205 protein-coding genes, 2 tRNA genes, 1 other RNA gene and 1 riboswitch (2 of these 209 only partly in view) are annotated in these 230,686 nt (G+C 60.3%); of the genes, 102 read left to right on the forward strand and 106 right to left on the reverse strand.

What is annotated here, in order from left to right; all coding sequences use genetic code 11:
* The 3 genes from zapA to ACRAWE_RS16050 all read left to right on the forward strand — a co-directional run.
* On the forward strand, positions 1-26 hold the 3' portion of the coding sequence (gene zapA, locus ACRAWE_RS16040) for a cell division protein ZapA (protein ID WP_019455629.1). It extends 304 nt beyond the left edge of the window; only the last 26 of its 330 coding nucleotides appear in the window; its start codon lies beyond the left edge, outside the window; the stop codon is at positions 24-26.
* Between the two features lie 41 nt (positions 27-67).
* Positions 68-250, forward strand: a non-coding RNA gene (gene ssrS / locus ACRAWE_RS16045) — 6S RNA.
* 52 nt (positions 251-302) lie between these two features.
* Positions 303-911 (forward strand): 5-formyltetrahydrofolate cyclo-ligase, encoded by a 609-nt coding sequence (locus tag ACRAWE_RS16050; protein ID WP_019455628.1) that lies wholly within the window; start codon positions 303-305, stop codon positions 909-911.
* A 53-nt stretch (positions 912-964) separates the two neighbouring features.
* Here ACRAWE_RS16050 and serA read toward each other — a convergent pair whose 3' ends face one another.
* A complete protein-coding gene (serA, locus tag ACRAWE_RS16055) occupies positions 965-2,203 on the reverse strand; it encodes a phosphoglycerate dehydrogenase (protein WP_025160210.1) in 1,239 nt (412 codons plus the stop codon).
* A 293-nt stretch (positions 2,204-2,496) separates the two neighbouring features.
* Positions 2,497-3,153 (reverse strand): ribose-5-phosphate isomerase RpiA, encoded by a 657-nt coding sequence (gene rpiA, locus ACRAWE_RS16060; RefSeq protein ID WP_019455626.1) that lies wholly within the window; start codon positions 3,151-3,153, stop codon positions 2,497-2,499.
* 204 nt (positions 3,154-3,357) lie between these two features.
* Here rpiA and ACRAWE_RS16065 point away from each other — a divergent pair, with 204 nt between their 5' ends.
* Positions 3,358-4,251 carry a LysR family transcriptional regulator ArgP gene (locus ACRAWE_RS16065; protein WP_019455625.1) on the forward strand — a complete coding sequence of 298 codons (894 nt, stop codon included), beginning with the start codon at positions 3,358-3,360 and terminating at the stop codon, positions 4,249-4,251.
* 48 nt (positions 4,252-4,299) lie between these two features.
* On the opposite strand, the gene ACRAWE_RS16070 is transcribed toward ACRAWE_RS16065, so the two are convergent.
* Both ACRAWE_RS16070 and argO read right to left on the reverse strand, forming a co-directional pair.
* Positions 4,300-5,031, reverse strand: coding sequence for an oxidative stress defense protein (locus tag ACRAWE_RS16070; protein ID WP_025160209.1), 732 nt, complete (start codon positions 5,029-5,031; stop codon positions 4,300-4,302).
* A gap of 121 nt (positions 5,032-5,152) precedes the next feature.
* Positions 5,153-5,770: an arginine exporter ArgO gene (argO, locus tag ACRAWE_RS16075; RefSeq protein ID WP_019455623.1), complete on the reverse strand. Its 618-nt coding sequence runs from the start codon at positions 5,768-5,770 to the stop codon at positions 5,153-5,155.
* A gap of 209 nt (positions 5,771-5,979) precedes the next feature.
* On the opposite strand from argO, the gene ACRAWE_RS16080 reads away from it, so the two are divergent.
* Positions 5,980-6,678, forward strand: coding sequence for an RluA family pseudouridine synthase (locus ACRAWE_RS16080; protein ID WP_154747434.1), 699 nt, complete (start codon positions 5,980-5,982; stop codon positions 6,676-6,678).
* A 7-nt stretch (positions 6,679-6,685) separates the two neighbouring features.
* Here ACRAWE_RS16080 and ACRAWE_RS16085 read toward each other — a convergent pair whose 3' ends face one another.
* A complete protein-coding gene (locus ACRAWE_RS16085) occupies positions 6,686-7,225 on the reverse strand; it encodes a DUF2058 domain-containing protein (RefSeq protein WP_025160208.1) in 540 nt (179 codons plus the stop codon).
* 318 nt (positions 7,226-7,543) lie between these two features.
* Between ACRAWE_RS16085 and ACRAWE_RS16090 the strand changes: the two genes are divergently transcribed.
* The 3 genes from ACRAWE_RS16090 to ACRAWE_RS16100 all read left to right on the forward strand — a co-directional run bounded on the left by ACRAWE_RS16090 (position 7,544) and on the right by ACRAWE_RS16100 (position 11,100).
* On the forward strand, positions 7,544-8,521 hold the full coding sequence (locus tag ACRAWE_RS16090) for a DUF1852 domain-containing protein (protein WP_019455621.1): 978 nt from the start codon (positions 7,544-7,546) through the stop codon (positions 8,519-8,521).
* A 25-nt stretch (positions 8,522-8,546) separates the two neighbouring features.
* Entirely contained in the window at positions 8,547-9,578 is a 1,032-nt protein-coding gene (locus tag ACRAWE_RS16095; RefSeq protein WP_025160207.1) for a methionine synthase, read from the forward strand.
* Positions 9,579-9,750: 172 nt separating this feature from the next.
* On the forward strand, positions 9,751-11,100 hold the full coding sequence (locus ACRAWE_RS16100; protein WP_154747433.1) for an MFS transporter: 1,350 nt from the start codon (positions 9,751-9,753) through the stop codon (positions 11,098-11,100).
* 82 nt (positions 11,101-11,182) lie between these two features.
* Here ACRAWE_RS16100 and mscS read toward each other — a convergent pair whose 3' ends face one another.
* Positions 11,183-12,049, reverse strand: a complete 867-nt coding sequence (gene mscS / locus ACRAWE_RS16105; RefSeq protein WP_198636977.1) for a small-conductance mechanosensitive channel MscS — start codon at positions 12,047-12,049, stop codon at positions 11,183-11,185.
* A 205-nt stretch (positions 12,050-12,254) separates the two neighbouring features.
* On the opposite strand from mscS, the gene ACRAWE_RS16110 reads away from it, so the two are divergent.
* Positions 12,255-12,923, forward strand: coding sequence for a DUF1345 domain-containing protein (locus tag ACRAWE_RS16110; RefSeq protein ID WP_432525611.1), 669 nt, complete (start codon positions 12,255-12,257; stop codon positions 12,921-12,923).
* A 56-nt stretch (positions 12,924-12,979) separates the two neighbouring features.
* Here ACRAWE_RS16110 and fbaA read toward each other — a convergent pair whose 3' ends face one another.
* The 4 genes from fbaA to ACRAWE_RS16130 form a co-directional block, all read right to left on the reverse strand.
* Positions 12,980-14,059 carry a class II fructose-bisphosphate aldolase gene (gene fbaA / locus ACRAWE_RS16115; protein WP_019455616.1) on the reverse strand — a complete coding sequence of 360 codons (1,080 nt, stop codon included), beginning with the start codon at positions 14,057-14,059 and terminating at the stop codon, positions 12,980-12,982.
* 116 nt (positions 14,060-14,175) lie between these two features.
* The gene (pgk, locus tag ACRAWE_RS16120; RefSeq protein ID WP_025160206.1) at positions 14,176-15,339 is read right to left on the reverse strand and encodes a phosphoglycerate kinase; all 1,164 of its coding nucleotides are present in this window, start codon (positions 15,337-15,339) and stop codon (positions 14,176-14,178) included.
* Between the two features lie 70 nt (positions 15,340-15,409).
* Positions 15,410-16,426 (reverse strand): erythrose-4-phosphate dehydrogenase, encoded by a 1,017-nt coding sequence (gene epd, locus ACRAWE_RS16125; RefSeq protein WP_004931582.1) that lies wholly within the window; start codon positions 16,424-16,426, stop codon positions 15,410-15,412.
* Positions 16,427-16,739: 313 nt separating this feature from the next.
* Entirely contained in the window at positions 16,740-17,699 is a 960-nt protein-coding gene (locus ACRAWE_RS16130; RefSeq protein WP_366515367.1) for a LysR substrate-binding domain-containing protein, read from the reverse strand.
* 82 nt (positions 17,700-17,781) lie between these two features.
* On the opposite strand from ACRAWE_RS16130, the gene ACRAWE_RS16135 reads away from it, so the two are divergent.
* The 5 genes from ACRAWE_RS16135 to ACRAWE_RS16155 all read left to right on the forward strand — a co-directional run bounded on the left by ACRAWE_RS16135 (position 17,782) and on the right by ACRAWE_RS16155 (position 24,495).
* Entirely contained in the window at positions 17,782-18,867 is a 1,086-nt protein-coding gene (locus ACRAWE_RS16135) for a tartrate dehydrogenase (protein ID WP_019455613.1), read from the forward strand.
* Positions 18,868-19,232: 365 nt separating this feature from the next.
* Positions 19,233-20,843, forward strand: a complete 1,611-nt coding sequence (locus tag ACRAWE_RS16140) for a BCCT family transporter (protein ID WP_063917986.1) — start codon at positions 19,233-19,235, stop codon at positions 20,841-20,843.
* A 25-nt stretch (positions 20,844-20,868) separates the two neighbouring features.
* A complete protein-coding gene (locus ACRAWE_RS16145; protein ID WP_432525614.1) occupies positions 20,869-21,993 on the forward strand; it encodes an aromatic ring-hydroxylating oxygenase subunit alpha in 1,125 nt (374 codons plus the stop codon).
* A 46-nt stretch (positions 21,994-22,039) separates the two neighbouring features.
* Positions 22,040-23,488, forward strand: coding sequence for an NAD-dependent succinate-semialdehyde dehydrogenase (locus ACRAWE_RS16150; RefSeq protein WP_063917988.1), 1,449 nt, complete (start codon positions 22,040-22,042; stop codon positions 23,486-23,488).
* 41 nt (positions 23,489-23,529) lie between these two features.
* Positions 23,530-24,495: a PDR/VanB family oxidoreductase gene (locus tag ACRAWE_RS16155; RefSeq protein WP_432525615.1), complete on the forward strand. Its 966-nt coding sequence runs from the start codon at positions 23,530-23,532 to the stop codon at positions 24,493-24,495.
* Between the two features lie 30 nt (positions 24,496-24,525).
* On the opposite strand, the gene ACRAWE_RS16160 is transcribed toward ACRAWE_RS16155, so the two are convergent.
* The 4 genes from ACRAWE_RS16160 to ACRAWE_RS16175 all read right to left on the reverse strand — a co-directional run bounded on the left by ACRAWE_RS16160 (position 24,526) and on the right by ACRAWE_RS16175 (position 29,609).
* A complete protein-coding gene (locus ACRAWE_RS16160) occupies positions 24,526-25,596 on the reverse strand; it encodes an ABC transporter ATP-binding protein (protein ID WP_019455608.1) in 1,071 nt (356 codons plus the stop codon).
* Complete coding sequence (locus ACRAWE_RS16165) at positions 25,589-27,358, reverse strand: ABC transporter permease (protein ID WP_019455607.1); 1,770 nt, start codon at positions 27,356-27,358, stop codon at positions 25,589-25,591. Before ACRAWE_RS16165 ends, ACRAWE_RS16160 begins: the two co-directional genes overlap by 8 nt.
* A gap of 78 nt (positions 27,359-27,436) precedes the next feature.
* Complete coding sequence (locus tag ACRAWE_RS16170; protein WP_025160204.1) at positions 27,437-28,525, reverse strand: ABC transporter substrate-binding protein; 1,089 nt, start codon at positions 28,523-28,525, stop codon at positions 27,437-27,439.
* 166 nt (positions 28,526-28,691) lie between these two features.
* Complete coding sequence (locus tag ACRAWE_RS16175; protein ID WP_197668319.1) at positions 28,692-29,609, reverse strand: DMT family transporter; 918 nt, start codon at positions 29,607-29,609, stop codon at positions 28,692-28,694.
* 293 nt (positions 29,610-29,902) lie between these two features.
* Between ACRAWE_RS16175 and ACRAWE_RS16180 the strand changes: the two genes are divergently transcribed.
* The 3 genes from ACRAWE_RS16180 (at position 29,903) to brnQ (ending at position 32,679) form a co-directional block, all read left to right on the forward strand.
* Positions 29,903-30,235 (forward strand): tRNA-binding protein, encoded by a 333-nt coding sequence (locus tag ACRAWE_RS16180; RefSeq protein ID WP_432525616.1) that lies wholly within the window; start codon positions 29,903-29,905, stop codon positions 30,233-30,235.
* A gap of 30 nt (positions 30,236-30,265) precedes the next feature.
* Positions 30,266-31,147 (forward strand): 2OG-Fe dioxygenase family protein, encoded by an 882-nt coding sequence (locus tag ACRAWE_RS16185; protein ID WP_432525617.1) that lies wholly within the window; start codon positions 30,266-30,268, stop codon positions 31,145-31,147.
* A 209-nt stretch (positions 31,148-31,356) separates the two neighbouring features.
* Positions 31,357-32,679, forward strand: coding sequence for a branched-chain amino acid transport system II carrier protein (gene brnQ, locus ACRAWE_RS16190; RefSeq protein ID WP_432525618.1), 1,323 nt, complete (start codon positions 31,357-31,359; stop codon positions 32,677-32,679).
* 69 nt (positions 32,680-32,748) lie between these two features.
* Here brnQ and tkt read toward each other — a convergent pair whose 3' ends face one another.
* On the reverse strand, positions 32,749-34,743 hold the full coding sequence (gene tkt / locus ACRAWE_RS16195; protein ID WP_049274185.1) for a transketolase: 1,995 nt from the start codon (positions 34,741-34,743) through the stop codon (positions 32,749-32,751).
* Between the two features lie 238 nt (positions 34,744-34,981).
* Between tkt and ACRAWE_RS16200 the strand changes: the two genes are divergently transcribed.
* Entirely contained in the window at positions 34,982-35,734 is a 753-nt protein-coding gene (locus ACRAWE_RS16200) for a M48 family metallopeptidase (RefSeq protein ID WP_019456034.1), read from the forward strand.
* Positions 35,735-35,775: 41 nt separating this feature from the next.
* Here the strand turns inward: ACRAWE_RS16200 and ACRAWE_RS16205 are convergent, their stop codons facing one another.
* The 14 genes from ACRAWE_RS16205 to ACRAWE_RS16270 all read right to left on the reverse strand — a co-directional run bounded on the left by ACRAWE_RS16205 (position 35,776) and on the right by ACRAWE_RS16270 (position 48,746).
* A complete protein-coding gene (locus tag ACRAWE_RS16205) occupies positions 35,776-37,416 on the reverse strand; it encodes a thiamine pyrophosphate-binding protein (protein WP_432525687.1) in 1,641 nt (546 codons plus the stop codon).
* A gap of 52 nt (positions 37,417-37,468) precedes the next feature.
* Complete coding sequence (locus ACRAWE_RS16210; RefSeq protein ID WP_432525619.1) at positions 37,469-38,938, reverse strand: aldehyde dehydrogenase; 1,470 nt, start codon at positions 38,936-38,938, stop codon at positions 37,469-37,471.
* A gap of 16 nt (positions 38,939-38,954) precedes the next feature.
* The gene (locus ACRAWE_RS16215) at positions 38,955-39,749 is read right to left on the reverse strand and encodes an aspartate dehydrogenase (RefSeq protein ID WP_063917993.1); all 795 of its coding nucleotides are present in this window, start codon (positions 39,747-39,749) and stop codon (positions 38,955-38,957) included.
* Between the two features lie 15 nt (positions 39,750-39,764).
* Positions 39,765-40,559, reverse strand: coding sequence for an SDR family oxidoreductase (locus ACRAWE_RS16220; protein ID WP_019456038.1), 795 nt, complete (start codon positions 40,557-40,559; stop codon positions 39,765-39,767).
* On the reverse strand, positions 40,556-41,374 hold the full coding sequence (locus tag ACRAWE_RS16225) for an alpha/beta fold hydrolase (protein ID WP_063917994.1): 819 nt from the start codon (positions 41,372-41,374) through the stop codon (positions 40,556-40,558). Before ACRAWE_RS16225 ends, ACRAWE_RS16220 begins: the two co-directional genes overlap by 4 nt.
* Positions 41,374-41,898 (reverse strand): cupin domain-containing protein, encoded by a 525-nt coding sequence (locus tag ACRAWE_RS16230; protein WP_019456040.1) that lies wholly within the window; start codon positions 41,896-41,898, stop codon positions 41,374-41,376. Before ACRAWE_RS16230 ends, ACRAWE_RS16225 begins: the two co-directional genes overlap by 1 nt.
* 32 nt (positions 41,899-41,930) lie before the next feature.
* Positions 41,931-43,187: an MFS transporter gene (locus ACRAWE_RS16235; protein ID WP_016930045.1), complete on the reverse strand. Its 1,257-nt coding sequence runs from the start codon at positions 43,185-43,187 to the stop codon at positions 41,931-41,933.
* Positions 43,188-43,210: 23 nt separating this feature from the next.
* The gene (locus ACRAWE_RS16240) at positions 43,211-44,422 is read right to left on the reverse strand and encodes an NAD(P)/FAD-dependent oxidoreductase (RefSeq protein ID WP_019456041.1); all 1,212 of its coding nucleotides are present in this window, start codon (positions 44,420-44,422) and stop codon (positions 43,211-43,213) included.
* On the reverse strand, positions 44,419-45,360 hold the full coding sequence (locus ACRAWE_RS16245; RefSeq protein ID WP_198636799.1) for a VOC family protein: 942 nt from the start codon (positions 45,358-45,360) through the stop codon (positions 44,419-44,421). Before ACRAWE_RS16245 ends, ACRAWE_RS16240 begins: the two co-directional genes overlap by 4 nt.
* 109 nt (positions 45,361-45,469) lie before the next feature.
* Entirely contained in the window at positions 45,470-46,264 is a 795-nt protein-coding gene (locus ACRAWE_RS16250; RefSeq protein WP_004937625.1) for an IclR family transcriptional regulator, read from the reverse strand.
* Positions 46,265-46,301: 37 nt separating this feature from the next.
* Positions 46,302-47,057 carry an SDR family oxidoreductase gene (locus tag ACRAWE_RS16255; RefSeq protein ID WP_432525620.1) on the reverse strand — a complete coding sequence of 252 codons (756 nt, stop codon included), beginning with the start codon at positions 47,055-47,057 and terminating at the stop codon, positions 46,302-46,304.
* Positions 47,054-48,097, reverse strand: a complete 1,044-nt coding sequence (locus tag ACRAWE_RS16260; protein WP_025160349.1) for an aromatic ring-hydroxylating oxygenase subunit alpha — start codon at positions 48,095-48,097, stop codon at positions 47,054-47,056. Before ACRAWE_RS16260 ends, ACRAWE_RS16255 begins: the two co-directional genes overlap by 4 nt.
* A gap of 20 nt (positions 48,098-48,117) precedes the next feature.
* The gene (locus ACRAWE_RS16265; protein WP_019456046.1) at positions 48,118-48,426 is read right to left on the reverse strand and encodes a recombinase-like helix-turn-helix domain-containing protein; all 309 of its coding nucleotides are present in this window, start codon (positions 48,424-48,426) and stop codon (positions 48,118-48,120) included.
* A gap of 2 nt (positions 48,427-48,428) precedes the next feature.
* Positions 48,429-48,746, reverse strand: coding sequence for a non-heme iron oxygenase ferredoxin subunit (locus ACRAWE_RS16270; protein ID WP_004937614.1), 318 nt, complete (start codon positions 48,744-48,746; stop codon positions 48,429-48,431).
* 396 nt (positions 48,747-49,142) lie between these two features.
* On the opposite strand from ACRAWE_RS16270, the gene ACRAWE_RS16275 reads away from it, so the two are divergent.
* A complete protein-coding gene (locus tag ACRAWE_RS16275) occupies positions 49,143-50,384 on the forward strand; it encodes an MFS transporter (RefSeq protein ID WP_211129715.1) in 1,242 nt (413 codons plus the stop codon).
* A gap of 110 nt (positions 50,385-50,494) precedes the next feature.
* Here the strand turns inward: ACRAWE_RS16275 and ACRAWE_RS16280 are convergent, their stop codons facing one another.
* The 6 genes from ACRAWE_RS16280 to speA form a co-directional block, all read right to left on the reverse strand.
* Entirely contained in the window at positions 50,495-50,647 is a 153-nt protein-coding gene (locus ACRAWE_RS16280; RefSeq protein ID WP_004937610.1) for a Hok/Gef family protein, read from the reverse strand.
* A 334-nt stretch (positions 50,648-50,981) separates the two neighbouring features.
* Positions 50,982-51,902 (reverse strand): agmatinase, encoded by a 921-nt coding sequence (speB, locus tag ACRAWE_RS16285; protein ID WP_004937606.1) that lies wholly within the window; start codon positions 51,900-51,902, stop codon positions 50,982-50,984.
* Between the two features lie 352 nt (positions 51,903-52,254).
* Complete coding sequence (gene msrA / locus ACRAWE_RS16290; RefSeq protein WP_019456050.1) at positions 52,255-52,989, reverse strand: peptide-methionine (S)-S-oxide reductase MsrA; 735 nt, start codon at positions 52,987-52,989, stop codon at positions 52,255-52,257.
* A gap of 13 nt (positions 52,990-53,002) precedes the next feature.
* Complete coding sequence (locus tag ACRAWE_RS16295; RefSeq protein ID WP_432525621.1) at positions 53,003-54,736, reverse strand: cytochrome c biogenesis protein DipZ; 1,734 nt, start codon at positions 54,734-54,736, stop codon at positions 53,003-53,005.
* Between the two features lie 13 nt (positions 54,737-54,749).
* Positions 54,750-55,250, reverse strand: coding sequence for a peptide-methionine (R)-S-oxide reductase MsrB (msrB, locus tag ACRAWE_RS16300; RefSeq protein ID WP_019456052.1), 501 nt, complete (start codon positions 55,248-55,250; stop codon positions 54,750-54,752).
* Between the two features lie 180 nt (positions 55,251-55,430).
* Positions 55,431-57,407, reverse strand: coding sequence for a biosynthetic arginine decarboxylase (gene speA, locus ACRAWE_RS16305; protein WP_019456053.1), 1,977 nt, complete (start codon positions 57,405-57,407; stop codon positions 55,431-55,433).
* Positions 57,408-58,315: 908 nt separating this feature from the next.
* Here speA and metK point away from each other — a divergent pair.
* On the forward strand, positions 58,316-59,470 hold the full coding sequence (gene metK / locus ACRAWE_RS16310) for a methionine adenosyltransferase (RefSeq protein ID WP_019456054.1): 1,155 nt from the start codon (positions 58,316-58,318) through the stop codon (positions 59,468-59,470).
* A 123-nt stretch (positions 59,471-59,593) separates the two neighbouring features.
* Here metK and ACRAWE_RS16315 read toward each other — a convergent pair whose 3' ends face one another.
* The 7 genes from ACRAWE_RS16315 to hrpB form a co-directional block, all read right to left on the reverse strand.
* Complete coding sequence (locus ACRAWE_RS16315) at positions 59,594-59,746, reverse strand: Hok/Gef family protein (protein ID WP_071892068.1); 153 nt, start codon at positions 59,744-59,746, stop codon at positions 59,594-59,596.
* Between the two features lie 315 nt (positions 59,747-60,061).
* Positions 60,062-62,050, reverse strand: coding sequence for a Fe(3+)-hydroxamate ABC transporter permease FhuB (gene fhuB, locus ACRAWE_RS16320; RefSeq protein ID WP_432525622.1), 1,989 nt, complete (start codon positions 62,048-62,050; stop codon positions 60,062-60,064).
* Positions 62,047-62,955 (reverse strand): Fe(3+)-hydroxamate ABC transporter substrate-binding protein FhuD, encoded by a 909-nt coding sequence (gene fhuD / locus ACRAWE_RS16325; protein ID WP_063919672.1) that lies wholly within the window; start codon positions 62,953-62,955, stop codon positions 62,047-62,049. The genes fhuB and fhuD overlap by 4 nt, the downstream gene beginning before the upstream one ends.
* Positions 62,955-63,752, reverse strand: coding sequence for a Fe3+-hydroxamate ABC transporter ATP-binding protein FhuC (gene fhuC / locus ACRAWE_RS16330; RefSeq protein WP_019456057.1), 798 nt, complete (start codon positions 63,750-63,752; stop codon positions 62,955-62,957). Before fhuC ends, fhuD begins: the two co-directional genes overlap by 1 nt.
* Before the next feature lie 47 nt (positions 63,753-63,799).
* Entirely contained in the window at positions 63,800-65,992 is a 2,193-nt protein-coding gene (gene fhuA, locus ACRAWE_RS16335; protein WP_063919673.1) for a ferrichrome porin FhuA, read from the reverse strand.
* 251 nt (positions 65,993-66,243) lie between these two features.
* Positions 66,244-68,736 (reverse strand): bifunctional glycosyl transferase/transpeptidase, encoded by a 2,493-nt coding sequence (gene mrcB / locus ACRAWE_RS16340; RefSeq protein ID WP_019456059.1) that lies wholly within the window; start codon positions 68,734-68,736, stop codon positions 66,244-66,246.
* A gap of 118 nt (positions 68,737-68,854) precedes the next feature.
* On the reverse strand, positions 68,855-71,293 hold the full coding sequence (hrpB, locus tag ACRAWE_RS16345; protein ID WP_432525623.1) for an ATP-dependent helicase HrpB: 2,439 nt from the start codon (positions 71,291-71,293) through the stop codon (positions 68,855-68,857).
* Positions 71,294-71,481: 188 nt separating this feature from the next.
* Here hrpB and thpR point away from each other — a divergent pair, with 188 nt between their 5' ends.
* The 6 genes from thpR (at position 71,482) to folK (ending at position 76,460) form a co-directional block, all read left to right on the forward strand.
* On the forward strand, positions 71,482-72,024 hold the full coding sequence (thpR, locus tag ACRAWE_RS16350; protein WP_019456061.1) for an RNA 2',3'-cyclic phosphodiesterase: 543 nt from the start codon (positions 71,482-71,484) through the stop codon (positions 72,022-72,024).
* Positions 72,021-72,728: a DNA/RNA nuclease SfsA gene (gene sfsA / locus ACRAWE_RS16355; RefSeq protein WP_019456062.1), complete on the forward strand. Its 708-nt coding sequence runs from the start codon at positions 72,021-72,023 to the stop codon at positions 72,726-72,728. Before thpR ends, sfsA begins: the two co-directional genes overlap by 4 nt.
* A 183-nt stretch (positions 72,729-72,911) precedes the next feature.
* Positions 72,912-73,367 carry an RNA polymerase-binding protein DksA gene (gene dksA / locus ACRAWE_RS16360; protein ID WP_004937569.1) on the forward strand — a complete coding sequence of 152 codons (456 nt, stop codon included), beginning with the start codon at positions 72,912-72,914 and terminating at the stop codon, positions 73,365-73,367.
* A gap of 72 nt (positions 73,368-73,439) precedes the next feature.
* On the forward strand, positions 73,440-74,351 hold the full coding sequence (gene gluQRS, locus ACRAWE_RS16365; protein WP_019456063.1) for a tRNA glutamyl-Q(34) synthetase GluQRS: 912 nt from the start codon (positions 73,440-73,442) through the stop codon (positions 74,349-74,351).
* Between the two features lie 61 nt (positions 74,352-74,412).
* Positions 74,413-75,960: a polynucleotide adenylyltransferase PcnB gene (gene pcnB, locus ACRAWE_RS16370; RefSeq protein WP_071532880.1), complete on the forward strand. Its 1,548-nt coding sequence runs from the start codon at positions 74,413-74,415 to the stop codon at positions 75,958-75,960.
* Positions 75,960-76,460, forward strand: coding sequence for a 2-amino-4-hydroxy-6-hydroxymethyldihydropteridine diphosphokinase (gene folK, locus ACRAWE_RS16375; RefSeq protein WP_432525625.1), 501 nt, complete (start codon positions 75,960-75,962; stop codon positions 76,458-76,460). The genes pcnB and folK overlap by 1 nt, the downstream gene beginning before the upstream one ends.
* A gap of 5 nt (positions 76,461-76,465) precedes the next feature.
* On the opposite strand, the gene qseC is transcribed toward folK, so the two are convergent.
* Positions 76,466-77,824: a quorum sensing histidine kinase QseC gene (gene qseC / locus ACRAWE_RS16380; RefSeq protein ID WP_063919676.1), complete on the reverse strand. Its 1,359-nt coding sequence runs from the start codon at positions 77,822-77,824 to the stop codon at positions 76,466-76,468.
* Positions 77,821-78,483, reverse strand: coding sequence for a quorum sensing response regulator transcription factor QseB (qseB, locus tag ACRAWE_RS16385; RefSeq protein ID WP_004937550.1), 663 nt, complete (start codon positions 78,481-78,483; stop codon positions 77,821-77,823). The genes qseC and qseB overlap by 4 nt, the downstream gene beginning before the upstream one ends.
* A 167-nt stretch (positions 78,484-78,650) precedes the next feature.
* Between qseB and panB the strand changes: the two genes are divergently transcribed.
* The 3 genes from panB (at position 78,651) to panD (ending at position 80,849) form a co-directional block, all read left to right on the forward strand.
* Positions 78,651-79,445 carry a 3-methyl-2-oxobutanoate hydroxymethyltransferase gene (gene panB, locus ACRAWE_RS16390; RefSeq protein WP_004937548.1) on the forward strand — a complete coding sequence of 265 codons (795 nt, stop codon included), beginning with the start codon at positions 78,651-78,653 and terminating at the stop codon, positions 79,443-79,445.
* Between the two features lie 23 nt (positions 79,446-79,468).
* The gene (gene panC / locus ACRAWE_RS16395) at positions 79,469-80,323 is read left to right on the forward strand and encodes a pantoate--beta-alanine ligase (RefSeq protein ID WP_019456066.1); all 855 of its coding nucleotides are present in this window, start codon (positions 79,469-79,471) and stop codon (positions 80,321-80,323) included.
* A gap of 145 nt (positions 80,324-80,468) precedes the next feature.
* On the forward strand, positions 80,469-80,849 hold the full coding sequence (gene panD, locus ACRAWE_RS16400; protein ID WP_004937544.1) for an aspartate 1-decarboxylase: 381 nt from the start codon (positions 80,469-80,471) through the stop codon (positions 80,847-80,849).
* Between the two features lie 35 nt (positions 80,850-80,884).
* Here the strand turns inward: panD and ACRAWE_RS16405 are convergent, their stop codons facing one another.
* From ACRAWE_RS16405 to ACRAWE_RS16415, 3 genes are all read right to left on the reverse strand, one after another.
* On the reverse strand, positions 80,885-82,165 hold the full coding sequence (locus tag ACRAWE_RS16405; RefSeq protein ID WP_074055102.1) for a polysaccharide deacetylase family protein: 1,281 nt from the start codon (positions 82,163-82,165) through the stop codon (positions 80,885-80,887).
* Between the two features lie 177 nt (positions 82,166-82,342).
* Entirely contained in the window at positions 82,343-83,113 is a 771-nt protein-coding gene (locus tag ACRAWE_RS16410; protein ID WP_019456068.1) for an ABC transporter permease, read from the reverse strand.
* Complete coding sequence (locus ACRAWE_RS16415) at positions 83,110-84,033, reverse strand: ABC transporter ATP-binding protein (RefSeq protein WP_015379030.1); 924 nt, start codon at positions 84,031-84,033, stop codon at positions 83,110-83,112. The genes ACRAWE_RS16410 and ACRAWE_RS16415 overlap by 4 nt, the downstream gene beginning before the upstream one ends.
* A gap of 210 nt (positions 84,034-84,243) precedes the next feature.
* Here ACRAWE_RS16415 and can point away from each other — a divergent pair, with 210 nt between their 5' ends.
* Positions 84,244-84,900, forward strand: a complete 657-nt coding sequence (gene can / locus ACRAWE_RS16420) for a carbonate dehydratase (protein WP_019456069.1) — start codon at positions 84,244-84,246, stop codon at positions 84,898-84,900.
* Between the two features lie 37 nt (positions 84,901-84,937).
* Here the strand turns inward: can and hpt are convergent, their stop codons facing one another.
* Both hpt and cueO read right to left on the reverse strand, forming a co-directional pair.
* A complete protein-coding gene (hpt, locus tag ACRAWE_RS16425) occupies positions 84,938-85,474 on the reverse strand; it encodes a hypoxanthine phosphoribosyltransferase (protein WP_048234659.1) in 537 nt (178 codons plus the stop codon).
* Between the two features lie 98 nt (positions 85,475-85,572).
* Positions 85,573-87,249 (reverse strand): multicopper oxidase CueO, encoded by a 1,677-nt coding sequence (cueO, locus tag ACRAWE_RS16430; protein WP_432525627.1) that lies wholly within the window; start codon positions 87,247-87,249, stop codon positions 85,573-85,575.
* 217 nt (positions 87,250-87,466) lie between these two features.
* Between cueO and ACRAWE_RS16435 the strand changes: the two genes are divergently transcribed.
* The 3 genes from ACRAWE_RS16435 (at position 87,467) to speD (ending at position 89,626) form a co-directional block, all read left to right on the forward strand.
* On the forward strand, positions 87,467-87,814 hold the full coding sequence (locus ACRAWE_RS16435) for a YacC family pilotin-like protein (protein WP_004937515.1): 348 nt from the start codon (positions 87,467-87,469) through the stop codon (positions 87,812-87,814).
* 126 nt (positions 87,815-87,940) lie between these two features.
* Complete coding sequence (gene speE, locus ACRAWE_RS16440; protein ID WP_432525629.1) at positions 87,941-88,804, forward strand: polyamine aminopropyltransferase; 864 nt, start codon at positions 87,941-87,943, stop codon at positions 88,802-88,804.
* A gap of 27 nt (positions 88,805-88,831) precedes the next feature.
* Positions 88,832-89,626, forward strand: a complete 795-nt coding sequence (gene speD / locus ACRAWE_RS16445) for an adenosylmethionine decarboxylase (protein WP_126171765.1) — start codon at positions 88,832-88,834, stop codon at positions 89,624-89,626.
* A gap of 31 nt (positions 89,627-89,657) precedes the next feature.
* Here speD and yacL read toward each other — a convergent pair whose 3' ends face one another.
* Positions 89,658-90,020, reverse strand: a complete 363-nt coding sequence (gene yacL, locus ACRAWE_RS16450) for a protein YacL (protein WP_004937507.1) — start codon at positions 90,018-90,020, stop codon at positions 89,658-89,660.
* 468 nt (positions 90,021-90,488) lie between these two features.
* Between yacL and ACRAWE_RS16455 the strand changes: the two genes are divergently transcribed.
* Together ACRAWE_RS16455 and ACRAWE_RS16460 are read left to right on the forward strand one after the other, a co-directional pair.
* On the forward strand, positions 90,489-90,779 hold the full coding sequence (locus ACRAWE_RS16455) for a hypothetical protein (protein ID WP_025160355.1): 291 nt from the start codon (positions 90,489-90,491) through the stop codon (positions 90,777-90,779).
* 84 nt (positions 90,780-90,863) lie between these two features.
* Positions 90,864-91,220, forward strand: a complete 357-nt coding sequence (locus tag ACRAWE_RS16460) for a hypothetical protein (protein WP_071532881.1) — start codon at positions 90,864-90,866, stop codon at positions 91,218-91,220.
* Positions 91,221-91,292: 72 nt separating this feature from the next.
* On the opposite strand, the gene acnB is transcribed toward ACRAWE_RS16460, so the two are convergent.
* The 5 genes from acnB to pdhR form a co-directional block, all read right to left on the reverse strand.
* The gene (gene acnB, locus ACRAWE_RS16465; protein ID WP_004937504.1) at positions 91,293-93,890 is read right to left on the reverse strand and encodes a bifunctional aconitate hydratase 2/2-methylisocitrate dehydratase; all 2,598 of its coding nucleotides are present in this window, start codon (positions 93,888-93,890) and stop codon (positions 91,293-91,295) included.
* Positions 93,891-94,405: 515 nt separating this feature from the next.
* The gene (lpdA, locus tag ACRAWE_RS16470) at positions 94,406-95,830 is read right to left on the reverse strand and encodes a dihydrolipoyl dehydrogenase (RefSeq protein ID WP_004937500.1); all 1,425 of its coding nucleotides are present in this window, start codon (positions 95,828-95,830) and stop codon (positions 94,406-94,408) included.
* A 233-nt stretch (positions 95,831-96,063) separates the two neighbouring features.
* Positions 96,064-97,947 (reverse strand): pyruvate dehydrogenase complex dihydrolipoyllysine-residue acetyltransferase, encoded by a 1,884-nt coding sequence (gene aceF, locus ACRAWE_RS16475; protein ID WP_211129707.1) that lies wholly within the window; start codon positions 97,945-97,947, stop codon positions 96,064-96,066.
* Positions 97,948-97,960: 13 nt separating this feature from the next.
* A complete protein-coding gene (gene aceE, locus ACRAWE_RS16480) occupies positions 97,961-100,624 on the reverse strand; it encodes a pyruvate dehydrogenase (acetyl-transferring), homodimeric type (protein WP_063919683.1) in 2,664 nt (887 codons plus the stop codon).
* 165 nt (positions 100,625-100,789) lie between these two features.
* Positions 100,790-101,554 carry a pyruvate dehydrogenase complex transcriptional repressor PdhR gene (pdhR, locus tag ACRAWE_RS16485; protein WP_004937490.1) on the reverse strand — a complete coding sequence of 255 codons (765 nt, stop codon included), beginning with the start codon at positions 101,552-101,554 and terminating at the stop codon, positions 100,790-100,792.
* Positions 101,555-102,185: 631 nt separating this feature from the next.
* Here pdhR and ACRAWE_RS16490 point away from each other — a divergent pair.
* Complete coding sequence (locus ACRAWE_RS16490; protein WP_019456078.1) at positions 102,186-103,562, forward strand: amino acid permease; 1,377 nt, start codon at positions 102,186-102,188, stop codon at positions 103,560-103,562.
* Between the two features lie 66 nt (positions 103,563-103,628).
* Here the strand turns inward: ACRAWE_RS16490 and ACRAWE_RS16495 are convergent, their stop codons facing one another.
* The 3 genes from ACRAWE_RS16495 to ACRAWE_RS16505 are packed head-to-tail and all read right to left on the reverse strand — an operon-like array spanning position 103,629 to position 108,201.
* Positions 103,629-104,864, reverse strand: coding sequence for a cytochrome c (locus ACRAWE_RS16495; protein WP_154747819.1), 1,236 nt, complete (start codon positions 104,862-104,864; stop codon positions 103,629-103,631).
* Positions 104,861-105,415, reverse strand: coding sequence for a (2Fe-2S)-binding protein (locus ACRAWE_RS16500; protein ID WP_063919685.1), 555 nt, complete (start codon positions 105,413-105,415; stop codon positions 104,861-104,863). Before ACRAWE_RS16500 ends, ACRAWE_RS16495 begins: the two co-directional genes overlap by 4 nt.
* Positions 105,412-108,201, reverse strand: coding sequence for a xanthine dehydrogenase family protein molybdopterin-binding subunit (locus ACRAWE_RS16505; RefSeq protein WP_432525630.1), 2,790 nt, complete (start codon positions 108,199-108,201; stop codon positions 105,412-105,414). The genes ACRAWE_RS16500 and ACRAWE_RS16505 overlap by 4 nt, the downstream gene beginning before the upstream one ends.
* Positions 108,202-108,409: 208 nt before the next feature.
* Here ACRAWE_RS16505 and ACRAWE_RS16510 point away from each other — a divergent pair, with 208 nt between their 5' ends.
* A complete protein-coding gene (locus ACRAWE_RS16510; protein WP_063919687.1) occupies positions 108,410-108,994 on the forward strand; it encodes a nucleotidyltransferase family protein in 585 nt (194 codons plus the stop codon).
* 8 nt (positions 108,995-109,002) lie between these two features.
* On the forward strand, positions 109,003-110,055 hold the full coding sequence (locus ACRAWE_RS16515) for an XdhC family protein (RefSeq protein WP_063919688.1): 1,053 nt from the start codon (positions 109,003-109,005) through the stop codon (positions 110,053-110,055).
* On the opposite strand, the gene ACRAWE_RS16520 is transcribed toward ACRAWE_RS16515, so the two are convergent.
* Both ACRAWE_RS16520 and fumA read right to left on the reverse strand, forming a co-directional pair.
* A complete protein-coding gene (locus ACRAWE_RS16520) occupies positions 109,979-110,845 on the reverse strand; it encodes a helix-turn-helix domain-containing protein (protein WP_019456084.1) in 867 nt (288 codons plus the stop codon). The two genes, ACRAWE_RS16515 and ACRAWE_RS16520, sit on opposite strands and share 77 nt — an antisense overlap.
* A 151-nt stretch (positions 110,846-110,996) precedes the next feature.
* Positions 110,997-112,643 carry a class I fumarate hydratase FumA gene (fumA, locus tag ACRAWE_RS16525; RefSeq protein ID WP_019456085.1) on the reverse strand — a complete coding sequence of 549 codons (1,647 nt, stop codon included), beginning with the start codon at positions 112,641-112,643 and terminating at the stop codon, positions 110,997-110,999.
* Between the two features lie 349 nt (positions 112,644-112,992).
* Between fumA and ACRAWE_RS16530 the strand changes: the two genes are divergently transcribed.
* The 6 genes from ACRAWE_RS16530 to ruvX all read left to right on the forward strand — a co-directional run bounded on the left by ACRAWE_RS16530 (position 112,993) and on the right by ruvX (position 117,183).
* Entirely contained in the window at positions 112,993-113,505 is a 513-nt protein-coding gene (locus ACRAWE_RS16530; protein ID WP_004937462.1) for a SprT family zinc-dependent metalloprotease, read from the forward strand.
* A gap of 101 nt (positions 113,506-113,606) precedes the next feature.
* The gene (gene endA, locus ACRAWE_RS16535; RefSeq protein WP_063919691.1) at positions 113,607-114,302 is read left to right on the forward strand and encodes a deoxyribonuclease I; all 696 of its coding nucleotides are present in this window, start codon (positions 113,607-113,609) and stop codon (positions 114,300-114,302) included.
* Positions 114,303-114,371: 69 nt separating this feature from the next.
* Positions 114,372-115,103, forward strand: coding sequence for a 16S rRNA (uracil(1498)-N(3))-methyltransferase (rsmE, locus tag ACRAWE_RS16540; protein ID WP_019456087.1), 732 nt, complete (start codon positions 114,372-114,374; stop codon positions 115,101-115,103).
* Between the two features lie 10 nt (positions 115,104-115,113).
* Positions 115,114-116,064 carry a glutathione synthase gene (gene gshB / locus ACRAWE_RS16545; RefSeq protein WP_015379045.1) on the forward strand — a complete coding sequence of 317 codons (951 nt, stop codon included), beginning with the start codon at positions 115,114-115,116 and terminating at the stop codon, positions 116,062-116,064.
* Positions 116,065-116,197: 133 nt separating this feature from the next.
* Complete coding sequence (locus tag ACRAWE_RS16550) at positions 116,198-116,761, forward strand: YqgE/AlgH family protein (RefSeq protein ID WP_004937452.1); 564 nt, start codon at positions 116,198-116,200, stop codon at positions 116,759-116,761.
* Positions 116,761-117,183, forward strand: a complete 423-nt coding sequence (ruvX, locus tag ACRAWE_RS16555; protein ID WP_019456088.1) for a Holliday junction resolvase RuvX — start codon at positions 116,761-116,763, stop codon at positions 117,181-117,183. Before ACRAWE_RS16550 ends, ruvX begins: the two co-directional genes overlap by 1 nt.
* Here ruvX and ACRAWE_RS16560 read toward each other — a convergent pair.
* The gene (locus ACRAWE_RS16560) at positions 117,180-118,202 is read right to left on the reverse strand and encodes a type IV pilus twitching motility protein PilT (protein WP_063919692.1); all 1,023 of its coding nucleotides are present in this window, start codon (positions 118,200-118,202) and stop codon (positions 117,180-117,182) included. The two genes, ruvX and ACRAWE_RS16560, sit on opposite strands and share 4 nt — an antisense overlap.
* 20 nt (positions 118,203-118,222) lie before the next feature.
* Between ACRAWE_RS16560 and ACRAWE_RS16565 the strand changes: the two genes are divergently transcribed.
* The 6 genes from ACRAWE_RS16565 to hemW are packed head-to-tail and all read left to right on the forward strand — an operon-like array spanning position 118,223 to position 122,391.
* Positions 118,223-118,930, forward strand: coding sequence for a YggS family pyridoxal phosphate-dependent enzyme (locus ACRAWE_RS16565; protein WP_063919693.1), 708 nt, complete (start codon positions 118,223-118,225; stop codon positions 118,928-118,930).
* A gap of 20 nt (positions 118,931-118,950) precedes the next feature.
* A complete protein-coding gene (proC, locus tag ACRAWE_RS16570; protein ID WP_019456091.1) occupies positions 118,951-119,772 on the forward strand; it encodes a pyrroline-5-carboxylate reductase in 822 nt (273 codons plus the stop codon).
* A gap of 31 nt (positions 119,773-119,803) precedes the next feature.
* The gene (locus tag ACRAWE_RS16575; protein ID WP_019456092.1) at positions 119,804-120,358 is read left to right on the forward strand and encodes a YggT family protein; all 555 of its coding nucleotides are present in this window, start codon (positions 119,804-119,806) and stop codon (positions 120,356-120,358) included.
* Positions 120,355-120,645 (forward strand): DUF167 family protein YggU, encoded by a 291-nt coding sequence (gene yggU, locus ACRAWE_RS16580; protein WP_025160357.1) that lies wholly within the window; start codon positions 120,355-120,357, stop codon positions 120,643-120,645. The genes ACRAWE_RS16575 and yggU overlap by 4 nt, the downstream gene beginning before the upstream one ends.
* Before the next feature lie 17 nt (positions 120,646-120,662).
* Entirely contained in the window at positions 120,663-121,256 is a 594-nt protein-coding gene (locus ACRAWE_RS16585) for an XTP/dITP diphosphatase (protein WP_019456094.1), read from the forward strand.
* Positions 121,249-122,391, forward strand: a complete 1,143-nt coding sequence (hemW, locus tag ACRAWE_RS16590; RefSeq protein ID WP_033635947.1) for a radical SAM family heme chaperone HemW — start codon at positions 121,249-121,251, stop codon at positions 122,389-122,391. Before ACRAWE_RS16585 ends, hemW begins: the two co-directional genes overlap by 8 nt.
* Before the next feature lie 37 nt (positions 122,392-122,428).
* Here the strand turns inward: hemW and ACRAWE_RS16595 are convergent, their stop codons facing one another.
* The 5 genes from ACRAWE_RS16595 to trmB form a co-directional block, all read right to left on the reverse strand.
* Complete coding sequence (locus ACRAWE_RS16595) at positions 122,429-122,863, reverse strand: DUF29 domain-containing protein (protein WP_211129702.1); 435 nt, start codon at positions 122,861-122,863, stop codon at positions 122,429-122,431.
* A gap of 100 nt (positions 122,864-122,963) precedes the next feature.
* Entirely contained in the window at positions 122,964-123,686 is a 723-nt protein-coding gene (locus ACRAWE_RS16600; protein WP_060441034.1) for a DUF2884 domain-containing protein, read from the reverse strand.
* 30 nt (positions 123,687-123,716) lie between these two features.
* Positions 123,717-124,640, reverse strand: a complete 924-nt coding sequence (glsB, locus tag ACRAWE_RS16605; RefSeq protein WP_004937414.1) for a glutaminase B — start codon at positions 124,638-124,640, stop codon at positions 123,717-123,719.
* A gap of 95 nt (positions 124,641-124,735) precedes the next feature.
* Positions 124,736-125,062 (reverse strand): YggL family protein, encoded by a 327-nt coding sequence (locus tag ACRAWE_RS16610; protein WP_019456098.1) that lies wholly within the window; start codon positions 125,060-125,062, stop codon positions 124,736-124,738.
* Complete coding sequence (gene trmB, locus ACRAWE_RS16615; RefSeq protein ID WP_432525631.1) at positions 125,062-125,781, reverse strand: tRNA (guanosine(46)-N7)-methyltransferase TrmB; 720 nt, start codon at positions 125,779-125,781, stop codon at positions 125,062-125,064. The genes ACRAWE_RS16610 and trmB overlap by 1 nt, the downstream gene beginning before the upstream one ends.
* A 177-nt stretch (positions 125,782-125,958) precedes the next feature.
* Between trmB and mutY the strand changes: the two genes are divergently transcribed.
* From mutY to mltC, 3 genes are all read left to right on the forward strand, one after another.
* Positions 125,959-127,059, forward strand: a complete 1,101-nt coding sequence (mutY, locus tag ACRAWE_RS16620; protein WP_230329026.1) for an A/G-specific adenine glycosylase — start codon at positions 125,959-125,961, stop codon at positions 127,057-127,059.
* Positions 127,056-127,328: an oxidative damage protection protein gene (locus ACRAWE_RS16625; protein WP_428949478.1), complete on the forward strand. Its 273-nt coding sequence runs from the start codon at positions 127,056-127,058 to the stop codon at positions 127,326-127,328. Before mutY ends, ACRAWE_RS16625 begins: the two co-directional genes overlap by 4 nt.
* A 63-nt stretch (positions 127,329-127,391) precedes the next feature.
* Positions 127,392-128,468, forward strand: coding sequence for a membrane-bound lytic murein transglycosylase MltC (gene mltC / locus ACRAWE_RS16630; protein WP_198636826.1), 1,077 nt, complete (start codon positions 127,392-127,394; stop codon positions 128,466-128,468).
* 50 nt (positions 128,469-128,518) lie between these two features.
* On the opposite strand, the gene speF is transcribed toward mltC, so the two are convergent.
* On the reverse strand, positions 128,519-130,684 hold the full coding sequence (gene speF, locus ACRAWE_RS16635) for an ornithine decarboxylase SpeF (RefSeq protein WP_154747826.1): 2,166 nt from the start codon (positions 130,682-130,684) through the stop codon (positions 128,519-128,521).
* Positions 130,685-131,387: 703 nt separating this feature from the next.
* Between speF and ACRAWE_RS16640 the strand changes: the two genes are divergently transcribed.
* The 13 genes from ACRAWE_RS16640 to ACRAWE_RS16700 all read left to right on the forward strand — a co-directional run bounded on the left by ACRAWE_RS16640 (position 131,388) and on the right by ACRAWE_RS16700 (position 148,154).
* Positions 131,388-131,463 (forward strand) — tRNA-Phe (locus tag ACRAWE_RS16640).
* Between the two features lie 1,426 nt (positions 131,464-132,889).
* The gene (locus ACRAWE_RS16645) at positions 132,890-134,185 is read left to right on the forward strand and encodes a lysine N(6)-hydroxylase/L-ornithine N(5)-oxygenase family protein (protein ID WP_063918748.1); all 1,296 of its coding nucleotides are present in this window, start codon (positions 132,890-132,892) and stop codon (positions 134,183-134,185) included.
* A 40-nt stretch (positions 134,186-134,225) separates the two neighbouring features.
* Positions 134,226-135,110, forward strand: coding sequence for an ATP-grasp fold amidoligase family protein (locus ACRAWE_RS16650; RefSeq protein ID WP_063918747.1), 885 nt, complete (start codon positions 134,226-134,228; stop codon positions 135,108-135,110).
* Positions 135,111-135,727: 617 nt separating this feature from the next.
* Complete coding sequence (locus ACRAWE_RS16655) at positions 135,728-136,642, forward strand: alpha/beta hydrolase (protein ID WP_154747328.1); 915 nt, start codon at positions 135,728-135,730, stop codon at positions 136,640-136,642.
* Between the two features lie 428 nt (positions 136,643-137,070).
* A complete protein-coding gene (locus tag ACRAWE_RS16660) occupies positions 137,071-137,481 on the forward strand; it encodes a GNAT family N-acetyltransferase (RefSeq protein ID WP_019453029.1) in 411 nt (136 codons plus the stop codon).
* A 27-nt stretch (positions 137,482-137,508) separates the two neighbouring features.
* On the forward strand, positions 137,509-138,198 hold the full coding sequence (locus ACRAWE_RS16665) for a helix-turn-helix transcriptional regulator (protein ID WP_019453030.1): 690 nt from the start codon (positions 137,509-137,511) through the stop codon (positions 138,196-138,198).
* A 20-nt stretch (positions 138,199-138,218) separates the two neighbouring features.
* Complete coding sequence (locus ACRAWE_RS16670; protein WP_025160095.1) at positions 138,219-139,520, forward strand: cytosine permease; 1,302 nt, start codon at positions 138,219-138,221, stop codon at positions 139,518-139,520.
* 526 nt (positions 139,521-140,046) lie between these two features.
* Positions 140,047-140,661, forward strand: a complete 615-nt coding sequence (locus tag ACRAWE_RS16675) for a helix-turn-helix domain-containing protein (protein WP_004937341.1) — start codon at positions 140,047-140,049, stop codon at positions 140,659-140,661.
* The gene (locus ACRAWE_RS16680; protein WP_019453032.1) at positions 140,662-141,558 is read left to right on the forward strand and encodes a queuosine precursor transporter; all 897 of its coding nucleotides are present in this window, start codon (positions 140,662-140,664) and stop codon (positions 141,556-141,558) included.
* Positions 141,536-142,375, forward strand: coding sequence for an NADPH-dependent 7-cyano-7-deazaguanine reductase QueF (queF, locus tag ACRAWE_RS16685; protein WP_019453033.1), 840 nt, complete (start codon positions 141,536-141,538; stop codon positions 142,373-142,375). The genes ACRAWE_RS16680 and queF overlap by 23 nt, the downstream gene beginning before the upstream one ends.
* Before the next feature lie 123 nt (positions 142,376-142,498).
* Positions 142,499-144,643, forward strand: coding sequence for a phosphocholine-specific phospholipase C (locus tag ACRAWE_RS16690; protein ID WP_063918745.1), 2,145 nt, complete (start codon positions 142,499-142,501; stop codon positions 144,641-144,643).
* An 88-nt stretch (positions 144,644-144,731) separates the two neighbouring features.
* The gene (locus ACRAWE_RS16695) at positions 144,732-145,868 is read left to right on the forward strand and encodes an ABC transporter substrate-binding protein (RefSeq protein WP_063918744.1); all 1,137 of its coding nucleotides are present in this window, start codon (positions 144,732-144,734) and stop codon (positions 145,866-145,868) included.
* Positions 145,869-146,030: 162 nt separating this feature from the next.
* On the forward strand, positions 146,031-148,154 hold the full coding sequence (locus ACRAWE_RS16700; RefSeq protein ID WP_432525632.1) for a TonB-dependent receptor family protein: 2,124 nt from the start codon (positions 146,031-146,033) through the stop codon (positions 148,152-148,154).
* A 28-nt stretch (positions 148,155-148,182) separates the two neighbouring features.
* Here the strand turns inward: ACRAWE_RS16700 and ACRAWE_RS16705 are convergent, their stop codons facing one another.
* Positions 148,183-149,079 carry a LysR family transcriptional regulator gene (locus tag ACRAWE_RS16705; protein WP_025160097.1) on the reverse strand — a complete coding sequence of 299 codons (897 nt, stop codon included), beginning with the start codon at positions 149,077-149,079 and terminating at the stop codon, positions 148,183-148,185.
* A gap of 272 nt (positions 149,080-149,351) precedes the next feature.
* On the opposite strand from ACRAWE_RS16705, the gene ACRAWE_RS16710 reads away from it, so the two are divergent.
* The 8 genes from ACRAWE_RS16710 (at position 149,352) to ACRAWE_RS16745 (ending at position 160,359) form a co-directional block, all read left to right on the forward strand.
* Positions 149,352-150,668 (forward strand): M20 family metallo-hydrolase, encoded by a 1,317-nt coding sequence (locus ACRAWE_RS16710; RefSeq protein ID WP_432525633.1) that lies wholly within the window; start codon positions 149,352-149,354, stop codon positions 150,666-150,668.
* On the forward strand, positions 150,665-152,116 hold the full coding sequence (locus ACRAWE_RS16715) for a M20 family metallopeptidase (RefSeq protein ID WP_154747324.1): 1,452 nt from the start codon (positions 150,665-150,667) through the stop codon (positions 152,114-152,116). Before ACRAWE_RS16710 ends, ACRAWE_RS16715 begins: the two co-directional genes overlap by 4 nt.
* 100 nt (positions 152,117-152,216) lie before the next feature.
* A complete protein-coding gene (gene abgT / locus ACRAWE_RS16720) occupies positions 152,217-153,743 on the forward strand; it encodes a p-aminobenzoyl-glutamate transporter (protein ID WP_019453040.1) in 1,527 nt (508 codons plus the stop codon).
* 177 nt (positions 153,744-153,920) lie between these two features.
* Positions 153,921-154,847 carry an aminoimidazole riboside kinase gene (locus ACRAWE_RS16725; protein ID WP_154747323.1) on the forward strand — a complete coding sequence of 309 codons (927 nt, stop codon included), beginning with the start codon at positions 153,921-153,923 and terminating at the stop codon, positions 154,845-154,847.
* Positions 154,848-155,041: 194 nt separating this feature from the next.
* Positions 155,042-156,451 (forward strand): carbohydrate porin, encoded by a 1,410-nt coding sequence (locus ACRAWE_RS16730; protein WP_063918755.1) that lies wholly within the window; start codon positions 155,042-155,044, stop codon positions 156,449-156,451.
* Between the two features lie 63 nt (positions 156,452-156,514).
* Entirely contained in the window at positions 156,515-157,885 is a 1,371-nt protein-coding gene (locus ACRAWE_RS16735; RefSeq protein WP_063918739.1) for a sucrose-specific PTS transporter subunit IIBC, read from the forward strand.
* A complete protein-coding gene (locus ACRAWE_RS16740; protein ID WP_063918738.1) occupies positions 157,885-159,294 on the forward strand; it encodes a sucrose-6-phosphate hydrolase in 1,410 nt (469 codons plus the stop codon). The genes ACRAWE_RS16735 and ACRAWE_RS16740 overlap by 1 nt, the downstream gene beginning before the upstream one ends.
* Before the next feature lie 21 nt (positions 159,295-159,315).
* Positions 159,316-160,359, forward strand: a complete 1,044-nt coding sequence (locus ACRAWE_RS16745; protein WP_063918737.1) for a LacI family DNA-binding transcriptional regulator — start codon at positions 159,316-159,318, stop codon at positions 160,357-160,359.
* Positions 160,360-160,413: 54 nt separating this feature from the next.
* Here the strand turns inward: ACRAWE_RS16745 and exbD are convergent, their stop codons facing one another.
* Positions 160,414-160,836 carry a TonB system transport protein ExbD gene (gene exbD / locus ACRAWE_RS16750; protein WP_004937307.1) on the reverse strand — a complete coding sequence of 141 codons (423 nt, stop codon included), beginning with the start codon at positions 160,834-160,836 and terminating at the stop codon, positions 160,414-160,416.
* Positions 160,837-160,839: 3 nt separating this feature from the next.
* Entirely contained in the window at positions 160,840-161,823 is a 984-nt protein-coding gene (gene exbB / locus ACRAWE_RS16755; RefSeq protein WP_211129724.1) for a tol-pal system-associated acyl-CoA thioesterase, read from the reverse strand.
* 431 nt (positions 161,824-162,254) lie between these two features.
* Between exbB and metC the strand changes: the two genes are divergently transcribed.
* Both metC and ACRAWE_RS16765 read left to right on the forward strand, forming a co-directional pair.
* Complete coding sequence (gene metC, locus ACRAWE_RS16760; protein WP_019453042.1) at positions 162,255-163,451, forward strand: cystathionine beta-lyase; 1,197 nt, start codon at positions 162,255-162,257, stop codon at positions 163,449-163,451.
* 145 nt (positions 163,452-163,596) lie between these two features.
* Complete coding sequence (locus tag ACRAWE_RS16765) at positions 163,597-164,259, forward strand: DedA family protein (protein WP_019453043.1); 663 nt, start codon at positions 163,597-163,599, stop codon at positions 164,257-164,259.
* Positions 164,260-164,269: 10 nt separating this feature from the next.
* Here the strand turns inward: ACRAWE_RS16765 and ACRAWE_RS16770 are convergent, their stop codons facing one another.
* On the reverse strand, positions 164,270-165,190 hold the full coding sequence (locus ACRAWE_RS16770) for a LysR family transcriptional regulator (RefSeq protein ID WP_154747320.1): 921 nt from the start codon (positions 165,188-165,190) through the stop codon (positions 164,270-164,272).
* 108 nt (positions 165,191-165,298) lie between these two features.
* On the opposite strand from ACRAWE_RS16770, the gene ACRAWE_RS16775 reads away from it, so the two are divergent.
* Positions 165,299-166,327 (forward strand): zinc-dependent alcohol dehydrogenase family protein, encoded by a 1,029-nt coding sequence (locus ACRAWE_RS16775; RefSeq protein WP_432525634.1) that lies wholly within the window; start codon positions 165,299-165,301, stop codon positions 166,325-166,327.
* A 19-nt stretch (positions 166,328-166,346) separates the two neighbouring features.
* Here ACRAWE_RS16775 and ACRAWE_RS16780 read toward each other — a convergent pair whose 3' ends face one another.
* Positions 166,347-167,234, reverse strand: a complete 888-nt coding sequence (locus ACRAWE_RS16780) for an AraC family transcriptional regulator (protein WP_232094201.1) — start codon at positions 167,232-167,234, stop codon at positions 166,347-166,349.
* A 226-nt stretch (positions 167,235-167,460) separates the two neighbouring features.
* On the opposite strand from ACRAWE_RS16780, the gene yqhD reads away from it, so the two are divergent.
* The 3 genes from yqhD (at position 167,461) to ACRAWE_RS16795 (ending at position 170,461) form a co-directional block, all read left to right on the forward strand.
* The gene (yqhD, locus tag ACRAWE_RS16785; protein ID WP_063918734.1) at positions 167,461-168,624 is read left to right on the forward strand and encodes an alcohol dehydrogenase; all 1,164 of its coding nucleotides are present in this window, start codon (positions 167,461-167,463) and stop codon (positions 168,622-168,624) included.
* Between the two features lie 265 nt (positions 168,625-168,889).
* Complete coding sequence (gene dkgA, locus ACRAWE_RS16790; protein WP_019453048.1) at positions 168,890-169,714, forward strand: 2,5-didehydrogluconate reductase DkgA; 825 nt, start codon at positions 168,890-168,892, stop codon at positions 169,712-169,714.
* Between the two features lie 141 nt (positions 169,715-169,855).
* Entirely contained in the window at positions 169,856-170,461 is a 606-nt protein-coding gene (locus ACRAWE_RS16795; protein ID WP_025160100.1) for a transglycosylase SLT domain-containing protein, read from the forward strand.
* 66 nt (positions 170,462-170,527) lie between these two features.
* Here ACRAWE_RS16795 and ACRAWE_RS16800 read toward each other — a convergent pair whose 3' ends face one another.
* Both ACRAWE_RS16800 and ACRAWE_RS16805 read right to left on the reverse strand, forming a co-directional pair.
* Positions 170,528-172,696 carry a YgiQ family radical SAM protein gene (locus tag ACRAWE_RS16800; protein ID WP_019453050.1) on the reverse strand — a complete coding sequence of 723 codons (2,169 nt, stop codon included), beginning with the start codon at positions 172,694-172,696 and terminating at the stop codon, positions 170,528-170,530.
* Between the two features lie 80 nt (positions 172,697-172,776).
* On the reverse strand, positions 172,777-173,511 hold the full coding sequence (locus ACRAWE_RS16805) for a GntR family transcriptional regulator (RefSeq protein WP_063918733.1): 735 nt from the start codon (positions 173,509-173,511) through the stop codon (positions 172,777-172,779).
* Between the two features lie 655 nt (positions 173,512-174,166).
* On the opposite strand from ACRAWE_RS16805, the gene ACRAWE_RS16810 reads away from it, so the two are divergent.
* Positions 174,167-175,564, forward strand: a complete 1,398-nt coding sequence (locus ACRAWE_RS16810) for a purine-cytosine permease family protein (protein ID WP_019453052.1) — start codon at positions 174,167-174,169, stop codon at positions 175,562-175,564.
* Positions 175,561-176,493, forward strand: coding sequence for a PfkB family carbohydrate kinase (locus ACRAWE_RS16815; protein WP_025160101.1), 933 nt, complete (start codon positions 175,561-175,563; stop codon positions 176,491-176,493). The genes ACRAWE_RS16810 and ACRAWE_RS16815 overlap by 4 nt, the downstream gene beginning before the upstream one ends.
* A 34-nt stretch (positions 176,494-176,527) precedes the next feature.
* Here the strand turns inward: ACRAWE_RS16815 and ACRAWE_RS16820 are convergent, their stop codons facing one another.
* Positions 176,528-177,778, reverse strand: coding sequence for a nucleoside permease (locus tag ACRAWE_RS16820; RefSeq protein ID WP_025160102.1), 1,251 nt, complete (start codon positions 177,776-177,778; stop codon positions 176,528-176,530).
* Between the two features lie 81 nt (positions 177,779-177,859).
* Positions 177,860-178,681 (reverse strand): xanthosine phosphorylase, encoded by an 822-nt coding sequence (gene xapA, locus ACRAWE_RS16825; protein ID WP_063918732.1) that lies wholly within the window; start codon positions 178,679-178,681, stop codon positions 177,860-177,862.
* A gap of 136 nt (positions 178,682-178,817) precedes the next feature.
* Between xapA and ACRAWE_RS16830 the strand changes: the two genes are divergently transcribed.
* A complete protein-coding gene (locus ACRAWE_RS16830; protein ID WP_197667903.1) occupies positions 178,818-179,729 on the forward strand; it encodes a LysR family transcriptional regulator in 912 nt (303 codons plus the stop codon).
* A 17-nt stretch (positions 179,730-179,746) separates the two neighbouring features.
* Here the strand turns inward: ACRAWE_RS16830 and ftsP are convergent, their stop codons facing one another.
* The 4 genes from ftsP to parC all read right to left on the reverse strand — a co-directional run bounded on the left by ftsP (position 179,747) and on the right by parC (position 184,549).
* Positions 179,747-181,162 carry a cell division protein FtsP gene (gene ftsP / locus ACRAWE_RS16835; RefSeq protein ID WP_019453057.1) on the reverse strand — a complete coding sequence of 472 codons (1,416 nt, stop codon included), beginning with the start codon at positions 181,160-181,162 and terminating at the stop codon, positions 179,747-179,749.
* 132 nt (positions 181,163-181,294) lie between these two features.
* The gene (locus ACRAWE_RS16840; RefSeq protein WP_432525635.1) at positions 181,295-182,029 is read right to left on the reverse strand and encodes a 1-acylglycerol-3-phosphate O-acyltransferase; all 735 of its coding nucleotides are present in this window, start codon (positions 182,027-182,029) and stop codon (positions 181,295-181,297) included.
* 60 nt (positions 182,030-182,089) lie between these two features.
* Positions 182,090-182,272, reverse strand: a complete 183-nt coding sequence (locus ACRAWE_RS16845) for a hypothetical protein (RefSeq protein WP_154747313.1) — start codon at positions 182,270-182,272, stop codon at positions 182,090-182,092.
* Positions 182,273-182,275: 3 nt separating this feature from the next.
* Complete coding sequence (gene parC, locus ACRAWE_RS16850; RefSeq protein WP_019453059.1) at positions 182,276-184,549, reverse strand: DNA topoisomerase IV subunit A; 2,274 nt, start codon at positions 184,547-184,549, stop codon at positions 182,276-182,278.
* 325 nt (positions 184,550-184,874) lie between these two features.
* Here parC and ACRAWE_RS16855 point away from each other — a divergent pair, with 325 nt between their 5' ends.
* Both ACRAWE_RS16855 and ACRAWE_RS16860 read left to right on the forward strand, forming a co-directional pair.
* Positions 184,875-185,456: an NAD(P)H-dependent oxidoreductase gene (locus ACRAWE_RS16855; RefSeq protein WP_019453060.1), complete on the forward strand. Its 582-nt coding sequence runs from the start codon at positions 184,875-184,877 to the stop codon at positions 185,454-185,456.
* A 33-nt stretch (positions 185,457-185,489) separates the two neighbouring features.
* On the forward strand, positions 185,490-185,798 hold the full coding sequence (locus ACRAWE_RS16860; protein ID WP_019453061.1) for a putative quinol monooxygenase: 309 nt from the start codon (positions 185,490-185,492) through the stop codon (positions 185,796-185,798).
* Between the two features lie 8 nt (positions 185,799-185,806).
* Here the strand turns inward: ACRAWE_RS16860 and ACRAWE_RS16865 are convergent, their stop codons facing one another.
* From ACRAWE_RS16865 to nudF, 6 genes are all read right to left on the reverse strand, one after another.
* Entirely contained in the window at positions 185,807-186,703 is an 897-nt protein-coding gene (locus tag ACRAWE_RS16865; protein ID WP_019453062.1) for a LysR substrate-binding domain-containing protein, read from the reverse strand.
* Positions 186,704-186,785: 82 nt separating this feature from the next.
* Complete coding sequence (gene parE / locus ACRAWE_RS16870) at positions 186,786-188,681, reverse strand: DNA topoisomerase IV subunit B (protein ID WP_004937254.1); 1,896 nt, start codon at positions 188,679-188,681, stop codon at positions 186,786-186,788.
* A 46-nt stretch (positions 188,682-188,727) separates the two neighbouring features.
* The gene (gene yqiA, locus ACRAWE_RS16875; RefSeq protein ID WP_019453064.1) at positions 188,728-189,312 is read right to left on the reverse strand and encodes an esterase YqiA; all 585 of its coding nucleotides are present in this window, start codon (positions 189,310-189,312) and stop codon (positions 188,728-188,730) included.
* A complete protein-coding gene (gene cpdA, locus ACRAWE_RS16880; protein ID WP_019453065.1) occupies positions 189,312-190,139 on the reverse strand; it encodes a 3',5'-cyclic-AMP phosphodiesterase in 828 nt (275 codons plus the stop codon). The genes yqiA and cpdA overlap by 1 nt, the downstream gene beginning before the upstream one ends.
* A 27-nt stretch (positions 190,140-190,166) precedes the next feature.
* Positions 190,167-190,592: a DUF1249 family protein gene (locus tag ACRAWE_RS16885; RefSeq protein ID WP_004937244.1), complete on the reverse strand. Its 426-nt coding sequence runs from the start codon at positions 190,590-190,592 to the stop codon at positions 190,167-190,169.
* Positions 190,592-191,224 (reverse strand): ADP-ribose diphosphatase, encoded by a 633-nt coding sequence (nudF, locus tag ACRAWE_RS16890; protein WP_004937242.1) that lies wholly within the window; start codon positions 191,222-191,224, stop codon positions 190,592-190,594. The genes ACRAWE_RS16885 and nudF overlap by 1 nt, the downstream gene beginning before the upstream one ends.
* Before the next feature lie 347 nt (positions 191,225-191,571).
* On the opposite strand from nudF, the gene tolC reads away from it, so the two are divergent.
* A complete protein-coding gene (gene tolC, locus ACRAWE_RS16895) occupies positions 191,572-193,092 on the forward strand; it encodes an outer membrane channel protein TolC (protein WP_154747310.1) in 1,521 nt (506 codons plus the stop codon).
* Positions 193,093-193,241: 149 nt separating this feature from the next.
* Positions 193,242-195,191, forward strand: a complete 1,950-nt coding sequence (dhaR, locus tag ACRAWE_RS16900; protein ID WP_432525636.1) for a dihydroxyacetone kinase operon transcriptional regulator DhaR — start codon at positions 193,242-193,244, stop codon at positions 195,189-195,191.
* On the opposite strand, the gene dhaM is transcribed toward dhaR, so the two are convergent.
* The 5 genes from dhaM to ACRAWE_RS16925 all read right to left on the reverse strand — a co-directional run bounded on the left by dhaM (position 195,188) and on the right by ACRAWE_RS16925 (position 199,779).
* Positions 195,188-196,618 carry a dihydroxyacetone kinase phosphoryl donor subunit DhaM gene (gene dhaM, locus ACRAWE_RS16905; protein ID WP_063918728.1) on the reverse strand — a complete coding sequence of 477 codons (1,431 nt, stop codon included), beginning with the start codon at positions 196,616-196,618 and terminating at the stop codon, positions 195,188-195,190. The genes dhaR and dhaM overlap by 4 nt on opposite strands.
* 11 nt (positions 196,619-196,629) lie before the next feature.
* Entirely contained in the window at positions 196,630-197,262 is a 633-nt protein-coding gene (dhaL, locus tag ACRAWE_RS16910; protein ID WP_019453069.1) for a dihydroxyacetone kinase subunit DhaL, read from the reverse strand.
* 9 nt (positions 197,263-197,271) lie between these two features.
* Positions 197,272-198,342 (reverse strand): dihydroxyacetone kinase subunit DhaK, encoded by a 1,071-nt coding sequence (dhaK, locus tag ACRAWE_RS16915; protein WP_019453070.1) that lies wholly within the window; start codon positions 198,340-198,342, stop codon positions 197,272-197,274.
* Positions 198,343-198,393: 51 nt separating this feature from the next.
* Positions 198,394-199,494 (reverse strand): glycerol dehydrogenase, encoded by a 1,101-nt coding sequence (locus ACRAWE_RS16920; protein WP_197667910.1) that lies wholly within the window; start codon positions 199,492-199,494, stop codon positions 198,394-198,396.
* Positions 199,495-199,647: 153 nt separating this feature from the next.
* Complete coding sequence (locus ACRAWE_RS16925) at positions 199,648-199,779, reverse strand: hypothetical protein (RefSeq protein WP_261799241.1); 132 nt, start codon at positions 199,777-199,779, stop codon at positions 199,648-199,650.
* A gap of 68 nt (positions 199,780-199,847) precedes the next feature.
* Here ACRAWE_RS16925 and ACRAWE_RS16930 point away from each other — a divergent pair, with 68 nt between their 5' ends.
* Complete coding sequence (locus tag ACRAWE_RS16930) at positions 199,848-200,516, forward strand: DUF1190 family protein (protein ID WP_019453072.1); 669 nt, start codon at positions 199,848-199,850, stop codon at positions 200,514-200,516.
* A 3-nt stretch (positions 200,517-200,519) separates the two neighbouring features.
* Positions 200,520-201,680, forward strand: coding sequence for a glutathionylspermidine synthase family protein (locus tag ACRAWE_RS16935; RefSeq protein ID WP_019453073.1), 1,161 nt, complete (start codon positions 200,520-200,522; stop codon positions 201,678-201,680).
* A 48-nt stretch (positions 201,681-201,728) separates the two neighbouring features.
* Here the strand turns inward: ACRAWE_RS16935 and ygiD are convergent, their stop codons facing one another.
* Positions 201,729-202,511: a 4,5-DOPA dioxygenase extradiol gene (gene ygiD, locus ACRAWE_RS16940; RefSeq protein WP_432525638.1), complete on the reverse strand. Its 783-nt coding sequence runs from the start codon at positions 202,509-202,511 to the stop codon at positions 201,729-201,731.
* 325 nt (positions 202,512-202,836) lie between these two features.
* On the opposite strand from ygiD, the gene ACRAWE_RS16945 reads away from it, so the two are divergent.
* Entirely contained in the window at positions 202,837-204,369 is a 1,533-nt protein-coding gene (locus ACRAWE_RS16945) for an alkaline phosphatase (protein WP_432525639.1), read from the forward strand.
* 55 nt (positions 204,370-204,424) lie between these two features.
* Here the strand turns inward: ACRAWE_RS16945 and ribB are convergent, their stop codons facing one another.
* Positions 204,425-205,078, reverse strand: coding sequence for a 3,4-dihydroxy-2-butanone-4-phosphate synthase (gene ribB / locus ACRAWE_RS16950; RefSeq protein ID WP_004937218.1), 654 nt, complete (start codon positions 205,076-205,078; stop codon positions 204,425-204,427).
* Positions 205,079-205,187: 109 nt separating this feature from the next.
* Positions 205,188-205,348, reverse strand: a riboswitch (FMN riboswitch).
* Positions 205,349-205,493: 145 nt separating this feature from the next.
* Here ribB and ubiK point away from each other — a divergent pair.
* Positions 205,494-205,769, forward strand: coding sequence for a ubiquinone biosynthesis accessory factor UbiK (gene ubiK, locus ACRAWE_RS16955; protein WP_004937216.1), 276 nt, complete (start codon positions 205,494-205,496; stop codon positions 205,767-205,769).
* A gap of 51 nt (positions 205,770-205,820) precedes the next feature.
* On the opposite strand, the gene hldE is transcribed toward ubiK, so the two are convergent.
* The 3 genes from hldE to ACRAWE_RS16970 form a co-directional block, all read right to left on the reverse strand.
* Positions 205,821-207,251 (reverse strand): bifunctional D-glycero-beta-D-manno-heptose-7-phosphate kinase/D-glycero-beta-D-manno-heptose 1-phosphate adenylyltransferase HldE, encoded by a 1,431-nt coding sequence (gene hldE, locus ACRAWE_RS16960; protein ID WP_019453075.1) that lies wholly within the window; start codon positions 207,249-207,251, stop codon positions 205,821-205,823.
* A 77-nt stretch (positions 207,252-207,328) separates the two neighbouring features.
* A complete protein-coding gene (gene glnE / locus ACRAWE_RS16965) occupies positions 207,329-210,166 on the reverse strand; it encodes a bifunctional [glutamate--ammonia ligase]-adenylyl-L-tyrosine phosphorylase/[glutamate--ammonia-ligase] adenylyltransferase (protein WP_432525640.1) in 2,838 nt (945 codons plus the stop codon).
* Positions 210,167-210,211: 45 nt separating this feature from the next.
* Entirely contained in the window at positions 210,212-211,519 is a 1,308-nt protein-coding gene (locus tag ACRAWE_RS16970) for an inorganic triphosphatase (RefSeq protein WP_019453077.1), read from the reverse strand.
* Between the two features lie 278 nt (positions 211,520-211,797).
* Between ACRAWE_RS16970 and ACRAWE_RS16975 the strand changes: the two genes are divergently transcribed.
* Positions 211,798-212,418 carry a TIGR04211 family SH3 domain-containing protein gene (locus tag ACRAWE_RS16975; protein ID WP_019453078.1) on the forward strand — a complete coding sequence of 207 codons (621 nt, stop codon included), beginning with the start codon at positions 211,798-211,800 and terminating at the stop codon, positions 212,416-212,418.
* A 122-nt stretch (positions 212,419-212,540) separates the two neighbouring features.
* Entirely contained in the window at positions 212,541-213,785 is a 1,245-nt protein-coding gene (locus tag ACRAWE_RS16980; RefSeq protein ID WP_197667914.1) for a multifunctional CCA addition/repair protein, read from the forward strand.
* A gap of 39 nt (positions 213,786-213,824) precedes the next feature.
* Here the strand turns inward: ACRAWE_RS16980 and bacA are convergent, their stop codons facing one another.
* Both bacA and folB read right to left on the reverse strand, forming a co-directional pair.
* Positions 213,825-214,649: an undecaprenyl-diphosphate phosphatase gene (bacA, locus tag ACRAWE_RS16985; protein ID WP_025160107.1), complete on the reverse strand. Its 825-nt coding sequence runs from the start codon at positions 214,647-214,649 to the stop codon at positions 213,825-213,827.
* Positions 214,650-214,781: 132 nt separating this feature from the next.
* Positions 214,782-215,141 carry a bifunctional dihydroneopterin aldolase/7,8-dihydroneopterin epimerase gene (folB, locus tag ACRAWE_RS16990; protein ID WP_019453081.1) on the reverse strand — a complete coding sequence of 120 codons (360 nt, stop codon included), beginning with the start codon at positions 215,139-215,141 and terminating at the stop codon, positions 214,782-214,784.
* A gap of 107 nt (positions 215,142-215,248) precedes the next feature.
* Here folB and plsY point away from each other — a divergent pair, with 107 nt between their 5' ends.
* Positions 215,249-215,887: a glycerol-3-phosphate 1-O-acyltransferase PlsY gene (plsY, locus tag ACRAWE_RS16995; protein WP_025160108.1), complete on the forward strand. Its 639-nt coding sequence runs from the start codon at positions 215,249-215,251 to the stop codon at positions 215,885-215,887.
* Positions 215,888-215,916: 29 nt separating this feature from the next.
* On the opposite strand, the gene tsaD is transcribed toward plsY, so the two are convergent.
* On the reverse strand, positions 215,917-216,930 hold the full coding sequence (gene tsaD / locus ACRAWE_RS17000) for a tRNA (adenosine(37)-N6)-threonylcarbamoyltransferase complex transferase subunit TsaD (RefSeq protein ID WP_432525641.1): 1,014 nt from the start codon (positions 216,928-216,930) through the stop codon (positions 215,917-215,919).
* 325 nt (positions 216,931-217,255) lie between these two features.
* Between tsaD and rpsU the strand changes: the two genes are divergently transcribed.
* The 3 genes from rpsU (at position 217,256) to rpoD (ending at position 221,355) form a co-directional block, all read left to right on the forward strand.
* On the forward strand, positions 217,256-217,471 hold the full coding sequence (rpsU, locus tag ACRAWE_RS17005) for a 30S ribosomal protein S21 (protein ID WP_001144069.1): 216 nt from the start codon (positions 217,256-217,258) through the stop codon (positions 217,469-217,471).
* Between the two features lie 136 nt (positions 217,472-217,607).
* A complete protein-coding gene (dnaG, locus tag ACRAWE_RS17010; RefSeq protein ID WP_019453084.1) occupies positions 217,608-219,356 on the forward strand; it encodes a DNA primase in 1,749 nt (582 codons plus the stop codon).
* A 157-nt stretch (positions 219,357-219,513) separates the two neighbouring features.
* A complete protein-coding gene (rpoD, locus tag ACRAWE_RS17015; protein WP_019453085.1) occupies positions 219,514-221,355 on the forward strand; it encodes an RNA polymerase sigma factor RpoD in 1,842 nt (613 codons plus the stop codon).
* Between the two features lie 56 nt (positions 221,356-221,411).
* Here rpoD and ACRAWE_RS17020 read toward each other — a convergent pair whose 3' ends face one another.
* On the reverse strand, positions 221,412-221,864 hold the full coding sequence (locus tag ACRAWE_RS17020; protein WP_019453086.1) for a nuclear transport factor 2 family protein: 453 nt from the start codon (positions 221,862-221,864) through the stop codon (positions 221,412-221,414).
* Between the two features lie 16 nt (positions 221,865-221,880).
* Positions 221,881-222,369 carry a G/U mismatch-specific DNA glycosylase gene (mug, locus tag ACRAWE_RS17025; RefSeq protein WP_063918720.1) on the reverse strand — a complete coding sequence of 163 codons (489 nt, stop codon included), beginning with the start codon at positions 222,367-222,369 and terminating at the stop codon, positions 221,881-221,883.
* Between the two features lie 146 nt (positions 222,370-222,515).
* Here mug and ACRAWE_RS17030 point away from each other — a divergent pair.
* Positions 222,516-222,591, forward strand: a tRNA-Ile gene (locus ACRAWE_RS17030).
* 114 nt (positions 222,592-222,705) lie between these two features.
* Here the strand turns inward: ACRAWE_RS17030 and ACRAWE_RS17035 are convergent.
* Entirely contained in the window at positions 222,706-223,110 is a 405-nt protein-coding gene (locus ACRAWE_RS17035; protein ID WP_019453088.1) for a winged helix-turn-helix transcriptional regulator, read from the reverse strand.
* Between the two features lie 96 nt (positions 223,111-223,206).
* Here ACRAWE_RS17035 and ACRAWE_RS17040 point away from each other — a divergent pair, with 96 nt between their 5' ends.
* From ACRAWE_RS17040 to aac(6'), 3 genes are all read left to right on the forward strand, one after another.
* Positions 223,207-223,815, forward strand: a complete 609-nt coding sequence (locus ACRAWE_RS17040; RefSeq protein ID WP_432525642.1) for an FMN-dependent NADH-azoreductase — start codon at positions 223,207-223,209, stop codon at positions 223,813-223,815.
* Between the two features lie 141 nt (positions 223,816-223,956).
* Positions 223,957-224,859 carry a pirin family protein gene (locus ACRAWE_RS17045; protein WP_432525643.1) on the forward strand — a complete coding sequence of 301 codons (903 nt, stop codon included), beginning with the start codon at positions 223,957-223,959 and terminating at the stop codon, positions 224,857-224,859.
* Between the two features lie 138 nt (positions 224,860-224,997).
* The gene (gene aac(6'), locus ACRAWE_RS17050) at positions 224,998-225,438 is read left to right on the forward strand and encodes an aminoglycoside 6'-N-acetyltransferase (protein ID WP_063918717.1); all 441 of its coding nucleotides are present in this window, start codon (positions 224,998-225,000) and stop codon (positions 225,436-225,438) included.
* Here the strand turns inward: aac(6') and ACRAWE_RS17055 are convergent, their stop codons facing one another.
* A complete protein-coding gene (locus ACRAWE_RS17055) occupies positions 225,439-226,155 on the reverse strand; it encodes an HPP family protein (RefSeq protein ID WP_025160111.1) in 717 nt (238 codons plus the stop codon). It lies immediately after the preceding gene.
* 162 nt (positions 226,156-226,317) lie between these two features.
* Between ACRAWE_RS17055 and yfcF the strand changes: the two genes are divergently transcribed.
* Positions 226,318-226,953 carry a glutathione transferase gene (yfcF, locus tag ACRAWE_RS17060; RefSeq protein WP_432525645.1) on the forward strand — a complete coding sequence of 212 codons (636 nt, stop codon included), beginning with the start codon at positions 226,318-226,320 and terminating at the stop codon, positions 226,951-226,953.
* A 74-nt stretch (positions 226,954-227,027) separates the two neighbouring features.
* Here yfcF and ACRAWE_RS17065 read toward each other — a convergent pair whose 3' ends face one another.
* The 3 genes in view from ACRAWE_RS17065 to ACRAWE_RS17075 are tightly spaced (at most 58 nt apart) and all read right to left on the reverse strand, a layout consistent with a single transcriptional unit that may run on beyond the window.
* Complete coding sequence (locus ACRAWE_RS17065) at positions 227,028-228,269, reverse strand: aromatic amino acid transport family protein (RefSeq protein WP_197667918.1); 1,242 nt, start codon at positions 228,267-228,269, stop codon at positions 227,028-227,030.
* 58 nt (positions 228,270-228,327) lie between these two features.
* On the reverse strand, positions 228,328-229,782 hold the full coding sequence (locus ACRAWE_RS17070; protein ID WP_432525647.1) for an NAD-dependent succinate-semialdehyde dehydrogenase: 1,455 nt from the start codon (positions 229,780-229,782) through the stop codon (positions 228,328-228,330).
* A 12-nt stretch (positions 229,783-229,794) separates the two neighbouring features.
* A protein-coding gene (locus tag ACRAWE_RS17075; protein ID WP_019453096.1) for a 4-aminobutyrate--2-oxoglutarate transaminase crosses the window boundary here: on the reverse strand, positions 229,795-230,686 show its 3' portion. 374 nt of this gene lie beyond the right edge of the window; the window shows 892 of its 1,266 coding nt (coding positions 375-1,266); the start codon falls outside the window, past its right edge; it ends in the stop codon at positions 229,795-229,797.

Below are 230,686 nucleotides of genomic sequence, written 5' to 3' on the forward strand. Positions count from 1 at the left end.
AACGTCAGGATGTGCAATTCGAATAACTTAAGTTGTTGAAATCACAGTTTTCAGCAACGAGTACAAAATTTCTCTGAGATGTTCGCCAGCGGGCCAGTCCCCTGAGCCGATATTTAGTACAAACAGAATGTGTTGCTCCGCGATCGGTGAGCACGCTCGGTGCGCCGAGAAGCCTTAAGATTGCGACGGCACGTTCACCTTGAACCATGGGTTCAAGGGTTACAGCCTGCGACGGCATCTCGGAGATTCCCCTTCTCAGCGGTTTATGTGTGCTGAACGCCACACTGAGCAAGCCTGATACGATGCCTTTTCAACCCCAATTCGCGCAGCAGCGCCAAGCCATTCGTCAACTCATTCGCCAACGTCGGCGCGAACTTACGCCGGGCCAGCAACGCTTTGCCGCAGAAAAGATAACCGAACGTCTCGTCGCACACGGCCGTATTCAGGCGGCGCACAGCATCGCGGTATTCCTGTCGTTTGACGGCGAACTCGATACCGGGCCGCTAATCGAGCGTTTGTGGACGCTCGGCAAACGGGTTTACCTGCCGGTGCTGCATCCGTTCAGCCCGGGGCACTTGCTGTTCCTACGCTATGCGCCGGAAACGCCGCTGGTGCGCAACCGCTTCAATATTCTCGAGCCGCACCTCGATGTGCGCCAGGTGCTGCCGCTGGGCGAGCTGGACGTGGTGTTGACACCGCTGGTGGCGTTCGATCATACCGGCCAGCGTCTGGGCATGGGCGGCGGCTTTTACGATCGCACCCTGCAAAACTGGCAGAGCGATGGCCCCTATCCCATCGGCCTGGCCCATGATTGCCAACAGGTGGAAAGCCTGCCGACCGAGCATTGGGATATCCCGCTGCCGGAGATCCTCACCCCGCTCTGCAGCTGGGCGTGGCGCGAGCCCAAATAGCAAAAGGCCGGAATCCATCCGACCTTTTTCTTTCATTGCGGCATGCCGCCGAATCAGAACAGCAGACGGGCGCGAATGGTGCCGTCGATGGCCTTCATGCGCTGCAGCGCAGCGTCGGCACGCGCGGTTTCCGCTTCGATATCGATCACCACGTAGCCGATTTCCGGCCCGGTTTGCAGGTACTGCGCGGCGATGTTAACCCCCTCTTCGGCGAAGATCTGGTTAATCTGCGTCAGCACGCCCGGACGGTTTTCATGAATGTGCAGCAGGCGGCTGGCGTTCGGGCCATGCGCCGGCAGCGACACTTCCGGGAAGTTGACCGCCGACAGCGTCGACCCGTTGTCGGAATACTTCGCCAGTTTGCCGGCCACTTCGTCGCCGATGTTCTCTTGCGCTTCCTGAGTTGAGCCGCCGATGTGCGGCGTCAGCAGCACGTTGTCGAACTCACACAGCGGCGAGTTGAACGGATCGCTGTTGGTCGCCGGTTCTTCCGGGAAGACGTCGATCGCCGCCCCCGCCAGATGATTGCTGGCCAACGCATCGCACAGCGCGGGGATATCCACCACAGTGCCGCGCGAGGCGTTGATCAGAATGGCGCCCGGTTTCATCAGCGCCAGCTCTTCTGCACCCATCATATTCTTGGTGGCCAGCGTTTCCGGCACGTGCAGCGTTACCACGTCGCTCATATTGAGCAGATCGGACAGATGACGCACCTGTTGCGCATTACCCAGCGGCAGCTTGTTCTCGATATCGTAGAAGAACACCTTCATGCCCAGCCCTTCGGCCAGAATGCCCAGTTGGGTGCCGATATGCCCGTAGCCGATGATGCCCAATTTTTTGCCGCGCGCCTCGTAAGAGCCCACGGCCAGTTTGTGCCACACGCCGCGGTGCGCCTTGGCGTTGGCGGCCGGAATGCCGCGCAGCATCAACAACAGCTCGCCCAGCACCATTTCGGCCACGGATCGGGTATTGGAGAACGGGGCGTTGAAGACCGGAATACCGCGCTTGGTCGCTGCGTTCAGATCAACCTGGTTGGTGCCGATACAGAAGCAGCCCACCGCCACCAGCTTTTCTGCGGCGGCGAAGACCTCTTCGGTCAGATGCGTGCGCGATCGGATGCCGACGAAGTGCGCATCGCGGATGGAGGCCTTCAGCGATTCGGTGTCTAACGCACCCTTGTGGTATTCGATGTTGGTATAACCGGCGGCACGCAGATTGTCTACCGTGCTCTGATGAACCCCTTCCACCAACAGGAATTTAATCCTGTCTTTCTCCAATGATACTTTTGCCATTTACCCGACCCTATGTTCAGACTTCAGAAGCGGCTGTTGCGACACAGCTCCCATCCAACATAACAAAAATAACGCGGGCGGCAATACAAACGATTGCCTGCCCGGCAGGACAAGGCGCAGCGTTCCTGGCGGTTTCTGGCAGAAAATGCCATAGGGAAAGTTTTCGGCAGAAGCTTTGGGGAGTCAGTTTTCACAATGTGACATAAGTCACCAAATTTGCCGCTTTTCAGAAAAGATATTTTAACCGAAGAAATTTTGCGGCCCGGCATGACCGGGCCACAGGCCATGGCGGCTTATTTGACCACTTTCACGCCTTCCGACGTACCGACCAGCGCCACGTCCGCGCCGCGGTTGGCGAACAGCCCAACGGTCACCACGCCGGCGATGCCGTTGATCTTGTTCTCCAGCGCGATGGCGTCGGTGATGCTCAGGTTATGCACGTCCAGGATCACGTTGCCGTTGTCGGTCACCACGTTTTGGCGATACTCCGGCAGGCCGCCCAGTTTCACCAGCTCGCGCGCCACGTAAGAACGCGCCATCGGGATCACTTCCACCGGCAGCGGGAACTTGCCCAACACGTCTACCTGTTTGCTGGCGTCGACGATGCAGATGAATTTCTTGGCGATGGCGGCGATGATCTTCTCGCGCGTCAGCGCTGCGCCGCCGCCCTTGATCATCTGCATATGGCCATTGATTTCGTCCGCGCCGTCCACGTAGATATCGAGCGAGTCCACTTCATTGCTGTCGAATACGTGGATGCCGAGGCTTTTCAGCTTGGCGGTGGAGGCGTCGGAGCTGGACACCGCGCCTTCAATCTGGTGCTTGATGGAGCCCAGCGCGTCAATAAAGTGGGAAGCGGTCGAGCCGGTGCCAACCCCGACGATGGTGCCCGGCGTTACATATTCCAGTGCCGCCCAGCCTACCGCTTTTTTCAGTTCGTCCTGCGTCATAATATGTCCCTTGCCTCTGTACGAAAACGTGTGCGTATTATAGGGTAAAACGCTGTTTTTCACGCCGGCAGGATCACACTTATTTACCGCATCCCGCATTTTTACCCGCTTTGCGGCGAGTTGGTGGCGTGATTTTTCCACCTGCGCCGCGCGCAAAATGTGGCATAGTGCCGGTATCATTCTAATTTAAGGGATATCTTTCCGATGAAACGCCCAGACTATCGTACGCTGCAAGCGCTGGACGCGGTGATCCGTGAGCGCGGCTTCGAGCGCGCCGCTCAAAAACTCTGCATCACGCAATCGGCGGTATCCCAACGCATCAAACAGCTGGAAAACCTGTTCGGCCAGCCGCTGCTGGTCCGCACCGTGCCGCCGCGCCCGACCGAACAAGGGCAAAAGCTGCTGGCGTTGCTGCATCAGGTGGAGCTGCTGGAAGAAGAGTGGCTGGGCAACGACACCGGCGTCGATACGCCGCTGCTGCTGTCGCTGGCGGTCAACGCCGACAGTCTGGCGACCTGGCTGCTGCCGGCGCTGAAACCGGTGCTGGCGGACTCCCCCATTCGTCTGAATCTGCAGGTGGAAGATGAAACCCGCACCCAGGAGCGGTTACGCCGCGGTGAAGTGGTGGGGGCGGTGAGTATTCAGCCGCAGCCGCTGCCGAGCTGCCTGGTGGATCGGCTGGGGGCGCTGGACTACCTGTTCGTGGCCTCCAGCGGCTTCGCCGAGCGCTACTTCCCCAACGGCGTCACCCGTTCCGCGCTGCTGAAAGCACCGGCGGTGGCCTTCGACCATCTCGACGACATGCACCAGGCGTTCCTGCAGCAGAACTTCGATCTGTCGCCGGGCAGCGTGCCCTGCCACATCGTGAACTCATCGGAAGCCTTCGTGCAGCTGGCACGCCAGGGCACCACCTGCTGTATGATCCCGCATCTGCAGATCGAAAAGGAGCTGGAATCCGGTGAACTGATCGACCTGACGCCGGGGCTGTACCAGCGCCGCATGCTGTACTGGCACCGCTTCGCGCCGGAAAGCCGCATGATGCGTAAAGTGACCGATGCGTTGCTGGAACACGGTCACCAGGTGCTGCGCCAGGATTAAAACGAAAAAAGGTTCGCCGCAGCGAACCTTTTCTTCAATACCACACCTTTACTGCGCGGCGTTGCGCTGCAGCTCGAACACCACATCCACCTGATCGTCGAAGTGAATGCTTTGCTGTTCATAGGTCTGCGCCGCATCGCTTTCCGCCGCCGCACCGGCCGCCTTATACATCCGCGCCACCGGCATCGGCTGGTAGTTGGCGACCCGATAGCGAATGCTGTACACCGGCCCCAGCTTGGCGTGGAAGCCTTTGGCCAGGGATTCGGCCTGTTGAGTCGCGTTCTCGATCGCTTTTTGCCGCGCCTGTTCGCGATACACGTCCGGCTTGGCGACGCCCAACTCCACCGCACGGATCTCGTTCAGGCCGGATTTCAACGCGCCGTCCAGCAGCTCGTTCAGCTTGTCCAACTGGCGCAGCGTCACCTGCACCTGGCGCACCGCACGGTAGCCCTTCAGCACCGACTCGCCGGTTTTCAGGTAGTCGTATTCCGGCTGGGTGCGCAGGTTGGCGGCGCTGATGTCTTTCTTCTCGATGTTATTTTTCTGCAGGAAATCAAAGTACTGCGCCACGCGCTCATCCACCTGCTTCTTCGCCTGAGCGGCGTCTTTGGAGGAAACGCTCACTTCGATCGCCAGGGTGGCGATGTCCGGCGTGGCGTCCACGCTGGCGGTGCCGGAGGTGACGACATGCGGCCCTTCAGGCACTTCGGCCGCCTGCAGCGCCATCGGTAACGTCCCTAATCCGACCATTGCGGCCATAGCCAATGCTTTTAGCTTCACAGTGTCTCCTTAATGACAGGCTGTCTCTGATCGCCGGCTTTTCCCCGTGAGAACCGCCGGATTCCTGGCATCAAACGTAGCATATCGCGCGGCGTTTTGAATTCGGATTAGTGACAAATTCTTATAAATTTGCCCCCTGCCAGGCCAGCTGCAGCGCGATGCCCCACATCACCAGCCCGACCAGCGCATTGATGATGCGCTGCGCCCGCTGCGTGTTCAGCCAGGGCGCCAGCCAGGAGGCCAACAGCGCCAGCCCGAAGAACCACACGACCGATGCGCTGACCGCGCCGAGCGCAAACCAGGAACGCACGTCCGCCGTCAGCTGTCCACCCAGGCTGCCGAGCACCACGAAGGTGTCCAGATAAACGTGCGGGTTCAGCCAGGTGACCGCCAGCATGGTGACCACGATGCGCCAGCGGCTCTGCGCCAGCTCTTGCGCCGCAGCCTGCGCCGGCTGCGGACTGAAGGCGGAACGGAACGCGCCCCAGCCGTACCACAGCAGAAACGCCACCCCGCCCCAGGTCACCAGCGCCAGCAGCAGCGGCGAACGGGTCAGCAATGCGCTGCCGCCGAAGATGCCGGCGCAGATCAGCACGATATCGCTCAACGCGCACAGCGCGGCGATCATTAAATGATACTGACGCCGAATGCCCTGATTCATCACGAATACGTTCTGCGGGCCCAGCGGCAGGATCATGGCGGCGCTCAGGGCAAAACCCTGCAGGAAGACGGATAACATGGGGATTCCTCGAATGATAAAAGGCGCCGGACGAGGGCGCGAATCGGTCAACACGCGCATCATACGAGGAAGCGATCATTAGGTGAAATTGATGTTTCTAATCAAGTATCAGAAGCGCTAATACTCCAACCGGCGGGATTGCGCCGTCAAATTCGCCCATCGGCGAAAAATTCGCTATCATCCGCTCCCCCTCACCAGCCGGCCACACGATGTCTACGATTATCGATACCTTCATCGCCCCGCCATGTCATGATCAGATAGAGATCCTCTATCAGGACGCTCATCTGGCGCTGATCAATAAGCCGACCGGGCTGCTCAGCCTTTCGGGCAAGAATCCGCAAAATCTCGATTCGGTGCACCATCGGCTGGTGCAGATCTTCCCCGGCTGCACTTTGGTGCACCGTCTGGATTTCGGCACGTCCGGCTTGATGGTGGTGGCCCGCAATAAGGCCGTCAACGCCGCGCTCTGCCGGCAGTTCAGCGAACGCACCGTCAACAAAGTGTACAGCGCGCTGCTCTGCGGCCATCTGGCGGATTACGAAGGAGTGATAGACGCGGCGATCGCCAAAGATCCGGCGCTGTTCCCGCTGATGTCGATTTGCGCCCTTCACGGCAAGCCCGCCCGTTCCCGCTATCGGGTCGTCGAGCGTTTTTATCGTATCGCGGAAGATGGGACATCGCTGCCGCTGACGCGGGTGCAGCTCACCCCGGAGACCGGGCGCACCCACCAACTGCGTATTCACAGCCGGCAGTTGGGCCACCCTATTTTAGGCTGCGATCTGTATGGCGGCCGCCTGCTGCCGGGCACCGAACAGACGCCGCGGCTGATGCTGCACGCCAGCGAACTGGATTTTGTGCACCCCATCAGCGGAGAACGGATAACCGCTCGTCACGCCGCGCCGTTCTGAACACGGCTTACCACATCAAATCGTCGGGCACTTTAAAGTCGGCGTACGGATCGTCTTCATCCTGCTCTTCCTGACTCAGCGCGCTGTGCAGCACAATGCTGGCCGCATCGCGCTGCGCGATTTTATCGGCGACGCTGGCGGGGATAATCGCGTATTCACACTCTTCGCGGTTCTCGACCACCAAACGTGCGATGGCAAGACGGCCATTGATCAGCTGGGTCTGGGTCGCTTTATCCACCAGGATTTTCTTGATCAGGTTGCCGTCGGTGAAGTTAAAACCGATATCGCCTTTCGCCAGGACGATGCGGTTCATCTCGATCAGTTGCTTCACCTGCGCTTTGTATTCTTTGGACAGCGCGGCTTGCTTTTGCTGCTCGCTCAGCTGCTTATCGCGTTCAAGCTGCGCCTTTTTATTCTCTTCCACCGCCTCTCTGGCCTCACGGGCCTGAACGCGTGATTTTTTAGCCGTTCTTTGGACTTTGGCCATTTTCTTGCTGGTTACCAAGCCCGCTTTGAGCATCTGCTCTTGTAAGGTGAGTTTTGTCATGTTCGTGTCTGAAGCCGTGGGGTTATGGTGGGGATTATACCCGTAATGTTTCAGGCTGCACCAGCTTGCCGCCTCGGCGCATCAGGCGGTTTGCGCGGCCGGATCGCGGCGGAAAACTGCCTGATGCGCCAGATCATGAACGCGGCTCATGTGGTAATGAAATTAAGTCTCTTTCACTCCCCTCGGGACTCTGGCAAAAATAGACCTCATTAACGACAGACAATATGAAAGCGGCTGAATAAAAAAATATAAAAACAACTAATTGATAAAAGTAGATAAAACCAGCCCTCATATCATATAACAGGATGCTATAAGACGATGAATAAAGACTTTACCTTTACGATTAAGAGCAGTTCTTTCAATGAAGATTATAACCCTTCTGAAAGTACGCGTATCACCACCAACTTTGCCAATTTGGCCAGAGGGGAAAACCGCCGGGAGAACCTGCGCAATACGTTGGTGATGATTGACAATCGCTTCAATACGTTGGCGCATTGGGATAACCCCAAGGCCGATCGTTATTCGGTCGAGCTGGAAATCATCTCGGTTGAGATGCGCATTGAAGATCATGGCGCCAGCTTTCCGGTGATCGAAATCCTGAAGACCAACATTATTGATAAAAAAACGCAAAAGCGTATCGAGGGTATCGTCGGGAACAATTTCTCGTCTTACGTGCGTGATTATGATTTTAGCGTCTTGCTGCCGGCGCATAACCAAAACGCAGCGGAGTTCAACATTCCGGATGACTTCGGCGATTTGCACGGCAATATCTTTAAGCATTTCGTCAATTCAAAGGCATACCATGAAAACTTTAGCAAACCGCCGGTGATCTGCCTCAGCGTGTCCAGCAAAGACACCTATCATCGGACGGGCAATCACCACCCGGTATTGGGTGACGAATACCGCCAAGACGGCGCTTCGTTGACCGACCGGTATTTCAAGAAAATGGGCCTGCAGGTGCGTTATTTCATGCCGAAAAATAGCGTCGCGCCCCTGGCCTTTTATTTCCCCGGTGATTTGCTGAGCGATTACACCGACCTTGAGCTGATTGGCACCATCAGCACGATGGAGACCTTCCAAAAAATCTATCGGCCTGAAATTTACAATGCCAATTCGGCGGCGGGGCAATGTTATCAGCCAAGCCTGAATAACCAGGACTATTCATTAACCAAGATTGTTTATGATCGCGAAGAGCGTAGCCAGTTAGCGATTGAGCAGGGGAAATTCACGGAAGAGCAATTTATCAAACCCTACAAGCCTATTCTTGAGCAGTGGTCTGCTCACTACGCGCTTTGATTAACTCAAATACAGGTCATCCATCATGAAAATATTGCTCCCTACATCGACCGCCGGCAGCTTGCCCAAACCTTCCTGGCTGGCCCAACCGGAAACCCTGTGGTCGCCCTGGAAATTGCAGAATGAAGAATTAATCGAAGGGAAACAGGACGCCCTGCGTTTATCGCTGGCGGAGCAACAGTTGGCCGGCATCGACATCGTCAGCGATGGCGAGCAAACGCGTCAGCATTTCGTCACGACGTTCATTGAGCACCTCAGCGGCGTCGATTTCGAGCAACGCCAGGTGGTGAAAATCCGTAATCGCTATGATGCAAGTGTTCCGACCGTGGTGGGTGCGGTCGAGCGTCAAAAGCCCGTTTTCGTTGAAGACGCCAAATTTTTACGCCAGCTGACCAAGCAGCCGATTAAATGGGCCCTGCCGGGGCCGATGACCATGATCGACACGCTCTATGACAACCACTATAAAAGCCGTGAAAAATTGGCCTGGGAATTCGCCAAGATCCTCAATCAGGAAGCCAAAGAGCTCGAGGCCGCCGGCGTCGACATCATTCAGTTTGATGAGCCCGCCTTTAATGTGTTCTTTGACGAAGTGAATGACTGGGGCATCGCCGCCCTGGAAAGGGCCATCGAAGGGCTGAAGTGCGAAACGGCGGTGCATATCTGCTATGGGTACGGCATTAAAGCCAATACCGACTGGAAGAAGACGCTGGGTTCAGAGTGGCGGCAATATGAAGAGGCGTTTCCTAAACTGCAAACGTCTAATATCGATATCATCTCGCTGGAATGCCATAACTCGCACGTGCCTATGGACCTGCTTGAACTGATCCGCGGTAAAAAGGTGATGGTCGGCGCCATTGACGTGGCGAATCATGCCGTCGAGACGCCTGAAGAAGTGGCCGCTACGTTGCGTAAGGCGCTGCAGTTTGTCGATGCCGACAAGCTCTATCCGTCGACCAACTGCGGCATGGCCCCTCTGCCTCGTCAGGTCGCCCGCGGCAAGCTGAATGCCTTAAGTGCAGGCGCCGAGATCGTGCGCCGGGAACTGTTGGCCAAATAACCTTGCCAAGCGCCCGCCACAGGTACCTCCTGCGGCGGGCGATGATCATCGACGCCCTCTCCCCGCAACGCCCCCCCTCTGGTGTATACTCGGGTTTCTACGCGATGCCAGCCACAGCGGCCTGAACGGCCCCTCAGCCAGCCCACAACAGCTTAATAACAGTGGAACCCTCATGAGCCCAGATACCGCTCGCATCAGCGAAATCATCGATCGCGCCAGGATCTCACCCTACCAAATCCTGATCCTGACCTTATGTTTCCTCATCGCCCTGCTGGACGGCTTCGATACCGCCATCATCGGCTATATCGCCCCGGCGCTGCGCGAAGAGTGGGATCTGCTGCCTGCGCAGCTCTCCCCCGCCTTCGGTGCGGGGTTGTTCGGCCTGCTGCTCGGCAGCCTGCTGTTCGGGCCGCTCGCCGACGCCATCGGCCGCAAGCGCGTGCTGCTCGTCGCGGTGCTGGTGTTTGGCGGCTGCACCCTGGCTTCGGCCTATACGCATTCGATCGAATCCCTGACCCTGCTGCGCTTCATCACCGGCATTGGCCTCGGGGGCGCGATACCGACCTGCATCACTCTCAGCTCGGAATACTCACCGGCGCGCCGGCGCATGTTGATGGTCACCCTGAGCTGGAGCGGCTTCACCGCCGGGTTGGCCCTGGGCGGCCTGCTGGCCGGGCAGATCATTCCGACGTTCGGCTGGCGCGGCCTGCTGCTGGTCGGCGGTATCGCGCCGTTGGCGCTGCTGCCGCTGCTGGCCTGGCAGATGCCCGAGTCGGTGCGCTTTATGGCCGCCAGCGCCAAACACGCCGATCGGCTGCGCCGGGTGGTCGAGCGCATCACCGGCCAGCGTTGGGCCGGTGTGACGATTGTCGATGACGAGCGTCCGGCGCAGGTCAAATCGCCGATATCACACCTGTTTATCGAAGGCCGCGCCGTGCGCACCCTGCTGCTATGGGCGGCGTTCTTCTGTTCACTGTTTGTGTTCTATCTGCTCACCAGCTGGCTGCCGACTCTCCTCAAAGACGCCGGTTACGACATCGTCCACGCCTCGCGCATCGGAGCCATGGTGCCGCTCGGCGGCACTCTGGGCGCCATCCTCATGGCGCTGCTGATGGACCGGATCGGGCCCTACCGCGTGCTGGCCGTCTCCTACCTGGGCGCCGCGCTGGTGATTGGCGCTACCGGCTACCTGATGGGCGACGCCTACACGCTGGCCGCCATTGTGTTCCTGATCGGCTTCGGCGTGGCCGGTGCGCAGAACGGCCTGAATCTGGTTTCCGCCACCCTCTACCCAACCGCAGCCCGGGTGACCGGCGTCAGCTGGGCCATGGCCAATGGCCGCTTCGGCTCAATTGTCGGCTCGATGCTCGGTGCCTGGATGATGACCGCAGCCGGATCGCCGGAAGTGTTCTTCCTCTGGCTGGCGTTGCCAGCGCTGCTGGGCGCCGCCGCCATCTTCCTGCTTTATCGCCTCAGCCTGCGTCGCCGCGCGCCGCTCACCGAACCGGCGGCCGGCGTCTGAACTCGCGGAAAAGAAAAGGCCGAGATGCCATTGGCAGCGTCTCGGCCCGCAATAAAAAAGGGGGCCAAGGCCCCCTTCTCTGTTATTCCGCCTTGGCGGAAGCGTCTTCGGTGCGATACAGATGCACGTCCATCTGCGGGAACGGAATGCCGATGTTGTGGGCATCCAGCGCGCGCTTGAAGTTTTCCATCAGATCGAAGTACACGTTCCAGTATTCCGCGTTAGTGGTCCAGGAACGAGTCACGAAGTTCAGGGACGATGGCGCCATCTCGTTCAGACGCACGGTCACGCCTTTGGCGTGCATGATGCGCTTGTCGGCGGCGATCACGTCGCCCAGCACCTTCTTCACCACGTCGATATCGGCGTTGTAGGCCACGCCCACCACGATATCCACGCGGCGGTTCGGTTCGCGGGAGTAGTTGATGATGTTACCGGCGATGATTTTACCGTTCGGCACCACGATGGTTTTGTTGTCGGAAGTCCGCAGGGTGGTGGAGAAAATCTGCACCTGATCGACGGTGCCGGCCACGCCGCCCAAATCGACATATTCACCCACGCGCAGTGGACGGAAGATCACCAGCAGCACGCCGGCGGCGAAGTTGGACAGCGACCCTTGCAGCGCCAGACCGACGGCCAAACCGGCGGCACCCAGCACGGCGATCACCGAGGTGGTCTGCACGCCGACGCGCCCCAGCACCGCGATGAAGGTGAATGCCAGCACGCCGTAGCGCACGATCGCCGCCAGGAAGTCCGCCACCGTGGCGTCGATGCCGCGCAGCTTCATTACGCGGTTCAGCGCATTACCGACCACGCGCGCCACGATCGAACCGATAATCAGGATAACGATAGCGGCGACGATATTCACCGCATACTGGATCAACAGATCCTGGTTCTTCACCAACCAGTCGCCGGCACCGTTGATGCCGTCTACTACATTCAAATCTTTCATTCGTGTCGTCCTAACTCAGTCCCTAACGGGAGAAACTCGCAAAAATACACTGGCCTCGATAGCCAGTAGGAAACCACCGCCTTAGGGTAACCAACATTAAAGGCTCATGCCAACCGTCAGCGTTAAAAATAGCCGAAACCGCGCGCCGCTTCTTCTATGCTGAGAACAGCGCGTTGGCCATTTCACGATAAGGGATCCGTTTTTCATGCACATTCGCTCTTCGCTCAAACACTATTGGCAAGTGCGGCCCAGGCTGCTGTTTTCCGTCGGCGCCGGGCTGCTGTGCTTTCTGCTGCTGCCCGCCCAGCTCTCGCTGCTGCAGCGCTTGATGATCGGCTGGAATACGCTGGCCTGGCTCTATCTGCTGTTTCTCTGGCGGCTTATGCTGATCAGCACGCCGCAGCACATTCGCCAGATAGCCCGGCGGCAGGACGAAAGCGCCAGCATGGTGCTGGCGCTGGTCAGCCTCGGTTGTCTGGTCAGCTTATTGGCGATCCTGTTTGAATTGAGCAGCGCCAAACAGGTGGCCGGCTCGCTGAAAACGCTGCATTTGCTGCTGACCGGCGCCACGCTGGTGGTCTCCTGGCTGCTGCTGCCGACCGCTTTCACCATGCACTATGCCCACCAGTTCTATCGTCAGGGCGCGCAGCAGAATCCTTTGCCGTTGCTGTTCCCCGGCAACCTCATCGAGCCGACCTACCTGGACTTCGCCTACTTCTCCTTCACCATCGCGGTGGCGTCGCAAACCGCCGACGTGGCGGTCGGGGCGGCGGAGGTGCGTAAGGTCACCCTGCTGCAGTCGGTGATCTCCTTCGCGTTCAACATGCTGATCCTGGGCCTGTCTATCAACGTCGGCGCCGGCCTGCTGGGCTGAAAACGAAAAAGGCTCCCCGCAGGGAGCCTTATGCATCGTGCAACAGGTGCCGAAGATTACAGAACGTCTACCGCGTTCAGATCTTTGAAGGCCTGCTCCAGACGCGTCACCATGCTGGTCTGCGCTGCGCGCAGCCATACACGTGGATCGTAGTATTTCTTGTTCGGCTGATCGGCGCCTTTCGGGTTGCCCAGCTGGCCCTGCAGGTAAGCTTCGTTCGCTTTGTAGTACTGCAGGATGCCGTCCCAGGTCGCCCATTGGGTATCGGTGTCGATGTTCATCTTGATCACGCCGTAGCCCACGGACTCTTTGATCTCTGCGTCGGTAGAACCGGAACCGCCGTGGAACACGAAGTTCAGGCTGTTGTGCGGCAGGTTGAATTTCTTGGACACGTAGTCCTGAGAATCACGCAGGATGGTCGGGGTCAGCTTGACGTTGCCTGGCTTGTACACGCCGTGCACGTTACCGAACGAAGCGGCGATGGTGAAGCGCGGGCTGATGGCGTTCAGTTTTTCGTACGCGTAAGCCACGTCTTCCGGCTGGGTGTACAGAGCGGAAGCGTCCATATGGCTGTTGTCCACGCCATCTTCTTCACCGCCGGTGCAGCCCAGTTCGATTTCCAGCGTCATGCCGATTTTGGCCATGCGCTTCAGGTATTCGCTGCAGATCTCGATGTTTTCTTCCAGCGACTCTTCAGACAGATCGATCATGTGGGAAGAGAACAGCGGTTTGCCGGTAGCGGCGAAGTGCTTCTCGCCGGCGTCCAGCAGGCCGTCCAGCCATGGCAGCAGTTTCTTCGCGCAGTGGTCGGTGTGCAGGATCACCGGCACGCCGTAGTGTTCAGCCATCTGGTGAACGTGGTGCGCGCCAGAGATAGCGCCCAGAATCGCTGCGCCCTGAGGCACATCGGTCTTCACGCCTTTGCCGGCGATAAACGCGGCGCCGCCGTTGGAGAACTGAACGATGACCGGTGCACGCACTTTAGCTGCGGCTTCCAGCACGGCGTTGATGGAGTCGGTACCCACGCAGTTTACCGCTGGCAGCGCAAAGTTGTTCTCTTTAGCAACTGCGAAGACTTTCTGAACGTCATCACCCGTGATGACACCCGGTTTTACGAAATCAAAAATTTTAGACATGTTACTTTGTCCTGTTTCGTCGGCCGTAGATGGATGTAAATCGATGTTTTCACGCCGCGCAGCCTGTGCCGCGCGGTATAAAACAAACGGGCGGCTTTCGCCTCCCGTTGTCTGAATTACTGCTTAGCGCGCTCTTCCAGCATCACGACTGCAGGCAGCGGTTTCCCTTCAACGAATTCCAGGAATGCGCCACCGCCGGTGGAGATGTAGGAAATTTTGTCAGCGATACCGAACAGATCGATGGCTGCCAGAGTGTCGCCGCCGCCAGCGATGGAGAAAGCGTCGCTATCGGCGATCGCGCGGGCGACAATTTCGGTGCCCTTACGGAAGTTAGGGAACTCGAATACGCCAACCGGGCCATTCCACAGAATGGTCTTGGCGTTCTTCAGGATAACGGCCAGACGCTCGGCAGAGACGTCGCCCATATCCAGAATTTGCTCGTTGTCCTGGATCTCGTTGGCCTGCTTCACGGTCGCGGTCGCGGTTTCGGAGAATTCGGTCGCGACGCGCACGTCGGTCGGAACCGGAATGTCGCAGGTTTCCAGCAGTTTCTGCGCGTTCGGGATCAGATCAGGTTCGTACAGAGACTGGCCCACGTTGTTGCCCTGCGCCGCCACGAAGGTGTTGGCGATGCCGCCGCCGACGATCAGCTGATCGGCGATTTTGGACAGAGAATCCAGCACGGTCAGTTTGGTGGAGACTTTAGAACCGCCCACGATAGCGACCATCGGACGGGCCGGGTTGCCCAGAGCCTTGCCCAGCGCTTCCAGCTCAGCGGACAGCAGCGGGCCGGCACAGGCGACTGGCGCGAACTTGCCCACGCCGTGGGTGGAAGCCTGCGCGCGGTGCGCGGTACCGAACGCGTCCATCACATACACGTCGCACAGCGCCGCGTATTTCTTGGACAGGGTTTCGTCGTCTTTCTTTTCGCCCTTGTTGAAGCGAACGTTTTCCAGCACCACCAGTTCGCCTTCGGCGACGTCGACGCCATCCAGATAATCCTTCGCCAGACGCACTGGAGATTTCAGGTGATCTTTCAGGTAGTTGACCACAGGCAGCAGGGAGAATTCTTCGTTGTACTCGCCTTCGGTAGGACGACCCAGGTGGGAGGTTACCATCACGCGGGCGCCTTGCTTCAGCGCAGCTTCGATAGTCGGCAGGGAAGCGCGGATACGCGCGTCGGAAGTCACTTTACCGTCTTTTACCGGCACGTTCAGATCGGAGCGGATCAGTACGCGTTTACCCGCCAGATCCAGATCGGTCATCTTAATTACAGACATGGTGAACCCTCTTTATTGAATCTCTATAAAATTGCCTGAGCAGCGCGCCAATCACGCCGGCGCCGCCGTACTAGAAACCGCTGGCGGCCATTGCCCGTGTTGTATCCAACATCCGATTGGCAAAGCCCCATTCATTGTCGCACCAGACCAAGGTCTTTATCAGGTGCTGCCCGCTGACCCGGGTCTGCGTACCGTCGACGATAGCGCTGTGCGGGTCATGGTTAAAATCGATCGAGACCAATGGTAATTCCGTGTAGTCAACTATACCACGAAATGATTCCCTTGCGGCCTTTTGCAACAGCTGGTTGACCTCCGCCACCTTTACCGCGGCGCTGACGCTGACGCTCAGATCGATAGCCGTCACGTTGATGGTCGGCACGCGTACCGAGATAGCCTCGAAGCGATCGCAAAACTGCGGGAAGATACGGGTGATGCCCGCAGCCAGCTTGGTGTCGACCGGAATGATCGACTGGCTCGCCGCGCGGGTGCGCCGCAAATCCGCGTGATACGCGTCGATCACCGGCTGATCGTTCATCGCCGAGTGAATGGTGGTCACGGTGCCGGACTCGATGCTGTAAGCGTCGTCCAGCAGCTTGATCACCGGAATAATGCAGTTGGTGGTGCACGAAGCGTTGGACACGATGCGATGCTCCGCCAGCAGCGTCTGATGGTTGACGCCGAACACGATGGTGGCGTCCAGATCGTTGCCGCCCGGATGGGCGAACAGCACTTTCTTCGCCCCCGCCGCCAGATGGGCCTCGCCATCTGCCCGGCTGCCGTACACGCCGCTGCAGTCCAGCACCACATCGACGCCCAGCTCGCCCCAGGGCAACTGCTCCACCGCCGGCTGATGCAACAGGCGAATCGCGTCATCCCCGACGCTCAGCGTGTCGCACTCTTGCCGCACATCCCAGGCGAAGCGGCCGTGGCTGGAGTCGTACTTCAGCAGATGGGCCATGCCCTCGGCGTTCGCCAGCTCGTTGATCGCCACCACGGAGATTTCCGCCCGTCGTCCCGATTCGTACAGTGCGCGCAATACGCTGCGGCCGATGCGGCCAAAGCCGTTTATCGCTATGCGGATGGTCATGCTGCTCCTGAAAAAGGGCCTTCCCCGCCGGGCTGATTCACCGGCGCCGGGCCGGCGCTGACTGGTTGTCTCACTAACCCGCATAGAGTAGTGGATCGCACCGCCCGCTGTGAATCGCCGCGTTTGCATTATTCCCGCGCTTCAGCGGCTTTTCGCCGCCGTCACATCGGCGTTTCTGTTGAAGAGTGCCTCAACTGAAACGCTTCAGCTGAGCATAAACCAAAGTTTTGGCAAAAGGAACAGGAGCAACAGTTCCACAAGTAACGGAGAGGAGTTTTACGAGCATAAGATGATCTGGCGCACATTTTTGGCCTCAAGGGCGCGACGAATTTTCACCTGCCGCCCCCGTTTCGCCATAGTGCTCGCGGAAATAGTCGCGCAAAAATTCGACCGTCACCCGCACTTTCGCCGACGTTGCCAGCCGGGACACGTATACCGCCCAGATGTTGGCCGGCTGATAGTACTCCGGCAGGATATGCATCAGCCGGCCGCTGTCGATGTTCTCTTTCACGTCCCAGGCGGAACGCAGCGCGACGCCCTGCCCGTCCAGGCACCACTGGTGCACGATTTCGCCGTGGTTCGACGCCAGCGCCCCCGTCACCTTTACCGTCTCTTCGCCGCCCGGCCCCTGCAGCCGCCACAGCCCGAACGGGTGGTCGCGCTCCTTGATCACCAGGCAGGCGCGGCCCGCCAGCTCCGCCGGGCTTTTCGGCACGCCGTGGCGCTGCAGGTACGCCGGCGAAGCGCACAGAATGCGCTGATTGTCCGCCAGCTTGCGCGCGATAAGATTAGGGGCGATATCGTCGCCGATGCGGATATCCAGATCGAATCCTTCGCTGATCAGATCCACCAGCCGATCGGACACGTCGAGTCGCAGTTCCAGCTGCGGATACTCCCTGGCCAGCGCCGATAGCGCCGGCGCCACGAAACGCCGGCCGAAGCCGAAGCTACTGACCACGCGCAGCATGCCCTGCGGCGCCTGGCGCACTTCGGACAGTTCGTCCATCATCTGATCGACATCGTTGAGAATGCGCTGCGCCCATTCGTAGATGCGTTCGCCGTCTTCGGTGATCGCCACCCGCCGCGTGGTGCGGTGCAGCAACGAGACGTCCAGCGCCTTCTCCAACAGCGCGATGCGCTTGCTGATAAAGGCCGGCGAAACGCCCAGCTCTTCGGCGGCGGCGGCGAACCCGGCGCGGCGCGCCACCAGCACGAACACCCGCAGGTCACTCAGGATCGGCATATTATTCATGATTCGTGTTTTATGTTTCACCGTTTTCGCGATTGATTAACAGTTAGTCAATTATAGGATAACAGTGTTGTCAATCTCCCCTACCTACAAATGAGACCTCTGTATGAGCAAAACTTACAAGATTGCCGCTATCCCCGGGGACGGTATCGGACGGGAAGTGTTGCCGGAAGGCATACGGGTATTGCAGGCAGCGGCGGCGCGCTGGGATCTGTCGTTGGAATTCGACACCTTCGAGTGGGCCAGCTGCGACTACTACCAGCACCACGGCCAGATGATGCCGGACGATTGGTTTGAACAGCTCAAGGGCTTCGACGCCATCTATTTCGGCGCCGTCGGCTGGCCGGACACGGTGCCCGACCACATTTCGCTGTGGGGTTCACTGCTGAAATTTCGCCGCGACTTCGAGCAATACGTCAACCTGCGCCCGGTGCGGCTGTTTCCCGGCGTGCCCTGCCCGCTGGCGAACAAGCAGCCGGGCGACATCGATTTCTACGTGGTGCGCGAAAATACCGAAGGGGAATACTCCTCGCTCGGCGGGCGGATGTTCGAAGGCACCGAACGCGAAATGGTGATCCAGGAGTCGGTGTTCACCCGTCAGGGCGTGGACCGCATCCTGAAATACGCCTTTGAGCTGGCGCAGCAGCGCCCGCGCAAGCGTCTGACCGCCGCCACCAAGTCCAACGGTATGGCCATCAGCATGCCGTACTGGGATGAGCGCGTGGCGGAGATGGCGCGCCAATACCCTGATATCGCCTGGGATAAACAGCACATCGATATCCTGTGCGCGCGCTTCGTGCTGAACCCCGAACGCTTCGACGTGGTGGTGGCTTCCAACCTGTTCGGCGATATCCTGTCGGATCTCGGCCCGGCCTGTACCGGCACCATCGGCATCGCGCCGTCGGCCAACCTGAACCCGGAACGCAACTTCCCGTCGCTGTTCGAGCCGGTGCACGGTTCGGCGCCGGACATTTTCGGCAAGAACATCGCCAACCCGATCGCCATGATATGGAGCGGTGCGATGATGCTGGACTTCCTCGGCGACGGCGATACCCGCTACCGCCAGGCGCACGATGGCATCCTGCAGGCGATCGAACGCATCATCGCCGACGGGCCGCGCACGCCGGACATGCGCGGCGACGCCTCCACCCAACAAGTCGGCCAGGCGATCGCCGCCCTGCTGCAACGCTAAACGCCGTTGATTTTCCCGCGCAGGGCGCTCTTTCGCGCCCTGCTTCGCCACGTCCGTTTTTCCGCTTCGATCGCCGCCGCAAATCCGCTGAAAACCACCGCAGAAAGCACGCCAATACCCCGGTCAAGATCACAACAAATTGTTTACATACTGTGTTTTATCCTTTTACAGATGCCCCAATTGTGGCCCTCCTGTAATTTGTGCACACTCGAAAATGTTAATGAAGAGTAAATATTCCCGGCGGCGTTCAGCCGGGGCGTTTGCTCCTCGCGGTGTAACAAAACAAAGGGTTCCAACCAATAAGGCCCGGGCGCCCCCCTACGCTTCGCGCACCGGCCCACCACCGATAACAGGAGTTCACTCCCATGCAGAGCACCCCTAAAAAGGATGTCACGCTCATCGCCATCAGCCTGTGCAGTATTGCGCTGATCGCCATTTGCCTGATGCTCTTTCCGGCTCAATCCGCGCTTATCGCCAACACCATTTTCAACGGCGTCACCCGGCTGTTCGGTTCAACCATTCAAATCCTGGTGCTGATCGCCCTGCTGGTGGTGCTGTATCTGGCGTTGAGCAAATACGGCAACATCCGCCTCGGCGAAGGCAAACCGCAATACTCCACGCTGGCCTGGCTGTTCATGTTCATCTGCGCTGGCCTCGGCTCGTCCACCCTGTATTGGGGGGTGATGGAGTGGGCGTATTATTACCAGACGCCGGGGCTGAACATCGCGCCGCGCACCCCAAAGGCGCTGGAATACAGCATCAGCTACTCCTTCTTCCACTGGGGCCTGAGCGCCTGGGCGACCTATGCCCTCGCTTCGCTGATCATGGCCTACCACTTCCACGTGCGTAAGAACAAAGGGCTCAGCCTGTCGGGGATCATTTCCGCCATCACCGGCGTGCGCGCCAACGGCCCGATCGGGCGGATGGTGGATCTGATTTTCCTGGTCGCCACCGTCGGCGCCCTCACCATTTCGCTGGTGCTGACCGCCTCCACCTTTACCCGCGGGCTGACGGCGTTGACCGGCATCCCGGATAACTTCACGGTACAGGCAACGGTGATCCTGCTGGCGGCGGTGATCTTCTGTCTCAGCTCCTACATCGGCATCGACGGCGGTATGCAGCGCCTGAGCAAAATGGTCGGCTGGGGCGCCTTCGCCTTCGCCGGGCTGGTGCTGCTGGTCGGCCCGACCGAGTTCACCATCAACAACACCATCAACGCCATCGGCCTGACGGCGCAAAACTTCCTGCAGATGAGCCTGTTCACCGACCCGATGGGCGACGGCAGCTTCAGCCGCAGCTGGACGGTGTTCTACTGGCTGTGGTGGATCTCCTATACTCCCGGCGTGGCGATGTTCGTCACCCGCGTCTCGCGCGGCCGCAAGATTAAAGAGGTGATCTGGGCGTTGCTGCTCGGCAGTACCCTCGGCTGCTGGTTCTTCTTCGGCTCGCTGGAAAGTTACGCCATGCACCAGTTCATCAGCGGGCAGCTCAACGTGCCGGAGATCCTCAGCACCCAGGGCGGCGAAACCGCCGTGCAGATGCTGCTGACGGCGCTGCCGCTCGGCAAGCTGTTCCTGGCCGCCTATCTGTTCATCATGATCATTTTCCTGGCCTCCCATATGGACGCCGTGGCCTACACCATGGCCGCCACCAGCACCCGCAACCTGCAGGAAGGGCAAGATCCCAGCCCGATGCTGCGCCTGTTCTGGTGCGTAGTGATCACCCTGATCCCGCTGTCGATCCTGTTCACCGGCGCTTCGCTGGACACCATGAAAACCACGGTGATCCTGACCGCACTGCCGTTCCTGCTGGTGCTGCTGGTGAAAACCTACGGCTTCGCCCGCTGGCTGAAGCAGGACTACGCGGCCATTCCGGCGCACCTGATCGAAAGCAGCCCGCCGGCGCTGCCCGAGGCGCCGCCGGCCGCCGAACTCTCCGCTCCATCGTCGTATCAACCACGCCCTATGGCGAAATGACAATAAGAAAGAGGAAGGTTAACTTATGAGCACTCTGATCCCTGAATTTACCTTACCGAAAGATTTCTGCGCCGACGCCCGCGAGGCTTACACCATTCCGGCCCGCTTCTATACCCACCAGGCGGCGTTCGAGCACGAAAAAGAGCAGGTGTTCGCCACCAGCTGGATCTGCGTGGCACACCGCAGCGAGCTCGCCGCACCGAACGACTACATTACCCGCGAGATCATCGGCGAAAACATTCTGGTGGTGCGCGGCCGCGACAAAGTGCTGCGCGCCTTTTACAACGTCTGCCCGCACCGCGGCCACCAGCTGTTGGCGGGTGACGGCCGGGCGAAAAACGTCATCACCTGCCCTTACCACGCCTGGGCGTTCAAGCTGGACGGCGAGCTGGCGCACGCGCGCAACTGTGAAAACGTGCAGAACTTCGATAAAGAAAACTCGCACCTGATGCCGGTGCGGGTCGAAGAATACGCCGGGTTTATCTACGTCAATCTGGACTCGCAGGCCGGCACGGTAGAAGACCAGCTGCCGGGCCTCGGCGCCAAAGTGCGCGAAGCCTGCCCGCAGGTCGACGATCTCAAGCTGGCGGCGCGCTTCGTCACCCGCACCCCGGCCAACTGGAAGAACATCGTCGACAACTACCTCGAGTGCTACCACTGTGGCCCGGCACACCCCGGCTTCGCCGACTCGGTGCAGGTCGATCGCTACTGGCACACCCTGCACGGCAACTGGACGCTGCAGTTCGGCTACGCCCGCCCTTCAGAGCAGTCGTTCAAGTTTGAAGAGGGCAAAGAAGCCAGCTTCCACGGCATCTGGCTGTGGCCGTGCACCATGTTCAACATGCCGCCGCTGGAAGGCATGATGACGGTGATTTACGAATTCCCGGTCGATGCGGAAACCACCCTGCAGCACTACGACATCTACTTTACCAACGCCGAGTTGAGCGAGGAGCAGCTCAAGCTGATCGACTGGTACCGCGACGTGTTCCGCCCGGAAGACCTGCGGCTGGTGGAGAGCGTGCAAAAAGGCCTCAAATCGCGCGGCTATCGCGGGCAGGGGCGCATCATGGCCGACGGCGCCGGCAGCGGCGTCAGCGAACACGGCATCGCCCACTTCCACAATCTGCTGGCGCAGGTTTATCAACCCTGATGCGACGGGGCTCACAGGCCCCTTTCCCTGACTTGTGAGGTTCTTTGTGAATATTTCCGATCGGGCGCTACTGCGTCAACAGGCCTACATCAACGGCCAGTGGCGCGACGCCGACAACCAGGAAACGCTGCCGGTGAGCGATCCTGCCACCGGCCAACTCATCGGCAGCGTGCCCAATATGGCGACGGCCGAAACCCAACGGGCGATCGACGCCGCTCAGCAAGCGCTGGAAGGCTGGCGCGCGCTGCCGGCGCAACAGCGCGCCCAGCTGCTGCGCCGCTGGTTCGAACTGATGTTGGAACACCAGCAGGATCTGGCCAGCCTGATGACGCTGGAACAAGGCAAACCGCTGGCGGAGTCGCTGGGCGAGATCCGCTACGCCGCTTCCTTTATCGAATGGTTCGCCGAACAGGCCAAGCGCACCAACGGCAACATCATTCCTTCGCCGAGCAGCGACAAACGCCTGATGGTGCTGAAGCAAGGCATCGGCGTGTGCGCGGCGATCACGCCGTGGAACTTCCCGGCGGCGATGATCACCCGCAAGGCCGCGCCGGCGCTGGCGGCCGGTTGTACGCTGGTGGTCAAACCCGCCAACGAGACCCCTTACTCGGCGCTGGCGATGGCCGAGTTGGCCGAGCGCGCCGGCATTCCCGCCGGGGTGTTCAACGTGGTGACCGGCAACTCGCAGGCGATCGGCGCCGAGCTGACCCGCCACCCGCAGGTGCGCAAACTCAGCTTTACCGGTTCCACGCCGGTGGGCAGGCTGCTGATGCGCCAGAGCTCGGACACCATCAAGAAGGTATCGCTGGAACTGGGCGGCAACGCGCCGTTCATCGTGTTTGACGATGCGGACATCGATGCCGCGGTGGAAGGCGCGCTGATCGCCAAATACCGCAACGCCGGGCAGACCTGCGTGTGCGTCAACCGGTTCTACATACAACGCGGCGTTTACACCCAGTTCGCCGAAAAATTTGTCGCCCGGGTAGCGGCGCTGCAGGTCGGCAACGGCTTCGAACCGGGCGTGCAAATAGGCCCGCTGATCAACCGCAAGGCGCGCGACAAGGTGCTCGAGCTACTCGATGATGCGCTGAGCAAAGGCGCCCAGGTGCTGACCGGCGCCACGCCGCACGCGCTGGGCGGCAACTTCTTCACCCCGACGGTGCTGGGCGACGTGCAGCCCGGCTCACTGCTGCTGGAAGAAGAGATCTTCGGCCCGGTCGCGCCGCTGGTGGTGTTCGATGACGAGGCCGAGGCGATTCGCCAGGCCAACGATACCATCTACGGCTTGGCCGCCTACTTCTACACCCGCGATGCGGCGCGCATCTGGCGCGTTTCGGAACGGCTGGAGTACGGCATGGTCGGCATCAATACCGGGCTTATCTCCAACGAAGTGGCGCCTTTCGGCGGGGTGAAACAGTCGGGCCTGGGGCGCGAAGGCTCCGAATACGGCATCGAAGACTATCTGGAGCTCAAATACCTGTGCCAGGCGGTATAACTTTTTCATGCGCGGGGACGCCCGCGCTTTGGAGCCAATGAATGACCAGCTATCAGATGCTTGATGTTCGCGTCGTCGACATCGAAACCGTCACCGCACAGGTCAAGCGCTTTACCCTGGCGGATCCCCAAGGCCGGCCGTTGCCCGCCTTCAGCGGCGGCAGCCACATCATCGTGCAGATGCAGGACGGCGAGCGGCGCTACAGCAACGCCTATTCGCTGCTCAGCTCGCCGTTCGAGCTCGAACATTATCAGATTGCCGTCCGACGCGAATCCCCTTCCAAAGGCGGTTCCGACTTCATGCACGACCGCCTCGCAGTCGGCGATGCGCTGACCATCAGCACCCCGAATAACCTGTTCGCGCTGGCGCCGGAGGCGCAGCATCACGTGCTGATCGCCGGCGGCATCGGCATCACGCCGTTTATGGCCCATCTGCACGAGCTGCAGCGCAGTGGGCAACTCTATCATCTGCACTATTGTTTCCACAGCGAGGAACACAACGCCTTTCAGCAACAGCTGATGCAAGCGCCGTTCGCCGACCACGTCAGTTGCCATGTCTCCAGCCTTAACGGCCGGTTGGATCTGGCGCGCACGCTGGCCGACGTGGAACCCGGCGCTCATATTTACGTCTGCGGCCCAGCGGCGCTGAACGAAGCGGTTTACCAGATCGCCGCCGAACTGGGCATTAACCCGGCGCGTTTACACAGCGAGGCCTTTGCCGCCGAAAACACGGCGGGCGGCGCCTTTACGCTGGTGCTGGCTCGCTCGGGCGTTGAGCTTGAAGTGGCGGAAGACATGACCATCCTGCAGGCGCTGGAAAACAGCAAGGCGGCCAAGGTTGAGTGCCTGTGCCGCGAAGGCATTTGCGGCACCTGTGAAACCCGCATCGTCGAAGGGGAAGCCGATCACCGCGATCAGTATCTCAGTGACGAAGAGCGCGCAGCGCAGCAAACCCTGTTGATCTGCTGCTCACGCGCCAAAGGCAGCCGGCTGGTGCTGGATCTGTAAACGAAGCGCCCGCATCAGCGGGCGTCCTGATTAGGCTTTCGGGAATATCCACAGATGCTCGGCCGGCAGGGAGAGCCGGCACAGCGCCTGCTCGCGCGCCTCGTGGCCGTAGGCGCGCACCACGAAATCTTCGGCCACGGTGCGGAACAGGTATTCCCAGCGATCGCCGAGATACATGCTGGTCAGCAACGGCAGCTCAAGCTGGTTGCCCTGCGGATCTTCGCCCAACCGCACGCGTTCCACGCGGATCACCGCCGTCCCCTCCTGGCCAACCTGCACGCCTGCGCCCGCTTTGCCCCACAGCGCCCAATCCTTGCCTTCGATACGCGCCCGATCGCCTTCCAGCGCCACGATCTTGCCCGGCAAGCGGTTGTTGCTGCCCATGAACTCGGCGGTGAACAGCGTAGTGGGCGAGCCGTACATCTCCTGCGGCGTGCCCTGCTGCTCGATTTTGCCGTTATTGAGCAGCAGGATGCGATCGGAGATGGCCATCGCCTCGTTTTGATCGTGAGTCACCATCAGGGCCGACAGACCCAGTTTGATGATCAGTTCACGCAGGAATACCCGCGCCTCTTCACGCAGCTTGGCGTCGAGGTTGGACAGCGGCTCATCCAGCAGGATCACCGGTGGGTTGTAGACCAGTGCGCGGCCGATCGCCACGCGCTGCTGCTGGCCGCCGGAAAGCTGGTGCGGGTGGCGCTTGGCTAAATGCCCCAGCCCGAGCTGATCCAGCACCGCCTGTACCCGCTGGGCGATCTCCGCCGAGCCGGTCTTACGCAGCTTCAGCGGGTAAGCGACGTTCTCAAACACCGTTTTATGCGGCCACAGGGCGTAGGACTGAAACACCAGCCCCAGATTGCGCTCTTCGGCGGGAATTTCGCTGCGCGCGCTGCCGTTGTACACCGCGCTGTTGCCGATGACGATCCGTCCCTGGCTCGGTTTCTCCAGCCCGGCCACCGCCCGCAGCAGCGTGGTTTTGCCGCTACCCGACGGGCCCAGCAACGAGACCACTTCGCCCCGTTTGAGATCCATCGACACCCCTTTCAGCACCGGGTTGTCGCCATAGGTCAAATGCAGATTCTCTACCGAAAGTTCAATCATGTAATTTCACTCCAAAGCGCAAGGCGATCCCTAACCCCAGCACCACCAGCAGGATATTGATGAACGACAGCGCGGCGACGATATCGATAGCGCCCGCGGCCCACAGGGAAACCAGCATCGAGCCGATGGTTTCCGTGCCCGGAGACAGCAGATACACCCCGGTGGAATATTCGCGTTCAAAGATCAGAAACATCAGCAGCCAGGAGCCGATCAGGCCGTAGCGCGACAGCGGAATGGTCACGTGGCGGGTGATCTGGCCGCGGCTGGCGCCAGCGCTGCGCGCCGCCTCCTCCAGCTCCGGCCCCACCTGCAGCAGCGTGGAAGAGATCAGTCTCAACCCATAGGCCATCCACACCACGGTGTACGCCAGCCAGACGCTGAAGATGGTGCTGCGCAGCGAACGCAGCCAGACAATCCCGTTCTCACGCAGCCACTCGGCCATCGGCAGCGCCGACAGCCACCCTTCCTTGAGCGATTTGTCCAGCCACATCGGCAGGAACAGAAACACCCACAGGAACGCCAGACCGGCCAACAGCCCCGGCACCGCACGCGGCACCAGCACGCTGTAGTCGAGGAAGCGCGTGGCGCCATCCGGCTTGCGGTGCATGGCGATGCCGATAAACAGGTAACACGCCACCGCCAGCGCCCCGCCGATCACCCCGATCGCCATCGAGTTGACGATGGCGCGCAGCAGGTTGGGCTGCGCCCAGATGGTGCGGAAGGTGTTGATCGACAGTTCGTCCCAGACAGACACGCCCACGCCCCAGTTGGAGATAAAGGCCCGCAGCACCACGCCGATCAGCGGCACGCCGATGGTGATGGTCAGCCAGAACACCACCACCGCGCCGGCCACCCAGCGCCATTTGCCGAGCGGCAACGCACGAGCCTGCGAGGCTTTGCCCTTGACGGTGACGAAGCGGTTGGCGGTGCGCATCAGCCGGCGCTGCAGCATCACCAGCGGAATGGTGATGCAGATCAGCACCACCGCTACCGCCGCCATCAGATGGTAAGACGGCGTGCCCAGCTTGTTGGTCAACTGGTACAGGTAGGTCGCCAGCACCAGGTTGCCTTCCGGATCGCCCAGCACCAGCATCAGGCCGAACACTTCCAGCCCGAGGAAGAACAGCAGCACCCCGGCGTACAGGATAGACGGCCGCACCATCGGCAGGCTGACGGCGGTCATCACCTGCAGCGGTGTAGCGCCGGCGGTGCGCGCCGCTTCTTCAACGTCAGAACCCACGCTGCGCAGCGCCGAGGAGATGTACAGGTAGGCGTGGGGCACGTGCGTTAACCCGGCGATCACCACAATGCTGGCCATCGAATAGATGTTCCACGGCACGAAGCCCAACAACGCCTCCGCCCACAGTGAGAAGAAGCCCACCGGCCCCGCCGCCACCACATAGCCGAAGCCCAGCACCATCGGCGACACGAAGATCGGCACCAGAATCAGCGGTTCGATGATCCGCCGCCCCGGCAGATCGGTGCGCACCATCAGGAAGGCCAAAATGCCGCCGAGCGGGATGGCGATGATCACCAGACCGAATGCCAGAATAAAGCCGCTTCTCAGCGCCTTGTAGAAATCCGGATCGGTAAAGATGAACTCGAAGGCCTCCAGGCTGAAGACCTTGGAAGGGGAGAAAAACGGAGCCGAGAGGAAGCTTTGAATGATGATAAACGACAGGGGGACATAGATAACCAGCGCGGTTATCAACACCACCAGGCCGCGCGGCAGGCTCTGCCACTTTCTGCGCCATGCTTGCATAAATGCTCCCTATGGTTGTAAACGACGACCAAAGGGCGCGCGCCGGTGCGACAGGCGCGCGTCCGAATGCAGTCCCTGTTATTTCGCCGCCGCGGCGCGCCATTGTTTGATGTAGTCGAGACGCTTGGCCGGCTGCAGATATTCCAGCAGGCTGTCGTCGACCGGAATCGGCTTGAGCGCATTGCCCAGCAGCTTGGTCATGCCGTCGATGTCGTTCTTGCCTTCGATATCGTTGCGGATCGAGGGAATGTCAGCCTGGTTGGCGAGGATATTTTGCCCTTTTTCCGACAGCACGTAGTCGAACCACAGCTTGGCGGCGTTAGGGTTGCCGGCCTCTTTGCTGATGAAGCTCACGCGCGACAGCACCAGGGTGTAGTCTTTCGGATAGACGATGCCAAGCGACGGATCGCTCTTGGCGCGCGCCTCGGCGTACGAGCCAAGGATATTGAAACCGATCAGGTTTTCACCGGAAGAGACGCGCTCCATCATGGTGCCGGTGGAGGATTGCACCGCCAGCCCGCCCTTGGCCACGTCAGCCAGCGTTTTGAAGTAGTTGGGATCGGCCTTGAAGTCCTGCACCGACAGCATGAAGCCGACGCCGGATTTTTCGATGTCGTAAGTGGTGACTTTCTTCTTGAATTTGTCCGTCTGGCCGGCGATCAGCTTGGCCAGCGCCGCATGCGAATCCGGCACATCCCCTTGCGGGATCAGGCGTTTGTTATAGATAAACACCACCGGCTCATAGGTCGTGCCATACACTTTCTCTTGCCATACCGCCCATTTCGGCAGTTGAGCCTGCTCGGGGGAGGCGTATTCCTGCGCGTAATCGCCCGCCAGTTTCAAAATGGTGTCCATCGACGAGCTCCACACCACGTCGCCGCTGGTGCCGCCGGCCGCCTGCTCGCTGATAAAGCGGTTATATAGCTCGGTGCTGTTCATGTCGTTGTATTCGACCTTGATGCCCGGATACAACGCCTCAAACCCCTGGATCAATGGCGCTGCCGCCTTGGTGTCGGTGGTCGAGTAAATCACCACCTTGCCTTCTTTCTTCGCGCCGTCGACCAGCTTCTGATAGTCGGCGGGGTAACCCGCCGGGAAGGCCGCATAGGCGGAAACGGAACCCAGTAAGGTGATTGCAGCCACGGTAGCGCTGATTCTTTTCATCATCATCCATCCCCTGATAACATTTAACAAACCAAAAATTAACATATAGTTAATAAGCACGACGAGGCAACGGCGTTGCTTTGTTATCTTTCGGTTTTGTGAGGTTGGACGATTTTCAAACAATGAAAAAGCCCGACAGCGCGGGCTTTGCGGTACTGACTGTCGCAGACTATTCTGCCAGGCGAGAGCGCCGCAGCAGGCGAATTCGCTGTACGATGGCGACCCCCAGCAGCGTCAGGACGAAACCCGCCAACTGCACCAGCGACAGCGACTCGCCAAACAGCGCGTAAGCCTGCAGCGCCGCCGCCGGCGGTACCAGCAGCATCAGCGCGGTAATGCGAGTCAAATCGCCGTGGCGCACCATCCAGATGAACAGCGCGGTGCCGCCCAGCGACAAGACGCCGGCCGACCACAGCAGCGAGAACCACAGCGTTGGCGAATTATCCCAGGCACCGGAGCCCATCACGGCCGCCAATACGCCGGTCACGATCGCCGCGCCGAGATGCTGAATAGCGCCCGCCGCCCGCAGATCGGCCGCCGCCAGCGAAGACTTCTGCACCATGATGCCGATCGTCAGCGCAACGATGCTGCCAAAGCCCATCAGGATTGGCAGCAGCGCCATATTGCCGACGTCGATGCCGGTCAGCCGGGGGGAAAGCACCAGCGCAACGCCGATAAAACCGACGGCTAACCCGGCCCAGGAGCGCAATCCTATCGGTTTGCGCAGCACCAGCGCGAAAATCAGCGCGGTGAACAGCGGCTGCAAGCCGCCGATCAGCGACATCACCCCAGCCGCCAGGCCGTTCGCCACCGCCCACCAGCTTGCGGCGAGGTAAACGCCGTTCATCAGCATGCCGGTCAGCAAGTGCATGACGAACTGGCGCCCCTTGGGCCAGGCGCAATGCAGCGCCAGCAGAGCGAATACCGCCGCGGCGATCAAAAAGCGAAAGGTCAGGAACAGGTTGGGATCGGCATGATCCGCCACCGCCCGCGCGGCGATAAATCCCGTCGACCAAATTAATATCAGGAAAAACGGCGCGATAAATGCCTGACGCCGATCGCGTTTTGCATTGTGGGTTATTTCCATGTCACTACCTGAACAAATGCGATTGATGAATTACTGCCAAGCATACTAACCAATTTAACACTGTCTTAACAGCGTTGGCGCAGCGCTCATACCAACGTACTCGCCCTAATCATCCGAAAATAAGGAGGTTTCAATTTTATATAATTTACAAAGCTTATAATTAACCCCATCAGGTTACATAAATGTAAATTAATTGCTACATCAGTCGAAGAATATCTCTCCATTAGCCACATTGCCGGGATAATTTCCCTTTGCTAGCCTTCCTGAAGCCACTTAATTAACCGGACTGTCCCATGGCCGAAATCACTGATTTTATGAAGCTGGATATGCGTATCGGCGAAATTATTTCCGTGGAATATAACGATAAGGCGCTAAAGCCCGCCTATAAACTGCGTATTGATTTCGGTGAGGACATTGGCATTAAAAACAGCTCGGCGCAATTATGCGAGAACTATAAGGAAGATGAACTGCTCGGCAGAAAAGTCATCTCCGTCGTTAATTTCCCCGCCAGACGGGTTGCCGGATTTAAATCCGAAGTGTTGGTACTTGCCGCGGTCACCAGGGATCAAGGCACTGTCTTGCTGAAACCCGATTTCGATGTCGAAATTGGCAGCAAGATTTCATAACCGCCACATCATTCGTGAGGCAACCGAGAAATGCGACAGTTATCCCTGCTTGATGAAGTTAAGAAGGCCTACCAGGAACACCGCTCAGCCTTTATCCCCGGCGACACCATGCAAGAGATTCTGCTGGCGCTGGGCGCACGGCCGGAAGATTTCGCCAAGCTGCAGCAGGTCAGCGGCAATCTGGCGGACGACCCCACGCTGCCTTTCCGCAAGTCCAGAAACGGCCGCTTCTGTTTCGACTTCGATCGCGCCCAAATCGAACGGCTGGAGTTCCAGCCGTTCGTGCTTTCCGTCGAGGAAGACTTCATCCGCTACGATTCTGGCCAGGTCCGCCATTTTCGCGGCATCAACGACGATCTGCAGCTGAATACGGCCTTTCAGGCGCTGATGAAATTCAAAGCCTATGTGATCGACGGCGTAAGCGTGACGCCTCGCGCCCGGCTTAATCAGGATATCAACAAGTTCGTCTGCACCGTATTCAACCTGCGCACCGTCACCACGCCGCAGATGCTGGGCGAACCGGCGCTGGAGGGCGTGCACAGCGACGGCGTCGACCACACCATGACAACTTTCCTCGGCTGCGACAACATGACCGCCGACAGCGCCAAGACTTTTATTCACGATATGCGCGAAACCAGCGGCATCAAATTCGATCAGGCCCGGCGAGAGCTGATTCTGGGAGAAATACAGCACCGGCATTTCCTCGACACCCTGCTGATCGTCGACCACGAGCGCAAACACAGCCTCTCGCCGGTGGAAGCGCAGGACAAGCGTAAAGATTCGACCCGCGACATGCTGATCTTCTTCACCCGCAAACCGGTCGAAGACGGCCACGTTTCTTTCGCCTACGACTCTTTCAAACCGCATATCGAAATCCCGCTGTCGATAGACATGGTGGCGCGCGCAAGCTGACGCAACGCCCGCAGCGCCTTGCCGGCCGCCGTTATTCATCATGGGCGGCCGGTTCACGCCAGGATAAACGGCGCTGCATTAATCAGGTTTTTATCGCCGAATTATTATATCCTGCCGGACGAAAATTTTTGCGGGCGCTCGCTGCCCTACGCGCCTGTCCTCTGCAGCCAGGCCGTTTATTTCATGAATACAGGCAGTGCCATACCGTTATGACCAAGAAATTATCCTCGAAAGACATTATCGCCCTGGGCTTTATGACCTTCGCCCTGTTTGTCGGCGCCGGCAACATCATTTTCCCACCGCTGGTGGGACTGCAGTCCGGTGAGCATCTGTGGTCGGCCGCCCTCGGCTTTATGGTGACCGCCGTCGCTCTGCCGGTGATCGCCGTGATCGCGCTGGCGCGCGTCGGCGGCAGCATCAGCCTGCTGACCGGCCCAATCGGCCGCCGCGCCGGCCTGCTGCTGGCGACCGTCTGCTACCTGGCGCTCGGCCCGCTGTTCGCCACGCCGCGAACCGCCAATGTCTCTTTCGCTCTCGGCATCGCGCCTTTCACCGGCGACGGCGCCCTGCCGCAGTTCATCTATAGCCTGCTGTTCTTTACCCTGGCGATGATCGTCTCGCTGTATCCCGGTCGCCTGCTCGATAACGTCGGTCATATTCTGGCACCGCTGAAAATTCTGGCGCTGGCTGCGCTCGGCATCGCCGCCCTGATCTGGCCCGCCGGCGCGCCGCTCTCCGCCGTCGGCAGCTATCAGACATCGGCGTTTTCCACCGGCTTCGTACAGGGTTATCAAACCATGGATACGCTGTCGGCGTTGATGTTCGGCTCCATTATCGTCACCGCCGCCCGTTCACGCGGCGTCAGCGACAGCGGCCTGCTGCTGCGTTATACCCTGTGGGCCAGCCTGATCGCCGGTGTCGGCCTGACGCTGGTCTATATCTGCATGTTCAAGCTCGGCGCCGGCAGCGGCAGCCTGGTCGGGAGCGGCGCTCAGGATGGCGCAGCGATCCTGCACGCCTATGTGCAGCACACCTTCGGCGATCTGGGCAGTGTCTTTATGGCGGTGCTGATGTTCATCGCTTGCCTGGTGACGGCGGTCGGCATGACCTGCGCCTGCGCGGACTTCTTCTCCCGCTACCTGCCGCTTTCTTATCGCACGTTGGTGGTCCTGCTCGCCCTCTTCGCCATGCTGGTTTCCAACATGGGGCTGACCAATCTGATCCGCGTCTCGCTGCCGGTGTTGACGGCGATCTACCCGCCCTGCATCGCGCTGGTGTTGCTCAGCTTCAGCCAGAACCGCTGGCGCAGCGCCAAACGTGTCTTCGCGCCGGTGATCGCCACCAGCCTGGCGTTCGGCCTGGCCGACGGTCTGAATTCCTCCAGCTTCAGCGGCCTGCTGCCCGCCTGGTTCGACACGCTGCCGCTGGCCGAACAGGGCCTGGTCTGGCTGCAGCCGACGCTGTTGGTGCTGTTGCTGGCGGCGGCTTATGACCGGTTGCGCAGCGTCGAAAGCGCCAACGCCGCGTCGTAAGCGCAGGTTTCGTCCATAAAAAAAGCCGGTCATGATGACCGGCTTTTTTATCGGCTGACGCCAGGCGGCTTACTTCAGCAGCGCCTGCGCCTTGGCCACCACGTTGTCCACGGTGAAGCCAAACTCGGCGAACAGCTGCTCCGCCGGCGCCGACTCACCGAAGGTGGTCATGCCCACGATGGCGCCGTTCAGCCCCACGTACTTGTACCAGTAGTCCGCGATACCCGCTTCCACCGCCACGCGCGCCGTTACCGCCGCCGGCAGCACCGACTCGCGGTACGCCGCATCCTGCTTGTCGAACGCATCGGTCGACGGCATCGACACCACGCGCACCTTGCGGCCCGCCGCGGTCAGTTTGTCCGCCGCTTCCACCGTGATGCCCACTTCGGAGCCGGTGGCGATCAGGATGACGTCCGGCGTGCCCGCGCAGTCTTTCAGCACGTAGCCGCCGCGGTACACGTTCGCCAGCTGCTCTGCGGTGCGCGGCTGCTGGGTCAGGTTCTGGCGCGAGAACACCAGCGTGGTCGGGCCGTCGTTGCGCTCGATGCCGTACTGCCACGCCACCGCCGATTCCACCTGGTCGCACGGGCGCCAGGTGCTCATGTTCGGGGTCACGCGCAGGCTCGCCAGCTGCTCCACCGGCTGGTGGGTCGGGCCGTCTTCGCCCAGACCGATGGAGTCGTGGGTGTAGACGAACACGTTGCGCAGCTTCATCAGTGCCGCCATGCGCACCGCGTTGCGGGCGTATTCCACGAACATCAGGAAGGTCGCCGAGTACGGCAGGAAGCCGCCGTGCAACGCGATGCCGTTGGTGATGGCGGTCATGCCGAACTCGCGCACGCCGTAATGAATGTAGTTGCCCGCCGGGTCAACGTTCAGCGCTTTCGAGCCGGACCACATGGTCAGGTTGCTCGGCGCCAGGTCGGCGGAGCCGCCCAGGAACTCCGGCAGCACCTTGCCGAACGCTTCCAGCGCGTTCTGCGACGCCTTGCGGCTGGCGATGTTGGCCGGGTTGGCCTGCAGTTTTTCCACGAACGCTTTGGCGTCGGCTTTCCAGTCGGCCGGCAGCTCGCCGTTCATGCGGCGCTTGAACTCGGCAGCCTGCTCCGGGAAGGCCTTGGCGTAGGCGGCGAACTTGTCGTTCCAGGCCGCTTCCTTGGCCTGACCGGCTTCTTTGGCGTCCCACTGGGCGTAGATGTCCTGCGGGATTTCAAAGGCGGCGTATTTCCAGCCCAGCGCTTCGCGGGTGGCGGCCACTTCAGCTGCGCCCAGCGCGGCGCCGTGCACGTCATGGGTGCCGGCCTTGTTCGGCGAACCGAAACCGATAACGGTCTTGCACATCAGCAGCGACGGCTTGTCGGTCACCTTGCGGGCTTCTTCAATCGCCGCCTTGATGGCGTCCGGGTTGTGGCCGTCGACGTTGCGCACCACGTGCCAGCCGTAGGCTTCGAAACGCAGGGCGGTGTCGTCGGTGAACCAGCCGTCGACGTGGCCGTCGATGGAGATGCCGTTGTCATCGTAGAAAGCGGTCAGCTTGCCGAGCTTGAGGGTGCCGGCCAGGGAGCAGACTTCGTGCGAGATACCTTCCATCATGCAGCCGTCGCCCATGAAGGCGTAGGTGTGGTGGTCGACGATGTCGTGGCCAGGGCGGTTGAACTGCGCCGCCAGGGTGCGTTCGGCGATGGCGAAGCCGACGGCGTTGGCGATACCCTGGCCCAGCGGGCCGGTGGTGGTCTCAACGCCCGGGGTGTAGCCGTACTCCGGGTGGCCCGGGGTTTTGGAATGCAGCTGACGGAAGTTCTCCAGCTCGCGCATCGGCAGGTCGTAGCCGGTGAGGTGCAGGAGGCTGTAAATCAACATGGAGCCGTGGCCGTTGGAGAGCACGAAACGGTCGCGGTCAGCCCAGTGCGGGTTAGTCGGGTTGTGGTTGAGGTAGTCACGCCACAGGACTTCGGCGATGTCCGCCATGCCCATAGGGGCACCCGGGTGGCCGGAATTTGCTTTTTGTACGGCGTCCATGCTGAGTGCGCGGATGGCGTTGGCAAGCTCTTTACGAGAGGACATGTTTTACTCCAGGTCGGATAAAAAAAGCAGTCAAGTTCCCTATTTTCTCAGACTCCACATCACAACGGCAATCCCTAATGCCAAATGAGAGCGAGTTCACCACTTATTAGCACGATTGGACGCTTTTTCGGAATAACACTATTCTCGCCCCGGCTGGCGTACACTAGGCTCTTGCGACAAGATTTCCTCCAAGCAAAATGACTTTTTTACCTTGTTACCTTCACAGGAAGATGGCGTTATGAAGATCCGTACCTCTTTGATTGCGTTGGGCATTGCCACCTTGGCAACCGGCTGTCAAAACCTGAACACCGAAACCTTGATGCAGTCCGGCGCGCAGGCGTTCCAGGCGGCGACCCTGAGCAACAACGACGTTAAGGCCCTGAGTGATAAATCCTGCGCCGAGATGGACAGCAAGGCACAAATCGCGCCGGCCGACAGCACCTACGCCAAGCGCCTCAACAAAATCGCCGCGGCGCTGGGCGACAACATCAACGGCACCCCGGCCAACTACAAGGTCTACGTGACCAAAGACGTCAACGCCTGGGCGATGGCCAACGGCTGCATCCGCGTTTACAGCGGCCTGATGGACATGATGAACGACAACGAAGTGGAAGGCGTGCTGGGCCACGAAATGGGCCACGTGGCGCTGGGCCACACCCGCAAGGCGATGCAGGTGGCTTACGGCACCGTGGCGCTGCGCACCGCGGCGTCCTCCGCCGGCGGCGTCATCGGTTCACTGTCGCAGTCGCAGCTGGCAGACATCGGCGAGAAGCTGGTCAGCGCCCAGTTCTCGCAGAAGCAGGAAAGCGAAGCGGATGATTACTCGTTCGATCTGCTGAAAAAACGCGGCATCGATCCGAACGGTCTGGCCACCAGCTTCGAGAAGCTGGCCCAGATGGAAGCCGGCCGCCAGAGCAGCCTGTTCGACGATCACCCTTCTTCCCAAGCGCGCGCGCAGCACATTCGCGATCGCATCGCGGCAGAGAAATAACCGCGAGAACGCCCGGCGATTGCCGGGCGTTTTTTTCCGTCTCAATACAGCGTTTTCTGCGGCGGCCCGGCGAAGTTCAGCGGCCCGACCTGCTTCATGTCCACCTCGACCACCGACGGCCCCGGGTAGTTGATCGCCTCGGCCAACACGCCGTTGAACTGCGCCGCAGCTTCCACCTTCCAGGCTTTCAGCCCCATCGCTTCGGCGATCTGGGTGAAGGCCGGCGTGTGCAGCTCGTTGTAATACTGGCGCCCGGCGAAGTACTTGTCCTGAATGCCGCGCATCACGCCATAGCCGCCGTCGTTCATGATCAGCAGGGTGATATTCACCTGTTCCTGCGCCATGGTCGCCAGCTCGCCCAGGCCCAGCGCCAGACCGCCGTCGCCCACCAGCCCCACCACCTTGCGCTGCGGGTTGGCAATCGCGGTGCCGATGGCCATCGGCAGCCCCATGCCGATGGCGCCCGCCAGCGAGTGAATGTTGCACAGCGGCGAGATCGCGCGGAACAAACGGCTGCCCCAGACGCTGCCGGAAACGGTGATATCGCGCACCAGCAATCCATCCTGCGGCAGCGCGGCGTCGATGGCGTCATTGAGTTTGGCGTATTCACCGGACTGCTGACGCAGCGCGTTCTCCGCCTGCCGCACCGCTCCGGCGATCTCGGCATCCCACTCGGCGTTGACCTTCTCGCCGGGGGCCAGCCGCGCCGCCAGCGCCGTCAGCAGCGCGACGCAGTCACCGTTGACCTGCTCATCGGCCAGGTAATTGCGGTTGGCCGCCGCCGGATCAATGTCGATCTGCACCAGCGGGCGCGGCAGCGGCAGCGTCCAGGTGCGGGTTTCATTACTGCGCAGGCGCGAACCGGCCACCAGCGTCAGATCGCACTGCGTCAGGATCGCTTCGATGCTCGGTGAGTTATGGAACGCCCGCAGGCTACGTGGATGGCTGTCCGGCAGAATGCCGCGCCCGTGGGTGCTGGAGATTACCGCCACGCCGGCGTCCGCCAGCTTGCGCACCGCGTCGCCGCAGGCCAAGGCGCCGCCGCCTAACCACAGCAGCGGACGCTTGGCCTGTTTCAACCGCTGATGCAGCCGCTCCACCGCCGCATCATCCGCCTTCGGCAATGGCGCCGGCGCCAACGGTTCGCTCAGCACCGAACGGGAAACCAGGCTGCTTTGAATATCGATCGGGATCTCGACCGCCACCGGGCCGCAGGGCACGGTTTGCGCATCCAGGATCGCCCGCTGGATCACCGCCACCGCCTGCTCAGGCGAATTGACCCGATAAGCGCGCTTGGAGCAGGCGCGCAGGAAGCCGAGCTGATCGCGGGTTTCATGAATAAAGCCGGCGTCGGCGTCAAGATAGGCTTTCTCCACCTGGCCGGTGATATGCAACAGCGGCGTGTTGGCGTTGAGCGCCTCAATCATCGCCCCCACCGCGTTGCCGGCGCCGGCACCGGTGCTGGTCAACGCCACGCCCAGGCCGGAGAAGCGCCCGTGCGCGTCGGCCATGGTGACCGCCCCCGCTTCGCCGCGCGCCGGCACGAAACGGATCTTATCGCGCTGCCCCACCGCATCGGCGATCGGCAGATTATGAATCGAAATGATGCCGTACATCGCCGACACCGCGTACTGTTCCAGAGTCTGGGCTATCGCCTCGCCAACCGTGATTTTATCGCTCATCATCTGCCTTCTTAGGGTATTCGTTATTAGGATTATGCGTAGAGGTGTCGGCCTAGTCGCTCCAGCGGTTCACCTGATGGCTCAGCGCCAGATACACGCTTTTCTGCTGCATGTAGGCCTTGATGCCGTTCAGGCCTTTTTCGCGGCCCAGCCCGCTTTCCTTGAAACCGCCGAACGGCGTGGAAATCGAGAACGTTTTGTAGGTGTTGACCCAGACGGTGCCGGTTTCCAGCCGTTCCGCCAACGCCATCGCCCGCGGGAAATCACGGCTCCAGATGCCGGCCGCCAGGCCGTACACCGAGTCATTGGCCTGTTCAATCAGCCGTTGTTCGTCGTCGAACGGCAGCGCCACCAGCACCGGCCCGAAGATCTCCTCCTGGCAGACGCGAGCGTCGTTGTTCAATCCTTCGATGATGGTCGGCAGGTAATAACTGCCGTTCGCCAACTGCGGATCGGCCGGCGCTTCGCCGCCGATGAGCACCCGGCCGCCCTCCTGCCGCGCCAGCGCCACGTAGTCCGCCACGCTTTGCCGATGTTTGGCGCTGATCAGCGGACCAAGATGCACACCCGGCACCAGCGGGTTGCCGATGCGCAACCCCGCCGTCAGTTCGGTCAAGCGCGCCAGCAACGGCTGATACAGCGAACGATGCACGAACAGCCGCGAACCGGCGATGCACGCCTGGCCGGCGGAGCTGAAAATGCCGTAACAGATGCCGCGCGCCGCCTGTTCCAGATCGGCGTCCTCCAGCACGATGGTCGGCGATTTACCGCCCAGCTCCAGCGACGTGGGGATCAGCTTGTCGGCGGCGATGTGCGCCAAATGGCGCCCGGTGCCGGTACCGCCGGTAAAGGCGATCTTTTTCACCAGCGGATGACGCGCCAACGCCTCGCCGATCACCGAACCTTTGCCCGGCAATACGCTGAGCAACCCGGCCGGCAGACCCGCCTGTTCGAACAGCTCAGCCAGCTTCAGCGCCATCAGGGGCGTGGCTTCGGCCGGTTTGAGCACCACCGCGTTGCCCGCCGCCAGCGCCGGCGCCACCTTCTGCATTTCGCTGGCGATCGGCGAATTCCACGGCGTAATGGCGGCGATCACCCCCATCGGCTGATACTGGCTGAGCGTCATCACCTCGGCGCTACGCGGGGTCGGCAACTCGCCTTCCAACACTTCGCAGGCGGCGGCGAAGTAGCGCGCGGTCGCCGCCGCGCTGGCCACCAGGCCGCGGGTTTCCGCCAGCGGCTTGCCGTTGTCGCGGGTCTGCAGCTCGGCCAACTGCTCCTGCTGCGCCAGGATCAGGTTGCTGACGCGGTAGAGGATCGAGGCGCGCTGATGCGGCACCAACCCGCGCCACTCCGGCGCGCGCCAGGCGCGTTCCGCCGCCTCCACCGCCTCGTTCACGTCCTCGACGTTAGCGGCGCGCAGCCGCGCGTTGACGCTGCCGTCGGCCGGGAATACCGAAGTCATCTCTTCGCCACGCCCTTCACGCCAGCGCCCGGCGACAAAAATATTCAATCGTTCCATGCTTCGCTCCTGCCCTTCAGGCAATAAAACCGCCGTCCACCAGACGGCGGCAGGCTTGTACCGCGCTCAGCGCCGCCAGGGTTGATGTTTTGGGATTGCTCGCCAGCGGGGTGCCGCTCAGCTCGATGTGGAACTCGCCAAAATCGCCGCACACCTGCAGACGATGGGTATTGCGCCGGGTGGCGGGATCGACCTGCAGACGCACCCGGGTGGCATCCATCCCCAGGCCGTTGAGCGCAATAGTGGCCGCCACGTTGGCGTTGGCCGGGAACAAACGCGCCGCTTCGCGCGCCGATCCTTCAAAAAATACCTGCGCCTCGCTCACCGCATCGAGGTCGATCAACTGCTCCGCCTTGCTGCCGCGCCAGCTGGCCGGACTTTTGCTGGCCTGGTAGGTCACGCTCTCCAGCCCGCCTTCGCGCGCCGACGCCAACCCGTCCATTCCCGCCACCGCACCGGACAGCACGATCAGCCGCCCTTGATGGCTGCGGCAGGCCTGCTGCAGCCGCTGTTGCAATGCGGCGTCCGCCAGCGCGCCGGTCGAGATCACCGCCAGCGGCCAACCGCGTTGCAGCACCGCTTCGCCGAACTCCGCCACCGCCTGCTGGCTGGCGCACTCCAGCACCAGATCCGGCCGCTGCGAACACTGCTCGGGATGGGTCAGCGCCTGCACCTGCCCGCCGAAGGCCTCGGCGATCGCCGCATGATGAGCTGCGCGCGCCAGGATCCAGCCGACCTCCACGCCTTCCGGCAAACGGGCGATCACTTCCTTCGCCATCGCACCGTAGCCAATCATCATGATCTTCTTCATCTTTTTCGGCCCCTGCTACACATGGCGGTTAAAGCCGCCGGAAACGTCCAGCGCCGCGCCGGTGGTAAAGGAAGCCAGCGGCGAAGCGAGGAACAGCAGCGCCTGCGCCGGCTCCTGCGGTTTGCCGAGGCGCTTCATCGGGATGCCGCGCCGTTCGGCGATCGCCGCCGTCCACTGCTCCCAGCTTTGATCTTTATCGCTGCGCTCTTCGAAACGGCGGCGCCATTGGCCCGACTCCACCATCCCCAACAGGATCGAGTTAACGCGAATGCCTTTGTCCACCAGCTCTTTCGACAGCGTCAGCGTCATGTTGAGCAACGCGGCGCGTGCCGCCGAGGTGGCGATCATGTGTTCTTCCGGCTGCAGCGCCAGCAGCGAGTTCACGCAAGTGATCGACGCGATCGCCGAACGCTCCAGCGCCGGTAAAAACGCCTGCACCGGGTTAATCACGCCGAACAGCTTCAGCTCGGCTTCATGCAGCCAGGCTTCGCGCGGCGTCTGGTCAAAATGCGCGACGAAGCCCTGGCCGGCGTTGTTGATCAGCAGATCCACGCCGCCGAAATGCGCCGTCACCTGGGCGGCGAACTGCGCCACCTGCTGCGCGTCCAACACGTCACAGCGCAGCGCCAGGATCTCCGCCTGCGGGAAGTCCGCGCGCAGGCTGGCCTCCGCGCCAGCCAGTTTGTCCGGATCGCGGCCGCAGAACGCCACCTTCGCCCCTTCGGCCAGCAGCAGCTTCAGGGTTTCGAAACCGATGCCCGACGAACCGCCGGTCACCACCGCCACTCGATTCTCAAGCTGAAAATTCATCGTTGGATTGCTCCCGTAAAGTCCCGCAGATAGCGGTTGAAACACCCCGGTGCATCGAGGTAGCTGGCGTGGCCGGCGGCGGCGATCAGGCGCAGCGTCGCGTCCTGATCGCGCGCCAGCTCGCCCGCGTTCTCCGGCGGCGTAATGCGATCCTGTTCGCCGCACCACACTTCCAGCGGGCCGCGATAGCACGCCAGATAACGGCCGATATCGTCGTTGGCCAGCATCCAGGCGGCGCGCAGAAAACCGTCGGGATCGAGCTGCTGCATGCCGTTGCGCACCCAGGCGATGTCCTGCGGATCCGCCCCTTCGCGCAGCAACGCCGCCGCCCGCTGCTCGCCGTAGCCGACCGGCCCCAGCGTCTCTATCATTTGTTGGCGCTGGCCGTACACCTGCCGGCGTTTTTCCTCCGGCGCCGTGGCGTACCCCTGCGCCGGATCCGCCAACACCAGCCCGCACAGCCCATCCGGATAGCCGGCGGCGTAGGCGCTGCCGATCAGCGCCCCCAGCGAATGGCCGACGATCAGCGGCTGCACCAGCTGCAGCTCATCAATCAGCGCCGCCAACGCCGCCGCATAACCGGCGGCATCGGCCTGCGGATCCGCCAACGGCAGGCTGCCGCCGTAGCCCGGCGCGTCCCACGCCACCAGACGGTGACTGCCCGTCAGGCCGCTCTCGTTGAACTGCTTGATCCACGAGGCGGATCCGGAGCTGATGCCGTGCAGCAACACTACCGGCCGCCCCTGCCCAGCCTCGCGCCAGCTCAGGGTGTACGCCCCGCAGCGCGCCCGTTGGCGTTGCGCCAGGCCGTTCATCAGTTGCGCTTCACTTTGGACAGCGGGTGATCCGCCGGATAGGTCGGGATCTCCGGCTTGGCGGTGCCGAGCATCACGCACATCAGCGCCTCTTCCTCGCCGTGATTGAACAGGCCGCGATACACCCCCGCCGGCACCGAGATCAGATCGCGCTCTTTCAGCTTGGTCTCGTAATACTCTTCGCCATCCTGGATCATCAGCGTGATGCTGCCTTTCAGCATGAAGAATACTTCCTCCACGTCGTCATGCAGGTGCAGCGGGCCCTCGCACTTCGACGGCAGCACCATGGTGGAAAAGGTGAAGTTGCCCGCCGGAATGGTATTGGCGTCGCTGGCCACGCCGGTGGCACCGGTGCCGATGTAGCGCATCTGCGCACGACGGTATTTCGGATCGAAGTCGGCCTGGAATTTCAGCGCATTCCAGTCGTATTTCCGGCCTTCGAAACGGGCGATGCGCGACTCCACCCAGTTCTCTATCGACAGATCCTGCGGCTTGACGCCGGCTTTGTTCTCAACCTGAGACATGTTGTCACTCCTCTGTTGAATCGATTGATTAATCAGTACTTTCTCAGCAACGGCAGCAGAATGAGGCAGCCGACGAACGCCATCACCACCAGGAACAGCAGGCCGTTATCCATATTGCCGGTGGCGGCGATCAACGCCCCCATCAGCACCGGCGCCAGCGCGCCGGCAAAATTGCCCAATCCGTTGAAGATGCCGCCGGCGGTGGCGCTGACCTTACTGCTGGTCGCCTTTGCCAACAGTGCGAAAATATTCGGGGCGCCGGCGCCCCACATAAAGGTGCTGAAGGCCATGGCGGCGATCACGCTGTAAGTGCCCTGCAGATGCAGCACCACTGCCAGGCCGAGACCGGCGCCGCACAGCGACAGGAAGCAGGCCAGCGCGCGACGATCCAGCTTGTCCGACAGCCAGGCGCCCAGCACTTCGCCGAGCAGCATGGCGATGAACGGCAGCGAAGAGAGGTAACCGGCATGCTCCAGATGAATGCCTTTGCCCTTGATCAGGTAGCTCGGCAGCCAGCCGTTCATGCCCCACAGGTAGGTCAGGAAGGCGATGTTGAACAGGCAAATCATCCAGAAGTGCGGACTGCGCAACAGCTCGCGGCGGTGCTGTTTGCGCTCGGAAACCGCCGGTTTGGCCGCCGCCGCCGGACGCGATACGTTCAGGTGGCGCATGCCGAACAGCACCAGCAGCATCACCGGCAGCGTCAGAAACGCCATAAAGAAGAAGGTCGCCTGCCAGTCGAAGGTATTGAGGATGTACAGGGTAACCGGGAAGCCGAGCGCGGCCCCCAGCGGCGTGCCGAGCAGCCACAGCATGGTGGCGCGCGCCTGAAGCTGCGGCGGGAAGGCCTGGCGAATAATGGCGTAAGCCATCGGCAACAGCGGCCCTTCGGCGATGCCGAGCAGAATGCGCAGCGTCATCATGGCGTGATAGGAACGCACCAGCCCCATCAACACCATCAGCACGCCCCACACCACCATCATGCCAATCAATACTTTAACCGGGTTAAGCCGATCGCCAATGCCGCTGAGCAGCATCGAAGAAATGCCGTACGAGAACAGAAACGCGCTCATCAGCAACCCCAGCCGCGCCGGGTCAAAACCGATGCCCAACGCCTGCTGAAACTCGGCGTCGGAAAACAGCGCAGCGATGCTGATCTTGTCGAAAAACGCCAGCAGCACGCAGGCAAACAGCGCGATCGGCACCGACCAGCGCACCCGTTGCTGCGGATTTTCGGCAACGGTTTCCCCCGCCCGTCCAGCGCGGGCGTCAATGTCTTGAGTAGTCATAAAACGCTCCCGAGGTTCGGGCGTTATTTCAACGCCATCAAAGAAAACTCCGCATCCGCCAGCTGCTGCGGATCCAGCACCCGGCCGCTCGCCAGCCAACGCTTGCCGAGCTTGATGGTGCGCGCATCGTTGAACGCCACCATCTGCACCAGCTGCCGATCGGCGTTCAACGTGAAGAACACCTGCGACTGCGGCGTGCGGCGCACCACATGGTGCACGCCGCCGCTCGGCACGCCGAGGATCTGGATATTGGCGTCGTATTGATCCGACCACAGCCAGGCCACGTCGTCATACGGGGCGGCGAAGGCATCGAGCATCGCGCAGGCGGTGCTGATGGCCTGATTTTGCGCGTAGGCCCAGGACTGCAGGCACAGGCCGAGCGTCGGGTGGCGCGCCACGTCGCCGGCGGCGAAGATCGCCGGATGGCTGGTGCGCCCCTGACCGTCGACCACGATGCCGGACTCGATCGCCAACCCGGCGCTGCGCGCCAGTTCGAGATTCAGCTCGACGCCGATCCCCACCACTACCAGATCGAACGCCTGCGGATCGCTGAGTTCGCTGCCGATCCAGGCCGCGCCGTCACGATCTTCCAGCGAGATTTCGCCGCAGCCGCACAACAGCGTGACGCCCTGCTGGCGATGCAGCTCGAGCAACGCCTGTGAGACGTCGGCACCGACGCTACGCATGCACAGCGCGGGTTGGCGTTCAAACACCGTCACCTCGGCGCCGAGACGGCGCGCAGAAGCGGCGATCTCCAGCCCGATCCAACCGCCGCCGACGATCGCCAGGCGACGGCAGCCCTGCAGCCCCTGCCGCAACCGGGCCGCATCGTCCCAGGAACGCAGCGTCATGACGCGCGGGTGCTGCGCCCAGGCGGCGCCCGGCAAACGCGGCCGCCCGCCGGTGGCGATCAGCAACTGCTCGAACTGCAGCCGTTGCCCGTCGCTGAGCGTGACGATTTGATGCTCTGCGTCGATGGATTCGGCGCGCAGCGGGCGGCGCCAGTCGATATTCAGCTCTGCCACCGCCTGTTCGCTGAACAGCCGGCTGAGGGGAGCGGCGGCATCCAGCAGCGCCGCTTTCGACAGCGGCGGCCGCTCGTAAAAATCGTAGGGTTCGTCGCTGACAACCGTCAGCCGGCCGCTGTACCCCCGGTCGCGCAGCGTCTTGGCCGCCCAGCCGCCGGCCTGGCCGCCGCCGACGATGACGATGCCCGCGTGTTCCGGCTGGTTCATAACGCCTCCGCCTTTTTATGCTGGCGGCGCGTGTCGTGATCGATGCCGCCTTCTACCGCCCATTCGGTGAAGGAGACCAGCGAATGCTCTAGCTCACGCGGCTGCCAGTTTTCCGTCAGATAATCGTCGTTGGTGTAGTACTCGAACGCGCCGCCGGTCGGGCTGTTGACGTACCAGAAATAGGCCGAGGAAATCGGGTGACGGCCGGGGCCGATAAAGGTGCTCCACCGCTCTTTGTTCATGGCGATGCCGCCGCCGATCACCTCATGGATATCGCGCACGGTGAACGCCACATGGTTCAGGCCGCGTGGACGATTAGGCAGCTTCAGCAGGAACAGATTATGGTGGCCGCCGCGCGGCTGGGTGCGCAGGAAAACGGCGCGATCGATGTAGCGATCCGATACCTGGAAATCCAATAGCTCGCGGTAGAAACGCTCGGTCGCCGCCAGATCCTCAACGAAGAACACCACGTGGCCGATGTTGATCGGCTGCGCTTGCGAATAGACCGGGCTGGGTTGATCGATGCGGCGCACGTCGCCCCATTGGTTGATCGGCGTGACCGGCACCTCGACCGCCTGCTGGCGGCTGACGACGAAGCGCAGCGTCATGCCGTTAGGATCGAGGCATTCCAGCGCTTCTCCCACCTGACGGAAGCCGGGCATCAGCGCCAAACGCGGCTGCAGGCGCGCCAGATCGGCGGGCGAGGCCACGCCCCAGGTCATGCGACGCAGGGTGGAACCGCCTTCAAACGCCGCAGGCAGCGCCGCGCTTTGCATCGGATGCAGGACGACCCGCGCCCCGCTCAGGGTAGTGAATTCGCGCTGCGGTTCGCCCTCTTGTTGTGCGGCGGGTTGCAGGCCGAAGTCTCGCATGAATTTTTCGCAGGTTGGCAGATCTTCGACGCCAAATTCCAGTTTTTCGATTCCGATTACGCTCATTGTTCAGCCTCACGTTCTCGCTGCATACGTTTTTCAGGCATGATCGAACCCCGGCCCCTGTTTGCTATGGGCCTTATCCCTGCCTGAGTAAAAGAGTCGGTTCTGTCGGTTAGCCGACGTTGGCCTGCGGCGGCGCGCCCAGGAAGCCGGAAATTTTCTCCGCCGCGTCGCGCACTTCCATGCGCAGCCGCTCGCGATCCGCTTTCGGGATCTCATCGGACGGCACCATGATGCTGACCACCGCCTCGACCCGCTGCTCGCGGTTGAAGATCGGGTAGACGATCGAGGAGATGCCGTGGCGGAAGAACGATTCGCCGATCACATAGCCGCGCGCTTTGTCTTGCTGCACCATTTGCCACAGCGTTTCGCGATCCGCCGGGGTTCCCGGCGCATTGCCTGGCAGCTGGGCATCCGGGTAAAGCTGTTCGAACTCGCTGCGGGTGGCGCTGGTCAACAGCATGCGCCCGAGCGAGGTTTGGTGTACCGGCAAGCGGGTGCCGACGCTGACCTGATTGATCTGTGAACCGGCGGCGCTGACGCGGGCGATATAGATCACGTCGCGTCCGTCGCGGATCGCCAGATGGCTGCTGCACTGGCTGCGATCGCGCAGCTGCTCGATCACCGGCTGGCCGGCCTGCGCCACGTCCAGCGACGCGATGTATTCAAAGCCGAGGCGCAGCACCTTGATGCCCAGCGCAAAAGTGTTGGTGCGCGGATTGCGCTCCAAAAAGCCCAGATGCTCGAGCGTTTGCACCACGCGGTAGGCGGTGGCCTTCGGCATATCGACCAGACGGTGCAGCTCGGCGAAGGTCATTTCCTTATGCTGCTCGCCAAACGCCAGCAGCAACTGCAACCCGCGATCCAGTCCCGGGATCAGATATTTACATGCTTGCTCGTCCGCCATGTTTCGCTCCTGCGCTGTGCGCCTGCCCTGTGGGCCGTCAGTTGAATACAAAGCCGCCGTTGACCGGCAACAGTTGGCCGGTGACGAAATCCGCCAGCGACGACAGCAGATAAAGCACCGTTCCATTTACATCGTTCGGATGCTGCGCGCCGGCCAGCGCACGCCCCTGCTCATACAGCTGATGACGTTCGGCAGGCACATACTCGGTGGCTTCCACCCGCGTCAGGCCCGGCGCGATGGCGTTAACGCAGATACCCTGCGGGCCAAGCTCGCGCGCCATCGATCGGGTCATCGCGATCACCGCACCTTTGCTGGCGACATAGGCCATCAGGCGCGGCGCGCCCCACAGCGCGGTGTCCGACGCCACGTTGACGATCTTGGCGTGCGGGCTGCGCGCCAGCAGCGGCACCGCCGCCTGGCTGACCAGCCAGGTGCCGCGCACGTTCACCTGCATCACCCGATCCCATAGATCGATATCGTATTCCATCATGGTTCTACCGCCGACGCCGGTCGCCAGCGCCGCGTTGTTCACCAGCCCGTCAATCCCGCCGCCGCCGGCGATCTTATCGAACGCCGAGCGGATCGAATCCGGAGACGCCAGATCGATGGTTTGCGTTTCCACCTGAGCGCCCTGCTCACGCAGCGCGGCGCCGCTCGCCGCCAGCTCATCCGCCAGAATGTCGCACATCACCACCTGCGCGCCGGCGGCGGCAATGGCGGAGGCGAAGCTATAGCCTAGGCCGCGCGCCGCGCCGGTGACCACGATGCGTTTACCGTTCAGCAGGCCGTTCACTGCGCCGCCTCCCGCTCGCGCAGCGTCGCCAGCTGTTTCTGCGCTTCTTTCTGCATCAGGCGGCGCAGGCGAGAAAGGCCGACGTCGTGCTGGTACAAATATTCGCGGCCGCGGGCGTTAGGCGCCATGTTTTCAAGCACGATGCGATCCTGCTCGAGCACGTCCCAATGCAATGATTCCAGGCGATTGCGGTACATGAAGCGCCACATGTCGCGCTGCCAGTCTTTGACCTTACGGATGCGCCAGAAGAACACCCGGCAGTGATCCTTGTCTTCCGGCACCACCATGCCGATGATCCAAAAGTGGCCGCCCGGCCCGAAGCGCTTCTTGTACGGGATCGACAGGCGCATCCAATACGCGCCGCTGTTGCCAAACTCCACCCAGTCGAAGTTGACGCCGATCTGGCCATTCTTCTTGAAGATAAACCCGCTGTCGGTCGGCTCCAGCCCCATGTCCGCCTTGCGGTCCCCTTCCGCCATCGAGTGCGAGGAAGAGTGCAGGTAGGTGCCGTGCATCGGATCCATCACGTTTTCCAGGGCGTATTGGTAGTTGCAGTTCCAGCTGGCGGTGCACAAGAAGTGGCTGTACGACGCTTCGTCCGCCAGCTCTTGCGGGAAAGTCAGTTCCGCCGGCGCTTCATCCGCCGTCACGCCGAAATAGAGGAACACGGCGCCATAGGCTTCTTTGGCCGGGTAAGAGCGCAAGCATTTTTGCCCCACCAGCGGGCAACGATCCACCGCCGGCACGTCTTTTACCGTCCCGTCGCCGCCGACTTCCACCCCGTGGTACCAACAGGCGATGCGATCGCCGAGATTCCACCCCATGGAAAGCCGCGCGCCGCGGTGCGGACAGCGGTCTTCCAACGCGTGGATCTGACCTTCACCGTCGCGCCACACCACGATTTGCTGCTCCAGACGGGTGATGCCGACCGGGTTGTTGCCCACTTCCCAACTGGCCAGCACCGGATACCACATGCCGCGCAATCCCTGGTCAAGATAGTCCTGCAAGCTCTGTTCGGAGGATGTTGTGTTTGCTGTCATTGTCTTCTCCCGGGTGTCGCTCAGAAACCGTTAACGTGAAGGAATTCGCGGAACGTCGCCTCATTCCACGGCTGGCCGCTGCGATCGAACAGACGGCGCTGATTCAACGCGCTGACGATCTGCTCCAGCTCCTCCGCTCCCTGATCGAAGATCGTTTCCAGCGCCGCCACCAGCGCGGTTTCGAAACCGTCCGGCACGCGGGCGCGGTTTTGCCAAACCACGTTGCGGAACTGGCCCGGCTGATGAATTTGACCGTTGCCGCCTTCGCGGGCCGGCGTCACCTGTTGGGTGTCCGGCAGCCAGGGATTGAAATCGGTGATGTGCTGCATGATTACTCCTCCGCGATAAAGGTGATCTGGATTTGGTTGTCGACCACCCGGGTGGGATAGGTTTGCAGATCGCGGCCGCCCGGCTCGCGCAGACATTGGCCGGTGCGCACGTCAAACAGCGCTTCGTGCAACGGACACTCAACCTTGCCGTCATCTACAAACCCTTGGCTGAGCAAGGCATAAGCATGCGGGCAGACGTCTTCCAGCGCGTAGTAGTTACCGTCGAGCAGGTAAACCCCGATCTCTTTTCCTTCCACTTTGCCGGAGAAAGGAAAATCTTCTTTCACCTGAGACACTTCGCACACATTCTTCCAGCTCATTGCTTTTGTCCTCTATCTGATTGTTTCATATATGAAACTCAGTTTCTTATTTAATACAGTCACTATAAGTCTGGCGAAACTTTCGTCAAGCGAGCGGAACGGCAAATGTTAATGAAAGGTTGTTTAAAAATGACAAATGCGGGAAAGATCACGAAATAATGCACCGATATGAAAAACCTATGTCAGTTGTGCGCTCCCCCGCTAATTTATGGCAAAAATTGCATTGATTCCGGCGACGTATTGCGCGTAAAAGTGTTCTCTCACTGTCTCTCACCTCTATTTGATAACAATAAATTTACATAACTTAGCCTGACCCCCGCGTTTCTGCGCAATGGACTCCGCGGGTAAGTTTACTGCTGCCTGAATTCGTCAACCGCTCACACTGAGGAACGCGCCGTGCAACAACGTCAACGCTGGTTTGGGGTGATCGCCCTGCTGTTTCTGATCGTTATCGCCTATGCCGATCGGGTCAATATCGCCGTGATGTTGGTCAATCCTGACTTCCTGCAACACTTCCAACTCGGCGGCGACCGCGCCCATCAGGGCACGCTGATGACGGTATTTTTACTCGGCTACGGCCTGTCCGCCATGCTGTTGACGCCGTTTCTGGAAACATTGATGGGTTACCGCCGCGCGCTGACGCTGAGCGTGGTGCTGTGGGCGCTGCTCACCGCCGCCTCGCCGCTGGCGGGATCGCTGATGCTGCTGTGCGTGGTGCGCGCGCTGCTTGGCGTCAGCGAAGGGCCGCTGTTCTCGCTGAAGACCATGTACATCAGCGATCATTTCGCCGCCGACGAGCGCGGCAAGCCCAACGCGGTCAGCGCGCTGGGCGTTTCGTTGGGGCTGGTGCTCGGCTTTCCGCTGGTGAGTTTTTTGATGGCGCATTTCGGCTGGGCGATGTCGTTTCACCTGCTGGCGCTGCTCAACCTGCTGCTAGGGCTGGCACTGGTGCGGCTGTTCGTTCATCCCCTCGCCCGGTCTTCATCCTCGCGCCCCACCGATCCGCAGCCGGTGCTGGGCCGCGTCTGGCACACCTTTGCGCTGGCCTGGCGCACGCCGATGCTCGGCTGGATCCTGCTGATCGAGATCGCCACGCTCAGCTATCTATGGGGCTCCAGCTCCTGGCTGCCGGCGTATCTGACCGATGAAAAGGGCTTCTCCATCAAGCAGATGGGCTGGATGGCCGCGCTGCCTTTCATTGTCAGCATCGCCTCCAAATATCTCGGTGGCGTGTTGCTCGATCGTATCCGCCCTTATCAGGCTCCGCTGATCTTCGTCTGCGGCGGCGCGGCGACCGCGCTGTGCATCTATGGCGTGATGAGCAGCCATCAGCTTGGTTGGATCGCCTTCTTCCTGCTGGCGGCCAATGCCTGTTGGGGCGCGCAAGGCGCGGCGATCCCGACCCTACTGCAACATTATGCGCGGCCGGAGGCGGTCGGCAGCGCCTATGGGCTGATCAACGGCATCGGCAATCTGTTCTCGGCGTTTGTGCCGATGGCGATGGGCATGGTGATGGCCAGCCAGGGTAAGGTGTCTTCAGGCTTTGCGGTGCTGATCGCCTCGCAGCTGCTGACGCTGCTGGCAGGCGGCGCACTGTTTGGCCGCATGTTGCTGGCGCGGCAGATGAAGCGGGCATAACCCCGTTCCCCTCTCCTGCGTAGCGGAAAACCGAATGCTTTAAGTGGGTGCTCAGGGATCTGGACGCCAACAACCAGCAGACGGGGGATATCCCCCGTCGCCGGGTTGCCTTACCGTTCGGATTCGTAAGCCAAAATGGCCGCAACCTCCGTAGTGCCCGATCGGATCCGCAGCTCACACAGCGTGCTGCGGGTTATCCATGCCAGCGATATTACCGTGGCACAAATAACCACCAATTTTAACAGGCTCCGTTTGTTCGGCATCATGCCTTCTTCTCCTTGCCTCGCGGCGGGTAAGAGGCTAACTTAACGTTGTTGGGCGTTAGAGTAGGCCTCGGGTTGATGGATATCACTCGGGGCTTTTCTCTTTGTACCTTTCACGCAGGCTCCAGATACAAAGATCCAGAGCACCCGCGCGCAGTATATTCATCCTCTCCGTTGCCCCCGTTTCTTTTTACTGACTCAGTTTCATTTCTGCGCAGAATTGCGCAAAGGCGTTGCAACAGGCTGAAAATCGCAGTGCGGAGGGCGACAAATGAAATAAAAAAAGCGGCCCCATACGATGGGAGCCGCTTTTTTAGCGAGGAGTGTCCTGGCGTCAGGCGTGTTTCTTCGCCGCCTGCAGGTACAGCATCTCCAGGCCCAGGGTCGCCGCGGCCAGCGCGGTGATCTCGGACTGGTCATAGGCCGGCGCCACTTCTACCACGTCCATGCCGACGATGTTCAGCGACTGCATGCCGCGCACCAGTTTCAGCGCACGATCGGAAGTCAGGCCGCCGATCACCGGCGTGCCGGTGCCCGGTGCAAACGCCGGATCCAGGCAGTCGATGTCGAAGGTCAGGTACACCGGCATATCGCCGACGATGCCTTTGATCTGCGTCAGCAGGTCGTCCACGCTGCGATCGTTCACCTGCGCGGCGTCCAGCACGGTGAAGCCGTTGTCATGGTCGAACTCGGTGCGAATGCCGATCTGTACTGAGTGATGCGGATCGATCAGGCCTTCGTTCGGCGCATGGTAGAACATGGTGCCGTGATCGAACTTGCTGCCGTTGGCGTAGGTATCGGTATGGGCGTCGAAGTGTACCAGCGCCAGTTTGCCGAAATGCTTGGCGTGCGCGCGCAGCAGCGGCAGGGTGACGAAGTGGTCGCCACCGAACGAGAGCATGCGCTTACCGGCCTTCAGCAGTTTCTCCGCGTGCGCCTGCAGCTTGTCGCTCATGTCCTGCGCATCGCCGAAGTTGAACACGATGTCGCCGCAGTCAACCACGTTCAGACGATCGCGCAGATCGAAGCTCCACGGCCAGCGGTTGCCTTCCCAGGCCAGGTTGGTGGATACCTGACGAATAGCCGCCGGGCCGTGACGGCCACCGGCGCGACCGGAGGTCGCCATGTCAAACGGAATGCCGGTGATGACCCACTCTGCATCGCTGTCGTAAGGCATGAAGTTCAGCGGAAAGCGCAGGAAACCAAAGGCGTTGGACACTAATGAATTATCGGACTGATGGCCTAAGGTGCTCATAGTAAACCCTCGTAGTTCAACAAGTTGCCGGGCGCAGATGCCGGGCCGTTACAAAAAAAAATCCCTCCCGCGTCGTTAGCCCGACGAGGAAGGGATTGATACCCTGGATAATTGGAGTTGCATCAAGAAGGCCAGGGCGGGAATCCCCAGGAACTTACTCAAGTAAGTGACTGGGATGAACGCACGCCGCCAACACAGAGGCAACTTCAAGTATGACGGGTAATTCGATGTTTGTTTCGGTATTGCCGATAAGGCGGATTATCACCGTATTTTGTCCGCGCTTCAAGCACGCAAATGATCCTGGCCGCTCGTCGTTAGCAAGTATAGAAGAACGCCGTCCAACTGCAGATGCTCATCGCGCGTTTACGTTGACCAACACCGGCTGTGGGCGGTAGCGGGTCGGGAAACGCTGCTCAAGCTGCTTGATTTTCGGCAGGTCGTTAATCCGAATATAAGGCGCATCGGGGTGATCGGTTAAAAAATTCTGGTGATACGCTTCCGCCGAATAGAAGTGAGCGTTGCTTTCGATACGGGTCATCAACGGCCGCTCAAAACTGCGGCTTGCCTGCAGCTGGGCCAGATAAGCGCTGGCGATCCGCTGTTGTGCGGCACTTTGCGGAAAGATAGCCGAGCGGTACTGGGTGCCGCTATCCGGCCCCTGCCGATTGAGTTCGGTAGGATCGTGCACCACCGAGAAAAATATCTGCAATAGCGCGCCATAGGAAACCTGCGTCGGATCAAAGGTCACCGCCACAGATTCTGCGTGACCGGTCATTCCTGTGCTGACGTTGTCATAATTCGCCGTTTTCGCTGCCCCGCCGGCATAACCAGAAACCGCACCGGTCACGCCTTTCACATGCTGAAAAACCCCCTGTACGCCCCAAAAGCAGCCACCGGCGAAAATGGCGGTTTCACTGTGCGAGGCATTTGCGGGTTCATCTATCGTCGGAGCGGGCAGCGTTACCGCCGCCGCCTCACCGCCCAGCGCCCACGCATTTCCCTGCCAAAGGATCATGCCGCTTAGGGCCATCGCGCCGGCGACGGTGCAAGCGCTCAGCAGCGAGTTAAACCTGTTTGCGCGTTTCATTCTGCCCCCTGGATTAGCCGAAGGTGAAAGCATAGGCCGACACACCGGCCCGCTCGAATTCAATGCTGAAGGTATGCTCTCCCGCCCCGTCGGTTTGACGAATCAGTTGGTAAAGCCGTTGATCGGTTATCACGCCACTGCCATCCGGCGCCACATCGACACCATGCATTTCACCCGGCGCTTTGCCATCCAACGTGACTTTGAACGCGATCGGCTGCCCCGTCACGGCTGGGCCCAGCACCAAATGCAGATCGCGAGCGTGAAAGCGATAGACGATACGCCCGTCAGGCGTGTTCAGCGTGGCGCGTTCTGCCCCGATGGTCCAATTGCCCGCCAGCGCCCAGTGGTTCAGCGACAACAGGGGCGAGGCCGCATAGTCAGCGGCGCTATCCTGAACGGCAGGCGCCGAAGCGAAGTTTTCGGCACGTTGATATCCCAGGTAGGTTTCCGGCGAGATATCCGTCTGGCGACTGGCGGCCTGCTCCACGCCCTGCCCATGCACCTGACTGATAGCGGTGCTGGTGTCTTTTCCTCCCGCCAGTCTCAACAGCGTCTGAATTACGCGCTCAGACTGCGCATAATCGCCCTCACCAAAATGTTGGTAGCGTATGCGCCCGTTGGCGTCGATGAAATAGTGCGCAGGCCAATACTGGTTGTTGAACGCCTGCCAAATGCGATAGTTGTTATCGATGGCTATCGGATAATCGATACCGAGTTTTTTAGCCTCTTTAGCAACGTTAGCGACATCTCTTTCGAAGGCAAACTCCGGGGCATGTACGCCGATCACCACCAGCCCCTGGTCACGGTATTTTTCCGCCCAGGCTTTCACGTAAGGCAGAGAACGCAGACAGTTGATGCAGGAGTAGGTCCAAAAGTCTACCAGCACCACCTTGCCGCGCAGCGCTTCGGCCTGCAGCGGCGGTGAGTTCAGCCACTGCACCGCACCCGACAGCGAAGGCATTTCCCCAAGATCGGCCAGCGCCGGAGCGGCGTCGGCCGTCGTTTGCAGCGCCGCCGGTCGGCTCGCCGGGTTAAACGCCTGCACCAGCCGCTGCTCGATACCGCCGCCAGATGCGGTGGAAATCCGCGCCAGTACGCCGGTGTCCAGGCCGAATGCAATCGCCGCCACGCCGAGTAACATGGCCACTCCCAAACCGCGGCGTATCCATTCGCCGGCGCCCAGCGAACGCTTCATGGCGCTAAAGACCTTGCCGCCGATCAACAGCGCCAACGCCAGCGACGTAGCGGCGCCGGCGGCATAGGCCAACAGCAGCAACGTCGAACCGACATTGGCGCCCTGCAGCGCCGCGCCGGTGAGCACCAGGCCCAGGATCGGCCCGGCGCAGGGCGCCCAAAGCAAGCCGGTGGCGACGCCCAACAGCAACGATGAACCCACTGAATTCTGTTTGTCCGCCGCAACCCGATCCGATAACCGATTACCGGCGGAGACCAACGGTCGCATTACGCGTTCGGCAAGCGCTGGAAACAGCAGCGTAACGCCAAACAGCGCCATCAGAAACAGCGCCAGCCAGCGGCCATATTGATTGACGGCGACCACCCAGCCCCCGCCGACGGCAGCCAGCGTGGCGAACAAAGCGAAGGTCAGCGCCATGCCAACCAACAACGGCAAACCGGAACGCAAGAACGGACGGTCTGCGCGTGCAAAAACGAACGGCAGCACCGGCAAAATGCACGGGCTGGCGATGGTCAAAATGCCGCCTAAGTAAGCCAGTATCAGGATCCACATATCGTTCTCTCCGCTATGCCGCCCGCGGCGTAAATTGTAAGGCAGCCCCGTTCATGCAGTAACGCAGCCCGGTCGGTGGTGGGCCGTCGTCGAATACGTGCCCCAAATGCCCACCGCAGCGCCGGCAGTGCACTTCATCTCGCACCATGCCAAACGAGAGATCTCGACGCTGGGCGACGGCGTGCTCGAGGGGCCGATAAAAGCTCGGCCAACCGGTGTGGCTGTCAAACTTGGTATCAGAAGAAAACAGCGGCAGGCCACATCCGGCGCACGAGAATATCCCTGCGCGGTGTTCGTCGTTCAATGGGCTGCTATAGGGCGCTTCGGTCCCCTGTTCGCGCAGAATATGATATTGCGCGCCGGTCAGGCGCTGACGCCACTGTTGGTCGCTGTAATTGACTGCAAATTGCTCCGGCGCCCCCGCATTCGCTTGCAGCAAAGGCCGCCATCCCAACGCCAGCAGCGCGGATAAACCGCCGCCAGCCAGAATAAATCGCCGTCTGTTGATCATCATGACCTTCTCCGCATCCAACTACTGCAAAGCCGATAAAGACAACCTATAAAGAAAGTGTTGACCAAGTCCTCACGGGAAGTTAACAAATTTGTGATAACTGATTAGCGGGGAGGGGCAGTGTGAAGGGTACGCGTTGAAAAAAAACGAGCGCTTCGCCAGCGCCCGTTTTTCCTTACGAAATTACTCGTCTTCCAGATACGTGTAGCCGTACAGACCGGCTTCAAACTCTTCCAGAAACTGCGCCTGCAGCTCGCCGTCCAGATCGGTTTCCTTCACCTGATCGCGGAACTTGGACAACAGCGCGCTCGGATCGAGCTGCACGTACTCCAGCATATCCGCCACGGTGTCGCCCTCGTCGGACAGCTCGGTCTCAACGCTGCCGTCCGGGAACACGTACACGTCAACCGAGGCGGTGTCGCCAAACAGGTTGTGCATGTTGCCAAGGATCTCCTGGTACGCGCCGACCATAAAGAAGCCCAACGCAGGCGGGTTCTCCGGATCGTACGGCGGCATCGGCATGGTGGTCGCCACGCCGTCGCCGTCGACGTAATGGTCGATGGTGCCGTCGGAGTCGCAGGTGATGTCGAGCAGCACCGCGCGGCCTTCCGGCGGCTTATCCAACCCTTCCAGCGGCAGCACCGGGAACAGCTGATCGATACCCCAGGCATCCGGCATCGACTGGAACAGCGAGAAGTTGACGTAGAACTTGTCGGCCATACGCTCTTGCAGTTCGTCGATGATCGGGCGGTGCGCGCGATTGCTCGGATCGAGCTGCTGCTGAATCTTGTTGCAGATGTTCAGATACAGCTGTTCGGCCCAGGCGCGCTTGGTCAGATCTAGCATGCCGTGCGCATATTGGGTATGCACGTCGTGCAGATCCATCTGGCTGTCGTGCAGCCATTCGCGTAGCGAGCGGCGGTTCTCCGGCTCGTTCATTTCCAGCCAGGTTTCCCACATGCTTTCCAGCGCGCGCGGCGCGTCGGCTTCCGGCGGCAGCGGTTCGCTGAACTCGTTGCGCTCAACGCCGATCACGTTGGAGACCAGTACCGTGTGGTGCGCGGTTACCGCGCGGCCAGACTCGGTGATCACCGTCGGGTGCGGCAGGCCGTGTTCGTTACAGGCGTCGCCGATGCCCCAAATCACGTTGTTGGCGTATTCGTTCAGGCCGTAGTTCACCGAGCAGTCGGACTGCGAACGGGTGCCTTCGTAGTCGACGCCCAAACCGCCGCCCACGTCGAAGCACTGAATGTTGACGCCCAATTTGTGCAGCTCAACGTAGAAGCGCGCCGATTCGCGCACGCCGGTGGCGATATCGCGGATGTTGGCCAGCTGCGAGCCCAGGTGGAAGTGCAGCAGCTGCAGGCTGTCGAGACGGCCCGCTTCACGCAGGGTCTCCACCAGCTTCAGCACCTGCACCGCCGCCAGACCGAACTTGGATTTTTCGCCGCCACTCGACTGCCATTTGCCGGAGCCTTGCGATGCCAGGCGCGCCCGCACGCCCAGACGCGGTATGACGTTCAACCGTTCGGCCTCTTCCAGCACCAGGTTGATCTCGGACATCTTCTCGATCACCAGGTACACCTTGTGCCCCAGTTTTTCCCCGATCAGCGCCAGGCGAATGTATTCACGATCTTTATAGCCGTTACAGACAATCACCGAGCGGGTCATGCCGGCATGCGCCAGCACCGCCATCAGCTCGGCCTTGGAGCCGGCTTCCAGCCCCAGCGGTTCGCCGGAGTTCACCAGCGACTCAATCACGCGGCGATGTTGGTTCACCTTGATCGGGTACACCAGGAAATAGCCGCCCTGGTAACCGAAGGACTCACGCGCGCGTTTGAACGCGGCGTTGATCGAACGCAAGCGATGCTGAAGGATCTGCGGGAAGCAGAACAGCGCCGGCAGACGTTGGCCGTCTTTCTGGCGCTCTTTCACCAGTTCTGCCAGATCGACACGCGCCTGTGGGACATCCGGATCCGGGCACACGCTGATATGGCCCAGCTCGTTCACGTCATAGTAATTGTTGCCCCAGTAGGCGACGTTATAAGTGCGCAGCATCTTGCTGGCATTACGATCATTCATGGCAACCTCCTGCATGGAGCGCAAAGATAAAGACTCGCCCGCAACCGGCGGGCGGTGAATCAACAGATCATCAGACATGGTTCGCCTCACATTCCGTACTGACGAAACCGTCAGCCACTATCGCAGCTACAACCCGCGAGAACAACCCAACAAGCCGCGCTGGCGGCAGCGAAGAGAACTGCCGTTCGCGGTCAGCGATCGGTTTATCACTCATATAATTGTAAGACACCCTGTTCAAACCTCGTGAATCGGGCCAAGAAACATCCCACAGGAAGGCTGCAGGCTACCCTTGTTCAGTTCTTCAGACGACCGTTAGCCGGCCCGAGAATCCTGAGTAGCGGCCAAGTGTTTATCGCACCTGGTAAGTGACAGAGAGACAAGACGGGAAATAGCAGAAGAATGTGCGCCAGAACGGCACTGCTGTTGGGAACCAACAACCGGTAGACAACGGATCATTAATCCAACCACCTCCACGCGCGTCGTTCGGAGTGAACGACCAAGCCTCTAAAATAGTGTAAGAACGTGACCGTTCGATGAAGCGGCGGCGCTCACGGCGAACGCCTGCGACGGATAATAGCGCAACGCCGGCGAATGCAAAGCGGAAGTTTATCGCACTTTCCCCACGTCAGATCGCCGTACTGTGCAGCAAATGAACCGCGCGCGCAGTTTATACCGGTAAGCAGGTGAAAAAGCAAAATGAAAATTCGCCGAAAACTGTTTCAAGCGATGAAAATGGCGCCAACCGGTTTGCGCAAAAGAGCGAAAGCGCAAAAAATTACTGGCAATCTGGCTAAACCCTGACCTAAAATAGACGTCCAGATGTTAATCCATCTATACTGGTTAACTGATAAACTGCTTAACGGCTTTGCCTGAGGGGCGTTGCAGGATGCATCTCGCGCCATCAGCGGAAGACCCTTCGCTTCGATGCCGGATCTCCAGCGCTGTGCAGTAATTTCTAACCCGTCTTATGCAAGGTAAAGAACACAATGGCTAAACACCTATTCACGTCCGAATCCGTCTCCGAAGGACATCCCGATAAAATCGCCGATCAGATCTCCGATGCCGTCCTCGACGCCATCCTGGAGCAGGATCCAAAAGCGCGCGTCGCCTGCGAAACCTACGTGAAAACCGGTATGGTGCTGGTCGGCGGTGAAATCACCACCAGCGCCTGGGTCGATATCGAAGAGATCACCCGCCAGACCGTGCGCGAAATCGGCTACGTTCATTCGGACATGGGCTTTGACGCCAACTCCTGCGCAGTATTGAGCGCCATCGGCAAGCAATCCCCGGATATCAATCAGGGCGTTGACCGTACCGATCCTCTCGAGCAGGGTGCCGGCGATCAGGGCTTGATGTTTGGCTACGCCACCAACGAAACCGACGTGCTGATGCCAGCGCCTGTCACCTACGCGCACCGTCTGGTGCAGCGCCAGTCCGAAGTGCGTAAAAACGGCACCCTGCCGTGGCTGCGCCCGGACGCGAAGAGCCAGGTGACCTTCCAGTACGACGACGGCAAAATTGTCGGCATCGACGCCGTGGTTCTGTCCACCCAGCACTCCGAAGACATCTCGCTGAAAGATCTGCAGGAAGCGGTGATGGAAGAGATCATCAAGCCGGTACTGCCGGCGGAATGGCTGACGGCGGGCACCAAATACCACATCAACCCGACCGGCCGTTTCGTTATCGGCGGCCCGATGGGCGATTGCGGCCTCACCGGCCGTAAGATCATCGTCGATACCTACGGCGGCATGGCACGCCACGGCGGCGGTGCCTTCTCCGGTAAGGATCCGTCCAAGGTTGACCGTTCGGCCGCTTACGCGGCGCGCTACGTGGCGAAAAACATCGTCGCCGCCGGCCTGGCCGATCGCTGCGAGATCCAGGTTTCTTACGCTATCGGCGTAGCGGAACCGACTTCCATCATGGTGGAAACCTTCGGTACCGAGAAAGTGCCAACCGAACAGCTGACGCTGCTGGTGCGCGAATTCTTCGATCTGCGCCCATACGGCCTGATCCAGATGATGGATCTGCTGCAGCCGATCTACCGCGAAACCGCCGCCTACGGCCACTTCGGCCGCGAGCACTTCCCGTGGGAAGCGACCGACAAAGCTGAGTTGCTGCGCGATGCCGCCGGCCTGAAATAAGCTCCGGTATCAACATGAAAACGGCGAGCCTTGGCTCGCCGTTTTTTTTGAATGGATGGGTGCTCATGGATCAACGCATCGACTGCCGGCCGGCGGAGGCAAAACCCCCGCCGCCGGGTTGCCTTACCGTTCGGATTCGTAAGCCAAAATGGCCGCAACCTCCGAAGTGCCCGATCGGATCCGCAGCTCACACAGCGTGCTGCGGGTTATCCATGCCAGTGATATTACCGTGGCACAAATAACCACCAATTTTAACAGGCTCCGTTTGTTCGGCATCATGCCTTCTTCTCTTTGCCTCGCGGCGGGTAAGAGGCTAACTTAACGTTGTCGTGCGTTGTTAGAGTAGGCCTCGGGTTGATGGATATCGACTCGGGGCTTTTCTCTTTGTCTCTTTCGCACGTGCTCCAGAGACAAAGATCCAGAGCACCCGCCCGCAGTATATTCATCTCACCGCCACGCCTCGTGTTCCTTTTCGCACGCAATATCGTTTTTGCGCAACCGCTCGCAGCGCCTTGCAACATCCTGAAAAAATAAAAAAAGGCTCAGCGACGCTGAGCCTTTGATGGCAGAAAAAGCACGGCGAGACGCCGATTACGACGTCTGCTTACGCAACAGATAAACGAAGTACGGCGCACCGATAAAGGTCGCCAATAACCCGGCGGGGATCTGGTACGGGAACAGCAGCATCCGCCCGCACCAGTCGGCAAACACCATCAGCAAGCCGCCCAGCAGCGCGGCGATCACCATCTGCGGCAGCGCACGGCGGAAGCCCAGCATGCGCGCCATATGCGGTGCCATCAGCCCGACAAAGCTCAACGGCCCTACGGTCAGGGTCGCCATCGCGGTCAGCACGGCGGCCAATAAAAGAATGGTCAACCGCGCCCGCGTCAGCGCAATGCCCACCGAACGGGCGGTGGCGCCGCCGAGCGGCAGGATGGTCAACCAACGGCGGCACAACGGCGCCAATACCATCAGGCCGGCGGCCACCAGCGCGGTGCGCAGCGCCTGCGCCGGCTCCACAGAATAGGTCGAGCCGGAGAGCCAGGTCAGCAAGCCCCCCATACGCGGATCGCCGCTGGCCAGCAGCAGGAAGATGACGGTAGTAAAAGCCGTGCTGAGCGCGATGCCGGCCAGCAGCATCCGTTCGGTCGAGAAACCGCCGCGGCCAGCGGCGATCATGATGATCAGCAGCGTCGCGGCCGCCCCCAGACTGCCGGCGGGCAACAGCCAAACGAAGGCGTCGCCCGGCACCATAAACAACATCATCACGACGCCAAAAGCGGCGCCGGAACTGATGCCCAACACTTCCGGGCTGGCCATCGGGTTGCCGGTCAGTTTCTGAATCAGCGTGCCGGCGACCGCCAGCATCATGCCCGCGGCCAACGCCGACAGCACCCGCGGCCAGCGCCACGGCAGCAGGGAGTCCAGTTCCGCCCCCTGGCTCCAGTGCCAGCCGCCGGCATTTTTGCCCAGCATCAGTGCCAGCGTCAGGCCAATCAGCAACACGATGCCGGCCAGGCCAATCCAGCCCGCCAGATGCCCGCGTTCGGCAGGCACCTTGTCGCCCAGGTTCATCGGTGGCGGCGTGGCGGCGCTGCGCAAACGCGGCAACAGCCACAGCAGCAGCGGCGCGCCGAACAGCGCGGTGGCCGCACCGGTCGGGATTTCACGCCACACCTGCGTCACCCCGATCATCACCTGATCGGTCAACCACAGCAACAGCGCCCCCAGCAGCGGCGCCAGCATCATGCGGTGCGCCAGACGACGGGCGCCCAGCATCTTCGCCATCAGCGGCGCGAACAGGCCGATAAAGCCGATAACGCCCACCGCGCTCACCAACATGGCGCTGAAGATAATGGCCAACCCGAGAGCGCAGAAACGCGCCATCGACAGCCCCAGCCCCAGGTTGCGCGCCACGCCATCGTCCAGCCCCAGCAACGTCAGCGGGCGCAGCAACAGCGCCGCCAGCGCGCCGGCCACCAGCAAGCGCGGCAGGATAAACTGTACCGCGCTCCAGTCCTGTTGGTTCAACGCGCCGGTGCCCCACAGGAACATGCCCTGCAGCTGATCGTAATTAAACAGCGCCAACAGGCTGTTGACTGCGCCGCAGTACAGCCCCAGCACCAGACCGGCCAGAATCAGCGTAACCGGCGACATACGCTTGCCCCAGGCGACGCCGAACACCAGTCCTCCCACCACGACCGCCCCCACCATAGCGGCCAGCTGCCGGGTGAATTCGCCCCCCGGCAGCACCCACAGCGTGGCGATGGTCAAGCCGAGCTGCGCGCCGGCGGCAACGCCGAGCGTCGACGGCTCCGCCAACGGGTTGCGCAACACCTGCTGGAACAGGACGCCGACCAGCCCCAGACCGGCGCCGGCCAACAGCGACACCGTCAACCGCGGCAGCAGACTGTAATGGAACAGCATTTGCCGCACATCGTCGATGTCCGGCGCGCTGAGCGCCTGCGCCCATTGCGCCGGTGGCAATTGCTGCATCAGGTTGTATATCGTCAGGCCACCTGACGCCGCCAGCAACAGCAGGATCAGCGTCAGCGGTAATTTCCGGATGCCCGAATTCATGACGCCCTCTCCTGGGCCTGCGCCAACAGGCGGCAAAAGCGCATCGTCGACAGCGTGGCGCCGTAGAACCACACCGCCGGCACCTGCCGCAGCTGGTTTTGCCGCACGAAGGGCAACGACTGCCACAGCGGCGTCGCGCTGACCTTGTCCATCATCGCCTGATTACCGTGGTCGAGATAAATGACCCGGGCGTTACGCACCGAGGCCAACCGTTCAATCCCCACTACCGCCGTGCCCCAGAAGTCGGTTTGCTCCTGCCAGGCATTGCGAATGCCCAGTTGATCCATCGCTTCCTGGAACAGGCTTTTCTGGCCGATGATCAACGCATGGCGCGTGTCGATCAGGGAAAACAACAGCAGCGGTTGCCGGGTGTAGCTTTGCAGACGCTGACGTGCGTCCTGCATAAAGCGGTCGAACTGCGCCAGGTGATTTGCCGCCCGGCTTTCTATGCCCAACCGCTGCCCCAACGCCAGCAGCGACTGGCGGGCCACGGTCAGCGGTTTGCCGCTGCCGTCGTTGAAGCCGAAGCTCATGGTTGGCGCGATGGGTTGGATTTTTCGCGGTGTCGGGCCATAGCCTTGCGACAGCAACACCAGCGAAGGCTGGAGCTGCTGCAACAGTTCGAGGTTAGGCTCGGTGCGCTGCCCGACGTCGACCACCGTCGCCGGCAGCTTCGGCTCCGCCACCCACAGGTTGTAGTTATGGACATCGGCCACCGCCAGCGGCGTCACGCCCAATGCCAACAGCAGCTCGATCGGCAGCCATTCCAGCGCCGCAACGCGCGCGATATCCGGCGGCGCATCTGCCGCTCGACCGGGCAACGAGCCCAACAGCGGCGACAACGCCAACGCCATCAGCAGACGGCGGCGCAGTGGATCGTGAGAAGATGTGAATGCAGAAGACATCAGTAGACAAAACTCACCGGCGCGCCGCCGCTCGGGTGCGGCAACGTGCCCATAGGAATACCGTAAATTTGCTCCAGCACCGGCCCCTGCATCAATTCCAGCGGGCCGCCCTGGGCGATCATTTCACCGCCGCGCAGCGCCACCAAATGGTCACAGTAGCGCGCCGCCATGTTGATGTCGTGCAGCACGGCGATCACCGTGAGATCGCGTTCGCGGCTCAAGCGCTGGATCAGCGCCAACACGTCGACCTGGTGCGCGATGTCCAGCGCCGAGGTCGGTTCGTCGAGCAGCAGGCAGCGGCTGTCCTGCGCCACCATCATCGCCAGCCAGGCGCGTTGGCGCTCGCCGCCGGACAGGCTGTCCACCAGCCGATTGGCGAACGGCTTCAAGCCCACCAGCGCGATGGCCTCTTCCACCTGTTGACGATCGTTGGCACCAAAACGCCCCAGCGCGCCATGCCACGGATAACGGCCGACGGCCACCAGCTCGCGCACCGTCATGCCTTCCGCCGCCGGCAACTGCTGCGGCAGGTAGGCCACCTGGCGGGCGAAAGACTTGCTGTCCCACTGCGCCAACGGCTGCTGATTGAGCAATACCTGGCCGTCGCTGGGCGCATGGTGCCGCCCGAGCAGTTTCAACAAAGTGGATTTACCGGAACCGTTATGGCCGATCAGGCCGCAGACTTTGCCCTGGGGAAAACCGAGCGACAGCGGTTGCAACAGCACCCGACCGGGGACGGCGAAGCTGGCGTTATCCAGCGCGAAGGTCGCGCCGGGATTAAGAAGTTTGTCCTGCATAGATCCTGCTTTGTCCGGGGCGACACGGCGCCGCCCCGGCTATCCGGTTAGAAACGGAAGGTTGCGGTGGCGACCACCTGGCGTTCTGCGCCCCAATAGCAGGCGTAGTCGCTGTAGCAGCTCGACACGTAGGTCTTGTCGAACAGGTTATTGATGTTAACGCCCACGGATGAGCCCGGCAGGCCAAAGCGCGCCAGATCGTATTTAATGGTAGCGTCCACCAGCGTGTAGTCCGGTACTTTGAAGGCGGAGTTATCGCTGTTGAAGCTCGAGCTGGAGCCGACGTAGCGCACACCGGAGCCCAACGTCAGGCCGCTCAACGCCGTTTCGTGGAAGGTGTAATCCGCCCACAGCGAAGCCAAGTGTTTCGGCATCTCGACGGTCGGTTTACCCTGATAGGTATTGTCCTTGGTGTACTTCGCATCGGTATAGGTATAGGAGGCGATCAGGTTGACGTTGGCGTTCAACGCCGCCTTGGCTTCCAACTCCACGCCGCGCGAACGGATCTCGCCGCTCTGCACGCTGAACTGCGGATTGGCCGGATCCGGCGTCAGATTATTGCTTTTGGTCAGCTGATACAGGGCGCCGGTCAGCACGATCGGGCGATCCTTCGGCACGTATTTCACGCCGGCTTCATACTGCTTGCCGATAGAAGGCTTGAAGGTGCTGCCTCCGCGGGTTGTACCCAAATTCGGCTCAAACGACTCGCTGTAGCTGAAATACGGCGTCACGCCATTGTCGAACAGGTAGTTCAGACCGCCGCGCCAGGTAAACTGCCGGTCGGTTTGCTGATCCGTCAAATTCGTATCACGATTGTAAGCGGAGGTCTTCGCCCAGTCATAGCGACCGCCCAGCGTCAACAGCCACTGGTTCCACTCCCCTTGTTCCTGCACATACAGGCCGGTTTGCTCCTGACGGTTCAGGTAATGGTAGGGGAAGTTGATGTTGACAGCGTCATTTCCGTATTGCGGATTGGTCATACTAAGACCTTCCGCAGAACCATATGCGGCATTGATATCGTTACGCATGCGCGAGTAATCCACCCCAAACAATAGGGTGTGATCAACCTGTCCCGTTTTCACCTTCGCCTGCGCCTGGGTATCTACGGAGAAATTGTTCAGGTGTTCCTTCGATTGAACATAGAGGCGATTGATCGTCGTCGGCGATGACAAACCATATCCATAAATGCTCTTCATATCGGTGTCCAGCTGCATATAGCGCAGATTCTGGCGCACCGCCCAGGTATCGTTGAAGGCGTGTTCGAAGCTGTAGCCGATCATCCGTTGTTTGCGGGACATGTAGTTGCTGGCTTCGCCCTCGTTGAAATCGGTCGGCAGTTTGCTGCCATCCGGCAACGGTATCAGCGTCCCCTGTTTCGGCAACCAGCCGTAAAAGCCGGTATAAGGATCGTTTTGAATGTTGGCCAACAGCGTGAGGTTGGTTTTGTCATCTGGACGCCAGCTAAAGGACGGCGCGATCGCATAGCGCTTCTCTTTGCTCATGGTCTGCTGCGTATCGCTGTCTTTCGCCAGGCCGGTCAGACGGTAGGAATAGATGCCCTGATCGTCCAGCGCGTCGCTGAAATCGAAGCCAGTCTGGAACAGGTTATCGGTGCCCATCTTGAACTGGATTTCGCGCAGCGGTTCGGTGGTTGGCCGTTTGCTGACCATGGCGACCAAACCGCCCGGGTTGCTTTTGCCGTACAGCACCGAAACCGGGCCGCGCAGCAGCTCGGCTCGCTCAAGGAAATAAGGATCGATGGACGCTTCGCTGTAGTTGTTGCCCAGCAACCGCAGGCCATCCAGATACTGGGTGGTGTTGGTGGCCGGGAAGCCGCGGATCGCCACCGCGTCATAGGTGGTGGAGCTGCCGCGGCTGGCGAATACGCCCGGCGCATAGGCCAGCGCGCCTTTCACCGTATCCGGCTGGCGCATGTCCATCTCTTCACGCGTCACCACGGAAACGGACTGCGGGTTCTTCTCGATCGGCGTATCGGTTTTGGTGCCGGTGGCGCTGCGTTTGGCGACATAGGTACCGACCGGCCCCCAGGCGCTTTCCTGCTGGGCGGTATTGCTGCCGCCCACAACGGTAATCGTGTCTTCCTTGGCGGCCGGCTTGGCGTCGGCGGAGAAAGCCGGCATCGCCAGCGTGCCCAACGCCGCGGCGACGGTGATCGCTAACGCGCTGACGGGAGTACGGCCCTGCTTGGCCGCAGATGATGAAAGACGCTTGGTCGGCATAGTTGATTTCTCTGATGAATAATTAAATGACGAATGTAAACGATAATAATTATTATAAGCGTCGCATTTTATGCAGAAGCCAAATTAAACTGCAAGCCGAATTCACAGGGCAAATAGGTTAAGGATTAGGCGCTTAGCCTTGCGGTTAGCAGGGAAATAAAACGAGCGGAAAAACAAAAAAACCCGCAACCAAGGTTACGGGCTTAATAACAAAGAAAAAATTTTCACCGGGGCCGGCGCCCCGGTAGCGATTACTGACCGAACATATCCTTGATCCAGCCGGCGACGCCATCGCCATCTTTTTGCTCACCCGCCGCCGGTTGCTGCTGTTGCTGCACCGCCGCCTGGCTGGCCTGGCACAATCCCTGCGGATTGTCGGTCCAGACCGGGATGGTGCGCCAACTGCCACCGCCGCAGATAAAGTTGCCGGCAGAGTCGATGCTCATCTGGTTAATGCCTTCCGGCGGCTGCAGCATCAGCGGCAGCGGCGTCTGGTTTTCCAGATAACGGCGATACAGGGTCAAGGCACCGTTGGCGCCGGTCAGCTTGGCCGGGCCGTTGTTGTCGCGCCCCACCCAGGCGATCGCCACCTCTTTACCGTCGATGCCGGCAAACCAGCTGTCGCGCAAATCGTTGGTGGTACCGGTTTTCGCCGCCAGGTTGTAGTTCGGGAACTTCACCGACAGCGAACGGGAGGTCCCGCGCGCTACGCCCTGCTGCATCGCATACAGCGTCAGGTAAGCGGCCTGCGCCGGCACCATGCGTTCCGCCTGCGGGAAGCTCTGGTACAGCACAGTGCCGTCTTCGGCGATCACCGATCGCACCGCCGACAGCGGCGCACGGTTACCGCCGCTGGCGATGGTCTGATACTCCTGCGCCACTTCCATCGGCGTCAGGCCGATCGCCCCCAGCAGCATCGAAGGCACCGGGTTGATCTCCGCTTTTGGGATGCCCAGACGTTGCAGCGTGGCGCTGATCTGATCCAGCCCAACCGACAGACCGAGGTTCACCGTCGGCACGTTCAGCGAGTTGGCCAGCGCATCCACCAGCATCACCTGACCGCGGAATTTACGGTCATAGTTGTTCGGCTGCCAAACGGCCCCGTTCGGCTGTTTCAGCGACAGCGGCGCATCCGCCAGCCAGGTGTTGAGGCGGTATTTATCCGGTTCGGATAGCGCGGTCAGGTACGTCGGCGGCTTGGCCAACGAGCCGACCAGACGGCGCGCCTGCATGGCGCGGTTGAAACCGGCGAACTGCGGGTTGGCGCCGCCGACCATGGCGCGCACTTCACCGCTGAAGCGATCGACAATCACCATCGCCGCTTCCAGATCCTGCAGATGACGCGCGGCGCGCAGCGCCGGAATGCCGTCTTCGACCGCTTTTTCCGCCGCGTCTTGCGACACCGGATCCAGCGTGGTGAAGATCTTCACGCCGGACAGGTCATTGACCTTATCGCCCAGCTTGCTCTGCAGTTCCTGGCGCACCATCTGCATAAACGCCGGCTGTGGCGTAATGACGCCGCCTTTCGGCTGCACGCCCAGCGGACGCGCGCTCAGCATGTCATACAGCTCGCCGTCGATCACGCCCTGGTTCTGCAACAGCTTGAGCACCAGATTGCGGCGCTCCAGCGCCAGTTTCGGGTTGCGCCACGGGTTGTACAGCGACGCGCCCTTGACCATGCCGACCAGCAGCGCCTGCTGATCGAGGCTCAGCTCGTCCACCGGACGGCCGAAGTAGTACAGGCTGGCCAACGGGAAACCGCGGATCTGATCGCTGCCGCTCTGGCCGAGGTACACCTCGTTCAGATACAGTTCCAGAATGCGGTCCTTGCTGTAACGGTAATCCACCAACAGCGCCATATAGGCTTCGTTGGCCTTACGCCACAGCGAACGTTCGTTGCTCAGGAACAGGTTCTTCACCAGCTGCTGCGTCAGGGTACTGCCGCCCTGCACTGCACGGCCGGCGGTCAGGTTGGCCAGCACCGCACGGCCGATGGAGTAAGGGCTGATGCCGTCATGCTCATAGAAGTGGCGGTCTTCCGTGGCGATCAGCGTATCCACCAGCAGATCCGGGAAGCCGGAGCGCGGTACAAACAGACGCTGTTCGCCGTTCGGCGACTGCAGCATGGTGATAAGACGCGGATCGAGGCGGAAGAAGCCGAAGCTGCGGCCGCTGTCCAGATTTTCGATCTTCGCCAGGCGGTTGTTCTGGAAATCGAGGCGAGCGCGGATCTGGCCTTCTTTACCATCCGGGAAGTCGAACGGGCGGCGCAGCATCTCGATGCTGTTAGCCTGCACGGTAAACTCGCCCGGACGTGTCATGCGGCTGACCTGGCGATACTGCATGCCTTCCAGCAGGTTGACCATTTCCTTCTTGCTGTACGGCATGCCCGGTTCCAGGTTGACCATGCGGCCGTACACCGCCGCCGGCAGCTGCCAGACTTTACCGTCGATGCGGCTGCGGATCTGCGAGTCCAGGTAGACGCCATAGATCGCCAACAGGACAGCGATCACCAGGATCAGTTTGATAAACAGGCCGAGCCAGCGGCGTTTTTTACGCGGCGGAGTCGCTTTTACCTTACGCGGCATGCGTTCCTCCTCCTCTTCATACTCATCATCGTCATACTCGTCTTCTTCGTAATCGTCATAATCGTCGTCTCGGCGGCGGCGCGGCGGCTTGCGCGACGCGGTGCTTTTTGGTTGTTTTCCTTTGCGCCCGATGGGCTCGCGGTCATCCCCAGCCATGGCTGTTGTTCTCCGAGCTTGCCGACACTGCCGGCCATAATGAGTCGCTTAATCTGTGCCGACGCCATGGCGCTGACCAGAAGAAACATCTGAATTCCAAACCTTAAATGCTCGCGGCCTACTGATATTTCTTCGTTCGGCGCGTCGGTACCGCCGTGGCCGGGTCGTCCGGCCACGCATGTTTCGGGTAGCGGCCCTTCATCTCTTTTTGCACCTCACGATAGGCGCCTTGCCAGAAGGCCGCCAGATCGCCGGTGATTTGCAACGGCCGGTGCGCCGGTGAGAGTAACTCAAGCACCACCGGGATGCGACCCTCCGCCAGCATCGGGCTGCGCTGCTCACCGAACACTTCCTGCAATCGTACCGCCAGCGCCGGCGGTTTGCCGGCCTCATAACGGATTGGCAAGCGGCTGCCGGTCGGCACAGTGTAATGAGTGGGTAGCGCATTATCCAGCCGCTGCTTTTGCTGCCAGTCCAACAGCCGTGACAGCGCCTCGGCGATGTTGACCTGCTTCAACCCGCGCAGATCGCGCACGCCGCTCAGCGACGGCAGCAGCCACTGTTCCAACGCCGCCAGCAGCGGTTCTTCGTCCATCGCCGGCCATTCCGCCTCCGGCAGCCAGGCTTGCGCGCACTGCAGGCGCACCCGCAATTGTTCGGCGGCGCCCTCCCAGTTGAGCACCGCCAACCCCTGCGCGCGCACCCAATCGAGCAGCGCCTGCTGCAGCTCTTCATCCGCCGGTTTGGCCAGCGGCTGGGCGCGCAGCGTCAGACGGCCGATCTGCTGGCGCTTCCAGGCGCGCAGCGTGCCCTTCTCTTCATCCCACTCCACCGCCGTACGCGGCGTGACGATCGCCGGCAGCTGCGCCGCCAGCGCCTCGATATCGACCGGCAACGCCAGCAAAATACGCGCATCGGGGCTGTTGTGGCCCTGCAACAGACTGGGGACGATCAGCCACGGCGCACGCGACAGCGCTTCGTCCTGGTTCATCGCCGCACCCATGCCGTTGGCCAGCAGGTAGCGGCCATCCTGACCGCGCCGCTGGGCGATGCGATAGGTAAACGCCAGCGCCAGCAGACGCGGTGCCAGATCGATATCGATTTGCCCCGCATGCTGCGGCAGGCGTTTGGCCAACTGCGCGGCGCGCTGCCGCCAGTTCGGCTGCGGGCGGCTCAGCCAGTAGCCGATATCCATCTGCCCGCCGCGCGGCGGCTCCTCCAGCAATGCCGCCAGCAACGCCGCCGTTGCCAGGCCATCGGCGCTCAGCGCCGCGCCGGCGACCAGCATCGCCGCCAGCCGTGGCTCACAGCCCAATGCGGCCATCTGGCGCCCCGACGCGGTGAGCTTGTCGCCGTCATCCGTGGCCCCCAGCCGCTGCAGCAACGCCCTGGCCGCCGCCAATGCCGCCGCCGGAGGCGCGTCAAGCCAGGTCAGCTGCGCCGGATCATGACAACCCCACTGCAGCAGCTCGAGCCAGAAACCGGTGAGATCGCTCTGTAAAATTTCCGGTTCAGCGTGTTCCACCGCACGCTCCGCCTGCTCCTTGGCGAACAGGTGCCAGCAAATGCCCGGCTCCAGGCGCCCAGCACGCCCGGCGCGCTGCACCATCGAAGCCTGACTGATGCGCTGCGTCGCCAGCCGCGTCAAACCGTTGCGCACCTCGTAGCGCGCCACGCGCTCCAGGCCGCTGTCCACCACCAACCGAATGCCTTCAATAGTCAGACTGGTCTCGGCGATGTTGGTCGCCAGCACCACCTTGCGGCGGCCAGACGCCGCCGGCTGAATCGCTTTTTGCTGCTGCGCCAGCGGCAACGCGCCATACAGCGGGCAAAGATCGGTATCGCTCGCCACCTCGCCGGTCAAGCGCTCCAGCACCCGATTGATCTCCGCCACACCCGGCAGGAACAGCAGCAACGACCCCGCCTGCTCGGCCAGCAGGCGCTTCACCGCCGCCGCAACGCCGTCTTCCAGCCGCAGATGGCTGGCCAACGGCTGATACTGGCGCTCAACCGGGAAGCTGCGCCCTTCGGACACCACCACCGGCGCTTCCGGCAGCAGCTGCGTCATACGGGCGTTATCCAACGTAGCCGACATGATCAGCAGTTTCAGATCGTCGCGCAGCCCTTGCTGCACATCGAGCAGCAGCGCCAGCGCCAGATCGGCCTGCAGGCTGCGCTCGTGGAATTCATCGAGGATCACCAACGATACGCCCTGCAGCTCGGCATCCTGCTGCAGCATGCGGGTGAGAATGCCTTCCGTCACGACCTCCAGCCGGGTCTGCGGCCCGCTTTTACTTTCGGCGCGCATGCGGTAGCCCACGGTCTGACCGGGCTCTTCTCCCAGTTGCTGCGCCAGACGGTAAGCGACGTTTTTCGCCGCCAGCCGCCGCGGCTCCAGCATGATAATGCGCCCCGGCAGCCCGGCGTTAGCCAGGATCTGCAGCGGCAACCAGGTGGATTTACCGGCGCCGGTCGGGGCGTGCAACAGCACCTGCGGGGCAGACTGCAGCGCAGCCAGCAACTCATCGAGCACCGCGCTGACGGGCAATGAAGACACTGAATTCTCCGTAGTGGTTAACGTTAAACGGCGTACAGTGTAGCATTAGCTGTATCCCCGTAGCCTTTCAAACTGCGGCGGCGTTAGCTATAGTACGGAGCTCATCCATGTGCCCCGCCCCTCGTGGGGCCGTTGCAAGCCGCATTCATGTCTGTCCCGACGGATTTGTCATTATTTACCGAGCCCCCATGTCCAATTCGCGCCGCCTGTTTTTCGCCTTGTCCTTGCCTGACGCCCTGCAACAGCAGGTGATCCGCTGGCGCGCCGAGGCGTTCGCGCCAGAGGCCGGCCGACCGGTGGTGGCGGCCAATTTGCACCTGACGCTGGCGTTTCTCGGCGAGGTCTCCGCCCAAAAAGAGCTGGCGCTGCGCAAGCTGGCCGGCCGCATCGTGCAACCCGGCTTCAGCATGCGGCTCGACGATCTCGGCCATTGGCCGCGCCCCGGCGTGGTCTGGCTCGGCACCCGCCGCGCGCCGCGCGGGCTGTTGCAGTTGGCCGAGCTGTTGCGTTCGCAGGCCGCCCGCAGCGGCTGCCATCAAAGCGCGTTGCCGTTCCATCCGCATATCACGCTGCTGCGCGCCGCCACCCAGCCGGTGGCGATCCCGCCGGCGACGCCGGGTTGGACATTCAGCGCCGACGCCTTTTCCTTGTATGAGTCGGTATTCGAACACGGCCGCACTCGTTACCAACACCTCGAACAGTGGCCGCTGGCCAAGCAGGCATCCGCATGATTTTCTCTCCACCGCTGCGCTCCGCCACGCTGATCAAACGTTACAAGCGCTTTCTGGCGGACGTGATCACCCCGGAAGGGGAAACCTTTACGCTGCACTGCGCCAATACCGGTGCCATGACCGGTTGCGCTACGCCTGGCGACACCGTTTGGTACTCCACCTCGGACAATCCCAAACGCAAATACGCCCACAGCTGGGAACTGACCCATACCCAACAGGGGCACTGGATCTGTGTCAACACCCTGCGTGCCAACGCGCTGGTGCGCGAGGCAATCGAACACAATTTAATCAATGAATTATCCGGTTACAGTAAAATTAGCGGCGAAGTGAAATACGGCGCTGAAAACAGCCGTATCGATTTGTTATTACAGGCAGAAAACCGGGTTAACTGCTATATTGAAGTTAAGTCAGTCACATTACTGCAACAACAACGTGGTTACTTTCCTGATGCGGTAACGCTCAGAGGGCAAAAGCACCTGCGTGAGTTGCTCAGCGTGGTTGAAAGCGGGCAACGGGCGGTGTTGTTCTTTGCCGTGTTACACAGCGGTATTGAGCAGGTCGCACCGGCACATCATATAGATGAGCGCTATGCGGCGCTGTTGGCACAGGTCCGGCAGTTGGGAGTGGAAGTGGTTTGCTACGGGGCAAAATTATCACCTGACGGTATTTATCTCTGCGATAAGCTGCCGTTTTTTATCGATTAGCGCAGTCGGGTCCCTATAAATAGACAACCGACCAGCACGATCGCCAAATACGCCTTCCTTCACACGATTGTCAAGCGGGCGACAGGAATAATTGCCAACCTACCTTCCTTCTGTTATTTATAGCGGCCTGTTTTTCCCCCGCATTGGGGATTCGATAGTGCGTGTGTATGTAGGAGAAGCAACATGCAAGAAGGGCAAAACCGTAAAACCTCGTCCTTGAGCATTCTCGCCATCGCTGGGGTGGAGCCGTACCAAGAGAAGCCGGGCGAAGAGTACATGAACGACGCCCAGTTGTCGCATTTCAAGCGCATTCTTGAAGCGTGGCGCAACCAGCTCAGGGACGAAGTGGACCGTACTGTATCGCATATGCAAGAAGAGGCAGCCAACTTCCCTGATCCGGCCGACCGTGCCACTCAGGAAGAAGAGTTCAGCCTTGAACTGCGTAACCGTGACCGTGAACGCAAACTGATCAAAAAGATCGAGAAAACGCTGAAGAAAGTGGAAGACGATGATTTCGGCTACTGCGAATCTTGTGGCGTGGAGATCGGTATTCGTCGCCTCGAAGCGCGTCCGACCGCCGATCTGTGCATCGACTGCAAGACGCTGGCTGAGATCCGCGAAAAGCAGATGGCCGGCTAATACCGTTGTTACCGCTGCGGCGTGCGCACCCTCGCGCGCCGCACAGAGAAAAGGGAACCTCTCCCCTCTGATATGCAAGAAAGTCATTATGTGGGGCGCTTTGCCCCATCGCCTTCCGGGGATCTGCATTTCGGTTCGCTGATTGCCGCTCTGGGAAGCTACCTTCAGGCTCGCGCCCAACGCGGGCAGTGGCTGGTTCGCATCGAAGATATCGACCCGCCGCGTGAAGTCCCCGGCGCCGCCGCTCGCATCCTGTCCGCGCTGGAACATTATGGTCTCCACTGGGACGGCCAGGTCATCTATCAATCCCAACGTCACGATGCCTACCGCGCCACGCTGGATCTGTTGCAGCGCCAGGGGCTCAGTTATTACTGCACCTGCACCCGCAGCCGCATCCAGCACATCGGCGGATTGTACGACGGCCACTGCCGCGATTTGCAGCTCGGCCCGCAGGGTGCCGCCATCCGCTTGCGCCAGACCGCGCCCGTTTACGGCTTTCACGATCGCCTGCAGGGAGAGCTGCACGCCGATCCTGCTCTGGCGGGAGAAGACTTCATCATTCGCCGCCGCGACGGGCTGTTCGCCTATAACCTGGCGGTGGTGATCGACGACCATTTTCAGGGCGTGACCGAGATTGTGCGCGGCGCCGACCTGATCGAACCGACGGTGCGCCAAATCGCCCTCTACCGCCAGCTGCAGGCGCCGGTGCCCGCCTATGTGCATCTGCCGCTGGCGCTGGGCGCCAACGGCATCAAGCTGTCGAAGCAAAATCATGCGCCGGCGTTGCCCGCAGGCGATCCGCGCCCGGTGCTGATCGCCGCGCTGGAATTTCTGCGCCAACCGCTGCCGGAAAGCTGGCAAGATCTTGACCTGCCATTATTATTGAGCTGGGCAGTCGAACATTGGCGGTTGGAAAACGTGCCGCGTCAGGAGGCTATCCCTCTGGATGAAAACACGCCGGCATTCTCAAAGGAGCCCTGGTGAGCTATGATTAGCCGCTATTTTTTGTTAGCTCCATTTTTATCAGTCACTATCGAGGTGTACCATTTTTACCCGAGTAGCCAACTTCTGTCGTAAGGTACTGACCCGCGATGACAAGCTGCCCCGCGACGACGCGGCGGCCGGCGATAAAAACGTAGTCCGCGAAGAGCGTGCCGCGGCGCCAAGCCGCCCTGCGCCGCAGCCGCGCGCCGCCGATAACGGCAGCAGCGCCCCTGCCCGCCGCTCAACGCCGCGCAAGCGTCCGCCTTTCCCCCTCGCCGAGAGCAACGACTCGATGACCGTGATCCCGCGCGAACAGCACTCGATTTCCCGCAAAGACATCAGCGAGAATGCGCTGAAAGTGCTTTATCGCCTGAACAAGTCCGGCTACGAGGCCTATCTGGTCGGCGGCGGCGTACGCGATCTGTTGCTCGGCAAAAAGCCGAAAGACTTCGACATCACCACCAACGCCACGCCGGAGCAAGTGCGCAAGCTGTTCCGCAACTGCCGCCTGGTCGGTCGCCGTTTCCGCCTGGCGCACGTGATGTTCGGGCCGGAGATCATCGAAGTGGCTACTTTCCGCGGCCACCACGAACAAAATCAGGAATCCGACAAGAACTCCTCCCAGCAGGCGCAAAACGGCATGCTGCTGCGCGACAACATCTTCGGCTCGATCGAGGAAGACGCCCAGCGCCGTGATTTCACCATCAACAGCCTGTACTACGGCGTGGCGGATTTCACCCTGCGCGATTACGTCGGCGGCCTGAACGACCTGAAACAAGGCGTGATTCGCCTGATCGGCGATCCGGAAACCCGCTACCGCGAAGATCCGGTGCGCATGCTGCGCGCGGTGCGCTTCGCCGCCAAACTGGATATGCGCATCAGCGAAGAAACCGCCGAGCCGATCCCTCGTCTGGCCTCGCTGCTGCATGAGATCCCACCGGCGCGTCTGTTCGAAGAATCCCTCAAGCTGCTGCAGGCGGGTTACGGTTTCCAGACCTACCTGAAGCTGTGCGAATACCAGCTGTTCCAACCGCTGTTCCCGCTGATCGCCCGAAACTTTACGCCGAACCACGATACGCCGATGGAACGCATTCTGGTGCAGGTGCTGAAAAACACCGATCATCGTCTGCAGAACGACATGCGCGTCAATCCGGCGTTCCTGTTCGCCGCCATGCTGTGGTACCCGCTGCTGGAGCACGCGCAGAAGCTGGCGCAGGAAAGCGGCCTGGCCTATTACGACGCCTTCGCTCTGGCGATGAACGACGTGCTCGACGAGCAGTGCCGCTCGTTGGCCATCCCGAAACGCATCACCACGCTGGTGCGCGATATCTGGCAGCTGCAGCTGCGCCTGTCCCGCCGCCAGGGCAAACGCGCGCACAAACTGATGGAGCATCCGAAATTCCGCGCAGCCTATGATTTGCTGGCGCTGCGCGCGGAAGTGGAAGACAATCAGGAAATGTTGCGTCTGGCCGAGTGGTGGGGCGAATTCCAGGACGCCACGCCGGCGCGGCAGAAAGCCATGCTGAGCACCCTGGGTGACGATCCGGCGCCGCGCCGCGCGCGTCAACGCCGCCCTCGCCGCCGGGCACCGCGTAAAGAAGGGGCATAATGATCCGCGTTTATATCGCGCTGGGCAGCAACCTGGCGCAGCCGCTGCAACAGGTTAAAGCCGCACTGGAGGCGCTGGAGCATCTCCCGCGCACCCGGTTGGTCACCTGTTCTTCGTTTTACCGCACCAAGCCGCTGGGGCCGCAAAACCAGCCGGACTTTCTCAATGCGGTGGTGGCACTGGATACCCTGTTGCCGCCCGAACAGCTGCTCGACCATACCCAGGCGATAGAACGCAATCAGGGGCGCGTGCGCAAGGACGAACGCTGGGGGCCACGCACGCTCGATCTGGACATCATGCTGTACGGCGACAAGGCGATCCATACCGAGCGTCTGACGGTGCCGCATTACGGCCTGAAAGAGCGCGAATTCATGCTCTACCCGCTGGCGGAAATCGCCCCTGACCTGATTTTCCCCGATGGCGAACCGCTCGCCAGCTGCCTCAAGCGCGTGCCGGAAAACGGCATGGCGCTGTGGCATCAGCCCAAACCGAAGTCCTGACCCGCCTACAGCGCCAGCCGCGCAACGAACCCGCCCGCCGGGCGATTGGCGAAGCTGACCTGCAAACCATGCAGCCCGGCGATGCGCTGTACGATCGATAATCCCAGCCCGCTGCCGGTTTGTTCCTGCCCCGGCGGGCGATAGAAGCGTTCTCCCAGCCGCGCCAGATGCTCCGTGGTCACCCCCGGACCGTCGTCCTCCACCGTCAGCGAGCGTTCGCTCAATGTCACGGTGACCACGCCGCCCTTCGGGGTGTAGCGCACCGCGTTGTCCAGCAAGTTGCGCAATAGCAGCGACAGCAGCAAGGTCTGGCCCTGACGCGCCGGCGGCGTTCCCTGCTGTTCATAACGCAGCGTCACGCCCGCCGCATGAGCCTGCTTATCCTGTTCCGCCAGGGTCATCGTCACCAGTTCGTTCCAGTCGACCGGCGCCAGCTCGGCCAAATCCGACAGCGAATCCAGCCGCGACAGCGTGAGCAGTTGATCCACCAGCCGGGTGGCGCGATCGATGCCCACCGTCAAATTGTCCAGCGCATGCTCGCGCATCGGCGCATCGTCCCCCGCCAACTGCACCACTTCGGTCTGCACCCGCAGCGCCGCCAGCGGGCTACGCAGCTCGTGCGCGGCATCGGAGGTAAAGCGCCGTTCCCGCACCAGCAAAGCGTTGATGCGGGCGAACAGCGCATTGAGCGCATCCACCAGCGGACGCACCTCAGTCGGCACCTGGCGCGCGTCCAGCGGCGTCTCGTCATCGGGTGCGCGCCGGCGCAAACCGGCCGCCACCGCGCGCAGCGGCCGCAGCTCGCGCCCTACCATCAGCGCGATCAGCAGCATCAGCACCGGCAGCGTCACCAGCCAGGGCACCAGTTGGCCGGTCACCATGCCCAGCGCCATATCGCGCCGGTAATCCCATTCCTGACCAACCACGATACGGTAACGACCGTCCGGGCTGGTCAGCCACAGCAGACGCCAGCTGTCGTCATCACCTTTGCGCTCGCCGTCGGTAAAACCTTCTCGCTCTTCGTCAAACAGGAAGTCGGCGCCGTTCTCGCCGTCGTTGAGCAGCATCTTGCCTTGACGATCGAAGATGGCGAACGCCAGCGCGTCGTCGTCCTGCTCGCCACGCTTGCCGTGGTGCACCAGCTTCTTGGTTTTCGGCAGGCTGCGCGCGCTTTCATCGGCCAGCAGATCGCCGAGGTTGGCGGTCGCCAGCCGTTTGGCGAACAGCATCTGTTGGGTGTCGAACACTTCGTTGATGGTGTTGCGCGACATCACCCAGGCCACCACGCTGGCGGTGCTCCAGGTCAGCAGCGCCAACAGGCTGAAGATCAGGATCAGACGCAGCCGCAGGCTGAGACGCTTCACGGCGCATCCCCCAGCGTGTAACCCACGCCGTGGATGGTGCGGATGAAACCGTTGCCCAGCTTGCGCCGCAGGTGATGAATATGCACTTCCACCGCGTTGCTGCTCACCTCGTCGTCCCAGTTATACAGCTTCTCCTGAATCAACGGCCGCGCCAGCACCCGCCCCTTGTTGTGCAGGAACAGTTCCAGCACCGCCAATTCACGCGGCGTCAGCGTCACCGGCTCGCCGTTGCAGCTCACGCTGCGGGTGGCGCTGTCGAACACCACGTTGCCGTGCGTCAACTGCGGCATCAGTTGGCCGTGGCGACGACGGATCAGCGCCTGCAGCCGCGCCGCCACTTCGGCCAACGCGAACGGCTTGCACAGGTAATCGTCGGCGCCGCTTTGCAGCCCGCTGACCCGCTGCTCCAGCGCGTCGCGGGCGGTGAGGATCAATACCGGCACATCCTGTCCGGCCTGGCGCCACTGGCGCAGCAGATCCAGGCCATCGAGGCCCGGCAGACTGAGATCGAGGATCACCGCGTCGTAGGGCGCGCTGTCCAGCGCGTTTTTACCGACGGCGCCATCGGTGAACCAGTCCAGATTGAAGCCGAGTTTGGTCAGCCCGGCCTTGATGCCGTCCCCGATCAGTTTGTCATCTTCGATCAGCAAAATTCGCATGAGTATCCCTTTTAAGTCATGGCGCCATTGCACCACAAGGTTCTTAAGAACCGCTTAAGCATGGCGATCCGCGCTACCCACCCCGATCGGGTTACAGTAGAATGGCTGCACTTTTTTTGCAGCCTGGGCCTGCGTACGCCGCACGGCCCGTTTCAGGAGACGTTGTGATGAAACCCACCACCGTGACCCATTTGCGCCAGTGGAAACAGGAGCAACGCAAGTTTGCTACCCTTACCGCCTACGATGCCAGCTTTGCCAAACTGTTTGAAGAGCAAGGCATCAAAGTCCTGTTGGTGGGCGATTCGCTGGGCATGACGCTACAGGGCCACGACTCCACGCTGCCGGTCACCGTCGCCGACGTGGCCTATCACACGCGCGCCGTGCGCCGCGGCGCGCCGGCCTGCCTGCTGCTGGCCGATCTGCCGTTCATGAGTTACGCCACCCCCGAACAGACCTTCGCCAATGCCGCCGAGCTGATGCGCGCCGGCGCCAACATGGTGAAACTGGAAGGCGGCAGTTGGCTGTGCGACACGGTGAAAATGCTCGCCGAGCGCGCGGTGCCGGTGTGCGGCCACCTGGGCCTGACGCCGCAGTCGGTCAACGTGTTCGGCGGCTATAAGGTGCAAGGGCGCGACGAACTGGCCGCCAAACAGCTGCTGCAGGACGCGCAGAATCTGGAGCTGGCCGGCATTCAGCTGCTGGTGCTGGAGTGCGTGCCGACCGAACTGGCGCGCCAGATCACCGAAGCGCTGTCCATTCCGGTCATCGGTATCGGCGCCGGCAACGGCACCGACGGCCAGATCCTGGTGATGCACGACGCCTTCGGCATCACCGGCGGCCACACGCCGAAGTTCGCCAAGAACTTCCTGGCGCAGAGCGGCGATATCCGCACGGCGGTGCAGCACTACATTCAGGAAGTGGAGCAAGGCCTCTACCCGGCGGCTGAACACTCTTTTAACTAAGCGATGGTTCCAGGAGTTACCCAATGATTATTATCGAAACCCTGCCGATGCTGCGCCAGCAGATCCGCCGCTGGCGCCAGGAAGGCAAACGCATCGCGCTGGTGCCGACCATGGGCAACCTGCACGACGGCCACATGACGTTGGTCGATGAAGCGCGCGCCCGTGCCGACGTGGTGGTGGTGAGCATCTTCGTCAACCCGATGCAGTTCGAGCGACCGGACGATCTGGCGCGCTACCCGCGCACGCTGCAGGAAGACAGCGAGAAGCTGACCCGCCGCGGCGTCGATCTGGTGTTCGCGCCGGCCCCGGCCGCGGTCTATCCGCAGGGGCTGGAGCAGCAGACCTACGTCGACGTGCCGGGCATCTCCACCATCCTGGAAGGCGCCAGCCGGCCGGGCCACTTCCGCGGCGTTTCCACCATCGTCAGCAAGCTGTTCAATCTGGTGCAACCTGATTTGGCCTGTTTCGGCGAGAAGGATTACCAACAGCTGGCGCTGATCCGCAAAATGGTGGCGGACATGGGTTACGACATCGACATCGTCGGCGTGCCGACCGTACGCGCCAAAGACGGCCTGGCCCTCAGTTCGCGCAACGGTTACCTGACCGCCGAAGAGCGCAAGATCGCGCCGCAGCTGAGCAAGATCATGAACGCGCTGGCGCAACAGCTGGCCAATGGCGAACGCCATGTCGAAGAACTGCTGGAGCAGACTGCCGAGCAGCTGCGCGCCGCCGGCTTTACGCCGGATGAGCTGTTCATTCGCGACGCCGACAGTCTGCAGCCGCTGACGGTGGACAGCCAACGGGCGGTGGTGCTGATGGCCGCCTGGTTGGGCAAGGCGCGTCTTATCGACAACCAGCAAGTCGATCTGACGCTGTAAGCCATTTTTTATACTGTCGTCACCCTGAAGCCAAGACCATTGGTAGACAATCGCGGGGCAATCGGTGACGATAGAGATTGCAGGGATGCAGGAGAGATGTTCAACCCCAGCGCCTGTGAAGGCCGATATTCAGTTAGGTAAAGCTATGATACGTACTATGCTGCAAGGCAAGCTGCATCGCGTCAAAGTCACTCAGGCTGACTTGCACTATGAAGGGTCCTGCGCCATCGACCAGGATTTCCTGGAGGCCGCCGGCATTCTGGAATATGAAGCGATCGACATCTACAACGTGGATAACGGCCAGCGCTTCTCCACCTACGCCATCGCCGCCGAGCGCGGTTCGCGCATCATTTCGGTCAACGGCGCCGCCGCGCGCTGCGCCTGCGTAGGCGACAAACTGATCATCTGCTCCTATGTGCAGATGACCGACGCCGACGCTCGCCAACATCACCCGAAAGTCGCCTATTTCGAAGGTGACAACAACCTGCAGCGCAAGGCGAAAGCCGTGCCGGTTCAGGTCGCCTGACAATAAAAACGGGCGCCTTGCGCGCCCGTTCTCCCTTACTGCACCACCACCGTGCCCGGCTTGTTGGCTATTCGATCCGCCATGGTCTGGATCGAATCGGTGCGCAGAATATACAGCCGCTTCAGCGTATAGGGATTATCCCCCGGCTTCACCTTGCCCTGCACCGTGGTCACCGCCATATGGAAGCCGGCATCCTGCGCCGCCTGAATCGCCCGCTGATTGTAGCCGCCGAACGGATAAGACAGATACAGCACGTGCGGATTGAACTGCGACAGCGCGCGGCGTGAACGCTCAAAATCGAACTCGATATTGTGCAGCGAGCGGCTCAGCAAAATCGGCTGGCGATTGCCGTCGGTGCGGTGCAGGAAGTGGGTATGCGACTGTACGTCGAACACATCCTGAATCTGCTTCAGCTCCGAGATGCTCATAAACTGCAGCGAGTCCGGGTTCCATTTTTGCGGGTGGCGCTTGATGCGCGAAGAGATGATGAACGCCGTCGCGCGGAAACCGTAATCCTTCAATACCGGATAAGCGTAGCGATAAACCGATTTCAGCCCGTCGTCGAAGGTCAGCACGATCGCCTTGCCCGGCAGGTTGATCTGGTTCTTCAGGTAGGCTTCCAACTGATACAGCGAAATGGTGTCGTAGCCCGCCTGTTTCAGGTAGGTCATCTGGTTGCTGAACGCCGCGTCTGAGGTGGTGGTCGACGTGTGGCGGAAGCGCTTGTTCTCTTCGTTTTTCAGCAGGTGGTGGTAAGTCAGCACCGGTATGCCGTTATCGATCTCGCAGTCCAGTTCATTGACGAACCCCAGCCGATCGCCGATGTTGACCTCGTACCAGGTGTTGTTAAGCCGATCCTTCAGCTTGCCGATGATCGGGTAACGCAGGTTGCCTTCCAGCGTGCCAAAGACCTCGCTCTCTTTGTCCGCCGCAGTGTAAACGTCGATCGCCTTTTGGGTGATCAAATTCTGGTTGGTCAGCGGCTTGTTCAGTTCGCCCAGATCGTCTTGCACCTTGCGCGACTTCTTCAGCTCACGCACGTCATCTTTATCGATAAAGCCGGTGCCGTGCCCGAATTTGAATTCGTAGTATTCCGCATCTGCCGGGAACACCTGGATCAGCTGCCCGCGTTTCACTTCCCCTACCGGGATCACATGTTCGCCCACCAACGCATAAACTTCGCTGTCGCGTTGCGCTTCCATGTATTCAGATTTAACCGCGCTGTCTTCCGACAGCAAATTCGCCAGGCTCACAGGGGAAACCAACGACATCAGAATGCCGAGTAACCCAGCCGCTAACTTGTATTGAGGCCGCATGATGATGTTCTGCTTACGAGTGCGTAATGACAAAAGTGAAGGAAATGTGGAGCGCCAGCATAGCACGATTTGAACAACGGGGAACTAACGGTTATTTGAGCAATTCTATTGATTTACGCGCCGTCTGCGCCAGATCAAGGAAAGCGCCCCCGCCGGGAAAGCGAGGGCGCGCCGGGATCAGCTGCGCAGGCCGCGGCCGCGCTCGATCAGGTACCAGGACGCTAGGTAGAACACCGCGATAAACGCCACCAGCACCGCCATGGTGAAGACCAGCGGCACGTCGTTAACGCCGAGAAAACCGTAGCGGAAGCCGCTGATCATATAGACGATCGGGTTCAGCTTGGACACCGCCTGCCAGAAAGGCGGCAGCAGCGACAGCGAGTAGAACACCCCGCCCAGGTAGGTCAGCGGCGTCAGCACGAAGGTCGGGATCAGACTGATGTCGTCGAAGGTGGTGGCGAACACCGCGTTGATCAGCCCCGCCAGCGAGAACAGGATCGCCGTCAGCAGCAGCGTCAGCGCAATCACCCACCAGGCGTGCACCTGGAGCGGTACGAAGAACAGCGAGATGATGGTCACCAGCACACCGACGCAGATGCCGCGCGCCACGCCGCCGCCGACATAACCGGCGATCACCACGTGGGTCGGCACCGGCGCCACCAGCAGTTCCTCAATGTTGCGCTGGAACTTGGCGCTGAAGAACGACGAGGCGACGTTGGCGTAGGAGTTGGTGATCACCGCCATCATGATAAGGCCGGGCACGATGAACTGCATGTAGCTGAAGCCGTGCATATCGCCGATGCGCGAACCTATCAGGTTGCCGAAGATGATGAAGTACAGCGTCATGGTAATCACCGGCGGCACCAGGGTCTGGATCCAGATGCGCGCGAAGCGGTTCACCTCTTTGGCCCAGATGCTCTGCAAGGCCACCCAATACAAACGCGTCATGCTTTCTCTCCATTGCCGTTAACCAGGGTGACAAACAGCTCTTCCAGGCGATTCGCCTTGTTGCGCATGCTCAGCACCTGCACGCCCTGCGCGCTCAGCTGGGCGAACAGGCCGTTCAGCCCCTGCTCGCGCATCACTTCCACTTCCAGCGTCGAGGTATCCGTCAGGCGGCTATGATAACCGTCCAGCTTCGGCAGCGGGCTTTTCGCCGCCAGATCGAGGATGAAGGTTTCCGACTTCAGTTTGGCCAGCAGCCCCTTCATCGACGTGTTTTCCACCAGCTCTCCGTTCTGGATGATGCCGATGTTGCGGCACAGCATTTCCGCCTCTTCCAGATAGTGGGTGGTGAGGATGATGGTAGTGCCCTGGGCGTTCAGCTCTTTCAGGAAGCCCCACATTGAGCGGCGCAGCTCGATATCCACCCCGGCAGTCGGTTCATCGAGGATCAGCAGCTTCGGCTGATGCATCAGCGCGCGGGCGATCATCAGGCGGCGCTTCATGCCGCCGGACAGCATGCGGGCGCGCTCGTTGCGCTTGCCCCACAGGTCCAGCTGATTGAGGTATTTTTCGGCGCGGGCCATCGCTTCACGCCGCGTGACGCCGTAGTAACCCGCCTGGTTCACCACGATCTGCAACACGGTCTCGAACGGGTTGAAGTTGAACTCCTGCGGCACCAGGCCGAGCTGGCGCTTGGCGTTGACGATGTCTTTATCGATGTCGTAACCGAACACCCGCACGCTGCCGGCGGTTTTGTTCACCAGCGAGCTGATGATGCCGATGGTGGTGGATTTTCCGGCGCCGTTGGGCCCCAGCAGGGCATAAAAATCCCCCGCTTCGACGCTCAGGTCGATGCCGCGCAGCGCCTTGACGCCACCGGCGTAAGTCTTGGTCAGCTGCGCTAATTCCAGTGCATAATTCATATGTAAAATAGTACCTTATGACGATGAGTATGCCGCCGCGCCCCTGTTTGCGAGGCTTGAGACAATAACAATAATCCTAGCATTAGCGGCGTTTTCACTGAGTCGAATCCGTGCGGAAAATGAGGTTGCGCCACTGTTCCGATTTCCAAATTGTGACGCTTACCCTATATTACCCCAACGCAATCTGTTCGTTACGAGTCAATAACCTCCATGAAAGAAATCGAAGAGCTTATCGCCAACAACCAGGCTTGGTCGGCCAGCATCAGCCAGGAAGACCCGGAATTTTTTGAACGTTTAGCCCAGGCGCAAAAGCCCCGTTTCTTATGGATTGGTTGCTCTGACAGCCGCGTTCCCGCAGAACGCCTGACCGGTCTTGAGCCGGGTGAACTGTTCGTCCACCGCAACGTAGCGAACCTCGTTATCCATACCGATCTTAACTGCCTGTCGGTGGTGCAGTATGCGGTAGATGTGCTGGAAGTCGAACACATCATCATCTGCGGCCACCTGGGTTGCGGCGGCGTACAGGCGGCGGTGGAAAACCCGGAGCTGGGTTTGATCGACAACTGGCTGCTGCACATTCGCGATCTGTGGTACAAGCACAGCTCGCTGCTGGGCGAGCTGCCGCCGGAACAGCGTTTCGACATGCTGTGCGAGATCAACGTCATTGAGCAGGTATACAACCTGGGCCACTCCACCATCATGCAGTCCGCCTGGAAGCGCGGTCAGAAGGTGATGATCCACGGCTGGGTATACGGCATTCAGGACGGCCGTCTGCGCGATATGGAAGTGCTGGCGACCAGCCGCGAGAGCCTGGAGATGGGCTACCGCAAAGCGATAGCCAAACTGAAGCAGGATAAAGGCGTATAACCCCGCTGCGGGCGCGGTTTGCCGCGCCCCACATCGATCACTCGTCCAGCAGCACCACTTTGCCGACGTACGGCAGGTGGCGATAGCGCTGAGCGTAGTCGATGCCATACCCCACCACGAACTCATCCGGGATCGAGAAGCCGACATATTCGACCGGCACCTGCACTTCACGGCGCTCAGGTTTGTCCAACAGGGTGCAAATCGCCAGCGATTTCGGCCCGCGCAGCGCCAAAATCTCGCGCACCTTGTTCAGCGTATTGCCGGAATCGATGATGTCTTCCACGATCAGCACGTCTTTGCCACGAATGTCTTCGTCCAGATCCTTGAGGATCTTCACGTCGCGGGTGGTGGACATGCCGCTGCCGTAGCTGGAGGCAGTCATAAAGTCGACTTCGTGCGGCACGTCGATCGCGCGGCACAGATCGGCCATGAACATGAAGGAGCCGCGCAGCAGCCCGACCAGCACCATGTCACTGCCGCTGTCGCGGTAATGTTCGGTGATCTGGCGGCCAAGTTCGGCGATACGGGTCTTAACTTCCTGCTCGGAAATCATTACGTCTACAGTGTGTTTCATAGTATTCAGGTCAGTTGCCGGAAGAAAGGCGCAGAGTTTAGCATAGCCTTTCGCCGGTGGCGACGCGAGCGCGCCGCCACCTGAGCGCCGGACCGCGATCAATCGGCGACGGTGAAGCCCATCATCATGCCGGTATCTTCGTGCTCCAGCAGGTGGCAGTGGGCCATGTACGCATGTTCGCTGCTGGCTGGATGGTCGAAACGCACCAGCACTTCGCTGCGCCATCCTTCTACGCGCACCGTGTCCTTCCAGCCACTGCGGTGCGCCGCCGGCGGTTTGCCGTTTTCCGACAAGATGCGGAACTGAGTGCCGTGAATATGGAACGGGTGCAGCATCATGTCGCCCTCGCCGGAAATGGTCCATTTTTCATACTGGCCCCGTTTGGCGGCGAACAACGGCTTGGCCATATCGAAGGCCTTGCCGTTGATCATGTTGCCATGGCTGAAATCGAACGGTTTGGCTTTGCCCTGCGTACCACCGTGATCCATCCCGGCCATCTTGCCATGATCCATGCCTTTCATGTTGCCCATGTTGCCATGGTCCATGTTCTGCATGCCGCCCTTTTTCATACCCGGCATGTTGCCGTGGTCCATGCCTTTCATGTCTGTGCCGCCCATCGCGCCGTGGTCCATGCTCATGCCGGCCATCGCCTGGTGGCCATAGCGATCCATCAGCGCCTGCATGCCCAACATATCCAGCTGCGGATCCATCATCAGCTGTAGCCAGCGCTCCTGGATGCCCGCGGTGGCAGGCAATGTCGGCAGCTTCACTAGGCTGTCCGGCATGGTTTTGACGCCCTGCGCCAACGATGGCTGAATGCGCAACACCGGCAGCGCTTGATCGAACGGCGCCAGCGTCATGCCCATCTGTTTAACCGGCAGCGTCACGATATCGAACGCTTTCCCGTCGGAAGCATCGACCAGCACTTCAAAGCGTTCGCCCATCAACATCGGCAACTCGGTCAGTTTCACCGGCTCCGCCAGGAAACCGCCGTCGCTGGCGATGACGTACAGCGGACGATTGTCGCTGGCCGCCAGATTCAACGAGCGGGCGTTGCAGCCGTTAAGGAAACGCAGACGCAGCCAACCGCGCGGCGCCAGATGCTGCGGATACTGCGCGCCGTTGGTGAACATGCGATCGCCAAACCAGCCCACCGCCGCGCTCATCACGTCCAGACGGTATTCGATCTGCGCGTCTTTACCCAACCGCTTATCCTGCAGGATCACCGGAATATCATCCTGCCCCCAGGTTTTCGGCAGCGGCAGTTTGGCGCTTTCTTCATCTTCCAGCAGCACCAGCCCCGCCAGCCCCATCATCACCTGGCTGCCGGTTTTACCGTGGGTATGCGGGTGGAACCAACAGGTGGCCGCCGGCTGTTCGACGGTGAAATTCACCGTGCGCGTCGCGCCGGGATGGATCAGCGCCTGCGGGCCGCCATCGACATCGCCGGGAATTTCCAGGCCGTGCCAGTGGACGGTGCTGGCCTCCGCCAGGCGGTTTTTGATATCGACCGTCACCGGTTGGCCCCGCTGCAGTTTCACCGCCGGCCCGAGCAACGCGCCGTTGAATCCCCAGGTTTTGGTCGCGGCACCGGGCACCCAGCGGGTTTCCCCCGCCTGCAGCGCCAGCGCAATCTTTCCCTGCGCGTCCGGCGTCAACAGCGGCGGCACCGGTAAAGACGGCCGATCGGCCGCCCAGGCGGCCCGGCTCCATAACGGCAGTGCGCTCGCAGCGCCCAGCGCGGCGGTTAATTTAATAAAATCACGGCGTAACATCGCTGACTCCCTTTTCCCAGTGACATAGCTCAATGCCGCCAGCCTAAACCTTCCCCTTGGCGGAAGGTCAAGCCTTTCCTGGCGGTATTTTAAGCTATGCCTCACAATCAAGAGAGTGCGACTGGCGAACGTGACGCTGGCCCGCCGGCAATAAAATTTGGTGCCTTTACAGGCAAGTGTGGTAACGTCTGCAGACGACAAACAGGTCTATTTCATGATGAAAAAAACAACGTTATCGATGCTGCTGCTGGCGATGCTGGGCTTCTCCAACGCCAGTCTGGCGCTGAATGAATCCGAGGCGGAAGATCTGGCCGATCTGACGGCGGTATTTATTTATTTGAAAAATGATTGCGGCTACAACGATTTGCCAAACGCGCAAATCAAACGCGCCATCGTCTATTTCGCGCAACAAAATCGCTGGGATCTGAGCAACTACAACAGCTTTAACATGAAGGCGCTGGGCGAAGACAGCTATCGCGATCTCAGCGGCATTGCCATTCCAACGCCTAAAAAGTGCAAATCGCTGGCGCGCGACTCTTTGAGCCTGCTGGCTTACGCCAATTAATTCCCCCCCCCTTTTCCCGTCCGCCTTCCGCTCCCTCTGTCTGAAATTCAACCGTGCATCGCCAGGCAGAGTTAGCTATTATGTTGCGCCGATTTTTCATGGCTGTTATTACGGAGTTTCCCGCACATGACCCAGAAAGAAATTTGGTACGAAACGCTGCATACGGGCTTCGGCCAGTACTTCTCGGTAGAGAAGGTACTGTACCGCGAGAAGACCGATCATCAGGATCTGGTGATCTTCGAGAACCCGGTGCTGGGGCGCGTGATGGCGCTCGACGGCGTGGTGCAAACCACCGAGCGTGACGAGTTCATCTATCACGAAATGCTGACCCATGTGCCGCTGCTGGCGCACGGCGCGGCGAAGAAAGTGCTGATCATCGGCGGCGGCGACGGCGGCATGCTGCGCGAAGTCAGCCGGCACCCTGGCGTGGAGCAGATCACCATGGTCGAGATCGACGCCGGTGTCGTCGAATTCTGCCGCCAGTACCTGCCCAACCACAGCGCCGGTGCCTATGACGATCCGCGTTTCAAACTGGTGATCGACGACGGCGTCAATTTCGTGAATCAAACCGACGAAACGTTCGATGTGATCATTTCCGACTGCACCGATCCGATCGGCCCCGGCGAAAGCCTGTTCACCTCGGCGTTTTATGAAGGCTGCGCCCGCTGCCTGAATGAGGGCGGCATTTTCGTCGCGCAAAACGGCGTCTGTTTCCTGCAGCAGGACGAGGCGGTCAACAGCCACGCCAAACTGAGCCGCTATTTTACCGACGTCAGCTTCTATCAGGCTGCGATCCCGACCTATTACGGCGGCATCATGACCTTCGCCTGGGCGAGCCAGAACCCGGCGCTGCGCCAGCTCAGTCTACCTGCCCTGCAACAGCGCTTTAACCAAAGCGGCCTGCACTGCCGTTATTACAACCCGGCAATTCACGTTGGCAGTTTTGCCCTGCCGCAATATTTGCTCAATGCCCTGAACGTAACACGTTAAGCGAGAAGATAAAGGAGGTGGCCCAAATTGCATAAGCTAAAACTGCACGGCTTCAACAACCTGACCAAGAGCCTGAGTTTTTGTATTTACGATATTTGTTACGCCAAGACCGCAGACGATCGCGACGGCTATATCGCCTACATTGACGAACAATATAATGCCAACCGGCTGACCGAGATCCTGAGCGAAACCTGCTCGATCATCGGCGCCAATATTCTGAACATCGCGCGCCAGGACTACGATCCACAGGGCGCCAGCGTCACCATCCTGGTCAGCGAAGAACCGATCGACCCGAAAGACGTCGATACGTCGGAACACCCCGGCCCACTGCCGAATACGGTCGTCGCGCACCTGGACAAGAGCCATATCTGCGTGCACACCTACCCGGAAAGCCACCCGGAAGGCGGGCTTTGCACCTTCCGCGCCGATATCGAGGTTTCGACCTGCGGCGTCATTTCGCCCCTCAAGGCGCTGAACTACTTAATTCACCAGTTGGAATCCGACATCGTCACCATGGACTATCGCGTGCGCGGTTTTACCCGCGACGTGAACGGCGTGAAACATTACATCGATCATGAGATCAATTCGATTCAGAACTTTATGTCGGAAGACATCAAAGCGCTGTACCACATGATGGACGTGAACGTTTATCAGGAAAATATCTTCCATACCAAGATGTTGCTGAAAGACTTCGATCTGAAGCACTACCTGTTTAACGCAGAACCGGAAGCGTTGAGCGCCGCCGAGCGCAAACAGATCACCGATCTGTTATGGAAAGAGATGCAGGAAATCTATTACGGCCGCAATATCCCGCATCTGTGATGGAAGGGGCGCACACGGTGCGCCCCGATGCTTAATACTTCAGCATGAAAGAACGATAGGCCTTCAACACCAGCAGGAAATCCTCAACGCCGCAGAATGAGAGGCTTTCTTCGTCGTAGTAATTCATCCCCTCTTCCATTTCATCGCCTTCGAACTCCAGCTGATTGGCGCGGATCATCACCTCTTCACCATCCATCAACAGCGTATATTCATGGCCTTCCAACTGCCATTGACGCTCGCTGCCTTTTACCTCGGCCGCACCGGCTTCAATGCGGTCCAGCAGGTTGAAATCGCCTTTGACTTCTTCGTTGATCCAGTGGCCAATCGCTTCATGCCCCATCGAAAATCTGACGATCACCTGACCGGTAACGTCACGCAGAAATTCGTAATCCATAGCATGCCCTCCTGAGCCCTTTTTCTTAGTGTAAACATAAATTGATTGCTAACTCAGTGAGCGCTCGCAAAGTTGGCAACTCGGCAAAATAAAACCTCGGCGGCGCGCAATATAGCGGCTTGCGGCGGTGATGGGAAGACGCCGGATGCGATCTATCGAGGAAAGGGAAATGAATACATCATCACCGTGCGGCGCAGGCTCGCCATGCGGAAAGTGTGCCGAGCGTCGGCAGATAACAGGCTATTTATTTGAATCATGTAGAGACCGTGAAGATGTATGTCATGATTTTATCAGATTAATTATTTCCTTTTAAAATAAACAAGTTACCAATTCATGATGCGAGGAGGCTTGATTGACATCTCCTCAATATCGATTAGCTTTTAAATAAAGGAGCTTGAATTGTGTTCACTAGCGGCCAGAGGTGTCCTCACCTCCTTCATACCTATCACCACGATCAGGATGTGTGCCATGAAATACATAATCTCCATTATCGCACTGAGCGTAATGTTCTCTGCATCGGCGTTCGCCGCCAAGCAAATCACGCTTGAAGAATCAGCCAATTACACCAAACTTGGCGATCTCTCCGTTCAACAGACCGGCCTGCCTACCGTCGGCCATAAATACATTTCCGCAGCCGTTGATAAAAAATGTAATGAACTCAGTGGGCTGGACGGGAAGGACTGCTTCTATCGCATCGTCTCCGCCAGCGGACAAGAGAGCGACCACAAAGACATCCATGTAGAGATATTTAAAAAATAGCCCATGCAGCCGCGTACCGACCTCGTCTCGCCACCGTGAAGATGTCGCCGGATGCAGACCATTTCCTGTATCAGGAGATTGAAAATGAACGCTATTTTATCGAAATATCCTATGTTGTTGCTGGCGTGTTTGCTGCTGTTGCCCACGACCAGAGCGGCTGCAGACGTCATCGTCAATATCGGCCCGGAACCCGCTTGCCCCTATGGCTACTACGATTATGCGCCCTACTATTGCGCCCCTTACGGCTATTACGGCCCCGATTGGTTTATCGGCGGCAGATTTATCGGCGCAGGGCCCTGGTTCCACGGTCCACGAGAATTTCGCGGCCATGTGGATAACCGTTTCGATCCCAAACACGGTTACCGAGGCGCATTTCCGGAGCGTGGAGATGTCCCCTTCAACCATTTTAGGGGCAACGAGATGCGCAACGGGCGTGGCTAACCGTATGAATATCTGGATGAAAAAAATGGGGCCCTTAATGGGCCCCATCGTTTGATTTAATGCCAATCCGAATTAAACCGCGGTTTGGAAGATCACGCCGTCGGCTTTTTCGGTGTACTGCCCCAGTTGGTCAAAGTTCAGGTAGCGGTAGGTATCCGCCGCCGTCTTGTCAACCTGCGCCATATAGGTCTGGTACTCGTCCGGCGTCGGCAGGCGGCCCAGCAGGGACGCAACGGCAGCCAGTTCGGCAGAGGCCAGATAGACGTTGGCGCCGGTGCCCAGACGGTTCGGGAAGTTACGGGTCGAGGTGGAAACCACCGTCGCGCCGTCCGCTACGCGCGCCTGGTTGCCCATGCACAGCGAGCAGCCCGGGATCTCGATACGCGCGCCGCTCTTGCCGAAGACGCTGTAATAGCCCTCTTCGGTCAGCTGAGCCGCGTCCATCTTGGTTGGCGGCGCCACCCACAGACGGGTCGGCAACTGCCCCTTGTGCTGATCCAGCAGCTTGCCGGCAGCGCGGAAGTGGCCGATGTTGGTCATGCAAGAACCGATGAACACTTCATCGATTTTGCTGTTGGCCACGTCGGACAGCAGGCGTGCATCGTCAGGATCGTTCGGCGCACACAGGATCGGCTCTTTGATCTCGTTCAGATCGATGTCGATCACCGCCGCATATTCAGCATCCGCATCGCCTTCCAGCAACTGTGGATCCGCCAGCCATTTCTCCATGCCCTGAATACGGCGCTCCAGCGTACGGCGATCGCCGTAGCCTTCGGAGATCATCCACTTCAGCAGCACGATGTTGGAGTTCAGGTACTCTTCGATCGGCGCCTTGTCCAGCTTGATGGTACAACCGGCGGCGGAACGTTCGGCGGACGCATCGGTCAGCTCAAACGCCTGCTCGACCTTCAGATCCGGCAGGCCTTCGATCTCCAGAATGCGGCCGGAGAAGATGTTTTTCTTGCCCTTCTTCTCGACGGTCAGCAGACCCTGCTGGATCGCGTAGTAAGGGATGGCATGCACCAGATCGCGCAGGGTGATGCCCGGCTGCATTTTGCCTTTGAAGCGCACCAGCACCGACTCAGGCATATCCAGCGGCATGACGCCGGTCGCGGCGGCAAACGCCACCAGGCCGGAACCGGCCGGGAAGGAAATGCCGATCGGGAAACGGGTGTGGGAATCGCCGCCGGTGCCGACGGTGTCAGGCAGCAGCATGCGGTTCAGCCAGGAGTGGATCACGCCGTCGCCCGGACGCAGCGAGACGCCGCCACGGTTCATGATGAAGTCAGGCAGCGTGTGGTGCGTGGTCACATCAACCGGTTTCGGGTATGCGGCGGTATGGCAGAACGACTGCATGACCAGATCGGCGGAGAAACCGAGGCAGGCCAGGTCTTTCAGCTCATCGCGGGTCATCGGGCCGGTGGTGTCCTGAGAACCGACGGAGGTCATCTTCGGTTCGCAGTATTCGCCAGGGCGAATGCCGGCGACGCCGCAGGCGCGGCCCACCATTTTCTGCGCCAGCGAGAAGCCTTTGCTGCTGGCGGCAACCGGTTTGGCGATGCGGAACACGTCGCTGTGCGGCAGGCCCAGCGCTTCGCGCGCCTTGGTGGTCAGGCCGCGACCGATGATCAGCGGGATGCGGCCGCCGGCGCGCACTTCATCCAGCAGCACGTCGGTTTTCAGCTCGAAGTTGGCGATCAGCGCGCCGGTCTCGTGGTTGCGCACTTCACCTTTGTACGGGTAAACGTCGATCACGTCCCCCATGTTCAGCTCGGACACGTCCACTTCGATCGGCAATGCGCCGGCATCTTCCATGGTATTGAAGAAGATTGGCGCAATCTTGCCGCCCAGCACCACGCCGCCGCCGCGCTTGTTCGGCACGTGCGGGATGTCGTCGCCCATAAACCACAGCACGGAGTTGGTGGCGGATTTACGGGAAGAACCGGTGCCGACCACGTCGCCGACGTAGGCCAGCGGGAAGCCTTTCTTGTTCAGCAGCTCGATCTGTTTGATCGGGCCAACGCTGCCCGGCTGATCCGGCACGATGCCTTCACGTTCGTTTTTCAGCATCGCCAGCGCGTGCAGCGGGATGTCAGGGCGCGACCAGGCGTCCGGCGCCGGAGAAAGGTCGTCGGTGTTGGTTTCGCCGGTGACTTTGAACACGGTGACGGTGATCTTTTCCGCCAGTTCAGGGCGCGACAGGTACCATTCGGCGTCTGCCCAGGACTGCATGATCTGCTTGGCGTGCGGATTGCCGGCCTTCGCCTTCTCTTCCACATCGTAGAAGTTGTCGAACATCAGCAGCGTGTGGGACAGCGCTTTGGCGGCGATCGGCGCCAGCTTTTCGTTGTCCAGCGCTTCAATCAGCGGATGAATGTTATAGCCACCTTGCATGGTGCCTAACAGTTCAATCGCTTTCTCGGGGGTAACCAGGGGGGATGTCGCTTCACCTTTGGCGATGGCCGCCAGGAAACCTGCTTTGACGTAGGCGGCTTCATCGACGCCCGGTGGAACACGGTTAATCAGCAGGTCTAACAGGAATTCTTCTTCGCCTTTTGGCGGATTCTTCAGTAGTTCGACCAGCGCGGCCATTTGGGTGGCGTCTAGCGGCTTAGGGGCGATGCCCTCAGCAGCACGCTCGGCTACGTGCTTACGGTATTCTTCTAGCACGACGTTCTCCTCGCTCTCATTGTCATTTATTGTGCCTGGCGTATATGCAAACCGGGTTTATACCCTTGGGTTTCACACTGTGGCTAGGCGATCGGCCCGTAAAGTCCCCGAAACGGTGATTGGGGTAAACAAGCACGGTCAAACAGCGTTGCAGCATGAAAGACTGATGGGTAGAGCGCACGGCGATATTGATGCCATCTATCCTGACGGGGCACTGCTGTCGATGTCCTGGACTGTAAGGTACAGTGCCCGGTTCCGCTCAGCCAGCATATCAGGATTTGAAACGGTTGTTAATTCGTTCACATAAAAGCAACATTAAATCTTTGCTGAATCGTTGAGCGCAGCGTAATCGGCTGCCGGACTAGCAGGGTATTATATCCATAGAGTTAGAATGGATATAAGCATGGGGATCGGAATTTGGCGCAGCGGCCACAAAAAAACCGCTCCCTGAATCTGAGCCAAAAAAAAACGGCCCCTTTTCAGGAGCCGCTTGTTAACCGGTCAAGCCAGCAGAATTACTTCTTCTTGGCTTTCGGGTTAGGCAGGTCGGTGATGCTGCCTTCATAGATTTCCGCCGCCAGACCCACGGATTCGTGCAGGGTCGGGTGAGCGTGGATGGTCAGCGCGATGTCTTCCGCGTCGCAGCCCATCTCGATAGCCAGACCGATTTCACCCAGCAGCTCGCCGCCGTTGGTGCCGACAATCGCGCCACCGATGATGCGGTGAGTTTCTTTGTCGAAGATCAGTTTGGTCATGCCGTCTGCACAGTCGGAAGCGATCGCACGGCCGGAAGCCGCCCACGGGAAGGTGGAGGTTTCGTAGCTGATGCCTTTCTCTTTCGCTTCTTTCTCGGTCAGACCCACCCATGCCACTTCCGGCTCGGTGTAAGCGATGGATGGGATCACTTTCGGGTCGAAGTAGTGCTTCATGCCGGCGATGACTTCCGCGGCAACGTGGCCTTCGTGCACGCCTTTGTGCGCCAGCATCGGCTGACCGACGATGTCGCCGATAGCGAAGATGTGCGGCACGTTGGTGCGCAGCTGTTTGTCGACGTTGATGAAGCCACGCTCGTCAACTTCAACACCGGCTTTGCCGGCATCCAGCAGTTTGCCGTTCGGCACGCGGCCGATCGCCACCAGCACCGCGTCGTAACGCTGTGGTTCTGCCGGCGCTTTTTTACCTTCCATCGTGACGTAGATGCCGTCTTCTTTGGCTTCTACCGCGGTCACTTTGGTTTCCAGCATCAGGTTGAACTGCTTGCTGATGCGCTTGGTGAAGACTTTCACCACGTCTTTATCTGCAGCCGGGATAACCTGATCGAACATTTCAACCACGTCGATCTGTGAACCCAGCGCATGGTATACGGTGCCCATTTCCAGGCCGATGATGCCGCCGCCCATAACCAGCAGACGCTCTGGGACGGTTTTCAGTTCCAGCGCATCGGTAGAATCCCACACGCGTGGATCTTCATGAGGAATGAATGGCAGTTGGATCGGACGAGAACCTGCAGCGATGATGGCGTTGTCGAAGTTGATGGTGGTTGGGCCGTTTTCGCCTTCCACAACCAGGGTGTTAGCGCCGGTGAACTTGCCCAGGCCGTTGACCACTTTCACTTTACGGCCTTTCGCCATGCCAGCCAGACCGCCGGTCAGCTGAGTGATGACTTTTTCTTTCCAGACGCGCACTTTATCGATGTCGGTTTTCGGCTCGCCGAAAACGATGCCGTGTTCGGCCAGCGCTTTGGCTTCTTCGATCACTTTGGCAACGTGCAGCAGTGCTTTGGAAGGGATACATCCCACGTTCAGGCAAACCCCGCCCAGAGTGGAATAACGTTCAACCAGAACGGTTTCAAGACCTAAGTCAGCGCAACGAAAGGCTGCAGAGTAACCTGCCGGGCCCGCCCCAAGTACCACGACCTGAGTTTTAATTTCAGTACTCATCATGACCTCTTAATTGATTGTCCGGCGGGTCAGACGTCATTTTTATTGCTAATCGATCTCATAACGCCCTTCATCCACCGGGACGCTTACACCGCGAGCAGTTTACAGAATTGTTAATAATCTGCAAAGCGTGTTCGAGTGACCCGTGTCTCAACAATTTTGTCGAGTAATGCAAAATCCGACAAAACTGCTACAGAATCGTCAGGGGCGCAGCATGCTGCGCCCCTTTTGCATTACATCACCAGACGGCGAATGTCGGACAACATGTTGTTGATGATGGTGATGAAGCGCGCACCATCGGCACCGTCGATAACGCGGTGGTCGAAGGACAGCGACATCGGCATCATCAGGCGCGGCATGAACTCTTTACCGTTCCAGACCGGCTCCATCGCAGACTTGGAGACGCCCAGGATTGCCACTTCCGGCGCATTGACGATCGGCGCGAAGTGAGTCGTCCCGATACCGCCCAGGCTGGAGATGGTGAAGCAACCGCCCTGCATCTCGCCCGCGGTCAGCTTGCCGTCGCGCGCTTTCTTGGAGATGGCCATCAGTTCGCGAGACAGCTCGGTGATGCTCTTCTTGTTCACGTCCTTGAACACCGGAACCACCAGGCCGTTCGGGGTATCTACCGCCACGCCGATGTTGATGTATTTCTTCAGCGTCAGCTTCTGGCCATCTTCGGACAGCGAGCTGTTGAAGCGCGGCATCTGCTCCAGAGCGGCGGCGACGGCTTTCATGATGAACACGACAGGCGTGAACTTCACGTCCAGCTTGCGCTTGGCCGCTTCTTCGTTCTGCTGCTTGCGGAACGCTTCCAGATCGGTGATGTCGGTTTTGTCGAAGTGAGTCACGTGCGGGATCATCACCCAGTTGCGGCTCAGGTTCGCGCCAGAGATTTTCTGGATGCGGCCCATTTCGACTTCTTCGATCTCGCCGAACTTGCTGAAGTCCACTTTCGGCCATGGAAGCATGCCCGGCAGACCGCCGCCGGCAGCAGCCGGGGCCGCTTCGGCGCGTTTCACCGCGTCTTTCACGTAAGTCTGAACGTCTTCGCGCAGGATGCGGCCTTTACGACCGGTGCCTTTCACTTTCGCCAGGTTAACGCCGAACTCACGCGCCAGACGACGAATGACCGGGGTCGCGTGCACGTAGGCCGCGTTCTCGGCGAACTCGCCCTTGTCGTCAGCTTTCGCAGCTGGTGCGGCGGCTTTAGCGGCGGCCGGAGCCGGCGCAGCTTCCGCTTTAGCAGCTGGAGCGGCGGCAGCGGCTGGCGCAGCGCCTTCCACTTCGAACACCATGATCAGGGAGCCGGTTTTCACTTTGTCGCCGGTCGCGATCTTGATCTCTTTCACGGTACCCGCGAACGGCGCAGGCACTTCCATAGAAGCCTTGTCGCCTTCCACGGTGATCAGAGACTGCTCGGCGGCAACCTTGTCGCCTACCTTAACCATCACTTCGGTCACTTCGACTTCGTCGCCGCCGATATCCGGCACGGCGACGTCTTTGGCCGCAGAGGCCGCTGGCGCTGCAGCGGCGGCAGGAGCTTGCGCCGCAACCGGGGCCGCAGCGGATGCGGCGCCGGCCACTTCGAACACCATGATCAGGGAGCCGGTTTTCACTTTGTCGCCGGTCGCGATCTTGATCTCTTTCACGGTGCCCGCGAACGGCGCAGGGACTTCCATGGAAGCCTTGTCGCCTTCAACGGTGATCAGGGACTGCTCGGCTTCCACCTTGTCGCCCACTTTCACCAGGATCTCGGTCACTTCAACTTCGTCGGCGCCGATGTCCGGCACGGCAACGTCTTTGGCCGCAGCGGCAGCCGGGGCAGCTGCTGCCGCCGCCGGTTTTTCTTCCGCTTTCGCCGCCGGTGCAGCTTCCGCTGCGCCTGCCGCTTCGAAGATCATGATCAGTTTGCCGGTTTCAGTTTTATCGCCGACCGCCACTTTGATCTCTTTCACCACGCCCGCCTGCGGGGATGGCACTTCCATGGAAGCCTTGTCGCCCTCCACGGTGATCAGCGATTGTTCCGCTTCAACTTTATCGCCGACCTTCACCAGAATCTCGGTGATTTCGACTTCATCTGCACCGATGTCCGGTACGTTGATTTCGATAGACATTATTCAGTACCTCTTAGGCCAGACGCGGGTTAACTTTTTCTGGGTTGATGTTGAATTTCTTGATTGCATCAGCAACCACAGAAGCTTCGATCTCACCGCGTTTAGCCAGTTCGCCCAGAGCAGCAACCACCACGTAAGACGCATCGACTTCGAAGTGGTGACGCAGGTTTTCGCGGCTGTCCGAACGACCGAAGCCGTCGGTGCCCAGTACGCGATAATCGCTGGCCGGCACATAAGTACGAACCTGCTCGGCGAACAGTTTCATGTAGTCGGTAGAGGCTACCGCTGGCGCGTCGCTCATCACCTGAGCGATGTAAGGCACGCGTGGCGTTTCGGTTGGGTGCAGCATGTTCCAGCGCTCGCAGTCCTGGCCGTCGCGCGCCAGTTCGGTGAACGAGGTCACGCTGTAGGTGTCGGAACCCACGCCGTAGTCCTTCGCCAGGATCTGCGCAGCTTCACGCACGTGGCGCAGGATGGCCCCGGAGCCCAGCAGCTGTACCTTGCCTTTGCTGCCTTCCAGCGTTTCCAGCTTGTAGATACCCTTGCGAATACCCTCTTCCGCACCCTGCGGCATCGCAGGCATGTGGTAGTTTTCGTTCAGTGTGGTCAGGTAGTAGTACACGTTTTCTGGGTTGTCGCCATACATGCGCACCAGACCGTCGTGCATGATTACCGCTACTTCGTACGCGTAAGCCGGATCGTAAGAGATGCAGTTAGGGATGGTCAGAGACTGAATGTGGCTGTGGCCATCTTCGTGCTGCAGACCTTCGCCGTTCAGGGTAGTACGGCCCGACGTCCCGCCGATCAGGAAGCCGCGCGCCTGTTGGTCGCCTGCTGCCCAGCACAGGTCGCCGATACGTTGGAAACCGAACATCGAGTAGTAGATGTAGAACGGAATCATCGGCAGATCGTTGGTGCTGTAGGAAGTCGCTGCGGCCAGCCAGGAAGAAGCTGCGCCCAGTTCGTTGATGCCTTCCTGCAGGATTTGGCCTTTCTCGTCTTCTTTGTAGTAAGCAACCTGCTCACGGTCCTGCGGAGTGTACTGCTGGCCGTTCGGGCTGTAGATACCGATCTGACGGAACAGACCTTCCATACCGAAGGTACGCGCTTCGTCAGCGATGATTGGCACCAGGCGATCTTTGATCGACTTGTTCTTCAGCATCACGTTCAGGGCACGCACGAAGGCGATAGTGGTGGAGATCTCTTTGTTCTGCTCTTCCAGCAGCGAGCTGAAATCTTCCAGCGCCGGCATTTCCAGCTTCTGGGTGAACTCCGGCAGACGAGTCGGCACGTAGCCTTTCAGCGCCTGGCGACGTTCGTGCAAGTATTTGTACTCTTCGGAATCTTTCTCGAAGGTGATGTACGGCAGTTTTTCGATGTCAGCATCGGCAACTGGCACGTTGAAACGATCGCGGAAGTGGTGAACCCCTTCCATGTTCATTTTCTTCACCTGGTGAGCGATGTTTTTACCTTCCGCGGTTTCACCCATGCCGTAACCTTTGATGGTGTGGGCCAGGATAACGGTCGGTTTGCCTTTGGTGTCCTGCGCTTTTTTCAGTGCAGCGAAGATTTTCTTCGGATCGTGACCACCACGGTTCAGCGCCCAGATTTCGTCGTCGGTCATGTCTTTGACCAGCGCAGCGGTTTCCGGGTAACGGCCGAAGAAGTGCTCGCGCACGTAAGCGCCGTCTTTGGATTTGAAGGTCTGGTAGTCGCCGTCCAGGGTCTCGTTCATCAGCTGAACCAGTTTACCGCTGGTGTCTTTACGCAGCAGCTCGTCCCAACGGCCGCCCCAGATCACTTTCAGCACCTGCCAGCCTGCGCCGGAGAAGATGCCTTCCAGTTCGTTGATGATCTTGCCGTTACCGGTGACCGGGCCGTCCAGACGCTGCAGGTTGCAGTTGATGACGAACACCAGGTTGTCCAGCTTCTCGCGGGTCGCGATGGTGATGGCGCCTTTGGATTCCGGCTCATCCATCTCGCCGTCGCCCAGGAAGGCGTAAACGGTTTGATCAGAGGTGTCTTTCAGGCCACGGTGTTCCAGGTACTTCAGGAACTTCGCCTGATAGATGGCGCTGATTGGGCCCAGGCCCATGGAAACGGTCGGGAACTGCCAGAATTCCGGCATCAGCTTAGGATGCGGGTAAGACGACAGGCCGTTGCCGTGCACTTCCTGACGGAAGTTGTTCATTTGTTCTTCGGTCAGGCGGCCTTCAAGGAAGGCACGCGCGTAAACGCCCGGAGAGATGTGGCCCTGGAAGTACACCAGGTCGCCGCCGTCTTTCTCGTTGCGTGCGCGGAAGAAGTGGTTAAAGCAGACTTCATAGAAGGTCGCGGAAGACTGGAAGGAAGCCATGTGGCCGCCCAGCTCCAGGTCTTTTTTGGATGCGCGCAGAACGGTCATGACCGCGTTCCAACGGATCGCTGAACGAATGCGGCGCTCCAGATCCAGGTTGCCCGGGTAAGCCGGTTCGTCTTCGACCGCGATGGTGTTGACGTAGTTGTGCGCTGCAGCACCGGCCGCAACGTTAACGCCGCCTTTGCGGGCTTCTCCCAATACCTGATCAATCAGAAACTGAGCTCGCTCAACACCCTCTTCACGGATGACCGATTCGATCGCCTGCAGCCAGTCGCGGGTTTCGATCGGATCCACGTCATTGTTTAAACGTTCTGACATGGTGGTATTCCTTATCTGTCTAATGGTTTGTTTGGAGCCTGTCTTCCTGTGCTCTGTGAAAAAACACACGAAGACAGGCCCATCAGTTTAGTTGCCGCTTAAGTACTTAACTAAGTACCTCGAACTTAACCCCCGCAGGCTGGTGTACCCTGAAGAGGACAGCTCTTAATCCTTGCGTTGCTGGAGACGCCGTAGCGATCTCTCGCGTCGGGTATGCTCCCGGCTGAGATCCAGCAAGATTTCCTCGATAAACGCCAAGTGGCGATGCGAGGCTTCACGGGCCTTTTCCGGCTCGCGTGCCACAATCGCCTCAAAAATTCCGGCGCGGTGGCTGCTCACTTTTGCCAACATCTCACGGCGCGAGTAGAGCAATTCAAAGTTCTGACGCACGTTCTGTTCCAGCATCGGCCCCATGCAGCGTAGCAGGTGAAGTAACACAACGTTGTGGGCGGCTTCGGTCACGGCGATTTGATACTGCATGACCGCATCGGCTTCGGCGTCGAGATCGCCGCTGTCCTGAGCCTGCTGAATCACAATGTGGCAATCGCGGATGCGCGCCAGATCTTCATCGGTGCCGCGCAGCGCCGCGTAATAGGCGGCGATGCCTTCCAGCGCGTGACGGGTTTCCAGCAGATCGAACTGTGATTCGGGATGGTCGGCCAGCAGCTCGGCCAGCGGATCGCTGAAGCTCTGCCACAGATTAGTTTGCACGAAGGTGCCGCCGCCCTGACGGCGCAGGAGCAGCCCTTTCGCTTCCAGGCGCTGAATGGCCTCTCTCAGAGAAGGACGGGAGACATCAAACTGTTTCGCCAGCTCGCGCTCCGGAGGCAGTTTTTCGCCTGGGCGCAGTGTCCCCTCGAGGATCAGATATTCGAGCTGTTGCTCGATAACATCTGACAACTTGGGTTGGCGGATTTTGCTGTAGGCCATGAGTGAATTCTTCTCTGCGAATGGCGCGGAGTCAATTGGTAATACCAATTTCAAAAACGTGACGGTAAAGTAACAAAGTATTCACCTCCTGTCCATACGGGCCTTGATCGAAATCAGGTTACCCGCACATTTTAACACCCCGCTGAAAACCCCGCTGCAAACCGGTAACGCCGTGATGGTATTACCATTTACGCGACGGGTTATGGATTTAACTTTTACCAAACCTTACGCAAGGAAGAGTGCAAACTTTTTGCCCGAGTTTTATTGCATGGTTATTACGCTTTGATGAATGACTATTTGGCGAACAATACGGCGCTGGTTTGTTCATTATTTGAACGCAGCCCACCGCACAGATCTACGTTATTTTTGCGCATTATGTGATTTGTTGCTTATTTCATGCACTGAATCCCCCCCGCCGTCACACAACCCGCATTTTGTTTCCTAAACTGCTGCAATCTTAATCACTCACACGACAAAGCAGGTGCAAACCGACGCACATAACATTATTCTCTGCCAAACGGTAGCGGCGCCGTGGAATTAATAGATATAACGTCGTAAATAAAACAAAACACACATCGTAACCACTGCTTTACAGGCATGTGGGCATTCACAACGACAGAGGGTTAGATTGATGGATGGTCAACAGCATGGTGACCAGCTGAAACGCGGCCTGAAAAACCGCCATATTCAGCTCATCGCCTTAGGTGGCGCAATCGGCACCGGATTATTTCTCGGTATCGCTCAAACAATAAAAATGGCCGGCCCGTCAGTGCTTCTCGGCTACGCCATCGGTGGCTTCATCGCGTTTCTGATCATGCGCCAGCTGGGGGAAATGGTGGTGGAAGAGCCGGTCGCCGGTTCCTTCAGCCACTTCGCCTACAAATACTGGGGCAACTTCGCCGGCTTCGCCTCCGGCTGGAACTACTGGGTGCTGTATGTCCTGGTGGCGATGGCGGAGCTGACCGCGGTCGGCATCTACGTACAGTACTGGTGGCCGGAGATCCCCACCTGGGTTTCCGCCGCGGTGTTCTTCCTGGCGATCAACGCCATTAACCTGGCCAACGTCAAAGTTTACGGCGAGATGGAGTTCTGGTTCGCCATCATCAAGGTGGTAGCGATTATCGGCATGATCGTGTTCGGCGCCTACCTGCTGTTCAGCGGCCTGGGCGGCCCGGAAGCCACCGTCACCAACCTGTGGGCGCAAGGCGGGTTCTTCCCGAACGGCATCATGGGCCTGGTGATGGCGATGGCGGTGATCATGTTCTCCTTCGGCGGCCTCGAGCTGGTCGGCATCACCGCCGCCGAAGCCGACAACCCGCAAAAGAGCATCCCGAAAGCCACCAATCAGGTGATCTACCGCATCCTGATCTTCTATATCGGTTCATTGGCCATTCTGCTGTCGCTGTACCCGTGGGGCAAAGTGGTCGAAGGCGGCAGCCCGTTCGTGCTGATCTTCCACGCGCTGAACAGTAACCTGGTAGCGACCGTGCTGAACATCGTGGTGCTCACCGCCGCGCTGTCGGTCTACAACAGCTGTGTCTACTGCAACAGCCGCATGCTGTACGGCCTGGCGCAGCAGGGCAACGGGCCGAAAAGCCTGCTGAAGGTCGATGGCCGCGGCGTGCCGGTGGTGGCCATCGGCATTTCCGCCCTCGCCACCGCGCTGTGCGTGCTGATTAACTACCTGATCCCGGGCCGCGCCTTCGAACTGCTGATGGCGCTAGTGGTGTCAGCGCTGGTGATCAACTGGGCGATGATAAGCCTGGCGCACCTGAAATTCCGCGCCGCCAAAAACCGCGAAGGCGTAGTGCCGAAGTTCAAAGCGTTCTGGTACCCGTTCAGCAACTACCTGTGCCTGCTGTTCATGGCCGGCATCCTGGTGATCATGTATCTGACGCCGGGCATTCAAATCTCGGTGCTGCTGATCCCTGTGTGGGTGGCGATCCTGGCCGTCGGTTACGCCATCAAACAGCGCAGCCAACGCGTCGACGGCGTCACCAGCCGTTGAATCCCGTAACCGCGCAATAAATAAAACGGCCCGCAGATGCGGGCCATTTTTTTGCCTGAACGCCGCTTACTTACGCAGCGCTTTCACCTGCTCGGCGGTGATATCCGCCGGCAAACCGCCCCAGGTCACACGCAGGTAATTCACCAGCTCGGCCACGTCGGCATCGCTCAGCCGCTCACCGAAGCCCGGCATGCTCTGCATGCTTTCACCGTTCGGGAACTGCTGGGCCGGCAAGCCATCCAGCACCGACACGATCAGGTTCTTGCCGTCCGTCTGGCGCAGCGTGGCGTTATCGCGCATCGCCGGCGCGACGTGCGGTTTGCCCTCGCCTTCGCGCGCATGGCAGCCGGCGCACTGATCCAGATAGGTCATGCGCCCGGCATCGCTGCCCTGGCCCACTGTTACCGGCACTGCCGCCGGCGGCTGCTCGCCCATCAGATACAGCGCCAACGCCTGATGGTCTTGCGGCGTCAAATGACGGGTGCTGAGATCCACCACCATATGCATTTCACTGAAGGCGGAACCCTGCGGTGCAAGGCCGGTGCTGAGGAAGCGGCTGACGTCCTGCGGCGTCCAGCCGCGCTGCGCCAGGCCATGCGGCGTAATGTCCGGCGCCATGAAGCGACCGAGATCGCCGCCCTGCATCGGCTTGCCGAGATCCATCTGCCCCAGCGCGCCGCGCGGCGTGTGGCATTCACCACAGTGGCCCAGCACATCGGCCAGATAGCGGCCGCGCTGCCATTGCGGCGAGCTGCCCTGCGAACTGGCCGGCAGCGGATCCTGGCTGCGGAACAGCAGATTCCAGCCGATCAGCGCCATCCGCTGGTTGAACGGGAACGGCATCTCGTTGGCCGGAATGGCCACGTCTACCGCCGGACGCGTCATCAGGTAAGCATAGATATCATCGGCGTCCTGACGCGAAATACCCTTGTACGAGGTGTAAGGCATCGCCGGATACAGATGGCGCCCGCCCGGTGCCACGCCCTGCGTCAGCGCCAGGAAGAAGTCGTCCTTGCTCCAGCGCCCGATGCCGTGATCGGCCGACGGCGTCAGGTTGCTGCCGTAAATCGTGCCGAACGGCGTGTCCAGCGGATAGCCGCCGGCCAACGGCGCCCCGCCGCTGGCGGTATGACAGGCGGCGCAGTCGGCGGCCTGCGCCAGATAGCGGCCGCGGGCGATCTGTTCGGCGCTGGCGGTCACCTGCTGCACCGGACCGTCGTAACGGCGGTTTTCCCGCCACCACAACAGCGCAATCACCACGATCGCCACCAGCAAAATCAACCCTGCGAGACGTTTTTTCATTGTGCCGTCTCCTTTAACAGCCCCGGCGTTTTCAGCACCACGTCGCGCACCGCTTCGTAGTAACGCACGTAGCCGGTGCAGCGACAGATATGGCTGTCCAGCGCCTGCTCGATGGCGTTTTCCAGCTGATCGCGGGCAATCGGCTCACGCTTGAGCTTTTCCACGAAAATGGTGGCGGCATTGACGAAGCCCGGCGTGCAGTAGCCGCACTGGAAGCTGTAGTGCTCCAGAAACGCCTGCTGGATCGGCGACAGCTCAACCACCTCGCCCTGTTCGTCCACCTTGGCGTGGCCCTCGACGGTGCGCACTTTCTTGCCGTTGAAGAAATGCGCGCCGGTGATGCAGGTACGCACCTCTTCGCTGGTACCGCTCGGGTGATCGACGATCGCCACGCAAGCGTGGCAAATGCCCTGCCCGCAACCGAGGCGAGAACCGGTCAGATCGAGATACTCGTGCAGGAAATCGATCATCATCAAGCCTTCCGGCACCTCGATCGGGCCGTACGGTTTCTCGTTGATAGTCAGGGAGATCGGCTGGGTTTTAATGCTCATTGTAATACCTCACGAATATTTTCTGCACGAACGGGCAAATCACGGAAACGGTGGCCGGTGGCGTCGGCGATGGCGTTGACCAGCGCGGCCACGATCGGGATCATCACCACCTCCGCCATGCCTTTCGGCGGATCGGTTTCCGACAGCGCCGGCAGGATGTCGCCGCTCTGTTTCCACACCGCCACGTCGCTGGCGCGCGGCAGGTGGTAACGGTTGAAGTTCCAGGTGCCGTTGCCCGGGCCGTCTTCGTACAGCGGTAAATATTCGTGCAGCGCGTGGCCGATGCCCATCGCCAGCCCGCCCTGCAGCTGGCCGGAAACCAGTTCCGGCACGATCAGGTTGCCGCACTCCATGATCGAATGGTGATTCAGCAGTTCCACCTGGCCGGTGGCGATATCCACCGCCACTTCCGCCAGCGTGCCGACGGCGCTGTAGTAGGTCACCGCCGCATTGTTGCGCTGGGTCGGCGGGTAGTAGACCTGCCCGCGCGCCAGCGGTTTGAATTCGCCGCCGGCGTTGCGCAGCGCCATGCCGTCGACCGGCAGGCGTTCGCTTTTGCCGTTCAGCGTGAAATCGGCCTCCGCCCACTGCCAGCGGTTGAAGACATGCACCGCCGCGCCGGTGACGCCGCCCATCTTATAAGCCGTCTTGGCCAGCAGTTCGAGGCTCAGCACCGACATGCCCGCCGCCGTCAGGCCGCCTTCGACCCAACGCGCATCTTCGCGCCGCACCACCAACGGCGCCGCCTGGCCGCCGCCGATACCGGCCTGCCACAGCGCCATCGCCGCCGGCCACAGGCCGTGATCGAAGATCAGGCGCGCCGCTTCGCGGGTGCTGTGTGAGAAGTAATAGGCCGAGTTGCTGGCGCTGGACGGCGAACAGTAGCTCGGCGTCCAGTTAGGGTTGGTTTGCAGCTTGTCCTGCTCTTGCTGCGACATCAGGTAAGGATCGCCGCTGGTGACCATCGGTAGCACCGACCAGTCGGTGACCGAGAAGTGCGCTTCGTCGGCCGGTTTGCCCAGCCACTGGGCGCACAGCACCGACTGCGAGGTCGACATGCCGGTGCCCATCTCCGCGCCGCTGTGATGCAGGGTGATGCGGCCATCTTCGCTCAGCTCCACCCGGGCGAACGAAGTTTCCGCCCCGGTGCCGAAATCTTTCTGCACGCAGCCGAAACCAACGCCATAGCGCTTGCCGGGATGACGGCTCTCAAACTCGGCCTTGCGTTCGGCGCGCTTGAGCCACATCTCATGCTTCGCCGCCTTCTCCAGCACTTCATCGGCGCGGATCGCACCGGCCGGGATCGCCCCCTGGGTGTTTTTCATACCGGATTTCAGCACGTTGCGCAGGCGAAACTCGATAGGGTCGATCTTCAGCTCGGCGGCCAGTTCATCCACCATCATCTCGGTGGCGGCCATGCTCTGCAGCGTGCCGTAACCACGCGCCGAACCGGCGTCGATGGCGCGTGAAGCTAATCCGACCGACGACAGATCGCTTTTCGGGAAGTAGTAAATCGACTGGGCGGCGGTCGCGCCGACCATCACCACCGAAGGGGTAAAGTTGCTGCGGCCGCCGCCGTCCACGGTCATGTCACCGAGGAACGACTGCATGACGCCGGTCTGACGGTTCACCGCGATGCGGTAGTTCATGTCGAACGCGTGACGCTTCAGCGCCGTCTGGAACTGTTCGAAGCGGTCGTTGGCCAGGCGTACCGGATGGCCGTCGCCGTACATCGCCGCCACCGCGCCGTAATACGGGAAGTTGTAGTGATCTTTCGAACCGTAGCCCACGGTGTAGCACGGGTGCAGGATCAGCTGTTTCACCGGCGGGTTGCGTTTGGCCAGCATGCGCGGCATTTCGTCGGCCACTTCCTGCGGCGACTGGGTCGGCACCACCAGATGCAGCGTTTGCGTCTGTGCGTCAAACCAGCCGTTGGCGTTGTCCGGCTCCAGCGCCGAGGTGTCGATGGACTGCGTGGTGTAACGGCGCGACATCACCAGCCAATCGGCCGGCGGATTCGCCAGCTCGTCGGCGATCAGGCCCGCATAGCGCATGCCTTCCTGATCCAGCTTGCCGCCCTCGCGCCCTTCCGGCCATACCGGCAGGTGTTTTTTCATCGACACCGGGAAAATCGGCGTGTCCTTCAGGCTGGAGAAGCGATCGTCGTCGAACGGCTGCTCCCCGCCCACCCGCACATAGCGGAAGCTGCCCCAGGGATCGCGCTCCAGCGGGCCGGTCACCGCGCCGTATTTGATGGTCTCTTCACGGAATTTCAGCTTGTCCTTGGCGAAACGGAAACGGGCGAAGTCGTGATAGATCAGGATTGCCACCGCCTGGCCAAGGTAGGCCGGGGTTTTGCCGCTCGGCAGCAGCATGTCATCACCGTAGAACGCCGGGAAAGCCAGGCCGTCGCGCGCCAGATCTTCCGCCGTCACCAGGCGATCCGGCTGCAGGTCGTCCCCCAGCAGCGACAGATCGACCCCTTCGAACAGCCGGTCGGCTTGGGTGACGCGCAGAATAAAGGCGTGTGCCTGTTTCTGCGGCCAGTGCGGCATGTCCACCGCGCGGATATCGCGTGCGAACACCTTCTGCCCCATAACCTTGGCGCGGCCGTCGATGCGGAAACGCACGCGCTTGGCCTGCGGATCCCAGTTGGGCGACTGGAGGATTTTTTGCTCGAACAGCGCGGCGTAGGCGCGGCTGTACAAAGGCGCGAGGTACACGGATACCCCCGCAATCACGGCGCTTTTGATAAAGCGGCGCCGCGACGGGTTGAAATTGCTCATAAATAAGTCCTTCACGTCTTTCTTGTAATTGGTTTTTGTTCGCGGTGTTGTTGCGCAAACGCTGACGACCTTGCCGTAGACGTCATAAGCATATGCTTATAACTAAAATTATGTGATGATTAACAGGCTGTTTTCAACAAAAAAACATTTGCAAAACACTTATGGTTTGTATGCTAATAAATAATTTGCGCAAATGCGGGCTTCAACCATGACTACGGGCATTGTCATTACCGCCGCCGGACGCGGGGAGCGATTTATTCAGGCCGGCGGCCAGGGCAATAAGTTAAACGCAGGATTTGCCGATGCGGCGGGCGAGCGGCGTTCGCTGTTCGAGCACACCCTATGCCAGGCGCTGGCTTCCGGCCTGCCGGTACAGGTTGTGACCCGGCCGGATAATCTGCCGGTACTGGCAGCCTGCGCCGCCAACCAGGTGCCGGTCACCCTGCTCGCCAGCGCGGGCCTCGGCGACTCGATCGCCGCGGGCGTTGCGGCCACGTCGCACTGGCAAGGCTGGTTGATCCACCTGGCGGATATGCCGTTCGTCAGCGCCGATGTCTTTCGACAGGTGGCGAACGCCTTACGGCAACACGCGATCGTGCGCCCCAGCTATGCGCAACAGCCCGGTCACCCGGTCGGCTTTTCCGCCCTATTGCGCAAACAACTTTGCCAATTGCACGGCGATAATGGCGCGCGTGGGCTGCTGCAAGGCGCAGCGGTACACCTGTTGCCGCTTGAGCACCCCGGCGTCGTGCAGGATATTGATCTTCCATCGCAACTCCCGGCCAGCGAGTAAATTCACCTATGCAACATCTTGATGTCACCGTGGTCAGCCAGGCGATAAGCTGGCTGCAACAACAGCCGGTCTGGCTATGCACCGTGCTCAGCACCTACGGCTCTTCGCCGCGGTCGCCGGGCGCGCTGATGGCGGCGACCCGTGACGGCCGCTACAGCGGCTCATTGTCGGGCGGGTGCGTGGAGGAAGACTTTCTGCGGCGCGTGGCCGCCGGGGAGTATCAGGCGGCCAGCCAGGTGATCCGTTACGGCGAAGGCGGCATGACGCCCAATGTAGCGCTGCCGTGCGGCGGCGTGTTGGACGTGCTGATCGAGTATCTGCCGGCGGGAGAAGCCAGCGTCGCTTACCTGCAGCGCATCGCCGGCGCGCTGGAAGGGCATCATGCGTTGCTCAAACGCCTGACGCTGCCCAACGCCTGCCATAGCCTTGAGCAGAGCCATTTCACCAGCGCCACTCAGGTTGAACGCCGGCTCGAGCAGATCACCCTGCATATCGCGGCCGCGCCGCGCCTGCTGATCGCCGGGCTGTCCAGCGTGGCGCTGTACTGCGCCGATTTCGCCGTAGCGCTGGGGTTTGAGGTGCTGGTGTGCGAGAACCGCCCTGAGGCGCTGGACAACTTCGCCGCCGAGCTGAAGCCCGGCGTGACGCTGCTGCGCCAGTTTCCGGCCAAGTTCATCGAGGAAGGCGGCTGCCATGCCAACACCGCCGTCGTGGCGCTGACCCACGATCCGCGGATGGACGACCTGACACTGATGGAAGCGATCCACACCCCGGCGTTTTACATCGGCGCCATGGGCTCGCTCAGAAACAGCGCGCGGCGGCGCCAGCGTTTGCAGCAGATCGCCGAGTTCACGCCGCAGGAGCTGGAACGCATCCATGCGCCGATCGGCCTGCCGCTCGGCAGCAAAACCCCGGCGGAAATCGCCCTGGCGGTGATGGCGGCTATCGTGCAGCAAAAAAACCGGCTGCCGGCCGCCGACGGGCTCAGTGCAGCGGCACCACCGGCACCAGATGCTGCAGCTCCAGGTGCAGCTCCTCTTTCCCGCTCAGCGAATAGCTGAACACCGTCATGTCCGGCCCGTCACCGCGGGCCAGCCCCATTTCGGGCAGCACCTGCGTGTAAATCTTAATGATGTGATCGTTGAGCGCCACCGGCTTGCCTGAATAGCGAAAACGGCAAAACTCGCCGTGGATCTCCGGCAGCGGCTCCAGCGCCACGCCTTCGCGCAGCGGATATTCCGTCTTCACGCCCAGGGTATAGTCGACTCTGACCCGCTCGCCGTCCGGCACCAGCTGGGTAAATGAATAGGTCTGCGTCGGGCGCTCGCCCAACAAGGTGTAGAACTGCGCCCGCAGCGCGCTGCGCAGCGGCAGGTGCGACTTATCCAGATTCTCGATATCCAGATGGTACGCGTAATGCTTGCCGTGAAACGCGTATTGTCCTCTGGCGATGCTGACGCGTTCGACCTGAATATCGCCGGGCTGGCTGGCCGCCAGCGAACGCACCAGGTTGCTGAAGTCCTGTTTGCGGGCATGGCGATACACGCTGGGCGATTCGGCGAAGTGTTTCTTGAAACAGCGCGAGAACGTCTGCTGATTATCGAATTGATATTCTACCGAAATATCGAGGATGCTCTTCTGCGTGAAACGCAAGGCGAAAGCGGCGAGATAGAGGCGGCGAGCGCGAATGTAAGAGGCTAACGACAATCCGGTCTGCTTCTTGAACATGCGCTGCAGGTACCATTTCGTATAGCCTGACTTGGCGGAAACGATATCCAACGACAGCGGATTGGTCAGGTTATCTTCAATCCAGACCAGCAGTTCCCTGATATGATTTTCCTGCGTTCCCATGTGATTGCTGAAACCTTCTGTTGCCGATATTCCATTAGTCGAATTTTAGTGCTATCCGCGTAGGGTATACAGGTTAAAACTCGGCGTCCAGCAAGCTACAGGACTTTACACAATCCCCCTTCGCCGCCCGCTGGCGGCGAAGGGGCAACGCTTATTTCAGACAGCTGGAGCATTGACCGGCCTGGATCTTCTGGAAGAAGTCATTGCCTTTGTCATCCACCAGGATAAACGCCGGGAAATCTTCCACTTCGATTTTCCAGATCGCTTCCATACCCAGCTCAGGATACTCCACGCACTCCAGGCTCTTGATGCTCTGCTGCGCCAGCACCGCCGCCGGGCCGCCGATGCTGCCGAGGTAGAAACCGCCGTGCTTGTGGCAGGCATCCGTCACCTGCTGGCTGCGGTTGCCTTTCGCCAGCATGATCATGCTGCCGCCGTGGGATTGCAGCAGATCGACATAGGAATCCATACGCCCGGCGGTGGTTGGCCCCAACGAACCGGACGCATAGCCTTCCGGCGTTTTGGCCGGGCCGGCGTAATAGATCGGGTGATCCTTGACGTACTGCGGCAGGCCTTCACCGCGATCCAGACGCTCTTTCAGCTTGGCGTGCGCGATATCGCGACCGACGATGATGGTGCCGCTCAGCGACAGACGGGTGGAAACCGGGTACTGCGACAGCTGTTTGAGGATCTCGGCCATCGGGCGGTTGAGATCGACCTTGATCGCCTCGCCCTCCCCGGCCTGGCGCAGCTCCTGAGGAATGAATTTACCCGGATTGTGCTCCAGTTTTTCCAGCCAGATACCGTCGCGGTTGATCTTGCCTTTGATGTTTCGGTCCGCCGAGCAGGAGACACCCATGCCGACCGGGCAGGACGCGCCGTGGCGCGGCAGGCGCACTACGCGGATATCGTGCGCGAAGTATTTACCGCCGAACTGTGCGCCCAGCCCCAGATTCTGCGCTTCTTGCAGCAGTTCCGCTTCGAGTTCCAGATCGCGGAACGCCTGGCCATGCTCGTTGCCTTCGGTCGGCAGACCGTCGTAATACTTGGTCGAGGCCAGCTTGACGGTTTTCAGCGTCGCTTCTGCCGAGGTGCCGCCGATGACGAACGCCACGTGATACGGCGGGCAAGCCGCAGTGCCCAGCGTGCGCATCTTGTCGACCAGATAGTTTTTCAGTTTGCCCGGCGACAGCAGCGCCTTGGTTTCCTGATACAGATAGGTTTTGTTGGCGGAGCCGCCGCCCTTGGCGATGCACAGGAACTTGTACTCTTCGCCGTCCACGCTGTAGAGATCGATCTGCGCCGGCAGGTTGCTGCCGGTATTGACCTCTTTGTACATATCCAGCGCGGCGTTCTGCGAATAGCGCAGGTTTTCTTCGATGTAGGTGTTATATACCCCGCGCGACAGGGCAGCTTCATCGCCGCCGCCAGTCCAGACGCGTTGGCCTTTCTTGCCCACGATGATCGCCGTGCCGGTGTCCTGGCAGGTCGGTAAAATACCCTTGGCGGCGATTTCTGAGTTACGCAGAAATTGCAGCGCAACGTACTTGTCGTTTTCGCTGGCGTCCGGATCTTTGAGGATATCGGCCACCTGCTGTTGGTGCGCCGGGCGCAGCATGAACGACGCGTCGTGGAACGCGTGCTGGGCAAGCAGGGTTAACGCTTCAGGGGCAACTTTCAGAATTTCCTGGCCTTCAAATTCGCTCACGGAAACGTGGTCGCGGCTCAGCAGGTAGTATTCGGTATCGTCTTTCTTCAGCGGGAACGGATCTTGATAGTGGAACGGTTTATTCGACATTGATCTCTCACTTGCAACATCAGCTGCGTTAAATTCACACTTGCGGCGCACGGCTCGGCGCCTTGTCAAAAAACTGCCTCCACCTTACGTATTTTTAATCAGTCAGTTATTGCGCCAAATCGCAAAATAACCGCTCTTTGCGTAAGGGATTACCACAGGCGGCGTTTCAACCTTGCTCGGTGAGAACTGCGGGTACAGGCTCATCATGCACGCTTTATTATCCCGCAGTTAACACATTGATTACAATCCATCGGCAGCGATCGTCTTATCAATGTGGTGAAAAAGCGCCGGATGCGGATTTGCGACGGGCATATTGTCAGCCGCCCCGCCATTGCTTAAGCTAGCCGCAATGAACAAACCAAGAATCCCCATCGCGCTGCAACAAGCGGTGATGCGCTGCCTGCGAGAAAAGCTGCAGTTGGCCCGCCAGCATTTTGCCGTCGAATTCCCCGAACCCAGCATCGTCTATCAGCAACGCGGCACCAGCGCGGGCACCGCCTGGCTGCAAAGTTGGGAAATCCGCCTGAATCCGGTGCTGCTGCTGGAAAACCAACAGCCGTTTATCGATGAAGTGGTGCCGCACGAGCTGGCGCACCTGCTGGTGTTTCGCCAATTCGGCCGGGTGGCGCCGCACGGCCGCGAATGGCGCTGGATGATGGAAAGCGTGTTGTTGACGCCCGCCAGCCGCACTCACCGTTTCGAAACCGCCTCGGTGCAAAGCAAAACCTTCCCCTACCGCTGCGGCTGCGGGCAGCACCAGCTCACCATCCGCCGCCATAACCGCGTGCTGCGCGGCGAAAGCGAATACCGCTGCCGCCGCTGCGGTGAGAAACTGAAATTTCTCGCCAGCGAGAACCTTTAGCTAAACGATTTATACGTTAAAACAAGCAAATATCGCCATTTGCCACTGCCGGCAAGTTCCGCTACCCTGCCTGCTTTTCCAATTTTGAGCTGTTTTGGAATATGCTTCGCAGAATTTTGTTTATGGCGGTTTTCACCGCAGGCGCCGCACAGGCGCACGGCATCAATAACTTCTCTCAGGCCAAAGCGGCGGCGGCCAAGATTAACCAGGATGCGCCAGGCAGTTTTTACTGCGGCTGCCGTATCGACTGGCAAGGTAAAAAAGGCATCCCGGATCTCGCCGGCTGTGGCTATCAGGTGCGTAAAAACGCCCAGCGCGCACAGCGCATCGAATGGGAACACGTGGTGCCGGCCTGGCAGTTCGGCCACCAGTTGCAGTGCTGGCAAGACGGCGGGCGCAAGAACTGCAACAAAGACGCCACCTATCGCCAAATAGAAACCGATCTGCACAACCTGCAGCCGGCGATCGGCGAAGTGAACGGCGACCGCAACAACTTCATGTACAGCCAATGGAACGGCGGCGAAGGCCAGTACGGACAGTGTCCGATGAAAGTGGACTTCAAGAATAAACAGGCGGAACCGCCTGCCCGCGCCCGCGGTGCCATCGCCCGCACCTACTTCTACATGCGCGATCGCTACCAGCTGCGGCTATCGCGCCAGCAAACCCAGCTGTTCGAGGTGTGGAACCGGCAATATCCGGTGAGCCAATGGGAATGTCAGCGCGAAGCACGTATCGCCAAGGTGCAGGGCAACCACAACCCCTATATTCAACAGGCTTGTCAGCAGCGGAAAAGCTAACCTACTATAGCCGTTATCTTTCATGGTGCCGCCAACCTGCGGCACCGTTTCGTCAGGATCAGACTACCCATGCGCATACCCCGCATTTACCATCCGCAACCGCTGACCGACCAGGCGGAGATCGCCCTCAGCGAGGACGCAGCCAACCATGTCGGGCGCGTGCTGCGCATGAGCGCCGGCCAGGCGCTGCAGCTGTTCGACGGCAGCAACCAGGTGTTCGACGCCGAGATAGTTCGGGTGGACAAGAAGAGCGTGCTGGTGCGCCTCGGCGACGGCCGCGTAGATGACATCGAATCGCCGCTCAACCTGCATCTGGGCCAGGTGATCTCGCGCGGCGAGAAGATGGAGTTCACCATCCAGAAATCCATCGAGCTGGGCGTCAACGTCATCACCCCGCTGTTTTCCGAGCGCTGCGGCGTCAAACTGGACGGCGAGCGTCTGGCGAAGAAAATCCAGCAATGGCAAAAGATCGCCATCGCCGCCTGCGAACAGTGCGGCCGCAACCGCATTCCGGAAATCCGCGAGGCGATGTCGCTGGAGGCCTGGTGCGCCGAGCAGGACGGCAGCCTGAAGCTCAACCTGCACCCGCGCGCCAGCCACAGCATCAACACGTTGCCGCAGCCGGTGGATCGCGTTCGCCTGCTGATCGGCCCGGAAGGCGGTTTGTCCGCTGACGAAATCGCCATGACCACCGACCACGGATTTACTGATATTCTGCTGGGACCACGCGTTCTGCGTACCGAAACCACAGCGCTCACCGCCATTACCGCTCTGCAGGTCCGCTTCGGCGACCTGGGTTAAAGGAGAAAAGATGATTAAGCTCGGCATCGTGATGGACCCAATCGATTCCATCAACATCAAGAAAGACACCAGCTTCGCCATGCTGCTCGAAGCGCAGCGCCGCGGTTACGAATTGCACTACATGGAGATGAACGATCTCTATCTGCATGCCGGTGACGGGCGCGCCCGCACCCGCCTGCTGAGCGTGAAGGAAGACAAGGAGAGCTGGTTCAGCTTCGGCGCCGAGCAGGATCTGGCGCTGCACGAGCTGGACGTGATCCTGATGCGCAAGGATCCGCCGTTCGATACCGAATACATCTACGCGACCTACATTCTGGAACGCGCCGAGGTTAAAGGCACGCTGGTGGTCAACAAGCCGCAAAGCCTGCGCGATTGCAACGAGAAGCTGTTCACCGCCTGGTTCCCGGAGCTGACGCCGGATACGCTGGTCAGCCGCAGCGCCGCGCACATCCGCAAATTCCACCAGCAGCACGGCGACATCATCCTGAAGCCGCTGGACGGCATGGGCGGCGCGTCGATCTTCCGCGTGAAGCAGGACGATCCTAACCTGTCGGTGATCATCGAAACCCTGACCGAACACGGCAGCCGTTTCTGCATGGCGCAGAACTTCCTGCCGGCGATCAAGGACGGTGACAAGCGCATCCTGGTCGTCGACGGCGAGCCGGTGCCTTACTGCCTGGCGCGCATTCCGGCGCAGGGCGAGACCCGCGGCAACCTGGCGGCCGGCGGCCGTGGCGAAGCGCGCCCGCTGAGCGAGAGCGACTGGAAAATCGCCCGCACCGTCGCCCCGACGCTGAAAGAGAAAGGGCTGATCTTCGTCGGCCTGGACGTGATCGGCGACCGCCTGACTGAAATCAACGTCACCAGCCCGACCTGCGCGCGCGAGATCGAAGCGGCATTCCCGATTTCGATTACCGGCATGTTGATGGACGCCATTGAAAAGCGCCTGGCGGCGAAGTAATGCGCAATGCGGGCGGCATGCCGCCCGCTGTTCTGCATCGCGCCCGCCAAAGCGCGCCTTGAAAGGCGGCGGGTATAGCCGCATACTGGCGGCTGTTTATTTTCTCACCCATTGATTACCTTATACTAACGCCATGAATTTACAGCACCATTTTCTGATCGCCATGCCAACCTTGCAGGATCCTCGCTTCAAACGCTCGGTGATTTATATCTGCGAGCACAATGAAGAAGGCGCCATGGGTTTGGTGATCAATAAACCGGTGGAGCAATTCACGGTAGCCACGGTGCTGAGCAAGCTGAAGATCATGCCGCCTGCGCGCGATCCGGCCATCAGCCTGGACAAACCGGTGTTCGCCGGCGGCCCCCTGGCGGACGATCGTGGGTTTATCCTGCATACGCCGCGCCACGGCTTCGGTGCCAGCATTCAAATTTCTCCCAACACCATGATCACCACCTCGAAAGACGTGCTGGAGACGCTCGGCACCCCGGAACAACCGGACGACGTGCTGGTGGCGCTGGGCTATGCAGGTTGGGAAAAGGGCCAGCTGGAGCAAGAGGTGTTGGAAAACGCCTGGCTGACCATCGAAGCCAACACCGACATTCTGTTCCGCACGCCGATCGCCAGCCGCTGGCGCGAGGCGGGGAACCTTCTGGGCATCGATATTCGCAGCATCGCCAACCACGCAGGACACGCCTGATGAGCAACCGCACCATTATCGCCTTCGACTTCGGCACCAAAAGCATCGGCGCGGCCATCGGCCAGGAGCTGACCGGCAGCGCTCGCGCACTGGCGGCGTTCAAAGCGCAGGACGGTTCGCCGGACTGGCTGAAAATTGAAAAACTGCTGAAGGAGTGGCAGCCGGATCTGGTGGTGGTCGGCCTGCCGCTGAACATGGACGGCACCGAACAGCCCGTTACCGCCCAGGCGCGCAAATTCGCCAATCGCCTGCACGGCCGTTTCGGCATCCAGATCGAGCTGCAAGACGAGCGCCTGAGCACCGTAGAAGCGCGCGCCAACCTGTTCGATCGCGGCGGCTTCCGCGCACTCGATAAAGGCAGCGTGGACTCCGCCTCCGCGGTGGTGATCCTCGAAAGCTGGTTCGAACGGCAGCTGGGCTAAAAGCCCGCCCTCTCCCCCGCGTTATCCCCCAGCAAACCGACGTCGATCCGCTGCTGCAAACCTTGCTCAAAGGTTTGCATGCCGGACTGCGCGCCGGTTTGCAACACGCTCGCCAGCTGATGCGTTTTCCCTTCGCGGATCAGGCTGCTGACCGCCGCCGTCGCCGTCAGCACTTCGAAGATCGCCACTCGCCCGCCGCCGGGCCGTCTCATCAGCTTTTGCGCGATCACCGCCTGCAGGCTGCCCGCCAGTTGGGCGCGCACATAGGGTTTCTCGTCCGCCGGAAACACGTCCACCAGCCGCTCCACCGCCTGCGGCGCGCTGCGGGTGTGCAGCGTCGCCAGCACCAGGTGGCCGGTCTCCGCCGCGGTGAGCGCCAGCCGGATAGTGGCGACATCACGCAGCTCGCCCAGCAGGATCACGTCGGGATCTTCGCGCAGCGCGGCGCGTAACGCCGCATCGAAGCTGTGGCTGTCGCGGCCGATCTCTCGCTGCTGGATCAGCGATCGTCGGCTGCGGTGCAGGAATTCGATCGGATCTTCCAGCGTCAGAATGTGCCGCTGCTGATGCCGGTTGATCTCGTCGATCATCGCCGCCAGCGTGGTGGATTTACCGCTGCCCGTGGCGCCGCTGATCAGGATCAAGCCGTCGTCGCGCTGCAGCAGCGCCGGGACGATGGCCGGCGCCGCCAGCTCGGCAAGCGAGGGCGACTGCCCGGCGATGTGCCGCAACGCGAGAGACATCCCCGCGCTTTGTTGAAAAACATTGGCGCGCAGCCGCTCCCCGCCCGGCCGGTGCAACGCCAGATCGATCTGCCCCAACCGCTGCAGGCTCTCGCGCTGCTGCGCATTCAGCAATTCGTCGCAGAGGGTCTGCACGCCTTGCGCCGTCAGCGTTGGCGCCGCCGCCAGCGGCTGCAGTTCACCGTCGATGCGCAACATCGGCGGATGACCGGCACAAAGGTGCAGATCGGAAGCATTATGCTTTACACTAAGGGCCACGAATTCATCGATATCCATATCACTCTCCCGGGTCAATAATGAGCACTATCCAACAGAACCTGCAGGATGTCAGAAACCGCATCGCGGCCGCCGCGCAAAACTGCGCGCGGGCGCCAGAAGAAGTTGCCCTGCTTGCCGTCAGCAAAACCAAACCTGTGGCGGCGATCGCAGAAGCCATCGCCGCCGGCCAGCGCGCCTTCGGCGAGAACTACGTGCAGGAAGGGGTAGACAAGATCCGGTATTTCGCCGAATCGCCGCAGGGCGGCGAGCTGGTGTGGCACTTTATCGGCCCGCTGCAATCCAATAAGAGTCGGCTGGTGGCGGAACACTTCGCCTGGTGCCATACCGTGGATCGGCTGCGCATCGCCCAGCGCCTGAGCGATCAGCGCCCGGCCGACATGCCGCCGCTCAACGTGCTGATTCAAATCAACATCAGCGACGAGCAAAGCAAATCCGGCATCGCGCTGGCCGAACTGCCGGCGCTGGCCGAGGCGATCGCCGCGCTGCCGAACCTGGCGCTGCGCGGCCTGATGGCCATCCCGGCACCGGAAGCAGATTATCAGCGGCAGCTGGCGGTATTCAGCCGGATGAACGACGCATTTCTCGCCCTGCGTCAGCGTTATCCGCAGGTCGATACGCTGTCGATGGGCATGACGGACGACATGGCGGCGGCGATCGCCGCCGGCAGCACCCTGGTGCGCATCGGCACCGCAATTTTTGGCGCCCGCGACTACTCGCAGGCCTGACAAAACAGACGAGGGATTTGATGCAACATCGCAAGATTACCTTTATCGGCGCCGGCAACATGGCGCGTGCAATCATCGCCGGCCTGGTGGCGGGCGGCTATCCGGCCAAATCCATCAGCGTCTGCGCCCCTTCGCCGAAAAACCGTGACGCGCTGGCGGCGGACTACGGCATCGTCAGCAGCGGCGACAACATCGCCTGCGCGCGCGAGGCCGACGTGGTGGTGCTGGCGGTCAAACCGCAGATGATGGCCGACGTGTGCCAACCGCTGCGCGAGCAGGTCGATTTCAGCGGCAAACTGGTGCTGTCGATCGCCGCCGGCATTCAGGTCAGCCGGTTCTATCAGCTGCTGGGCGACAAGCTGGACATCGTGCGCATCATGCCCAACACCCCGTCGCTGGTCGGCAAAGGTATGAGCGGGCTGTACGCGCCAGCGCAGGTCAGCCAGCAGGATCGCGATTACACCGGCGATTTAATGGCGTCGGTCGGTAAAGTTTGCTGGGTAGATGACGAAAATGGCATCAACGGTGTGATCGCCGCCGCGGGCAGCGCCCCGGCTTATTTCTTCCTGTTTATGGAAGCGATGCAAAAAGAAGCCGAGCGCATGGGCTTCGATAGCCAGACCGCGCGCGATCTGGTGCAGCAGGCCGCTTCCGGCGCCGCCGCGCTGGTTGAAGCCAACCCGGATACGCCGCTGGGCACGCTGCGCGAGCAGGTGACCTCCAAAGGCGGCACCACCGCCGAAGCGCTGCGGGTGTTCAACGAACGCCAGCTGCCGGAAACCGTGGCGCAAGCGATGCAGGCCGCCGTTTCCCGTGCGCAAGAGATGGAAAAATTATTTTAAATAACCACGAGTTAAGGAGAAGGACCACTTCATGCTAACGCTGACTTTCCTGGTCAAGACCGTTGTTGATCTGTACGTGATGGTGCTGTTGCTGCGCATTTGGATGCAGTGGGCACGCACCGATTTTTACAACCCGTTCTCGCAGTTTGTGGTGAAGATCACCCAGCCGGTGGTCGGCCCGCTGCGCCGCATCCTCCCGTCGCTGGGGCCTATCGACAGCGCTTCGCTGTTGCTGGCATTCCTGCTGATGACCATCAAGTACCCGCTGCTGCTGCTGATCCAGGACGGCGCGATATCGCTCAGCCCCTATAACCTGCTGTTCGGCCTGATCTCGCTGGTGAAGTCCGTCGGCTACCTGATCTTCTGGGTGATGATCATTCGCGCGCTGATGAGCTGGGTAAGCCAGGGCCGCAGCCCGATCGACTACGTGATGTACCAGTTGACCGAACCCTTGATGGCGCCGATCCGCCGCATCATCCCGGCGATGGGCGGCATCGACTTTTCCGCCATGGTGGTGATCCTGATCCTCTATCTGCTCAACTACCTGGGCATGGATCTGTTCCCCCAACTTTGGTTCCTGCTGTGAGTGCAGTCACTTCGGTGCTGGACGGGCTGGCGATCAGGCTATATATTCAGCCGAAAGCCAGCCGCGACCAAATTATCGGCTTGCATGGCGACGAACTGAAAGTCGCCATCACCGCCCCGCCGGTCGACGGCCAAGCCAACGCCCATCTGATCAAGTTTATCGCCAAGCAGTTCAAAGTGGCGAAAAGCAACGTCACCATCGAGAAAGGCGAACTGGGGCGGCATAAACAGTTACGCATCGTGAATCCGCAACAGCTCCCCGCCGTGGTCGCGGCGCTCATCGAATAATTTTCAAGGTAGTCATTATGCAAAAAGTCGTTCTTGCCACCGGTAATCCGGGCAAAGTGCGCGAACTCGCCGACCTGTTGGCCGATTTCGGCCTGGACGTGGTCGCGCAAACCGATCTGGGCGTGGAATCTGCCGAAGAGACCGGCCTGACGTTTATCGAAAACGCCATTCTGAAAGCGCGCCATGCGGCACAGGTCACCGGCCTGCCGGCGATCGCCGACGACTCCGGCCTGGCGGTCGACGCGCTGGGCGGCGCGCCGGGCATCTACTCCGCACGCTACGCCGGTGAAGACGCCGACGATCGGCAGAACCTCGACAAGCTGCTGGCGGCGCTGAAAGACGTGGCGCCAGGCCAGCGCGGCGCGCAATTCCACTGCGTGCTGGTCTATCTGCGCCACGCGCAAGACCCGACGCCGCTGGTGTTCCACGGCAGCTGGGCCGGCGAGATCGCCGAGCAGGCAGCCGGTGAAGGCGGCTTCGGTTACGATCCTGTCTTCTACGTGCCGGAACTGGGCCGCACCGCCGCCGAGCTGAGCCGCGACGAAAAGCGGGCGATTTCTCACCGCGGCAAGGCGCTGAAGCTGATGTTGGAAACCCTGCGCAATGCTTAAGCTGCCCCCGCTGAGTCTCTATATCCACATCCCGTGGTGCGTGCAGAAATGCCCGTACTGCGATTTCAACTCCCATGCGCTGAAGGGTGACGTGCCGCATCAGGAGTATGTCGATCATCTGTTGGCGGATCTGGATGCCGATCTGCCGCTGGCCGGCGGCCGGGAGATAAGCACCATATTTATCGGCGGCGGCACCCCCAGCCTGCTGAGCGCCGAGGCGATGCAAGCCTTGCTGGACGGCGTGCGGGCGCGCATTCGCGTCGCCGACGACGCCGAGATCACCATGGAAGCCAACCCCGGCACCGTGGAGGCCGATCGCTTCAGCGGCTACCAGCGCGCCGGCGTCAACCGCATCTCCATCGGGGTGCAGAGCTTCAGCGCCGAGAAGCTGACCCGCCTGGGGCGCATCCACGGCCCGGAAGAGGCCAAGCGCGCGGCGACTCTGGCGACCGGCCTCGGCCTGCGCAGCTTCAACCTCGATCTGATGCACGGCCTGCCGGACCAGTCGCTGGAAGAGGCGCTGGACGATCTGCGCCAGGCTATCGCCCTCAACCCGCCGCACCTGTCGTGGTATCAGCTTACCATCGAGCCGAACACCCTGTTCAGTTCACGCCCGCCGGTTTTGCCGGACGACGATGCGCTGTGGGACATCTTCGAACGTGGTCACCAGCTGTTGAGCGCCGCCGGCTATCAGCAGTACGAAACCTCGGCCTACGCCAAGCCGGGCTACCAATGCCAACACAATCTCAATTACTGGCGCTTCGGCGACTATCTGGGGATCGGCTGCGGCGCGCACGGCAAGGTGACCTTCAGCGACGGCCGCATCCTGCGCACCGCCAAGACCAAACACCCGCGCGGCTTCATGCGTGGCGACTACATGGACAAGCAGCATGAGGTGGCGGCGGCGGATCGGCCGTTCGAGTTCTTCATGAACCGCTTCCGCTTGCTGGAAGCCGCACCGCGCGCCGACTTCGTCAACTACACCGGGCTGGCGGAAAGCGTCATTCGCCCGCAATTGGACGAGGCATTGGCCAAAGGCTATCTGGAAGAAACCGCAGAGCACTGGCAGATCACCGAGAAGGGCAAACTGTTCCTCAACTCGCTGCTGGAGCTGTTCCTGGCGGACGACGAGTAAAAAAAAAGCGCTGAATAATCAGCGCTTTTTATTGGTGTTAATCCGGGTAAAACGTCTGAGACAGAATCTGCTGAGTTTCCCAGATGCCGTTTTCCGGATAGACATCCAGCCCAGTTTCGGCCGTAGCGAGCGCAACGGCCTTCGACCAGACGACATCCAGCCAATCAGCATCGCCCAGTTTACCTTTTAGGCTAGGCGACTCTTTCAAGCTGTAAAGCACCTCTTTACGCTGCGCTTTAATCGTTCTCTCCCAGCTGGTTCCGCGCCTGGCCAGCTGATATTTCCATTTAAGCAAATGTGCAATCAGCACCGTCATCCGGCTAGCAAGTTCCCTTTGCTCGCTCTTCCCCACGTCCTCAATCTCCTCGGCGATCTTTTCAATATCGATCTCAGACAATTTTCCGGAGCGCAAAAGAGCGGCCTGTTCATTTGCCCAGGCAACAACATCGGTTTCGTAGCGTGTATGGCTCATAGCGTCCTCCGTCAACATCCATAAATCTGTACGTAGTTTAACCAGTCTGTCAGATAAGCTTCAGAAGGTCAAAAAACAGACTACCGAGAAGGTTCTTAAATCATTTCAACGCCTTCAGCAGATCCTTGCGCTGAGTTTCCAGTGCGGTGACGCGGTTGCACACATCGTGGCCGAAGTTCTGGAAGTCCTGCTCCTGGTTGTTCCACTCGTTCTGGATCGCCTTCTGCAAGCCACCCAGGTTGCCCATGATCGCCTGCAGCGGGTTGCCGCCGCTGTTGGCAGCCTGTTTGACGCCCATCTCGTTCAGGCTGTCCTGCAGCACGCCGCCCATGCTCTGCTGCACGATGTTGCGGCCGTCCTGTTCCACCTGGTCGATCGCCTTGTGGTGGAAGGTCAGGCCGTCGCTGCGGTGCTCGATGATACGGTTCATTTGCTGTTTCAGCTGGCCATTCAGGGTGGTCAGGCGGTTGCGCACGTTGCTGTTGCTGCCCAGCTCTTTGACAATCACCTTATCCAGCGCCGAGCGGGCTTTCTCCAGGTGTTTCTGCGCGCCGTCGTCGATCCACGGCAGCTGCTTGCGCAGCGCGCTCTGGTAACTGAAGGCTTTCTGCCGCTGGCTGTCGTTCAGGCTCAGCGCCTGGCCGTTGCGGATCACGTCGCCGTCCGGCGAGATTTGCAGGTCGCCGCTGGCGCCTTTCACCTGCACGCTTTGCGGGCTGATGATCACATCGTCCTGGGGTTTAACGCTGCATTGGTACTCGGCGTGGGCCTGCGCGGCAGTCGCCGCCAGCAGCAGTAAGGCTAACCCGGTTTTCTTCAACATAGCTTCTCCTGACTCCCATCCAGATTGGGATTAAAAAATCGAACGACCGATACGTTGAGACAACAGTTCCAGCGCCGCAGTTCCCGCCAACGAGTTGCCGGATGCATCCAGCTCCGGCGACCAGACGACGATCGACAGCTCATCCGGCACGATGGCCACGATGCCGCCGCCCACGCCGGACTTGCCAGGCATCCCCACCCGATAGGCGAATTCGCCGGCGCCGTCGTACATGCCGCTGGTCATCATCAGGGCGTTGATCTGCCGGGCCTGCAGCGGGCTGATCACCGCCTCGCCGCTGAGATCGCGGCCGTGGTTAGCCAGATAGACGAAGCTGCGCGCCAGTTCCACGCAGCTCATGCGCAGCGCGCAGTAGTGGAAATAGGTTTGCAGCACGGTGATCACGTCGTTTTCGAAGTTGCCGAACGACTTCATCAGATAGGCGATGGCCGCATTGCGATCGGAGTGTTCGAACTCGGAGCGCGCCACCCGCAGGTCATAGGCCAGATCGTCTTCGCCGGCCAACTGACGCACCACCTCCAGCATGCGCTGTTTGGGGGCGCTGAGCCGGGTTTGCAGCATGTCGCACACCACCAGCGCACCGGGGTTGATAAACGGATTGCGCGGTTTGCCCTGCTCCATCTCCAGCTGCAGCAGCGAGTTGAACGGCAGGCCGGAAGGCTCTTTGCCCACGCGCCGCCAGATCTCAGGCTCCTGATAGCGCGTCAGCGCCAGCGTCAGGCTCAGCACTTTAGAGATCGACTGGATAGAGAAGCGCTCCGCGGCGTCGCCGGCCTGGAACAGTTCACCGTCCACCGTGCAAACGGCGATCGCCAACCGGTCGGCGGGCACTTCTGCCAACGCAGGGATGTAGTCGGCCACTTTCCCCTGGCCAATCAGCGGGCGCACCTGTTGCAGGATCTCCTCCAGCAACGCGTTATCCAATGTTGTTACCACCTCGGTCACACTCCGGGCAAAACAAAGGCGCCGTTAAGGCACCTTAGATCAATAAAACGGCGCGGCGCGAAGCCGCGCTCATCGGGCAAGCGCGATCAATCCCACCAGATATCGAACAGATCGCTGACCTTAACGTCGGTCAGTTTGCGCGCTTCCAGCCAGTTTTTCACCAGTTCGCGCTGCTCGTCGGTGCAGTGGCCGATCTTCTGCAGGCAGATCAGACCTTCCCACTGCAGGTAGCCGCTGCCGTCAAACGCCAGACCGTTCGGCTCGATCACTTCATCGATGAAGGTATCCAGCGTGCTGTCGATGTCTTCCACCGACGTGCCTTCGGCGAAGCGCCAGGCTACGGAGAAACCCAGCTCCTGAAACTCTTCAATGTGCAATTTTTTACGTAAACGACGACTGCGGTTCTTAGCCATTATTCTTTCCTCTCAAACATCAAGTCCCAAACGCCATGTCCCAGGCGCTGGCCGCGTAATTCAAATTTCGTCAGCGGGCGTGAATCCGGACGCGGCACGTAATCATCATCGCTGGAAAGATTACGATAGCCTGCAACCCCGTTCATAACCTCTAACATATGTTCCGCATAAGGTTGCCAATCGGTGGCCATGTGGAAGACGCCGCCGGTCTTCAGTTTGCGCAGTACCAGTTCGACAAACGGCGTTTGCACGATGCGGCGCTTGTTGTGGCGCGCCTTGTGCCACGGATCGGGGAAGAACAGCTGCACCATGTCCAGCGAGCCGTCCGGGATCATGTTTTCCAGCACTTCAACCGCGTCGTGACACATCACGCGCAGGTTGCTCAGCTCCGCCTCGTGGGCGTCGGCCAGGCAGGCGCCCACGCCCGGCGAGTGCACCTCAATCCCTAAAAAGTTCTGCTGCGGGTTGTTGCCCGCCATGGTCACCAGCGAGGCGCCCATGCCAAAACCGATCTCCAGCACCGTCGGCGCTTCGCGGCCAAACAGTGCGGCGAGATCGACAGCTTCAGCCTGATACTCCACGCCCATCACCGGCCAATAGTTCTCCAGCGCGTGCTGCTGGCCTTTGGTCAGCCGCCCCTGGCGGCGGACAAAACTGCGGATACGGCGCATCGCGCGGCCGTTCTCATCAAATTCCGGGGAGATGACGTCATTAATCATAGTGCTTTCTGTCTGTTTGGCTGCCAATTAGGGAAACGCGCATTATGCAAAGATACATTGGTTTAGCAAGTGTTCATCTTCTGTACCCGCCGTGCGGCGTCGGAAAGTTCCGGTTTACAGCATCATGACTCTATGCTGCAATCTCGCTTCATTTTCTGCCGGATAACGACTCTGCTCATGATGCAAGCACAACAATTCGCACAGGTGGTGCTTGACTGGTACCAGCGCTACGGCCGCAAAACCCTGCCGTGGCAGCTGGAGAAAACCGCCTATCAAGTATGGCTATCCGAGGTGATGTTGCAACAGACTCAGGTTGCCACCGTCATTCCTTATTTTCAGCGCTTTATGGCTCGTTTTCCCAACGTGCGTGCGCTGGCGGAAGCCCCGCTGGACGAAGTGTTGCATCTATGGACCGGTCTCGGCTATTACGCCCGCGCCCGCAACCTGCACAAGGCGGCGCAGACCATTGTCTCACAGCACGGCGGCGAGTTCCCGACAACCTTCGAAGAAATCGCCGATTTGCCGGGCGTCGGCCGCTCCACCGCCGGCGCGGTGCTGTCGTTGGCGCTGGGCCAACACTATCCGATCCTCGACGGCAACGTGAAGCGCGTGCTGGCCCGCTGCTACGCGGTAGAAGGCTGGCCGGGCAAGAAAGAGGTCGAAAACCGGCTGTGGAAAATCAGCGAAGAGGTCACCCCGGCACAGGGCGTCGGCCAGTTCAACCAGGCGATGATGGATCTGGGCGCCATGGTCTGCACCCGCTCCAAACCCAAGTGTGAACTCTGCCCGCTCAACGTCGGCTGCCTGTCTTACGCCAATCACAGCTGGGCCAACTACCCCGGCAAGAAACCCAAGCAGACCCTACCGGAAAAAACCGCTTATTTCTTGTTGCTGCAGCACGGCGACCGCGTGTGGCTGGAACAACGCCCGGCGGTGGGCCTGTGGGGCGGCCTGTTCTGCTTCCCGCAGTTCAGCGCGCGCGTGGATTTGGAACTCTGGCTGCAGCAGCGCGGTCTGAAAGGCAAGCGCCTCGAGCAGTTGACCGCGTTTCGCCACACGTTCAGCCATTTCCATCTCGATATCGTGCCGATGTGGCTGTCGCTCGATGCGGCGGGCAGCGGCATGGATGAGGGCGCAGGTCTCTGGTATAACTTAGCGCAGCCGCCATCGGTCGGGCTGGCAGCGCCGGTGGATCGCCTGTTGCAACAGCTGGCGAAGCAGCCCCCGATCCAACAAAACTTATATGGCGATAGCGCCATCGATGAGGAATTAGCATGAGCCGCACCATTTTTTGTACTTTCCTGCAGCGCGACACCGAAGGCCAGGATTTCCAGCTTTATCCGGGCGACGTCGGCAAACGCATCTACAACGAGATCTCCAAGGAGGCCTGGGGCGAGTGGATGAAGAAGCAGACCATGCTGATCAACGAGAAGAAGCTGAACATGATGAACGTGGACGACCGCAAGCTGCTGGAAGAGGAAATGATCAAGTTCCTGTTCGAAGGACACGACGTGCACATCGAAGGCTATACGCCGCCGAGCGAATAACGCTGTTGGGGCCAGGCGCTGGCCCGCTTCAATCCTCTTATACTTCTTCCAAACGGCTTTAAGATGAAGAAAATTTTAGCTTTGCTCGTAATAGCGCCTTTGCTGATCTCCTGTTCCGGCAAAAAAAGTGAAGAAATCAACGAAGCCTGGATCAAAGATACCAACGGCTTCGACATTCTGATGGGCCAATTCGCCCACAACATCGAGAACATCTGGGGTCTGAACGAAGTTCTGATCGCCGGGCCAAAAGACTACGTCAAGTACACCGACCAATACCAAACCCGCAGCCACATCAACTTCGACACCGGCGCCATTACCGTCGAGACCATCGCCACCACCGATCCGGCCGCGCATCTGCGCCAGGCGATCATCAGCACGCTGCTGATGGGTGACGATCCGGGCTCCATCGATCTCTATTCCGACGCCAACGATATCCAGATCAGCAAAGAGCCGTTCCTGTATGGCCAGGTGCTGGATAACAAAGGCGCGCCGATCCGCTGGGAATGGCGCGCGGCGCACTTCGCCGATTATCTGCTGCAGACCAAGCTGCAAAAACGCACCTCCGGCCTGCACGTGATCTACTCGGTCACCATCCAGCTGGTACCTAACCACCTGGACAAACGTGCGCACAAATACCTGCCGATGGTGCGCAAGGCGTCGGAAAAATACGGCGTGGACGAGTCACTGATTCTGGCGATCATGCAGACCGAATCGAGCTTCAACCCGTATGCGGTGAGCGGTTCTGACGCACTAGGCCTGATGCAGGTCATGCAGCATAGCGCCGGCAAGGACGTCTTCCAGATGCGCGGCAAGTGGGGCGTGCCGAGCCGCAGCTACCTGTTCGATCCGGAGAACAACATCGACACCGGCACCGCCTATCTGGCAATCCTGCAGAACAACTACCTGGGCGGCATTCAGAACCCGACCTCGCGCCGCTATGCGGTGATCACCGCCTACAACGGCGGCGCAGGCAGCGTGCTGCGGGTGTTCTCCAGCGACAGAACGCGCGCGGTGGGCATCATCAACGGCATGCAGCCGGGCGACGTGTACCAAACGCTGACCACCAAACACCCGGCCGCCGAGTCGCGCCGCTATCTGGTGAAAGTGAATACCGCACAGAAGAGCTACCGCAGAAAGTAACGCTTCCCGCGTGGATAAATGAGAAGGGCCGGTGCGAACCGGCCCTTTTTTTACTGCTTGATCATATAGCCGAAGATGCGCTTCCAGCCGTGATCTTTCTTCTCGATGTAGACCCCCTGCAGCTCCGGCGAGAAGCCCGGCAGGCGGTTGATGCCCTCCTCCAGCGCCAGGAAGTAGCGCTGCACCGCCCCGCCCCACACTTCACCCGGCACCACGCACAGCACGCCCGGCGGATACGGCAAGGCCCCTTCCGCCGCGATGCGCCCTGCAGCCTGGCCGATCGGCACCAGCTCGACGTTGTCGCGGATAAACTCCACGTTGGCGTCCTGCGGGTTCATCACCACCGGCGGGAAATGATCCTGACGGAACATCTCTTTTTGCAGCTGTTTGACGTCAAAGCTGACGTACAGATCGTGCATCTCCTGACACAGCCGGCGAATGCTGTAGCCGCGATAACGCTGCTCGTTCTTGCGGTACACCGTCGGCAGCACCACGCTCAGCGGCGCATCTTCTTCAACATAGCGTTCGAACTGCGCCAGCATCTCCACCAGTTGCTCCATCTTGGCCGGGTTCTCCGCCGGGGTCAGCAGGAACAGGATCGAATTGAGATCGCACTTCTCCGGCACGATGCCGTTCTCGCGCAGGAAGTTGGCCAGAATGGTGGCCGGCACGCCGAACGCGGTGTATTGGCCGGTCGCGGCGTCAATACCCGGCGTAGTCAGCAGCAGCTTGCACGGATCGACCAAATACTGATCCTGGGCATAGCCTTCAAAGCCGTGCCACGTTTCCCCCGGCACAAAGGTGAAGAAACGCGCGTCGTTGGCGATCAGATCGGTATCGTGATCCTGCCAATCTTTGCCCGCCACCTGCTGCGGAATAAACGGTTTCAGTTGGGAACAGCGCTTGAGCAGCTGTTTGCGCGTCTCGATGCCCAGCTTGACGCAGTCCATCCACATGCGGCGCCCGGCGGGGCCGGCGTGCATCTTGGCGTTGACGTCCAGCGCGGCGAACAGCGGATAGAACGGACTGGTCGACGCATGCAGCATAAACGCATTGTTCAGATGCTTATGGTTGCAGTGGCGCTTTTGCCCTTTGATATGGTCGTCTTTCTTATGGATCTGCGACGTCTGCGAGAACCCCGCCTGCTGCTTATGCACCGACTGAGTGACGAAGATGCCCGGATCGTGCTCGTCCAGCTCCAGCAGCAGCGGCGAGCACTCTTTCAGCATCGGAATAAAACCCTCGTAGCCCACCCAGGCGGAGTCGAACAGAATGTAATCGCACAGGTGGCCGATGGTGTCGATCACCTGGCGAGCGTTGTAAATCGTGCCGTCGTAGGTGCCGAGCTGAATGATAGCCAGCCGGAACGGCCGCGCTGCCGCAGCCTTCTCCGGCGCTACTTCGCGGATCTGCTCGCGCAGGTAACGTTCGTCGAAGCAGTGCGCATCGATGCCGCCGATAAAGCCGAACGGGTTGCGGGCGGTTTCCAGATAGACCGGCGTAGCACCGGCCTGGATCAGCGCCCCGTGGTGGTTGGATTTGTGGTTGTTGCGATCGAACAGCACCAGATCGCCGCGGGTCAGCAGCGCGTTGGTCACCACCTTGTTGGCCGCCGAGGTACCGTTGAGCACGAAGTAGGTTTTATCGGCGTTGAACACCCGCGCCGCGTGCTTCTGCGCATCTTTGGCCGAGCCTTCATGGATCAGCAGATCGCCCAGCTTGACGTCAGCGTTGCACATGTCGGAACGGAAAAGGGTTTCACCGTAGAAATCGAAAAACTGCCGGCCGGCCGGGTGCTTGCGGAAAAACTCGCCGCCCTGGTGCCCCGGGCATGCAAAGGTAGAATTTTCCATCTCGACGTAGGTCTTCAGCGTTTTGAAGAACGGCGGCAGCAGCGCCTGCTCATAGGCATCGGCTGCGGCCTCCAGCTGCGCCATGTAGAACGGCTTGCTGGCGCCGGCCAGCAGCGCGAACACCCCACTGACGAACGGCAGATAGTCCGGGGAAAGATGCTCGTCCCCTTCCACCGCCACGAAGGTCGGAATGTCGAACCCCGTCGCCTGCAAGCGCGCCAGAATGCCGGCGTTCACGTCGGCGACCGACACCACCACCGCCGCCACGTCGGTGTAGTCCGTCTGCTCTACGCGCACGATCTGGCGCAGCGTCTCAATGGTGGCGACCAGGCTGGCGCTGGTCGCGATTTTCAATTCTTTCATCATGCTGACTCTCAAACGGTGAAGGATGAGGGTGTGCCACCGGCACGGTAATGAGATAACGCGGTTATCCCGGCAAAAGCGATGCCCGGGCACGGCAGCATAAGCGACGTGCGTGACCGCCTCATGATCGGGGATCGTGACGGTTATCGGAGGAACTGATCTGGGCAGCGTCCGACAGGCATCAGTAAAATCAGGGCCGCAGCGCTGGCTTTACGCATGCCTAACAGCGAGCATCAGGCGGGCTTACCGCATGGCCGGCAGGCGTATTCGGACGGATGACGTACGGAGGAAGCAGCGACGGAACGGTGGCGGCGTCAGATGTCTGGAGCACGAAAGCGTTTGAGCGACAAAACCAGTCATGCCAATAACCCTCTGACTTATAAGAAGCGTGAACACCGTCAGGGAACGGAGAGTGCTAAAATTTGCGCAATGATTGCATGATTCGCTGCGGGGTTCAAGCAAGAGTCATCTTGATTGAGCGTCCGTTGATTAAACCTTAATACGCTGTTATTTAAATAGAATTATATATAAACCCATTTCCTTTACGGTATAAATACACGTTTTATATGCATATTTATTGGATGACAATCGCCGCCTGCCTCACCCCACACCTGGCTCGCTGCCTGAAAATAGAGCAACCGATCGGCTTTGTGACAGAAAGCGATTGACGCCATCCGGCCAATACGGTTTAATGCGCCCCGTTGCCCGGATAGCTCAGTCGGTAGAGCAGGGGATTGAAAATCCCCGTGTCCTTGGTTCGATTCCGAGTCCGGGCACCATATTTAGAGAACCCAGCCTATGGCTGGGTTTTTGCTTTTCAGAGACAGGACTCTCCATCGAACTGCGTTCGATTATTCGGCCAAAGGCCTCACCCTGCGGGCCAGCGCTGAAGCGCTGTTCAACACGGCACCAGCGCCGGTTGTCCGAGTCCGGTCGCCCTATTCAGAAGAACCCGCCTATGGCGGGTTTTTCGCTTTTTGGGTTCGCGCTACCCGACCGTACAGGTTCTGATTAATAATAATGCTATCTGAATTATTAAAAATATTACTCAGCTAATAAATCTCTCGCAAAAATTCCGTTCCTCCCGTGCATATCCATTAGCCAAAAAGTGAATGCCCTCCTCATTACACGCGGAAGGTGTATTGATCATGCTCAGTCAAATGAGTAGTAGAGGAAAGAGAGGCAGAACAGCAAACGGCGTTATTTACGAATAGGCCGTAGTTTTAATAAAAAATAAAGCTAAATATATTGCCTTACACAGAGTAATAATGCATGTCTACCCATTACCCTGGCCCGACAGTTTTTCACTCTGGCTAAAGAGTAGAAATGCACTGAGTTAACCGGACTCTCCTCTTGGTTGCCCTGCGGGTTAAGTGCCAGTCACGATGGCCAAACGGATTGTCGGATAGAACTCGCTAGCCTGGTTGCCGTACCAGAATCTTTCGCAGCCGGCTCGAGCAATCACCCTCCCCTGGCAATCGTTGCCCTCATTAGTTAAACAAAAGGTAAACCCAAGAGTTAACGCGAACAATCCATGCCCACGGGTTTATGCAACGGGTGGGTAAAATCTTACTGTTTAGCGCGGTAATAAGGAAAAACCAGGGGAAAAATGCCAGGCTCGACTCCGGTTAACTGGCGCGCCACGCCCCAGCGGAACAAAATCAACCCATTGAATTTATTTAAAAAACAGAAATAAAAACCAATCGATTTTATAATTTCACTTCTGATTTCATATTTTCAAAAAGCACCCGGCTTCTAATATCACGTTATTTCACCTTCCCAGTGCCTATTTTAAGGCTATCCTAAGCAACAAATACCTGATCTCAGAAATGCCAGACGAACGCAGGCTGGCGCATACAGCAGAAAAACAGATGGGTACCCGAACGGTTGACCTCTTCCCCAAGGTTACTGTTTTCATGACGTGATGAATCAGGTTTATCAGATTCTTACTTAAGAATATTAATTAAATACACACGCAAGCTTTCATAGGGATTTTCATGGAAAGAAAACACCCGTAGCCTTTACCTTATGCGCTACCGAATTTTAAACGGACATTTAAAAATACGACATTTTTAACCCGTGCAATTTTTAATCACATTTAATTCGTGAAGTTTACTTATAAGAAAAAGACAGCCTGGTTGCTATGAGCCACCCCATCTGCAGCCGTATTTCTGGGTATTATTCTCATTATACTGGAGCTTATTAATGAATCAGCGTTTGGATATCATCGGTATTGGCCTTGGCCCGTCGAATCTTAGCCTGGCGGCCTTAGGGAGTGAAATAGAGGGATTTACGGGGCAATTCCTTGAACGCAAACCTCATTTCTCTTGGCATCCAGGGATGATCCTGGCGGATTGCAGCATGCAGACCAACTTTTTAAAAGATTTGGTGAGCGCAGTTGCCCCAACCAACCCCTATAGTTTTCTCAACTATCTGGTAAAAAACAGAAAGTTCTACCGATTCCTGACAACGGAACAGCGCACCGCGTCGCGTGAAGAATTCGCCGATTACCTCACCTGGGCCGCGAGCGGAATGGGATCGTTGGCGTTCAATCAAGACGTTCAGCGGGTCGAGTTTGACGATCGGGAGCGCCAATTCGTGGTCACGACCTCAAATGCAGTATTCCACGCCAGACACGTAAGCATAGGTATTGGTAAGAAAATAAAGTTGCCGGACTGCGTGACGGCGCAAAACGATCGCTGTTTCCATGCCAGCGAAATGATGCTGCGCAACCCCAACCTGGCAGGCAAACGCGTGGCGATCGTCGGCGGTGGCCAGAGCGGCGCGGATCTGTTCCTGAATATTTTTAAAGGGGAATGGGGGCAGCCGGAACAACTCGACTGGATATCACGGCGCAATAATTACAACGCGCTTGATGAAGCGGCCTTTGCCAACGAATATTTCACGCCTGATTACGTCGAGAGCTTTTACTCGCTCGATAGCGCGGCCAAGCGGCATATGCTGGCCGAGCAGAAGATGACCTCAGACGGCATCACCAGCGAATCGCTGCTGGCCATTTATCGCGCCATGTACCACCGCTTCGATGTATTGCGCGAGAAATTATGGGTGCGCCTGCTGCCCAGCCGTTCGCTAACGGCCTTGAAGCACACGCTGGATAACGCCTACCAACTCGAAACGCACCATCATCTCGATCATGGCCAGGAAGCCTTCAAGGCGGACGTGGTGATCTTTGCTACCGGTTATCAATCGGCGACGCCAGAGTTCCTTGAACCTTTAGCCCACCGTTTATTGACCACTGCCGACGGCGAATACCGCATAGCCCCTGATTTTACCTTTGAGTGGGAAGGCCCTGCGGAGAACTGTTTATTCGCCATGAACGCCAGTATGCATAATCACGGCATTGCCGATCCTCAGTTGAGCCTGATGGCGTGGCGATCGGCTCGCATTCTTAATCGGGCGTTAGATCACCAGCCATTTGATCTGGGAACCACGCCGACCGCCATGCAATGGCGCAGTGAAAGCGTGTTACCCGCGCTTTAAGTCTTAATCATTGTCACTACGCTTTGATGGAATCAGGTATATGAAAAGACAAATCATTAAATTTATTACGAAGAATCTGGCCGTATTGGCCCCCGAATTCAAGGCCAGATTGCTCTACAAAAAGGCATTTGGCAAACCGTTAAACTTACAGGCGCCATCTACCTGGAATGAAAAGATCAATCACCTGAAGTTGAATGGCTATAGTCATAATGCGTTGGTGAAGCAGTGCGCGGATAAATACGCGGTAAGACAGTACATCAAAGATCAAGGGTGCGAAGAGATCCTTAATGAATTGTACTTTGCCTGTGACTCAGTAAGCGATATCCCGTGGGACTCATTGCCGGATAAGTTCGTGATCAAAGGGAATCATGGTTCCGGATATAACCTGATTTGCCAGAATAAAAAATTACTGAATATCAAGAGCGCTGCCAAATTGATCGATGGCTGGATGAGGGATGATTATTGGAAAACCTATGTAGAGCTCAACTACAAAGGAATACAAAAGAAGATCATTGGGGAGAAGTATATCGAATCGGCCAATGGCCACGGACCTGAAGACTATAAGATCTATTGCTTCCGCGGTGTGCCATACTGCACCTTGCTGTGCGTCGGCAGAGAGACTGGGTCGCCAAAATATTACTTCTTTGACAAAGATTTCAAGTTTCTATGCTACAGCGAAGACTGCCAGGCATTAAACCAGGAACAGATAGACGCTTTCGTAAAACCTGAAGGTTACGACGAGCTGTTTGAGTATGCCGCACGCTTGTCGACGCCCTTCGAGTTTGTTCGCGTTGATTTCTACATTTCCAAAGGTCAGATCATTTTCGGCGAGCTGACCTTTACCCCTTCCGCCGGGTTGGATACGGATATCCTGCCGCCAACCGATGTTTTACTTGGCGAGATGTTGACGTTGCAACAGCACTGATTTTCAGCGGACAGCCGCTGAGGAGAAATACCGGCAGGCATTTTTGCAGCCCGCCAGCCGGTATTGCCTTAAGGATCATCGGGCCGATGATCCCGCCTGTTCCATACCGCCGTTACAGCACAGCTCCCAGCCTCCTGCCCCTCTGCCTGCCCAACACATGATTCAGGAACAATACCTCAGCCAGGCTGCATAACCGCTTGAAAAACAATGGCATTAATACATTAATAAGAATCGTTTACATATTTATAATAAAATGTTCTATATGTATAGGTAGCTATAATATAAGATACCGGAAAGTTTCCCTGGTGTTGTTGTGTGTCTTTGCCCTATTTTATAGGGCTTTTTTCACTGATATTATTGGATAACCTTGTGTTTACATGCCTTCACGCAGATTCTCTTCCTCACAAAAATCATAACCATTTCTAATTAATTTTAACCCCTCTTATTCCTGTACTCGCCAATAATAACAATGGGTTGCTATTAACTCTGCAAAGCGACTGACGGCCCGCTTGTGGGCTTCGGCCGCAATTCGCCGCCGGAATGCCCATCCAAAGGATAGGTTTTTACCGGGCGCGTACGGGTGCTAATATCGACTTTTTCCGAGGATGTTGACCTGCATGCTATTGTCTAACCGGAATTTTATTTCCGCGCTTCTGGCGCTCGCCATCGGCGTTGGGCTGCCGGGCAGCGTGCTGGCCAGGCCCGATCTGGAACGCAAGATCGGCGTTACCGTCGCCGATAGCGATTCAACGGATTACCGCTTCAGCGATCTGCGCTTCGCCTCCGCCGATGGCGAGCGGCATTATCGCATTCGTATCGCTCAGCCGCGTCAGGCGCCTGCGCCTGGTGGCTATCCAACGATTTATTTCCTCGACGGCAATGCGGTGCTAATGGAGCTGAACGCTGCCCTGCTGGCAAAACTGGCGGCGGCGAAGCGGCCACCGGTGCTGGTCATGATCGGCTATGACAACGATCTGCGCATCGATGCCGCCGGCCGTGCCTACGACTATACGCTCCCTCTGCCGGCAAGCATGAAGAAACCGCCGCGGGCCGTGGGAGGCGCAGATGCCTTCTTGCAGTTGATTGAAACGCAGATCAAACCGGCGATCGCCGCCAAAATAGCGATCGATCCGCAGCGACAAACGCTGTGGGGGCACTCCTACGGCGGGCTCTTCGTTCTGCACACGCTATTCACCCGTCCCGCCACCTTCCAGCGCTACATCGCCGTTGAGCCCTCGCTGTGGTGGGGGCAGGGTATGATCCTGCGGGAAGCGCAACAGATGATCGAACGGCGCCCGACGCTGGCGGCAAGTCTGCAATTATGGGTTGGTCTGGCGGAACGCGATCGCGCGGCACCGCCCGGCGTAAAGAACCCCGCGCTGCCGGCGGACGCGACGCATTTGCTGGCCGAACACCTGGCGCCGCTCAACGGCCTTGCCGTCGGCTACCGGGAATGGCCCGCCTTAGGGCATGGTGCCATGCTGGGCGCCACCATCGAGCCGGCGCTGCGCGGCGTCATATCAGAGGACTAAATCAGCGGATCGGCAGGTATCGGCCGCATTTTCATCTGCGACTCATATCTTCTGATAAGAAGAGTGTTTAATATCTGAGACAGAGAGTGGCCAACGTGGAATGGCTGCGGCAAAAACAAAGTGGCTCCCCCGTCGGCAAGTTAGCTTGCTCTATCCGGTGGAGCCATACAGTACTGCAGTTTTCCCGGTGGGGCCCTGGTGAGGCGCAAGATAGGAAAAGATGGTGTAAGCAGGGCATTTCAGCGTTTTAATACCGCCTGTTTCACTATTTTCTTCTCCCTGTGGCAGCTACTATAAGCGCCCTCTCACCTGGCGGAAAAGGGTGAAAACCACCCTTGAAATACATTAATGAAAGTGATATTAGAAGCGGTTAAGGCGAAAACGCCTAGTTCAGTTTTGAATAATTAAATCAGGGAATTATATTAAAAATGAATATTAATATCACCGACAAACCCAACCCGCAGGATGAAGAGTTCGTTATCGACAGTCTGTGGGCTCACAACCATAAAACCCAGCCCGTAGACATTCACCCGTTGTTCCTGACCGTTACCGACGACAATCAGCAGATCGTCGGCGGCCTGGTCGCGCGCACCTGGTGGGGCGGCCTGGAAGTGCAGTATCTGTGGGTCGGCGATCAATGCCGCAAAAGCGGTTACGGCCGCCAACTGATGCAGTTGGCCGAAGAAGAAGCCCGCAAACGCGGTTGCCACATGGCCTATGTCGATACCTTCGATTTCCAGGCCAGAGGCTTCTACGAAAAACTGGGCTACCGGGTCTACGGCGAACTGGGCGATTACGCACACCGCCACACCCGCCATTACCTGGCTAAAAGCCTGTAACGCGGCCTGAGCGGCGCAGAGGTAGGTATGGGTTCCTCGCATAAAAATAATGAATCTTATTTTAAGGGTCTCATCACCATGATGGAGCATCTGAGCGAGCCCTGGGGCATCAAAGACCAGCTGTCCCGCCACCTCTATATGAACCGCGCCGCTTATCTCTATACCAATACGCCGCTGAACTTCGACGTCGCCGGTAAATATGACCACGAATTCCCCGCCGACTGGGCCGACTCCGCCGCCGACTTTATCGAGCACGATAAAATGACCGAAGCGGCGCGCGATCGGGTCACGGTCATAGAAACGCACTATTGGTACGGTAAAGACAGCCTGACGCCGTTTATCAGCGAAAAGCTGCCGGTGTACAACGACGACAAACAGGTGATTGGCGTGATCTGGAACGCCAAGCCGATGAACAGCCTGTCGCCGCTCAAGTACATCAACCAGCAAAAGCCCAGCGTATTGACCACCGAGGTCAATAACGAGCTGTTCACCCGCGCTGAACTCGATGTCATTTTCCTTATGCTGCAGCGATTTACGGTGAAAGAGATCGCCAAAATCTATAGCGTCAGCAATAAGACCATCGAAAACCGCATTTATAACATCTACCAGAAGGCCAACGTGCATACTCAGCAGCAATTTGAGGAGTACTGCAAATACGCCAACCTGGATAACTACATACCCGATCGCCTGATAACTAAAGGCATTCAGTTTATTTGAACCGCAAGGAAGATCTCACCGTGATAAAGATCGAAGATTATCCGCTCACCCGGGTGCCGCAGGATAAAAGAGTCTCATTTTTAAGCGTGGCCATCGTGCATATGGGCATGCTGACCGCGCTGGATCAGTTCATGCTTGGCGCCGTGCTCGGCAACTCCATGTCGCTGATTGACGCCTTCACCGCCATTTTCGTCGGCAGCCTGATCTTCGGCGTAGTGACCTACGGCCTGGGGCTGGCGGGCATGCGCGAAGGGATTTCCGGCAGCCTGCTGGCGCGCTGGTGCGGCTTCGGCCGCCTGGGGTCGGTACTGATCGGCGTCGTGGTGGCCGTCAGCCTGCTGGGCTGGTTCGGTATTCAAAACGCCATTTTCGCCAAGTCGCTCGACTTCGCGCTCGGCAATAAGCTGGGCTTCGGCCTGGCCGCCGGGCTCTCGGGCACGCTGCTGACCATCCTGGTGGCGTTCGGCTTCAAGGCGCTGCGCATCGCCGCTCGCATTGCCGTACCGATGTTCATCATGCTGGTGGCCTATATCTCCGTGACGGCGCTTTCCGGCCATAACCTGCAGGAGATCATCCAGCTGGCTCCGCCGGGTGAGCCACTGACCATCAGCGCCGGCATCACCATCGTTGTCGGTGGCGCCATCGTCGCCAGTCTGATGACGCCCGATCTGACCCGTTATTCCAAAAACGGCAAACACGTGCTCGGCGTCACGCTCTTCACCATCATCGCCGGCGAGTTCGTGGTGAACGGCCTGGCTATCCTCATTGCCAAAACGCTGGGCACCGCAGACGTCGTCACCATAATGTCGCAAGCGGCCGGCGGCGCGGGCCTGCTGGTGGTGGTGTTCTCTACCCTGCGCGTCAACGATCTCAACCTGTATTCTTCTTCGCTGGGCATCGTCAACGCGGTGGAAGGCATCACCGGCAAAAAGCTGAAGTACACCTACACCACACTGGTGATCGGCATTCTGGGCACCACGCTCTCGGTGCTGGGTATTCTCGACCGCTTCGTCGATTTCCTGACGGTGCTTGGCGTGGTCTTCCCGCCGATTATCGGCATCATGCTGGTGGACTATTATCTGCTGCGCAGCCACCGCAAAATCCTCGACGAGAGCCGCCGCACGGGCCAACTGCCGAACGAAACGCCGACCATCGGCTGGGCGGCGATCGTCGCCAGCATCGCCGGCGGCGCCGTTGGCCTGGCGACCGAATGGGGCGTACCGACCATCAACTCCCTGGTGGCCGCCAGCCTGCTGTATTGGGTGCTTAAACTGGCCTTCAGCCGGGCGCAAAAACCGCTGGCCTCGCAAAAGTCACTCTGATTGGCAGGCACGCGCGAATGCACTCCTCCGGTAACGGGGGAGTGTTATACGCTTGAAAATACGGATTTCAATGCAGGAGAATGAGCCGCTCGTACAGACAAACGGCTGCGGTGAGGGTCCCTGGTGTCGGTAGCAAGTATCCATCATGCTCAGAGTGTGGAAACGCCCCCTCTGAGCTTTTTATTATAAATAATCGAAGCTTCCGTGTTTTTATCGTAAAGAAAAACTTCAGCTTGCATGAACAGTAGCCCATGAAATCGGTTTTGGTCAACATAAAAGTAAACACAAAATCGGCTTTTGTGTTCACTTTTCCATAAGCAAAACCTAATCAATTGATTTACACGGTTTTATCATGTGCTCGGATAAACCGGATTACGCCGTTAACGTCAATGGGCTAACCAGCTGGAAAAAAACAATAATTACCGTAAATAATCAGTCTGTTACCCTTTAGCCGGCGCCTTTTTATCTGGACAACGCCGATGCGTAAGATATAGTGAAGCCTGCGTAATGTTTGTAAGGACAGCCAATGAAAACCACCAACGCACAGCGCAAAATCAACATCATTAAAAACATTGAATATCTGATGCGTACCCGCGGTGAAACCAAGGCTTCCTTTTCCAACCGCAGCGGCCTGACGCGCACCACCCTCTACAAAATTCTCGACGGAAGAGTGAACAACGTTCAGCAATCCACCGTTAATCGAATTTCCGATTTCTTCGGCGTCTCCTGCGAAGAGATCGAAGACTACGATCTGGAAAAACTCGAGCTGCTCAACGAAACGCTGTCCACCGAAGGCAACAAGAACCCTTCCGCCATTCCGGTGATCCCGCAGTCGCGCTACCTGGCCGTCTCGCAGCGCAAGATCGGGCAACTGGTCACCGAGTTTCCTTTGACTTATTTCTTCGGCGATGAGTCAAACATGTTGGCAATGAAAATAGAGACCGAAATTAAAGGGTCATTTATTCCCGGCGAAGTCATTATCATCAAACGTCCGCCGGTACTGATTTGCGATTCGCCTTTGCTGTATCACTCGGGAAAAAGCGGCTTCTTTGTGGTTGACGACAAAGACAGCGAAAGCATGGACAAACGCCCTCAGGACACCGTGCAATTCCTGGGTTACATCGTTGGAGAAAGGCTATAAATGGAACCGAATCAGAAGTTCAAGCTGTTGGGCTTCACCCGGCATGGCACTATCGCGGCCAATGTTATGGTATTGGCCACCGGTAAAACCATCACCATGGGGCTGAATGAACTGGCCGATAGTGAGATATCAGAAGATTTAAGCCGGCATGAGCTGCAGGCGCTGTACCGCAAACTCTATGGCGATAACAAGCAAAAAACCGCCTACGAACTCAGCGATCGCCATGAACGCTCTTGGTACGCCTATTTGATCATCACCGTTGCGCTCAGCGTGATTTATATTTTCTCAACGCTGTGCGGCGTCAAACCGATCCAAATTCCGGTGCTGAACCTCATCACGCCGCCGGCGATCTTCATCTATCCGCTCACCTTCATCCTAGTGGACATCCTCAACGAGTTCTATGGGCTGCGGCTGGCCAGACGCACCATCATCATCTCGTTTATCGCCAACCTGACCTTCGTCCTCGGCGTTTGGGTAACGACGCTGGTGCCGAGCATTCCGCAGTGGGAGTACAGCGAGACCTACAATGGCATCGTGCACAGCATCATGGCGGTGCTGGTGGCCTCGTCGGCGGCCTATCTGATCTCCGAGAACGTCAACTCCTACCTGCTTTGCAAAATCAAAGAGTTGACCAACTCCCGCTACCTGTTTGTACGCGTGATCACCAGCACCGTCGTGGCGTCGGCCATCGACAGCGTGGTGTTCTGTACGCTGGCGTTCTACAACGTGCTGAGCTGGGATATCATCAAAACCATGATCCTGTCGCAGTTCCTGATCAAGGTGGTTTACGCCCTGCTGGGCGTCGGGCCGATCTACGCCACCCGCAGTCTGTTTAACCGCTACATCAATACCGAACAAGCAAAAGGCAATGAATATGCATATCCAAAAGCAAGATAAGATCACCCATCTTGGCGCCAACTCCGATTATCCGGATCAATATGCTCCCGCATTGCTCGAAGCCTTGCCGCGCGCGCGTGGCCGCGATCTGATCGGCGTCGACGAGCGGCAGCTGCCGTTCAGCGGCTTCGACCTGTGGACCGCCTTCGAGCTGTCCTGGCTCAACGGCAAGGGCAAACCGGTGGTGGGCATCGGCGAGTTTACCTTCCCGCACTCCTCGTCGAACCTGATCGAGTCCAAGTCGTTCAAGCTGTATCTCAACAGTTTCAACCAAACGCGCTTCGACAGCGTGGAACAGGTGAGCGCCGCCATGCAGCAGGATCTGTCGCAGGCGGCCAACGGCCAGGTCACCGTCAAACTCTATCCGGGGCTGGAAGGTTATCCGGCGCAGATCGACCGCCTGCCGGGCATCAACATCGACGATTTGGACATCGCGGTTGACGACTTCACGTTCAAGCCGGAATACCTGTGCGGCGCGGCCGATCAAGGGGAACCGGTAACGGAGACGTTGTCTTCCAACCTGCTGAAGTCCAACTGCCTGGTCACCAATCAACCAGACTGGGGCAGCGTGGTTATCCGCTATGAAGGCCGCAAAATCGATCGCGAAAGCCTGCTGCGCTACCTGATCTCCTTCCGCCAGCACAATGAATTCCACGAGCAGTGCGTCGAACGTATTTTCAACGACATCAAGCAGCACTGCCGCCCGGAAAAACTCAGCGTGTTCGCGCGCTATACCCGCCGCGGTGGCCTGGATATCAACCCCTTCCGCAGCGATTTCGAAACGGCGCCGGCGCTCGGCCGCCTGATCAGACAGTAAGCGTCATCCACCAATGCTCCCGCCAGGGAGCATTGTTTTCCTCGATTTCATCTCCCTGTTATTTTTCGCCATTATCGTCGTCAGCGGCTATCTTCAAAGCACACTGACGGAGATTAACGACGCATGCCTGACCTTTCACGCAGAGACATACTGCGGGCTGCCGCCATCGGATCGGCGTTCTCGCTGCTGCCCGCTTCGATTCGCAAAGCGCTGGCCATTCCCGCCAATAATCGCACCGGCACCCTGCGCGACGTCGAACACGTGGTGATCCTGATGCAGGAGAACCGCTCTTTCGACCACTACTTCGGCACCCTGCCGGGCGTACGCGGCTTCAGCGATCGCTTTACCATCCCACTGCCCGACGGCCGCCACGTCTGGCAGCAACAGGGCGCCGAGCGGCTGGTGCTGCCCTACCACCTGGACAGCAAACGCGGTAACGCCCAGCGCGTCACCGGCACGCCGCACTCATGGGTGGATGAACAGGCCGCCTGGGACCACGGCCGCATGAGCGCCTGGCCGACCTACAAAACGCCGGCCTCGATGGGCTACTATCGCCAGCATGAGCTGCCGTTCCAGTTCGCGCTGGCCAACGCCTTCACCCTGTGCGACGCCTATCACTGCGCCATCCACGCCGGCACCAATACCAATCGGCTGTTCCACTGGACCGGCACCAACGGCCCGTCCGCCGCCGACGTGGCGGTGGTGGTCAACGAATGGGACAGCCCCGGCCCGGCAGAGATCGGCTACCAGTGGACAACCTATCCGGAACGGTTGGAGGCGAGCGGCGTCAGTTGGAAGGTGTATCAATTCCTGCCCGACAACTTTACCGACAACCCGTTGGCGGGCTTCCGCCAGTACCGCGCCGCCAGCATTCAGGTGGGCAACCCGGCGCGGCCGCCGAAAGACTTCAACGCCTTCGTGCCCTATCGCGACGAGCTCAACGCAAGCGCACCGCTATACAAAGGCAACGGCAACACCCTGCCCGCCGCCAGCGGCAACGATCTGGACGCCATGCTGGCCGGGTTCCGCGCCGACGTGCAGCAAGGCAAACTGCCGCAGGTCAGCTGGATCATCGCGCCGGCGGCCTATTCGGAACACCCCGATCCCTCCAGCCCGGTGCAGGGCGGCTGGTTCACGCAAGAGATCCTCAACGCGCTGACCGATAACCCGGAGGTATGGAGCAAAACCATCCTGCTGGTCAACTACGACGAAAACGACGGCTTTTTCGATCACATGCCCTCGCCTTCCGCGCCGTCGCTGCGTGAAGACGGCAGCTTCGCCGGTAAATCGACGGTGCCGTTCGACACCGAGATCTTCCAGCACGTGGCGCCGCCCGGCTCGGAGGATCAGCCACCGCCGGACGGCCGCATCTATGGCCCCGGCCCGCGGGTGCCGATGCTGGTGCTGTCGCCCTGGAGCCGCGGCGGCTGGGTCAACTCGCAGGTCTTCGATCACACCTCGGTGCTGCAATTTCTGGAGAAGCGCTTTCAGGTGCATGAACCCAACATCAGCGCCTGGCGCCGCGCGGTGTGCGGCGATCTCACCTCGGCGTTCAACTTTGTCGACCCTAACGGCGAAGCATTGCCGAGCCTGCCCGCCACCAGCCGTCGCGCCGCCGACGGCCTGCGTCAACGCCAGGAGCAGCTGCCGCAGGTGCCGCTGCCGTCGCCCGCCCACCAGCGTTTGCCGCATCAACGCCGCCTGGCGCGCCCTTCTCGCGCATTGCCCTACCAGCTGCACGTCGAAGCCGCCGTCGCGGCCGAGCAGCGGCGCGTCACGCTGAATCTGTTCAATACCGGCGAGCAGGGGGCGGTGTTTCACGTTTACGATCGGCGAGATCTGGCACAGATCCCGCGCCGCTACACCGTCGAGGCCGGCAAAGCGGTCAGCGACGACTGGCAGACGGAGGATGAGTACCATCTGTGGCTGCTCGGCCCCAACGGTTTTCATCGTGAACTGCGCGGCGCCCTGAGCCGGCCGCAGCCGGAAGTGCGTTTGCGCCCGGCGGGGCGCAGCCTGCAGCTGCAGTTGAACAACCCGGGCACCGAAGCGATAGCGGTCACCCTCGAACGCTGCCCCTATACGCAGCAGGGCCCGTGGCACATCACGCTGCCGGCGGGCGGCAGCCACCAGCAAACGTTTGACGCCCGCGCCAGCGGCGGTTGGTATGACCTTACGCTGCAAAGCCCCGGCTGGCTGCGCCGCCTGGCGGGCCGGTTGGAAGACGGCGAACACAGCGTCAGCGACCCGCTGATGGGCCAGGAGTAGCCACTATCGGCATCAAGGGTGTTCAAAAAGCGAAAGGATATCGCTTATCATTGCGCTCTCGTTCCTCGCCGATTACTCAAGGATCTCCATGTCCGCTGTTCTTATCGCCAAAGCCGGCCGCTGGCTGGCCGCCTGCATTCTGCTGTTGGCCGGCGCCGCTCAGGCCGCGCCGATCGTCGTCACCGATGTCGCCGGCCGTCAGGTCACTCTGCCGCAACCGGCCAAACGCGTTATCCTGGCCGATGCCCGTGCGCTGTTGGCGCTCAATATTCTGCATCCGCAGGAACCGCTGAAAAACATCATCGCCTGGGACAACTCGCTGAAGGTCAAAGCACCGGATCTGGTGGAGGCCTACGCAAAAAAATTCCCGCAGGTCATGCAGATCCCCACCTTCGACAACCCCTACACCAGCGATTTCAGCGTAGAAAGCGCGGTGGTGCGCCAACCGGATCTGGTCATTTTCGACATCGGTCTGCTGAGCAAATTGAAGGACAGTGGCGTACTGACCCAGCTGGAAAAAGTCGGTATCCCGGTGCTGATCATCGATTTTCGCCAGCAGCCGTTGACCAACACCGTCGCCAGCATGCAGCTGCTGGGTAAAGTGTTTGATGAACAGCCCAACGCCGACGCCTTTATTCAGCTTTATCAGCAACGGCTCGACTTGGTGCGCCAACGGGTCGCCACGCTGAAACCGGAGCAGCGCCCCAGCGTCTTCATCGAACGCAGCGCCGGCATCAAAGGCGAGCAGTGCTGCAACACTTTCGGCAAAGGCAGCTTCGGGCAGTTTATCGAGACCGCCGGCGGCGACAATATCGGCAGCAAGCTGTTTTCCGACATGGGCGGTGAAGTGAACATCGAGCAGGTGATCGGCAGCAACCCGGATTTCTATCTGCTGACCGGCGCCGACTGGAGCCGTGGTCATCGCGGCACGCTGGCGGTGCCGCTGGGCTACACCACCGATATGGCCACCAGCCAAAAGAAACTGGCGCATCTGCTGGATCGCACCGGCATTAACGTGCTGAAAGCGGTGAAAGAAAAACGCGTGATGGCGATTTACCATCAATTTTACGACACGCCGCTCAACTTTATCGCCGTTGAGGCGATCGCCAAATTCCTGCACCCGGCGCTGTTTAAAGATATTGATCCGCAAGCGGATATCGAAATGGTCCACCAGAAATTCACCGCGCTGGATTACAGCGGCGTCTTCTGGCTTACGCCGCAATAATGTCCGTTCAGGGCCCACCCTCCGGGCCCTGACACCCCGCCCGCGCCACATCGTTACCCGCTTAACTATCCCGTAACAATTCTATTTACTTGCCAATAATTATCATTAAGATTGTCTTTTCTAAAAAAACACATCCGGGTCTGAAACTCTTAAGGCATTATTATGTCACCTCTTTTTCGGCTTTCTTTGCTGACGGCCTCCATCGCCGTCGCATTCCCTGTCCTTGCTGCTGATAACTCATCTCAAAACGATGCCGACACCGTGACCGTCGTCGGCAACTGGCTGGACAACCCTGATACCAGTTCGGTGCTGCTTAACCATCCCGGCGCGCGCTCCATCGTCACTCAGCAGCAGATGCATGAACAGGGCGATCAAACCATCGCCGACAGCCTGCGCGGCGTGCCCGGCGTGCAGGTGCGCGACAGCAACGGCACCGGCGGCAGCGACATTTCGCTCAACGTCGGCGTGCGCGGCCTGACCTCTCGCCTTTCTCCGCGATCCACCATTCTGATGGACGGCGTTCCATTGGCGGTTGCGCCTTACGGCCAGCCTCAGCTGTCGATGGCGCCGCTGTCGATCGGCAATCTGCAATCGGTTGACGTGGTGCGCGGCGGCGGTGCGGTGCGTTACGGGCCGCAAAACGTTGGCGGCGTGATCAACTTCGTCACCCGCGACATTCCCAAACAGTTTGGCGGCACCGCCAGCGTACAGACCCAGGGCGCCAGCCACGGCGGCCTGAAAACCCTGACCAGCGCCTCGGTGGGCGGCACCGCAGATAACGGCCTCGGCGCCGAGCTGCTCTACTCCGGCCTGCACGGTCAGGGCTACCGCGACAATAACGACAACACCGACATCGACGATTTCATGCTGAAAACGCGTTATGCGTTCACCGATCGCGACGAACTGCTGGCCAATTTTCACTACTACGACGCCAAAGCCGGCATGCCGGGCGGGCTGAGCAAAGCGCAATACGCGCAGAACCCGTTCCAGTCCACGCGGCCGTGGGATCAGTTCGAAGGCCGCCGCAAGGATATGTCGTTCAAATACAAGCATCAGGAAGACGACAAACAGTTCGAAGTGCTGACCTACTTCACCGACAGCTACCGCGGCAGCAACATCGAATCGGAAGGCACCGGCAAAAACGCCGGATTGCGGCGCCTGGTGTCCTATCCGCGCCACTATTCGACCTGGGCGATCGAACCGAGCTATTCACAGCTGTTTCGCTTCTGGGATATGGCGCACGAGATCACCCTCGGCTACCGCTACCTGAATGAAACCATGGATGAAAAAGCGTCGCGTTCGGCCTGGTATAACCCGGCGAACGTCGGCGCCACGCCGGATACCCCGGACTATTACCAGCACACCTCCGGCGGCACCGCAGCCAACGCGTTCTACATCGACGACACCATCAACGTCGGCAACTGGACGGTCACGCCTGGCCTGCGCTACGAAAGCATCCGCACTCACGTGGACGATTCGTTCAACAACATCAGCCGCGAGAAAAGCTACAGCGAACCGCTGCCGTCATTGAACGTGATGTATCATCTGTCCGACGCCTGGAAACTGTTCGCCAACGCCAATACTTCGTTCGGCAGCATGCAGTATTTCCAACTGACCAAAGGCGGTAACGGCAACCAGCCGGCGCCGGGGCTGACGGCGGAAAAAGCGCACACCTATGAGTTCGGCACCCGCTACGACGATACCGTGGTCAAGGCCGAGGCCACGCTGTTCTACATCGATTTCGATAACCAGCTGCAGTACATCAGCAACGACGTGGGCTGGACAAATATGGGCGCTACCAAGCACAAAGGCATCGAGCTGGCGCTCAGCTACGATCTCAGCGAGCTGAATCGCGCGCTCGACGGCGCCAGCGTCTACACCAGCTATACCTACACCAAGGCCAGCACCGACAAGGGCGATTTCGCCGGTAAAGACCTGCCGTTCTACTCGCGTCAGGTGTATACCGTCGGCACGCGCTACGCCACCGGCAACTGGGTGTGGAATCTGGACGGCTACGCGCAGTCCAAACAGCACTCGCCGGGCACCGGGCCGGAGTACATCACGCAGGAGAGCGCCGACGGCCAGTTTGGCGATATCGCCGGTTACATGGTGTGGAACATGCGCGGGGAATATAATTTCGGGCCGCAGCTGTCGAACCTGACGCTGGGTGCCGGGGTGAAAAACCTGTTCGATCAGCGCTACTTCACCCGCTCCAACGACAACAACTTCGGCAAATACGTCGGCGAACCGCGCATTTTCTTCGTGCAGGGCTCGATCGCGTTCTGATACCGAGGCCCCCAACGGGGCCTCGGTATCACCGACAGTAAAGGCGAAACAGGCGCGCCAGGTGCGCGCCCATCGGCGTCAGGGTGGTGTCCTTGCGTTGGATCAGATAAAACGTCGCCTTCGGCAGGCTCTCTTCCAGCTCGAGCGGCACCAAATGCTTGCCCAGAATCGGATCGGAGATCACGTCCACCGACAGAATGCTGACAAAATCGCTCTGCGCCACCAGGCTGGTACAGGCCATAAAGGTCTCGCAGGTCACACTGATCGACGGCGCCATGCCCAAGTCCCCGAACAGATCGTGCAATAGCCGGTAATAGCTGCCTTTCGGCGTCGGCATGGTCCAGTCGCAGTGCTGCAGCTGTTTCAGCGAGGTCGCCTCCTCCATCGGATGCCCTTTGCGCACCACCACCCGATACTCTTTTTCCATCAGCCGTTCGTACTGCAGCTCGTTATCGAGGCTGCTGGGATAGTAGGTATTGACGGTAAAATCCAGCTCGCCCTGGCGCAGTTCAGGGATCATCGACACCAGCTGCCCCTCGACGATCCGCACCTTCACGTTGGGATACTCACGGTGAAACTGGGTGACCACCTGCGGCATCACGGTGCGCGCGATGCTGCCGCCAACGCCGATATTTACCGTACCGCCCGCCAACCCCAACCGCTGCTGAATGTCTTCCTGCGCCACCCGCAGCTCTTCGAGGATCAGGCTGGCATGCTGGAAAAAGTTATCGCCGCAGTCGGTCAATACCACCCCCTGACTGCGGCGAATAAACAGCTTGGCGCCCAGCACCTCTTCCAGTTCCTGAATGGCCTTGGTCAGCGCAGGCTGGGAAAGGCGTGAGGTACGACTGGCGGCGCGGATGCTGCCCTGGCGGCTAACGTCCACAAATGCACGTAATTGGTGCAATTTTATCGAGGCTGGCATAGGCGAAAGGCGATAACCGTTATTTATCAATAGCAAGATATTGGCATCTTATTTAGCCAGATTCCATTGTGTACATTCGGAAAAAACATAATAAATAACCAAATTCTTATTTCGCTTAATTAAGCGCATTTTCTGCGCCAATAAGCGCCATTCACGGCAGTTAGTAACCAAATACACCTTTTTCTTTGCAATAGCTTCACCGTCTGATTTCAGTTCAGAGCATAACTGCTGCCTGGAGCGATCCAGCGCGCGATAACTTATGAGATATCACTATGACTAATTCGCTTTCGATGTTGGTGGCCGATTTGTACCCGCAATTGCAGGCCTGGCGCCGCGACTTCCATCGCTATGCCGAGTCCGGCTGGTTTGAGTTCCGCACCGCCACCCTGGTGGCGGAAGAACTCGATCGGCTGGGTTATCACCTGCAGCTGGGCCGCGAGGTCATCAAGGCAGAGGCGCGCATGGGGCTGCCCTCTCCCGCCGAGCTGGAAGCGCAGGAACAGCGCGCCCGCAATCAGGGGGCGTTGGAGAAATGGCTGCCGCACTTTTCCGGCGGCTTCGCCGGCATCGTCGCAACGCTCGATACCGGCCGTCCCGGCCCTACCATCGCCTACCGCGTGGATATGGACGCCCTCGATCTCAACGAATTGCTGGAGCCCGAACATTTGCCGTTTCGTGAAGGCTTCGCCTCTTGCAACAGCGGCATGATGCATGCATGCGGTCATGACGGCCATACCACCATCGGCCTGGGGCTGGCGCACGTGTTCAAAAGCCTGGAACCCCAGCTTAGCGGCACCGTCAAACTGATCTTCCAGCCGGCGGAAGAAGGCACTCGCGGCGCTAAATCGATGGTAGAGGCCGGCGTGGTGGACGACGTCGATTTCTTCACCGCGGTGCATATCGGCACCGGCGTGCCAGCCGGTGAGCTGGTGTGCGGCAGCGACAGCTTTATGGCCACCAGCAAGCTGGACGTCACCTTTCGCGGCGTCGCCTCGCACGCCGGCGCCAAGCCGGAAGACGGTCGCAACGCGCTGCTGGCAGCGGCGCAGGCTGCGCTGGGGCTTTACGCCATCCCGCGCCACAGCGAAGGCAGCTCGCGCATCAATGTCGGCGTGCTGCAGGCCGGCACCGGCCGCAACGTGATCGCCGATCGGGCGTTTATGAAGGTAGAAACGCGCGGCGCCACCAATGAGATCAACGCGTTCGTTTATCAACAGGCGCTGAACGTCATCGAAGGTGCCGCCAGGATGCACGGCGTCGCCTGCGATATCGCGCTGATGGGCGCGGCGCAGAGCAGCAAACCGACCCAACCGTGGGTGGATTACATCCGCCGCCAGGCGCAGCAGATAACCGAGCTGGCCTCGGTGGTCGATCGCCGCGAACAGGCCGCCGGCTCAGAAGACGCCACCTACATGATGGAACGGGTGAAATCGCACGGCGGCCAGGCCTCATACGTCATTTTCGGCACCGAGCTGAGCGCCGGACACCATAACGAAAAATTTGACTTCAACGAGCAGGTGATGGCGGTGGCGGTGAAAACGCTGGCGTCGCTGGCGCTGAACCTGCCGACATTCGGGAGCGAAGCATGAGCAATCCACAACGGCAGGCATTTATCGGCGACTACATTGACCAACGCCAACCCCGCTTCAGCGCGCTGAGCGACGCGATTTGGGACCATCCGGAAACGCGCTTCAACGAGACCTATTCCGCCACGCTGCTGGCCGATGCGCTGGAGCAGGAAGGCTTTTCGGTTGAACGCGGCGTGGGCGACATCGAGACGGCGTTTATCGCCAGCTACGGCAGCGGCCACCCGGTCATCGCGCTGCTGGGCGAGTACGACGCGCTGGCCGGGCTGAGCCAGCAGGCCGGTTGCGCCACGCCGCAGCCGCTGGTGGAAAACGGCAACGGTCATGGCTGCGGCCACAACCTGCTGGGCACCGCGGCGCTGGCCGGCGCCTTCGCCGCCAAGGCGTGGATGCAGCAGAACCGGCTGACCGGCACCCTGCGCTTCTACGGCTGCCCGGGCGAAGAAGGCGGCTCCGGCAAAACCTTTATGGTGCGCGAAGGCCTGTTCGACGACGTCGACGCCGCCCTCACCTGGCACCCGGAAGGCTTCAGCGGCATGTTCAATACCAGCACGCTGGCCAACATTCAGGCGGCGTTTCACTTCAAGGGCGTCGCCGCCCATGCCGCCAACTCGCCGCACCTGGGGCGCAGCGCGCTGGACGCGGTGACGCTGATGAATACCGGCGCCAACTTCCTGCGCGAACATATCGTGCAGGAAGCGCGGCTGCACTACGCGGTCACCAACACCGGCGGCAGCTCGCCCAACGTGGTGCAGGCCGACGCCGAAGTGTTGTACCTGATCCGCGCGCCGCAGCTCGATCAGGCGCAGGACATTTACCAACGGGTGATCAACATCGCCAAGGGCGCAGCGTTGATGACTGACACCCAGATGGAGGTGCGCTTCGATAAAGCCTGCTCCAATTATGTGCCGAACCGCAGTCTGGAACGGGCGATGTATCAAAACCTGTGCGATTTCGGTCTGCCCGAGTACAGCGACGCCGAACGCCGCTTCGCCAAGGAAATCCGCCAGACGCTGAGCCGCGACGATCTGCGCAACGCCAAACTCAATATTGCCCGCACCGGCGGCGCGGCCGGGCGCGAGTGGGTGCAACTGCTGGGAGATAAGGTGCTGATGGACGAGGTCGCGCCTTATGTGGAATCCGACGACCTGCTGTACGGCTCTACCGACGTTGGCGACGTGAGCTGGGTGGCGCCGACCGCCCAATGCTTCAGTCCCTGTTTCGCACTCGGCACTCCGCTGCACACCTGGCAACTGGTGGCGCAGGGCCGCACCGCTATCGCCCATAAGGGCATGTGCCTGGCCGGCAAGGTGATGGCGGCGACCGCCATCGATCTGCTGAGCGACAGCGCCCTGCTGGCGCGCTGCCGCAGCGAGTTCGAGCGCCAACGCGCCGAACAGCCGTACCGCTGCCCAATCCCGCAGGAGGTGCAACCATCGCCATTGAAATAACATGAACAGACAGGGCCCGGGCAATCGGGCCAATAAACATAATTATAAATAAATCAAATAATAACAATCACACAACAGAGCAAACACAGAGGGTAAAATCATGAGTGAGGCCACAACGCCAATCAATAAAAGCCCCGGACGCATTTTTTACTGGGTGGAACGCATCGGCAATAAGATCCCCAATCCGTTTCTCCTGTTCGTCTATTTGATCATGGTGCTTATGCTAGCCACCGCACTGTTTTCCTGGCTCGACGTGGCGGTGAAAAACCCGGCCACCGGCGAACTCATCAAGGTAAATAACCTGATGAGCGTGGCGGGCATGCAATGGATATTCCCCAACATCATCCATAACTTCAGCAGCTTTGCGCCGCTGGGGGCTATTTTGGCGCTGGTGATAGGCGCCGGCCTGGCAGAAAAGGTCGGCCTGCTGCAGGCGCTGATGTACAAAATGGCCTCGCGCGTCAGCGCCCGCTACGCCAGCTATATGGTGCTGTTTATCGCCTTCTTCAGCCATATATCATCGGACGCCGCGCTGGTGGTGATGCCGCCGCTTGGCGCGCTGATGTTTATCGCGGTGGGCCGACACCCGATAGCCGGGCTGCTGGCGGCGATCGCCGGCGTCGCCTCCGGCTTTACCGCCAACCTGTTAATCGTCACCACCGACGTATTGCTTTCCGGCATCAGCACCGAAGCCACCAAGGCGGTGGACGGCGCGGTTCACGTCAGCGTGATCGACAACTGGTACTTTATGGCCACCTCCGTGATCGTGCTGACCATCGCCGGCGCGCTGCTCACCGACAAGTTTATCGAACCCCGACTGCCGAAGTGGCAAGGCAGCGCCGAAGACAAAATCGCAGCGCTGACCCCGCTGCAGAACCGGGGGCTAATGATGAGCGGCATCGCCGCGCTGGTGTTTATCGCCATCATCGCCGCCCTGGTGGTGCCGGAGGCCGCGCCGCTGCGCGATCCGCACACCGGTTCGGTGATCCCTTCCCCGTTCATCAAGGGCATTGTGCCGATCATCATCCTGTTCTTCTTCACCGTCGCCATTACCTATGGCGTGGTCACCAAACAGATCCGGCGGCCGGACGATATTCCCCACCACTTGCTCGATCCGATGAAAAGCATGGCGGGTTTTATCGTGATGGTGTTTCCGCTGTCGCAGTTCGTGGCGTTCTTTAACTGGAGCAACATGGGCAAGTTTATGGCCGTCGGCCTGACCGACATGCTGGAAGCCGCCGGCATGAGCGGCGCACCGGCGTTTCTCGGCCTGATGTTCCTCTCCGCCTTCCTGTGCATGTTCATCGCCAGCGGCTCGGCGATCTGGTCGATTCTGGCGCCGATCTTCGTGCCGATGTTTATGCTGCTCGGTTTTCACCCGGCATTCGCCCAGATGATCTTTCGCATCGCCGACTCTGCGGTGTTGCCGCTGGCGCCAATGTCGCCGTTCCTGCCGCTGTTCCTCGGCTTCCTGCAGCGCTACCGCAAAGACGCGCAGCTCGGCACCTATTACGTGCTGATCCTGCCCTATCCTTTGGTGTTCTTCAGCGTGTGGATTTTGCTGCTGCTGGCCTGGTATGCGCTTGGGTTGCCAATCGGCCCCGGCGTCTACCCGAAGATGGGCTAAGCCACCCCGTTATCTCGCCCCGCGCCGGTTCGCGGGGCAGACTCCCTTCCCCAGGCCAAGCAGAAAGATTGATCTTCCTCACCCTCCAAACACCTTAACGCATTATTTCATTGCCTTGCTAAACCGGTTCTTCTATTTTAGCAACCCATCTAACAAGGACAAAAACAGGGATTATGCATGATGAATCGCGTATGGGTACTGGGCGACGCCGTGATCGACCTGGTGCCGGAAAATGCCAACGGCTATCTCAAATGCCCCGGTGGCGCGCCGGCTAACGTGGCGGTAGGTATCGCCCGCCTCGGTGGCGACAGCGCCTTTATCGGCCGGGTGGGGCAAGACAGCTTCGGCGCCTTTTTGCAGCAGGTGCTAAGCGATGAAGGGGTGGATATCGGCCATATGCGGCCGGATCCCGAACATCACACCTCCACGGTCGTGGTGGATCTCGATCAGCAGGGTGAGCGTTCATTCACGTTTATGGTGCAGCCCAGCGCCGATCTGTTTTTGCAGCCCGACGATCTGCCGGTTTTCCAACAGGGGGAATGGCTGCACCTCTGCTCCATCGCGCTCTCTCAGGAACCCAGCCGCAGCGCGGCCTTTGCCGCGATGGAACGCATCCGGGCGGCCGGTGGCCGGGTCAGTTTCGATCCCAACATCCGCGAAGAGGTCTGGCGCCAGCCGGAAGCGCTGCGCCCCTGTCTGCAAAAGGCGCTGCTGCTGGCGGACGTGGTGAAACTGTCGCGCGAAGAGCTGGCTTTTATCAGCCATCTTGACGATCTGGAGAACGCCATTCGCTGGATGATGCAAACCTATCCGCTGCGCCTGCTGCTGGTAACGCTGGGCGGCGATGGCGTCTGCGTACACGATGGGCATCGTCTGCGCCATTTCCCCGCGCCGCCTGTCGTGCCGGTAGATACCACCGGCGCCGGCGATGCCTTCGTCGCCGGGCTGTTAGCGGCGCTGGCACGTCTTCACGAATTGCCGCAAGAAGCACAATGGTCGGCGATCATCGCCCAGGCTCAGGCCTGCGGCGCGCTGGCCACCACCGCCAAAGGCGCCATGACCGCCCTGCCCTGCGCCGACGAGTTGGCTGCTTTCCTGCGTTGACTCTCTGCGTCCACGGCGCTCTCCTTAGCGCCGTGGTCTTTTAGCCCACGATTTGCGTACTCGATCACAATAGCTGAATCGGGTTAGCAAACTTGATTGCCAGTCCGCTTCTCGATCGCTATCTTTCGCCTTGAAAAACCGGTTTAGCAATTTAGCAGAAAATAATAACAACCCTTCCCGGATGATAGACGATGATGAAAAAACTCAGCTATTTGGCGATAACAACAGGGCTTTTCCTCTCCGCTTCCAACGCAGCGGCCTCGAGCGGCAACAGTATCGAGGCGCGTCTCAACGCGCTGGAGCAACGTCTGGCGCAGGCGGAACGGCGCGCCACACAGGCAGAAACCCGCGCCACGGCGGCTGAACGTCGGGCGCAACAGCTGGAACAGCGCACCGCCAACACCGAAAGGCAAACCGCTCAGGTCGCGCAACGTGCCGCCGCGCCGGAAACGCAATCTCCCTCGACCGGCGCGCTGAAACTGAACGGCTTCAACGATCTGAAGCTGTACGGCGACGTGGAGTTCAATCTGGACGGCGCCAGCCGCAGCGGCCAGTTGACGTCGTTGAAAGGCAGCGATCACAAGGATTGGAAACCCGGCAACAAAGAGCGCTGGGATATCAACGGCCGCATTCTGGTGGGGCTGGACGGCTATCGCCGCAATCCGGGCGGCAACTTTTCCGGCTTCAGCGTCCAGCCGCTGGCGGACATGACCGGCAAAATGAACCTGGACGACGCAGCTTTCTTCTTCGGCAATGAAAAGAACTGGCAAACCAAAATCGGCCGCTTCGAAGCCTACGACATGTTCCCGCTGAATCAGGACACCTTCATTCAATACTCCGGCAATACCGCCAACGATCTGTACGCTGACGGCTTTGGCTATATCTATATGATGAAAGAAGGCCGTGGCCGCAGCAGCAGCGGCGGGAACCTGATGTTGAGCAAATACGCCGGGGATGTCTATTTCGAACTGAACACGCTGGTGGAAGACGGCACTTCGCTGTTCCAGGACAGCAGCTACCACGGCAATGCGCTGGACAATAAGAAAAACGTCGCCTATTTGCGCCCGGTGATCGCCTGGAAGAAAGATGCCTTCAGCATCGCGGCGGCGATGGAAAGCAACGTGGTGAATAATGCCTACGGCTATCAGGACAGCCAGGGCCGCTTCGTCGATCAATCGAAGCGCAACGGCTACGGCATGACCATGAGCTGGAACACCAACGCGGCCGATCCGGATAACGGCATGGTGGCCAACCTGAGCACCGCCTATCTGGATGCGTCAGGCGAGCAAGACTTTACCGCTGGCGTTAACGTGCTGTGGCGGCGCTTCGAACTGGGTTATATCTATGCCCATAACAACATCCAAGAGTTCAATACCGCCGGGATCGCCGCCGATATCCACAATCCGCTCAGCGAGCCGGGCAACTACGACATCCACACCGTTCATGCGTCGTATCAGATACCTAATATTATGAATATGAAGAATTTCAATGTGTATTTAGGCGCCTATGTTTCGCTGCTGGAAGCCAACGCCGAGAACAAGATCGCCAACGGCGACAACGACCAGCGTTACGGCGTGCGCGCCAGATTCAAGTATTTCTTCTGACACCGATTCACGGAATTGCGCCGCAAACTGCACGGCGACATTTTAATTTAGCAAGGGGACAACATGGACATTACCGCAACCGCCAACGCGCTGTTGCCGCTGCTCGGCGGTAAAGAGAACATCGCCAGCGCCGCCCACTGCGCCACGCGCTTACGCCTGGTGCTGGTGGACGACAGCAAGGTGGACAAAGAGGCCATCGGCAAACTGGACGGCGTCAAAGGCTGCTTCAGCAACGCTGGTCAGATCCAGGTGATCTTCGGCACCGGGCTGGTCAACAAGGTGCATGCGGAATTCATCAAGGCGGCAGGCGTCAGCGAATCCAGCAAGGCCGAAGCCGCCGATATCGCGGCGAAAAAACTCAACCCGCTGCAGCGCATCGCCCGCCTGCTGTCGAACATCTTCGTGCCAATCATCCCGGCGATCGTCGCTTCCGGTCTGTTAATGGGGCTGCTCGGCATGGTGAAAACCTACGGCTGGGCCGATGCCGACAGTGCGTTGTTCATCATGCTGGATATGTTCAGCTCGGCGGCGTTCATTATCCTGCCGATTCTGATCGGTTTCACCGCCGCACGCGAATTCGGCGGCAACCCTTATCTGGGCGCCACGCTCGGCGGCATTTTGACACATCCGGCGTTGACCAACGCCTGGGGCGTCGCCGGAGGGTTCCACACCATGAACCTCTTCGGTCTGGAAATCGCCATGATCGGCTATCAGGGCACCGTGTTCCCGGTGCTGCTGACGGTATGGTTCATGAGCCTGTTGGAAAAACGCCTGCGCAAGGTGATCCCCAACGCGCTCGATCTGATCCTGACGCCGTTCCTGACGGTGGTCATCTCAGGCTTTGTCGCCCTGCTGTTTATCGGCCCCGCCGGTCGGGCGCTGGGCGACGGCATCTCCTTCGTGCTCAGCACGCTGATTGTCCATGCGGGGTGGTTCGCCGGGCTGCTGTTCGGCGGTCTCTATTCCGCTATCGTCATCACCGGCATCCACCACAGTTTCCACGCGGTAGAGGCCGGGCTGCTCGGCAACCCCAATATCGGCGTCAACTTCCTGCTGCCGATCTGGTCGATGGCCAACATCGCTCAGGGCGGCGCCTGTCTGGCGGTTTATTTCAAAACCCGCGACGCCAAAATCAAAGCTATTGCGGTACCTTCGGCCTTTTCCGCCATGCTCGGCATCACCGAGGCGGCGCTGTTTGGCATCAACCTGCGCTTCGTGAAACCGTTTCTGGCGGCGCTGGCGGGCGGAGCGCTCGGCGGTGCCTGGGTGGTGGCCAACCATGTCGGCATGAACGCGGTCGGGCTGACGGCGATCCCCGGCATGGCGATCGTGCAGGCCAGTTCTCTGGTCAGCTATATCATTGGTCTGGCGATCGCCTTTGGCAGCGCCTTTGTCCTCTCCCTATTGCTGAAATACAAAACGGACGCGCAATGATGGAAGAACTCAGCTTAATCAAGCAGGCAATGCGGGCGTTAATGAACGGCCAGCCGCTCGCGCGGCGCGATCCGCACCGACCGGACTGGCATCTGGCACCCAGCGTTGGCCTGCTGAACGATCCCAACGGCTTTATCCAGCACAACGGCATTTATCATCTGTTTTATCAGTGGAATCCGCTGGGTTGCGATCACCGCAACAAATGCTGGGGACACTGGCAGTCAGCCGATTTACTGCATTGGGAGCACCAGCCGATCGCCCTGGCGCCCGGCGCCTGTTACGACAGCCACGGCTGTTACTCCGGCTCGGCCGTGGTGGCGGAAGACAAAATCACGCTGATCTACACTGGCAACGTGAAATTCCCAGACGGCTCACGCACCGCCTACCAATGCCTGGCTCAGGAAAGCGAGCGGGGCGAATATCGCAAACTCGGGCCGGTGCTGCCGCTGCCGGAGGGCTACAGCGGTCACGTACGCGATCCGAAAGTGTGGCGTCATCAAAATGACTGGTACATGGTGCTCGGCGCACGTGACTTGCAGGATCGCGGTAAGGTGCTGCTATGTCGTTCCAGCGATCTGCGCGACTGGCAAGCGCTGGGAGAAATCGCCGGTTCCGGCCTGAACGGTCTGAGTGAATTCGGCTACATGTGGGAGTGCCCGGATCTGTTCTCGTTGGACGGTGACGAGGTGTTGATCTGCTGCCCGCAGGGACTGACGCCGCAGCCGGAACGTTACCTCAATCGCTATCAGGCCGGTTATCTGCTCGGCAAGCTGGATTACCAGCAGGCAGCCTTCCGTCACGGCGAATTTCGCGAACTGGACGCCGGCTTCGAGTTTTATGCGCCGCAGACAACGCTGGCGGAAGATGGTCGCCGCCTGATGTTCGGCTGGATGGGCGTACCCGAACAAGATGAAGAAGCCCATCCGACGCGCCTTTACGGCTGGCTCCACACCATGACCTGCCCGCGCGAGCTGTTGCTGCAGCATGGCCGCCTCCACCAGCGCCCGGCACGCGAGCTGCAACAGCTGCGCGGCGAACCAACATGCTGGCAGGGGCGCGCCGATGACGCCCCCGTCTACGCACTGGGCGCGGCAGAGCTGCAATTAACGCCACAGGGCCCGTTCAACGCAACCTTTGGCGACGCGATGACGCTGAACTGGGACGGCGAAAGGCTGCAGCTGACGCGAGCTTCCCTGGCCGACGGCCGGCCGGAGCACCGTTACTGGCGCGGCCCGGTCACGCATCTGCAACTGCTGTTCGATCGTTCCAGCGTGGAGATTTTCATCAATCATGGCGAGGCGGTGATGAGCGCACGCTACTTCCCGGCTGGTGAGCCGCAACTGCGGCTGTGCGGGAGCGCGCCGCTGGCGTTGGAATACTGGCCGCTGACGCCATGCATGCTAGAATGACGCATCCTCCGATGACTTCAGATGGCGTCAGTGAAAAAAAATAAACGCATTACCATCAGTGACATCGCCACGCTGGCCGGGGTGTCGAAATCGACCGCCAGCCTGGTGCTGAACGGCCGCAGCAAGGAATACCGGGTGTCCGACGACACCCGCGATCGCATTCTGGCGCTGGCGCACGAACACCATTATCAGCCCAGCATCCACGCCCGCTCTTTGCGCTCCAACCGCAGCCACACGCTGGGGTTGGTCGTACCGGAGATGACCAACTACGGTTTTGCGGTGATTTCGCGCGAGCTGGAAACGCTATGCCGCGAAGCCGGGCTGCAGCTGTTGATCGCCTGCACCGATGAAAACCCAGCGCAGGAAATGATGGCGGTGAACAGTCTGGTGCAGCGGCAGGTGGACGGCTTGATCGTCGCCTCCAGCCAGTTGAACGATGCCGAATACCAGAAGATCAACGCCGGGCTGCCGGTGGTGCAGATGGATCGTCTGATCGCCGGTTCCGAACTGCCGCTGGTGATCACCGATTCGGTCAACTCGACCGCCGACCTGGTGGAAAAGGTCGCGCGCCAACATCCGGACGAGATCTATTTTCTCGGCGGGCAGCCGCGCATTTCGCCGACCCGCGATCGGCTGGCCGGTTTCCAGCTTGGCCTGCAGCGCGCCGGCATAACGTGCAAACCGGAATGGATCATCAACGGCAACTATCATCCCAGCTCAGGTTACGAGATGTTCGCTCAGCTTTGCGCACAGTTGGGGCGGCCGCCCAAAGCGCTGTTTACCGCCGCCTGCGGCCTGTTGGAAGGGGTATTGCGTTATCTGACTCAACATCAGCTGATGGAGAGCGACATCCACCTGTGCAGCTTCGACGATCACTACCTGTTCGACTGCATGACGCTGAAGATCGACACCGTCGCACAGGACTGCCGGGCGTTGGCGCAATATAGCTTCGACCAAGTCACCGCACTGATCGACGAGCGGCCGCTGGAACAGAACGCGCTTTATCTGCCGGGCCGTATCCGCTGGCGCCATGCCGGTTCCCGGGCTTTGTTGGCCGGAGAGTGATATCTCTGAAACAGAAAAGGGCGCCGAAGCGCCCTTTTCTGTTTCATCAGCCCGCTATTTGGCGGCGCCTTCCATGCCCACCAGCCCCACTTTCAGGTAGCCGGCTTTACGCAGAGTGTCCATCACGCTCATCAGCGTTTCATAGTCCACGCTCTTGTCCGCCTGGAAGAAGATGGTGGTTTCTTTGTTCGCCTGAGTGCGTTGATCCAGCACCGAAGTCAGCTGATCGGCATTCACCGGCTGATCGCCGACGTAGAGCTGCTTGTCGGCCTTCACCGACAGGAACACCGGTTTCTCCGGCCGCGGCTGCGGCTTGGCGGAGGAGGCCGGCAGATCGACGCGGATATCTACCGTTGCCAGCGGCGCGGCCACCATAAAGATGATCAACAGCACCAACATGACGTCGATAAACGGCGTTACGTTGATTTCATGCAGTTCGCCGCTGTCGTCCAGATCTTCATTTAAGCGCATCGCCATGACTCACCCCGCCCGCAGTTGGTGTGCGTGCTGTGAGCGCTTGGCTTCCGCCGTCGCGGCCAGATCCAAATCACGGCCCTGCAGCAGCAAGACCTGTGCCGCTACGTCGCCCACCTGGGCGCGATGGCCGCTGATGACGCGAGCGAAGATGTTGTAGATAACGACGGCAGGGATAGCCGCGACCAGACCTAGTGCGGTCGCCAACAGCGCTTCCGCGATGCCCGGCGCCACGACCGCCAGGTTGGTGGTCTGCGAATGGGCGATGCCGATGAAGCTGTTCATGATGCCCCACACGGTACCGAACAGACCGACGAACGGCGAGATGGCGCCGATGGTGGCCAGGAAACCGTTGCCGCGGCCCATGTTGCGGCTGTAGGCCGCTACGCGGCGCTCGAGGCGGAAACCGGTGCGCTCTTTGATGCCGTTGTTGTCGTTGGATTCCGCAGACAGCTCCAGCTCATTTTGCGCGTCGTTCAGCAATACCGCGCTGACGCTCTCCGGTGAGAAGTTTTGCGCCAGTTCGGAGGCTTCATCCAGAGAACGCGCTTCGGCCAGCGTCAGCTGTTCGCGGCGCAGACGGCGCTTGGCGCGCAGCAGTTCGCTGCCCTTGGAGAATAGAATGGTCCAGGTCACGATCGAGGCCAACACCAGGCCGATCATCACCGCTTTCACCACCGCGTCGGCGTGCTGATACATGCCCCAGACGGACAGGTCCATGCCGCGAGTTTCCGGTGGTTGGATCGTTGGTGCCGGGTTCACCGGCGTGATGCTCTCAGGCGCGGCGGCTGCCGGCGCAGGCGCAGGCGCGGTGCTCGGCGCAACGCTTTCGGTAACGGCCGGGTTGGTCGCCGGCGCGGCCTGCGCGCTGCCGGCCAGCCCCACGACCAGCACCATAGAAGCCATCAGGCTGCGGCCAAAGGCCTTGCCCCACTGCGCCCGGCCCTGACCGAACGATCCTTGATTTAAATTCTTGCCAGCCGTTTTCACGCTGTGCCTCCACCCATTACCGATCAAAATTAAGGAATAATTCAGCGTGCGATCATATCAAACCAACCGGGGATTGATAGTAGTTCTCATTATTATTTACCAAATAAACGAGAAAATTTTAGACAGCCTTGCCGCAAAGTGCCAATCCGCGTCCGTTCAGCGCTAAAAGCCCCTTTTATAGGGCGATTTCGTTACTTTTATCCCACAACGGTGCAACAAGACCACGCTGCCGAACGGCGCCTCAGCCGAGGAATGGGCTTCTCTCTTCCCACTCGGCAGAAGGATGACACGAGAAATGCGTGACCGGCAGCCAATTATAGCCGTTTCTATATCCAGAAGTTAAAACGTCTGGATGGCTATATTAACTCATGCTAACGTAAGGGCTATCGCAAACGGGCACGTGCAGAGCAACCAGAGGTGAGCCAGGTACCATGACGTCAAAACACATCGAAACCACGCTGATCGGCGCCGGCCGCGGCAAACGCTACACCCAGGGCTCCGTCAATCCCGTTACGCAACGCGCCTCTTCCCTGGTCTTCGACTCCGTCGCCGCCAAAAAACACGCCACCGCACAGCGCGCCCACGGCGAGCTGTTTTATGGCCGACGCGGTACCCTGACCCACTTTGCGCTGCAGGATGCGATGGTGGAGCTTGAGGGCGGTGCCGGCTGCGTGCTGTACCCTTGCGGCGCGGCGGCGGTGGCCAATGCGATCCTGTCGTTCGTCGGCGCCGGCGATCACCTGCTGGTCACAGGCTCGGTGTACGAGCCAACCCAGGATTTCTGCACCCATATCCTCGGCCGCATGAACGTCAGCACCACCTATTTCGATCCGCTGATCGGCGCCGACATCGCCAATCTGATCCAACCCAATACTCGCGTGGTGTTCCTTGAGTCCCCCGGTTCCATCACCCTGGAAGTGCAGGATATCCCGGCCATGGTGCAGGCCATTCGCGCCGTGGCGCCGGACGTGGTGATCATGATCGACAACACCTGGGCGGCGGGCGTGCTGTTCAAGGCGCTGGATTTCGACATCGACATTTCTATTCAGGCCGGCACCAAGTATCTGATCGGCCATTCCGATTACATGCTCGGCACCGCCGTCGCCAACGCGCGCTGTTGGGACCAACTGCGCGAGTACTCCTATCTGATGGGGCAGATGGTGGATGCCGACACCGCCTACATGGCGAGCCGCGGCCTGCGCACCCTGAGCGTGCGGCTGAAACAGCACGAACGCAGCAGCATCGAGGTAGCCAACTGGCTGGCCGCGCGGCCGGAGGTGGCGACGGTCAATCATCCGGCCCTGCCGAGCTGCAAGGGCCACGAGTTCTACCGCCGCGACTTCAGCGGCTGCAACGGGCTGTTCTCTTTCGTGCTGAAGGAACGGCTGGACGATACGCAGTTGGCCGCTTACCTGGACAACTTCAGCCACTTCAGCATGGCCTACTCCTGGGGCGGCTTCGAGTCGCTGATCCTGGCCAACCAACCGGAAGAACTGGAAGCGATCCGCCCGGCGGGCGGCGTCGACTTCTCCGGCACGCTGGTGCGCTTACACATCGGCCTGGAGAACGTCGAAGACCTGATCGCCGATCTGGCGGCCGGTTTCGATCGCCTCAGCGGCGTGCGCTAAGGCGGATTCCGGTAATTTTCTTCGTCTCGTTTAATGTCGGCTTAAGCTATTAGCGGTACACTAACCGGGTAACTGTCAGATACGGTAACCGCCGCACCCTGGAGAACGTGACCCCGGGCGCAACCGGCATGCAACAGGACATAAAATGGATGTATTACGAGAGATTATTCATGCGCTTTGGCAGCAGGACTTTGTCGCCCTCGCCGATCCAAGCGTGATTTGGGTGGTTTACGCCGTGCTTTTCACCACCCTGTTTTTGGAAAACGGACTGCTGCCCGCCTCCTTCCTCCCCGGCGACAGCCTGCTGCTGCTGTCGGGTGCGCTGATCGCCAAAGGCGTGATGGGCTTTGCCCCCACTCTGCTGATTTTGACCGCCGCCGCCGGCCTCGGCTGCTGGCTGAGCTATATCCAGGGCCGCTGGCTGGGCCATACCAGCCTGGTAAAAGGCTGGCTGCTGCAGTTGCCGGCGCAATACCACCAGCGCGCGCACAGCCTGTTCAACCGCCATGGGCTGACGGCGCTGCTGATCGGCCGCTTCCTCGGTTTCGTGCGCACGCTGCTGCCAACCATGGCCGGCATCTCCGGGCTCAATAGCTCGCGCTTTCAGGTGTTTAACTGGCTGAGCGCGGCGATCTGGGTCTGTGCGCTGGTGGGCCTCGGCTACGCTTTCAGCCAAATCCCGCTGGTGAAACGCCACGAAAGTCAGGTGATGACCGGCTTGATGTTGCTGCCGCTGCTGCTGCTGTTTGTCGGCTTATTGGGCGCCATGTTGGTGATCTGGCGCAAGAAGCGCGCCGCCTCGTCTTAAGCCCGGCGCGTTATAGCGCCTTTTCGACCAGCGCCAGGCTGGGGGGCAACTTGCTCACCAGCGTATCCACCGCCAGCCGCACCTTCAGCGGCAGATGGGGCGTGTGCGGCCATACCGCATGCGCTTCAAAGGCCGCACCCGGCCGATCGCGCAGCAAACGCACCAACGCCCCGCTCAGCAGCTGTTCACGCACCAGCCAGCACGGCAGCCAGGCGATACCGAATCCTGCCGTCGCCGCATCCGCAATGGCCTGCAGGTCGTCCATCTGCAGCCGGTTGTTCGGCATCACCTCCTGCGGCTTGCCGCCTTCGTCCAGCACCCGCCAGCTGCGCCGCGCGCCGGCGCGCATGTAGGTCACCGCCTCATGCTGCGCCAACTGCTCGATGTTATGCGGTTCGCCGCGACGCTGCAGATAGGCCGGCGAGGCGCACAGCGCCATGCGGTGATCGCCGATACGCCGCGCCACCAAGCCGCTGCTGTTGGCCAGTGTACCGTTGCGAATCGCCATATCGAAACCGTCCTCAATCAGGTCCACCACCCGATCGCTGAACGACAGCTCCAACTCCAACCCAGGATGCTCGCGCGTCAGTTCGGTCAGCAGCGGCGCAATGCACATGCGGCCAAACAGCACCGGCATCGACACTCGCAGCCGGCCGCTGACCTGTCGTTTTCCCGACTCCAGCAGCGTTTCTGCGCCGCGGATCTCCTCCAGCGCCCGCAGGCAACGCTCGTAGAACAGCGCACCGTCGTCGGTCAGGCTCTGGCTGCGCGTGGTGCGATGAAACAGCCGCACCCCCAGCCGCTGCTCCAACCGGGCGATGGTTTTGCCGACCGCCGAACGCGAAAGATGCAGCCGGCTGGCCGCCACTGCAAAACTGCCCGCCTCCACGGCGATAACGAATACCGAAATGCCGCTCAACCGATCGCTCATGATTTGTCGCTCTGAAAGAAACAATCTGCGGAAATCTTATCGCCACTGGCGAACCTTTATCAACGATATTATCGGCAGGTCTGTTAATCGCTGACTTTGGAGAACATCATGACCAACACCATGCAACGCTGGACGATGAGCGCCCTGGGGCGTGAGCACCTGCAGCTGAGCGCAAGCGCCATCCCACAGCCGGGACCGCACGAAATCAGAGTGAAAGTGAAGGCTATCTCACTCAATTACCGTGACAAACTGATGATAGAAAGCGGCATGGGGCTCACGCTGCCGCAGCCGTTCACTCCCGCCTCGGACATGGCCGGCGAGGTCGATGCCATCGGTCCCGGCGTCAGCCGCTTTCAGCCCGGCGCGCGCGTCATTTCCACCTTCAGCCCCGGTTGGCTCGACGGCGAGCAAAAACCCTACGGCGATGCGCGCCGGGTGCCTTATCACACCCTCGGCGGTTTTTATCAGGGCGTGCTGGCGGAATACGTGATACTGCATGAAGATTGGCTGGTGGCGGCGCCGGCGTCGCTGGACGATGCCCAGGCCAGCACCTTGCCGTGCGCCGGGCTGACCGCCTGGTTCGCACTGGTGGAGCAAGGCAGACTGCGCGCCGGCGACTCGGTATTGGTACAAGGCACCGGCGGCGTGGCGCTGTTCGCGCTGCAGATCGCCAAAGCGCAGGGTGCCGAGGTGTACGTCACTTCCGGCAGCGACGAAAAATTGGCGCGCGCCAAGGCGCTGGGCGCCGACCACGGCATAAATCGTCTGCATGGCGACTGGGTGGAGAAGGTCTATCAGCTGACCCAGGATCGCGGCATCGACCATGTGGTGGATACCGTGGGCGGCACCAATCTCGGCAACTCGGTGCGCGCCGTGGCGGTGGGAGGACGTATCTCGGTAATCGGCATCCTGGAAGGCAGCGAAATCTCCGCCCCCGCCGGCCCATTGCTATTGAAATCCGCAGTGATTCAGGGCATCGGCGTCGGCCACCGCCGCGCGCTGGAAGACCTGGTGCGCGCCGTGGACGCCGTTAAACTGCAGCCGGTGATCGATCAGGTATACCACTTAGATCAACTGCCCCAGGCGTTGGATCACCTCGATCGCGGGCCGTTCGGCAAGATCGTATTGACTCCATAACCCACCGCCCGGCGGCGACTCACCCCTCCAACAGCAGCGGGTTGGCGTCGCGCAGCCGGGCGACTTCGTCGCTCGGCGTCATGCCGAACAGCCGTTTGAACTCGCGGCTGAACTGCGACGCGCTTTCGTAGCCGACGCGGATCGCCGCGGTGCTGGCCTTCAGGCCGTCATGCACCATCAGCAGGCGCGCCTTGTGCAGCCGGTACGACTTCACATACTGCAGCGGCGAAGTGTTGGTCACCGCCTTGAAGTTGTGATGGAACGCCGACACGCTCATATTGACTTCGCCGGCCAGCTGCTCGACGTTGAGATTGTCAGCATACTGATTTTCTATGCGCCGCAGCGCCTTGGCGATCTGGCTGAAGTGGGTATGGCGATTCACCAGTTCCTGCAGCGAGGCGCCGCAGGCGCCGCGCAGCACATAGTAGAGAATCTCCCGTACGATCTGCGGCCCCAGCACCCGGGCGTCGAGCGGATTGGCCATCACGTCCAGCAGACGCTCGGTGGCGCACAGCAACTCTTCCGTCATTTCCGCCAGGTTCACCCCGTTGCTCTGGGCGCGCGGTTGCATCAGGTAGTCGTCGTCGCCGATGTCGATCAGCAAGTCCTGCAGCATTTGGGTATCGATATTGACCGCCAACCCAACCAGCGGCAGTTCCGGGCTGGCGAAGGTTTCGCATTCAAACGGCAGCGGCACCGTCATCAGCAGGTAGTTGCGCGGATCGTATTGGAACTTCTTATTGCCGCAATAACCGACCTTGTGCCCCTGAAAAACGATGACGATCCCCGGTTCATACATCACCGGCTGACGCGGACTGTGGCGATCGACATACAAAATCTTCACCCGCGGCACCGGCGACGGCGTGTAGCCATTGCCGCTGGCGATAGCCATCGCCTGGCGCGCCATGCGGCCGCGCAGCGCATCGATTTCAATCACGGAAACACCCTCTTACAGTCAGAACGATTCGGCATAAATAATAATTTAAAACTCTCTATTTCTACATCGACTTGTAGGAATAGGCAAGAACCAGACAGGAATATGCATTGTGCGTTGCCGCCCGGTTCCTGACAATACGGGCCAGACACCTTTGCGCCGCTTTGGCGCCCGCCTGACAGAAAGAGAGAAATTAGCCATGCAAAACTTCATTCTGCATACCCCAACCAAAATCCTGTTCGGCAAGGAGCAAATTGCCGACGTGGCCGGCCAGATCCCGGCGGACGCACGCATCCTGATCACCTACGGTGGCGGCAGCGTAAAGAAAAACGGCGTGTTGGATCAGGTGCATAGCGCGCTGGCCGGCCGCGACGTGCGGGAGTTCTCCGGCATCGAGCCTAACCCGACCTACGAAACGCTGATGAAAGCGGTCGAGGTGGTGAAAGCGGAAAACATCGATTTCCTGCTGGCGGTCGGCGGCGGTTCGGTGGTTGACGGCACCAAGTTCATCGCCGCCGCCGCCCGCTATACGGCCAGCAGCGACGCCTGGCACATTCTGCAAACCGTCGGCAGCCACATCACCGACGCGGTGCCGATGGGCTGCGTGCTGACACTGCCGGCCACCGGTTCAGAATCCAACAGCGGTGCCGTGATCACTCGTAAAAGCAGCGGCGACAAGCAGCACTTCTTCTCGCCGCTGGTGCAGCCGCGCTTCGCCGTGCTGGATCCGGTGGTGACCTACTCGCTGCCGCCGCGCCAGGTAGCCAATGGGGTGGTCGACGCCTTCGTACACACCCTGGAACAGTATTTGACCTACCCGGTCGATGCCAAGGTGCAGGATCGTTTCGCCGAAGGCCTGCTGCTGACCCTGCTGGAAGACGGCCCGCGCGCGCTGGCCGAGCCGGAAAACTATGCGGTGCGCGCCAACGTGATGTGGAGCGCCACCATGGCGCTGAACGGCCTGATCGGCGCCGGCGTGCCGCAGGACTGGGCGACTCACATGCTGGGCCACGAGCTGACCGCCATGCACGATCTCGACCATGCGCAAACGCTGGCCATCGTGCTGCCTGCGCTGCTGCACGAGAAGAAAGCGCAGAAGCGCGAAAAACTGCTGCAGTACGCTGAACGCGTCTGGGGCCTGCGCGAAGGCAGCGAAGAGAGCCGCATCGACGGCGCCATCGCCGCCACCCGCGCCTTCTTCGAACAAATGGGCGTGCCGACCCGCATGGCGGATTATGGGCTCGACGGCAGCAGCATTCCGGCGCTGCTCAACAAGCTGCATCAGCACGGCATGACCGCCTTAGGCGAGCACCAGGACATCACCCTGGACGTCAGCCGCCGCATTTACGAAGCAGCTCGTTGATCGCAAAACGGCGATTTTTTGCTAGGCTTTAGTCTCCGTCTGGCATCCTGCGCCCGGCCGATCGCCGGGCGCCTCAATGCGCCGCCGATCGTTTCGTACCACCCGTCTTACCGCTCATTCGCAGGGAGAGCGGGGAGAAAGTCGCCCTCCCGTCACCGCTGAAATTAGGCTGGCAAACCCGGCAACCGCCCATTTTGCCAACTAGAATTTATCTATAGCCGTTTCGGCGCCGCAGGCGCCGCAATCCGTACACAAGGAGAAGCGCATGACAACGCAACAACCCATCATCAAACTCCACGATGGTAATCTGATGCCGCAGTTGGGTCTCGGCGTTTGGCAGGCGAGTATTGAAGAGACCACCCGCGCGGTGAGCAAAGCGCTGGAGATCGGTTACCGCTCCATCGATACCGCCGCGATCTACAAGAACGAGGAAGGCGTGGGCGCCGCGCTGCAGGCCAGCTCGCTGCCGCGCAGCGACCTGTTCATCACCACCAAGCTGTGGAACGACGATCAGGGCGATCCGCTGGCGGCGCTGGAAACCAGCCTGGAAAAACTCAAGCTGGACTATGTGGATCTGTATCTGATCCACTGGCCGCGCCCGCAGCAGGATCAATACGTCTCCGCCTGGCGCGAACTGATCAAGCTGCGCGATCAAGGCTTGGTGAAAAGCATCGGCGTGTGCAACTTCCATACGCCGCACCTGCAGCGCCTGCTGGATGAAACCAACGTAGCGCCGGTGGTCAATCAGATCGAACTGCACCCGCTGCTGCAACAGCGCCAGCTGCGCGCCTGGAACGCCACCCATCACATCGCCACCGAATCCTGGAGCCCGCTGGCGCAAGGCGGCGAAGGGGTGTTCGACCAGCCGCTGATCAAGGCGCTGGCCGAAAAATACGAGAAAACGCCGGCGCAGATCGTGGTGCGCTGGCACCTGGACAGCGGCCTCATCGTGATCCCGAAATCGGTCACGCCGTCGCGCATTCGCGAAAACTTCGAGGTGTTTGATTTCAAACTCGATAAGGACGAACTGGGCGAGATCGCCAAACTGGACGTCGGCAACCGCCTCGGGCCGGATCCGGATACCCTGTAATCCCTCCCCAAGCCCTCTTCGCCGAGGAGGGCTTTTCCTTTCCGCGCATTGCTCCCTTCCATTGCCTGACGTTATGATGACAACGCCGGAGACCCCGGCCGCCGGTTAACGCCGTTAAAAAACAGACAAGCACGGAGCACCATGAAACCCTCTTTCTCACACTGGTCACGGCTGGGCATGCTTTGCGTCATGCTGGTGCTGGCGGGCTGCGCCGGCAAGAAACAGCGCGTCAGCTACGATCGCCACGCCTTTGATGGCGCCATCAAAGACGCCGCCAGCGAATACGGCGTGGACGCCAAGCTGATCACCGCCATGATCCAGGTGGAGTCCGGCTTCAACCCCGCCGCCGTCAGCAAGTCCAATGCGATCGGCCTGATGCAGCTGAAAGCCGATACCGCCGGCTGCGACGCCTATCGCTACAAAGGGAAACGCGGCTGCCCGGACGACGATGACCTGCGGGATCCTGACACCAATATCGATCTCGGCGCCGCCTATCTGGCCATCTTGCAAAAACAACAGCTTAAAGGGATCGCCAATCCCGTCACGCTGCGCTACGCCACCATCATCGCCTATGTCAACGGCACCGGCGCACTGCTGCGCACCTTCTCCAGCAACCGTCAGCAGGCCATCGCGATGATTAACAACCTGTCGCCGGAAGCCTTTAACTGGCACGTGCGCAAATATCATCCCGCACCGCAGGCGCCGCGTCATTTGATGAAAGTGGAAGCCGCTTACGAACGGTTGTGATGAACCAAAGTAAATAAAAAGGAGAACCCGAGGGTTCTCCTTTTTGTTTGCGCGTGAGCCTGGCCGTTACGGCTTGGCCTTGCGAATCGGTTTGCGCGGCGGCCGGTTGGACGGCGTGCGCTGCCGATTGATGTCGGTGTGTTTGGTCAACGCCGGACGGGTATGGCGCTGCAGACGTTTCGCTTCGCGCTGCTCATCGATGCTCGGCGCCGGTACCAGGCAATCGCGACGGCTGCCGATCAGGTGCTTCAGCCCCATCTCTTCCAGCGCGGTGCGGATCAGCGCCCAGTTGGCCGGATCGTGGTAACGCAGCAGCGCCTTATGCAGACGACGCTGGCGATCGCCGCGCGGCACCACCACGTCTTCGCTCTTGTACCCCACCTTGCTCAGCGGGTTTTTGCCGCTGTAGTACATGGTGGTCGAGTTGGCCATCGGCGATGGATAGAAGTTCTGCACCTGATCGAGGCGGAAACGGTTCTTCTTCAGCCACAGCGCCAGGTTCACCATGTCTTCATCACGGGTGCCCGGATGCGAAGAGATGAAGTACGGGATCAGGTACTGCTCTTTGCCCGCCTGCTTCGAGTAGTGATCAAACAGCTGTTTGAAGCGATCGTAGCTGCCCATGCCCGGCTTCATCATTTTCGACAGCGGGCCTTCTTCGGTGTGCTCCGGCGCGATCTTCAGGTAGCCACCGACGTGGTGGGTCGCCAGCTCTTTGATATAGCGCGGATCTTCCACCGCCAGATCGTAACGCACCCCGGAGGCGATCAGGATCTTCTTGATGCCCTCCAGCGAACGCGCGCGGCGATACAGCTTGATGGTCGGCTCGTGGTTGGTATCCATGTAGGTGCAGATCTCCGGATACACGCACGAGGCGCGGCGGCAGGTCTGTTCGGCGCGCGGGTTGGTGCAGCGCAGCATATACATGTTGGCGGTCGGGCCGCCCAGATCGGAGATCACGCCGGTAAAGCCCGGCACCTTGTCGCGGATCTCTTCAATTTCGCGAATGATCGAATCTTCTGAACGGCTCTGGATGATGCGCCCTTCGTGCTCGGTGATCGAACAGAACGAACAGCCGCCGTAGCAGCCGCGCATGATGTTCACCGAGAAGCGGATCATGTCGTAGGCCGGAATGCGATCCTGACCATAGGACGGATGCGGCACGCGCTGATAAGGCAGGGCGAAGACACTGTCCATCTCCGGCGTGGTCAACGGGATCGCCGGCGGGTTGATCCACACATAGCGATCGCCGTGCTTTTGCATCAGCGCGCGGGCGCAGCCCGGGTTGGTTTCATGGTGCAAAATGCGCGAGGTGTGCGCATACAGCACCTTGTCGCCCTTCACTTTCTCGAAGGACGGCAGCAGCACGTAGGTCTTCTCCCACGGCTTCGGCTTGGCGGCGCGCACGGTGATCGGTTTGGCTTCCGGCTCTGCCGGCTTGGCGCCGTCGGCGCAAGGCAGGTCGTCGCCGTACGGGTTTGGGATAGGCTCAATGCGACCCGGCTTGTCGAGGCGGGTGGAATCCACGCCGCTCCAGCCCGGCAGCGCTTCTTTACGCATCACCGCGGTATTGCGAATATCGTGGATATCGCCGATCTTCTCGCCGGCGGCCAGGCGATGCGCCACTTCCACCAGCGGGCGTTCGCCGTTGCCGTAGATCAGCATGTCGGCCTTGGAATCCACCAGCACCGAGCGGCGCACGGTATCCGACCAGTAATCGTAGTGGGCGATGCGACGCAGGCTGGCTTCGATGCCGCCCAGCACGATCGGCACGTCTTTGTATGCTTCTTTACAGCGCTGGCTGTAGACCAGGGTCGCGCGATCCGGGCGCTTGCCGCTGACGTTGCCGGCGGTGTAGGCGTCGTCATGGCGCAGTTTGCGATCGGCGGTGTAGCGGTTGATCATCGAGTCCATGTTGCCGGCGGTGATGCCGAAGAACAGGTTCGGTTTGCCCAGCCGCATGAAATCTTCTTTGTTGCTCCAGTCCGGCTGCGCGATGATGCCGACGCGGAAGCCCTGCGCTTCCAGCATGCGGCCGATGATCGCCATGCCGAAGCTCGGGTGATCGACATAGGCGTCGCCGCTGATGATGATCACGTCGCAGCTGTCCCAGCCCAGTTGATCCATCTCTGCCCGCGTCATCGGTAAAAACGGCGCGGTGCCAAAACATTCGGCCCAATAGGGCTTATAGGAAAACAGTTCACGATCGGGTTGGATCAGGCTGGTGGTGCTCATTCTGCCGCTCTTTTTACAGGTTAATTAATCGCCGGGCGGCGATTATACGCACTAGTGACAAAAAGAGCATGGTTATTTCGCTAACCGTTCACTTCGAATTCATATACGTCGCTGCGGCACAAAATATCGCTGAACTCCAGCGCCTCCCCCTTGGCGTTACGGCTGGTCTGAGTGATATGCAACAGCGGTGCGCCGCACGGCACGTTCAGCAGTTCGGCGACCTCGTCGCTGCAGGACACCGCCTTCAGCAAAAAGTGTTTATCCTCAGGCACGATGCCGCGCGATTGCCATAACGCATACAGCGAGTGCTCCAGCTGCGCCGGCTCAGGCAGGAAGCGCGGCGGGATATAGGTGGTTTCCAGCGATACCGGGCTGCCGTTCAACAAGCGTAGACGCCGCAGCTTGACCACCTCATCCCCTTCCGTTAACCCCAGCGCCGCCGCGGCCTTGGCCGGCGCGCCGACCCGTGTACGCAGCAGCCAGCAGTTGCTGACGCTGCTGCCGTGACGCAGCGCCTGCGCGGTGAAGCCGCTGTCCTTATCGAGGGAATAGCCGATACGCATCGCCACGCGGGTGCCAACGCCCTGCTGCCGCGAAATCAATCCCTTCTCCTCCAGCAGTTTCATCGCTTTGCTGACGGTGACGCGCGACAGCGTCAAGCCCTCAGCCAGTTGCCGTTCCGCCGGCAAAAACGCCTCAGCCGCCAACACCTGCTGCCTGATCGCGGTTTCTATCGCCGTCGCCAGCTGAATATAGCGCGGCGCCGCCGTTCCCTGCGCCAGATGTTCACGCAACCAGGCCATAAAATCCGTCATTCGCCAACCCTCTTGTCTCGCCATTTGTCCCTGGTTCGCCGTTATCCTATCGCCGGTTCGGCGACAAAGCCCTTCACCATAACTAAAATATCGCTAATGTTTTCAGAGTGACATCACAATTTTTGCTCAATGGACTTTCATTGGATCTAGATCGCGCGTAATCTGTGCTTATTGATGTTGATACATCAATCGCACCAACACCAGGGACCCACTTTAAAAACAATAAAAAACCCGCTGCCGCGCCTAAAGGATACCCTTGATGGTCGGCAGCGGGTATATACTGTCAGCATAAACGCCCTATAATAAGCAACGGAGCTAATGGATAGCTTGCTCACTGCTCATAGCCATATCACAGGATCCCTTTGCGGCGGGCGACACGGATCGATGTCGGCATATAGAAACGTTCCCGCTTCGCCCCCCCGCTGCAGACCCACTCTTTGACTACACTCATTGGCGCCGTGCGGCCGACGTGCCTCACCCGAAAAGACGGGCATCGCCCTCACTTTGACAGACCTGGCGGCATCAGCCGCTATACACTGCGCGGTATCGACACCTGTCCCGACCGCGGGATAGCCAGTGTCAACCGCGCCAACGGAATCGATTTTCAGTCAACTGCGGCGGCCCTCGCGGCCCTGCGCAACAGGGATCATTTGCTATGACCGATATCAATCGCAATGAAGCATGGAAGGTAGAGAGCACCGGTATCGACCGGGTGCCTGACGCGGAGCAAACCGGTAAGCCCATCGAGCTGTTTTGGATCTGGTCGGCAGCCAATATCGGCATTCTCGGCGTGGTGTACGGCGCCATCATCGTCGGCTTCGGCTTGTCATTCCTGCAATCGGTACTCGCCGCACTGGTCGGCGTCGCCAGTTTCGTGCTGGTCGGCCTCACCAGCTTCGCCGGCAAGCGCGGGCGCACCTCTACGTTGACGCTCTCGCGGGTGATTTTCGGCCTGAAGGGCAACGTGGCGCCGACCCTGTTCAGTTGGATCAATCTGATGGGTTGGGAAGCGGTCAACGTGATCACCGGCACCCTGACGCTGGCGGCGCTGTTCGAGGCCTTCGGGCTCGGAACCAGCCACCTGCTGACCGCGCTCAGCCTGCTGCTGTTCGGCGGGCTCACTATCGTTGTCAGCCTGCTGGGGCAAAATACCGTGGTCTGGATGCAAAGCTGGTTCAGCCGCATCTTCGGCACCATGACGCTGATCGTGGTGCTGTATATCCTGTTCAATACCGAGTGGAGCCAGGTGCTGGCGCTGCCTTCCGGCAGTTGGTTGACCGGCTTCCTGCCTGCGGTCTCGGTGATCGCCGCCGGCACCGGCATCAGTTGGGCGATCGCCGGAGCCGATTACAGCCGCTATCAAAGCCCGAACTCCTCGAGCAAAAGCATTTTCGCCGCAGTGATGGGCGGTGCCTGCTTGCCGCTGATGCTGCTGATGCTGGCCGGCATCCTGCTTTCCGTGCAGTTGCCCGATCTGGCCAGCGCCGCCAACCCCATCGCACTGATTGGCTCGGTGTTGCCCGCCTGGATGGCCATTCCTTATCTGCTGGCCGCCACCGCCGGCATCGTCACCATCGCGGTGCTCAGCCTGTATTCCGCCAGCCTTAACCTGCTGACCATCGGCGTGCAGGTCAAACAGTGGTTGGCGGTGTCGATCGACGCCGTAGTGGTGTTGGGCATCGCGCTGTATGTGCTGTTCATCTCCGGCGACTTTATGGGGCCGTTCATCTCCTTCCTGGTGTTCTGCGGCGTATTCCTGGCGGCCTGGGAGGCGATTTTCCTGCTCGATTACCTGTGCCTGCGCCGCCGCCACGGGTATGATGGCAACGCTTTGTACGGCCTGCATGGCCAGAACCGCGGCGTGCGCAAAGCCCCGCTGTTCTGCTGGTTCCTCGGCGCCCTGTGCGGCCTGCTGGTCACCAAAACCGGTTTTATCGACGGCCCGCTGGCCAAAGGCTTGTTCGCCGATTCCAGCCTGGGGCTGTTTGTGTCGTTTGCGGTTAGTCTGATCGCTTACGGTCTGTACCTGACCCAACGCAGAGAACATCAATGAGTGAGTGGGAAGCTGTAACACCTGTCCTGGTGATTGGGGGCGCGGTCGGCGATCTGGTGATGACGCTGCCGCGCCTGCCGACCAGCGGCGAAGATATCGAAGCCCAGCCGCAGGCGCGGCAAATCGGCGGCTGCGCGTTCAACGTGGCGCGCGCGCTGGTGCACCTCGAGGCGCCGGTGATCAACGGCATGCCGGTCGGCAACGGCGAATGGGGCGCGGCGATCGAAGCCGCCATGGGCGAGCTCGGGCTGGAGGTGCTGTTGCGCCACGGCCAGATGGACAACGGCTGGTGCCTGGCGCTGGTGGAACCGAACGGCGAACGCACCTTCATCACGGTTTCCGGTTGTGAAAGCCAGTGGAATAAAGCGCAGCTGGCCACGCTGCCGCTGGCGGAGCACACTCTGATCTACGCCAGCGGTTACGAACTGGCGGGCGAAAGCGGCGAGGCGCTGCGCGAGTGGCTGACGCGTATGCCGTTCGACCAACCGCGCCTGATCGATCCCGGCCCGCGCATCGCTCAGCTCAGCGAAGATTTCTTCGCCATGCTCAGCGACAGCCACACCCTGTTGACGCTCAACCGCGACGAGGTGGCCACGCTGTGCGGCGCCGGTGACGCCGTGGAAGCCGCGCAGCGCTATGCCGCCGCGCGTAATCTGACGCTGATTTGCCGCCTGGATCGCGACGGCGCATGGATCTGCGATGGCCGCACGCCGCCGCTGCACGTTCCCGCCTATCCGGTGGACGTGGTCGATACCATCGGCGCGGGCGATGCCCACTGCGCCGGTTTGCTGGCGGGCCTGTCCGCCGGCTGGCCGCTGCCGCAGGCGGTCGATTTGGCCAACCGAGTCGCCGCCTGCGTGGTGGCCAGCCTCGGCGCAGCCAATCCGCCGAGCCGGCAGCAACTGCAACAGCGCTTCCCTCAGGCCTGACGTTGCCGGGCGCAGCCAGGCTGCGCCCTCTGCCTCACTGCGCCGCCGCCGCGTTCTCCTGCGGCTGGTGGCGGTAGTTGAAGCTCAACGCGAAGACGATCCCCAGCACCAGCGTATACAGCGCAAACACCAGCCAGATGCTCTGCCAGTCTTTCACGCCGTCATGGCTGAAGAAGTCCACCACCTCGCCGCTGGCGAGCGCCCCCAGATAGGCGCCCAAACCGTTGACCATGGTCATGAACAGCCCCTGCGCGCTGGCGCGGATACGGTGATCGGCCTCCTTCTCGACGAAAATGGCGCCGGAAATATTGAAGAAGTCGAACGCACAGCCGTAGACGATCATCGACAGCAGCAGCAGCACGAAACCAAAGCCGACCGGCGTGCCATAGGCCAGGAACAGGAAGCGCAGCGTCCAGGCCGCCATGCTGATCAACATGACCTGCTTGATGCCGTAACGGCGCAGGAAGAAGGGAATGGTGAGGATAAAGAACACTTCGGAGATCTGCGACAGCGACAGCAGCACCGCCGGATACCGGACGCTGAGGCTGTCCTGATACAGCGGATTGAGCGACAGATCGTGCAGGAACGGATTGCCGAAGGTATTGGTTATCTGCAGCGCCGCGCCAAGCAACATGGCGAACAGGAAAAACAGCGCCATGCGCCGCTGGCGAAACAGCACCAGCGCATCCAACCCCAGCACGCTGACCCAGCTCTTCGACTCGGCCGCGCGGTTGGTCGGGCAGCGCGGCAACGTCAGCGAGTAGGCGGACAGCAGCAGCGAGGCCGCAGATGCCAGATACAGCTGCAGGTTGCTGAGCTCGATTTGGCTGAAACCGACCAGCCACATCGCCAGAATGAATCCCACCGTGCCGTACACCCGCACCGGCGGAAAGTCCTTCACCGTGTCAAAGCCGTGTTTCTCCAGGCAGAAATAGGAAATGGCGTTGGAGAGCGCGATGGTCGGCATATAGACCATGGCGTTAAACAGCATCACCCAGAACATCAGCATCGGTTGTTCAACCTGCGCCGCGCAGTACAGCGCCAGCGCCCCGAGCAGGTGGCAAAGCGCATACAGGTAGTTGGCCTTCATCCACCGGTCGGCGATGATGCCCGCCAGCCCCGGCATGATCAGCGCCGCGATGCCCTTGGCGCTGTAGACCATCCCCACCTGCATGCCGCTGAAATGCAGCGTGTTGATCATGTAGGAGCCCAGCGTCACCAGCCAAGCACCCCAGATAAAGAACTGCAGGAAAATCATTACCTTCAATCGTGTTTTTATCGCCATCGCCATCACCTTGTTATTATGCTTTCAACGATGATTGGTGCGGCGGGCCCCCTGCAGCCCGCCGCCGGTATGCTTGCGGTGTTACAGCGTTTTGAACAGCTCGCGGATCAGACGCATGAAATCGTCTGCCGCCAGCGCCGCACAGCTGAGCGTTTGTTCATGGGAGAGCGGGGTATCCGACAGCCCTTCGGCGTAGTTGGTCATCGCGGACACCACCAGCACCTTGAGGCCACAGTGGCGCGCCGTCAGAACTTCCGGCACGATCGACATGCCCACCACGTCACAGCCGAGGGTCTGCATCATGCGGATCTCCGCCGGCGTTTCGAAGTTCGGCCCGGTGTAGGCGGCGAACACCCCTTCCGCCAGCGGGATGCCGGCGCTTTCGGCCACCGCCGCCAACTGGGCGCGCAGATCGCGATCGTAAGCGTTCGCCAGGCTGAAGAAGCGCGGCCCGAAGCGATCGTCATTGGCGCCGACCAGCGGCGATTCCGGCATGAAGTTGATGTGATCGGTAATGGCCACCAGGCTGCCCGGCGCCACCGAGCGGCGCAGCGAACCGGCGGCGTTGGTCGCCAGCAGGAATTCACAGCCCAGCAACTTGAAGGTGCGCACCGCAGTCGTCATCACCTGCATGCCACGCCCTTCATAGAAATGACCGCGCCCTTTCATGCACAATACCGGCACGCCCTCCAGCTTGCCGGCAACCAGTTGCCCGGCGTGGCCGGCGACGCCGCTCACCGGGAAACCTGGCAGCTCCGCGTAATCGATGGTGACGGTTTCGGTCATCACCTCCGCCAGGGCGCCGAGCCCGGAGCCGAGAATCAAGGCCGCCTTCGGCTGGAAACCCGGCAGGCGGGCGCGGACGACATCGGCGCAGGTAAAAGCATCTTCTTGATTAAACATCGTATTCTCTCTTTCAGCGGGGGACAATAATGCCCATAGTAGAGAGCGAGGCATGGCCGAGACCAATACATTCTTGGCGGCCGATTTATTCCATTTACCTATAAGTTGAGCTGCGTCACAGGAGGCGCTACCCCGGATGAACCCGCCCCATGCCCTGCCCGACCCCGGTCGGATTAACTTCCGCCTGCTGCATTATTTCCGCGTGGTGGCGGAAGAGATGAATTTTACTCAGGCGGCGCGGCGGCTGAATATGTCACAGCCGCCGCTCAGCAAGCACATCAAGGAACTGGAAAGCCAGCTCGGGGTAGTGCTTTTCAAACGCACCACCCGCTCCATGACGCTGACGCCGGCCGGCCGCACGCTACTGCGCAACGTCGAACGGCTGCTGGATCAGGCCGACAGCGCGCTGCATCAGGTACAACAAATGGGGCGCGGCGAAGGCGGCCACATGGTGGTCGGCATGGTCGGCACCTCAGCCTGGGGCGGTTTGATCGCGGCGCTGCGGCGCTTCAGCGAGCAGAGCGTCGGCGTCACTTGGTCGTTGAACGAGCTGACGCCCAGCCAGCAAATCGCCGCGCTGCAAAAGCGGCATATCGATATCGGGGTATGGCGAGAGGCGCAGCAGCAGACGCTGCCGGGATTGACCAGCCAACGGCTGGCGTGCGAAAACATCGCCGTGGTGCTGCCGCTCGATCACCCGCTGGCGCAGCAGGAAAATATTCCGCTGGCGGCGCTGCAGAACGACAGCTTCATCGTGCTGCCGCCGCATGAGGCCAGCCTGGGGCTGTATCTGCACAATCTGTGCCTGCAACAGGGATTCCTGCCGGACGTCGCGTATCAGGTTAACGAGCCGCAGACCCTGCTGGCGCTGGTGGCGGAAGGCTGCGGCATTACGCTGCTGCCGGACAGCTACGGCCGTATCCCATGGCCCGGCGTGCGGTTTTGCTCGCTGCAGCACGCGCCTTCGGCGGATCTGTACGCGGTATACCGCACCGACAGCGTGACACCGGTGGTGCAGGCCTTTTTGGAAATGCTGCGGGCGCCGTAAGCGGCCCGCAGAGCAGGTTACATCGCCGGCTGCACCATCAGCTGGCCGGCGGTGCCGCGGTCGGCCATCTCCAGCGTCTGGCTGTAATACAGGAACGGGAAGTGTTCGGAGGTGGGTTGGTTGAAATACACCAACAGCTCAACGTCGCCATCGACCCAGACGGTATCCTTCCAGCCGCGATCTTCCGCCATCGGCTGCGCGCCGTTAACGCGTTTGATCAGGAACTGCACGCCCTGAATATGGAACGCCTGCGGCGTATCCGCATGAATGTTCCAGCGTTCCCAGGTGCCTTGCTGCGCCTGCACGTCGATGCGATTCATGTCCCAAATCGCGCCGTTGATGCCGACGCCACCCTCACCCAGGCGGAAATCGCGGGTGCGGCTGGCGCTGCCGTCCAACAGCTGATCCGCCAGCAGGCGCATCGGCAGGTTGTCGGTCACCAGCGGCAGCAGGCCGGTTGGGCGTAGCGTCAGCACCTGAGTGGACACCAGAATGCTCGACGGTTCGAACAGGCCGCGCAGGCGATCCATGATGCCCGCCGCTTCACCGGCGGTGATGGTCACCTCGTCGCCCTTCGACATGTCGATCAGCACTTCCCGACGTTCCCCCGGCGCCAACGACAGCTGTTGCACCGCGACCGGCGCAGGCAGGAAGCCCTGATCGCTGGCGATCACGTTGAACGGCCGCCCGTCGCTGAGCTGCAGGGTATAACGCCGGGCATTGGAAGCGTTGAGCAAACGCAAACGCACCCAGCCGCGCGACACTTCGACATACGGGTTTTGCACACCGTTGACCAGCAGCGTATCGCCGACGAAACCGCCCTGCGACGGCGCATCGTATTGCGGCGTGCCAAAGTTATCGAAGCGTTTGTCCTGAATGATCAGCGGGAAGTCGTCGACGCCATAGTGGTTGGGCAACGGCAGCGCTTTGCTGACGGCGTCCTCCACCAGCCACAGCCCGGCCAGCCCGTTGTATACGTGCGGCGCCATACGGTTTGGCGTGTTGGCGTGGTACCAGCAGGTGGCCGCCGCCTGGCGAATAGGCAGCACCGGCGACCAGTCAACGTTAGGCGACATCATGCGCGGCGCGCCGCCCATCAGGGTGCCCGGCACCTGCAGACCGCTGATGGTCATCGCCACCGGCTCCTGCAGACGGTTGCTGTAGATCAGTTTGACGTCATCACCGCTGTAAACCCGCACCGTCGGCCCCAGGTACATGCCGTTGATGCCCCACACCGCCGCTTTGCGGTTATCCATAAACGCCCAGTGGGCGCGCTGCAAGGTCAGGAACAGCGGCTGACCGCGGCGAGATTCCAGCAGCGGGGGAATGGGTAACGGGGTCTGCGTTCCGCTCGCCTCAGCCCTCAGCGGCACGGCGCCCGCGCACAGCGCCAGGCCCGATGCCTGTAAAAACTGACGTCGACTGAGTGACATATTTTCTCCATGAAAAGCAATAACTAAACCGTGTGCAAAACCCAAACGCCCGCCAATCAAGATTAGCAGGCGTTCAGGCGTTAACGGCGCTGAACGCCAATTAAAACCCTATTCTTTGAAGCCGGTAGACTCTTATTTTTTTGCGGCGTTGCGCTGGGCAACTTCGGCGTCCAATTCGGCGATCTTCGCCTCCATCAGCTCGCGGCAATGGGCCGCCAGCTCGCGCACGTTTTCTTTGCCGTACTTGCTGGTATCCACCGGCGCCAACATCTCGACGATCACATGACCGTTATTCCAACGGTTAAGATTTATATTACCGCTGGTGGTGGATACGCAGATCGGCACAATCGGCACGCCGGCGGCGATGGCCGCGTGGAACGCGCCGGTTTTAAACGGCATCAGCCCGCGCCCGCGGCTGCGGGTCCCTTCCGGGAACATCCAGATCGAAATGTCTTTCTTCTTGAACTGCTCCGCCACCTGGGCGATGGTGCCGTGCGCCTTGGCGCGATTATCACGATCTATCAGCAGATTACCGGTCAGCCAATACAGCGGGCCGAAAAACGGGATCCACACCAGACTTTTTTTACCGACGGTCACGGTGCGCGGCTGCACGATATTGGAGGCCGTCACCATGTCGTAGTTATTTTGGTGGTTGGCGATATAGATGCAGTTGCCGTTGTTGGCCGCATCGGCCGGCACGCGGGTTTCAACCTTGATGCCGAACAGCGTCGACAGACGGCCGAAAAGATGGCCGAAGGTCGCCACATGGCGAGGGTCGCGCGGGCTGAACAAGCAATAAACAGAACCGAAAATACACACCAGAATACAGAAAAGAGTGGCGAGAACGGCACGCAAAATCAATAACATAACAACCTCATTAGCACACTGCCAACGCAGTTTACTTCGCTGCGCAGATTCCTTTACTCATTATTTGCCGGCAAGGCGGAAAGCACGCCCATGTCGCCTGCATTTCTCGCTATTTTCCCGCCAGGCGGCAGTACGCACAATAATTTTATGCGCAGAAATGTTAACTATTTGGAAAATAAACGCCAGCAAAAATAAATAAGGCGGCCACAGCACGCTGCGACCGCCCGTTAACGCCAGCGCCAACGCTTACTCTTCGCTGTCGCCGCCCGCAGCCCGCACCGGCGCATCCACTTCCACGCGATCGATGCGCTGCAGACCGCGCGGCAGCTGGGTGCCTTTACGGCCGCGTTCCGCACGGAATTTCTGCAGATCTTCAGGACGCAGCGTCAGCTTGCGTTTGCCGACGTGCAGCGTGACGGAGGCCTGCGGCGGCAACACGAACAGCCAGGCCAGTTTGTCTTCGCCGGCCGCGGCCTGCGCCGCCGGAATGGAGACGATCTTGTTGCCTTTGCCCTTCGACAGCTGCGGCAGATCGGCGACCGGGAACATCAGCATGCGCCCGGCGGCGGTGATCGACAGCAGCATGTCGTCTGCGCCGTGGATCTCCATCGGCGGCAGCGCTCTGGCGTTGTCCGGCAGCGTGATCATCACCTTGCCGGCGCGGTTGCGCGCCACCAGATCGTTGAAGGTGCAAACGAAGCCGTAACCGGCGTCGGAGGCCATCAACAGTTTCTGATCGTCGGCCGCCATCAGCACCTGTTCAATGGTGGCGCCCGGCGGCGGCGTCAGCTTGCCGGTCAACGGCTCGCCCTGCCCGCGCGCCGAAGGCAGCGTCATCGGATCGAGCGCATAGCTGCGCCCGGTAGAGTCGATGAACACCACCGGCTGGTTGCTCTTGCCGCGCGCTGCGCCACGGAAGCTGTCGCCGGCCTTGTAGCTCAAACCGCTCGGATCGATATCGTGACCCTTGGCGCTGCGCACCCAGCCCATTTCCGACAGCACGATGGTTACCGGCTCGGACGGCACGAAGTCGTGCTCGCTCATTGCCTTGGCTTCCGCACGCTCGGTCAGCGGCGAACGGCGATCGTCGCCGTATGTCTGCGCGTCGGCCTGGATCTCTTTCTTAATCAGCGTGTTCAGCTTGCGCTCGGACGCCAGCAGCGCCTGCAGCTGATCGCGCTCTTTCGCCAGCTCATCCTGTTCGCCGCGGATCTTGACCTCTTCCAGCTTGGCCAGGTGACGCAGTTTCAGCTCGAGGATCGCTTCCGCCTGGGTGTCGGAGATGCCGAAACGCTGCATCAGCACTGGCTTCGGTTCATCCTCGCTGCGGATGATGTGGATCACCTCGTCGATGTTGAGGAACGCCACCAGCAAACCTTCGAGGATATGCAGGCGCTTCAGCACCTTCTCGAGGCGGTAGTTCAGGCGGCGGCGCACCGTATCGCGACGGTAGGCCAGCCATTCGGTGAGGATCTCCACCAGCCCTTTCACCTGCGGGCGGTTGTCCAGACCGATCATGTTCATGTTGATGCGGTAGCTGCGTTCCAGATCGGTAGTGGCGAACAGGTGATTCATCACCTGCTCCAGATCGATGCGGTTGGAGCGCGGCACGATCACCAGACGCGTCGGGTTTTCGTGGTCGGACTCATCGCGCAGATCTTCAACCATCGGCAACTTTTTAGCGCGCATCTGACTGGCGATCTGCTCCAGCACCTTGGCACCGGACACCTGGTGCGGCAAGGCGGTGATCACCGCGCTGCCGTCTTCTTTCTTCCACACGGCGCGCATGCGCACCGAACCGCGGCCGCTCTGGTAGATCTTACGAATTTCATCGCGCGGGGTGATGATCTCGGCTTCGGTCGGGAAGTCCGGCCCCTGCACGAATTCGAGCAGATCGTCGAGTGAAGCGCCCGGCTTGTCGAGCAGCGCCACCGCAGCAGCGGCGACTTCGCGCACGTTATGCGGCGGAATATCGGTCGCCATGCCGACCGCGATGCCGGTGGTGCCGTTCAGCAGGATGTTCGGCAGACGCGCCGGCAGCATCTTCGGCTCTTGCAGCGTACCGTCGAAGTTCGGGATCCAGTCGACCGTGCCCTGACCCAGTTCGGCCAGCAACACTTCGGCGTATTTGGACAGGCGCGATTCGGTATAACGCATCGCCGCGAACGACTTGGGATCGTCCGGCGCACCCCAGTTCCCCTGGCCGTCCACCAGCGGATAGCGGTACGAGAACGGCTGCGCCATCAGCACCATGGCTTCATAACACGCGCTGTCGCCGTGCGGGTGGTATTTACCCAACACGTCGCCCACGGTACGGGCGGATTTTTTGAATTTGGCGCTGTTGTTCAGCCCCAGCTCAGACATGGCGTAGATGATGCGGCGTTGTACCGGCTTCAAACCGTCGCCAATGTACGGCAACGCCCGATCCATGATGACGTACATGGAATAGTTCAGATAGGCGTTTTCAGTGAATGTGTGCAGCGGTAAACGCTCTACACCGTCATGAGTCAGATCACTCATTACTCAATTATCCTCAGACCGTGGCTTGGCAATCCCTTGGACGACAAAAGGCATCGCTTGTCGATTCTGCCCGCGATAGTAACCCATCTGCGGGGTAGCTGTCACAGTTGGCGCAAGGATCGCCGGCGACGGCCGGTTGCGCTATGCGGTTTATGCAAAATTTCGCTCTCTGGCGGCCTGTTTATTGACTGACAGTCAACACTGTTGTGCGCCAGATCGCATTTTTACCTGCGCGGCTAACGATTACACTCATCGCCAGCTAGGTAGTTTCCCCCTTTGCGGCGGGAAGCATGCCATATCTTAACTCTGACGGGAGCCGCGAAAGATGAGCAATATCCTGATTATCAACGCTAAAAAGCAATTCGGCCATTCTAACGGCGAACTCAACCAAACCCTGAGCGACGTGGCGGAAAGCTTCCTGCGCGATCTGCAGCACGATGTGCAGGTCACCGTGGTCGACGACGGCTATGACATCGAGGCCGAAGTACAGAAATACCTGTGGGCCGACGCGGTCATCTATCAAATGCCGGGCTGGTGGATGGGCGAGCCCTGGATCCTGAAAAAATACATCGATGAAGTGTTCACCGCCGGTCACGGCAGCCTGTACGCCAGCGACGGCCGCACCCGCACCGACGCCGGTAAAAAATACGGCTCCGGCGGCCTGATCCAGGGCAAGAAATACCTGCTGAGCCTGACCTGGAACGCCCCGCTGGAAGCTTTCACCGATCCCGATCAGTTCTTCCACGGCGTCGGCGTCGATGGCGTTTATCTGCACTTCCACAAAGCCAATCAGTTCCTGGGAATGGAAGCGCTGCCGACCTTTATCTGCAATGACGTGATAAAACAACCGGATATCGAGACGGATATCGCACGTTATCGCGAGCATCTGGCGAAAATTTTTGCTTAACTGAGCCAGAATATCTTCATTAACGAGGCAAGCATGATCACTGTAATTGCAGAAATCAAAGCCAAACCGGGCCACCGCGCCACCGTACTGCAAGCCATTGAAAAATTGGTGCCGCTGGTGCTGGCGGAAGAAGGTTGCGGCGAATATACGCCGATGATCGACAGCAATACCCAAGCCCCCTGGCAGAAGCTGTCGCCGGATTCGGTATTCATGCTGGAGAAATGGGAAAGCATGGCGCATCTGGAAAAACACCTGGCGATTGAGCACATGCTCAAACACCGCGACACCATCAAGGACAGCGTGCTGGGCACCGAGATCTACATTCTGGAAAACGCCCTGTAAACCCCGCCTTATAACGTCTGCGCGTCGATGTGCGCGCTGACGTAGTCAAGAAAACAGGTGATGCGCGCCGCCAATTGCGTATTGCGGTAATAAACGGCATTGATCGGCTGGCGCACGTCCAGCGTCTCCTGTTCCAGCAACGTCACCAGCCGGCCCTCTTCACGATCGCGGCGGGTCATGAAGTCTGCCAGCTGTACGATCCCCTCGCCTCGCAGCGCCAATTGCCGCAGCGTTTCACCGCTGGATGCAGCCAGGGTTGGCGTGATGGTGAAATGTGGCGCCTGGCGATAACGCAACGGCCATTGGTTCAGCGATTCCGGCTGGGTAAAACCCAGCAGGCAATGATGATGCAGCTCATCCACGCTCTGCGGCACACCGCACCGCTGCAGATAAGCCGGGCTGGCGAGAATGCGCAGCCGGCTGGCCCCCAGCGCGCGCGCGTGAATGGTCGAATCACGCAGCACGCCGATGCGAATGGCGATATCCGTGCGTTTTTCCAGCAGATCGATAATCAGGTTGTCGGTGTTCAGTTCGAGCGAAATTTGCGGGTAGCGTTCCCTGAACCCGGCCACCATCGGCACGATGACGTGCTCCATGAAAGGCGCGGCCGCGTTGATCCGCAACCGCCCGGCAGGCATTTGCCGGCGCACCGCCATTTGCTCCTCGGCATTTTCCACCGAGCTGATGATCGTACGCGCATGGCTCAGGAAACTCTGCCCCTCTTCGGTCAGCTCTAAGCGACGCGTGGTGCGGCGCATCAGGGTGGTATCGAGCTTGTTCTCCAGGCGGCTGAGCGCGCGGCTGATGCCGGAGGTGGTCTGGCCGAGCTGATCGGCGGCGGAGGTAATGGAGCCGCTGTCGACCACCGAGGTGAACGCCAGCAATTCTTCGAGCGTGATCTTCATGCACTCCGCCCCAGGTTATCGGGCGCCGCATGAACGCCCTGCGGGAAAGCAGGCCCGACGAACCGCCGGGCCAGGGTCAGGCTCAGACCGCCAATTCGGCCATGTCGCCCTTGTCTTGCAGCCAGTTGCGGCGATCTTCCGAGCGCTTCTTGGCCAACAGCATGTCCATCACCGCCAGCGTCTGATCGACGTCATCCTCCGCCACCGTCAGCTGCACCAGACGGCGGGTGTTCGGATCGAGGGTGGTTTCGCGCAGCTGCAGCGGGTTCATCTCGCCCAGGCCTTTAAAGCGCTGGACGTTCGGCTTGCCCTTCTTGCGCTTCAGCTGTTCCAGCACGCCGGCTTTTTCTTCTTCATCCAGCGCGTAGAACACCTCTTTACCGAGATCGATACGGTACAGCGGCGGCATGGCGACATAGACGTGGCCGCCTTTCACCAGCGAACGGAAGTGGCGCACGAACAGCGCGCACAGCAGCGTGGCGATGTGCAAGCCGTCGGAGTCCGCATCCGCCAGAATGCAGATTTTGCCGTAGCGCAGCTGGCTGAGGTCTTCGCTGTCCGGATCGATGCCGATCGCCACGGAAATGTCGTGCACTTCCTGCGAGGCCAGCACTTCGTCCGAGGAGACTTCCCAGGTATTCAGGATCTTGCCCTTCAGCGGCATGATCGCCTGATATTCGCGATCGCGCGCCTGCTTGGCCGATCCGCCCGCCGAGTCCCCTTCCACCAGGAACAGTTCGGTCATGGCCAGATCCTGCGAGGTGCAGTCCGCCAGCTTGCCCGGCAGCGCCGGCCCGCTGGTCAGCTTCTTGCGCACCACTTTCTTGGCGGCGCGCAGACGGCGCTGGGCGCTGGAAATCGCCAGCTCGGCCAGCTGTTCCGCCGCCTGAACGTTCTGGTTCAGCCACAGGCTGAAGGCGTCTTTCACCACGCCGGAAACGAAGGCCGCGCACTGACGCGAGGAGAGACGCTCTTTGGTCTGCCCGGCGAACTGTGGATCCTGCATCTTCACCGACAGCACGTAGGCGCAGCGATCCCAGATATCCTCCGCCGACAGCTTCACGCCGCGCGGCAGAATATTGCGGAATTCGCAGAACTCGCGCATCGCGTCCAGCAGCCCCTGACGCAGGCCGTTGACGTGGGTGCCGCCCTGCATGGTCGGGATCAGGTTGACGTAGCTTTCGGTCAGCAGCTCACCGCCTTCCGGCAGCCACAGCAGCGCCCAGTCCACCGCTTCGGTGTCACCGGCGAAGTTGCCGACGAACGGCGCTTCCGGCAGGGTGATCAGGCCGTTGACCGCTTCCATCAGGTAATCGGTCAGGCCGTCCTGGTAACACCAGCGCTGTTCGGTGTTGTTCACCTTGTCGATGAAATAGATCTCGACGCCGGGGCACAGCACCGCTTTGGCTTTCAGCAGGTGAGTCAGGCGCGATACCGAGAAACGCGGGCTGTCGAAGAACTGTTCGTCGGGCCAGAAGTGCACGCTGGTGCCGGTGTTGCGTTTGCCGCAGGTGCCGGTCACCGTCAGATCTTGCACCTTGTCGCCGTTTTCGAAGGCGATGCTATAAACGTTGCCGTCGCGGCGCACGTTGACTTCCACCCGCTTCGACAGGGCGTTGACCACCGAGATGCCAACGCCGTGCAGGCCGCCGGAGAACTGGTAGTTTTTATTCGAGAATTTACCGCCGGCGTGCAGCCGGCACAGGATCAACTCAACCGCCGGCACGCCCTCTTCCGGGTGGATGTCCACCGGCATGCCGCGGCCGTCGTCGATCACTTCCAGCGACTGATCGGCGTGCAGAATCACGTCGATGCGCTTGGCGTGGCCGGCCAACGCTTCGTCGACGCTGTTATCGATCACCTCTTGGCCGAGGTGGTTTGGGCGCGTCGTGTCGGTATACATGCCGGGACGACGGCGCACTGGTTCTAGACCGCTGAGTACTTCAATGGCATCAGCGTTATAGCTGGATTGAGTCATCGTTGATTATTTTTTCGTGGTTAAAGGGAGGTGCCGGAACGGTCCGTCAGACCGCGTTTAGCCCTAAAAAATCCACAATCTGGGGGAAGTAGTGCTCGAAACCGACGAAGGCGTGGTTTCCACCCGACTCCACCGTTTGCCGACACGCGGTGTAATACGCCACTGCCTGGCCGTAATCGAGAATTTCATCGCCCGTTTGCTGCAGCAGCCAGATTAAATCCGGCGACTCCAAAGGATCGATCTGCATCACTTTCAGATCGTAAACGTGCCGAGACTCTAACACATATTGCTGGCCGGTGTAGGGGTTCTCGTTGGTGCCGAGGTAGTCGACCAGCAGCTCAAACGGCTTGACCGCCGGGTTGACCACCACCGCCGGCAGCGAAAAACACTGCGACAGCCAGGTGGCGTAATAGCCGCCCAGCGATGAGCCCACCAGCCCGAGCGTTTGCCCGGCGCGTTCCAGCACCAGGTTCTCCAGCATCTCGGCGGCCTCCGCCGGAAACGCCGGCAGCTGCGGCACCAGCATCTCGATATCGGGATGACGCTCGGCCAGCCAAGCCTTGAAGGCCACCGCCTTGGCCGACTGCGGCGAGCTGTTGAAACCGTGCAGGTAGAGCAGTGTCGAAGGCATCAGTATCCATCCGAGTCCATATCGGGGCGGAAGTCGTCGTTTTCCAGGCGGAACACCTGCGTCTCGACGCGGCCGTCCGGCAGCAGATCGAGGTAGCGCCAACCGGGAGAGACGTCGTCGATGGTAAAGTTAGTGCAGTGCGGCTTGAATTGCACGCAGGTGGACGGCGTCGCCAGCAGACGCCGGCCTTGCCATTCCAGATCCAAATCCTGGTGAATGTGCCCGCACACCACGGTGTTCACTTTCGGGTAGCGCAGCAGGATCGCCCCCAGCATATGCGGGTTGCGCAGGCTGTGCTGATCGAGCCAGGTACAGCCGGAAGGCAGCGGATGATGGTGCAACAGCAACAGCGTATAGCGCTCGGGGTGAGCCTGCAGGCAGCGCTCCATCCATTCGAGCTGGTATTCGCTCAATTCGCCGTGCGGTACGCCGAATACCTGGCTGTCCAACATCAGCACCTGCCAGCTGTCGCCCAGCAACACCTGCTTGGAAGGGGCGATGCCGGCGGCGGCCAACGCGTCGACCATCGCCGGTTGAAAATCGTGGTTGCCCGGCAGCCACACGCAGGGAGCCGGCAGTTGCGCAATGCCGGCGGCAAAGTGGCGGTACGCCGCCTGCGAATGATCCTGCGCCAAATCTCCCGTGGCGACGATCAGATCGACATCGCGGCGCTGCGCCTGAATGGCCTCCAGCACCGCGTGATAACTGCGATAGGTATTGATGCCGAGCAGCGTCTCGTGTTCGCCGGCAAAAAGGTGGGTATCTGTTATTTGTAGAATCCTGACCGCGGCCCCACTCGCCACAGGCAGTTTAAACAGGCTTTCCAAATGGTGTCCTTTGTTATTTCAGTCTGTCTAACAAACCGGAACCGCCATCGCTCCATGCGCCAAACAGTAGCGCAGCCAATCAGCAAGAAACTGGTTAATTTGATGCTTTTCGTCGCGTTGATGCAACTTTTTATTAGGATAATCATAACGCGCTTTAAAGCGGTAGATCTGCTGGCTGGAACACACTTCCGCAACCATGGCGTCATGGTATAACCGCACCGTCATCGCGGGCAGGCTCCAGTAGCTGACCGCCGGAAAAATCTGCTCGATCTCCACCAGCGACGTGTAACGCGTGGACTCAACGATGGTCAAACGATAGCCGGCGCCGTTCACCTGATAAGTTACCGTTTCACCCGCTTCGTCGTTGCGCGGCAGCAAGCGGCGCAATTGCGCGAAGTTGGTTTCGCACAATCTCATCATTTCGGGGAAATCAGGGGTATAGCGCTGTTTCATTAGTTGGCCCACTCTTTTCTCAACGATTCATGGTGCAACGCCAGCCATTGCAATGCAATCACTGATGCGGCGTTATCGATCGCGCCCTCTTCGACCCAACGGTAAGCCTGCTCGCGGCTGACCACGTGGACGCGGATATCTTCATGCTCTTCCGCCAGGCCGTGGATGCCTTCGGCGGTGCCGGCGTCCACCTCGCCGACCATGATCGACAGACGTTCGCTGGTGCCGCCGGGGCTCGCCAGGTAGCTCAGCACCGGTTTGCAACGTCCGACCACCACGCCGGCCTCTTCCTGCGCTTCGCGGCGGCACACGTCTTCGACGCTTTCGCCGGTTTCGATCATACCCGCCACCATTTCCAGCAGCCAGGGCGAATTACTGGTATCGACCGCGGCGATGCGCAGTTGTTCAATCAGCACGACTTCGTCGCGCACCGGATCGTAAGGCAGCAGCACCGCCGCATGGCCGCGCTCGAAAATTTCACGCGTGATTTCAGGACTCATTTCGCCATTGAACAAGCGATGACGGAACCGGTATAAATTGAGTGAAAAAAAACCACGGTACAGCGTCTCGCGTGCAATAATCTCTACATCTTTTTTGTCGAAAGTGACGGGCGACGGCTGCGAACGGTTCATGAACGAATTCTCCTGCGTGAGTATGCCGATAAAATAAACGGTTTTGATGACAGAAACAGCGGGACTGTCCGCCGCGGCTTTATGTTAGGCTGTTTTTCGCCGCCGGATGCGGCACGTTTGTGCGCTCGCATGTAATAGTGGGAAACAATCCGGATTGTCAGCCATAATATCAGCTGCAGTCGACCCGGGCAGTACGCCAAGGTAAATAGGCGGTCTGAAAGGTAAAAGTTGCGCGAGATGGCACATTCAGCCACCTGATGCGCACCGCAGACTCTGCTAGAATCGGCAACTATTTCGTCTATCGTCAGCGCTAACATAGCAATATTGCTGCACAACAAGGAATGCAAATGAAGAAACTGCTCCCCCTTCTTATCGGACTAAGCCTGGGCGGCTTCAGTGCAATGAGCCAGGCAGAGAACCTGCTGCAGGTCTACAAACAGGCCAGGGAAAGTAACCCGGATCTGCGCAAAAGTGCAGCTGACCGCGACGCCGCATTCGAAAAGATCAATGAAGCGCGCAGCCCGCTGCTGCCGCAGCTCGGCCTGAGCGCTGGTTACAACTACAATAACGGCTATCGCGACAGCAACGGCGTCAACAGCAATGTCACCAGCGCTTCGCTCGGCCTGACCCAAACCATTTTCGACATGTCGAAATGGCGCGCGCTGACGCTGCAGGAAAAGACCGCCGGCATCTCCGACGTGACCTTCCAGACGGCGGAACAGCAGCTGATCCTCAATACCGCTACCGCCTATTTCAACGTGCTGAGCGCCATTGACACGCTCTCCTATACCCAGGCGAACAAACAAGCGGTTTACCGTACGTTGGATCAAACCACCCAGCGCTTCAACGTAGGCCTGGTGGCGATCACCGACGTGCAGAACGCCCGTTCCTCCTACGACACCGTGCTGGCGGCCGAAGTCACCGCCCGCAACAACCTGGACAACGCGCTGGAAGCGCTGCGCCAGATCACCGGCACCTTCTATCCGGAGCTGGCCTCGCTGAATACCGATCGCTTCAGCACCCAGCGCCCGGAAGCGGTGAACAACCTGCTGAAAGAAGCGGAAGCGCGCAACCTGAGCCTGCTGTCCGCCCGTCTGAGCCAGGACCTGGCGCGCGAGCAGATCCGCTCTGCGCAGACCGGCTATATGCCAACGGTCAACCTGAATGCGTCGACCGGGATCACCAATACCCGTTACAACGGTTCCGCCACTCACGACACGCTGAGCTCCAGCCGTTACAGCAATTCTGATGCCGGCCAAAACCAGGTGGGCGTTTCGATCAGCCTGCCGCTGTACAGCGGCGGCGCAACCAACTCGCAGGTGGAACAGGCGCAGTACGGCTTTGTCGGCGCTAGCGAGCAGCTGGAAAGCGCCCACCGCGGCGTGGTGCAGACCGTGCGTTCGTCGTTCAACAACGTCAACGCCTCGATCAGCAGCATCAACGCCTACAAACAGGCGGTGATCTCCGCGCAGAGCTCTCTGGATGCGATGGAAGCCGGTTACCAGGTGGGTACCCGCACCATCGTCGACGTGCTGAACGCCACCAGTACCCTGTATAACGCCAAGCAGCAGCTTTCCAGCGCGCGTTATACCTACCTGATCAACCAGCTGAACATCAAGTCGGCGCTCGGCACGCTGAACCAGAACGATCTGCTGACGCTGAACGGCGCACTGGGCAAACCGGTGTCGACCGCACCTGACGCCGTCGCGCCGCAGAACCGTGCTCAGGACGCCTACGCGGACGGCTATCAGGACAACGCGCCGATGCAACAGGTCGCCGCGCCTGCGCCAACCGCTACCCGCGCTGCCGCGCCAGCCGTCAGCCAGCCGCAGCCGGTTCGCAACAGCGGTAACCCATTCCGCAACTGATGCGCGCACGTTGATAAACACGGGGTTCGGCCTGCGCCGCACCCCGTTTTTTTTGCCCCATTTCCCCGCTTCTGCCCACCGCCTCACAGCCGCCGCTGCGCCAGGTGGTATCATCGTCACTCTCGTTTTCGCAGTCTGGATGAGGTTCGATGGACAACGATTCACGTTGGCAGCGTTTGATTAACGACGGCGAACTGCCGCCGCCACTGCGCCCGACGCAGGCGGTTTACGCCTCCTGGCTGCGCTGCCGCAGCCTGATGCAGCCCGAGGTCTGGCAAGCGCCTCACCGCGCGCAGGGCGCCACCTTCGAATCGATTTGTCGCCGCAAGAACGACCTGCTGACGCTCGGCCAGGCGGCGCTGGAAGACGCCTGCGAATACATGGAGCCGCGCCGCTGCCTGCTGATGATCCTCGACGAGAGCGGCTGCATGCTGTGGCACTGCGGCGACGCCCAAACCTGGGAGCATTTGCAGCAATTGGGGTTCGCCCCCGGCGCTTATTGGGCAGAGGGGCAGATCGGCACCAACGCCCCGGCGCTGGCGGCGGCGGAAGGCCATCCGGTGCGAGTGAGCGGTGAAGAACATGTGCGCCGGGCGCTGCACGGCTGGTCGTTCTGCGCCACGCCGGTTTACGACAACAGCGGCCGTCAGCGCGGCTCGATCGCGTTGGGCTGCCTGCTGGCCGATTGCGCCGCCGGCGATTTGTCGCTGACGCTGGCCATCGCCCGCGAAATCGGCAATTCACTGAACGCCGACGGCCTGCTGGCGGAGTCCAACCGTCATCTGAATCAGCTTTACGGCCTGCTGGACGGCGTGGACGACGGCGTGATGGCCTGGGATCACCGCGGCTACCTGCAATACATCAACCAACGCGCCGCCGGCCTGCTGAAGCTGGACGAACAGCAGAGCCAGGGCAAACCGCTGGCGCAACTGCTGACGCTGCCAGCCCTACTCAAACGCGCCATCGCCGATCAGCAACCGCTGCAACACGTCGAGGTCACCTTCGAAAGTCAGCGGCAGTTTATCGCCGCCTTGCTGACGCTAAAGCCGATTTTCGACGGCGATCGCTGCAGTTTCATCGCCCTGCTGCACCCGCTCGAGCGGTTGCGCCAGTATGTCAGCAGCCAGTTGGGGCGCGTCAGCCACAGCTTCGAGCAGATGCCCTCCGCCTCGCTGGAGATGCGGCGGCTGATCCGTTATGGGCAGCAGGCGGCCAAAGGCCAGCATCCGATCCTGCTGCGCGGGGAGGAAGGCGTCGGCAAAGAGCTGCTCAGCCAGGCCATCCACAACGCCGGCGAACGCGCCGCCGGGCCGTATATCGCCCTCAACTGCCAGCTGCTGCCGCAGGCGCAGGGGCTGCGTGAACTGCTGGGCAGCGACGCCAGCGAAGAAGAGGCCGGTCAGCTCAGCAAATTCGAATTGGCCAACGGCGGCACGCTGTACCTCGAACAGATCGAATACCTGCCGGCGGAGATGCAGTCGGCGCTGCTGCAGGTGCTGAAAACCGGCGTAGTGATCCGCCTCAATTCCAGCCGGGTGATCCCGGTCGATGTGCGGGTGATCGCCGGCAGCGCCGCCGATCTGCCGCTGCTGGTGCAGCAAAACCGCTTCCGCCGCCAGCTGTTTTACAGCCTGCAGGCGTTCGAGCTCCAGATCCCACCGCTGCGTCAGCGGCTGAGCGATATTCCGCTGCTGGTCAAACACCATCTGCGCACGCTGGAGCAGCATTTTCAGTGCCGCTTTCGGGTGGATGACGAAGTGATGACCCAGTTGGCGCTCTACCTGTGGCCGGGCAACGATTTGGAACTGAAAGGGGTGGTGGAGCGCGCGGCGATGATCTGCCACGGCCACCACATCCAGCTGGCGGATCTGCCGGCGCACCTGCTCGGCCAGCCGTCGCTGCTGGAGAGCGATCCGCAGCCCGGCGCGCCGCTGTTGACGCTGACGGACATGGAGCGCCAGGCGATCCTCCGCGCGGCGACCGTCAGCCGCGGCCAGCTGGCGGAGATGGCGCAGCTGCTGGGCATCGGCCGCACCACCCTGTGGCGGAAGATCAAACAGCACGGGATCGACATCCGCCAGTTCAAGCTGCGCGCTTAGTGGCTGAGCTGCAACACCCCGCGCGCGGCGTCCAACATCGCTTTCTGCCCGCTGCGGGTTTTGCTCAGGCAATCCTGCATGCCGACCACCATCGGAATGCCCATCGCCTTCGCCAAAATGGCGCTGTGCGACAGGGCATTGCCGCCGCTCAGGCAGATGCCGAGCACCAGCCGGCGGTCGAGCATCACCACCTCTGAGGGCATCAGCTCGTCCATCACCAGTATCGACGGTTCTGCCAGCGCGATGGCCGGCAGCGCCTGCCCCTCTAGATGGCACAGCGTGCGGCGCAGCATGTCGCGCACGTCCAGTTCGCGCGCCCGCATGTAGTCGTCATCCAGCTCGCGGTACTCTTCGGCGATCGCCTCCAGCACCTGTCGCCAGGCCTGCTCGGCGCTGCACAGCTGCTGCGCAATGCGAGTGTAAGCCGCCTGCTGCAGATCCGGGTCGTCCAGCAGCATGCTGTGAGCGCCGAAGATCGCCGCCTGCGGCTTGCCGATCAGCGTGCCGGTGCGCTCCGCCAGCCGGTTCAGATCGCTCAACGTTTGCTGCAGCGCCTCCCGCAGGCGTTGCTGTTCGCCCAACACCTCGTCCGCGCCAATCCGTCGATCGGCGGCTGGCGGCCAGAAACTGCGGGCCTGAAACACCGGCCCGCTGGTGACGCTTTCCGCCACCGGGATGCCATGCAGCGAAGGCTGCTGCCGCTCGGAGACCGTCTCGCCGAAGTGTTGCTCCGCCAGCGCCTTGAACGCCGCCAGCGCTTCGTCCGCCTGCGCGCCGTCGGCGATCAGGCGAATGGTGTCGCCGTGACGCACCTGCAGCAGCGCCAGCTGATTGAGGCTGCGCGGATCGACGCACTGCCCCTGTTTTTCCAGCACCAGCTCGGCCTTGAACGGCGCCAGCGCCTCGACCAGCCGCGCCGCCGGGCGCGCGTGCAGCCCGTGCGGGTTCTGCACCGTCCAGGTTATGCTTTTGCCCTGCGCCAGCGGCAAAGCCGCGTTCTTCGCGGCCGGTGAGCCTTCGCCCAGCTGCGCCTGCTTGGCCTGCAGCGCGCCCTGCGCCTCCGCCACCACCTGCTCCAGCGAAGCGCCGGAGTTGGCGGCCACCACCGCCGCCAGCGTGCCTTCGACCAGCGGCGCGGCGCAAAGCCGCACCTTGGCGGCCAACTCCGGATCCAGCAGATCGAGCGCGGTTTCCGCACTGAGCAGCGCGCTGCCCAAATCCATCAGCACCAGAATGCCATCGCCGTCGGCGACCGATTCAATAGCCTCCATGACCTTGACCGCGTCGGTGCCGATCGGGTGCTCCTCGTCATCCACGCCCGCCGCCAGCGCCAGCTTGCAGCCGTCGCCACGCATCATCTGCCGCGCCAACTGCTCAACGCCGCGCGCCAGCAACGCGCTGTGCGAAACCACCACGATATTAATCATCTCGCCTCCTGCTAACTGCCGGCGACCTCGGCCAGCGTTTTCATCATCAGCATCACCGAAGTGGCGCCGGGATCCTGGTGGCCGATGCTGCGCTCGCCCAGGTAACTGGCCCGCCCCTTGCGCGCCTGCATGGTGATGGTGCTCTCCACCGCCCGCTCGGCGCTGTCGGCGGCGCGCTGCAACGCCTCCGCCACGCTCAGGTTCTGCTGCGCGGACTGATCGAGGCTCGCCACCACCGGCCACCAAACGTCACACATGGTCTTGTCGCCCGGCTCCGCTTTGCCGCGCATCACCACGCCTTCAACCCCTTCCTGCATTACCTGATGCAGCTCCGTCAGATCCAGGCTTTGCTTGGCGTTCGCCGCCTGCGCCGCGCGGATGAAGAAGGTGCCGAACAGCGGGCCGCTCGCGCCGCCTACGCTCGACAGCAGCGTCATGCCGGTGTTTTTCAGGATAAAACCGATGTCTTTGTCCGCCACCGACGGCAGCTTTTCCACCACCTTATTGAAACCGCGGTTCATGTTCAGACCGTGGTCGGCATCGCCGATCTCGGTGTCCAGCTGGGTCAGAAAATCGCGCTCCCGGCTGAATACTTCGCCGCAACGCATCAGCCAATCGACGACCTGTTGTTTGGTCAACGCCATGATTCCTCCTCAGCAACCCCAACGCAGCGCAGGCGTTTTCACCGGCGCATCCCACAAGGACAACAGCTCGTCGTCCACGTTCAACAGCGTGATGGACACGCCTTGCATATCCAGCGAGGTGCAGTAAGCGCCCACCAGGTTGCGTTCGATGATGATGCCCGCCTCGGCGCAACGTTCCGCCAACCGATGGTACACACCGTACAGTTCGGACAGCGGCGTGGCACCCAGGTTGTTGACCAACGCGATCACCCGATCGCCGCGCGTCAGCGGCTGCTTGGTCTGCATCTCGTCGCGCCACTCGCCCTGCTGACGATCCCAGACGCGGATCGTGCGCTGATAGTGACCGTGGTCGATCAGCGTATGGAACATGTCATCCACCGCCGCATTGAGCGTGGTGAACGGGCGGCGCGCAATACCCGGCTCGCCGTGAATGCCGACGCCGAACTCCATCTCGTTCTCCGCCAGGGTGAACGACGGCTTGCCGGCGGCCGGGACGGTACAGGCGCCCAGCGCAATGCCGATCGAATGCCCGTGGTTGTTGATGCGATGCCCCAGCGTCACCACGCTGTCCAGGTCGTCGCCGCGCGCCGCTGCGGCGCCCAACAGTTTCTCCATCAGCACGGTGTTGGCCACCCCGCGCCGCCCGGCGGTGAACAGGCTGTCTTTGACCGCCACGTCGTCATCCACCAGCACCGTCGCCACCGCGACGCCGCTGTCGTGCAGCAGCTCGGTGGCGGTTTCGAAGTTGAGCACGTCGCCGGTGTAGTTTTTGATCAGCAGCAATACGCCGGCGCCGCCGTCGATCGCCTGACCGCATTCGTACATTTTATCCGGCGTCGGCGAGGTGAAAATCTCGCCCGGACAGGCGCCGTCGAGCATCCCTTCACCGACGAAACCGCAGTGCATCGGCTCGTGGCCGCTGCCGCCGCCGGACAGGATCGCCACCTTGCCCGCCACCGGCGCGTCGGCGCGGGTCACGAACACCGGATCCGCGTGCACCAGCAGCTCGGGATGGGCTTCCGCCAGCCCCTGCAACTGCTCTTCCAACACCGACTCGACCTGATTGATCAGTTTTTTCACGATGGTTTCCTCTGTAAGAACAGGGGCGCGGCGCACCGCGCCCCAAGGGTATCAATGACGCTGCAGCCAGGCAGCGCCCAGCCGATCCGCCGTCAGGATCGCCGCCTGCACGCTGGCGGGGGTGACCTCGAACGGCATGTTGTGAATGGTTTCGCCGGCGGCGCAGCTGGCCTCGGCCACCGCCATCATCTTCGCCGTCGCATCGCCGGCGACGCCCATCTGCGCCAGCGTGATCGGCAAGCCGATGCTGTGGCAAAACGCCAGCACGGTCTCAATCTGCGCCATCGGGCTGTTCTGCAACACCAGCTGCGTCAGGGTGCCGAACGCCACTTTCTCGCCGTGATACAGGTGGTGGCACTCCTCCAGCACCGTGAAGCCGTTGTGAATGGCGTGCGCCGCCGCCAATCCGCTGCTCTCGAAGCCGATGCCGCTCAGGTAAGTATTGGCTTCGATGATGCGTTCCACCGCTTCCGTCACCACGCCGGCCTCGACCGCCAGTTTGGCCTTCACCCCTTCGGCCAGCAGCGTGTCATAACACAGCCGCGCCAGGCTGAGCGCCGCCAGCGTCGATTTGCCGCCGGCCATGCTGGTAGCCTGCGCGTCGAAGCAGGCCTGCGCCTCGAAATAGGTGGAGAGCGCGTCGCCCATGCCCGCCACCAGCAGGCGCACCGGCGCTTTGGCGATGATGGCGCTGTCCATCACCACCATGTCCGGGTTGCGCGGGTAAATCAGGTATTCGGCGAATTCGCCCTGTTCGGTGTAGAGAACCGACAGCGCGCTGGTCGGCGCATCGGTGGAGGCGATGGTGGGGATGAGCACCACCGGCAGCCGTTGGTAGTGTGCGACGGCCTTGGCGGTGTCGAGCGTCTTGCCGCCGCCGACGCCGATCACGCCGCGGCAACCGTGGGCCTGCAGCTCGCGGCCGAGCCGGTCTATCTCTTTACGGCAGCACTCGCCGTTGAAGCGGGCCGCATGATGCTTCACGCCGTGCTGTTGCAGGCTGCCCATCAGGGTGTCGCCCGCCAGCTGCATCACGAAGTCGTCAGCGATCACGAAATAGTGATCGGCGAGGGATTTGGCGTATTCGCCGACGGCGGCCAACGCATTGGCGCCCTGAATGTATTTGCCTGGTGACTGGATGATTCTCAACATAACCGGATCCTTGTAGGGAATTGGCGATGGTAACGTTCAGATATCAGGTGATGACGCGCCGACTTCGCCGCCGGCTTGTTGTTGTGCTTCGACTATGAGCGCCTGCCGTCCACCTGGCGAGCCTCGCGATTTTTGTTCCATTATGGAACATCATCATAGCGCTAACGTTTCATGATGAAACGCCAACGCGCGTTTTTTCGCCGTGAAAGCGAACTGGCGCACACCCCAACGTATAACTGCGTAAAGAGTGGCTTCTGCGGGCGTTTCAGCTTTAATTTTGACCATGTTTCCCCTATCCTTAGCGCCACTACTGGGAAAGGGCGAAAACAGCCCGCATGATGGGATTGATAACGATGAAACGGACAAAAAACATCAACCAAGAGACGTTCCGCAAATCCTGGCGCAGCTACCGTGTCGCGCCCGTGGCCTTGGCGATCAGCGCCGTCTTTATGCTGGCCGGCTGCGAGAAGAGCGATGAAACGGTCTCCCTGTATCAGAATGCCGATGACTGTTCGCGCGCCAACCCTTCGATGAGCGAGCAGTGCACCACCGCCTACAACAACGCCCTGAAAGAAGCGGCGAAAACCGCGCCTAAATACGCGACCCGCGAGGACTGCGTCGCCGAATTCGGCGAAGCGCAGTGCACTCAGGCGCCGGCCCCGGCGCAGGCCGGCATGGCGGCGGAATCGCAAAGCAGCGGCAGCTTCTGGATGCCGCTGATGGCGGGCTACATGATGGGCCGCCTGATGGGCGGTTCCGGCTTCGCGCAGCAGCCGCTGTTCACCTCCAAGAACGCCGCCAGCCCGGCGAACGGCAAATTTGTCGACGCTAGCGGCAAGAGCTACGGCCCGGCCACCGCCGGCGGCCGCACCATGACGGTGCCGAAAACCGCGATGGCGCCAAAGCCTGCGGTCACCAACACCGTGACCCGCGGCGGCTTCGGCGAGACCGTGGCCAAACAGACCAGCATGCAGCGCAGCAGCGCTACCTCCAACTCCAGCTCTCGCAGCATGGGCGGTTGATGCATGAAACGTATTGCCATTACCGAGCGCCCGGACTGGCGCGAAAAAGCGACCGAGTTCGGTTTCCGTTTCCACACCATGTACGGCGAGCCGTACTGGTGTGAAGACGCCTATTACCAGTTCACGCTGGCGCAGATTGAAGAGATCGAAAGCGCCACCGCCGAGCTGCACCAGATGTGCCTGCAGGTGGTGGAGAAAGTGGTCGCCAGCGACGAGCTGATGGCCAAGTTCTGCATCCCGAAACACACCTGGGAGTTCGTACGCAGCTCCTGGCGCACCAACCAGCCGTCGCTGTATTCGCGTCTCGATCTGGCCTACGACGGCGTCAACCCGCCGAAGCTGCTGGAGAACAACGCCGATACGCCGACCTCACTCTATGAGGCGGCCTTCTTCCAGTGGCTGTGGCTGGAAGACCAGATCAACGCCGGCAAGCTGGATCCGCAATCGGATCAGTACAACAGCCTGCAGGAGAAGCTGATCGAGCGTTTCGCCGAGCTGAAAGCGCACCACGGCTTCGGTCTGCTGCACCTGGCGTGCTGCCAGGACAGCGAAGAAGATCGCGGCACGGTGCAATATCTGCAGGACTGCGCGCAGGAAGCCGGTCTGCCGACCGAATTCCTGTTCATGGAAGACATTGGCCTTGGCGAGAAAGGCCAGTTCACCGATCTGCAGGACCAGGTGATCGGCAACCTGTTCAAGCTCTACCCGTGGGAGTTCATGCTGCGCGAGATGTTCTCCACCAAGCTGGAAGACGCCGGCGTGCGTTGGCTGGAGCCGGCCTGGAAGAGCATCATCTCCAACAAGGCGCTGCTGCCGCTGCTGTGGGAAATGTTCCCGAACCACCCTAACCTGCTGCCGGCTTATTTCGCGCAAGACGATCATCCGCCGATGGATCATTACGTCACCAAGCCGCTGTTCTCACGCGAAGGCGCCAATATCCAGATCGTCGAAAACGGTCAGGAAGTGGCGCGCGTCGATGGGCCGTACGGCGAAGAAGGCATGATCGTGCAGCAGTTCCATCCGCTGCCGAAGTTCGAAGACAGCTACACGCTGATCGGCAGCTGGCTGGTGAACGATCAACCTTGCGGTATCGGCCTGCGCGAAGATCGCGAACTGATCACGCAGGATCTGTCGCGCTTCTATCCGCACACCATCCTCGGCTGATCGCACCGCTGAAGGCAAAAACGCCAGTCAGAGACTGGCGTTTTTTCTTTATCCCACCTGTACCGACAGCATGCTCAGCGCCCCCATTTCGATACCATCGATCGGCACGCTGATGGCCTCTTTTCCATCCCAACCGCCAAGCACATACAGCAACGGCAGATAGTGTTCCGGCGTCGGATTCGACAGCGCCGCCCCCTCATGGCGCATGAAATCCACCAGCGGATGGTTATCGCCCCGATAACGCAGGTTATCCCGGACAAAGTTATTGAATGATTCCGCCCACGGGTAGGCGCTGGTATCGCCCTGCCATTTCACCATGCGCAGGTTGTGCACCACGTTACCGCTGGCGACGATCATCACGCCCTCGTCCCGCAGCGCGGCGAGTTTGCGGCCCAGCTCATAGTGATAGGCCGCCGGATGTGTGCCGTCGACGCTGAGCTGCACCACCGGAATATCAGCATCGGGATACATTTTGATCAATACGCCCCAGGTACCGTGATCCAATCCCCACTCGCCGAGATCCGCCGTTACCGGCACCGGCGCCAGGATTTGCTGCAGCTGCGCGGCCAGCGTGGGAGAGCCCGGCGCCGGATAGCGGGTATCAAACAGCGCCTGCGGGAACCCCCCGAAGTCGTGAATGGTTTTGGGTTTTTCCATCGCGGTGACCGCAGTGCCGCGGGTGTACCAATGCGCGGAAACCGCCACGATCGCCTTCGGGCGCGGCAATGACTCACCCAACGCACGCCATGCCCGGGTGTAGCGGTTGTCTTCCAGCACGTTCATCGGGCTACCATGGCCCAGGAACAGTGCCGGCATACGAGAGGTGTTCATAGGGGGATCCTTAGTTCAAATTGTGCTATGGCGTTACATTACGCGCTTTGCCGCAGCAACACAGCCGGATAACCGTGATGATGATCTTCAATAAATTTGAATTAAAAAGCGCAAAAATGCACCGACCAACAGAAAGTTAAAAAACACATACTTTTCAATTAATTAATAAATTCTGTGAATACCATGGCATTACTGCCACACAGATCTAATTTGTGAACAATTTATGTATTTTTTGTTAACGCAGTCGATACACTCCTCTTTCAGTCGACAGGGTGTTGGCAGCCCGTCGGCGCTACGGGAATCACGTCTCACCAAGGAGGAATTCATGTTCAGACTCAGACTGGCAACCCGCCTGGCGCTTTCCATGACCTTGCTGGCCACCGCAACGGCAGCCGTCGGCGCGGCGGACAAAGCGCAGCTGACGCAGCGCGAAGACCCTTATTTCCTTCAGGCGCAAACTCAGCTGCAACAGCGGCTGAAGCAAACACCAAACACCAACCGCGCCAAAAACGTCATTCTGGTGGTCGGCGACGGCATGGGGTTTTCCACCGTGACCGCCGCTCGCATTTTTGAAGGGCAGCAGCGCGGCGTGGACGGCGAATCCAACGTGCTGGCCTGGGAAGCGTTCCCCTATCTGGCGGCGGCCAAAACCTATTCCGCCGACGCCCAAATCACCGACTCCGCGCCCAGCGCGGTGGCGATGACCACCGGTGTCAAAACCATCAACGATCTGATGGGCCTCAACCATACGGCCGCCCTCAACAATTGCGAAGACCAGCAAACCAAGGCCGTCACCACGCTGTGGGAGATGGCCGCAACGCTCGGCATGTCCACCGGCGCCGTGACGACCGCGACCATTACCCACGCCACGCCGGGCGCCACCTATGCCCATATCGCCAACCGCGACTGGGAATCCGACGCCAAAATGCCGGCGGATGCTCTGGCCGCAGGCTGCCGCGACATCGCACGCCAGCTGGTGGAAATGAAATACGGCAACGGCCTGAACGTGGCGATGGGCGGTGGGCGCGCCAACTTCCTGCCCGACGGCGTGAGCGATCCGGAATACCCCGACAAGAAAGGCGCCAGAAAGGATGGCCGCGACCTGACGCAGGCCTGGCTGCAACGCTACGGCGAGCGTGGGCAATACGTATGGAATCAAGCGCAGTTCGACAAAATCGATCCGGCCAAAGTCGACCACCTGCTGGCCCTGTTCGAACCGTCGCACATGAACTTCGAGCACGATCGGCGGCAAGACGCGGCGGGAGAGCCTTCGCTGGCGGAAATGACCGGCAAGGCCATCGATATTTTGGCCAGGAATCCCGAAGGCTACCTGCTGTTGGTGGAGGGCGGACGCATCGATCACGGCAGCCATAACGGTAACGCCTACCGCACGCTGAGCGACGCGGTCGCGCTGAACGAAGCGGTGAAAACCATCGTCGACAAGGTCAATCTGGACGAGACCCTGGTGATCGTAACCGGCGATCACAGCCACACGCTGACCATTGCCGGCTATGCCAAGCGAGGTAATCCCATCCTCGGCATTTCCGTCGGCGTCGACGGCAAACCGCGGCTGGGCAGCGACGGCAAGCCTTACACCACCGTCGGCTTCGCCAACGGCCCCGGCGGCACAATCCCATTGACCGAGCGCCCGGCATTGACCATGGAGCAGGCCACTGCGCCCGACTTTATTCAGCCAGCGCTGGTGCCGCTGAAAAGTGAGACGCACGGCGGGGAAGATCTCGGCATCTACGCCATCGGCCCCTGGGCGCATCTGTTCCAGGGTACGGTAGAGGAGAACTACACCTTCCACGTGATGAATTACGCCAGCCGCATCGGCGAACACCTGTCAAAACAGTAGCCACAAAAAAAAGCCGCGTTGAGCGGCTTTTTTTATCGTTGAAAGCGGCCGGCTATCAGCTGGCTTTTTTCTCGTGCGCCTGGCGGTAGGCCACCAGATCTTCGATGGTCAGCACCACCATGTCGTGCTGTTTGGCGAAGGTGATCACTTCCGGCGCATGCGCCATGCTGCCATCGTCGTTGGTCAGTTCACACAGCACGCCAGCAGGTTTGAAGCCGGCCATGGAGACCAGATCGATGGTCGCTTCGGTGTGACCGCGGCGGCTCAGCACGCCGCCCGGCTGCGCGCGCAGCGGGAATACGTGGCCCGGACGGTTCAGGTCGCTCGGCTTGGCGCTGTCTGCCACCGCCGCACGGATGGTGGTCAGGCGATCGGAAGCGGAAACCCCGGTAGTCACGCCCTGCGCCGCTTCGATGGTCACGGTGAAGGCGGTCTGGAACTGGCTGGAGTTGTTGGTCACCATCATCGGCAGCTCAAGCTGCTGACGGCGTTCTTCGGTGATGCACAGGCACACGATACCGCTGCCGTGGCGAATGGTCAGCGCCATCTGCTCAACGGTCATGGTTTCCGCGGCGAAGATCATATCACCTTCGTTTTCACGATTTTCATCATCGAGCACCATCACGCCGCGCCCGTTGCGCAGTGCGTCGATCGCGCGTTCAACGCGTTCTGTCGGCGTGCCGAAGTCTGAAAGTAGCGTCTGATTCATGGTAAAAAACCTCATTAAAAATTATGGATTACCAGAACCAGGGCGATCTTGAGGAGTAGCTAACAATAGCTAAAAAAATAACGCAAGCGGGCGCAAGCCCGGCAGATACCGTTACTCTCTCCCATCCGGACTATAACCGTCGGCCCCGGAATTACACCGGATCTGCTGACCTCTAACCGGCCTTTACAGGCTGGCTGAGCGCTCGCGGGCTTTCACCGTAGAAGGTGATTTACCGCCGGTGGGGACTTTCACCCCGCCCTGAGAATAAGCAGGATGACTATAACGCTAATGGGTAGGCAGGGCAATTGGCAAAAGCACAATTCGGCCACGCACGGCGAATGCGCTTAATGGTTTATCCGGCGGGCAACTCGCATTACACTAAGCGGCAGCTATTAAACTCTGAAAGGGATACGCCATGATTGACCCGAAAAAAATCGAACAAATCGCACGCCAGGTTCATGAGTCCATGCCTAAAGGCGTTCGTGAATTCGGGGAAGACGTTGAGAAAAAAATCCGTCAGGTACTGCAGTCGCAGCTTACCCGCCTGGATTTGGTTAACCGCGAAGAGTTCGACGTACAGACTCAGGTGCTGCTGCGCACCCGCGAGAAGCTCGCGCTGTTGGAACAGCGCATGGCCGAGCTGGAAAGTAAACTGAGCGCGGCGCCGGCGGCCAAACAGGAAGACGAGTAATTCCCGCCAAGGGCGCGCACCGCGCGCCCTTGTTCTTTACGTCGCCCGGCGTTAGCCGCGCCCGTCTTTGATCGCTTTGATGATGTTGGTGGTCGACAGGCCGTCTTCAAAGTTCAGCACTTTGACATCGCCGCCGTTGGCCCACACTTCCGCACTGCCGGCAATCTCTTCCGGTTTGTAATCACCGCCTTTCACCAGCAGATCCGGCAGAATGTCGGCAATCAGACGCTGCGGCGTGTCTTCTTCGAACGGCACCACCCAATCCACCGCTTCCAGCGCGCCCAGCACGATCATGCGATTCTCCAGCGCGTTGACCGGGCGTGTTTCCCCTTTCAAACGCTTGGTCGACGCATCGCTGTTCACCGCCACGATCAGGCGATCGCCCAGTTTGCGAGCGTTGGCCAGATAGGAAACGTGGCCGGCATGCAGAATGTCGAAGATGCCGTTGGTCATCACGACTTTCTCGCCGCGCTGGCGCGCCTGCGCCACGGCGTGTTTCAACTGCGCTTCGGTCATCACGCCAAAACCGGTTTCGGCACGGCCGCGCACCGCGTTTTCCAGCTCGATAGGCGACACGGTGGACGTACCGAGTTTGCCCACCACTACGCCGGCGGCGGCGTTGGCCAGGAAACAGGACTCTTCCAGCGAGTTGCCGGCGGCCAGCGAGGCGGCCAGCACGCCGATCACGGTGTCGCCGGCGCCGGTCACATCGAACACTTCCTGCGCCTGGGTCGGCAAGTGCAGCGGCTCAACGCCAGGCTGCAGCAGCGTCATGCCGTGCTCGGAACGGGTGACCAGCAGCGCCGACAGCTCGAAATCCGCCACCAGCTTCATGCCGCGTTCCACCAGTTCCGCCTCATCCTTGCAATGGCCCACCACCGCTTCAAATTCGGACAGGTTCGGCGTCAGCAGCGTCGCGCCGCGATAGCGTTCAAAATCAGAACCTTTCGGATCGATCAGCACCGGCACTTTGGCGGCGCGCGCCAATTGGATCATGCCCTGCACCTGGCTGAGCGCGCCCTTGGCGTAATCGGACAGCACCAGCGCGCCGATCTGCGGCAGCGCCTGCTGAATGCGCTCCAGCATCGGCTGCGGATCGACGTTGGAGAAGCCTTCTTCGAAGTCGAGACGGATCAGCTGCTGGTTACGCGACAGCACGCGCAGCTTGGTGATGGTCGGATGGGTCGGCACCGAGACGAAGTCGCAGCGCACGTTGACTTCATTCAGCTTGGCGCTCAGCGCCCGCGCCGCATCGTCGATGCCGGTCAGGCCCACCAGGCGGGACGTTGCCCCCAGCGAAGCGATGTTCATCGCCACGTTAGCCGCGCCGCCGGGACGCTCTTCGATGGTATCGACCTTGACCACCGGCACCGGGGCTTCCGGTGAAATGCGGCTGGTCGGCCCATACCAATAGCGATCCAACATGACGTCACCGACCACCAGCACACCGGCGCGGCGAAAATCAGGCAGCGTAACTTTCATCCGATAACTCCAAAAAAGAACAAAATTTTAGTGGCGCAGATATTACCACAGACCGCCGGAATACCCGCAAAAAGGTATTAATCCAGCCATTTGGCCCAGCTGACGCGCACCTGCTCACGCTCGGCGGCGAACTGCTCGCTGCCGACCTTGCCAGAATGCTCCTGCAGCGCTAGATGGTGGATCTCGTCGCGCATGGTGACATAGGCCTGGGTCAGCGCGCGCGCCTCCTCTTCCGGCATGATGTCGTAATTGGCCATCAGCTCGAAGATGCGCACGTTGTCCGACCAACGCGTCAGGCGCGGTTCGCCCGGCGCATAGCGTAAGACCAGATATTGGGCGATAAATTCGATGTCGGTAATGCCGCCCTCATCGGTTTTGATATCAAACAGATCGCGCTGTTTGTTGCCGAGATGGTTGCGCATCTTTTCGCGCATCTCGCGCACTTCACGCTTCAGCACCTCCGCATCGCGCGTTTTGCACAGGATCTCGCGCCGGATCGCGTCGAACTGCTGATGCAGCGCCGGATCGCCATGTACGATGCGCGCACGCACCAGGGCCTGATGCTCCCAGGTCCAGGCTTCGTTTTGCTGGTAGTCGGCGAACGCCTCGACGGTGCTGACCAGCATCCCCGCAGCGCCGGAAGGCCGCAGGCGCGCGTCCACTTCATACAGAATGCCGGAGGAGGTGCGGGTGCTGAACAGATGCATCACCCGCTGCGCCAACCGCAGATAGAACTGACGGCCGTCGATGCAGCGATCGCCGTCGGTCATCACCTCCGGCGGGCAATCCAACAGGAACACCAGATCGAGATCGGAACTGTAGCCCAGCTCCCAGCCGCCCAGCTTGCCGTAGCCGATCACCGCAAAGCCGCGCCCTTCGCGCTCCTGCAGATGGGTCGGTTGGCCGTAGCGCGCCACCATGTCGCTCCAGGCCTGTTGCACCACCGCGTCGATGATCGCCTCAGCCAGGTAAGTCAGGTGATCGCTCACTTTCATCACCGGCAGCGCCCCGGCGATATCCGCCGCGGCGATGCGCAGCTGCTGCGCCTGTTTGAATTGGCGCAGCGCCTCCAGCTTTTGCTCTTCGTCGTCTTCCGGCACCCGCAGCAGGTACTGACGCAGCTCGCTGCGATAGGCGTCCAGCGCCACCGGCTGATACAGCGTGGCCGGATCCAGCAGTTCGTCCAGCAACAGCGGGTAACGCGACAGTTGGTTTGCGACCATCGGCGACGCGGCGCACAGGCGGATCAGATGGCTGAGCGCCGCGTGATACTCCACCAGCAGCTCGAGGTAGGTGGTACGGGTGACAATGCTCAGCAGCAGCTGCGCCAGCCGCACCAGCGCGGTCGGCGCGTCCTGCCGTGGGCACACCTCCGCCAGCAGGCGCGGCATCAGCTGATCGAGCACGTCGCGGCCGCGCGGGCCGATGGTGCGCTTGTCGACGTCATGGCGGAAATCGGCGATGGTGCGCAGCATCTGTCGGCGCCCCTCTTCATCGAGGTGCGGCGTCAGCGGCGCCAGCTCGTTCTCCTCCAGCGCGTCCTGCCACAGGCTGTGGTAGTGCTGATAGTCGGGATCTTCGCCGACATCCGGACTATCGTCGCCGATCAGGTCGTCGAACACCGCACGCACCGCCTGCATATGTGCGTCCAACGCCGCCATCAGCGCCGCCCAATCCGCCAGCCCCATGCCGTAAGCCAGCCGCGCCTGATCGAGCACATCCTGCGGCAACGTCTGGGTTTGCTGATCGCCGATCGCCTGCAGCAGGTTCTCCAACCGCCGCAGGAACAGGTAAGCGGCGCTCAGCGCCCGCACCTGCTCGTTCTCCAGCAGCCCCAGTTCTCCCACCGCCTGCAGCGTCGGCAGCAGCGAACGCCCCTGCAGCGCCGGCTCGCGGCCGCCGCGGATCAGTTGAAACACCTGAGTGATAAACTCGATTTCGCGAATGCCGCCGGCGCCCAGCTTGATGTTATCCTTCAGGCCCCGCCGCCGCACTTCACGGGCGATCATGCCCTTCATGTTGCGCAATGATTGAATGACGCTGAAATCGATATAGCGACGGAACACGAACGGCCGCAGGGTTTTGCGCAGCTCCTGGCTGTAAGCGTCTTCCGCCCCGCCCATCAGGCGCGCCTTCACCATCGCATAACGTTCCCAGTCGCGCCCCTGCTCCTGGTAGTAATCCTCCAGCGCCGCAAAGCTCATCACCAGCGGGCCGCTGTCGCCGAACGGCCGCAGCCGCATATCCACGCGATAGACGAAGCCGTCGATGGTCTGCTGATCCAGCGCTTTGATCAGCCGCTGGCCGAGGCGGGTGAAGAACTGGGCATTGTCCAGCTCGCGCCGCCCGCCCTGGGTTTGGCCGTTTTCCGGGTAGGCGAAGATCAGATCGATATCCGACGAGAAGTTCAGCTCGCCGCCGCCCAGCTTGCCCATGCCGAGGATCAGCAGCGGCTGTGGTTCGCCGGCGGCGTTGCACGGCGTGCCCCACTCGCGGCAACAGGTTTGGTACAGCCAGTCGCGCGCGCTGACGATCAGCGTTTCCGCCAATCCGCTCAGCTGCAGCAGCGTTTCTTCGGTCGAACACAGCCCCTGCGCCTGCGCCCAGGCGATGCGCACCAGCATTTCGCGGCGAAACAGACGCAGCGTGCGCATCAGCTGCGCTTCATCGCGCACCTCTTCCAGTTCGTCCTGCAGCCAGGCGGCGTAGTGTTGCCACTCGCCGGGCGCCGGCGGCTGTTCGCGCAGCGTCGCCAACCAGGCCGGCTGGGCGAGCAGCGCGTCGCTGACGAAATCGCTCGACGCCAGCACCCACTGCTCTTGCTCGCTAAAGGCGCAGTCTGCGCCGTGAACTTCCTGAAAACGCTGCACAACCTGCTGTGCCTGAGCCTGCAACGCGGCTGAAAGTGGCGACATAGTGTATGACCCGTTCTGCGGCCCACGGCTGGCGGGCCGGCTGGATTAACGAAGCGCGCCGTTTAACCAGAATGGCGCATGCGATAAGGCCTGTTTGCGGCTGGCTTCATACCAGCCCTGGCGGCGCTCGCTCAGCGCCGCCTGCAGCTCGCGCCAGGCGTCGATATAAGGCCCGGTCTGCTCGTCGGGGTAGGCGCCCGACAGCAGGATCAGCGCCGCAATCTGACGCGTCAGGCGCGGCAATTGTTCCTGATATTCATCTTCGTTCAGCGTACGGCTGAAGGCTTCTTTCAGCTCGGCGCCGCTGCGTCCCAGCATGATATCGCTGAAGCGTTTGAAAGAACCGTCCAGCTTGGCCTGCGCTTTGGCGTCGATAAACGGCCGCCAGGCGCCGCTCACCAGCCATGATGTGAGTGCCAACTTACATTGTAGATAAGCGGCGCTGTAGCACAGGCTCTCGGGTTGCGCGGCTTTGTCCGCCAACAGCGGTTCGAGCTCGGTCAGGCGGGCGCGCAGATCGGCGCTGGCCTTGCGCGGCACCAGGCCGCCGAAGATCACCAACGCCTGGCGGATCGTGCCGACCGCCTCGATGACCGCAGCGCGCGCCTGCGCATCGCCGCGCAGCCACAGCTCTTCATGATACTGCCAGTGGCTGAGCGCCAGCTCGAAGGCGGCGATCATTCCCAGCTCCACGGTCGCCTTCGCCGCCGGCTTCAGCACCCGCAGCGGGCGCACCTCGCGCGGTGGATTACCCTGCGCCAGATGGTAGCCGCGCGCCGCCTTGCTCAGGCTGCCCTGCCGCAGCCCGCCATGCGCCGCCAGCTCGCCGGCCAACGCCAGCAGATCGGCGGTGTTGCCGTTCAGCAGCTCCAGTTCGATCTCGCTCAGGGCTTCGCTGAGATCGCCGGCGCGCACCTCACCCTGATCCAGGCCAATCTCGATCTCGCTTTGGCCGTAAGTAACCACCCACTTTTCACGAGCGAAGTCGGTACGGAACAGCGGCTGCAACGCCTGTTGCAGCGCCGTGATATCGCAATCCTGCGGCCAGATGTCGGCAGGGAACTGCGCCAACGCCAGCTGCGGCTCGGCGATAGCGACGTTGTATTCCGGGCGCTGATGCAGGCCGGCCACCACTTTACCGGCGGTTTTGATGGTCATTTCATAGCGATCGTCAAAACCGCGAATGCGCAGCCCCATATCGTGACTGCGCAAGAAGTTGTCGGCCGTTTCGAAGTAAATGTTGGTCAGCTTTTGCGGCGCGGAATGCTGATGCGGCCAGGCGGCGAGCCATTGCGGCAACGCGGCCACCGCTTCTGGCGCGGCGATGAATTTCAGTTCAATTTCAACGGTCATAATTCTTTAACACCAATAAGTTACGCATTCACGTCTGTTTCAGCGCGGCGCGCTCGGTCCGCCGCATGCTGCCCAATGACGCACAGTTGCCATTATCTTACCGCGATTTCCGGCGCCTTAACCCTGCTGACTGTAGAAAAAACCTGTTACGTTATAAAACGCTGCGCAACTCACAGAATCAGCCACAGTAAGATAGTTCTCATTCCGGTTTTGGCGTTGCGTCGTCAGACTGAACGCTCTACTATCGTTCCATAAATTCACCCAGAAACGATGAACTAATGCAGAAATTACGCCTGATTTGCCTTGCCGCGCTGAGCTTCAGCATCACTTGGGCCGCACATGCCGAAGATAAACGCTATATCTCCGATGAGTTAAGCACTTACGTCCATAGCGGCCCAGGTAATCAGTACCGTATTGTCGGCACTCTGAACGCCGGTGAAGAAGTCACCCTGCTGAGCGTCAACGACAGCACCAACTACGGCCAAATCCGCGATCCGAAAGGCCGCACCACCTGGATCCCGCTCGATCAGCTCAGCCAGACGCCAAGCCTGCGCACCCGCGTGCCGGAGCTGGAACAACAGGTGAAAACCCTGACCGACAAGCTGGCCAACATCGATAACACCTGGAACCAGCGCACCTCGGAAATGCAGGAAAAAGTCGCGGGCAGCGACAGCACCATCAGCAGCCTGCAGAAGGAAAACCAGGATCTGAAAAACCAGCTGGTGGTCGCGCAGAAGAAGGTGAACGCCGTTAACCTGCAGCTCGACGACAAACAGCGCACCATTATCCTGCAGTGGTTCATGTACGGCGGCGGCGTCGCCGGCGTCGGTTTGCTGCTGGGCCTACTGTTGCCGCACCTGATCCCTCGCCGCAAAAACAACAATCGCTGGATGAACTGATCTCAGTATCGTTCAGTTTGAGTATGGGCGCCTGCGGGCGCCCTTTTCATTGGTGCCGACATCCCACGGCCAATTCATGTAATCTGATAGACAGAGCCTTACACGATATTCAGGAGTCAACAGTGCAGATTTATCTGGTCGGCGGCGCCGTTCGCGACAGCCTGCTCAACATTCCGGTGGTCGATCATGATTGGGTGGTGGTGGGCGCCACGCCGGCAGAGCTGCTGGCGTTGGGTTACCAGCAGGTCGGCAAAGATTTTCCGGTGTTCCTCAATCCCGATACTCACGAGGAGTATGCGCTGGCGCGCACCGAGCGCAAATCCGGCCAGGGATACACCGGCTTTACCTGCTATGCCGCGCCGGACGTGACGCTGGAAGAAGATCTGCTGCGGCGCGATCTGACCCTCAACGCCATCGCCCGTTCCGCCGAGGGGGAGCTGATTGACCCTTATGGCGGCGTGGCCGATCTGCAGGCGCGCGTGCTGCGCCACGTTTCCGACGCTTTCGGCGAAGATCCGCTGCGCGTACTGCGCGTGGCGCGCTTCAATGCCCGCTTCGCCCATCTGGGTTTTCGCATCGCCGACGAAACGCTGGCTTTGATGCGCCAGATGGCGCACAGCGGTGAACTGGCCGCGCTGACCGCCGAACGCGTCTGGAAGGAAACCGAAAAGGCGCTGCAGAGCCAGAGCCCGCAGGTCTATTTTCAGGTCCTGCGCGACTGCGGGGCGCTGGCGGTGCTGTTCCCGGAAATCGACGCGCTGTTCGGCGTGCCGGCCCCCGCCAAGTGGCACCCGGAGATCGATACCGGCGTACATACGCTGATGGCGCTGGCGATCGCCGCCCGCCTCACGCCCGAGGTGGACGTACGCTTCGCCACCCTGTGTCATGACCTCGGCAAGGGCTTGACGCCAAAAGAGTTCTGGCCGCATCACCACGGCCACGGCCCGGCGGGCGTGCGGCTGGTCGAAGCGCTGTGCCAACGGCTGCGGGTGCCCAACCCGGTGCGCGATCTGAGCAAGCTGGTGGCGGAGTACCATGATTTGATCCACACCGTGAACAAGCTGCGGCCGGAGACCCTGTTGAAGTTGTTCGACGCCATCGACGTCTGGCGCAAGCCGCAGCGGCTGGAGCAGATGATCCTGACCAGCGAAGCGGACGCGCGCGGCCGCACCGGCTTTGAGGAGAACCCTTATCCGCAGGGCGACTATCTGCGCCAGGCGTATCAGGTAGCGAACGCGGTATCGATCAAAGAGGTGGTGGCCAGCGGGCTGCAGGGTACCGCGATCCGCGACGAGCTCAAACGCCGCCGCCAACAGGCGCTGGCCGAGTGGAAGCGCAGCCAAACCATCATCAACGATCAGGCATAAAAAAACCCCGCTGAGCGGGGTTTTTCCTGGCATAGAGGCTTACAGGAACACCATGTAAACCACGGCCGCCACGATAAAACGGTAGATGGCGAACGGCACAAACGAGATGCGTTTGATCAGCGACAGGAAGGTCTTGATCGCAATCAGCGCCACCACGAAGGCGGTGATGAAACCGACGGCGAACATCGGCAGATCGCCCCAGGTCAGGAAGTGCAGGCTCTTGTACAGATCCAGGCCGCTGGCGCCGATCATCATCGGCACCGCCAGGATGAAGGAGAACTCGGAGGCCGCATAGCGGTTCACACCCACCAGCATGCCGCCGGCGATGGTGGAACCCGAACGGGAGAAGCCCGGCCACAGCGCCAGACACTGGAAGCAGCCGATCATGAACGCCTGGCGGTAGGTGATGTCATCCAGCCCTTCCGCGCTCGGTTTCTTCGGCTTCAACCATTCCGCCGCCAGCAGCAGCAGGCCGCCGACCACCAACGCGTACATCACGTTTTTCGGCGCAAACAGCGACTTGATGAAATCATGGAAGGCCAGGCCCAGCACCACCGCCGGGATCATCGCCAGCAGGATGTGCCCCAGCTTCAGCTGACCGCTGGTTTTGCCTTCATGCTCCACCGGCTTGCCGCCGAAATGAATGCCGATCAGGCCGAACAACCGGCGCCAGAACATCACCACCACGGCCAGGATTGACCCCAGCTGGATAATGACTTCAAAGGTTTTGGCTTTGTCGCCGGTAAAGCCCAGCCACTCGCCGACGATGATCATATGCCCGGTGGAAGACACCGGCAGAAACTCGGTTAATCCCTCGACGACCCCAAGAACAAACGCAATAAACAATGAATGCATGTCTGCCATGTGCTTCGCTCACCCCATAAAATAACGGCTATCACATAAAAAAGCGGCAATGTTTAAAGACAATGCCGCTAAAACAATTCTCAGGATTAAGACCAGGTTAACGGCCTTTCGTTGCAAGCAAATGACATAAAATCATGCGGGACGAGTGCCGCGCTCAATGATCACGCCGACCCGGCTGGCATGTGCTACAGCGCCCGGTTTGCTGACCTTAATACGGACCCAGGGGGAATTGAAGCGCTGAAGCAAAATTTCAGATATTTCCTCCGCCACTCGTTCCACCAGCGCAAAACGGTTCGACTCCACGTGCTGGATCACGGCGTCGCTGACGTCGGCATAGCTCAGACAGTCAGTTACGTCGTCGCTGGCGGCGGCCGGTCGGTTATCCCAGCCCATTTCGATATCGAACACCAGCTTCTGACGAATGCCCTGTTCCCACTCATAAACGCCAATGGTGGTAATTACGGTAAGCTCTTCAATAAATACGATATCCATCACGTCATTCTCTGTTTTTGGCCTTGCCGGATACCACTTCCAGCGGAATGTGCGTATTATCCATAGATGTTGCGAGTAAAACGACCATTATTAAACGGAACCGCGTTATGAGTGCTACCGCGCTTGGCATGATTATCTTCGCGTATCTGTGCGGCTCGATTTCCAGTGCGATCCTGGTTTGCCGGATCGCCAGGCTGCCGGATCCGCGTGAGCATGGCTCAGGAAATCCCGGGGCGACCAACGTCCTGCGCATCGGCGGCCGGCTGGCGGCGGCGGCGGTGCTGGTGTTCGATATTCTGAAAGGGATGTTGCCGGTCTGGCTGGCCTACAAACTCGATGTGCCGCCGCTGTACCTCGGCCTGACGGCGATCGCCGCCTGTCTGGGGCACATCTATCCGGTGTTCTTCCACTTCCGCGGCGGCAAAGGCGTGGCGACGGCGTTTGGCGCCATCGCGCCTATCGGCTGGGATCTGACCGGCCTGATGACCGGCACCTGGCTGCTGACGGTGCTGCTCAGCGGCTACTCTTCGCTCGGCGCCATCGTCAGCGCGCTGATCGCCCCGTTCTACGTCTGGTGGTTCAAACCGCAGTTCACCTTCCCGGTGGCGATGCTCTCCTGTCTGATCCTGATGCGGCATCACGACAATATTCAGCGCCTGTGGCGCGGGCAGGAAGGCAAGATTTGGGGCAAGTTCCGCAAGAAGAAAAACGCGGCGGATAACGGCGACCAGCCGAAAGACGAATAGCAGAAGGGCCGGATGATCCGGCCCTTTTTTTATACCGCAGGCAGTTCCGCCAGCGGCCAGCGCGGCCGCACCGAAACGCTCAGCTCCGGGTTGGCGCCGCTCTTCAGGCGCACCATGCCGGCATAGGCGATCATCGCGCCGTTGTCGGTGCAAAATTCCGGACGGGCATAGAACACTTCCCCGCCGCGCTTGTGCATCATCTCCGCCAGTTTGGCGCGCAGCGTGCGGTTTGCGCTCACGCCGCCGGCCATCACCAACCGTTTGAAACCGGTCTGCTCCAGCGCGCGTTTGCATTTGATCGCCAACGTATCCACCACCGCATCCTCGAAGGCGCGGGCGATGTCGGCGCGCGTCTGATCGTCGTCGCCGTTGGAGCGAATGGTGTTGGCGGCGAAGGTTTTCAGGCCGGAGAAGCTGAAGTCCAGCCCAGGGCGATCGGTCATCGGCCGCGGGAATGTGAAACGCCCCGCCGTGCCCTGCTGCGCCATCTTCGACAGCATCGGCCCGCCGGGGTAATCCAGGCCGAGCAGCTTGGCGGTTTTGTCGAACGCTTCGCCGGCGGCGTCGTCGATCGATTCGCCCAGGAGTTCATACTCACCGATGCCGGTGACGCCGATCAGCTGAGTGTGGCCGCCGGAGACCAGCAGCGCGACGAACGGAAACGCCGGCGGGTTATCTTCCAGCATCGGCGCCAGCAGGTGGCCTTCCATATGGTGCACCGGCACCGCCGGCACGTTCCAGGCGAACGCCAGCGCGCGCCCGACGGTAGCGCCGACCAGCAGCGCCCCCACCAGGCCCGGCCCGGCGGTATAAGCCACGCCGTCGATGTCGGCCGGGGTCAGGTTGGCCTCTTTCAGCGCCGCCTGAATCAGCGGCACGGTTTTGCGCACGTGATCGCGGGAAGCCAGTTCCGGCACCACGCCGCCGTAGTCGGCGTGCAGCTTCACCTGGCTGTATAATTGGTTGGCCAACAAACCGGTTTGATCGTCATACACTGCAATTCCGGTTTCATCGCAGGACGTTTCTATACCCAGTACTCGCATTACATTTCCCATCATTCACGTGCGGCCGCCAGTCTACCACATTCCGCCGCATTTACCGCCGGCGCAGCGCATCTTGTCACCGGCTCGCGCCTATGTCGATGATTCATCCAGAAAATGCCCGCGCGATTAAACACGAGCATTTTTTTCTGATTAGTCTATAATCAGCGCCCGGTGCAAAATTGCGCACGTTGCGGCAGAGCGACGCGGGTTTCAATTTGCGGTGATGCTTTACAAAGCAGCATCCATTGGAGTAAAATTCCGCACCATTTTGAAAAGGCTGGCGCTTGGCCAGCAGCAAACCGAATTTTATTGAGGTGAGAGGCACATGCCGGTAATTAAAGTACGTGAAAACGAGCCATTTGACGTTGCTCTGCGTCGTTTCAAACGCTCTTGCGAAAAAGCGGGTGTTTTAGCTGAAGTTCGTCGTCGTGAGTTTTATGAAAAACCAACTACCGAACGTAAACGCGCTAAAGCTTCTGCTGTGAAACGTCACGCGAAGAAACTGGCTCGCGAAAACGCACGCCGCACTCGTCTGTATTAATTCTTCGGGGGCAACCCCACCGCGTGAATTTCTGATTTTCAAAATCGCGCAGACCGAGTAGTTGCATACGAAGGCCGTGCTTTCCGAAAGGAATGCGCGGCTTGTTCTCGTTTATAGGCTAATGAAGTAAGGGCTTATGGCTGGACGAATTCCGCGCGTATTTATCAATGACTTGCTGGCTCGCACCGACATCGTCGATTTGATCGACGCCCGCGTGAAGCTCAAGAAGCAAGGCAAGAACTACCACGCGTGCTGTCCGTTCCACCACGAAAAGACGCCTTCATTTACCGTTAATGGCGAAAAGCAGTTTTATCACTGTTTTGGATGTGGTGCGCACGGCAACGCCGTCGACTTTTTGATGAATTACGACCGACTCGAGTTTGTCGAAACCATCGAAGAGCTGGCGACCATGCACGGGCTGGAAGTGCCTTACGAAGCAGGCACCGGGCCAACCCAGATCGAACGCCATCAGCGCCAGAGCCTGTACCAACTGATGGAACAGCTCAGCGCGTTCTATCAACAGTCACTGCAGCAGTCCTCCGGGGCGCCGGCGCGCAACTATTTGCAGCAGCGCGGATTAAGTGACGACGTTATTCGCCATTTCGCCATCGGCTTCGCGCCGGCGGGATGGGACAACGCCCTGAAGCGTTTCGGCCGCGACGCCGACTCGCGCCGCGCATTGAACGATGCCGGCATGCTGGTGACTAACGATCAGGGGCGTTCGTACGACCGTTTCCGCGAACGGGTGATGTTCCCCATCCGCGACAAGCGCGGGCGCGTGATCGCCTTCGGCGGCCGCGTATTGGGCGACGGCATGCCGAAGTACCTGAACTCGCCGGAAACCGAAGTTTTCCATAAGGGCCGCCAGCTGTACGGCCTGTATGAAGCACAGCAGAACCACCCTACCCTGCAGCGGCTGCTGGTGGTGGAAGGGTATATGGACGTGGTGGCGTTGGCGCAATTCGGCATCGATTATGCCGTCGCCTCGCTCGGAACCTCGACGACAGCTGAACACATTCAGCTGCTGTTCCGCGCCACCGACAACGTCGTCTGCTGTTACGACGGCGACCGCGCCGGCCGTGAAGCGGCCTGGCGAGCGCTGGAAACCGCGCTGCCGTACCTGAACGACGGGCGCCAGCTGCGGTTCATGTTTTTGCCCGACGGCGAAGACCCGGACACGCTGGTGCGCAAAGAAGGCAAAGAAGCCTTCGAACAGCGAATGGAGCAGGCGCAACCGCTGTCCACGTTCCTGTTCGAAAGCCTGCTACCGCAGGTGGATCTGAGCAGCCCGGACGGGCGCGCCAAGCTGAGCACGCTGGCGCTGCCGCTGATTACTCAGGTGCCGGGCGAAACGTTGCGCTTGTACCTGCGTCAGGAGCTCGGCAACAAGCTGGGGCTGCTGGACGACAGCCAGCTCGACAAGCTGATGCCCAAGCAGGCTGAAAATGCGAATCCTTATCAGGCGCCCCAGCTAAAACGCACAACCATGCGTATACTGATAGGGTTACTGGTGCAAAATCCGCAGTTGGCTACACTTATCCCTTCGCTGGAAGGGTTGGAGCAGACCAAACAGGCGGGATTGCCGCTGTTCGTCGAACTGGTGCAGACCTGTTTGGCGCAGCCGGGCCTGACTACCGGGCAATTGCTGGAGCTGTATCGCGACAACAAATTCAGCCAGCAGCTTGAAACCTTGGCGACATGGAACCATATGATCGTTGAGGACATGGTCGAACAGACCTTTTTGGATACGTTGGCCAGCCTGTACGACTCGGTGCTCGAGCAACGGCTGGAAACGCTGATCGCCCAGGCCAGAACGCGCGGCCTGAGCCCGGAGGAACGTGAAGAAGTCCGTTCTCTCAACCAGGTTTTAGCGAAGAAAAACTGAATACCAAACGGCTTAAGTGCCGATAATTGCGAGGGCAGAGCCCTGCACAGTGCCGCCATAGTGGGCCGCGGCGATAACGAAAACGCCCCAAATGCTATTGTTGGCGGTTTCGCCGACCGACACCAACCTAAATACTCTGAAGTGTGGATACCGTCTTATGGAGCAAAACCCGCAGTCACAGCTGAAGCTACTTGTCACCCGTGGTAAGGAGCAAGGCTATCTGACCTATGCTGAGGTCAATGACCATCTGCCGGAAGATATCGTCGACTCCGATCAGATCGAAGACATCATCCAGATGATTAACGACATGGGCATCCAGGTGATGGAAGAAGCACCGGACGCCGATGACCTGCTGCTCGCCGAAAACTCGAACAGCACGGACGAAGATGCGGAAGAAGCCGCCGCACAGGTTCTGTCCAGCGTGGAATCCGAAATCGGCCGCACCACCGACCCGGTGCGCATGTACATGCGCGAAATGGGTACCGTCGAACTGCTGACGCGCGAAGGCGAAATCGACATCGCCAAGCGCATCGAAGACGGCATCAACCAGGTTCAGTGCTCGGTTGCCGAATACCCGGAAGCCATCACCTATCTGCTTGAGCAGTACGATCGTGTCGAAGCGGGCGAAGCGCGCCTGTCCGACCTGATCACCGGCTTCGTCGATCCTAACGCGGAAGAGGACATCGCCCCAACCGCCACCCACATCGGTTCTGAACTGTCGAGCGAAGAGCAAGACGACGACGACGAAGATGAGGACGCCGAAGACGACGATACCGAAGACGACAACAGCATCGATCCTGAGCTGGCGCGTCAGAAGTTCGCCGAGCTGCGCGATCAGTACGAAGCAACCCGTCAGATGATCAAGAAAAACGGCCGCAGCCATGCCAGCGCCGCGGACGAGATCCTGAAGCTGTCTGAAGTGTTCAAGCAGTTCCGCCTGGTGCCGAAACAGTTCGACTTCCTGGTCAACAGCATGCGCACCATGATGGACCGCGTTCGCACCCAGGAACGCATCATCATGAAGCTGTGCGTTGAACAGTGCAAAATGCCGAAGAAAAACTTCGTCACCCTGTTCGCCGGCAACGAAACCAGCGATTCCTGGTTTGAAGCCGCGCTGGCGATGGCCAAGCCATGGTCGGAAAAGCTGAAAGACGTTGCTGAAGACGTGCAGCGCAGCCTGCAGAAACTGCGTCAGATCGAAGAAGAAACCGGCCTGACCATCGAGCAGGTCAAAGACATCAACCGTCGCATGTCGATCGGTGAAGCGAAAGCTCGCCGCGCGAAGAAAGAGATGGTTGAGGCCAACCTGCGTCTGGTTATTTCTATCGCCAAGAAATACACCAACCGCGGCCTGCAGTTCCTGGATCTGATCCAGGAAGGCAACATCGGCCTGATGAAAGCGGTAGACAAGTTCGAATACCGCCGCGGTTACAAGTTCTCGACGTACGCCACCTGGTGGATCCGTCAGGCTATCACCCGCTCCATCGCCGACCAGGCACGCACCATCCGTATTCCGGTGCATATGATTGAGACCATCAACAAGCTCAACCGTATTTCGCGCCAGATGCTGCAAGAGATGGGCCGCGAGCCGACGCCGGAAGAGCTGGCCGAGCGCATGCTGATGCCGGAAGACAAGATCCGCAAGGTGCTGAAGATCGCCAAAGAGCCAATCTCGATGGAAACACCGATCGGCGACGACGAAGATTCGCATCTGGGCGACTTCATCGAGGATACCACCCTCGAGCTGCCGCTGGACTCCGCGACCTCGGAAAGCCTGCGTTCCGCCACCCACGACGTGCTGGCCGGCCTGACCGCGCGCGAAGCGAAAGTGCTGCGCATGCGTTTCGGTATCGACATGAACACCGACCACACGCTGGAAGAGGTAGGCAAGCAGTTTGACGTTACCCGTGAGCGTATTCGTCAGATCGAAGCCAAGGCGCTGCGCAAGCTGCGTCACCCAAGCCGCTCCGAAGTGTTGCGCAGCTTCCTGGACGACTAAGTCCGGCTGCCGCATCAAAAACAAAAAACCCCGGCCTGCCGGGGTTTTTTTATGCCTCAGAACATGCTGTTGCCACTGGCGGTCTTCTCCGGCACCGGCTGCGTCACGTCCCAGTGCTCGACGATTTTTCCGGCGCTGTCGAGACGGAAGATATCGACGATCGCCGCCGTCTTGCCGGCCTCGCGTCCGCTGACCTCCACATGCAGGATCACGTAGTCGCCGTCGACGAACGCCTGTTTAATCTCGCTGTGCGAGTTGGGGTAACGCGTTTTCAGCAGCTCGACAAATTGACGAAATCCCTCCACGCCGTCTTGGGCATTGGGGTTATGCTGCTTGTACTGCTCACCCAAAAACGGCCGCGCCGCCGCAAAATCCTTGTTGTTGAGCCCCTGCCGATAAAACTCCAGCACGTTCTGCTGGTTGCGCACTTCCTGCGGCGAATGCCCCGCCTGCGCGGCGCCGGTCACCAACAGCAGCGCCATCAAACAGCCTTTCATCATCGATGTCATCGCACACTCCCTTATGTCATTGCAGCGCCAGGAACAGCTCACGATAGCTGGCGGTAAGCTGCTCCAGCGTGGCGCGGTTCAATCCGCTGGGGTTGGGCAATACCCACACCTCGGTTTCCCCCAGCATCATCACCTGCTTGCCCCAGGGCGCGTTTTTCACCTCGAAGGCGGTGGTGAACGCCTGCTTGCCCAGAATCGCCAGCGCACGCGGCTGATAGCGCAGGATCTTCTCTTGCAGCGCCTCGCCACCGCTGCGCAGCTCATCGCGCGACAGCTCGCTGGCTGCCACCGTCGGGCGCGCCACCAGTGCGGTAATGCCGCAGCCGTTGTCCTTCAGCTGTTGCCACTGCTCCGGCGCCAGCTGGCTCGCGGTAAAGCCGGCCTGATGGATCACCTTCCAGAAGCGGTTGCTGCCGTTGGCGAAAGGATAGCCCTGATGGGCGGAAGAAAGGCCGGGATTGATGCCGCAAAACACCACCCGCAGGTTGGGCGCCAGAAGTTCCATGAGTATCGTGAGTCCATTGCAGGGATTTACTGCGGTTATCGCAAAATCCGCCAGCAATTACAACAGGCTAGAACTGCGCAGAAAAGCAACATACGGGCGGGTAACAGTAGACCGATGCTTAAGGATTCCCTATAATCTCGCGGCTTGGCCCCTTAGCTCAGTGGTTAGAGCAGGCGACTCATAATCGCTTGGTCGTTGGTTCAAACCCAACAGGGGCCACCAAATTATCAAGGGGTTACGTTCACAGCGTAGCCCCTTAGTTTTTTCTGCGGCGCAACCAGGCATTCGCCCCTTTTGGCAACCGAACGCAAATTTCATTCGCCTCCCTGCAGCCTCTTACCGTGACTTAGCATCGTCACAAGCCTCTCGGTTTTGCTCATCGAATGCGGTTCTGGCCGCATCAATGTCGGCAATATGTTCATTCGCCCAGGTTCCCAGCGCGATGACCGGCACCGTCAATGAGCAACCGAGCGGCGTCAATTCATATTCGACATGCGGCGGCATGACGGCAATAACCGTCCGCTTGACCAATCCGTCCCGCTCCATACTGCGCAGGCACAGCGTCAACATCCGCTGAGATATCCCATTGATTGTACGTTTTATTTCAGTAAATCTGCGCGGCCCGTTCGCCAAGAACATAATGATCAGGACACTCCATTTTTCACCAACGCGCGCCAATACCTGACTGATCTTTTGGCAGTCAGCATGTCTTAAATCTCGAGGTTGATTAGTCACATTCATGATACCGGGTTCTCCTAATGTGCCTTATTGTCTGCCATTTTAGGACATGGTTATATTGTTATCCCTAGTTACCATTTTATACCTAAGGATCTCTCTATGACACTGCTTCATGTCGACTCCAGCATTCTCAACGAGCAGTCGGTTAGCCGCCAGCTCACGGCGGCGATCGTCAAACATCTGTCTGCGGCTAAGCCAGACGCCAGGCTCATTCATACCGACCTTGCCGCCGACCCGATTAACCACCTTTCCAGCGCCGAATTTCTGGCCCTGCAGGGCGTGGAACCTCAAGACGAGCACGTCAAACAGGCCGTTGTCCGTAACGCCAAACTCGTCGACGACTTCCTTGCCGCCGATATCATCATCGTCGGCGCCCCTATGTATAACTTCACGCTGCCTACTCAGCTGCGCGCCTGGCTTGATCGGCTCGCGGTACCCGGCAAGACGTTCCGCTACGCGGAAAACGGCGCGGAAGGGCTGGCCAAGGACAAACGCGTTATCGTTGCCTCCACCCGCGGCGGTCTGTATGGCGAAGGCGCGCCGTCGGCCTTTCTCGACCATCAGGAAACCTATCTGCGCAGCTTCTTCGGTTTCCTTGGCATTACGGACATCACCTTCATTCGAGCTGAGGGACTGGCGCTCGGCCCGGAAAATCGCACGGCCGCCATCGACGCGGCGGTGTCTCAGGTTGGCAGCCTGACCGCTTGAGCTTCGGCCAATTCGGAACAGCACTGTCATGTTGACGACTCAGCCTCATTTTCGGGGCTGAGCACTGGGCATACGGCCCAGCGCCATATTGCTCCCCAACAACCATTTGCACCAGACCGGCAACCCGCAGGAGCCACCATCATGAACGCCATGTTTTCCACACCACGTTCCCCCAGCTCACGACGTATTGCGCAGCGCACTCGCGGCCACGGGCAGGGCCCGATAACCCGACTGATGAGCCCGTCCGACCTGGGCCAGGTGATTAAACCTTTCGTCTTCCTCGATCTGTTCGATGCGGATCAGCGCACCATGGCAATGCTGGCCAACATGCCGCTGCATCCGCATTCAGGCATAGCCACCGTGACCGTGCCGCTCGAAGGCGCTTTTCACTACGAAGATCCCGCCAGTGGCACTGTCGGGACGCTCGGCTATGGCGCGGTAGAGTGGGCGCGTGCCGGCGGTGGGATGTGGCACGGCAAAGAATTGTCCGCCACGGATACGCCGCGCATCCGAGGATTCCAGCTCTGGTTGGCCCTGCCCGCCGAGCTGGAGAACGGTGAACAGGAAAGCCGTTATATCGAAGCCCGGAACATGCGCCAAATCGGGCCGGCGCATATCATCGTCGGCAACCATGAAGGCGTGCAAAGCCCGGTGCCCGCGCACGAAGACATCAATTATTTGCTCGTCACCCTCAAACCCGGCGAAAGCTGGACTTACCTCCCGCCAGCCAAGCATTCAGTCGGCTGGCTCGCGCTGGCCAAAGGCCGGCTCAGCGCAGACGCGCCTATCAACGCGGGCGAGATGGTGGTATTCGAACCGGGGGAAATGCCCATAGAGCTCGAAGCATCCGGCAATGAAGATGCCGTATTCGTTCTCGGCTCAGCCGTGCCTCACCCGTATCCGCTGCACCTCGGTTCCTATTCGGTACATACCTCAGCATCCGCGCTGGAAGCCGGCGAACGTCGCATCGCCGAACTGGGGCGCAGACTTAAAGAGGCCGGCGAGCGGCGTACGGCCTCGGGCACGATCCCCATCTTCCGATGACGTTGATGATGGGATCACAATCTGCGACGAACGATCCAGGGCAGGCTAATCTCATGCGCCGACGTATCCGGCCGCTCGCTGGCGGCGCAACGTGATATTATCGCCCCACTCCCTTCAGTTGCCGAATAAGGATCCCGCATGATCGTCATCTGCGACCACGACAACCTCGACGCCTGGCTGGCGCTGCGCGCGGCGCTGTGGCCATCCAGCTCGCCTGAAGAGCACCGCGCGGAGATGCGCGAAATATTGGCTTCGCCGCACCACACCGCGTTTATGGCGCGGGGGCTGGACGGCGCTTTCATCGGCTTTGCCGAAGTGGCGCTACGCTACGATTACGTCAACGGCTGCGAGTCATCGCCGGTGGCGTTTCTGGAAGGGATCTATACCGTCGAACGCGCCCGCCGCCAGGGCTGGGCCACGCGATTGATCGCACAGGTGCAGGAATGGGCCAAGCAGCAAGGCTGCAGCGAGCTGGCATCGGATACCGATATCGCCAATCTGGACTCCCAGCGCCTGCATGCCGCGCTGGGCTTTGCCGAAACGGAACGAGTGGTGTTTTACCGCAAAACGCTGGGCTGATCAGGCGGTCCTGCTTTGCCGCTGATGCGCCAGCTGCTCGGCGCGCAGCAGGATCTCCTGCAGATCGTCCTCATCGATATCGAACAGATCCCCCTCCATCAACGCCTCGTGCAGATCGGCGCGGGTGATGGAAACCGCATCGATCGGCAGATTGGCCGGTTTGGCCTCCGCCGGCGCCAGCGCGTGCGGATAGCGGCGCCCGGCCAGGTTATTGAACAGAATGGCCAGCGCCGCCAGCAGCACCGAATTCAGCAACACCGGGTACAACACGAAGTGGTAGCCCATCTGATGAATGCCGGGGCCGCCGAGGATAGCGGTCAGCGCCACCGCTCCGCCCGGCGGATGCAGGCAGCGCAGCTTGAACATCAGGCCGATGGCCACCGCCGCCGCCACGCCGCAGGCCAGGCCCGGATCGGGGATCAGCAGGCCGGCGCTGACGCCCACCGTCGCCGCCAGCGCATTGCCGCCGACGATCGACCAGGGCTGCGCCAGCGGGCTGTTGGGCACGCCGAACAGCAACACCGCCGAAGCGCCCATCGGCGCGATAAACCACAGGTTCACCTCACCCAAAATAAAGTGGCTGATCCAGCCGGCGAGCATCAACCCCAAACCGGCACCAACGCTGGAAATCAGCATTTCTCGCTTGCCCACCGCCAGCGGATGCGGCCACAGGCGCGCGCATCCCACTTTCACTCGTTCTATCCACTGCGTCTTCATGTTACCCGGTACGACTCAATTCACTTGTTGGCAACAAATATATCACATCGCGCCAGCGCCGCCGCGCACCCTGCCCTAAAAGAACTTTTGGCCTAACAGATTGATTTTTAGCCTCCCCTCGACAATGATCAATGTTCCCCCCTTAACCCCGAGGAACCGCCGATGTCTCAATCGATCACCGAACTTTATACCGACAGTGAATTTTTCAGCCCGTACGCCATGTCCGCCTTTGTCGTGCTGACGGAAAAAGGCATTCCGTTCACCGTGAAGCCGGTAGACCTGGCGAAAGAGGAGAACAAAGAGGCGGCCTATGCGGCGTTGTCGCTCACCCGCCGGGTGCCGACGCTGGCGATCGGCGAATTTCAGCTCTCGGAGTCTTCGGCGATCGCCGAATATCTGGAAGACATCCACCCGGCTCACGCCGTGTACCCGCGCGACGTAAAGCTGCGCGCCAAGGCGCGCGAAATCCAGGCCTGGCTGCGCAGCGATCTGCTGCCGATCCGCGCAGAGCGCCCAACCGAAGTGGTGTTCAGCAACGGTAAGTTCCCGCCGCTGTCCGAAGCGGCTCAACAGGCCGCGCACAAACTGATCGCCGCCGTGGAAAAGCTATTGAGCCACGGGCAGGATAATCTGTTCAGGGAATGGTGCATCGCCGACACCGATCTGGCGCTGATGCTCAATCGGCTGGTGATGCACGGCGATACGGTGCCGGAGCGCGTTCGCCATTATGCGCACAAGCAGTGGCAGCGCCCTTCGGTGCAGGCCTGGCTGGCGCTGTCGGAAAAGCGGCGCGCCTGAGAAAAAAAATCGGCGGCCACGACGCCGCCGTTCTCAATGCCGAGAAACAACATCACTGCTTGAGGGAAGGCAAATCACCATCCAGAGGGCAGATAGCCTAACAATGAAGCGATGGCGTACACCGCGCTGGCCAGGTACAGCAACACAATGCTGATCTGCAGCAGCGGGTGCGTGATCCAGTTGCACTGCCAGCGTGGCGTCTGGTCGCCGTGTTTGCGCGCGCCGCGCAGGATCAACATCGGCATGATCGACAGGATCACCCCGCTGAACACCCCGGCAAAGTAGAGCGCGTTGACGAACGACACCAGCCCGCTGTAGGCCAGCGCGAACGGCGGCACCACCACCAGCAACAGCACGCCGAAGCGGCGCAGCGGCAGCTCGTCGTTGCCCAGCCGGAACTTGTCGAAAATATTGGTCAGGAAGCTGCCGCCCAATCCCCAGTACGAGGTCAACATCGCGCACAGCGCGAAGATGTTGGCGGAGAAGAACGCCCACTGCCCCAGCGCCTGGCCCCAGGAAATGGTGGCCACGTCGGAGATGTCATCCAGCCCGCTGAGCGCAATCACCGACATCGGCACCGCCGCCAGCAGAATGAAGGTCACCGCCATGCCGACGATGATCGCCTTCGGCAGCTGTTCCGGCTTGTCGGCAAAGCCGCGCGCCATCTCCGGCACGATGTACTGCGCCGAGAAGCAGAACACCACCACGTTGAACACCGGCACCATATAGCGCCAGTCGCCGTCCAGCAGGTTGCGCATCTGGGTGGTGTCTTTCAGCAGCGTCGCCGCCACCAGCGCGGTCAACATTACCACCATGCCGATGCTGATGAATTTCTCGCCGCGGCCGATCGCTTTCAAACCGAGGTACAGCACGCCGGCGGCGGGTACGAAGAACAGCAGGCTGCCCAGCGCCGGCGAGATGCCGAACAGCGATTGCAGCAGCTTGCCGCTGCCGGTCATATAGGCGGTGAGCGCCCCGACGCTGTTGACGCACACCGAAGCGAACATCAACCAGGCACCCAGCCCACCGACGTAGCGCTTCGCCAGCCCGCTCAGCTGCAGATGCGCGCGGGTGCGCAGCGTGGATTCAGCGACGTACAGCATGGTGATGGTGGTCAGGCTCCCCACCAGTACCAGCCAGAACAGCAGCGGCAGGAAACCGGCCTTGCTGGAGGCATAGGCAATGGAGAGCACCCCGGCACCGATGTTGGTGCCGACGATCATCGCCACCCCTTCAAGGAAACTTAACGATTTGGCGGGTGCAGGTGCTCGCACCCCGGCGGCAAGCGCCGGAGAAACAGAGATATTTTCAGACATGCATCATCCTTTATCGCCCGGCGACGCTGGCCGCCGGGATGGGTTAACGTCCTGACGCTCAACAGCTCACATCGATACACAGGTATTTCAGCTCCAGATATTCTTCTATCCCGTAGCGCGATCCTTCACGCCCGAGCCCTGACTGTTTCACGCCGCCGAACGGCGCCACTTCATTGGAAATCAGCCCGGTGTTGATGCCGACCATGCCGTACTCCAGCGCTTCCGGCACGCGCCACTGGCGCGCCGCGCTCTGCGTGAACAGGTAGGCGGCCAGGCCGAATTCGGTGTCGTTGGCCATGGCGATGGCTTCCGCCTCGTCATGGAAACGGAACAGCGGCGCCACCGGCCCGAAGGTCTCCTCTTTGGCGAAGCGCATCTTCTGCGTCACGCCGGTCACCACCGTCGGCTGGAAGAAGGTGCCGCCCAGCGCGTGCGGCTGGCCGCCGGTGGCGATCTGCGCCCCTTTGATCAGCGCGTCATCGATGTGGCTCTGCACCTTCGCCACCGCATCGCTGTCGATCAGCGGTCCCTGGGTGGTGCCTTCGTGGCTGCCGTCGCCGACTTTCAACTGCTCGACCGCCGCCACCAGCTTCTCCGCCAGCCGCTCGTAGATGCCATCCTGCACGTAGATGCGGTTGGCGCACACGCAGGTCTGGCCGCTGTTGCGGAACTTGGAGGCCATGATGCCCGCTACCGCCGCGTCCAGATTGGCGTCGTCGAACACGATGACCGGCGCGTTGCCGCCCAGCTCCAACGACAGTTTCTTGATGCTCGGCGCGCACTGCGCCATCAGGATGCGGCCGACCTCGGTCGAACCGGTAAAGCTCAGCTTGCGCACCACCGGGCTGTCGCACAGCACCTTGCCCACCTGCGCCGCTTCGCCGGTCACCACCTGCAACACACCGGCGGGAATGCCGGCATCCTGCGCCAGCTTGGCCAGCGCCAGCGCGGTCAGCGGCGTTTGCTCGGCCGGTTTGACGATGATGGCGCAGCCCGCCGCCAGCGCCGGCGCCACCTTGCGGGTGATCATCGCCGCCGGGAAGTTCCACGGGGTGATGGCCGCGCACACGCCGATCGGCTGCTTCACCACCACCAGGCGCTGCGAAGCCTGCGGCGCCTGCAATACCGCGCCGTCTACCCGCTTGGCCTCTTCGGCGAACCAGGTGATGAACGATGCGGCGTAGGCCACTTCCCCGCGCGCTTCCGCCAGCGATTTGCCCTGCTCGGCGGTCATCAGCTGCGCCAGATCCTCCTGCGCGGCCAACACCTTATCGGCCCAAGCCAGCAGCAGCGCGGAACGCTGCTTGGCGGTCAGCTGTTTCCAGTCGTTTTGCGCCCGCTGCGCCGCTGCGATCGCCTGCTGGGTTTCCTCTTCGCTGACCAGCGGAATGCTGGCCAGCTCGGCGCCGGTGGCCGGGTTGATCACCGCTTCGCGCTTGCCGCTCAGGGCGTCGCACCATTCGCCATTGATCAGACACTGGCTGCGCAACAGCTCGGGATTGTTCAATTTCATGCCGTTCGCTCCTTAGTGGGCCAGCGCGCGGGACAGAATGCCCATCGCCTTGGTGAACTGATCGTCCGGGATGGTCAGCGGATACAGGAAGCGGATCACGTTGCCGTTCACGCCACAGCTCAGCAGCAGCAGCCCTTCCTCCATCGCCTTCTGCTGCACCTGACGGGTGATATCGGCTGAAGGTTTACCGGTAGCCGGATCGTTGAACTCCACCGCCACCATCGACCCCTGCGCGCGCACATCGGCGATCGCCGGGCTGGTTTTACGCGCCTGCTGGAGCACTTCCACCAGGTGTTGGCCGAGGCGTTGGGCGCGCTGGCACAGCTGTTCTTCGTCGATCACGTCCAGCACCGCGTGCGCTGCGGCCACCGCCAGCGGGTTACCGGCGTAGGTGCCGCCCAGCCCGCCCGGCGCCGGCGCGTCCATCACCTCGGCGCGGCCCGCCACCGCCGACAGCGGCATGCCGCCCGCCAGGCTTTTCGCCATGGTGATCAAATCGGGCTTAACGCTGTAGTGTTCCATGGCGAACAGCTTGCCGGTACGGGCGAAGCCGGTCTGCACTTCGTCGGCGATCAGCAGGATGCCGTGCTGATCGCACAGCGTGCGCAGCGCCTGCATGAACTCGGCCGGCGCCACGTTGAAGCCGCCCTCGCCCTGCACCGGCTCCAGCACGATCGCCGCCACCTGCTTGGGATCGATATCCGCTTTAAACAGGCGGTCCAGGCTGTTCATCGCGTCTTCGGTGGTCACGCCGTACAGCGCGTTCGGGTACTGGCCGTGGAACACCGAACCGGGGAATGGGCCAAAGCCCAGTTTGTAAGGCGCCACTTTGCCGGTCAGCGCCATGGTCATGTAGGTGCGGCCGTGGAAGCCGCCACCGAAGGTGATCAACCCCGGGCGGCCG

The organism is Serratia sp. BFP-2025 (assembly GCF_050880365.1).
GTDB classification, from domain to species: domain Bacteria; phylum Pseudomonadota; class Gammaproteobacteria; order Enterobacterales; family Enterobacteriaceae; genus Serratia; species Serratia surfactantfaciens.

Coding starts and splice junctions, on each gene's coding strand:
- ACRAWE_RS16660 (WP_019453029.1), top strand. CDS start 137,071: ATGAATATTAATATCACCGACAAACCCAACCCGCAGGATGAAGAGTTC.
- ACRAWE_RS16410 (WP_019456068.1), bottom strand. CDS start 83,113: ATGACGCGTTTGTATTGGGTGGCCTTGCAGAGCATCTGGGCCAAAGAG.
- mug (WP_063918720.1), bottom strand. CDS start 222,369: ATGGAACTTCTGGCGCCCAACCTGCGGGTGGTGTTTTGCGGCATCAAT.
- ACRAWE_RS16490 (WP_019456078.1), top strand. CDS start 102,186: ATGGATGGTCAACAGCATGGTGACCAGCTGAAACGCGGCCTGAAAAAC.
- ACRAWE_RS16930 (WP_019453072.1), top strand. CDS start 199,848: ATGAAACGGACAAAAAACATCAACCAAGAGACGTTCCGCAAATCCTGG.
- ACRAWE_RS17035 (WP_019453088.1), bottom strand. CDS start 223,110: ATGAATGTGACTAATCAACCTCGAGATTTAAGACATGCTGACTGCCAA.
- ACRAWE_RS16110 (WP_432525611.1), top strand. CDS start 12,255: ATGCACATTCGCTCTTCGCTCAAACACTATTGGCAAGTGCGGCCCAGG.
- ACRAWE_RS16600 (WP_060441034.1), bottom strand. CDS start 123,686: ATGTTGAAGAAAACCGGGTTAGCCTTACTGCTGCTGGCGGCGACTGCC.
- ACRAWE_RS16675 (WP_004937341.1), top strand. CDS start 140,047: ATGAAAACCACCAACGCACAGCGCAAAATCAACATCATTAAAAACATT.
- ACRAWE_RS16740 (WP_063918738.1), top strand. CDS start 157,885: ATGGAAGAACTCAGCTTAATCAAGCAGGCAATGCGGGCGTTAATGAAC.
- ACRAWE_RS16680 (WP_019453032.1), top strand. CDS start 140,662: ATGGAACCGAATCAGAAGTTCAAGCTGTTGGGCTTCACCCGGCATGGC.
- ACRAWE_RS16135 (WP_019455613.1), top strand. CDS start 17,782: ATGAGCAAAACTTACAAGATTGCCGCTATCCCCGGGGACGGTATCGGA.
- dkgA (WP_019453048.1), top strand. CDS start 168,890: ATGACAACGCAACAACCCATCATCAAACTCCACGATGGTAATCTGATG.
- ACRAWE_RS16405 (WP_074055102.1), bottom strand. CDS start 82,165: ATGCGGCCTCAATACAAGTTAGCGGCTGGGTTACTCGGCATTCTGATG.
- pdhR (WP_004937490.1), bottom strand. CDS start 101,554: ATGGCCTACAGCAAAATCCGCCAACCCAAGTTGTCAGATGTTATCGAG.
- ACRAWE_RS16815 (WP_025160101.1), top strand. CDS start 175,561: ATGAGTGAGTGGGAAGCTGTAACACCTGTCCTGGTGATTGGGGGCGCG.
- rpiA (WP_019455626.1), bottom strand. CDS start 3,153: ATGACGCAGGACGAACTGAAAAAAGCGGTAGGCTGGGCGGCACTGGAA.
- ruvX (WP_019456088.1), top strand. CDS start 116,761: ATGAGCAACCGCACCATTATCGCCTTCGACTTCGGCACCAAAAGCATC.
- ACRAWE_RS16970 (WP_019453077.1), bottom strand. CDS start 211,519: ATGACCGTTGAAATTGAACTGAAATTCATCGCCGCGCCAGAAGCGGTG.
- dnaG (WP_019453084.1), top strand. CDS start 217,608: ATGGCTGGACGAATTCCGCGCGTATTTATCAATGACTTGCTGGCTCGC.
- ACRAWE_RS16665 (WP_019453030.1), top strand. CDS start 137,509: ATGGGTTCCTCGCATAAAAATAATGAATCTTATTTTAAGGGTCTCATC.
- aceF (WP_211129707.1), bottom strand. CDS start 97,947: ATGTCTATCGAAATCAACGTACCGGACATCGGTGCAGATGAAGTCGAA.
- speE (WP_432525629.1), top strand. CDS start 87,941: ATGACCCAGAAAGAAATTTGGTACGAAACGCTGCATACGGGCTTCGGC.
- ACRAWE_RS16205 (WP_432525687.1), bottom strand. CDS start 37,416: ATGAGCGATAAAATCACGGTTGGCGAGGCGATAGCCCAGACTCTGGAA.
- yqiA (WP_019453064.1), bottom strand. CDS start 189,312: ATGCCTTCGACACTGCTCTACCTGCACGGTTTCAACAGCTCGCCGCAG.
- ACRAWE_RS16315 (WP_071892068.1), bottom strand. CDS start 59,746: ATGCCGAACAAACGGAGCCTGTTAAAATTGGTGGTTATTTGTGCCACG.
- ACRAWE_RS16780 (WP_232094201.1), bottom strand. CDS start 167,234: ATGGCGCGCCAGGCGATGGCTATCGCCAGCGGCAATGGCTACACGCCG.
- yacL (WP_004937507.1), bottom strand. CDS start 90,020: ATGGATTACGAATTTCTGCGTGACGTTACCGGTCAGGTGATCGTCAGA.
- ACRAWE_RS16520 (WP_019456084.1), bottom strand. CDS start 110,845: ATGGGAACGCAGGAAAATCATATCAGGGAACTGCTGGTCTGGATTGAA.
- hldE (WP_019453075.1), bottom strand. CDS start 207,251: ATGAAAGTTACGCTGCCTGATTTTCGCCGCGCCGGTGTGCTGGTGGTC.
- speF (WP_154747826.1), bottom strand. CDS start 130,684: ATGAAAGAATTGAAAATCGCGACCAGCGCCAGCCTGGTCGCCACCATT.
- ACRAWE_RS16160 (WP_019455608.1), bottom strand. CDS start 25,596: ATGATTGAACTTTCGGTAGAGAATCTGCATTTGACCTATGGCGACAAC.
- metC (WP_019453042.1), top strand. CDS start 162,255: ATGACGTCAAAACACATCGAAACCACGCTGATCGGCGCCGGCCGCGGC.
- ACRAWE_RS16595 (WP_211129702.1), bottom strand. CDS start 122,863: ATGAGCCATACACGCTACGAAACCGATGTTGTTGCCTGGGCAAATGAA.
- panC (WP_019456066.1), top strand. CDS start 79,469: ATGATTATTATCGAAACCCTGCCGATGCTGCGCCAGCAGATCCGCCGC.
- ACRAWE_RS17055 (WP_025160111.1), bottom strand. CDS start 226,155: ATGAAGACGCAGTGGATAGAACGAGTGAAAGTGGGATGCGCGCGCCTG.
- ACRAWE_RS16975 (WP_019453078.1), top strand. CDS start 211,798: ATGCAGAAATTACGCCTGATTTGCCTTGCCGCGCTGAGCTTCAGCATC.
- ACRAWE_RS16175 (WP_197668319.1), bottom strand. CDS start 29,609: ATGGAAATAACCCACAATGCAAAACGCGATCGGCGTCAGGCATTTATC.
- serA (WP_025160210.1), bottom strand. CDS start 2,203: ATGGCAAAAGTATCATTGGAGAAAGACAGGATTAAATTCCTGTTGGTG.
- ACRAWE_RS16460 (WP_071532881.1), top strand. CDS start 90,864: ATGAACGCTATTTTATCGAAATATCCTATGTTGTTGCTGGCGTGTTTG.
- yfcF (WP_432525645.1), top strand. CDS start 226,318: ATGTCTCAATCGATCACCGAACTTTATACCGACAGTGAATTTTTCAGC.
- hemW (WP_033635947.1), top strand. CDS start 121,249: ATGCTTAAGCTGCCCCCGCTGAGTCTCTATATCCACATCCCGTGGTGC.
- ACRAWE_RS16280 (WP_004937610.1), bottom strand. CDS start 50,647: ATGCCGAACAAACGGAGCCTGTTAAAATTGGTGGTTATTTGTGCCACG.
- ACRAWE_RS16695 (WP_063918744.1), top strand. CDS start 144,732: ATGTCCGCTGTTCTTATCGCCAAAGCCGGCCGCTGGCTGGCCGCCTGC.
- dhaL (WP_019453069.1), bottom strand. CDS start 197,262: ATGGCGTTGACCAAACAACAGGTCGTCGATTGGCTGATGCGTTGCGGC.
- folK (WP_432525625.1), top strand. CDS start 75,960: ATGATCCGCGTTTATATCGCGCTGGGCAGCAACCTGGCGCAGCCGCTG.
- ACRAWE_RS16210 (WP_432525619.1), bottom strand. CDS start 38,938: ATGGAACGATTGAATATTTTTGTCGCCGGGCGCTGGCGTGAAGGGCGT.
- ACRAWE_RS16920 (WP_197667910.1), bottom strand. CDS start 199,494: ATGTTGAGAATCATCCAGTCACCAGGCAAATACATTCAGGGCGCCAAT.
- ACRAWE_RS16700 (WP_432525632.1), top strand. CDS start 146,031: ATGTCACCTCTTTTTCGGCTTTCTTTGCTGACGGCCTCCATCGCCGTC.
- msrB (WP_019456052.1), bottom strand. CDS start 55,250: ATGATGATCAACAGACGGCGATTTATTCTGGCTGGCGGCGGTTTATCC.
- ACRAWE_RS16745 (WP_063918737.1), top strand. CDS start 159,316: ATGGCGTCAGTGAAAAAAAATAAACGCATTACCATCAGTGACATCGCC.
- ACRAWE_RS16200 (WP_019456034.1), top strand. CDS start 34,982: ATGAAGATCCGTACCTCTTTGATTGCGTTGGGCATTGCCACCTTGGCA.
- ACRAWE_RS16575 (WP_019456092.1), top strand. CDS start 119,804: ATGCTAACGCTGACTTTCCTGGTCAAGACCGTTGTTGATCTGTACGTG.
- ribB (WP_004937218.1), bottom strand. CDS start 205,078: ATGAATCAGACGCTACTTTCAGACTTCGGCACGCCGACAGAACGCGTT.
- ACRAWE_RS17020 (WP_019453086.1), bottom strand. CDS start 221,864: ATGACATCGATGATGAAAGGCTGTTTGATGGCGCTGCTGTTGGTGACC.
- ACRAWE_RS16565 (WP_063919693.1), top strand. CDS start 118,223: ATGAGCACTATCCAACAGAACCTGCAGGATGTCAGAAACCGCATCGCG.
- ACRAWE_RS16735 (WP_063918739.1), top strand. CDS start 156,515: ATGGACATTACCGCAACCGCCAACGCGCTGTTGCCGCTGCTCGGCGGT.
- ACRAWE_RS16530 (WP_004937462.1), top strand. CDS start 112,993: ATGAACAAACCAAGAATCCCCATCGCGCTGCAACAAGCGGTGATGCGC.
- ygiD (WP_432525638.1), bottom strand. CDS start 202,511: ATGAACACCTCTCGTATGCCGGCACTGTTCCTGGGCCATGGTAGCCCG.
- ACRAWE_RS16625 (WP_428949478.1), top strand. CDS start 127,056: ATGAGCCGCACCATTTTTTGTACTTTCCTGCAGCGCGACACCGAAGGC.
- ACRAWE_RS16560 (WP_063919692.1), bottom strand. CDS start 118,202: ATGGATATCGATGAATTCGTGGCCCTTAGTGTAAAGCATAATGCTTCC.
- glnE (WP_432525640.1), bottom strand. CDS start 210,166: ATGTCGCCACTTTCAGCCGCGTTGCAGGCTCAGGCACAGCAGGTTGTG.
- sfsA (WP_019456062.1), top strand. CDS start 72,021: ATGATTTTCTCTCCACCGCTGCGCTCCGCCACGCTGATCAAACGTTAC.
- ACRAWE_RS16860 (WP_019453061.1), top strand. CDS start 185,490: ATGATCACTGTAATTGCAGAAATCAAAGCCAAACCGGGCCACCGCGCC.
- ACRAWE_RS16765 (WP_019453043.1), top strand. CDS start 163,597: ATGGATGTATTACGAGAGATTATTCATGCGCTTTGGCAGCAGGACTTT.
- yqhD (WP_063918734.1), top strand. CDS start 167,461: ATGCAAAACTTCATTCTGCATACCCCAACCAAAATCCTGTTCGGCAAG.
- fhuB (WP_432525622.1), bottom strand. CDS start 62,050: ATGAATTCGGGCATCCGGAAATTACCGCTGACGCTGATCCTGCTGTTG.
- ACRAWE_RS16585 (WP_019456094.1), top strand. CDS start 120,663: ATGCAAAAAGTCGTTCTTGCCACCGGTAATCCGGGCAAAGTGCGCGAA.
- ACRAWE_RS16080 (WP_154747434.1), top strand. CDS start 5,980: ATGTCTACGATTATCGATACCTTCATCGCCCCGCCATGTCATGATCAG.
- ACRAWE_RS16820 (WP_025160102.1), bottom strand. CDS start 177,778: ATGGCGATAAAAACACGATTGAAGGTAATGATTTTCCTGCAGTTCTTT.
- ACRAWE_RS16770 (WP_154747320.1), bottom strand. CDS start 165,190: ATGAGCGATCGGTTGAGCGGCATTTCGGTATTCGTTATCGCCGTGGAG.
- thpR (WP_019456061.1), top strand. CDS start 71,482: ATGTCCAATTCGCGCCGCCTGTTTTTCGCCTTGTCCTTGCCTGACGCC.
- nudF (WP_004937242.1), bottom strand. CDS start 191,224: ATGAACCGTTCGCAGCCGTCGCCCGTCACTTTCGACAAAAAAGATGTA.
- ACRAWE_RS16250 (WP_004937625.1), bottom strand. CDS start 46,264: ATGGCGGACGAGCAAGCATGTAAATATCTGATCCCGGGACTGGATCGC.
- ACRAWE_RS16500 (WP_063919685.1), bottom strand. CDS start 105,415: ATGAGCATTAAAACCCAGCCGATCTCCCTGACTATCAACGAGAAACCG.
- argO (WP_019455623.1), bottom strand. CDS start 5,770: ATGTTATCCGTCTTCCTGCAGGGTTTTGCCCTGAGCGCCGCCATGATC.
- mrcB (WP_019456059.1), bottom strand. CDS start 68,736: ATGGCTGGGGATGACCGCGAGCCCATCGGGCGCAAAGGAAAACAACCA.
- xapA (WP_063918732.1), bottom strand. CDS start 178,681: ATGTTTAATCAAGAAGATGCTTTTACCTGCGCCGATGTCGTCCGCGCC.
- exbD (WP_004937307.1), bottom strand. CDS start 160,836: ATGGCGATGCGCTTAAATGAAGATCTGGACGACAGCGGCGAACTGCAT.
- rpsU (WP_001144069.1), top strand. CDS start 217,256: ATGCCGGTAATTAAAGTACGTGAAAACGAGCCATTTGACGTTGCTCTG.
- ACRAWE_RS16945 (WP_432525639.1), top strand. CDS start 202,837: ATGTTCAGACTCAGACTGGCAACCCGCCTGGCGCTTTCCATGACCTTG.
- fhuA (WP_063919673.1), bottom strand. CDS start 65,992: ATGCCGACCAAGCGTCTTTCATCATCTGCGGCCAAGCAGGGCCGTACT.
- ACRAWE_RS16655 (WP_154747328.1), top strand. CDS start 135,728: ATGCTATTGTCTAACCGGAATTTTATTTCCGCGCTTCTGGCGCTCGCC.
- cueO (WP_432525627.1), bottom strand. CDS start 87,249: ATGTTACGCCGTGATTTTATTAAATTAACCGCCGCGCTGGGCGCTGCG.
- ACRAWE_RS16050 (WP_019455628.1), top strand. CDS start 303: ATGCCTTTTCAACCCCAATTCGCGCAGCAGCGCCAAGCCATTCGTCAA.
- ACRAWE_RS16705 (WP_025160097.1), bottom strand. CDS start 149,079: ATGCCAGCCTCGATAAAATTGCACCAATTACGTGCATTTGTGGACGTT.
- dksA (WP_004937569.1), top strand. CDS start 72,912: ATGCAAGAAGGGCAAAACCGTAAAACCTCGTCCTTGAGCATTCTCGCC.
- aceE (WP_063919683.1), bottom strand. CDS start 100,624: ATGTCAGAACGTTTAAACAATGACGTGGATCCGATCGAAACCCGCGAC.
- panB (WP_004937548.1), top strand. CDS start 78,651: ATGAAACCCACCACCGTGACCCATTTGCGCCAGTGGAAACAGGAGCAA.
- ACRAWE_RS16180 (WP_432525616.1), top strand. CDS start 29,903: ATGGCCGAAATCACTGATTTTATGAAGCTGGATATGCGTATCGGCGAA.
- ACRAWE_RS16810 (WP_019453052.1), top strand. CDS start 174,167: ATGACCGATATCAATCGCAATGAAGCATGGAAGGTAGAGAGCACCGGT.
- epd (WP_004931582.1), bottom strand. CDS start 16,426: ATGACCATCCGCATAGCGATAAACGGCTTTGGCCGCATCGGCCGCAGC.
- msrA (WP_019456050.1), bottom strand. CDS start 52,989: ATGAAACGCGCAAACAGGTTTAACTCGCTGCTGAGCGCTTGCACCGTC.
- ACRAWE_RS16270 (WP_004937614.1), bottom strand. CDS start 48,746: ATGAGCTGGAAGAATGTGTGCGAAGTGTCTCAGGTGAAAGAAGATTTT.
- ACRAWE_RS16265 (WP_019456046.1), bottom strand. CDS start 48,426: ATGCAGCACATCACCGATTTCAATCCCTGGCTGCCGGACACCCAACAG.
- ACRAWE_RS16235 (WP_016930045.1), bottom strand. CDS start 43,187: ATGACTACTCAAGACATTGACGCCCGCGCTGGACGGGCGGGGGAAACC.
- ACRAWE_RS16830 (WP_197667903.1), top strand. CDS start 178,818: ATGAACCCGCCCCATGCCCTGCCCGACCCCGGTCGGATTAACTTCCGC.
- ACRAWE_RS16170 (WP_025160204.1), bottom strand. CDS start 28,525: ATGATGAAAAGAATCAGCGCTACCGTGGCTGCAATCACCTTACTGGGT.
- ACRAWE_RS16935 (WP_019453073.1), top strand. CDS start 200,520: ATGAAACGTATTGCCATTACCGAGCGCCCGGACTGGCGCGAAAAAGCG.
- can (WP_019456069.1), top strand. CDS start 84,244: ATGAAAGAAATCGAAGAGCTTATCGCCAACAACCAGGCTTGGTCGGCC.
- ACRAWE_RS16795 (WP_025160100.1), top strand. CDS start 169,856: ATGAAACCCTCTTTCTCACACTGGTCACGGCTGGGCATGCTTTGCGTC.
- tkt (WP_049274185.1), bottom strand. CDS start 34,743: ATGTCCTCTCGTAAAGAGCTTGCCAACGCCATCCGCGCACTCAGCATG.
- ACRAWE_RS16165 (WP_019455607.1), bottom strand. CDS start 27,358: ATGCAAGCATGGCGCAGAAAGTGGCAGAGCCTGCCGCGCGGCCTGGTG.
- ACRAWE_RS16145 (WP_432525614.1), top strand. CDS start 20,869: ATGAGCACTCTGATCCCTGAATTTACCTTACCGAAAGATTTCTGCGCC.
- ACRAWE_RS16550 (WP_004937452.1), top strand. CDS start 116,198: ATGAATTTACAGCACCATTTTCTGATCGCCATGCCAACCTTGCAGGAT.
- ACRAWE_RS16295 (WP_432525621.1), bottom strand. CDS start 54,736: ATGTGGATCCTGATACTGGCTTACTTAGGCGGCATTTTGACCATCGCC.
- panD (WP_004937544.1), top strand. CDS start 80,469: ATGATACGTACTATGCTGCAAGGCAAGCTGCATCGCGTCAAAGTCACT.
- fhuC (WP_019456057.1), bottom strand. CDS start 63,752: ATGCAGGACAAACTTCTTAATCCCGGCGCGACCTTCGCGCTGGATAAC.
- ACRAWE_RS16610 (WP_019456098.1), bottom strand. CDS start 125,062: ATGGCTAAGAACCGCAGTCGTCGTTTACGTAAAAAATTGCACATTGAA.
- ACRAWE_RS16650 (WP_063918747.1), top strand. CDS start 134,226: ATGAAAAGACAAATCATTAAATTTATTACGAAGAATCTGGCCGTATTG.
- lpdA (WP_004937500.1), bottom strand. CDS start 95,830: ATGAGTACTGAAATTAAAACTCAGGTCGTGGTACTTGGGGCGGGCCCG.
- ACRAWE_RS16725 (WP_154747323.1), top strand. CDS start 153,921: ATGATGAATCGCGTATGGGTACTGGGCGACGCCGTGATCGACCTGGTG.
- ubiK (WP_004937216.1), top strand. CDS start 205,494: ATGATTGACCCGAAAAAAATCGAACAAATCGCACGCCAGGTTCATGAG.
- ACRAWE_RS17040 (WP_432525642.1), top strand. CDS start 223,207: ATGACACTGCTTCATGTCGACTCCAGCATTCTCAACGAGCAGTCGGTT.
- mutY (WP_230329026.1), top strand. CDS start 125,959: ATGATGCAAGCACAACAATTCGCACAGGTGGTGCTTGACTGGTACCAG.
- hpt (WP_048234659.1), bottom strand. CDS start 85,474: ATGAAACACACTGTAGACGTAATGATTTCCGAGCAGGAAGTTAAGACC.
- ACRAWE_RS16710 (WP_432525633.1), top strand. CDS start 149,352: ATGACTAATTCGCTTTCGATGTTGGTGGCCGATTTGTACCCGCAATTG.
- ACRAWE_RS16505 (WP_432525630.1), bottom strand. CDS start 108,201: ATGAGCAATTTCAACCCGTCGCGGCGCCGCTTTATCAAAAGCGCCGTG.
- speA (WP_019456053.1), bottom strand. CDS start 57,407: ATGTCTGATGATCTGTTGATTCACCGCCCGCCGGTTGCGGGCGAGTCT.
- ACRAWE_RS16690 (WP_063918745.1), top strand. CDS start 142,499: ATGCCTGACCTTTCACGCAGAGACATACTGCGGGCTGCCGCCATCGGA.
- ACRAWE_RS17065 (WP_197667918.1), bottom strand. CDS start 228,269: ATGTCTGAAAATATCTCTGTTTCTCCGGCGCTTGCCGCCGGGGTGCGA.
- ACRAWE_RS16800 (WP_019453050.1), bottom strand. CDS start 172,696: ATGAGCACCACCAGCCTGATCCAACCCGATCGTGAACTGTTTTCCTAT.
- ACRAWE_RS16925 (WP_261799241.1), bottom strand. CDS start 199,779: ATGGTCAAAATTAAAGCTGAAACGCCCGCAGAAGCCACTCTTTACGCA.
- ACRAWE_RS17070 (WP_432525647.1), bottom strand. CDS start 229,782: ATGAAATTGAACAATCCCGAGCTGTTGCGCAGCCAGTGTCTGATCAAT.
- ACRAWE_RS16260 (WP_025160349.1), bottom strand. CDS start 48,097: ATGACAGCAAACACAACATCCTCCGAACAGAGCTTGCAGGACTATCTT.
- ACRAWE_RS16100 (WP_154747433.1), top strand. CDS start 9,751: ATGAGCCCAGATACCGCTCGCATCAGCGAAATCATCGATCGCGCCAGG.
- ACRAWE_RS16065 (WP_019455625.1), top strand. CDS start 3,358: ATGAAACGCCCAGACTATCGTACGCTGCAAGCGCTGGACGCGGTGATC.
- pgk (WP_025160206.1), bottom strand. CDS start 15,339: ATGTCTGTAATTAAGATGACCGATCTGGATCTGGCGGGTAAACGCGTA.
- ACRAWE_RS16245 (WP_198636799.1), bottom strand. CDS start 45,360: ATGAGCGTAATCGGAATCGAAAAACTGGAATTTGGCGTCGAAGATCTG.
- trmB (WP_432525631.1), bottom strand. CDS start 125,781: ATGATTAATGACGTCATCTCCCCGGAATTTGATGAGAACGGCCGCGCG.
- ACRAWE_RS16455 (WP_025160355.1), top strand. CDS start 90,489: ATGAAATACATAATCTCCATTATCGCACTGAGCGTAATGTTCTCTGCA.
- ACRAWE_RS16085 (WP_025160208.1), bottom strand. CDS start 7,225: ATGACAAAACTCACCTTACAAGAGCAGATGCTCAAAGCGGGCTTGGTA.
- ACRAWE_RS16240 (WP_019456041.1), bottom strand. CDS start 44,422: ATGAACCAGCCGGAACACGCGGGCATCGTCATCGTCGGCGGCGGCCAG.
- ACRAWE_RS16155 (WP_432525615.1), top strand. CDS start 23,530: ATGACCAGCTATCAGATGCTTGATGTTCGCGTCGTCGACATCGAAACC.
- proC (WP_019456091.1), top strand. CDS start 118,951: ATGCAACATCGCAAGATTACCTTTATCGGCGCCGGCAACATGGCGCGT.
- ACRAWE_RS16730 (WP_063918755.1), top strand. CDS start 155,042: ATGAAAAAACTCAGCTATTTGGCGATAACAACAGGGCTTTTCCTCTCC.
- speB (WP_004937606.1), bottom strand. CDS start 51,902: ATGAGCACCTTAGGCCATCAGTCCGATAATTCATTAGTGTCCAACGCC.
- ftsP (WP_019453057.1), bottom strand. CDS start 181,162: ATGTCACTCAGTCGACGTCAGTTTTTACAGGCATCGGGCCTGGCGCTG.
- ACRAWE_RS16090 (WP_019455621.1), top strand. CDS start 7,544: ATGAATAAAGACTTTACCTTTACGATTAAGAGCAGTTCTTTCAATGAA.
- gluQRS (WP_019456063.1), top strand. CDS start 73,440: ATGCAAGAAAGTCATTATGTGGGGCGCTTTGCCCCATCGCCTTCCGGG.
- ACRAWE_RS16220 (WP_019456038.1), bottom strand. CDS start 40,559: ATGAATTTTCAGCTTGAGAATCGAGTGGCGGTGGTGACCGGCGGTTCG.
- ACRAWE_RS16840 (WP_432525635.1), bottom strand. CDS start 182,029: ATGTTATTGATTTTGCGTGCCGTTCTCGCCACTCTTTTCTGTATTCTG.
- ACRAWE_RS16805 (WP_063918733.1), bottom strand. CDS start 173,511: ATGACGGATTTTATGGCCTGGTTGCGTGAACATCTGGCGCAGGGAACG.
- ACRAWE_RS16510 (WP_063919687.1), top strand. CDS start 108,410: ATGACTACGGGCATTGTCATTACCGCCGCCGGACGCGGGGAGCGATTT.
- ACRAWE_RS16415 (WP_015379030.1), bottom strand. CDS start 84,033: ATGAATTATGCACTGGAATTAGCGCAGCTGACCAAGACTTACGCCGGT.
- mscS (WP_198636977.1), bottom strand. CDS start 12,049: ATGAAAGATTTGAATGTAGTAGACGGCATCAACGGTGCCGGCGACTGG.
- gshB (WP_015379045.1), top strand. CDS start 115,114: ATGATTAAGCTCGGCATCGTGATGGACCCAATCGATTCCATCAACATC.
- ACRAWE_RS16185 (WP_432525617.1), top strand. CDS start 30,266: ATGCGACAGTTATCCCTGCTTGATGAAGTTAAGAAGGCCTACCAGGAA.
- fbaA (WP_019455616.1), bottom strand. CDS start 14,059: ATGTCTAAAATTTTTGATTTCGTAAAACCGGGTGTCATCACGGGTGAT.
- endA (WP_063919691.1), top strand. CDS start 113,607: ATGCTTCGCAGAATTTTGTTTATGGCGGTTTTCACCGCAGGCGCCGCA.
- parC (WP_019453059.1), bottom strand. CDS start 184,549: ATGAGTGATCTGACTCATGACGGTGTAGAGCGTTTACCGCTGCACACA.
- dhaM (WP_063918728.1), bottom strand. CDS start 196,618: ATGATTAATATCGTGGTGGTTTCGCACAGCGCGTTGCTGGCGCGCGGC.
- ACRAWE_RS16215 (WP_063917993.1), bottom strand. CDS start 39,749: ATGAAGAAGATCATGATGATTGGCTACGGTGCGATGGCGAAGGAAGTG.
- ACRAWE_RS16855 (WP_019453060.1), top strand. CDS start 184,875: ATGAGCAATATCCTGATTATCAACGCTAAAAAGCAATTCGGCCATTCT.
- ACRAWE_RS16645 (WP_063918748.1), top strand. CDS start 132,890: ATGAATCAGCGTTTGGATATCATCGGTATTGGCCTTGGCCCGTCGAAT.
- ACRAWE_RS16225 (WP_063917994.1), bottom strand. CDS start 41,374: ATGAACGGCCTGGCGCAACGCCAACGGGCGCGCTGCGGGGCGTACACC.
- mltC (WP_198636826.1), top strand. CDS start 127,392: ATGAAGAAAATTTTAGCTTTGCTCGTAATAGCGCCTTTGCTGATCTCC.
- metK (WP_019456054.1), top strand. CDS start 58,316: ATGGCTAAACACCTATTCACGTCCGAATCCGTCTCCGAAGGACATCCC.
- fumA (WP_019456085.1), bottom strand. CDS start 112,643: ATGTCGAATAAACCGTTCCACTATCAAGATCCGTTCCCGCTGAAGAAA.
- ACRAWE_RS16230 (WP_019456040.1), bottom strand. CDS start 41,898: ATGTCTCAGGTTGAGAACAAAGCCGGCGTCAAGCCGCAGGATCTGTCG.
- bacA (WP_025160107.1), bottom strand. CDS start 214,649: ATGGCAGACATGCATTCATTGTTTATTGCGTTTGTTCTTGGGGTCGTC.
- abgT (WP_019453040.1), top strand. CDS start 152,217: ATGAGTGAGGCCACAACGCCAATCAATAAAAGCCCCGGACGCATTTTT.
- rsmE (WP_019456087.1), top strand. CDS start 114,372: ATGCGCATACCCCGCATTTACCATCCGCAACCGCTGACCGACCAGGCG.
- dhaR (WP_432525636.1), top strand. CDS start 193,242: ATGGACAACGATTCACGTTGGCAGCGTTTGATTAACGACGGCGAACTG.
- brnQ (WP_432525618.1), top strand. CDS start 31,357: ATGACCAAGAAATTATCCTCGAAAGACATTATCGCCCTGGGCTTTATG.
- fhuD (WP_063919672.1), bottom strand. CDS start 62,955: ATGTCTTCTGCATTCACATCTTCTCACGATCCACTGCGCCGCCGTCTG.
- queF (WP_019453033.1), top strand. CDS start 141,536: ATGCATATCCAAAAGCAAGATAAGATCACCCATCTTGGCGCCAACTCC.
- ACRAWE_RS16515 (WP_063919688.1), top strand. CDS start 109,003: ATGCAACATCTTGATGTCACCGTGGTCAGCCAGGCGATAAGCTGGCTG.
- ACRAWE_RS16885 (WP_004937244.1), bottom strand. CDS start 190,592: ATGAAACAGCGCTATACCCCTGATTTCCCCGAAATGATGAGATTGTGC.
- tolC (WP_154747310.1), top strand. CDS start 191,572: ATGAAGAAACTGCTCCCCCTTCTTATCGGACTAAGCCTGGGCGGCTTC.
- plsY (WP_025160108.1), top strand. CDS start 215,249: ATGAGTGCTACCGCGCTTGGCATGATTATCTTCGCGTATCTGTGCGGC.
- qseB (WP_004937550.1), bottom strand. CDS start 78,483: ATGCGAATTTTGCTGATCGAAGATGACAAACTGATCGGGGACGGCATC.
- parE (WP_004937254.1), bottom strand. CDS start 188,681: ATGACTCAATCCAGCTATAACGCTGATGCCATTGAAGTACTCAGCGGT.
- ACRAWE_RS17045 (WP_432525643.1), top strand. CDS start 223,957: ATGAACGCCATGTTTTCCACACCACGTTCCCCCAGCTCACGACGTATT.
- rpoD (WP_019453085.1), top strand. CDS start 219,514: ATGGAGCAAAACCCGCAGTCACAGCTGAAGCTACTTGTCACCCGTGGT.
- ACRAWE_RS16775 (WP_432525634.1), top strand. CDS start 165,299: ATGACCAACACCATGCAACGCTGGACGATGAGCGCCCTGGGGCGTGAG.
- folB (WP_019453081.1), bottom strand. CDS start 215,141: ATGGATATCGTATTTATTGAAGAGCTTACCGTAATTACCACCATTGGC.
- ACRAWE_RS16435 (WP_004937515.1), top strand. CDS start 87,467: ATGAAAAAAACAACGTTATCGATGCTGCTGCTGGCGATGCTGGGCTTC.
- ACRAWE_RS16095 (WP_025160207.1), top strand. CDS start 8,547: ATGAAAATATTGCTCCCTACATCGACCGCCGGCAGCTTGCCCAAACCT.
- ACRAWE_RS16140 (WP_063917986.1), top strand. CDS start 19,233: ATGCAGAGCACCCCTAAAAAGGATGTCACGCTCATCGCCATCAGCCTG.
- ACRAWE_RS16865 (WP_019453062.1), bottom strand. CDS start 186,703: ATGAAGATCACGCTCGAAGAATTGCTGGCGTTCACCTCGGTGGTCGAC.
- tsaD (WP_432525641.1), bottom strand. CDS start 216,930: ATGCGAGTACTGGGTATAGAAACGTCCTGCGATGAAACCGGAATTGCA.
- ACRAWE_RS16495 (WP_154747819.1), bottom strand. CDS start 104,864: ATGAAAAAACGTCTCGCAGGGTTGATTTTGCTGGTGGCGATCGTGGTG.
- ACRAWE_RS16715 (WP_154747324.1), top strand. CDS start 150,665: ATGAGCAATCCACAACGGCAGGCATTTATCGGCGACTACATTGACCAA.